This window comes from Sphingobacterium sp. UGAL515B_05, from assembly GCF_033097525.1.
Lineage (GTDB): Bacteria > Bacteroidota > Bacteroidia > Sphingobacteriales > Sphingobacteriaceae > Sphingobacterium.
In genome coordinates, this window is record NZ_CP109907.1 from 2,364,533 (window position 1) to 2,595,218 (window position 230,686).

The following is a 230,686-nucleotide window of genomic DNA, read 5'->3' on the forward strand; positions in this document are numbered from 1 at the left end:
TGGGGATAGATAACGTGTTGGTATTGAGGGGAGATGCACGTAAGGGCGACGCCGATTTTATACCGACCGATGGTGGACATGCTTTTGCAACAGACCTACTTGAACAGGTAACGGATATGAATAAAGGAAAGTATCTGCATGAAGACATTATCACATCGGAAAAGACTGATTTTTGCATCGGAGTAGCGGGCTATCCCGAAAAGCATTTTGAATCGCCAAATTTCAATACTGATTTTAAATATCTGAAACAAAAAGTCGATATGGGAGCAGAGTTTATTGTGACTCAGATGTTCTTTAATGTTGAAAAATACAAGGAGTTTGTAACAAAATGTAGGGACAATGGAATCCATGTGCCTATTATTCCGGGATTAAAACCACTGACAACGAAAAAACAGTTGGTTACACTACCAAGGATATTCCATTTAGATATTCCAGAGGAACTGAGTGATGCTGTTTCAGCATGTAAAACGAATGCCGACGTCAGACAAGTAGGTGAAGAGTGGTTGGTGCAACAATGTCAGGAGCTGATTAAATTTGGCGCTCCGGTTTTACATTTCTATACGATGAGTAATCCTGGTCCAACAAAGAAGATTGTTGAAAAACTAGCCTAACTCATAAAAGTAATACGAAAAGGGAGCCGATAAGCTTCCTTTTTTTTATCCTAGCATTCGTTGTGAAAGCCTAAAATATGTTCAGAATTTCGATTGTGTGGTTTAGTCGATCGCTATTTTCAGTGTTTAATAGCCTGTTTATAGTCAGATACTTGTGTTAAATAGTGTTAATTAACTTATTAGAATCAGGATAACTTTTTAACTTAAAGTGCTAAAAAGGATTTTAACAATAGACCAAATTGACCTTATGACGTACACTAGATTAAATTCTCTACTCGGCTTTGCTTGCGGACTAATTGCTACATGTGTCTATATCGCCACCGTTGAAAAGACGGTAAGCTGGTGGGATTGTGGTGAATTTATTGCCTGTGCCTACAAGCTGGAAGTGGCACACCAGCCGGGAGCACCATTATTTCTTCTTATTCAGAATATATTTTCCAACCTGGCTTTGGGTAATGCAGGTAAAATCGCCTATTGGATGAATATTGGATCCGCAATCTGCAGTGGGCTTACTGTTACATTTTTATTCTGGACGATAACAGCAATAGCCAAAAAGATACTCAACAGGCAAGAGAACGTTCAATTATCGAATTATTTCCAAATTTTTGCTGCGGGTTTAGTTGGTGCAATGGCTTTCTGTTTTAGTGATTCATTCTGGTATTCGGCGGTTGAATCTGAGGTATATGCGATGTCTTCATTGTGTACAGCAATTGTTTTTTGGGCAATTTTAAAGTGGGAAGTCCGTGCAGATGAAGCAGGTAGCGATCGTTGGCTGGTTTTTATTGCTTTTGTTATGGGCCTTTCGATCGGAGTGCACTTATTAAATCTGTTGGCAATTCCGGCTATAGCGATGGTTGTCTATTTCAGGAGAGCAGGACAGATCAGTGCGAAAGGTACAATAAAAGCTTTCTTGTTAGGAATGTTGATCTTGGGAGCCGTATTGTGGGGAATTATTCAATGGTTGGTCGGTTTAGCAGCGAAAGTGGACCTTTTATTTGTAAACTCACTAGGTTTGGGTTTTGGCTCAGGCATCTTGTTTTTGTGTTTGCTGTTGGGGAGCTTTCTCATTTATGGCCTATATTATTCTTATAAAAAGCGGCAATACACACTGCATACCGGGTTGCTGGTCTTTTGTTTTATTCTATTTGGGTATAGTTCCTATACCATGGTTTTGATCCGTGGAAAAGCGAATCCCTCGTTAAACAATAATGCGCCGGACAATGTGTTTTCTTTTTTGGGTTATCTGGGCCGGGAGCAATATGCCCGCGAACCTTTATTCAAAGGACCCAACTATGATTCACAAGTCGTTGGTGTAGAGCGTAAAACCGCTTATCGCAAAGATGAGTCTGGTTATATTCCTTTTAATCAGGTAGATAAGTATACGTTTGATAAGGAAACTTTCTTTCCCCGCATATATAGTCAAGATGGAGCCCATCAGGCTTATTATAGGAGTTACCTCAATTTGAAGGAGGGGCAGCAACCACAGTTCTCGGATAATTTTAAGTTCTTTTTTAATTTTCAATTGGGCGATATGTATACCCGATATTTCTTGTGGAATTTTGTCGGTAGACAGAATGACAGGCAAGGGTATGGAACCTATAGTGACGGCAACTGGTTGTCGGGGATTAAACCATTGGATAATTGGCGTTTGGGAGGGCAAGATAAAATATCCAAATCGCAGGAGCATGACCCGAGCCGGAATACCTATTTTTTCCTTCCATTGCTACTGGGAATAGCCGGTGCAATCTGGTTGTATCGAAACAATAAACCTTATACCGTGGTCTTGACCTTACTGTTTGTGTTTACGGGCATAGCGATCGTTGTTTATCTCAACCAAACTCCTATGCAACCTCGGGAACGAGATTATGCTTACGTAGGATCTTTTTATGCGTTTGCGATCTGGATCGGACTGGGCGCAATAGCATTTGTTCGGTTTCTCAATCGTTTTGTACAAACACGGTATGCGTTGGCCACAGGTATTTCTTTCGCTTTATTGGGCGGTCCCATTATTTTGGCCCATCAAAATTGGGATGATCATAATCGTTCTGAAAAGTCGCTGGCAAGGGATATGGCACGTAATTATTTAGAATCCTGCGCTCCAAATGCTATTCTATTTACCTATGGAGATCATGATACATTTCCTGTATGGTATTTGCAAGAAGTGGAAGGAGTACGTCCGGATGTTCGGGTTGTGGTATTAAGTTATCTGACTGGCGATTGGTATATGCAGCAGGCCAAGCAGCCGACGTATCAAGCGGCAGGTCTTCCCGTGACGATCCCAGCTGAAAAGACGAAAAAAGGCGTTCGTGATTATATCCCTTTTGTGGATAGACAGCTTGACAATGCGGTGGATATACAGCAATTATTACAGTTTGTCACATCGGATGATCCGGAGTATAAAGTTCAGCTGAATTCAGGTGATATGGAAAACTATTTTCCTTCCAAGAAGGTCCAATTGCGCGTTGATAAAGAGGAGGTGGTTAAGAAAAATGCGGTTCCGGCTTATTTTCAGGGTGCTATTGTTTCTGCAATGGAATGGGAAATTCCGAATGATCATCTGACCAGGGCGGATTTAACCCTGTTATCGGTGCTTGAAAATAACCATTGGGACAGACCGATATATTTTTCGAACATGCTGCCAAGTGACATTAAACTGGGCCTGGATAAATACCTGGTCAATGAGGGCTTTACTTCCCGATTGATGCCTGTCGCTGCTACAGATCAGTCGACAGGAAAACGAAATGTGCAGGCCGGGTTAGTTAACATGGAAGCATTATATAACAATATTATGCATACGTATCAGTGGGGCAATGTTAAAAATGCACAGTATTTAGATACCGATTCGTTTCGCTTTACAAGTATGTACGCCCGTGATATATTTGGAAAAGCCGCCCGGATGCTCTTGGCCAATGGTCAGGTCAAACAAGCTGGGGAAGTAGCAAAAAAAGCATACGATCAATTACCCGATCGTGTATATGCGATGTCGGATGCCATCAATTATGCCGATATTATCGACAGTCTATATCGTTCGGGACAACCTCAGTTAGCCAACAGGATGATGGACCGAAACCTTGATTATGTGACTGAAAATATGGAGTATCTACATCAGTTGGTGACGGATAAGAAAAACCTGAGCTTCGAGTGGAATGATATTCAGACCGGTTTGGATTCTGTAGACCGGTACAAGGCTATTTTATTGGAAGCAAAAGATACCAAGCGATTGGCACGTGTTGAGCGCTTGAGACAGCAATATCAAAATTGGTACGGAGTAGAATAATGCTGTTGACAGACTGAACCAAATTTACGCGGTCTGCCTAAACCGCAAATTGACTGCTGTGCTTGAGGTAAAAAAAAACCAGATGAGGCCTCTTCTAAAATATTGGAAGAGGCCTCGATACATATAGGATAGGGAATGAGCCAAATGATTAGAATTTCATGCCGACTCCAAAGCCGAGCAGGAAGGGATTGATGTCAACTTTTGCCGGTATGGATAAGTTGGGAGCGAGGTTTGATGCATCAACATTGACATCTGTTTTTAAAAGAATATACTTCGCATCCAAATTCACGAAATATTTTTCAGATAGCTTAAAATCAATTCCCAGCTGAGTCGCAAAACCGAAAGCATTATCGTATTTTACATTTTTTACCGTTTGTCCCGCGTTGGCGCTATAGAATATGGTATAATTTATTCCCGCACCTACATAAGGTTTAATGGCACCATCGGGGAAGAAATGATACTGAGCTGTCAGTGTGGGTGGAAGGAGCCATACACTGCCAAGATCGACATTGCTGGATGAACTACCACCAATGGCAGTTAAATTTGAACCTGTTGTATTGACTTTATGTTTTGTAGTCCCAAGGATCAATTCCGCCGCAATGTTTTTTGTGAAGAAATAGGTGAAGTCCAGTTCGGGGATAAATTTCGTATTGATGTCGACGTCTCCGCCTATGGTATTAATATTGGCCGATTCGTTTGGCATGACTGTCACACCTCTGAGTCTCATTTGCCAGCGTTGATTAGGGATTGTTTGTGCCTGTAAACTTAGTGCACCTAGGGTGAGTGTTAGTGCAATTAAAAGTAGCTTTTTCATATCATTAAGGGTATTTGTTTGCTGTAAAACTATTGCTAAAATCACGGCAAAAGAGTGACGATAATCAGGTTGAAAAATGAATGATACGATGTTTTTCTTATTGCAGATGATGTACCTTTATAAATTACTGCTGTAAAAAAAGAGAAGTACGGGAAAGCATAAATCTTCTCTTGTAGTTTTTCAGTTCGAAGAAAGTAAACGGGCAGGCAGTTTTCAAGAAGTTATCTGGATTGAGAACGGGCTAACCTGATAAAAGGTGGTCATTTTCGAGTAGCAATGGGGCCTTTGCGAAGCTATATGCGATGAGCGCTGATGTTTCAAGAGGTTGATTGAAGTGTAGTTTAGCCAGATTAATGGGGATATAAATCCGGCATGTTGGAGAATTTAGGGGATAAGAATACACGATAAAAAGAAGAGGTTGGAATCACTTCCAACCTCTTCTTTTTATGGGTTACGGTTTTACGCGTTTTTCTTTACTTCCTTACCCCAAGAGTCTTTTAATGTAACCGTACGGTTAAAGACTAAATGAGCTGGAGTTGAATGTGTATCTAAGGTAAAATACCCTAATCGTATAAACTGATATCCTTTCCCCGGGGTTGCATTTGCAAGATCCGGTTCAATGTAAGCACGTTCAATAATATGTAGGCTTTCAGGATTGATCGATGCTTTAAAATCTTCGGCAGCAGCAGGATTTTCCTCATTGAACAATCTGTCGTACAATCTCACTTCGGCTTCTTTTGCATGTGGAACCGAGATCCAGTGGATTGTTCCTTTTACTTTTAATCCCGAAGTGTCTTCTCCTGATTTTGAGTTTGGAACATACGTACAATGAACTTCCGTTACATGGCCATTTTCATCTTTCACAAAATCATGACAGGTGACGATGTAAGCATGTTTTAAACGTACAGAAAGTCCAGGGCCTAAACGGAAGAATTTTTTTGGTGCATCTTCCATAAAATCATCGCGCTCTATCCAGAGCTCCTTTGAAAATGGAATGGAGCGTGAACCTTCACCACCTTCGACTTCTGGATTGTTCTCGCCAACAAGATCCTCTACCTGACCATCAGGATAGTTTGTGATCACCAATTTGATCGGATCAAGAACAGCCATTCTGCGCCATGCCGTTTTGTTGAGATCCTCACGGATACAAAATTCCAAAAGACTGACATCGATCATGTTTTCACGTTTTTGAACACCGATTTTTTCACAGAAGTTGCGGATACTCGCAGGTGTATACCCTCTTCTGCGCAATCCTGAGATCGTAGGCATACGCGGGTCGTCCCAGCTTTCAACAAACTTCTCATTGACCAACTGCAGCAATTTACGTTTACTCATGACGGTATAAGTCATATTCAAACGTGCAAATTCGTATTGTTTGGAAGGGAAAATCTCCAATTTATCAATACACCAATCATAAAGTGGACGGTGTGGAATAAATTCCAGCGTACAGATCGAATGTGTAATTTTCTCAATGGAATCTGATTGTCCATGCGCAAAATCATACATTGGGTAGATACACCATTGATTCCCTGTTCTGTGGTGATGTGCATGTTTGATGCGGTATAACAAAGGGTCACGCAAATGCATATTCGGGCTAGCTAAATCAATCTTTGCGCGTAGCACTTTTTCACCATCTTGGTATTTACCGGCACGCATAGCCGCGAATAAGGTTAGATTTTCCTCAATAGACCTATCGCGATAGGGCGTTGGAACACCCGGTTCTGTTGGGGTACCTTTTGCTGCTGCAATTTCTTCAGCAGTGCTGTCGTCGACATACGCTAGACCTTTTTTAATTAGATCAACGGCATAACTATATAGTGTCTCGAAATAATCTGAAGTATATAATTCCGCTGCCCACTGGAATCCAAGCCATTGAATATCTTTCTTGATACTTTCAACATACTCAGTGTCCTCAGTGACAGGGTTAGTGTCATCAAAACGTAGATTAGTCTTGCCATTATACTGCTGTGCTAATCCAAAATTCAAGCAGATGGATTTGGCGTGACCAATGTGGAGGTAACCATTTGGCTCAGGAGGAAAACGTGTCAATACACGTCCGCCATGCTTCCCTGTACGAAGATCCTCTTCGACAATTTCCTCGATAAAATTTAATGATTTTTCTTCACTCATAATACAAAGTTAATTATTCGCCGTGAAATATTAGCTAGGCGATCGTAGATATTCGGCTTAGCGTGAGTGGTTGAATAGGCCAGCTGTATCTGTTGGAATGGAGAGACTTAATAACGCTGGGATATGAAACAAAAAAGGGACGAAATTTCGTCCCTTTTTACCGATTTTTATTACTACTCTATTTATAAGCGAAGACTTCACCTAGCTCATCATTATTGGTAAAGGTACAGTGTTGATCGATCAATTCTCCCGTGCCGATATTGATAATCATTCCATGTACTGCAAGATCATTACGCTCTTTCCATGCGTTTTGGATAATCGACGTCGCACAAAGATTGAAAACCTGTTCTTGTACGTTGAGCTCGATTAAACGATCTACTTTTTTATCATGTTCCTGGATCGCATCGATCTCTTCGCTGTGTAAACGATAAACATCCTTGATATGGCCCAACCAGTTGTCGATAATACCATACTGCTTGCGGCTTAAAGAAGCCGCAACACCACCGCAGCCATAGTGACCAGCGATAATCACATGTTTTACTTTCAGCACATTCACGGCATAGTCTAATACGGAAAGCATACTCATATCCGAGTGAATGACCATGTTGGCAATATTACGGTGAACGAAAACTTCCCCCGGCTTTGTACCTGTCAATTCATTTGCGGGTACACGGCTATCTGCACAACCGATCCAAAGAATTTCCGGATTTTGACCTTTAGCAAGTTGTTGGAAGCGTCCCGAAGCGTCATTCTTTACGAATTCCATCCACTCTTTATTTCCCTTTATGATATTGTCAAATCCTATTTTTAAATCTTTATTTTCCATATTCTTCTTATTTCACTCTTGCCCAAAGGCATTGTTTCTATTTTATTGTAATAATACAAATGTCTAAATTCATTGTTTACTTCAAACAACTTATTTTTTATTGAAAATCTGTTCTTGATGTTCAATCATCCTTCCTCTTGTTTCAACCAAGGATTGCTGGTAGAACGATGGAAGGTAATGGCTGACGCGATACGTGGAAAACCTTTCCCTTATGGGGAGGGTTTTTTATAGACAACCTGCAAAAGCTCGATGTCTTTTCCCTTACTTCTCGCATTCTGCTCAAAATCTTTTATGACTTCGATGACATCCTTGTCTATAAATTTACTGAATGTTCCATCGATGCGGATCTTACTGATAGATTTTGGTAAGCTGTATAATTTCTGTTGGATCGGAACCTTGTTCAAAAAGGATACTTCCTCCGCTAATGTAATGACAGCCTTATCTTCTTCATTGTCTTTTTCAATATTATATTTGAAAGCATTTTTCATATTTGCTCTCAAAATATAGAATGTCGCCACGACAATACCTATTCCTACACCCATAAGGAGATCAGTAAACACGATCGCTACAATGGTGACAAAAAATGGGATAAATTGATCCAAGCCTTTTTTGTACATCGAGGTGAATAGACTTGGTTTAGCCAATTTATATCCTGTATGGAGAAGGATAGCCGCTAAACAGGCCAAAGGAATCATATTCAGCATTGTTGGGATAGCGAGCATAGCGACCAATAGCCACATACCATGCATGATAGCAGACTGTCTCGTTTTTCCACCTGCATTGACGTTTGCTGATGAGCGTACGATAACGGATGTTAAGGGTAGACCGCCTAGAAGTCCGCTGGTCATGTTACCAATTCCTTGTGCAACGAGTTCACGGTTGGTTGGCGTATTTCTTTTGTAAGGGTCTATTTTATCAACCGCCTCGATACTCAATAAGGTTTCTAGACTTGCAATAATTGCAATCGTAAATGCAGCTATCCACACGTCTTTGTTGACAATCTGTGTGAAGTCCGGTAGGGTAAATAATCCGGTGAATTCAGCAAAAGAACCTACAATAGGGACCAAAACAAATTGTTTATCATGCAATTGGAGCGCTGATCCGTTGAAAAAATAAGCTAAGCTTACACCCAGAATCACGACAACCAATGGGGCCGGAACCTTATTAAGCTTTGGAATAGATGGCCAGAAGATGAGGATTGCCAATGATAGTGCACAGATGATCAATGCACCGAAGTTGATCGCAGAGGCGATCGTATCAAAATAGGCGCCAATACCATGTCCATTGTCCATTTCGAAGGCATGTGTTTCGACTAAACCCAATGCCAAAGGAATCTGTTTCATGATAATTGTGATGCCGATCGCGGCAAGCATACCTACAATGACCGCTGAAGGGAAATAATTGCCGATCATCCCGGCTTTTAATATACCAAGAATGACCTGCACTACACCTGCGATCACGACGGCAAGTAGAAAGGTTTCATATGCGCCTAGGCTCTGAATAGCACCTAAGACAATTACTGTTAGGCCAGCAGCTGGCCCACTTACACTGAGTGGTGATTTACTGATTGAAGCGACAACGATTCCACCAATTACACCAGTCAATAATCCTGCAAACAATGGCGCACCAGAGGCCATTGCAATTCCCAAACATAATGGAAGTGCCACCAAAAACACCACAACACTAGCAGGGAAGTCATATTTTAAGTCTCTTTTCGATAGTTTCAGAAAAGCCGACGTACGAGTTCCAAACATAAAATTTGTGTTTATCTATAAATAAAGTTTTCATCAGGTAACCTTTAGTGAGCTATAGCTTTGTATCGTTATATCCTATGACCTTCAAGAGCATTGACAAAGTGTCTTGCTGAGAAAGCTCAACGATAAGATTCAACCGAACTAAAGCAGATCGATTACTTCAGAAAAATCAAGGATACCGCACATGCTTTATCTTTTGCATGCGGGTCGATGGAAGTACATCCCCAAGGGATGCCCTTATTAACAGTTAGGAGGCGGTGTTGGAACCGTAGGATGGAAAGCTAAAATGCTTTTCTCATTTTTAAGATAATTCTTCTGTTTTCCTTGGTTCTCAACGATTATAGTTTCAAATACAATAGGTTCTTCTGTTTTTGTATTGAAAAATTTTGAGGCGGTCTCAAGTGTATCGTTACTTGCACCGTTATTGTTTTCGATTTCCAGTTGTAAAACGACCTGTAAGATGGTGCTTTGATCTAAGCTGTTGGAAAAAATAGGCGAAATAGAGATGGCCATCTTTGTGAAAAAGATGATAGCACAAAAGAATGCTGCCACAAATCTAAACCGCTTATTTAACATTTTTTATTACCTTTAATCTTACTGTTTTACATCGTAAAAATAGCAATTCTATGTTAAATTCAAATTAATAGTGCACTAAAAATAAAATTTGGCACGAAATTGTGACGAAGAGATTATTTTTTGAAAAGTTTTCAATTTTTTTTGATTTATAAATATTAAGCCTTTCGTATGGCAAATAAAGAACAATTTATTGAGAAGGTCCAGGCCTCCTATAATCCCAAGGGAGCATTTATCTATCTGGGGGCGGGAATGCTCAATGGTGAAATTTTGGCAGAGGCAAAAGTGAATTTAGCCTTGAAAATGATGAACCGCCACGGACTTATTGCCGGGGCTACCGGAACCGGTAAAACGCGGACGCTACAATTGATTGCCGAACAGTTGTCGGATGCCTCTGTACCTGTATTTATGCTGGATGTCAAGGGCGATTTATCAGGCTTAGCAGAACCAGGTGTCACCAATCAAGCCCTTATTGATCGGGGAAACGCCGTGGGCGTGCCGTTTGAGCCGTCGTCATTTCCCGTTGAACTGTATTCACTTTCTGGCAATAAGGGGATTCCTATGCGGATTACCGTAGAAGATTTCGGACCGGTCTTGCTGGGCCGGATCCTGGAGCTCAATGAAACACAAACAGGGGTATTGGCCGCAATGTTTAAATATGCGCAAGATCATCAAATGCCATTGATCGATTTTTCAGATACCAAAAAACTACTAAGCTACCTTTCAGAAGGACCTGGTAGCGAAGAAATCAAAAGCGATTATGGTAAGATTAGTTCCGCAAGCTCGGGAACTATTCTGCGTAAAATCGTCGCTTTGGAGCAGCAAGGTTTGGCTCATATCTTTGGCGAGAAAGAGTTTGATATCAACGATTTGTTTCAAAAAGTGGATGGGAAAGGCGTGATTAGCCTGTTGAATATTTCCGATGTGCAAGATCAGCCCATACTGTATTCTACATTCTTATTGAGTTTATTGGCACAATTGTTTAAAAATATGCCCGAAGTGGGCGACCTGGATAAACCGAAGCTGGTCTTTTTCTTTGATGAAGCCCATCTGCTGTTCAACGGAGCTCCTAAAGCCTTTTTGACACAGGTGGATCAGATTATTCGTCTTATCCGTTCGAAGGGGATAGGTGTTTTCTTTTGTACACAGTCTCCAACCGATGTGCCGGAGTCTGTATTGGCGCAATTGGGAAATCGGGTGCAGCATGCATTGCGTGCCTTTACACCCAACGATGCTGAAAACTTAAAGAAGACAGTTAAAACCTATCCAAAATCTGATTTTTATGAAATTGATCAGGTTTTGACCGCTTTGGGGACGGGACAGGCATTGATTACCGTATTGAATGACAAAGGTATTCCGACAGAGGTTGTTGCTACGCATTTGGTGCCGGCACGTGCCGTTATGGGGCCTGCAGCTGATGCAACAATCAGCCAGATTATCAATCAGTCTGATTTGAAAGCTAAGTACCAGGAGCGACAGGAAAATCGTTCTGCGGCTGAAATCATAGATGAAAGAATGCAGGCTGCGGAGCAGGAGCAACAACGTGAGGCGCAGGAAAAAGAAGCAGAGAAGGCAAGTCGGCCTTCTTCCCGGAGACAGACGCCTTTGGAGGCTGCACAACGAACTGCGACAACGACTCTCGCACGGGAAGGAGTTAAGTTTTTGGGCAAACTAGCGACGGGATTATTAAACGCATTCTTAAAAAAGAAATAATACTAATTTTTTGATTCTTTTCGTTTCAATACTATACCTTTGAAGGTGGAGCTGAACTTAGCTAAATTTGCTTTTAAGGGCAAATTTAGCTAAGTTTGCGGACGAAAAGAAAATTCTATTAACGCAATTTAAATATGAGTAAACCAACCCTTTTGATTTTGGCAGCAGGTATGGCTAGCCGGTATGGTTCTTTAAAACAAGTAGACGGTTTTGGCCCACACGGCGAGACAATTATTGACTATTCAATTTACGATGCCATTCGCGCAGGATTCGGAAAAGTTGTGTTCATTATCCGGGAAGAATTTCTGGAAAAGATGAAATCGGTATTTGATGAAAAATTGAAAGGTAAAATAGAAGTAGATTACGCTTTTCAAGATTTTGACCTAACGAAATTCGGTGTTAACCACGTTATTGAAAGAACTAAACCTTGGGGTACTGCCCATGCGGTGATGAGCGCTAAGGATAAAGTGCATGAACCTTTTTGTGTAATCAATGCAGACGATTTCTATGGCTCGGATTCTTTTCAAAAAATGGCCCAATTCTTAACAACCGAAGTTTCTGATGAGCAAATGTCATTGATGGGCTTCCAGGTTGGAAATACCATGTCTGATTATGGTTATGTTTCACGCGGAGTATGTGAGGTTACCCCTTCTGGACACATGGAAAGTGTAACTGAACGTACAAATATATATTACAAAGGTGAAGGTGACGATCGCAAAATCGTTTATGAAGAAAATGGTGTTGAAACAGACCTAGATCCAAAAACCCGCGTTTCGATGAATTTTTGGGGTTTTACACCAAAGATTTTCGAAGTGGCCCAGGCGATGTTTCCTGCATTTGTTGAGGAAAATAAGGAGAATTTAAAAGCAGAATTTTTTATTCCTTCTGTACCGGATTATATGGTGAAACATAAGTTGGCTGATTTTAAAGTGATCCCAACTTCTTCGAAATGGTTTGGCGTAACTTATAAAGAAGATAAACCTATCGTACAAGAATCGATTTCGAAATTAGTAGCTGATGGAATATATCCTGAAAAGTTATTTTAAGAGCTAAAAGAAATAGCTTATCTTTCACCTGTATTGTCAAGCAATACAGGTTTTTTTTTGACCTGTGCGCTAGATTAATTGAGCAGAAATAGATCTTAGATGAAAAAAATTCTTAAGGTGTTTGGTTATATTATTTTAGGATTGTTGTCTTTTTGTGTGCTCTATATTGTTGCTGAATACAGCCTGTCAAGAATTTCGGCTCCAAAGAAGAATATAGACGAAGAGAAGACGATTCAGGTTTTTGTTCAGTCCAATGGTATTCATACCGATATTGTATTGCCTGTCGTTAACGAAGAGATAGATTGGTCGCAACTATTTCCTTATGGGAATACAGTTGGGAAACATAGCGGATATCGGTATGTGGGTATCGGTTGGGGTGATAAAGGATTCTATTTGGATACACCAGAATGGAAGGATTTAAAAGCATCGACGGCCTTTGTTGCTGCCTTTGGATTGGGGGAGTCTGCCATTCATGTGACCTATTACAATACGGTTCAGCAGGATGAGTTATGTTTTGCTTATCAGATCAGTAGATCCCAATACCGGGATCTGATAAAATATATAGAAGATTCGTTGGATCGAAATCAAGCGGAAACTATTTTGGTGAAAACAGATGCACAGTATGGTGACTCAGACGCTTTTTATGAAGCAAAGGGAGCCTATAGCATGTTTTATTCTTGCAATACCTGGACAAATAATGCCTTAAAGAAGGCGGCTATGCCAGCAGGTATATGGGCGACATTGGACAAAGGGATATTAAGTCACTATAAGAATAAGAAGTAGCTAGAAATCCATCAGCAGGATCGCGCTGAATGTGAAGTGAGATCGTGAAAATGATAGACATAAAAAAAGCTCCAGGATTAATCCCGGAGCTTTTTTTATGAGGAGGAGTGATTACTTCACTTCTTCGTAATCTACGTCAGTTACATCATCACCACCTTGGTTTCCACCTTGAGCTTGACCTGCATCACCTTGAGGTTGATTATTCAGACCTTTAGGTAATCCATTGCAGACGCTTGAATCATAAAATCGAATATTGATCCACAAGAGCATTTCATATAACAAAATCAACATGTTCATGAAAAAAAGGTGTACAGAAACGATAAAGAAATGATGTTTGTGAAAAAATATTATGCAACAACAACCAACAAATGAATTACAGCACTATCTCGAACTTGAAATACTAACAGTTTCCAACTTCAATACCAAGGTGATCCGAGCTACAGGAAAAGATAACCCTTCTGATGATGAATCTATTCCAACCTTCGCAACATCGACATTGTTCTAATCAAATTCCAAAAAATTATCCATTCTTATAATGGTCATGAATTGCATATTAATCGAAGATGAGCCACTGGCTATAAGGCAGATTTCTCAATATGTTAATAACAATTCCGGACTTAAGCTTGAATGTGTCATAACAGATATGGATGAATTCTATACATCCATATCTGATTTTCAGCCTCGGATTTTATTCCTTGACTACTGCATTCCCGGAGCATCAAATATCCCAAAGGTTTTGGTGCTGATTCCAAAGAACACCATAATTGTAATAACCTCGGTACTTCCACTTATTGTCTTTCCAAAAATTGAGGACCATCTTTTAAAGTTCAAATATGTAGAACTTAACAAGCCTTTTTCAGCAGAAACATTTAATAATTGTATTAATAGAATTATTGACGGTCTATAATCTCAAACAAAAATATTCATGAAATTATTTCACTGTGGTTTTTTTTTACTGCGCGCTCCTTCCTTACCACTCAATTCACTTCAAGAAATCAATAAATCCAGATCAGATCAGGAATTAAAGACTGCCTTCCGTTCATTATTCCATCAGAACCCGGAGATTCTAAACGCCATAATTGTATCCTCCCAACATTTTGGAAGAAACATTCAATCCTGGCTAATAGGCAGCTCAGTACTTGAGGAGAAACATCTTTCTACTCTCTACAAATATATTTCCAGAATGGCCACAAGAGCAACTCCTTTTGGCATATCTGCCGGTACTGCGATAGGAACCGTCTCAAAGGAAACAACTCATTTGGAGATAGAGTCCACCACTAAGATACATTCACGGTTAGGAGCCTCTTTCCTTGCGAAAAAATTCAGCGGAAGTGCATTGACTGACAGCTTAAACAAACTGCTGATCCACAGAAATTCCACTCTATTTTACCATGAAGGGCACTTCAGATATGCACAGAAGTCGGCGTCTGAGGACGCAGCGATAAATAGAGTAAAAATAAAAGTAAATCCTCTTTTGAAATTAGTGTATAAAAAGGTCAGTCAAGGAAGTACATATCAAGGACTAGCCAATTACCTTGTAAAAAATGGATTAAACCAAATAGCAGCACAACATTATATCAACCAGTTAATTTATTCGGAATTTCTAATATCAGACATTGAGCCTTCTCTTTCCGGAAACAGGTATAGAAAACTCCTGTCAAATTTGCCCTTGCCTTCCCCGCTAAGCAAATTAGCCGCTAACGTATCATACAGAATTGATCACAATGCCGCTGAGATGCTTCTACACTGGGAGAACCTTTCTCAGGAAACCGAAGAAAACTTGCTACCGGAACTGGAAATAAACAGACAGTTCATTCCGGTAAAAGTGAATATTGATCGAAACTTAATGGGTATAATAGCTAAGGAATTATCAGAACTCATTCCTTTCGCCGAACCAATTGAGGTGCCAGAGATTGAATTCTTCAAAAAGCAATTCATCGCAAAATATGATTTGCAGGAAGTCCCTTTACTTGAGGTTATGGATTCAGATATTTCCATTGGATACGGGGACAAAACAGAACAATATAGAGCCGCGAATCCTCTATTAAAATCGCTGACACTGCTCACGGTGCCACTCCCAAAGAGATCAATCCGAAGTCAAATAAACAAAGGGTTAATAGCCAATAAAAGGAGCATTGAGCTAGACACCTCAGAAATTAAGCTTTCTGAAAACACAGAGATCCATAACCCTGCTACATCATTCGCTTTTGGCACCCTGCATCCAAATTCTGGAAACGCGGAGGATTTCTCATTTCAGCTGAAATCCTGGGGAGGGGCATCAAGCATAACAATGATGGCACGCTTTGCTGAAATCGACCCCGTCCTGAAAGAAAAATTACAGGAGTGTGCAGTACAGGACCAGCAGGCTTACGAAGATTTCATTGTTGCGGAAATAGCACATACTCCCCATGAAAAGGATTCCAATATCCTGTGCCGTCCAGATTTTTACCCTTATGAAATACCTTTATTAGGAAACTCCTCAAAAACTAAGGAATTCCAGATTCCACTTCAGGATATCGTGATTTCGGTAAAAAATAATAAAATCTATCTGCGCTCATTAAGACTCGGTAAATACATTATACCGAGAATTTCCTCAGCCCATAACTATAAAAGAGGCAATCCTATTTATAGATTCTTTGGTGATCTCCAATTTCAATATGCCCCTAATTCATTTCGATGGAATTGGAAAGAACTTGAAAAAAACGCATTTCTACCACGTATTACCTACAAACACCTTGTTCTTTCAAGAGCCCGTTGGTACATAGAGAAGCAGATTATCAAAAAACCGGATCATGATCTGATCAATGTTCTAATCGAAAATTATAAGCTCGATCATATTGTACTTATCGCAGAGGGAGATAACGAACTATACATTGATCTCCGGACTACCCTGGGGCAGCGTATACTGTGTGGAAAGCTAAGAAAGGGAGCTGTTATCCTTTATGAATTCTTCGCGCCAGGGGAACCTATCCTGAGAAACAACAAAAAACAGAGCTTCTTAAATGAACTGGTCATTCCTTTCAGGTCAAAGATTGAAAGTATCGATGTGCCTGCCCCGCAAACGGTAGTTCCACAGCATTCACCTACACGTACTTTTCCTCCGGGAAGCAGATGGTCCTATATGAAACTGTACTGCATCTCTTCGGTTATGGATGAAATCCTCCTCACAAGCATAGACCACATAGCGGATCAATTGCAGAAGAAAGGAATCGTTGATAAATGGTTCTTTGTTAGATTCAACGACCCTGCTCCACATCTTAGAATAAGGTTCCATCATCCGAAATCGTTCCGCAACGCATTTCAGGCAACGACGGAAATCTTCCAGACCCAGCTCAATCCTTTAATCGAAACCAATAAAATACTGAGTATTCAATATGATACTTATGAAAGGGAGCTGGAGCGATATGGATTGGAAACGATCGAAATAGCCGAGTCAATTTTTGCTTTAAACAGTACGATGGTTTTGAGATTACTCGGTTCAGAAGGTAATAGCGGGACTCATTTCCAATGGCTAGCTGCCATTAAAGGAATTGATTCCTTATTCAATTCTTTTAATGTCGATATCAAGGACCGGATCCTGTTCAGTAGCCGCTGGGCAGAAAATCTAAAATTGGAATTATCTGTATCAAAAAATGATGTCAGGCAGATCAACAACTTCTATAGAACACATAAAGAAATTCTTCAATCTTTCCTTCACTTAGATGCAGATGATAAAGAGACAACTGAAATAATTTTTAGCCAACATGAATCCGCTGTTCGAAAAGTATTAAAGCCCCTTAAAAAAAAACAAATGGACTTTCTGCGCTCTGCAATAGGAAGTATTGTTCACATGTTTCTCAACAGGTTGTTCAGCACAGATCACCGTGCCAATGAAATGGTAATATACAGCTATACTGCCCAATATTATAAATCGGTATCAGGGCACTCCACTTCTAAAATGATTTAAGGTTTAATTTCAAGTTTAAATAACGTGACCCCGGCATACCTGTATCTACGATTTCAAATCTATCCTTATAATAGAGGTTCAACCGCTTTCTAGCATGATACAGATTCATTTCCTCATCCATATAGTACTCCGTCTCCCTTCCCTTAGAGAATTCATTTAAATTTCTCCTGTAAATGTCCAGTATCAAATGATCATTTACTATATCGATGCTGATATCGACATCAGCATTTCCGGAATCTCGATCACCTTTTTTAAGCACATCATTTATGATTGGAATGATAAGAAGAGGACGGATGATATAGGGCTCGTCCATTCTGAGGATCTCCCATGTAATGTGTATCCGTTTGTCAAAAAAATTTTTCATCAATAACAGATAATCCTCTACCGCTTCAATTTCACGGGACACTTCGATATATTCATTCTTCGAATCATAAAGTGTATAGCCCATCAAATTTGACAAATGGATAATCAGATCTTTTCCTTTATTGATATCCACATCCAACAGGTAATAAATATGATTTAACGTATTAAAAAGTAAAGGTGGATTGATTTCTGACTTTAAAACGTTGACTTCCCATTCCGTTTCTTCCCTCTCCAGCTTGGCTTTATTGATATTCTCGGAAACGATCATCCTGAAAAAACGAGGGCTGACAGACAATAGGAAAAGTACCAAAATCTCATAGGCAAATGAGCGCCATTCCATCAACACTCTCCAAAATCCCATTCCAACAAAGTCATTTAAATATTGTTCGAACCGATAAGAGTAAGATTCATCGTGTATCCTTAAAGTATAACATAAAAAATAGGTTATAAATGCCCAGGTCACGAAAATCGCGGCAATCCAGAACACAATAACAGCACATAGCCTAAGGCTCATCATGTTCTTTCTAAATAGTTTCTCAGGCCAAAAATAAAAACTGAGCATAGCGATCAGAAGATCCTTTGCACTGAAAAGAAGGAAGATTTTAAAATCACTTACCAATCTATGATAGTGAAGAGAGTAAAATGTAAAAATAAAACCCCAAAATACAACCTGAAAAACAACCTGGTTTTTTGTGAAGATGAATTTTTTCATGCAGTTCTTTGATTTCGATCAGTTCCCGGTCGTAATTAATGGAATCTTCATATTGACACAAAATAAATTGCCCTTTTTATCTATATCCAGATCGTAACGACCGGAGTGGTATAACTCTAACCTCCGTTTCACATTCATTACTCCGATACCCCCATATTTTGTCCGGCTTTTACTTTCCCCTGCTTTACCTAGGTCACAAAATTTGTTTTCAACATTCATATATAAATATCCATCAACAACCTTAACCTTGACAGATACAAAATTGTTGGTTGGATTCTTATCCGGGCCGTGCTTAAATGCATTTTCTATGAATGAGATCATTAAAAGCGGTATGACGGAATATCTTTCTGCCAGTCTGGAAATTTCTGATATGACCTTTACTTTGTTGCCATACCTAAGCCGCATCAGGGATAGGAAATCTATTATGAAATCCAGTTCTTTGTCAAGATCAATGGTCTCATTTTTGGACTCATATACATTATAACGCATCAATGTACTTAACCTAAAAACCATTTCCTTTCCCTTTTCCGCATCAAAATCCAGAAGAAGATAGATATTATTCAACGTATTGAATAGAAAGTGTGGATTTATCTGGGATTGCAGAAAATTCAGTTCCAACTCCAGATTTTGGCTTTCGCGCCTATAATTGGTAATTTTTTCATCCACCGCAAACTTCATCCATCGCGGTCCCAATGCCAGTATAAAAATACTCATAAAGTCCGGACCAAAACGCAAAAAATCAATAATCATCCTAAGGGGCCCCTTTGCAAGTACATAATTAAGGAAAACGTCAAAATGCGCATTATAATCGGTAGCAATGGATCGAAATAAATAACTCACCGCATAAGTCAACAATATCCAGAAGACATAGAATGTCAGAAACCAGGCCGCAAGAAGAAAAAACGTCCTGGCTAATGAATAATTAGCACTGATACCCTTATCTGGCCACAAAAAGAAACAGATCAAAAATATACAAACATCTTTGGCAACAAATAGATACATGTATGGAGTATCTCCAATCGCGTCGTTATAGGCCAATAGGAAAATAAAAGAAACGACGATCAAAAGGATTGCATTAAAAAACTTGATTCCGGCAAAACCCTCAAACCAGTCCCTGATAACCTTTCCCTTCATATTTTTGGAATTATCGTAAATTCATTTTTTTAAAGACTTCCTCCCTATATGTAGATCCTAAAGGAATATCTTTGATACTGCCTTTCATTACTATTTTGTCGGGTCCGACGGCCCGAACCAATTTAATGTTTATGATATAGGATTTATGGACCCGCAGAAATATATCACTGGGCAGAAACTCAATGATTTTCTTAAGTGAGTTTATGGTCAAATACTCCTTCTCAACCGTATTTATTTTTATATATTCTCTATCACCCTCGATGAACTGAATAAGCTCATACGGAATAAGATAGTTCATATATTTATCGCGTAAATTATAACAGCCTGTCTGTTGTTTCACAGATTCCTGATCTTGCCTAGAAATCACATCGTTTAATCTAACCAGCGATTTCAACAATCGATCAAAGGTATAGGGCTTTCTAATAAAGTCAAAGACCTCCAGATCATAACTCTCAGCGGCATAATCAGCCATACCCGTAATAAAGATAAAATAGGGTCTCTTCACTAAACTTTTGAGGAATTCCATGCCATTTAACCCAGGCATATTTATATCAGAAATAATAAGATCAACCTCATTATCCATTAAATAGGAAAGGGCTTCAATTCCATTTTCAAAACTTGCTTTTAAATTGCAGAATGGGATCTGCATAACATGTTTTTCGATTCCTTGCTTTGCCAACGGTTCATCCTCAATCAAAATACAATTTATCATACAATTTTTTCAATATAGCGTTCTTTATTACTGCTGTTTTTCATGGACAGAACTAGATCCGCAGACCGATTTAGCAATTGTAATAAATATTAGAGCCGACAAGATATTAAAATTCCTTAACATACAAGATAATTCATCGTTTAAGTGACACAATCGGATAAAATTAACTACTGATCAACTTCATTAATCTTCCAGCCACGGGGATGGTATGCTGTTAAAAAATGGTGCCGAACATCTGAAAATAGTCAATCGAAGTAAAGGAATGGCTAAAACAACCAGTTATGGGACTTCTATCAGTGACTACCACTATCGGTCAGGCCCTCATTCCTTAATAACGCCGATATTTTAGATATGGCCACGATATCCGACAGTTCATCCAATGAATGGTGACAGGTCCACGGATTGATATCATTACTGAAGGAAGATTCAAGGATCATCCGTATAAGGTTTCCCCAATATATTACCCACAGGAATTAATGGATCACGAAGCTGTATTCGTGGTATCAAATGATGCTGTTCGTAAAAATAAATTGATTTTTCCGGATGAATGCCTCAAAATTGTACTACGAAAATATCACGGGGAACAAGTCCTAGATGAAAAATGGAAAAGGTTTCAAGACGATATTTGGTCTAACAATTATATTAAAAACAATGCTTAAAGTTTGTATAATTTTTCTGGGTGTCGGGATATCACAAATAGCTATCGCACAAGAACTATCCATTCAAGGGAGGGTTCTTGATATGAAGAATATTCCAATACAGTATGCTTCGGTAAAATTATATGGCGCACAGGATGTCCTTACTTACATGGGAGCTACCGATAGTTTGGGGATATTCAAAATAAATGGAAAGTCTGGGAAATATAAACTCAGGATCGAACAATTTGGAACCATGTTATCTGACAAAGTCATTGAATTGAATCAAGATTCAGTTCTTGGAGACATATATATCGATAATACTAAGCAACTAGAGACCGTTGTCATTGAAAAAAAACTTCCATTGTTGGAACGTAAGGTCGATCGTTTGGTATTCAATGTCGATAGGTCTGCGGCTGCGTCCGGTGGAAGTGCACTGGAGGCCCTTTCGATCACACCGCTTGTCAAGGTAGATGAGGGGGGTGGGATAGGAATAGTTGGCAAGGGCAGTGTCTCGGTCATGGTCAATGAGCGGATAGTTCACATGTCAGGGACGGAATTGAGCAATTATCTGAGGTCGTTAAGATCCGATGATATCGCAAGGATTGAAGTACTTACAGTTCCCCCTGCAAAATATGAGGTACAGGGAAATAGCGGTATGATCAACATCCAATTAAAAAGAAGTACGAAATCGGGATTCGACGGATATGTAAGTTCACGGGCATTACAGAATTCCTATCTGGGTATCGCGGAGTTCTTGGGGTTGAATTACAGCAATGAGAATTTGGTAACCACCTTTAAGGCCAGCTATTTCAATGACAGAAACAGGGCTGCGGAGAATTTTCAAAATCTGGGGCATTACAGCTCGTTCGGCCATACCAGGAGGAAGGACAGTTACAAGGGGTTGGGACTAAATTTTGGTGTAGACTATAAATTGGGCAAAAACAGTAAGATCGGACTCATTTATAACCTGGGCATGGATAATGACCAAAAGGCAATTACTGAGCATAACCGGTATGAATCCGATGAAGTGATGACCAATTCAATGGACACGGAGTCACAGCATGGAAGGAAAACGCCATCACATACCTTGAATCTCTACTACGACCTGAACCTGGGAAAACAGGGTGATAAATTGAGCTTTTCTACGAACTATTACGCGAGGAGCCCTCGGAATAAAGTGAATCTGTACACCGTCGACAGCATAACTGATTCCGTATCAGATGTCTATAATGACTCGGAGGTAAGGTACAGGATATGGTCGACTCAAGGCGACCTTGTATTGCCCCGAAGCTTTGCAAAACTTGAAATGGGATTGAAATATACAAGGTTCAAGAATAATTCCTCGGTTGGCTACTTCAACCGGATCGGAAGTGAACTTGTCATTGATGCGTCCCGTTCGAACCTTTTCGACTATTCCGAAGTGAATTATGCCACATATGTAAGCGCCTCAAGAAATTTGGGAGATCTATGGTCCTTGCAGCTTGGTCTGCGTTACGAGTATTCCCGGGTTGACGGATTATCCATTTCCACGGGAAATAGAAACGTGTCCAACTATGGGAAATTGTTCCCCAATGCCTTCATCAACTATAAGCCAAGTGCTGATCATTCCTTTACCTTATCATACTCAGAGCGAATAGACCGACCTGGGTTCAGGGAATTGGACCCATTCAGATGGTATTCGACTCCCAATAACTACAGTACGGGAAATCCTCAGCTGAGGCCTTCCTACAGTCATAATTTTGAGTTGTCATACTTGTTGAAGGGACGGTTTTCCAGCAGTCTTTATTATCAACTTACCTTGGATGGTTACAAACAGGTCTCAAGATTGAACAAAATAGATCAGGTCAGTATCTATGAGAATTTCTTTGATCGCAATACATATGGGTTAAACCTTACTTATGCAGATAAACTGTTGCCGTGGTGGGAAAGTAATAACGCCGTTGATCTTTCCTATTCCACCTCAAGGGTTCATTTAGCTGAAATGTTGGCGCAATCCGGTGCAGGTGCCAGTTTTTCGACTTCCAATACGATGTCGTTGAACAAGGATAAGACATATTTCATTTTGACGAATTACTGGATGAATCTGCCATCAAAGCGTGGTAATTCAATTTCGCGAAGCAGGGGAGCATTCCAGATTGGAGTCAAATCATTCCTTTTTGAAAAGAAATTGACGGCATCCCTCGTGGCGAATGATGTATTCAAACAGTTAAAGGGAAAAGGAGATAACTATTTCCAGGATAATCTACAGAGTTTCAATAATTATTATGATGCGCGGAACGTGACGCTGAGCCTCGTCTATAAATTTGGAAAGAAAACCAATAAGAATAAAGTCAAGAATGTTGATTTCAAGGAAGTCAGTAGAGCTGATTGAACCATCTTGAAATCCAACCAAGATATAGTTTGCAAACTTGTACCAAGAACACCCAACGTACTTAAACTTTGGTGATAATTAATAATTTTTAAATCTAATTACAATGAAGAATTTAGAGAGCCTTAATGAGTTCGAAGTAATGAACGAACAAGAAATCAAAACAATCAAAGGTGGTTTAGTTGCTGGATCAACAGTAGAGTCAGATTCTAGCGATGACGATCATGCAACAACAAACCCTGATGACGATTTGGAACCAGTAGGTTAATGAACCGATAACCTTGGGATATAGCCGTAGCAAGCTATATCCCTTATTTGAAATACAATATGATTCTAGTACTTACAACTAAGTTATACGAACAAGGAACCGCAGCTGTCCTCGATTGGATGCTGTTCAACAAAAGCCGTTTCCTTGTGGTGCATTATGAGGATCTGTTAAGTAAGAGGATTCCCTACGAAATAGACATCCTTAATGAGGACATACTGATAGATGGCGTAAGCATCAAGAAAGAGGTAAAGGTGATTTGGTACAGGCGTTTTTATCTGACGGAAAGGCTTTTCAAGGACGTAAGATATGACCGGATAACGAAGCAGCTAGAATTTGAGTCCAAATCGGAGCTGGAGACACTGGTCACTTATCTAAGGTATTTGTTCAAAGACAAGGTACACTTGCCTATGAAACCCATAGCAGGTGAGAACAAGCTCATATACCTGGATCTTGCAAAGAAAGCCGGAATGAAATGTCCACATACGATCGTGACGAATTCGAAAAGGATATTGGATGAATTCTACTCATCAAGTGAGGAAAAAGTCATCAGCAAGCCCATTTATTTTTCCAAATACTTCACCAATGGAAGCATTTCTTATTCCGTCCAGACTACAGGATATGATGGCGCAATGATCGGTGAACTTCCAGCGTACTTTTTCCCAACATTATTTCAGCAAGCCGTTGACTCCCATTATGAAGTCCGCGTATTCTATTTGAATGGTAGAATATTTTCCACTGCTGCCATATATGATGGTACAGATAGAAACATTGACCTGAAGATGAACTATAAATCTGACTCATTGCATTGGGTCCGATATCAGTTACCAGCTGAGCTGGAGGAAAAGATAAGGGACTTCATGGGAAAAGCGGATTTGAATACCGGCTCATTGGATTTTCTGAAAACCTCGGAAGGATATTGCTTCCTGGAAGTCAATCCCGTTGGGCAATATCTTGCACCAAGTGATTACTGCAATTATTATCTCGATTATGAAATCAGCAAGGAATTAGATTATGAGCACAAAGCATCCTAAGAATAATACTATCATTGAGGATCAGGACCTTTTAAGGCAGGTAGCCCCTCATTACAGATTCATGTATTGTGACAAGACAAACTCGATAAAGGAATTCTATAAAGGCAACCGCTTCAGCAAGTCAGCCAGGCATCGCACGAGCAACTACATCAATTATTCGTGCTATAAGGTTTTCTCGACCATCAACTATTCGATTTTTTTTGATTCAAATGAAAGAAAATGATTTCTATGTGCTTTATTCGCACAATATTGCCGTAAAAGGTTCTGACAAAAGTGCAATATATAATCTGCATAAGGGTAGGATCACGTTTGTGCCAGGCTCCTTGATTGAAATAATCGAAGCCCTCAGGCACAATTCCATTGGTGGCCTACGCGAACAGATCTCATCGGATGCCGATAGAGAACAATATGACAAATATCTACAGTTCTTGGAGAGGAATCATTTGGGAATGTTTCTTAGCAATCCGGAACAGTTTCCGCCAATGGATAAGCAATGGATGGTACCATATGAAGTCATGACCGCTGTTCTGGAATATGATTGCAAAGACAGGAAATATGATCTGGAAAGAACTTTGAGGGAGCTTGATGGGCTAGGTTGCAATTTTTTGGAAATAAGGGTGTTCGATACCGATATGAGCTTTTTGCGGAAGGTCCTGAAGGGACTTTCCTTTTCGGGGATACGTTCCATCAGTCTATTACTTGAGTATGTTCCGGATATTGAACAGGAACTGGGAGATCTTTTTGATAAGAACGAAAAGCTGGAATGCATCCTGGTCTTCAACGCACCTTTGCATCCAATGGAATTGCATGGCCCGAACATTGCGTTCACTGAGGCTTCCATTGATGACAGGAGCCTTCAAATAGATGGTGACGAATACATTATCAACACCAAATATTTCATGGAGGCACAGGAATTCCATCCATATTTCAATAGAAAGGTGGTCATTGATAGGAATGGAGACCTTAAGAATGACCTTCTGTTCAACAAAACATTCGGTAATGTCAATTCCTCTGAAATCAAGGATATTCTTGAATCTACTGACTACAAAGAGATATGGGAAGCCTGTCCGGATCGGGTCATTGAGTATCAGGGGGACGCGTTACGGTATTGCAGGGTATATACTGACAGTCTAAGAAAGGTCGGAAACCTATTTACAGTAGATATCCCGTAATAATGAAGGTAGTTTTTCAACTCAACCAGATGGACTGTGCTCCTGCATGCCTGGCTACCATTTCATTGTCTTATGGGAAAAACATTGATTTAACCTATATCCGTGAACGCTGCATCGTAGGAAAGGATGGTGTATCATTGTGGAGCCTAAGGAACGTGGCCCAGGAACTGGGATATGACGCCAAGTCTGTGAAATTATCTCTGCAGCAGCTGGACAATTGTCATTTACCTTGTATCCTTCACTGGAATAATAATCATTATGTGGTTCTGTATCGGATAGAGAAATCGCTTCGCAATAAAAGATATTTCAGGATTGCGGATCCAGGATATGGAACCTATCGTTGTGATGAAGATAAATTAGAGGAGAACTGGGTGAATGACGGAAAGAAAGGTATAGCATTGTTCCTATCGCCCACGGAGGGATTCATGGAGAGTGATTTTCCCAAAAGCAGATCCATTACAGCCGCTTACCTGCTGCATTATCTGATTCCTTATTGGAAACAGGTCATGTGGATGGTTATATTGCTTTTGAGCGGGACGTTGATTTCAATCGGACTACCTATTCTGACACAGAGGCTGATTGACGAGGGTATAGGTAAAAAAGACCTTTCATTCACTACCAATATCTTGATGGCACAGGTTGCATTTTTCTCAGGGACGATCATAATCAGCGTAATGAGGAATTGGATTACCCTGTTACTGGGTACCAAGATCAACATCGACATCATTTCTGAATTCATAAAAAAGACGTTGAAGCTTCCGTTAAAATATTTCGATGGAAGACTGCATGGTGATTTCAGCCAGCGGATAGTGGATCACGGTCGCGTGGAGACCTTCTTGACATCTCAAAGTACAGTTACGTTGTTTTCGGCAGTTACATTTGCGGCCTATCTTGTCATATTATTTCATTATAAACCGCATTTACTCTCATTATATATGGTATTGACTGGTGTTTCACTGCTTTGGTCCCTATATTGGATGAAGAAAAGAAAGATGATGGACCATCATCGTTTCCAGATAAAAGGTGAGAATCAACAAGCGGTCTATGAAATGGTAGGTGGAGTGACGGATTTGAAACTCAACTCATTGGAGGAGCATATTTCAAGGCAATGGACCGAGATACAGGAAAAGCTCCTTGCGGTAAACATCAAAATTCTGAAGGTTGAACAGCTTCAAGTCTCAGGGTTTGAATTCATCAATCAATTCAAGAATGTCATTGTTACATTCCTGACGGCCTATTGGGTAATCAAAGGTGAGCTGACGCTTGGCGTGATGATCAGCATTTCCTTCATTGTTGGACAATTGAACGGGCCCATAAATCAATTGGTCACCTTTTTCCGGTCACTTCAGGATGCCAAACTGAGTATGGAGAGACTTCGTGAGATACAGTTGCTGGAGGAGGAAGAAAGGTCGGGAATGGAATTGTTTAACAATGAAATTAAAGAAGGTGATGGTGTAGATACATTCCATGGAATCCAGATAAAGAAAATGTCATTTTCCTATGGGAACTCTGAGGGAGCCAGTGCATTGGAGGATATTGATCTGCATATTCCCAAAGGAAAGATCACGGCCATTGTCGGAGAAAGTGGTAGCGGGAAAACGACGCTGATGAAATTGCTTCTGAAGCTCTATGATCCAACCGACGGCGAGATATGGTACTCCAATCAGGACAGTAGGAATATCTCTCCAAAAAGCCTACGGTCAAAAAGCGGTGTGGTCATGCAGGATGGTTTCATTTTCTCTGACACCATTGAGCGAAATATTGCATGCGATGACGTGGAAATAGAGAGAGAAAGATTTGATTATGCCATCAAACTGGCCAACATTGACGATTTCATCTACGGGCTTCCGATGAGGGAGAAGACTTTAATCGGAGCAACGGGATTGGGAGTTTCAGGAGGCCAGCGGCAAAGGATCATGATTGCCAGGGCTGTATATGATGATCCCGAGTATCTGTTTTTTGATGAGGCGACGTCCGCTCTGGATGCTGAGAATGAGAGGGTGATCCATAGCCATCTGCAAAGCTTCTTCCGGGGAAGAACCGTGATCATCATTGCACACCGTCTTTCAACGGTAAAGGATGCCGATCAGATCGTTGTCCTAAGGAAGGGCAAGGTCGTCGAAATAGGCACTCATCTGGAACTGATAAAGACTGAGGGAGCTTATTATAACCTAGTCAGAAATCAACTTGAGCTGGGAAGATAGCTAAGGAGAACGCGAATATATAAAAATCAATACGGTTGCGAAGAAGCACCTGACAATTAATTCCTTAGAGAAAAAAACATCAAGATATTACCTTAGGACAGATTTATGCTTATACCTAAATCATTTATAGTTAATGTCAGCTTGGTGAAGGCCGTTGGCGCGGAGAAATTAGTTATACGTGGAAAGCATCAAGAACATTCCTTTAAGCGTAACATACGGGGAGGAAGTCTTTAGCAGGTTGAATCTACGTTAGGGAATAAAATAGTTGCTAGTGGATATAGACTATGGCGGACGTTAGATTATTGGATAGATCCCAGGATTTTCACCGAGGAATTATATTTTAGCCCCTGCATCTGGCATTGGTCCCCCTGATATTTCTTTGGGCATATTCAGAAGCATAGGTGGAGCTGATAATTACCTGATTTTTGTGGGAAAGGACTGCCCTGTTTTTTTGCTGTGCTATTTCCTTTTCCCTGGTCGACTGGTCAGTTCCCGGTTACCAAAATTGTTTTTTTGTCCAAGTTCAATTTTGAAAATTTTGTTTTCATAAATTTTGATTTTAAAAAAGTTATTCCCTACTCTATTTAAAGGATTTTCAGGATTCTCCTTACATGTAATTTTTGTATACCTACCGACCACCGGCGTCGATCACTAGTTAGCTCTGTCTTTTTCCTCGAATTTGATCCATCTATTGTTCTGCTTTAATTTTGTATTGCCAAATGCATAGGTAACGGACAATACAACCCGACGATGGTCATTGTATTGATTGAACTCATCGCTATACCCATTATAGGAAGTATAGCCTCTATTCTTGATTGTTCTAAAAACATCATTGGCTACCAAACTAACCTGTAGCTGCTTTTCAAGTAAATTTGCCTTCACGCCGAGAGCTGTTTCAAATTGTCCCTTCATTTTTGTAGCGACATAATTATATGGGAAGCTCTGCCAGAAATTGACTAAAACTGAATAGCTCTTCTCTTTATTGAGTGCGATCGTATTCTTGACATCATAAAAAAGGCTGCTCTGTGCCGTAGCCTGTATCTCAGCCACCGTTGGTTTTACCTTGATCCTATATCCGTTGACACTTACTGAGGTTTCCCAAATTTTAAACAGGGTATCGTAGTAACTGAGCGTTATTCCTGTATTGGTCTGATCGAATGCATTCTCAACGATATTACTGTAGATTCCATCATTATACCTTGCTATGTTCACCCGTCCATCCTCGGTTTCACTTCTAAATAATGAAACATTAAATTTATTTTTGAAGGAATACCCTATTTCATAATTATTGCTGTAAGAGGGTTTCAAAGAAGGGTTACCGCTATTGTAGATATAAGGATTGGTATACCATCGGAAAGGGTTCAGGGATTCAAAGGATGGTCTGTTTATTCTTCTGGAAAAGCTTATTGTGAAATTATTCTCACTATTTGGTTTGTATTGAACATACATTGTGGGAAAGAACTTTCCATATTTATTTGAAATCGGCAATACATCAGCATCTGAAGATGTTCCATTATATTTCGCAAATTCATATCTTAAACCTGCCTTGGCAGTCCAATATTTATTGATGTTAACGAGGGCACTGATATATCCGGCATAATTAGACTCATTATATTTGAAGATATTACTGTTTTTCGCTTCTTCATTCCATTCCCCATTGGTTTTGATGTAATATCCGACATCAGATCTATTTTTCAGTTCTGTATACTTTGCTCCTGCTTCGATATTTCCCCACTTGAAAGGTCGATAAAAATCCCCCTGACCGGAATAAACCTGTTAATTCATCATACTGGTATTATTGATTACATCAGAAAGATCATTTGTGGTCGTTACAAAATCATTATTCTTTTGAGCATGGTTATTCAATAAGTTTCCGGTAATGGTCACTTTAGTACCCAGGGTATCCAGCTTAAGATCATAATAAAGACTGAAAAGATGCAATGGTGTCTTCCAATCCTGTTTTGACTTCGTGTGAAGAAGTGAATCCAACTTTTGTTCCGTATAATAATTAGTCTCATTCCCTGCATCCATTTTGTAATTGGATCGGCTGAAATCATAGATCAATCCAACATTTGACCGATCATTAAGCTTTACATCCAAGCTGTAGTTCAGCCCTAGTGACAGTGAACGATCAACCCTAGTTTCATCGGTGGAAACCCTCATTCCATCTTTTAACAGATCTCTGGTTCCTAGCGGCTTATAGCCTACATCACTTTGTCTAAGTTTCAGGGAACTGGTCACCTTCTTTGCAGAAAAGTTGATGTTTGCTCCATTTCTGATGCCATTTTCATGATTACGTTGATAAGTTGATGTCAAAGACGCATTCCAACCAAGAGATTTATTCTTTTTCAAAACGATATTCAAGATTCCGCTGTTACCTTCTGCATCATATTTAGAGGGAGGAGATGTAATGACCTCAATCTTTGCGATATCATCTGAACGTAGAGATTCAAGGTAACTGGTCAGTTCTGCTCCACTTAAATTCAATAGCCGGTCATTGATCATGACCGATAAGCTACTTTTCCCAACTATGGATATTTTATTGTCAAATACCGAAACCAATGGTGTAGATTTAACGGCATCCAGACCGCTCATTCCTTGGGAAGCTATAGAATTTTCAACGTTATAAACGGTACGGTCAATCTTTCTTTCTACCAGTTTCTTTTTACCCACGGCAGTGACTTCATCGAGTAAATTTTCATTTTCAACCCTGATGATACCGACCTGTAGATCACTTTTGACTTCAATATTTCGTTCATCTAATTTCTTCCCCACGACATTAACCTTCAACAAATATCCGCCCTGTGGGATTTTAAAGCTGAAAATTCCCGTACTATCGGTTTGTGTCTTGCCACTTATTCCGGTTTGATTCTGTGAAACCTCGACCAAGGCGTACTCTATAGGACGGTCATTACTGCCCAGTATCTTCCCATATACCTTAAAGTCTTGCGCCAAAACGGTTGAACTGAAAGTTCCGACACAAAAAACAACTATAATAACTTGCTTAAACATCTTCTTGTAATTTCATTCCCTAAAATCCCAGCAACGCTCAGATTTTTATCTGGAGCAATATTCTACTAAAAACAAAAGGAAGGCAAATAGATTTTACGAACCCCCTGATTTTATCCTACAAACGATCTGACCATATCTATTTTACAGAAATGGAACATAATCACAATTCTCCATATATTATTAGTAAAAGCCAGCGGACGGAATGAACCACTAAAAATATTATGACTGATAGTTTTTATAACAGGAACTATCATTGGGTTTCGCTGCAGAAATCGCAAGCGTTTGATTTTATCTTAGATAGTATTTTCCCTATTTGTTAGAAAACACATCATACTTTCTAAAAGACAATTATTTTCTGTAATTATTCCATATTAAAAAAAAGTACTTTAGTTGCACTATATCTTTAAACGGAGGAGAGAACAAAATATTTGGTACACGGTGAAGCCTTATTAAATTGGCCCATACCAAAGAAGAATTAAATGGTAACTGTTGTTCTGTAATAATTTAGATAATAAATTCAATGATATTGATATCTGATAAAAAATGCTCACAATTGATCATCTTCGAAAATTACAAAAAGTAAAAATCCCTTGTAAATATCTAATTTACAAGGGATTTAATTTTTTATTGATTTTAATCAGTCCTTACTTCACTTCTTCGTAATCTACGTCAGTTACATCATCACCACCTTGGTTTCCACCTTGAGCTTGACCTGCATCACCTTGAGGTTGTTGTGCACCGCCTTGTGAAGCAGCATACATTTCTTCAGAGGCAGCATTCCAAGCATTTTGCAATTCTTCAGAAGCAGCGTCGATATCAGCAAAGTTTTTCGCTTCGTAAGCAGCTTTTAATTTTGTTAAGCCAGCTTCAATTGGCGCTTTTTTATCTGCTGAAATTTTATCGCCATATTCTTTCAATTGTTTCTCCGTTGAGAAGATTAAAGCGTCAGCTGCATTTACTTTGTCAGCTTCTTCTTTCATTTTTTTGTCAGCATCAGCATTTGCTTCAGCTTCTTCTTTCATGCGTTTGATTTCGTCGTCAGACAAACCTGAAGATGCTTCGATACGGATATTTTGTTCTTTTCCAGTAGCTTTATCTTTTGCAGATACTTTGATGATACCATTCGCATCAATATCAAAAGTAACTTCGATTTGAGGAACGCCACGAGGAGCTGGTGGAATGTCATTCAAATGGAAACGGCCGATAGTACGGTTTTGGTTTGCCATAGGACGTTCACCTTGTAAGATGTGAATTTCTACAGATGGCTGATTGTCTGAAGCAGTAGAGAACGTTTCCGATTTTTTAGTTGGAATTGTTGTATTTGCTTCGATCAATTTAGTCATCACACCACCCATTGTCTCAATACCTAATGAAAGTGGAGTAACATCCAATAATAAAACGTCTTTTACTTCACCTGTCAATACACCACCTTGGATAGCAGCACCTAAAGCGACAACTTCATCCGGGTTTACACCTTTAGAAGGCTCTTTTCCGAAAAATGCTTTTACAGCATCAACGATTGCAGGGATACGCGTAGAACCACCTACTAAGATAATTTCGTCAATATCAGATTTGCTGAAACCAGCATTTTTCAATGCAGACTCACAAGGAGCAATTGTTCTCTTGATCAAGTCAGCAGCCAAAGCCTCAAATTTAGCGCGTGATAATGAACGAACTAAGTGTTTTGGACCAGTTGCATCAGCAGTGATATATGGCAAGTTGATTTCAGTAGAAGTTGCGCTTGATAATTCAATTTTCGCTTTCTCAGCAGCTTCTTTCAAACGTTGCAATGCCATTGGGTCTTTTTTCAAGTCAAAGCCATTGTTTTCACTTTTGAATTCTTCGTTCAACCAGTTGATGATTACGTTATCAAAGTCATCACCACCTAAGTGTGTATCACCGTCAGTAGATTTAACTTCAAATACACCGTCACCTAATTCCAATACCGAAACGTCATGTGTACCACCACCACAGTCAAACACAACAATTTTCATGTCTTTGTGTGCTTTATCCAAACCGTAAGCTAAAGCTGCAGCTGTAGGTTCGTTGATGATACGTTTTACAGATAAACCAGCGATTTCACCAGCTTCTTTTGTTGCTTGACGTTGTGCGTCGTTGAAATATGCAGGAACTGTAATAACAGCTTCAGTTACTTCTTGACCTAAGAAATCCTCAGCTGTTTTCTTCATTTTTTGAAGAATCATTGCAGAGATCTCTTGTGGTGTATATTTGCGGTCATCAATTTCTACACGAGGTGTATTGTTGTCACCTTTAACGATTTTATAAGGTACGTGTTCAGCTTCTTTCACAGCTTCATCGTATGAAAGTCCCATAAAACGTTTGATGGAATAAATAGTTTTATGCGGGTTAGTAATTGCTTGACGCTTTGCTGGGTCCCCAACTTTGCGCTCGCCACCTTCTACGAAAGCTACGATCGAAGGAGTTGTACGTTTACCTTCGTTGTTCGTAATTACTACAGGCTCGTTACCTTCCATTACGGCAACACATGAGTTTGTAGTACCTAAGTCAATTCCTATAATTTTAGACATATCTTGTGTTTTAATTTTTTACTTAAATAAATTCTATCAGTCTATTATCAACCCTTATGCCAATCCAAAAGTTTTGTGAAAAAAACACTATTTGTCATCAATTTGTCTTTAGGTACTGCCAAACTGACATTTTCAATACACCAGTTGCTCTAATATCCTTTTTTTTGCTGACTCGTTTTGGCGATTGCGTGGCATATATCTGCCAAAGATTTCCGAGAATTCAGCAAGTTTCATTTTTTTTGATTTCTTATCCCGCCAATCAGAAGGAACAAGTTTATTGGTATAGGCGATATTTGTAGCCCAATATTGAATGTGCATTTCTGGGATGACGAGCCCCAATATCATTCCTGGAAGGCCGTGGCTCAAGGCTGGTCCTGCCGATACTGGGATTTCTTCGGAATAGTAAGCAATCAGATAGAGTGAGTCTTTGGTGGCACCGTTGACTCTGTGGCAGTTTACACCAGCAATATTGCGGAACTCCTCCGTGAAACGCCAAGTGATGCTGTCCAATGTTTCCGAAAGAATGTATTTTTCGTCGATGTCAAGCTGGATGTCTGCTGTACCAGCTTTCAGATCCTGGTAGAGGACTTTGCCGTTCTTGTTGGCCCCACCTCTAAATTGTCCTCTTTGGTTTCCTCCGCTTCGGGCCGCGCCCTGAGATCTGCCCCCCCGGCCATTTGCCGAAGTTATTGTAGGTGCTGCCATTTTTACTTCAGCACGTTGTTTTTCGGTACCCTGGCTTTCCTCGGGCATCAACACGGTAGAATTCTCATCAAAGTAAAAGTTTAACTTTTCTGTATGTGAATCCGGTACCTTGTCGAGATATTCCATCATTCCCATACCCCTGTCCATTCCTTTCGAGTTCATGTCGTTGGACATCTGCCGAAGGCGTGCTTTTGTGTAGGTAACTTTGTCAAAACTAATGGTACCCCTACTGCCGAAATAGGCGTATTGCGCCTGAAGCGATAAGCCATACAAGCAGCAGATGATTAGTGTTAAATATATTTTTTTAATCATTTCCTTTCCCTAGATATTTGTTGAAATCCCATTTTACACCGACCAAAAAATACTGCGTCAATACCTGTTGAACAGATTCGGAATAGTTGGTGTCACTCGCATTACGGCGTGTGTTGTTAAAGGTGTTGAAAAGGTCAAAGGCCTTTACGCTAAGTGTCATGCTCTCATCTTTCAGTACTTTTTTCTCCAATTCGATATTGGTATAAAATTGATTGATTGATTTCTTGTAAAGTTTTGTAGGTCCTGTATAGCTATAGAAAATGTTGGCCATGACATTAAACTTCTTCGGTAGAAAGTATTTGACATAGGCTGAAGTCCCACCTTGAAAACTTGTTGCGTTGTATTGAGTGTTGATCGAGTTTTGCTGGATATTAAAGCCGGCGTTTGCAGAAAGGTCGAAATCGAAGCCTTCTGAATCTTGTTCATTTAAGCTTGAACCTAGACTAAAGTTGGTATTCTTTGCATTGTTCAGCAAAAACTCGCCGCCGGACTGTCCGCCTTCAAATTTGGTATAGCTATAGCTGTTGTTAAATCTAACATTTGCACTTTTGTTAAAGTTGATACGGCGATTGGCCAAAGGCTGCATATGGTTGATATTCAGACCGCCATTCCAATTGGATTTACCGGATAGATTTTCGTAAGTACTGATCTGGGCAGAGTTGTCCAGTATGGTTGTTTTGTTGACAATCGGATTATTGACGAAAGATAAGTTTCCGTTGATATTGATATTGGTTCCTTTCAATAAACTGAAAGCATTATAATTGGCCGAAATATTATTGTTCACCGCACGTTTCAGGTCAGGATTACCAATTTGTTGAAACAAAGGGTTGGTCTGAGGTTGCAGTGGTTGTAGCTGATCAAAGGATGGGATGATATTCGAACTTTGATAAGCCAAACGTATATTTTTGCTATTTGAAAGGCGATAATTCGCATCCACATTTAAATTGTTGTCCCAAAAATTCCGGGCAAGATCAATTGACCTGTAACTATCATTTAACTTTTGATTCTTGTAGAACGTACGGTTTGAAAAATTGATTTCCAGCTTTTCTTTACGGTAAGAAAAGTTAATATTAACACCTTGATTGGTATTATTGTCAATCTGGTTTTGAGAATACAGCGAATCAAACTTTTGCGTGATATTGTTTATTGAATTTTGTGTATTGGTGTTCTTCGAATGATTGAAGCTATACCCCAGCGCCAAATTAATGTAATCGCTGATTCGGTTGTTGAAGTTAATTGACGAGTTGAAGTCATTTCCTTTATTTCGTCCGTGCCGATCCTGGTCAATAATTGTGCTATCTCCTGTTTTGTAGAAATAGGTTCGCGAATAGACTTTGCTGTCTGAATTTGACTCTTTGTGGTTATTTCCGATCATTAGGTTGACAGAACGACCCGCTTTCAATCGTTTTCTATAATTTAGACGGAAATTACTGCTGGAGCTTGAAGAATTGGATTGATTGTTCTCCCTAAAGTCGCTTATTGGATTGCCTGATTCATCGCCCGTTTTGCTGTCTGTATAGGTTAGATTAGCGTTGTTGGCCCAATTGGCATTGGATTGAAGTTCCATAGTTTGCGTGGAATCCAGTCGCATGTTAAGGTTTGACCTTAAACCATTGCTTCGACTATGCCTTTCATTATCGTTTTTGCTGTTTTTTTCCTGAATGGACTCGTCTGGCAGCACATTTTTATTGTAAGTCTCGGAGTGGTTCCTGTTGCTGTTGTTGTCGTAACCATAGTTGGCATTGACTTTTAGGGCTTTTTTGAAGAACTGATTTTCATAGTTGGCACCAAGGTTGGTGTTCAGTGGTTCGCCCGTAATTTGGTTGTTCATGCGTAGAGAGCCCTCACGGCCGCTTGAACTGCCCATGTTGTTGTGACTCGCGGTGATGCCAATCCGCTCAGTCTTATTAAATTTGGCCGCAAAGAGATTTCCCGCATACAGTTCTTTTGATCCAGCCAATGCTTCCATGTTTCCAAAGACACCCTTTCTTGCTTTCTCTTTGAGTACAACGTTAACTGTCTGGATTCTTACGCCATCATCGATGCCTGACAGTTCTGCCTCCTCCGATTTTTTCTCATAGAGCTGCACCTTGTCAGCGGCATCTGCCCGTACGTTTCGAATGGCTATCTTGGGGTCATAACCAAAAAATTCTTCCCCATCAATAAAAACCTTCTGTACTGATTTCCCCTGGGCAGTGATACTTCCATCTCCCGTAACCGTAAAACCGGGGAGACGGCGTAGTAAATCCTCTAACTTCGCATTCTTTTCCGTTGCAAAACTCGCCGCATCATATTCGATGGTGTCGCCTTTCAGTGTAATTGGAAGACGTCGGGTGACAATCACCTCCTGCAAAACATTTCTTTGGGAATTTATTTTGATATCATGCAGATCGAGATCTTTGTCTGCAATTTGGATCGTATCACTGTAGAGTTCAAACTTGGGGTACGTGGCCAAAATAATGTAGCTCCCGGGTTTGATATTTTTGACCTGGAATTTTCCCTCTTCATTGGCTCGGTTAAAATAACGGAGGACTGAATCGCGGTTCAGTAAAATAATGGAAGCATTGGTCAGGGGCTTGTCATCTGCCTTATCCAGAATCCTCCCCTTGATGTTTATTTGGGCGTAAGCACTGTTGATGACGATAAATAGTAAAAGTATTAATTGAACTAATCTTTTCATGTACGGGTTGTATCTTTCAAATATAATTTACTTAATCGTTAATAAATGTAAAACATCTCTTCTGAATGTAAAATCTTTGGTATATAAGGTAGAGTAAATCACATTTTTTTTCGTGTTATATATGTACTTTTTGAGCACCCTATTTTTTATTGCATTCAATACAGATTGTTGGCGGAAGGTTTTTTGAGAAAGTTAGAAGTAAAATTTACCTTTGCACAAAATTGGTATTATGACGTTTGAAAATTACTTACAACAATTCGAAGATATCTTAAATCATCCTGAGAATCACCCTACCTATCAAGATGATGAATATTATCAGTACACAAAAATGAACTGGACAAGAATGGGCCGTTGGTTAAAACGCTTTGAGCCTACGTCGACTTTTGAACAGTTTGTGGAGTCAATTACTGAAAAGCAACAATGGATCATTATTACTGAACCTTGGTGCGGGGATGCAGCGCATTCGGTGCCTATGTTGGCCAAGATGGCCTCAAAAAATCCCAATATCACGGTGGATATCCAACTGCGTGACAGCGCTCCGTTTCTGATCGATTCTTATTTAACCAACGGCGGTAAATCTATTCCAATTCTAGTGATACGGAATGAGCAGGGGCGGGATCTGGCTGTCTGGGGTCCACGACCGCAAGCTTGCCAGGAGCTGTTTTTGACGATGAAAGCCCAAGGGGCAGATTTCTCCGAAATCAAAGAGGAGATTCAAAAGTGGTACAATGCCGATAAAGGAACCGAAATCCAAAAGGAAATCCAGGCGCTGCTTGAAAAATAAGAAAAATACATCTTTTTAATAGACTGGCGATTTTTAAGTTTAACCAGATAATCATCTCAGGAGTAGACCTGGTCTTTCCTGAGCATGGTTTGGAAAAGTGAAAGAATTCGCCATAACAAGCCGCGTTTAACTTCGGTATGTGTAAGCCTATTACAGTATAAGACATTCTGCCTTTTATCGCTGTTTGTTCGGTGCTTGTTCGGTACTTCTTCGGTGCTTGTTCGGTGCTTCTTCGGTTGCAAGCGAAGAAGATCCGAACAAGCACCGCTTCATATCCGTCGATACTCCCTATAAATGCTGAAGTTGGCCTATACTTGTTTCCTTGTCTAAGTCCAGTTTATTCGGCTATTGTTTTTCAATGTATCCGTATTGCTTTATTGGCGATAGGTTTAATACCGCCTTTGCGAAAGATTAAAAGATTTTAAGTAAAACGACCCGCTGTTTTTGTTAGCTTTATATGAATTATTGTCCATTTTATGGAGGACATTCAGTTTGGCTTGATCAATAACTAAAACTAGAAAAATATGAACATTGAAGATCTGAGGGAATATTGTTTATCTATTGGACCAGTTATGGAAGAGACACCATTTGGTCCGGATACACTGGTATTTAAGGTTGGCGGCAAGATTTTTTTATTGGTGGGGCTGGATCAGATTGATGAGCTGCGGTTTAATGTGAAGTGTAATCCGGAGTGGGCAATTGAACTGCGTGAGAGGCACGAACACACGGTGCTTCCAGGGTATCATATGAATAAAAAGCATTGGAATACCGTTATTGCCAACCGGGAACTTGACGATAGAAAGCTTGAAGAATTGATTTTGCATAGCTATCAACTTATTGTCGAAAGTCTGCCCGCGAGGATCAGACAGGAAATTATTAGGGGTTAAATGTATTTTACGTGTAAAGAATTAGTTGCTTGGTGAGAAAAATTGTTCAAAGGGCGGTTTTTGGAACGAGGAATGCTAGCTTTGCAAAATCGATGTGTTGCTCAATACAACGATCATTAAATTTACACTAAATATTATTTTTATGAAACGAACACGAAATTACTCGTGGGTAATCTGTTTTATGCTTCTTTTCAGCTTGGGAAGTTGTATAAAGGAAGAAGCGCTCAATATGGAAGCGGATATTGTCGGTGTTCATGCCGACGAAGATGTCTTCCTGCTAAATCCGGTCATCTCAAATACGCAAGTTACACTTTACCTCCAGCCCAAAATTCATGATCTTACCAAGTTGAATATGACTTTTGATCTGACTCCGGGAGCTTCCATTGAGCTTTTGAAAGATTCTTTGAAAATGCCCGTCGGAACACAGGATCTGAATAAAGGGATTGTCGACGAATTGCTAAAAAACGGCGTGTATTACAAAGTTACGTCCGAAGATCGTCAGTTTACAAAGAACTACCTGATTAAAATTGTGAAAACAGATGGTGGATTTGTTCCAACAGAATATGGTTTTGAAGATACGGAGATCGATAAGGATGATAAATACACCATATTTTACAATAAAATTGATGGTCAGGATTTCTATAATTGGGCTTCCGGAAATCCAAGTTTCTCCTTGACATTGAGCTTAGGGGGAGGTGCAAAGGAACCTGAATCATATCCTACTAAAACGAGTTCGGATGCACATTCGGGATCGAAAGCAGCTTTATTGGAAACGAAGTTAACCGGTGCTTTTGGGGCGATGTTCAAGAAGCCTATTGCAGCGGGAAATCTTTTTATCGGGTCGTTTGATACGGGGCCTGTATTGACAGATCCACTTTCGGCAACACAGTTTGGTCTTCCTTTCAATCAGATGCCGTTGGCGTTGGAAGGTTACTATAAATATAGTCCTGGGGCGACGGTGACGGATGAAAACATGAAACCTGTCAATACCAAAGATTCCTGTGATATCTATGCGGTTTTTTATAATCGCAAGCAGCTGATGGATTCGGAGCCTGATCCCAACAAGAAAGTTTCCTATTTGACGGGACATAATATTCTGAAAGATCCAAGTATAGTGGCTATAGCTAGGCTGGAAAATGGGGGCGCAACCACAACTGATGGTTTTGTCAAGTTTACATTGCCATTTAAGTACACGGCGAAAGTAAACGAAGCTGACGTTGCCAATTTGGATTATAGCATTGCTATTGTAATGTCTTCGAGTAAATATGGTGATAATTTTATAGGTGCTGTCGGTAGTAAGCTGACGGTGGATGATCTCAAAATTGTAACGAAGAAATAATGAAAATGATAAAATATACAATGGCACTATTTGCGATGGTTTTGACAGGATCTATTGCAAATGCGCAGGAAAATACAGCGGATGAAGGTAAATTGGGTTTTGATGTCATGGTTGGCGGTAAGATCGGCGGAGCCGCACCGCTTTCATTGCCACGTGAAATCCGAAAAATTAAAAGCTATAATCCGAATGTTCCCTTTTTTGTCGGAGCAAGGGCAAACTATCGTATTGATCCTCAATGGGGAGTGTCTTTGGGACTCGTCTTCGAAGGAAAGGGAATGGATACAAAAGCGAGTGTTAAGGGATACAAGACGACATTCAACGCCGTGAACGATTCTAAAGAGGAGCTGCGAGGTTATTATACAGGCGACATTACAACCAAAGTACATAATCTGTATCTATCTGTGCCGATTCAAGCGACTTATCAGCTTTCAGATCGATGGAATGTACAGGCAGGTCCTTATATTTCTTTTGCGGTAAGAAAGCAATTCTATGGCGAGGCCTACAATGGCTATCTTAGACATGAAGAGCCCACCGGGAATAAGATTGTTGTGGATAATGCCGATTATGATTTCTCGGAGAGCGTAAGGAGTATTGATGTTGGCATGAGTCTGGGAGCCCATTATAGTATCGACAAAAAGTTCTTTGCGTTAGCACAGTTAGATTATGGCTTCAATAATATTATGAAAACCGGATTTGAAAGTATTAGTTTCGGATTGCATAATATCTTTATGAATGTTGGCATAGGATATAAATTGAAATAGTTTAGCGAGCTATAAAAAAGAAATGGCCGATCCCAGGATCGGCCATTTCTTTTTTATATGTTGTTATGCTCATTTAAATGAAGCGGAGTTTTACATTTTTAATCCGATTTCTCTCAAACGTTCATCCAGGTACTGACCAGCGGTATAATCTTCGTAGACCTTTGGGTGTTCCGCATCGATGCAGGAATCCAATGAAGCCAGACTCATGGTGGATTTTGGATGTAAAAAGAATGGAATAGAAAAACGGGAAGTGCCCATTTTTTCACGCGGCGGGTTTACAACACGATGCGTAGTCGATTTCAACTTATTGTTTGTTAACCGTTGCAGCATATCACCCACATTGATGACAATATCTTCACCTTTGGCTTTGATAGGGAACCATTCTCCGTCTTTTGTCAATACTTCAAGTCCATCTGCACTGGCACCAATCAATAAGGTGATGAGGTTAATATCTTCGTGTGCTCCTGCACGTACTGCATCAGGAGCTAAAGCGTCAGGATCGCTGATTGGAAAGTAATGTATCGCACGTAAAATAGAATTACCGTTGATGACATATTTTTCAAAGTAATTTTCTTCCAGGTCGAGGTAGGTAGCAATCGCTTTTAATAATTCCCGGCCTGTATCTTCTAATTTTTTATACACCTCAGCGGTCACACCATTAAAGCGTGGGATCTCTGCTACTTCAGGATTATCCGGAAAATCAGTCTTGGAATATTCTTCACCAACGATCGTTTGACCACGTTGCCAAAATTCCTTTAAATCAGGAGTCTTCGCATCTTTCGCTTTTTCTCTTCCTTTTGCTGTATAGCCACGTTGACCTGCAAGTTCTGGAAATTCATATTTTTCCTTCGTCTCGGTCGGCAAACCAAAAAATTCAGGAACGACCTGATATAACTCTTCAATCAGCTCCTTTGATAAGCCATGATTTGCAATCGTTACAAAGCCTGTTTCGTTAAATGCCTTGCCAATATCTTGGATAAATTGATTTCGTTGTTCTTGGGTTCCTTGTGTATAATGTAGCAAGTCCAAGCGAGGTATGTTTACTAAAGCCATACGATGTTGATATTTGTTCAGGACAAAGTTAACGGAATTAATTTTGATTATTAAACAGGATCTGTTAATAAAAGTTTTGTGTTTTGTTTTATTTGGTTGTATTTCAGTGCTTAAAAGTTTTCCACATTTTCTATAATTGGTCGTTTCGGCTAAAAAATGTAGAGCAGCGTCATGCTGACGAATATATGACAAAATTTATATTTTGGATCTTGTTATTCTGATTCCTAACTGGTATATTTGTTATGCAAGCATAACAAATAGCTTGTGAGTACGCTTATGAACCAAAATCAGACAATCGACTATTTTTTAAAAACAGGTTGGCAGACAATTGCCAATAAATATAATCAAATTGCTTCGCAGTACGGTTTTACCCAGGCTGCGGGTTATATTTTGATTAACATCCATAAAGAGGGTACACCTGTTTCTCAGATTGCAAATTTGACAGGAGTTAAAACAACTAGTTTGTCTCGGGTGTTGAATAATTTGGAGTCATTGGGATTTATATACCGTGAGACGAGTGAGACCGACAAGCGGTCAGTAAAAGTATACCTGACTGAATTGGGTCGGGAGAAAAGAAGAATTGCCAAGGATGTGGTGCGTAATTTCAATCAATACTTAGCGGATAATTTTTCAGAAAATGAACGTGATCAATTGATTGCTTCTTTAGCGAAACTCAATGAGCTTGCAACCAGTTACAAGGAAGAAGTAGTCGTTTAGAAGTTAAACCAAATGTACAGAAGTGCATAATAAATATGTTATGATGAACAGAAATATTAGAAAAGTGGCGGTTCTCGGTTCGGGTGTTATGGGCTCGCGAATTGCTTGTCATTTTGCTAACATTGGTGTTGAAGTTTTATTGTTGGATATCGTTCCACGTGAACTGCTGCCAGCGGAACAAGCCAAAGGTCTCACGCTGGAGAATAAGGTCGTTCGGGACCGAATTGTCAACAGCTCCCTAGAAACGGCTTTAAAAACAAACCCTTCGCCAATTTATAGCAAGTCATTTGTCAGACGTATCAAAACAGGTAATTTTGATGATAATCTAAAAGACATTGCTCATGTGGACTGGATCATAGAGGTCGTTGTTGAGCGACTTGATGTTAAAAAGTCTGTTTTTGAGCGTGTTGAGCAGTTTCGTAAACCTGGAACATTGATTACTTCCAATACTTCTGGTATTCCTATTCATTTAATGACAGTGGACAGAAGTGAAGATTTTAAAGATCATTTCTGCGGTACACACTTCTTCAATCCGCCACGCTATCTTCCTTTATTGGAGGTTATTCCCACACCGCACACCAAGCCCGAGGTCGTTGACTTTATTCTTCACTTTGGCGATAAGATGCTGGGAAAATCGGTTGTATTATGTAAAGATACTCCTGCATTCATTGGTAACCGTATCGGTGTTTATTCGATGTTGGCGGTTACTCATTTGGTGGAACCTCTTGGGTTGACAGTGGAAGAGGTCGACAAATATACTGGTCCCGCAATGGGGCATCCTAAATCGGCAACTTTTCGTACGGCTGATGTTGTAGGGCTTGATACCCTGGTGAATGTTGCCAATGGGCTGGCGCAGAATGCGCCTGAAGATGAAGCCAAGGGTGTCTTTCAACTTCCAACATTCATCAGTAAGATGGTAGAGAATAAATGGTTGGGTGAGAAAACCAAGAAAGGGTTTTATGAAAAAGTAAAAGCTGCCGATGGTAATTCGGAGATTTTGTCTCTAAATCTAAAAACACTGGAATTTGGCTCACAGCAAAAAGTGAAATCAGCTACTTTGGAAGCCACCAAACCTGTGGAGGATATCCGCAAGCGGATGAAAGTCTATGAACAAGGAAGCGATAAAGCGGCCGAACTTTTCCGTGCCATGCATTATCCTTTGTTTGAATATGTATCCCGCCGTGTTCCCGAAATTACAGATGACTTCTTCCGTATTGATGATGCCATGCGTGCTGGATTTGGTTGGGAGTTAGGACCATTTGAAGTATGGGATGCGCTAGGTGTCCGCGAAACCTTGGCTAAAATTAAGGCCGAAGAAAAACGACTTCCAGGTCAGGATGGGGAGGTTGCTTCCTGGGTACACGAGATGTTGCAAGCGGGATGTGAATCATTCTATAAAATTGAAAATGGTGTACGTCACTATTATGATATTGCAACCAAATCTTATAAAGCTATTCCGGGAACGGAAGATCTGATCGTATTGGATCATATTCGGGAAAGTAAAACAATCTGGAAAAATACGGGGGTTTCTATTATTGATCTTGGCGACGGTATCATTAATTGTGAATTTCATACCAAGATGAATACCATCGGCGGTGATGTTATCCAGGGCTTGAATAAAGCTATTGATCTCGCTGAAAAGGAATATCGCGGTTTAGTGGTGTCCAATGATGGAAAAAACTTTTCTGCTGGCGCCAACATTGGAATGATTTTCATGATGGCCGTAGAACAGGATTTTGATGAATTGAATATGGCCGTTCGTGCCTTTCAAAATACATCCATGCGCTTACGCTATTCGTCAATACCTGTAGTCGTTGCGCCATTTCAAATGACCCTCGGTGGGGGTTGTGAATTCTCCATGCATGCTGATTTTGTGCAGGCTCACGCCGAAACCTATATGGGCTTGGTTGAACTTGGCGTTGGTGTTATTCCCGGTGGCGGTGGAACCAAAGAATTTACACTGCGTGCCTCGGAGGAATTTAAGGAGGATCAGATTGTGCAGAACACCTTAAAAGATAAATTCCTGACCATTGGGCAAGCGAAAGTTTCGACTTCTGCTTATGAAGCCTATGAACTCGGCTATTTGCAGAAAGATAAATTTGCAATTACAATGAACCGTGCCCGCCTTTTGGCAGATGCCAAAGCAAAGGCACTGGAACTGGCTGATGAGGGTTATGTTCAGCCCGCTCCACGCAATGATATCAAGGTTTTAGGAAACCAAGGATTAGGGATCGTGTATGTGGGGGCTTCATCGATGCGTGAAGGGAATTATATTTCTGATTATGATCGAAAGATCTCAGAAAAACTAGGCTGGGTGATGTGTGGTGGAAATTTATCGTCACCGACCGAAGTGTCTGAACAATATCTATTGGATCTAGAGCGTAAAACTTTCCTCGAGCTTTGTGCCGAACGCAAAACGCTTGAAAGAATTCAATTTATGCTGACAAAGGGTAAGCCTTTACGGAACTAAAAATCACTACTCACGAAAAAAATAAAAATAATGGAAGCATATATAGTAGCAGGATTTCGTACAGCAGTAGGCAAAGCGCCGCGGGGAGTATTCCGCTTTATGCGGGCGGATGATTTAGCCACGGATGTGATTAAACACCTTGTATCCACTGTGCCAAATTTAAATAAAGAAGATATAGACGATGTCATCGTTGGGAATGCCATGCCGGAAGCGGAGCAGGGACTCAATATGGCGCGTTTCATTTCACTGATGGGATTGGATACGGATAAGGTCCCAGGGGTAACCGTTAATCGGTACTGCGCTTCAGGTTTGGAGACTATTGCAACAGCAGTCGCAAAGATCAAGACCGGGATGGCAGATGTTATTATTGCCGGCGGGGTAGAGGTGATGTCCGGAATGCCCTTTGGAGGTTGGAAAATTGTGCCTAATCCTGTGGTGGCAAAAGAGCATCCCGATTGGTATTGGGGTATGGGATTGACTGCCGAAGCTGTAGCCAAAGATTACAATGTCTCGCGTGAAGATCAGGACGCTTTTGCCCTCAAATCAAATCAGAAGGCAGTTGCAGCTATTCAAAATGGTCATTTGAAAGATGGTATCGTGCCTATCACCGTAAAAGAAAATTATTTGAAAGATGGCAAGATTGCAACGCGTGAATATGTCGTTGATACGGATGAAGGTCCTCGTGCCGATACTTCCCTGGAGGCTTTAGGGAAATTAAAACCAGTTTTTGCAGCGAATGGTTCCGTGACAGCAGGAAATTCCTCGCAAACTTCCGATGGGGCTGCATTTGTCTTGGTGATGTCTGAAGCAAAAGTGAAGGAGCTTGGTGTAAAACCTATAGCAAAGCTGGTTAGTTTTGCTGTAGCAGGTGTTCCACCTCGCATTATGGGTATCGGACCTATCTATGCCATACCCAAGGCACTGGCAAAAGCCGGTCTTAAAAAGGAAGATATTGATCTCTTTGAGTTGAATGAAGCTTTCGCCTCTCAATCGCTAGCCGTTATTCGTGAACTTGGATTAGACGAAGAGAAAGTAAATGTCAATGGCGGTGCCATAGCTTTAGGTCATCCTCTTGGATGTACAGGAGCTAAATTGACGGTCCAAGTCTTAAACGAGTTGAAACGCAGAGGCAAAAAATATGGCATGGTGACGATGTGTGTCGGAACTGGTCAAGGAGCAGCTGGTATTTTTGAGTTATTGGACTAAAATTAGCCGCTAAGAATAGCAATATAAACGAAATATGGATCTCTGATCTCATAACGCATAGAAGTATTTAAAAACATGGTGGCCAGCAGCATCACGTAGCAGTGATTTGCTGATCCCTATAAATCTAAAAAGACAATGAGCGAAAATAAAGCAATTAAAGGCGGAGAGTTCGTGATTAGAGAGACTCCCTATACAGACGTTTTTATCCCGGAAGAATTTGATGAAGAAGCCAAAATGATTCGTCAGACCTGCTTGGATTTCCTGGATACCGAAGTACTAAATAAGCTCGACCGTATCGATGCCCAAGAAGAAGGACTTATGCCTAGTTTGATGGATAAGGCCGGTGAACTGGGGATGTTGGGTGTTTCTATTCCCGAAGAATATGGTGGTTTCGGCAAGAATTTCAACACTTCTATGCTTGTTGCCGATGCGGTAGGTGGCGGGTTTTCTTTTGCTGTCGCATTGTCTGCTCATACGGGAATCGGTACGCTGCCTATTTTGTATTATGGTAATGATGCTCAAAAGGCAAAATATGTTCCAAAGCTTGCTACCGGTGAATGGAAGGCATCGTATTGTTTGACAGAACCTAATGCTGGATCGGATGCAAATTCGGGTCGTACTTCCGCAAAATTAAATGCCGAGGGGACACATTATTTGATCAACGGACAAAAAATGTGGATTACAAACGGCGGTTTTGCAGATATCTTCATCGTATTTGCAAAAATCGATGATGATAAAAACCTGACAGCATTTATTGTCGAGAAAGACTTTGGTGGCATCACGATGAATCCCGAAGAACATAAATTGGGTATTAAGGGATCTTCAACACGGCAGATCTTTTTCAATGATTGCGCCGTTCCTGTAGAGAATATGCTTTCTGATCGTGAAAATGGATTTAAGATTGCTGTAAATATCCTGAATATTGGTCGTATAAAACTAGGCGCTGCAACGATCGGTTCGGCACGGATGGTGATCAACCATGCGGTGCAATATGCCAATGAACGTGTGCAGTTTAATCTGCCGATTTCCAAATTTGGCGCCATTCGTTATAAGCTGGCTGAGATGGCAACACGTTTGTTTGCTGTGGAGTCGGCATCGTATCGTGCCGGTCAAAATATTGATGATGCCTACGATGCATTGATTGCTGGCGGTATGGATGAAGCAAAAGCAAAGTTGAAGTCTGTGGAGCAGTTTGCAATTGAGTGCGCAATCATCAAAGTATGGTGTTCGGAGATGTTGGATTATGTGGTTGACGAAGGCGTGCAGATTTATGGTGGAATGGGTTACTCGGCAGATGCGCCAATGGAACGCGCTTATCGGGATTCACGGATCAACAGGATCTTTGAAGGTACCAATGAAGTGAATCGATTGCTTGTCGTTGACATGCTGTTAAAACGGGCCATGAAAGGTGAATTGGATCTAATGGGACCTGCGCAAGCCGTAGCTGGAGAGCTCCTCGCTATTCCGGATTTTGGTGAAGAGGACGATGCACCTTTTGCTGCAGAAAAGAAAATTGTGGCAAACCTTAAAAAAGCTGGGTTATTGATTGCTGGAGCAGCAGTGCAAAAATTGATGATGTCTCTTTCCAAAGAAGAGGAAATTCTCATGAATATTGCGGATATTATCGGGTATGTTTATATCACCGAGTCAGTCTTGTTACGTGCAGAAAAATTGTTGCATACAGGATCTGATAAAGCAGACTATGCAAAAGATATGGCTAAGATCTATCTGTATGGTGCTATTGATAAAATCAGCGCTGCCGGTAAAGAAGCATTATATTCTTTTGGTGAAGGTGATGAACTGAATATGATGTTGGTTGGTTTGCGCAGATTCACGAAAGCACAGCCATTTAATGTGAAAGATGCACGTCAGCGAATCGCAAAGAAATTGATAGATGAGAATAAATATTGTTTTTGATTGATAATAGATTATTGGTTTTGGTTAATGGCCGGAGAGAAATCTTCGGCCATTTTTGTGTTACAATCCTAGAAAGTCACTGTAATTATGTTAAATTTAACCTTTTAAACCCTAACCATTATATGACATCTTCAAGATCATTTACATTTACAGAAGACTGGGTAGTCGTCATTTTGGGGATCGCTACCATATTTCTCGCACTCTCAGGAATTGTCGCGCCAGTACCTAGTTTTTCGTGGAGTAATTCCGCCGAACTCGTTGCAACGGTTTTCGACCCGACAAATTTAATGAAGCTTTTTGAGCAGTTTATTTTTGTATTCGTTACCGCGATATTGGGCGCTTTTCTTTTAGGGAAATCTGTAAAATATTTATTCGTTGTATTTCCTGTTGTATTTATCCTTACCGTATTTGCATTGGTGCTGGCAGGGAATGCAACGGTTAAAGAATACAATCTCGAAGCTGTAATTTTTAGTTTGATTATCGGTTTAGTCATCAGCAATTGCTTTAAACTGCCTAATTGGTTTAAAGAGGCGCTCAGTACCGAGCTGTACGTCAAGATAGGCCTAATTCTGCTCGGAACTACAGTGATCTTCGGGGATATCCTCAAAGCGGGATCCTTGGGGCTTATTCAAGCACTGGCTGTCGTACTGTCTGTTTGGTACTTTGCGTTCTGGATCTGTAAAAAGTTAAAGATTGACAAGGAGATGTCCCTAATGCTGTCGAGTGCAGTATCTATTTGTGGTGTTTCCGCAGCGATAGCAACTTCGGGAGCAATCAAAGGCGATAGCAAAAAACTTTCCTATGTCATTTCGTTGGTTCTTATTACAGCGATTCCAATGATGATTTTCATGCCTTATATGGCGGAGTGGATGGGCTTGTCGCAACAAGTTACCGGTGCTTGGCTCGGCGGGAGTATTGATACAACAGGTGCTGTCGTGGCTTCAGGTTCCCTGGTAGGAGAAGAAGCGTTGAAGATCAGTACCATTGTGAAATTTTCACAAAACGTATTGTTGGGGCTGGCGGCTTTTGCAATCAGTATTTATTGGACTTATGCGAAATCGGTTGATGATGAAACCAAGCGGGATAAGCCTACGCTCAAAATTATATGGGAACGTTTCCCGAAGTTTGTGTTGGGATTTGTATTTGCATCGCTGCTCTTTTCCTTCGTAATATCTCCCGAGAAGATTGATGCCGTCAAAGGAAGTTTGAAAAATTTACAGGGCCTCTGGTTTACCTTGGCATTTACATCCATTGGTTTGGAAACGAACTTTAAGGATCTTTTTGTACAAGATAACAAGAAACCGCTATATGCTTTTCTGATTGCCCAGACTTTTAATGTTATTATTACCTTATTGATTGCACTGGTGCTATTTCGCTAAGATGCTAAGTGTTTCAATGTGAAATAGATCGTTTTATATGACTGTAAAGAAGGCTGTCCAACTAGGACGGCCTTTTTTATGCTTTTTCATCAAGGGGCTATGAGTAGCGTTTGTTTTCAGATTCGTGGCACAGATCTTCGTTTTTATAAACTTGCTTTGCTTTTTGATTTTCGCTGGATAGTTGGTGATTAGGATGGTTAGCTTCGTGATTTTTGCATGCTGAGGGAACTACGAGTAGCCTTTTTTGTTGATCTAAATAGCTGTTAGTTAGGTGTTAATTGGGTTTTGAAAAAAAATATTATTAAATCTATCAAATTAGTAGTCTTTTAAAAAATATTTATATATTTGTATCGTTATCTGATTTACAGGTAAATAGCAAGGCGAGCAAAAAGGACTGACTTGATTGTGAATCGAACTAGCCATGACATTGATTTTATAAAAAAGACATGTGATTAAGGTTGTTTGAAATTGCCGCTTGGTAAGTGCATATACTGATTCGTTTATGCAGCAGGAAATAAAAGAAAATAACAAGATAAAAAGAATGAAACAAAATTACTCTCCAAAAACAAGTTTATTGGTTGCTTCGGTAGAAGGAGCTGTTGTTACCCTAAAAAGTGACAAGAAACGAATGTGTTGTTAAAATTTCTCTCTTACACTCTCTTATATTAGAAAAGGGAAGCCTCGGCTTCCCTTTTACAAAGTTTTAACAATGAAGCAAGTATCGATTGGCGTTGGCACTTGTTTTAGATTCACCATTAAACTGAATAAATTTATGAAAAAAAATGCTATTTTTCGAATTAGCGTCATTTTTAGCTTGCTTTTAACAGGTTCTTACCATACCTACGCGCAAGTAGAAAACCCTAAACCTATTATAAATGCCTCATTAACAGGTACCGTAATTGACGCCGTAACAAAAGAACCCCTGCAAGGCGTAACGGTTCAGCTGGAGGCCGTTACACACCAGGTGAAAACAGACAGTAAAGGCGTTTTCCAGTTTGTAACTGGACAAAAATTGCCGTTTTCATTGATCGTATCCATTGTTGGTTATCAAACCCGTCATATCGTGGTGGATCATTCTCCGGCAGTGATTGAGCTTACCCCACGATTGGAAGCCTTGGATCAAGTAGTGGTTACTGCACGCCGTCGTAAGGAGCAGTTACAGGATGTTCCGATTCCCGTATCGATTATTCGTGGCGCGGCATTGGAGGATGCAGGGGCATTTAATGTCAATCGACTAAAAGAGCTTGTACCTACAGTTCAGTTATATGCATCGAATGCACGTAATACGACGCTTAATATCCGGGGACTGGGCTCAACTTATGGCCTCACCAATGATGGGATCGATCCGGGTGTAGGATTTTATCTTGATGGTGTATATATTGCCCGCCCTGCCGCAACTTGGCTGGACTTTATTGATATTGACCAGATAGAGGTACTACGTGGACCTCAAGGTACACTCTTTGGAAAGAATACAACAGCAGGTGCATTTAATATAACCTCACGTTTACCACAATTCACACCAGAGGCCAATGTGGAAGTCAGTTACGGAAACCAAGGTTTTATTCAGGCGAAGACGTCCATCTCAGGGCCATTGGCCAAAAACCTGGCTGCGAGAGCTTCTTTCTCTGGCACACAACGGGATGGAAACTTGTTTAATGTACATACCAATAGGAAGATCAATGATATCAACAACCTGGGCTTTAGAGGGCAATTGCTGTTTACTCCAACCGAAAATATCAAACTGGTGCTTTCGGGTGATGTGTCATCACAAAAACCCGATGGTTACGGCTGGGCGGTTGCCGGAGTCGTAAAAACACAGCGTGCGGACTACAGACAGTTTGATGCAATTATTAAAGATCTTGGCTACGAGCTACCCTATAAAAGTGCTTTCGAGCGTAAGATAGATTTGGATACACAATCTAAAGCTGATAATAAATTGGGTGGGGTCGCCTTGAATGCCGATATCAAGATTGGAGAAGGAACACTGACCTCAACTTCTGCGTGGCGGACATGGACATGGGTTCCGCTCAATGACCGCGATTACTTGGGACTTCCGGTATACACTGTTTCAGCAGGTAATTCTGTCCATAACCAGTGGTCGCAGGAATTCAGATACTCTGGAAAGATCAGTGAAAAGGTCAGCGGAGTTGTTGGACTATTTGGCCTCTGGCAGGATCTAAGTACAGATCCCGTACATACCGAAGAAACAGGGTCTGCCTTTTGGCGTTTTCAAAAAAGCTCTACCAGTGCTTTGTGGCAGACACCGGGATTATTTGACAATTTTGGAATCAAGACCGTTTACGGAATTAAAAGCACAAGCTTGGCAGCCTATACACAGATTGATTATGCTGTGACTCCAAAATTACATATCCTCCCAGGGTTGCGCTATAATTATGATAAAAAGGTGGCTAACTACGATAGGCAGACCTATGGTGGTTTGCAGACCTCAGACCCGGCACTGCTTGCCTTAAAGAACGGTGTATATACCAATCAGACTTTTGATGTCAATGCGGATGCCGACAATTTCTCTGGTCAACTCTCCGCAAGATATCGTTTCAATCCGAAGATAAATGCTTACGCAACGTATTCCATCAGCTATAAACCTGTCGGTATCAACGTCGGTGGATTGCCGACAGCTAATGGAGCAGTGTTGCTGGATCTCGCTGAAGTAAAACCTGAGGCTGTCCGCCATAAGGAAATTGGTGTGAAGACGAATCCAACACGCAATTCGCTGCTCAATCTGACCGTCTACCAAACAGATATCAAAGACTATCAGACCCAAGTGCAGACTCCTGAACCGGGGGTAAACCGTGGTTATCTGGCCAATGCCGAGAAGGTGCGTGTAAAGGGAGTTGAATTGGATGGAAACATCAACATCGGACATTTTCTCCGATTGAATGGAGCACTGGCCTATACAGATGCCAAGTATGTCAAATTTACCAATGCACCTGTCCCTTTAGAAGAGGTTGGCGGAGCTCAGGCTTTTAAAGATATCTCTGGCGGCGTCCTTCCTGGTGTTTCCAAATGGTCTTGGTCGCTGGGTGGCGAAGCGAATAAAAGCGGTAAACTGATCGGGATTAATGGATCTTACTTTTTGGGTGCAGACCTATTTCACCGTTCTAAATTTTCGTCCAGTTCTTCACCATCCCAATACCTAAATATTGATGCCTATTCGGTCTTGAACGCCAGGCTAGGATTCAGGGGATCGAATGGTATTTCGGTGTTTGTGTGGAGTAGAAATCTAACCAATAAAGATTACTACGAGCAGTTGCTGGCGGCACCGGGAAGTTATGGGCAATACGCAGGTGTAGTTGCGGATCCAAGGACTTATGGCGTTACACTGCGATACAATTGGAAACAAGGGAATTAAATCCGTAATTCATAGTATATTCTTATCGACCGTCTCCATTTCATCATGGGGACGGTTTTTTGTTTTTTTACTAATTTTCAATAGCTCCTTTTATTATATATGGAAATTTGTATATTAAATCATCATTAAGGTGAATGATTTGCGCATGAACGAAAAAGAGCTTTTACAACACTATAAAACAAGCGGCGACTTGTCTACACTGGGGAAATTATATTCGCCCTATATGTCTTTGCTTTATGGTGTGTGCTTTAAATACTTACAGGATCCCGATCGTAGTCAGGATGCTGTGATGCAGATATTTGAAGAACTGATACCGAAGCTTCGTCAATATGAAGTCGATAATTTTAAGAGCTGGTTACACGTTTACAGTAAAAATTATTGCCTTATGCAATTACGTAAGGATAAGCGGACGACGCAGGTTGATATTGAAGACAATTTGTTTGAAAGCGAACAAAAGCTAAATGATACCAGTGAAGCGAAGTGGGAAGAAAAGGATTTCGAGAAACTGGAAGGCTGTATGCAAACTTTAAATCGCGAACAAGAGGAATGTGTACGTTTGTTCTATCTCGAGCAAAAATGTTATAAAGATATTTCAGATTTGACTGGATATGACTTGAATAAGGTCAAAAGTGCCATTCAAAATGGAAAGCGCAATCTGAAAATCTGTATGGAAAGGAAAGAAAATGGAAAATAATTATCAGTTATCAAGGATCCATAATTACATCCATGGTTTGATGAGTAAGGAGGAGATGTTTCAGTTGGAACGTGAAGCGTTGGAAGACCCCTTTTTACAAGATGCCATCGATGGTTACCGATTACAAAATGGGGTGGATGCCCGGCAATTGAGCCTGTTGCAACAGCGCCTCAATCGTAGGGTGGAAGATACTGTTGCAACAAGACACGCCCAGTATTTCACATGGCAGCGTTTGGCCATAGGTGCTACCGCAGGTGTACTGTTTGTGACTTTATTGGCCCTGCTATATTTTAAACATTTTAGCGGTAAAGCTGAGCGTACAACGGATGTAGAATTAAGTGAACCTGAAAACAGGGTATCTGTTCAACCTTTGCTGGACGGGGGGGATGCAACACCCCGCGAAGGATGGAAAACCTTTGAACAGTACCTCAATCAGAAGTATGGAGCGCCTGCAGGAGGTGGCGAAATTATTGTCAATTTTACGGTCGATAAAAATGGAGTGCCCAATGATATTAGTGCCGAAGGGCAACCCGATCAGTCACTCTTTAATGAAACGGTTCGCCTGCTACAGAACGGACCAAAATGGCAGGGAACAAAAGGACGTTTAAAGATTGTTTTCCCTGCCAAAGTGGAAAATAATCCAACACAAGCAGCTGTCATTAAACCTCCGCATTGTTTTGGAATTGAAAAAAAATAAAAGTGATCTGATAAAAGCAGCGAGCCATTTCTTTTATAGGAAATGGCTCGCCGCTCTTTTATAGGGTCTGAATTACTTAAAATGCATATCTCAGGCCCAGCTGTACTTGATAAGGATTACCATTTAAGTTAGATACGCCAACGCCGGAACTCATATTATAAACATATTGTTGATTCGCTGCATCAAAGCTTTTGATGGCATATAGATTCTGTTTACCCAGATTGTGTCCTACACCCCAAGTTTTTTTCAAAAGGTTGGCTACATTGAAAATGTCTATTGAAGCTTCAATGCCATGTTTCTTGTAAACTTTTAGATTTTTGGCCAAATGCAGGTCAAATACGCCATAAAAACCGTTGATGCCTCCGTTACGTTCGGCTATGCGGTCGAGGTTTCCATTGATGTATTTTTTGATGCTCTGCTCTGCATTTGGATCATCTAAAATAGCTTGAATGCCGGTTTTGATGTAATCGGGTGTATTTTTGTTATTTGGATCGTATACGAAGGCAAGATCGTTGGAATTTACAAAATCACCATTAACATTTCCATTGACTGCTAAAGAATAGCGTGTTCCTGCAATTCCGCTGAAACGTAAACCCATCGAAACACCCCATAACGATGGCATGGTACCATAAAAGACGACTTTATGGCGGAATTGATTGTCCGAATATGTCATCGTACTCAAGTCGCGAGGATCATCTTTGACCATCAGAGAAAGGGTGGCCGAGTTGGCAACATTACCGTTATAGGAGGTATTGTCTTTTGTATCGTTCCAGGTGTAAGACATCGTGATCTGACCGTCTTTATAATAACGATAGGTAGCATCCAACACAACTGTATAAGAATTATTTTTCCCTTCACTGTTCATTTCCAGTACCCGGCCTATTTGTTTGGTTTTGCGGCTATTGGTCCAGTTGGCGGCACCATTTGTCGTGTTGATGCTCGATGCTGGAACATACACCCCACGGTTACCTTCGGCAGTCAGCCTAAAATAAGGGTCCTCTACCATATTGCGATCTACATACATATAATTGTTGCGTCCCCAAGTTCCGTAAGCACTTAACCCGATACGTAATGAAGGGGTGAAAAAGTGATTGATGGAAACATTGGCTTTATATACCGTCGGCACTTTCACATCCTTGCTATTGGTATTGATGGTGACAAGTTTTTCGATCTTTGGGTTGTCCAACAATTCACGTCCCGGAGCTGTATCGGGATCCTTACGATATCCTGCAAAATTTGGCTTGGGAATTAAGGTCGGGTCAGTAATATCTACACCGGCAATGCGTGAACCATCAAACAACATATTGTTTAACATAGAATAGGGGTTGAGGGCCGAACCGAATATACCAGCGCCAAAACGGATGATATTTTTCTTTTCTTCATTGATATCCCAGTTGAACTGCACACGGGGCTGTATCTGAAAAGTGTTGATCCCATTATCGGTCGAGAGACCCAGTTCGTCATAGACCGTTTGGTTGAATGTTGCCTTCTTTAGGTATTTCGTGTTGTCTAGACGTAGGCCGCCGACAACATCAAGACCTCTGGCGATTTTAGCTTCCATCTGTCCATAAAGACCTACAGCCAGATTGTTGACCAAGGTGTTTTCTTTGTCGGTCATATATACATCACGGGCATAGCGATAAGGAGTCAGGTTGTCGAAATTTTGTAAACCGGTAAAATAAAAACGGCCATTCATTTCGCTGCCGTAGCGGAAGTCCATGTTGGTATACATGACATCTGCACCGAAGGTATATTTGATTTTATCTGTATTATAATATAGGTTGTTGACCAATTGTAACATATTTCCGTTGAACCATTCTGGCGCATAACGCTGCCCACCAAGCTGTATTGAATTGGTATATTTATTTGTACCGTCTACAGATTGAACGGATTCAACGATGGCACGCGGAATACTGTGTGATTGATCAAATCCAGCAACATTATGTTGTGCTTCTGAACGTTCATAGAAATGTTGTATCTTCAAATCGTTGGTCAGTTTGGAGTTGATAGACGTCCGCAAGGAGGCCATGAGGCTATTGTTTATGTACCTTCTGTTGGTATAAGATTCAAAAGCATTGATCCCTGTATTGTCCCCTTCCTGTTGATTGTCCATGTCGTAGACAAAGTTATTACGGATTGTCAATAGGTTTTTATCGTTCAACTGCCAGTCAATGCGGGCAAAGGCAGCATCGGTCTTTTTCTTTTTGTCGAAAGAACCAAACAGACGATCGGCACTAGCGCCATATTTGCCCACTGCAATGCGGGTAAATTCATCTAAAGTAGCCTGCGTTACTTTGTAACGTGCAATATCTTCCGTTGTTTGAATATCAGCGATCTGAAGTGGGCGGGTATCCATCTGACGGTCCCAGGTTACAAAGAAATGGGCTTTGTCCTTGATGATTGGCCCACCCAAAGAGAATCCATATTGATAGGTGGAAAATTTTTGTTTACGTGCCGTTCCATTCAGGTTGTACTTGCTCGAAAGCCAGCCTGCACGAGCAAAAGTGAACGCACTTCCTGTTAAAGTATTTGTACCTGATTTGGTTACTGTGGTAATACTGCCGCCACCGCTGCGGCCGAACGTAACATCGTAGTCATTGGTCACTACTTTGAATTCCCGGATTGCTTCCATGGAGATTGAATAGGCACCACCGCTGTTCCCGCCGGCGACTGTACTGCGTGAATTCATGCCGTCTACCGTAAAATTGGTCGAGGAAGCTCGCTGTCCAGCTAGATTTGTTCCACTGCTAACAGGGGATAAGTCAATTAACGAGGAGAAATTACGTCCATTTACAGGCATTTTTTTGAGATCATTGGCGGTAATGGCTGTAGATGCCCCCAATGTCTTGATCTTGTTTTTTAGATCAGCTGCAGTGCCCTGAACGATGACTTCATCCAATTTATTTTCGGCTGATGATAAGGTAAAATCGACATTGAGTTCGTCACCATAGCTTAATTTATAGTCGGTCTTTTTTTGTTCGGCATAGCCAACATGGTTTACCGATATGCTGTACGGTGACCCTAAGGGTAGTTGTGGAAAGGTATAAATACCGTTTTGGTTTGTCAGTGTTGTTTGTTTAAACCCGGTAGATTCGTTTTTTACCGATACGGACGTCCCTTTTACAGGGCCGTTGTTGTCCATGATACGACCTGTAATGGTTGCCTCGGTACCCTGAGCCCAGCTGTTGGTTGGAATTTGAAAAAATGTAATGATGGTTAATGAGATTAACCAAATGATGTGTCTTTGCATAATAATTTCACTTTTTAGTTGATTAGTGTCTGTCACAAGTATGTTGCGAAATTATCCCTGCAAGATTGTTAAATGGTTAAGGGTGCATTATTAAATATTTAATAAAAATGGATTTTAGCTGCCTATTGCGTATAATTAATTAACCTATACACAGAACGGGCGGCTCGGAAGAATCCGAGCCATTTACTATTAGAATATCTTTAAATAGATAAATATATGTTGTTTTTGTTCAGTGCAGTGAACGATTTTTTATATTTTTGTTTTTTATAATAAACAAAATAGATATTTTTCAAACAACATAAACGATATCACATGGAAGAACTAGTTCAACAATTTAAACGACGTATACGGTTTGTGGATATGAATTTTGTGCGAAATATAATGTATGAAATTAATTGGTCCGCTCGTTTAATTGGAATTAAAGGAGCAAGGGGAATCGGTAAGACGACCTTATTGCTTCAATACATTAAGCTAAATTTGTTCGACAGGTTGGACGAAGTGCTTTATGTCAGTTTGGATGCAGTGTGGTTCAATAATAGGTCTTTGCTGGATTTAGTATATGAATTCGATCAAAAAGGAGGAAAGTATCTATTTTTGGATGAAGTACATAAATATGAAGGCTGGGCCCAAATATTAAAAAATATTTACGACGACTACCCCGAGATGAAGATCATCTTTACTGGCTCCTCCCTTTTAGAAATTTTGAATGCCCGTACTGATTTAAGTCGTAGGGCAGTAGTTTACAAAATGCAGGGATTTTCCTTTCGTGAATTTCTTTCATTGGAAACAAAAACTACTTTCCCAATATTTAGCCTGGATCAAATTTTAGAAGAGCATAGCAAAGTGGACTATAAAATCAATGCCATGGTTAAACCTTTTCTGTATTTTGAGAAATATTTGAAATATGGGTATTATCCTTATTACCGAGAACAGCTTGATTTATATGAGATGCGAGTAATGGAGGTCATTAATATGATTCTGGAAATTGAATTGCCGCTCTTACGAAATGTAGATATCGCTTATGTTACTAAGATTAAGCAATTGCTTGTTATCATTGCTGAATCTGTCCCTTTTGTGCCTAACATCAGTAAGCTCAGTGAAAAGATTGGTATTAGCCGGACAACTCTGTTATCTTATCTCTACTATTTGGATGAAATTAGTTTAACGCATAATCTCTATAAAGTGGGTGAAGGTATAAGTCAGTTACAAAAACCATCGAAAATTTTTCTAGACAATACCAACCTTTCCTTCTTATTTGCACATGAAAATGTTAACCCTGGAAATCTAAGGGAAACATTTTTTGTTAACCAACTTGCATTTCAACATCAGGTGAACTATGCAGAGCAAGGAGATTTTATTGTCGATGAAAAGTACACCTTTGAGGTAGGAGGGAGAGACAAGTCCAATAAACAAATTAAAGGAATGAACAATGCCTACATTGCAGCAGATGGTATCGAATTTGGTCATCAAAATAAGGTCCCGCTATGGTTGTTTGGCTTTTTATATTAATAGCATACTATTTGATACAAATGGTAGCAAGAAAAAATCAAAAGCGGCCTAGTAGTGTGGCTAGACCGCTCTGTATTTCTATATAGAGATTTACTCTTCCCAACGAATTTTATCTGCAATAGGGGTACGGATAGGTTCACGCGCCTCAGATTGGTGGTGTCCTAAGTAAAATAGACCGATACATTTTTGATTTTCTTCGAGATTTAAGAAACCACCCAAGTGATTGATTAAACCTGGAGTCGCCCAGTATCCACCAATATTTAGCGAGTGTGCAGCCAACCACATGTTTTCAACTGCAGCAGCTGTACAAGCCAATTCTTCCCATTCAGGAACTTCACCCGTATAATTGACAACAATCGCAATGGCAACGTTCGATTGTGTTGCTTTTTTGCCCATTGTTATTTCTGTTGCTTCAGTATATTTCTCTGTGGGTGTTACTGACTTGTAGATACGTGATAATTCGGTGCCCAAACGTTCTAGTCCCTCTTTGCGGAAGATCACAAAACGCCAAGGTTGTGTTCTTTTGTGTGTTGGAGCAGCATTGGCCGCTTCCAAGATACTCAAGATATCTTCTTTACTGACTTCTTCTTCAGTAAAGGAAGCTTGAAATACGGATCTTCTGTAGTGTATTGCTTTTAATACGTCGTTTTTCATTATAATTTATTTTTCCTTTATGCTTTTTCTTCCCATAAAGATACAACATGCAAAATTGTTTTGACGGCTTTTTCCATATCTTGTACAGCTACCCACTCTTGTTTTCCGTGGAAAGCATGCCCTCCAGCAAAAATATTTGGACAAGGTAATCCCATAAACGAAAGGCGGGAGCCATCTGTTCCACCGCGGATACTTCTTCTTTCGGCCACCATTCCTGCACGGTTGATGGCTTCCATGCCGATTTCCATAATTTCAGGATGCTGATCCAGCACTTCTTTCATATTACGGTATTGTTCTTTTACGACAAAAGTATAGGTACAGTTTGGATATTGTTCGACAATCGATTTTGCGATGCCTTCCAGCTCATCTTCATGTTTCTTTAGATTGGCTGTAACGTGATCGCGTACGATAAATTGAATTTCAGCTTTTTCCACAGATCCACTGATATGAACAGGGTGTACAAAGCCGTCTTTTTTGTTGGTGCTTTCAGGTGAAAGTCGATCTTTTGGTAGTGCATCAATTACCGCACTGGCGATTTTGATGGCACTTTGCATTTTACCCTTAGCAAAGCCCGGATGTACGGATACACCATGAATCGTCAATGTAGCTCCATCCGCTGAAAATGTTTCATCCTCAATGGTTCCCGCTTTTTCGCCATCCATTGTATAAGCAAAATCTGCTGCTAAACGTTTCAAATCTGCTTTATCCACACCTCTGCCAATCTCCTCATCTGGTGTGAAAAGAATTTTGATATCGCCATGTTTGATTTCAGGATGTTTCATCAATAAACGGGCAGCATCCATGATTTCGGCCACACCTGCTTTGTCATCTGCACCCAACAAAGTGGTGCCACTCGCTGTAATGATATCATTGCCAATTTGATTGGCTAGATCGGGATGTTCGGCGTATTTGATGATAATACTCTTGTCGTCAGGAAGCACAAGATCCTGGCCCTGATAATTAGGGTGAACCAGTGGTTTAACATCTTTTCCAGAAGAGTCCGGAGATGTATCCATATGAGAACAGAAGCAGATAACAGGAACCTGCTTTGTAGTATTGGATGGAATAGTTGCATAGATATAGCCATTTTCATCCATTGCCGCGTCCGAAATACCCAACTCCAGCAACTCCGCTACAAGTAACTTTCCAAGGTTCTTTTGCTTTTCCGTAGAAGGACATGTTGGTGAATTTGCATCAGATTGTGTGTCAATCTGTACATAGCGTTGAAATCTTTCGGATACCGAAAAATCACGTATGTTGTTGATCTCAAATGTGCTCATTTTCTAATAGCCTTAATGTGATAAGGGTGGTCAAACTTAGATAAATTGCTTTTTATTTGCAATTTAATTTGGTTGCATTTACAAACAATTTGTCCCTACTCCAAGGGTTTAATTCTATTTGTAAACAAACTGACAATAACTGAAACGTATAGAAGGGGGACGATCCTAATTCCCGCTGAAAGGAATTTATTGTTATCTATAATTTTTTGCTATCTATAATTTATTGCTACATATAATGTGCAGTAGCGCTTTTGAACAGTAAAGTTTTACCCTTAGCTATGTGAAAAAGAAATCTTGGATGATCCCACATCAAAAAAAAGACCTATCAAATCGTTGACAGGTCCTCTTTTTATTGTATCGTTCTCTATTTCTTTTCGTCTGCGTAACCAAATACTTTCTGTAAAATATTGGTATTTCTACTGCCACCTATGTTCTGCCTAATTTTTGACTCCTGGTCGGCAACTTTGATGAACAGGCCGTCTATCGCTTTCTGTGTAACATAGGCAGTAAGATTTGTCTCCACTTTATTGCCTAAAGGGAGGTTGTTATAAGCTGAGGTCAATTGTGTCCAATACTGGTCCACATTGTTTGCACCCATGGCAGATTTGATAACTGGACTAAATTTGTTCGTTAATTCTGTCGATGTATTTGTTTTAAAAAACGTTGTCGCGGCGTCTTCTTTGCTGCCTAGAAGAATATTGGTCGCATCTGTAATTGTCATCTTCGAAAGTGCATTGACAAATACGGGTGCAGCCTCTTTAACGGCTCCCTCAGCAGCTCTGTTCATGCTCTGAATAAACTGATCGCATAATTTTCCCATACCAACAGCACGAAGTGTTTTTTCTACTTTCTGTGCTTCGGCAGGCATCAAAATCTTTACTGCCGCATCACCCAAAAAACCATCCTTTTTGGCTAAAGATTCGATACTCAGATTTAAACCATTGCTTAAAGCCTGTTTGATCCCCAATGAAGCATCTTTGTTGGATAAAGACGTCAAGGTATTGGATTTTGATGCTGTTGCTTTCGTGTTTGATGCTGTGGTCGTTTTAGTACTGTCAGTTTGGCCCTGATTTGCTTTTGTCAATGTTTCACTGATTTTCTTAAAAATCTGCGCTTCACTTGCATTGGAATAAAGTAGTCCTGAGACAAATAGTGTGCAATATAATAGTGGAAATTTCATCATGTTATTGTTTTGTTGTCAAAATTAAACATATCGACTGTTAATTTATGTGAAAGTTTAAAGCAATTGCTAGGAACCATAGCTATTGTAAAGAATCGTAGCAGATGCGCTACATTGTGCTGAATCGCTATCCCAGATGCGGTATAAATAAAAAGCTGTTCCACAAAATAAAACAGCAGATTCTAAGCGAACCTGCTGTTTGTGTTATAGGGTTGTTGTAATTAACATGATATTATTTCCAGGAGAGCGTCGTTGCTACTGGAAAGTGATCTGAGGGGAATTTATTCATATACGTGTCCGTCAGGATACCATATTTTTTAACCTGGAAAGGTTTGGTAATAAAAATATGATCAATGCGGCCTGTTGGTCTGATGCTTTTGCCCCAGCCATTGAAGGAAGAATTGGGTTCATATTTGAATGTTGCCAGTTCATGCACGTCAGTGACTACTTTGCTGTTGGCTAATGTGAAATAAGCCTCATCTTTTTCATCCACATTGAAGTCGCCGGTTAAAATCAAAGGTAGGTCTTTGGCAAACTCTTTTGCTTTCGCCAGAATCAACTTGGCACTCTCGGTGCGTGCGGTACGGCCGATATGGTCAAAGTGCGTGTTCATGAAGATGAAGCGTTTTTTGTTGGCCTTGTCTTCAAAAATACCCCAGGTACAGATCCGCGGTAGTGCTGCATCCCAGCCTTTATTCGGGTGTTGGGTATCTGTTGCCGAAAGCCAGAAAGTTCCGCTCTTTATTGCTTTAAAGCGATTTGTATTGTAATAAATAGCTGAGTGTTCGCCCTCTTGTGCACCATCGTCGCGACCAACACCCACGTAATCAAATCCAGGGAGGAGCTTTTTAAGATCTTCAACCTGATCAAAAAAACCTTCCTGGATACCAAAGATATCAAAGCCATGGTATTTAATCAGATTGGTTAGCGGAACTTTACGGTCGTTCCACATGTTGTCAACATCGACGGTATTTCTTTGGCGGATATTATAGCTGGCTGCAATAAATTCCTGTGCATAAGACAGAAAGGATAGACAGAGCGCTAAAGCGAGAATAATACTTTTTTTCATTTAGAATCTAGTTTTTAAAAAGGTACTGAAACGGTCATGCTCATCAAGTCGGCCTGATAAGTGGTCGACTGATTAGGATCCATGATTATTTCAACCGTATTGTTATTTCTTTAATACACGGAGCAACAATTCAGGTTCGTCAGTTGTAATAAAATCAATTTTCTGATTAATTAGATTTGTCATTTCCTCTTCTGTGTTTACTGTCCACGCATTTACTTTCATGCCAAGTTGATGTGCATCTTTCAGCCATGTCGCATTCTTTTTGAAAACCGAAAAGTGATAATCCAAACCATTTATTCCTGCAGCCTTCACCTCAGCAGGAGTTTTGTCACCTGTGAGGTATTGAATATTGGCCTTAGGCGCCAGTTCGTGAATCTTCTGACAAGCCTCAAAGCTAAAGGAAATATAATCAGTGACTTTCTCTGCTTTCAAGTTTTTAACCATTTCCACCGTTTTTGTTGTCGCTTCAAGTGTACGCTCTACGCCTAGTTTATTGATTTTTAATTCAAGGATAAGACGTAAACCTTTCAATTTTTTTCCAGCGTTAAGATATTCTTCCAAGGTGGGAATGGATTCACCGTTAGGATGCTTCTTTTCTAAGAGCTCCTTGTACGTTGCTGTGGCAATATCGATCCCATAGAAATCATTATCGTGGTTTACCACAAGAATATTGTCTTTGGTCAAATGCACATCAAATTCGGATCCGAAGAGCTTAAGGTCGTGGGCTGCTGTTAAAGAAGCAATGGAATTTTGCGGAAGATGGCTGTTTTTCCATACGCCACGATGTGCAATGGCCTTAGTTTGTGCAAATAATGCCGAAGATGAGATCACCATGGCTAGTGTCAGACAGCTAAAAATATGTTTTTTCATGTGATAAGTATGTATGAGTGTTTGTTTTCAACGGCATAATTTGCACGTTTCACTCGTTGATTTATTCCTATTCTATTTCTCTTTTTGGGCATTTACATTACCAATTAAGATGTTTATGGTAAAAAATCGACCCCTAATGATAGGATCGTTTCTTACAAAGTTGTTTAAAAGCTGATTTTACATAGGACAAAAAAAAATGGTACTTTTTATCTCGATGTACAAGATCTAAAGTACCACTTTTATATTTAGGAATTGTTAAGTGTAATTTATTTTTTACCGTTCCATTCGGCCATGAACTCATCGAGGAAGCTGAGCATATATTCATGGCGATGCGCTGCGATTCTTTTCGCGGCTTCTGTATTCATCTTATTCTTTAACAATAGTAGCTTTTCGTAGAAGTGATTGATTGTGGGAGCTTCCGAATGCTTGTAAGCTTCCTTATCCTTATATTCCTGAACGGGAACGTTGGGATTATACATCTCACGGCCTTTGTTTCCGCCAAAGCTAAACGCGCGGGCAATACCTATTGCGCCAATAGCATCTAGACGGTCAGCATCTTGCACGATCTCCATTTCTTTTGAATGGAATGAAACTTCACCTAAACTTGCTTTGAAAGACATGTTGAAGATGATTTTCTTGACATGGTCAATGATCTCAGGCGAAATTTCTAGACTTGCCAAAAACTCTCCGGCAACACGAGGGCCGATTGTTTCGTCGCCATCATGGAATTTACTGTCAGCGATGTCATGTAATAGCGCCGCCAATTCGCACACCATAACATCTGCTTCTTCATCTTCTAAAATTAACTTCGTATTGTTCCATACGCGTTGAATATGCGACCAATCGTGGCCTGCTTCTGCAAATTTCAACCGGTCTTGCACAAATGCTACTGTGCGCTCAATAATGTTATTCATACAATACTTTTGTTTTTTCGCGAGTACCCTCGTATAATTCGTATTCTAATAATCTACAATCTAATTTACCATTATAAAATTCTATACGTCGGGATGCGCGCAACCCGATTTTCTTTGCCAGATCTGGATTTCCAGTAAATATATAGCCTCTATAACCTTTGCATTCCTGTTTCATGAAATCTCCCATACGCTTATAGGTAATTTCTAGCTTGCTGTGTGTGCCCAAACGTTCACCATATTCAGGATTGAATAAAATGACACCTGCTTCTTTAGGAACGTGTGTTTCGGCAAAATCGCATACTTCAAAAGAAATTAATTGCTCCACACCGGCGGTTCTTGCGTTCATCTTGGAGACGTTGATAGCCTCTTCCGAAATATCGCTTGCGATAATTTGCGGAGCTGCTTTTTTATTGATCTGATCTTTAAGTATTCGACGCTCCTGGAAGAAAACTGTTTCATCATAACCTATGAAATGCATAAATGAATAGTTCATGCGTAATAATCCAGGTTTTCTGTTTGTCGCAATGAGAGCTGCCTCGATAGCTAAAGTTCCGGATCCACACATCGGGTTCACAAAAGGAGAATGACCATCCCATTTGGACGCAATAATAGTAGAGGCTGCCAGAGCTTCTAACATTGGCGCTTTTCCAGGGATCTTGCGGTAGCCATGTTTCGCCAATGTCTCGCCTGAGGTATCGAGAAAAATTTCAGCACGGTCATCTTTCCAGTACAAGTGCACAACCGCTTTATTATTGTCCGGACCTGAGTTAGGACGCATACCCTTTTTTTCCTTGATTCGGTCCACGATTGCATCTTTAACCTTGACGTTTGCAAATAATGGTGTGCTGATTGTCTCATTGTCCACATTGGAGCTGACAGAGAAGTATCCGTCAAATTGAATGAGTTCTTCCCATGCGATTTGACTCAATTCGTCATAGAGCTCCGTCGGATTATTGGCCCTAAACTCTTTTAACGAATACAAAATCTGAGATGCTGTGCGCAGGTTCAGATTGAGCTTGATCGTATCGTTTATACTGACCTTTAATTCTACTCCTGTCGGAAATGCCCTGACAATGTCAAAACCTAACTCTTTAACTTCCTGTTGCAAATAAGGCGATAAGCGCTTATTGCACGTTATAATAACTTTATTGGGGGTGTTGAAAACTTCCATCATATTTTGTACAAAGTTAATTAAACTCTTCCTCAAAAATTGCTTAATTTTACGCTTTAATATTTATTTTTTTGATTATGGAAATTAGAGGAAAAGTACACGAGATAGGAGCGACACAACAAGTGACAGAATCATTCAAAAAACGCGATATGATTGTAGCTTATGCCGAAAACCCACAATTTGTTGAGTATATCCGTTTTGAATCAACACAAGACAGAACGTCAATTTTTGATAACCTAGCAATTGGAGAAGAGGTAGAAGTATCTTTTAATCTTCGTGGTCGTCCTTGGACTAATAAAGATGGCGTAACAACTTATTTCAATTCATTGGTCGCATGGCGTGTAACAAAATTGGGTAATGCTGCTCCAGCACCATCTTCTCCAGGTTACGCAGATATGCCTGCTCCTGTAGATTTGGCTGGTTCATCAGATGATGATGATCTACCATTCTAATCTGAATAGGATTTTATGCACTATCGCCCTTGCGGTAGCCAATAGATTAGATTATTTGAACTGTAAACAATCCAGTTCTTTACAATAGAAAGGCTTCTTCAAGAAGCCTTTTTTCTTTCATAGCATCAGCATGGGCACCTGATTTTTCTTGGCGCTGAAATTGCTTGCTATACGGTGTCGTACATCAAAAAACAATAGATATGAAATTATCCGTATTATTCATTTGCTTAGCAGCAGTTTCGCTAAGTGCATGCAATCAAACGTCAAAAGAGAGTCCGCATGCTACAGCAGATTCTTCAGTACATGAGACTGCGGCAGTAGATACTGCCCATACATCACAAAACTCACTGGATTGGGCAGGTACCTATGAAGCTACTATTCCCTGTGCAGATTGTGAAGGTATCAAAACCAATATCACCTTAAAGAATGATAATACCTTTGCCATTGTCAGTGAATATATTAACAAAAATACCAAGGTTGAAGATACTGGCAAAGTCATGTGGCATGACAACGGATCCGTTGTTCATCTCACAGGGAAAGAAACAAATATGAAATTGAAGGTCGGCGAAAATAAGCTGATTGGACTAGATCAGGAAGGCCATGAGATTGATGGTCCCAATGCACATCTCTATGTGTACAATAAGGTCGAAGGAGAGAAACTGTAAAATAAAGCTCCGATAACTGAATTAGCCGCTGACGTATTTACCGTAGGGAACTTTTCGTAGAAAATAGGTTAGTAAGGCGCTCGCCAACAGGGTGAGCACTGTTGCTGCAGGGATTTTCCACAAAGTGGATAAGGGGAGTAAAGGATGGATATAATTCAGCAATAAAATATGGCATAAGTAAATACCAAAGCTGTGAATGTCGATAAATTCCCAGAAGGCGTTGAGTTGTTCTGGGAGTTTAAGGCCTTGCACGAAGATGAATAAAAAGCCTGCACTCAATGCGATATTTGGTGAAAGATAGTTGTAAAGTGTCGGATCAAATTCCCTTCGTGACACACTTAAATAATATGTCCCTGAAGCCGTAATTAAACAGCAGATCAGAAAAAATGTAAAACTTGATAATTTTACCATTTGGATTGGATAATTACGTAAATAGTGCCCCAAGACCAGGTAGCCCGCATAGCCAGAGAAAAAGGTCAGATCAAAGTTTGGTAAGTAACTATTGAACCATTTATTCGTAAAAAATAACGCTGCAAACCACAACCCCAAAAAGATCTCAAGCTCTCTTTTACTGCAGTTGCCCACAATTTTGCGTATGAAAGGAACTGCGAGGTAGAGCCCAAGTATCATATATAGATACCAAAGGTGTGCATTCGTTCCTGACTTTAAGCGAATTAACACAATGTTAATAACTTGTGGAAAACCGATGTAGTCAAAATCAATGTAGCGGATAAAATAATAGAGAAGATAGACGATCGTCCAAAAAAGAAAAGGCGGGACAATTTTTAACAGACGTTTCCGATAAAACTGTCCCGTACTTTCGTCTTTCTGTAGCAGCAGGGCGCCTGAAATAATGACAAACAGGGGTACTGCAAAGCGCGAGAAGCTATTGAGCCAATTGGCATAACTCCAGTCGAATGACTCAAATTCATTGCTGTTTAGGTAGCCCGAAGAGGAATGAATCAAGATAACGAGGAATATCGCAACAATACGAAGTACACTGATATAACTGGTTCGCGCCATTTGATTTTGCTATTTTTATTGACTTTTGCTGTCGTAGACTTTCAAATACAGCAGGGTTAGGAGTGCGCCAATGCTCGCCATACCCACACCAACAAGCGACGGTGTGTTATAAGCTAAACCCAAGGTTATTGGAATTCCACCTAAAAATGCACCTAAGGTATTCCCGAGGTTAAAGGCGGCCTGACCACCTGCCGCAGCCAGTGTTGCAGCTTCTTTTGAGGCGCGAATTAACATCAGTTGTGTCGGCGAACCAATGGTAAAGGATACCAGTCCAGTAATAAAGGCTAAAGGGTACGCTGTCCAGCCCAAGGGCGATATAAAGTAAACCATCACAAGGCATAGCGCCATGGCGGAAAAACTAGCGATCGCAGCTTTGGTTGGGGAGATTGTATCGGCCAATTTTCCGCCGATAAGATTCCCGAAAAACATACCAACACCGATCAGGATCATAATCAGTGGTACACGATCAGCAGCGATGCCCGACACATTGGTCACTAAAGGCGCGATGTAACTGATCCAGGCAAAAAGTCCACCGGTACCGATGGCGATAATAGCCATTAATAGCCAGGCAATCTTTTTGTTGAAGAAGTTGAGCTGGCTAAAGATATTATTCCCTTTGGAAGCTTCAATTTTTGGCATCCAAGCATAAATTGCTGCAAAAGTGATTAATCCCAATATACTGATAATTCCATAGGTCAAACGCCATGAATAATGATGACCGAGATAGGTTCCTAACGGTACGCCAGCCAAATTGGCAATGGTCATTCCTGTAAACATAATGGATATGGCCTGGGCTTCTTTTCCTTTTGGTGCCAAGCGAGCAGCAACAACAGACCCAACACCAAAAAAAGCACCGTGCGGAAGCCCAGCCATGAAGCGGGAGAGGCTGATCAAAAACTGGCCTGGCGCAATACTGAATAGTCCGTTGAAAATAAAAAAGAGCAACATTAAAAAAAGTAATACCTTCTTTGGTGGATATTTTCCCGTAAATAGGACTAATGTTGGTGCACCTACAACAACACCCAGTGCGTATAGTGCAATCAGGTGCGCGGCAGTAGGGATCTCGATATGAAGATCTTTGGCAATATCAGGCAGGATACCCATCATCGTGAATTCGGTCATTCCGATGGCAAGTCCGCCAAATGCCAAAGCGATAATTCCTTTGTTCATTGTATTTTAAGGTTGAGGTTGTACGATAATGGTACGAAGATAATAAATAGATTGTACTAAAAATTATTGATATCTTTTTTGAGGGATACACGTAATATTTTTAGTCTTCCTTAAGATGATCTGACGTTGATCTAACCTGCTTTCCAGTACCACCGAGTCCGCAGCATGATAAACGACTTTAAAGCGGGGGATATACTGTCCGGAAAGATAACAGCCTGAAATTTTCTGCTTGCCATTTTCTTTGGTATAAATACCATCGACAATGATGGAGTCGCCACGCAGAACATAAATACCCTTTGCATGTTCTGTCCAGGATCCATTTTTGTAACAGCTATCCGGGATTGTTTGTACTTTATTGTTGACGTGCATGGTCGCGTAAACAGAATCACAGGTAAACTTGAAATCGGTCAAGGTATATTGCATCATCTGCTGTTGCCCTGGAATACTGTCTTGCACCCATTCTCCCTGTAAAAAGGGGGCGCCTTCGCTCTGCATATCCGAATTGAATTTGCAGGCAGTAAAAAAGAAAAACATACCTATGGCAAGTGCCAATAGGTATGTTTTTGTTCGTATGTTTTTTATTGAAATAAAAGTCACAGCTTATTTTAAACTTCCAACCATATCTTCTGGTTTTACCCAAGCATCGAAATCTTCAGGAGTCACATAACCTAAGCGTACGGCTTCTTCCTTAAGCGTAGTACCATTTTTATGTGCTGTTTGCGCGATTTCTGCTGATTTGTAGTAACCAATTTTTGTGTTTAGTGCCGTTACTAACATCAAGGAGTTGTCTACCAATTCTTTGATGCGTTTGTAGTTCGGTTCGATACCAGCTGCACAGTGCTCTTCAAATGAAACACAAGCATCACCCAATAGGCGAGCAGACTGCAAGAAGTTTGCGGCCATCAATGGTTTGAACACGTTTAGTTCATAGTGACCTTGCGTTCCACCAATCGTAATAGCTACATCATTACCCATCACTTGCGCCGCAACCATTGTCAATGCTTCACATTGCGTTGGATTAACTTTACCTGGCATAATCGATGATCCTGGTTCGTTCTCAGGAATCAAGATTTCACCGATACCTGAACGTGGGCCGGAAGCCAACATACGGATATCGTTTGCAATTTTATTTAATGAAACAGCCAATTGCTTCAATGCACCGTGTGTTTCAACGATTGCGTCGTGAGCAGCCAATGCCTCAAATTTATTTTCAGCGGTTACGAAAGGTAGGCCAGTAAATTCAGCGATATATTTAGCAACGACAACGTCATAGCCGTTTGGTGTATTTAATCCTGTACCGACAGCAGTACCTCCCAATGCAAGTTCTGACAAATGCGAAAGTGTATTTCTTAAAGCTTTCAGACCATGGTTCAATTGAGCGACATAACCTGAAATCTCTTGACCTAGAGTCAACGGAGTAGCATCCATTAAGTGTGTACGGCCAATTTTAACTACGTTTTTAAACTCCTCAGCTTTTTTTGTCAATGTGTCACGCAATTTTTCAACTCCTGGAATGGTAACTTCAGCAACAGCTTTGTAAGCGGCAATATGCATTCCTGTAGGGAAAGTATCGTTAGATGATTGTGATTTGTTTACATCATCATTTGCTTTTAACACAGGTTCACCTTCACCGATTTTATGTCCAGCCAATACTTGTGCACGGTTTGCGACAACCTCATTCACATTCATGTTGGATTGTGTACCCGAGCCCGTTTGCCAAATAACCAATGGAAATTGATCATCCAATTTGCCCGCTAAGATCTCATCACATACTGTAGCGATCGCATCACGTTTCTCTACAGGTAATACCCCCAACTCGTGGTTAGCATAAGCAGCTGCTTTTTTCAAATAAGCAAAGCCTGCGATGATTTCGTGTGGCATTGAAGCTGCCGGTCCGATTTTAAAGTTGTTGCGTGAACGCTCTGTTTGTGCACCCCAGTATTTGTCTGCAGGTACTTGAACTTCACCCATTGTGTCTTTTTCAATTCTGAATGACATAGTATGTAAGTATAAGTAAAACGTAAAAATTAAAAGCATATGTGCAAAGCACATCATACATCACTCACAAAGTTACAGGATAATACAGTAAAGAACAAGGATTAAAGCATAAAGACACAATAAGCAGGTTTTAAAAACCAAGACGTTTTGTCAAGGAATCATTCACGTGGTGAAAAACCTGTTTCGGTTTTAATGCCCGCCAGGGGAGCTCATTCAAAGCACCACCGAAATTAATATAATAATCTATATTTTGCTGCTGGAACTCTTCGATAACATGCTCACGGAAACCAATGCCCGCAATCCAGCCGTCCTCGATATCCTGAAACCATTCCTCATAGTATGAGTCATCTGAAGCATGAAAATTCAGTACATTCTCACCGATTAGAATAAAATACTTAATTCCCTGACTGATCAAAACATCAATAATCTCTCGCTTGAGCAACATGATGTCATTGTAGATTGCATCATTCCATTCACCAATCAGTTCGATAATACAGTACTGTTTCTCATAGTCTACAAACAGTATTTTCAGATATAAGGTAAGCGAACCGAATTCATCCCATTGTGGGTGCAAAAGAAAATTATAGATCTGTTTGTCAAAATCGAATTCGCTGTAGACTGTACCATAAAATGGGGATTGTTCATCTTCAGCGGCAATGTAATAGTCCCGCCAATTGTAATAAGGTTCGATTTCGTGCATAAAGTGGAATCTTTTTCAATTCAAACTAAGATAAATTTACGCGCATTTGCAAGTTAAATTATAGACATTATTGTCATCTATTGAAACTAAATGTTTGCCACTTCTACGAGCTGTTTGGTTATGATTTTTGATAAAGACTTTCAATCATGGACAGCTTTGTTCCTCGACCAAAACAAGGGCGTGAACTTTTTGTTTTTAATGTAAAAATATGGGTTCAAAAACTCGTTTAACCGAATAAACTTGCTATTTTTGATAAAGTAATTAATTGTTGAATAGTTTGCCTCATCTTCGGTAATTCATGAAGATTTCCCATGCAGAAAAGTATTAAACGAAATATTTTTGTAGCCGCTACATATGCTGCAGTATTGCTTCTCGGCTTGCTGTTGGGACAAAATTATGCCGAGGAGCAGGGAAGTAACCAGAAAACCACCTTTTCAAGTTTGCGCTCCAATGGCAATTCCGATAAATTACAATATCTCATTCAGTTAATTTCCGAGAATTACGTCGACAATGTCAGTATAGACACCGTGCAGGATGAAGCCATTGAGCATGTTGTTTCCCGCCTGGATCCTTTTTCCACCTTTTTGAGACCCAATCAAGTGCTAGCAAAGCAGGAAACGCTTGAGGGAACATTTGATGGTATCGGAGTAGAGTACTTTCGCCTGAAAGATACGCTACTTGTTGTTGGGATGGTTGCAGCTGGTCCCGCGGAGAAAGCAGGTATGCGTATCGGCGACCGCATTTTAAAGATCGGTAATAAGGATCTTGTCGGAAGAAAGGTTGCCGAATCCGAAATTGAAAAACTGATCCGCGGAAAGAAAGGAACAGCTGTATTGATCACCATTCAACGCAATGGAGTAGTATTGGGCAATCCAATAAAAGTCATTCGTGATCAGGTAAATGTTTCGAGTTTAGATGCATCGTATATGATCGCTCCGAAAACAGCTTATGTGAAAATTCGAAGATTTGGACATAAGACAGCAGATGAATTCCGCCAGTCACTCATTGACTTACGAAAAAGCGGAGCTCAAGATCTTATTTTGGATTTACGTAATAATGGTGGCGGATTTGTACATACGGCAATTGATCTGGCTGGTCAATTTTTCAAAGAAAAGAGACTGTTGATGTATACCGAGGGTGCGAATGAACTGCGCCAGGATTTCTATTCTGAGAAGGCGGGCGATTTTGGTGATGGCCGGGTCATTGTGCTGATCAATGAAAGCACAGCATCAGCGAGCGAAATACTGAGCGGTGCTCTTCAGGATTTGGATCGGGCAACTATTGTCGGCCGCAGATCCTATGGCAAAGGTTTGGTGCAAGAGCAATTTGATTTTTCAGACGGTTCTGCAATCAACCTGACTGTGGCTCGCTACTATACACCACTTGGAAGATGTATTCAGCGAAAATATGCACGGGCGAATTTTGATGCAGCAAAATACATGACAGGCTTTGATCTATGGACAATGGATACCGAATTCAGCCAAAAGGAAATGTTTACAACCAGCAAAGGAAAGCTTGTATTCGGTGGTGGCGGTATTCTTCCGGACGTGACTATCCCGATTGATACCAACGAAACCAGTGCCAAGTACCGCGAGATATTTCATTCCAATGCAATCGAAGAGTTTGTTTATGATCGCTTCACGAAACATCTGCCGGCATATTCTATCGAGAATTTCATTAGTGGCTATCACTTGCCAGCAACAGAATTTGATCTATTCATTTCATATCTTAATAGCCAAAAGCGGATCGCGGTCACAGCCAAAGAAGCAAAAAACTTACATGATTTAATTCAATCCGATATCGAGGCCTTGGTAGGTCGGTATTATTTTGGTCGTGAAGCGTATTACAAAATCAAAAACCGAAGAGATAAATTTATTGAAATAGGTCTTAAAACGTTGGGCTATCAGATGCCTAAGGTTTAAGTCTAAGATCAGACCATACAGGATAATGATCCGACAATTTCTGTTTGACAATCTGATAGTTCATCACCTGAAATTTCTGGCTGGCAAAAATATAATCGATCTGGAATATCGGAAGGAGGGCATGATGGGTTACTCCCCAGCCATTACCTTTCTCCTTAAATGCATTGTACAGCCCGTCTCCAATGAGATTGACCGAGTAGCTCATTGGCGTATCATTAAAATCACCTACAGCAATATAAGGATATTGACATTCATTCATGTGTTTCTTTAACGAATGCGCCTGTTCGCTACGAAGCTCGAAGGCATTCTTAAGTTTACGGCTCAATTTACGTGTCCTCGAATTATCCGATTCATTCGTATTGGACAGATTTTGGATAAATTCCTTGTCTTCATTTTGAAGCGCAAAAGAACGGAGATGTATATTATAGATGCGAATCAGTGTATCCTGTTTTTTGATATCGACATAACTAATCCGGTTGATTCCGTAATCGTTGTCTCTGATGGTACCTGAATCATAGATTGGGAAGCGGGACAGGACAGCCATTCCATACGCCTCGTAATCGTTTTTAGAACTAGGTTCAAAGAAAAAATAATCATAGCCCAGTTTATCTTTGAATTCCTCGGAGAACACATGTTTTCCTTTAATCTTGCTAATATATTCCTGAAAGCAGATCACATCGGGAGAGATGCTGTCAATAATACGGACGACATCGGCTTTAAAATTTTTTTTCTCATCATTTACCTTTTTGAACAAATGGGCGTTGAAGGTCATGATGCGAAGGGTACGTGTCTCGGAAGAAACAGGGGAATTCTCTTTGCGAATGTTCCAATGTTTAGTTAAAAAAGGCCATCCAATGAGGATTGTAACGAGTGAATAAAGAGCAATTTTCCGTTTGCGGAGTAGCCAATAAAAGATAAATCCAATATTGATAAGGAGGATCGGAAGATAGCCTAAGCCCATAAATGCAATGGGCCAAAAAGATTTAGGATTTATGAAGGTCGCCGAATAGCTCATAAGTAATGTAACGATCGCAAGCACATTTGCCAGGAACATTGTTTTACTTATAAAGCCCAGTTTTCTTCTTAAAAATGTCCTTTTATCCATCAACCTTGTCACCACTATTGCTTGCCCTAAAGAGCGTTTCTTTTTCATGGCTCGTTAGACTGTCGTAGCCAGAAACAGAAATTTTATCTAAGATAGCATCGATTTCGTCCTGATTGGGTAAGTCATAACGATGTTTCCGATTTGTCGGAATATTGTTACCTACAACGACTTTCATTTTTGCAGGCTTCTTTAATTTTTTTTGAAAAATTGTAGACCAGTCCATCCCCGATTTTAGCGCATAAGTGAATCCCATTCCAAAAAGTATAACTGCAAAATACGAAATGGCTGCTGGTCGATTAGTCAGGGTAAGCGCAAGGAATTCCAATCCAAAATAAATGATAGCCACCAACTTTAGTTTCACAGTACCAATCAGCAGAAGTCGTAATTCATATTTGGGAACCAAAGTGACAATTGCCGCCAATACTGCTGCCAACGGGAGAGAGCCGCCCATGAGCTGAACGCTGTCAGAAACGGGAATAAGTGACCCAAAGCCCACATAAAGAACGCTGCCGAGCAGCCACGAAGCGATATAGACAAATAGAAATTGCCGCTTGTTTAAGAAGGTAAAAAAGATCTGACCGACCCAATAGAGCCAAAGACTATCAAAAAGTATGGTCAGAAGCTTGACGTAAACAAAATTCGATGTGATTAATGACCAAGGTTGTGCAATAAATGCTGAGAAATTACCCGGTAAACTCAATCGACGTACAATAGGCTCCAAAAAGCTTTGTGGTACAATTTTTAATTCGAAGAGTAGATCTAAAAAATAAATGAGGACAAATAAACAGACCTGAATACTGATCACCAAAGGTACGGGCGATCCAGTTTTATAGGTTTGTCTCCAAAAATCTTTTAAACCGATGTTATTCATTGCGCACGATATTAATAAATTCCTTTTCTAATCTTCCACAGTTTAAGCAGTAGATAGCCAAATAGTGCACCACCGACATGAGCCAGGTGAGCCACAGAATCCCCTGGTCTAGACAAGCTCATATAAATTTCGATGAGGATAAATCCACCGATCATATACTTTGCTTTGACTGGTACAGGAATAAACAAAAATTGAAGCGGTATGTTTGGAAAAAGATAGGCAAATGCCAATAGAACACCATAAATGGCTCCTGAGGCCCCCAACATCGGAATGAGGTAAGTTAGGGCTTCATTATTTCCGGTATTGGCCATCGCAATAAGTTCGTTTCCGCTTATGCCGTGAAGTGGAGCGAAAGAACCTGTCGCATTATAGAGTTGTATACCATTTACAGCTGTATAAAGAAACCAGGCACCGATTCCCGAAACCAGATAGAAATTTAAAAAACGTTTTGACCCAAGTACCTGCTCAATCATAGGACCGAACATAACCAGGGAAAACATATTGAAGAAAATATGGCTAATACTGTTCTTGTCGTGCATAAACATATGCGTGATCACCTGCCAGATTTTAAAATAAGGGGAGTCCGGATAATAGACCGCAAGATAATCATATGCTACAGGTACAAGTTGTGATCCAATATAAAATATGATATTGATGATCAATAAATTCTTGATAACAGGTGTCAATTGTGGAAACATATATTTTATCTTCTAGTTTTTACCAAATTTTTCCGCTAATTCTTGCAATGTAAATGTTACAATTACAGGATTCCCATAGATGGAGATATTGGGTGAGTGACAAGCAAAAAGTCTGTCCACAAGCTCTGCCATTGCTGTATTGTCCAACGCGGTACCAGGTTTAATGGCCGCATTACGGGCAAGGCTCTTAGCAAGATTTTCGCGCTTAGCGAGCTTATACTCAGATTGATTGTTTTTGTAATCCTCCAATATTTTCTCAATCATCTTTATTTCGTCAAATCCTGTCCCTAAGTCTGCAGGGATTCCGTCAATAATATAGGAATTTTTTCCAAATTCACGAATTTGAAAGCCTAAGCCATTAATGTCCTCCAGGAGGTCTTTCATTAATTCATTATCTGCAGCATTTAGGTCCAAAGTCTGTGGAAACAAACTTTGTTGACTCAGCCCTTTATGTTGGTCCAGTTGCGCAAGAAATTGTTCAAAGAGAATACGTTCATGTGCAGCCTGTTGATCAATTAGAATAAATCCAGAGTGAATCTGAGAAACAATATATTTATTATGGAGCTGAAAAAAGAGCTTTGAGGATGACTTATCTTCGACCTGAATGGCCTGTGAGCTATCCGTATGCAATTCCGGCTCCGCGTGTAGTGGCAGCTGAACAGATTCCTCCTTTTCGACGATTTGGTACAAGGAATCCCAATTGCTTGGTATGCCACCTGTTTTCTTACTGAGTCCTTCAGCATAGCTTTCTGAGCGCGTGTAGCTCGAGCCAGATGTTGATTTGTCTGTATCAAATGGATTGAAGTCCGGATTAAAAGTTACCGTTGGAACGATAATTTCATCCAATGCCTTTTTTGTGATGAGATTGGTGAAGCTCGTTTCCTGTTCAAAATCCAAAGATGGCATGATATTGTACCGTCCCAACGATCTTTTTACGGCTGAACGGATAATGGCGTAAATAGCCTTATCGTCTTCATACTTAATTTCGGTCTTGGTAGGGTGTACGTTGATATCGATGCGTGCAGGATCTATGTCGATAAATAAGACATAGAAAGGGAATGTTTCGGCCTGTAAAATATCTTCATAAGCATTCATGACTGCATGGTGCAGGTATGGATCACGTACAAAGCGTTTGTTGACAAAGAAAAACTGTTCACCACGTGTTTTTTTTGCAAATTCAGGTTTCCCAACAAAACCTTCTACCTTGATGATGGACGTATCTTCTTCCACAGGGACAAGTCGCTGATTGTAATTGTTGCCAAAAATATGGACAATACGTTGTTTCAGCGTCTCAGCCGGCAAATGGTAGATCTCATTTCCGTCGCTATGTAAGGTTAGGAAAATCTGTGGATTTGATAAAGCAATACGTTGAAATTCATCAATAATATGACGCATTTCTACGGAGTTACTCTTTAGAAAGTTCCTTCGTGCAGGAATATTGTAAAAAAGATTTTTAACTAAAATATTTGTTCCGGCAGCAACAGCTTCCGGATATTGGTTGACAACTTTTGATCCCTCTATCTCAACAACAGTACCCAGTTCATCTTCGATGCGGCGTGTTTTGAGCTCTACCTGTGCAATCGCAGCAATGGAAGCCATTGCTTCACCACGGAAACCCATTGTGCGGATAGCGAATAAGTCTTCAGCCTTACGAATTTTCGATGTTGCGTGACGTTCAAAACAAAGACGAGCATCAGTTACGCTCATGCCACAGCCATTGTCAATGACCTGGATCAATGACTTGCCTGCATCTTTAACAATAAGTTTTATTTTGTCAGCTCCAGCATCAATAGCATTCTCAATCAATTCTTTAATGGCAGACGCTGGTCGCTGCACCACTTCTCCCGCCGCAATCTGATTAGCAACATTATCTGGAAGTAATTGAATAATATCCGACATATAATACAAAGTTAAGAAATATCCATATTTGCAGCGTATAAACACCGATGAAAATCAACTGGACATTCCGTATGTTCTTTAAAAGCAAAAACCTTTAATGTGTTCATTTATACAAATGAAAATGGATGGCATTGATAAATAGTTGCGCCCTATTCCTCGGCCGTCAAAGTCAGTGTGCTATATCTATTGCCCCCTGTAAGACAAAGCTCAAGGAGTTGGAAAACATTCCTGCGCAATAACCGAGCCATCCCGGGCAAACAGCAGCCACGAAATATAATACTTCGCGGCTGCCGTTTCAAAGGCATTACATTTCCAATTTTAAGAAACGTGCTGTTTCGCTTTTATTATTTTTAATTAAGTTTTCAGGTGTTCCTTCAAATAGGACCTGACCACCATTTTTGCCACCTTCGGGACCGATATCAATGACCCAATCAGCCGATTTAACGACATCAAGGTTGTGCTCGATGATCAAAATAGTATTCCCGCGCCCGACAAGGCGATTGATAACCCCCATAAGGACATTGACATCTTCAAAGTGAAGGCCTGTTGTCGGTTCATCAAGGATATAGAATGTATTTCCGGTGTCTTTTTTAGAAAGTTCAGTCGCCAATTTTACCCGTTGTGCCTCGCCTCCCGATAAGGTTGTCGAGGACTGTCCTAAGGTGATATAACCCAAACCTACATCCTGCAGAGTTTTGATCTTTCGGTAAATACTCGGTACATTTTCGAAGAAATCCACAGCATCGTTGATGCTCATATCAAGTACATCGGAAATGGATTTTCCCTTATAGCGTACCTCTAAAGTTTCTCGGTTGTAGCGTTTTCCGTGACATGTTTCACAAGGAACCTGTACATCGGGGAGGAAATTCATTTCAATTACTTTCAATCCGGCTCCCTGACAGGTTTCACAACGACCACCTTTGACGTTAAAGGAAAATCTTCCGGGCTTATAGCCCCTGATCTTAGCTTCTGGAAGCTGCACAAACAAGGTTCTGATATCCGAAAATACACCAGTATAGGTCGAAGGGTTTGACCGCGGTGTGCGGCCGATAGGACTCTGGTCGATCTCGATGACTTTGTCAATATGTTCTAGCCCTTCAATTTTTTTGAAAGGCAGTGGGGTTGCTTTGGCTCTGAAAAAATGCTTATTCAAAATCGGGTATAAAGTACCTGTGATTAGGCTTGATTTACCCGAACCTGAAACACCCGATACAACAATGAGTTTTCCTAATGGAAAAGAGACAGACAGGTTTTTTAAGTTATGTCCGGTTGCTCCGTGTAATGACAATGTTTTTCCATTGCCCTCACGGCGTTTCTCAGGAATCTTAACCTCTTTTGTCCCGTTGAGGTAAGCTGCTGTTAAAGAGTCGGATTTTAGGATTTCTGTTGGTGTACCTTCGGCAACGACAGTACCACCATGAACGCCTGCAGCAGGTCCCATGTCGATCACATGGTCGGCATGTAGGATCATTTCTTTATCATGTTCTACAACAAGGACCGAATTGCCAATATCGCGTAGGTTTTTAAGCGCATTGATCAAACGTTCGTTGTCCCGCTGATGGAGCCCAATACTCGGTTCATCCAGAATATAAAGTACATTCACCAGTTGAGAACCAATCTGTGTGGCCAGACGGATCCGCTGTGCTTCACCCCCCGAAAGTGTTTTAGCTGTACGGTCCAAGGTCAAGTAATTTAGGCCGACGTCCAGCAGGAAGCCCAAACGTGCACGGATTTCCTTTAATATCTCCGTTGCAATAATGAGCTGGCGTTCATCAAGTTTGCTTTCTACCTGATCAAACCATTCTTTGATGGATGTAATGTCCATCGTTGAGAGCTCATGGATATTTTTATCCGCAATTTTAAAATGTAAAGACTCTTTTTTCAGACGTGCTCCCGCACAGGTTGGACAGGTCACTTTCGTTCTGAAGTCATCTAAAGAAGGCGCTTCATCCGATGATTTTCCCGAAAACTCTTCCAGCATCTTAAAGATTCCTTCAAATTCAACACGATATTCACGTGTGCCATAACTTCCATAAGATACCGTGACAACGATAGGCTCTTCCTTATTGCCAAATAAAAGCTGGTCAATCTGTTCTTCAGTTAGTTTTTCAAGCGGTGTTGTAATGGTAAAATCTAATTTTTTTGCGACAGCTTTCAATACTTCCGAAGTCCAATTTTCCCGGGTAGGTCCCAAAGGGGCCAAACCACCTTTTTGAATACTTAGTTTTTTATCCGGGATAACGGCATTCTTATCAATTTCAAAAATATAGCCCAAACCATCACATGTAGGACACGCACCATATGGGGAGTTGAATGAGAAGGTATTTGGCTGTGGCTCATCATAAGAGATCCCTGATTCGGCATCCATGAGATAACGGCTATAGAATTGCTCCTGATTATCTTTGGTGGAGACCTTGATGATACCTTTCGCTGTTTTCATCGCCTGCATCACGGAAGTCTGTAAGCGCTTTTTATCTTCACGCTCTATTTTCAGACGATCTACGACGATTTCAATATCGTGTATTTTGTAGCGGTCAACCTGCATTTTAGGAACAAGGTCCAATATTTCTCCATCCACACGTACCTTCACATAGCCTTGCTTGCGGATTTGTTCAAACAACTCACGGTAGTGGCCTTTACGCCCCTTAACCACTGGAGCCAGGATGTTCAGCGCCTGTCCTTCAAATTCAGTCAAAATCCGTTCGATAACCTGATCGTCCGACATACGCTCCATTTTCTTCCCAGTCACATAAGAGAAAGCTTCTCCTGCTCGGGCAAATAGTAGACGCATAAAATCATACACCTCAGTAATAGTTCCAACAGTGGATCTTGGGTTTTTGCTAGTTGTTTTCTGCTCAATGGAGATCACTGGGCTTAAGCCCGATATTTTGTCCACATCCGGACGTTCCATGCCACCCAAAAACTGACGGCTGTAGGCACTGAATGTCTCCATATACCGACGTTGTCCTTCGGCATAAATGGTGTCAAAAGCCAGAGAAGACTTTCCGCTGCCACTTAGACCTGTGATAACAACCAATTCATTTCTCGGAAAAGAAACATCTATATTTTTTAGATTATGCGCACGCGCTCCAAATACCTGAACTTCACTTTGTTCGCCCAAATCTGGGCTTCTTTTTACTGCCATGAAAACTCCTTAAGGTCCCCGTGTGAGGGATTAAATGCAAAACATGCAAAATTACAGATTTTAAAGGAATTATGCGAGCCTATCTGACTTTTGGAACAAAATGTGATATACACGTGATTTAAAAAAATAATGTACCTTGCACAGTAAATCTAAATTTATGCGAAAATACGACGTCAGCAAACAAGAGAAACAATCGATCGACGATATTGTCCAGTTTTGGAAGAAAGAGAACTTATTGGATGAACAAAAAGCGAACGAGCTGATGGATAGTTTAGACGTGAAAAGTTTTGATTGGGGACAACTGGCTAGATATGCCTTTTGGATTGCCTTGGCATCTCTGGTCTTCGCTGTTTTTTCGTTGTTTACAGATGCATCATTCTTGGCCCTTGTGGATACCCTCTATGAAGCACCTAATATCCTATTTTGCTTCTTTTTCGCTGCCGTGGCTGTATTATTCTATACGCTGGGTTTTCGGTATAAGAAACGCTATCCTTATAAAAATCTATCCACGGAAACCATGATGCTGATTGGGGTTTTCGGAACTGCGGCCTGCATCGGGTTTATGGGTAAAGTATTGGATAAAGATACGATGCACTATTCCCTATTATTTTTACTCTCTGTGGCAATTTATGGCTTTCTTGCCGTTAAGCTCGAGAGTAAGCTGATTTGGACGTTTATGCTTTTGGCCTTGGGTGTATGGTTTGCGACCGAGACTGCCTATCATAGTAATTGGGGATTTAAGTTTTGGGGAATGAATTACCCACTGCGTTTTACCATTTTTGGGGCACTGACAACCGCGTTGGCTGTTTGGATTCAACCCAGGTTTGAAAGGCTACAAATCTTTCAGCCCATCAGTTATATTGTGGGATTGATCTATCTGATGGTATCCTTGTGGACCCTTTCTATTTTTGGAAATTATGCTGATTTCTATGAATGGACGACTGTACGTCAATACCATATGTTCTACTGGGGTATTTTATCCACTGCCGTGTCGGTATTTCTGGTTGTCTACGGCTTAAAAGCGAAAGATAATGTCAGCAGGGAAGTAGGCTTTGTATTTTTAGTGCTCAATATCTATACCCGTTATGTCGAGTATCTCTGGGATAATATCAATAGAGCAGTATTCTTTTTGATTTTGGCCGTGTCCTTTTGGTTTGTCGGCCGTTGGGCAGAGAAATTATGGAACAAACGGAAGGAAGAGATTGCTGGATAACCCTTAAAATTGAATCGTAAATCCGACACCTCTATTCGAACTGATGGTCAGATTGGGATCCAGGCTTAAATATTTGCGGATTCGGGTAATAAAGACATCCATGCTCCTTCCTGTAAAGAAATCTGCAGTTCCCCATACCTTTTCAAGGATTTCTTCACGCGTGACAAGCTGGCCATTGTGTTGCCATAGAAAGAGGAGAAGTTGGGCTTCACGTTCAGTGAGCTTAAATTGTTCCAAAGTATGGCTTAATAATAATTGTTCGGGATGGAATAGATAGCTCCCGATGGCGATCGATTTTGGAGTACTATTTTTCTGATTCCGCTTTAATATATTTTGTATGCGAAGCAATAGTTCCTCGGGATCACAAGGTTTAGTGACATAATCATCGGCACCGATTTTTAGTCCCGTGAGTTTATCTATTTTTTGCTCCTTGGCTGTTAAAAAGATAAAGGGTAAAGCAGGGTATCGTGCATTGATTTCTTTGGCGAGGCTAAAACCACTGATTTGAGGAAGCATAACATCCAGTATCACCAGATCGTAATCGGCTAGCTGCTGGAAATTTTCCGTCAGATCATTGGGCTGCGCTATCCAGTCTATGGCAAATGCGGATAGCTCAAGGTACTGCTTGAGCATAAAACCAAAATCGGGGTCATCTTCAACGAGTAATATTTTATTCATTTTTGTCTTCAGTAGTTAAGTTAATATAAATGCTTTAGTCTATGGCCGCCTATTGTCTTTTCACAGCTTATCCTTGTTTTTGGTCATATTTCCGATGATGGGACAAGCGCATGCGGCAGCTGGATTTTAAACGTAGTCCCTACATTGGGTATGCTGGTTACACTAAGCTGTCCGTGATAACGATCGACGATTTTTTTTACAAGGAAAAGACCGATTCCCAGGCCTTTGGTGTCGTGAACATTGTCTTTTTGGATGCGGTAAAACTTGTCGAAAATATAGGGTAGCTCGGACTCCTCCATGCCGTAACCGTTATCCTGTATATAAACCGAGAGTTTACCTTTCTGATCCTCAAAAAAGATATTAATCCAAGTTGCACCATATTTTACGGCATTGTTCATCAGGTTCTGAAATAGTGTTGTCGCATCATTAGGGCTCAGGCATAGTTTGCCGTCAGGCAAGGGACTTAATTGAAATGTGATAGTTGGATTGGTCAATTGAAAGTCGTCGAAAATAGCTTGAAGTTCTGCTCTGGTAACAGGAGGCTGATCAATTGTTTGAAGATTTTCATGCAGCGGATCGAGTGTCTGTTCCAAGCGGTTTACTTGTCGCTCAATGACCGTTATAATGCTTTCGTCTGTTGATTTCCGAAGTGTTTTAGCGGCAATTTTCAGGGTTGCAATAGGTGTTTTGAGTTCATGTGAAATATTGTCGACGACATCGTGCAGTACGGTGATCTGTTTCTGCTGTTTTCTGAGATTCTGAATGGTTCTATAAAAAAGCCAAAGAAAAGCGGCTAGAATAAATAACGTACTCAATAGGAGCGAAGTAAGTTCTTTGAACAATATCCAGTTGAGATTCGTTACCTCAAAGGAAGTTTTTCGGTGAACAAAAAAGGTGTATAGGATCTCCCGGCTTTGGATACTGTCTTTGACTTTCTGTGTTTCTGTTTTTTCTGTTATCCATTCGCTTGAAGAGAGCTCTACGGGTTGACGAAACGTTCCATTTGTTATGTAGACAGTGATAGGACCTGCTGCGATTTGTTTTTCTAGGTTCTTGAAGTAAATACCCAAAATTTCCTTTTTCAGGATAACTTCCATTCCCAAGGGTTGAAATAGGCTGTCGACATATCGCGTGAGCCTTTGGGATGTTTTATGGGCATTTGCGTGGTATAACTCCTTTAATTTTTCGGCCGTTATCTCATGTTTAACCAATTTGATGTAGTAGTCTCTAGCAATGTCCTTGCTCATTAAATCATCATCAAAAAGCTTGTCGTTGTCATGAAGCTTGCCCAGCTTACTTTTCACAGTGGCAAAAATATCACGCTGTTTGAGCTGATAGGTATTGTACAATTGATACCCCTGTATGCCAATAAGTACGGCAAAAAATAACGTAAAGAGGACGATATAACTTTTGGGTTTCAATTCCATACACAAATATAACTGCTGAGGGCTAAGATAATATACCTTAACGTACTATTAACCCTTCATTAACCATTATTTGGCGCAACTATAGACACTTTTGAAGCATAGTAGAATATCAGCGTATGAAATGGCCGCGATTGTCAAATAGGCACGACAGCAAACGGGCCTACGTGTAACAACACATAGATTCTAACAAATAGAATAATGCGGATAAGCTATACTCGAATTAAAAGACTAATTATTTTTACATGAAATTGATCCTATTTTTTCTGGCTTTCCCCTTGTTGATTTCGGCACAGACCAAACAAATCGGGGGACAAGTACAGGATGCAAACAAAATTGTGCTGGCGGGAGCGACCGTTATGCTATTGGATAGCAACTATCAAGAAATCCGTGATGTAAAGACTGACCATTTTGGAAAATTCTTACTTACGCTGGATCATCCGAGTGGATACTATCTACGGACAAGCTATCTTAACTTCAAGTCTCAGGAACTTTTTTTTCGCAGCGATACCATTTCGGGCCCTTTGTTACTTGAACTTCTTCCCGAAGCAAAGGTACTCGAAGAAGCACAGGTCGTGGGTCGAGCGCCCCGATTGATCCGTAAATTGGATCGCTTGGAATTTAACGTTCAGAATTCCAATCTTTCAGCACTGAATAGCTGGGATATTTTGAAGCGTACGCCCTTGGTGATGGTGAATGGTGCAGATTTAATGGTCCGTGGGAACAAAAATATTGTTGTTCTCATTAATGACCGAAAAGTGATGCTCACGGGGGATGAACTGAAAACCTATCTGGAGAACACAGCAGGTAGCGACGTGCAGTCGATAGAGGTTATTACCAATCCACCTGCAAAATATGAAGCTGAGGGAAGCACGATTATCAATATTAAACTTTCCAAATCCAACCTATATGGCTATAGAGGCACGGTGGTTGCATTGGCCGAAAAAAGCAGTACCTGGAAGCAACTGTTTGGACTGACCCAGTACTATAAAAATGAAAAATTCAATCTTCGTGGTACGTATAATTTCGGACGAGGGACTTACGCACGTTATGAAACGAATTATGTTTATTATCCGAATGATCAAACCTCATGGGAAGGTGTCATGGATCGATTTGATACCAATAACAGTCAGAACAGCTATGTGTTTTCGATAGACTATACACCCGATACAACCTGGACGGTTAATGCTGGACTAAATGGTTATTTCGGACCGAAAACCTATGGTATTTATGAAGTGCCCACCATTATATACGATAAAAATCATGTACAGGAGTCAAGTTATTTTACCACCAATGATCATCAACGATCGACAAAAACGAATAACCTCTACCTTCAGGTAGCAAAGAAGCTTAATTCCAGGTGGAGCATAAATTGGTCGTCCTACTTCACTGACAATCATTCGACAAATGATCAGGATGTACTGACAGCGCTGCGATTTAAGGGGGAAGAACCGACAGATACCCGATTTATCAGTAATAATGGAAATAAAAATCGGCTTTTTTCTTCACAGATAGATTTCACCGGAAAGATAAAGAAGCTGGGGCTGGAGTTTGGTGGAAAATTTAGCGACGTGAAAACGACGAGCACCCTTGCTTTCTTTGATGATGAATCAGGGGAGCTCGAGCAAAGGCCTGATAAGAGTAGTGTGTTTGATTACAAAGAACGTAATGTGGCTTTGTATGGCTCATTGGACTATGCCTGGAAAAAATGGAGCTGGAAAGCAGGTCTAAGAGGAGAATATACCGATTTGGAAGGTATTGTATCCGAACCAGCTGATATCAATAAGCGTAATTATTTTGTGCTCTTTCCGACATTTTACATGCAATATGCCTTGACTGACGATCAGCAGTTTGGTTTTTCCTATGGAAAGCGTATCAGCCGACCTTCTTACTCCTGGCTTAATCCTGCAAAATCCTATTACAATCGTTTTTCTTATTTTCAGGGAGATCCACGTTTAAGGGCGACGATCGTTCATAATCTGAATCTGACCTGGACAAAAAACAACTGGAATATCGATCTCTTCTACCGATTTGAAAAGTGGCCCAATATGGAAATTTCCCGCCAAGATAACAACAATCACCAACTGATTTTCCAATATACCAATATCAAGAAAGGACAAGGGGCGGGGATAGACTTAGGAAAGAGTTTTCAGCTGACCGGACGCTGGGGATTGAATCTGCAGCTAGAGGGGATGTATAACGAGAATTACTTTATGGGTACTGATGACGTATTGCACAAGAATGATGTGTATATCGGCAACGGAAACATAAGCACCAACTATGTGCTGAATAAGGATGCCGGTTGGAATCTTGAACTGGGTAATACATTTACATCGCCCACGATACAGGGGCCATTTCATATTACAGGGTATTCAAGTGCCTATGTGATGACAAATCGAAAATTCTTTAAAAAGAAATTTGAAGTAAATCTATCATTTATGGATATTTTCAAAACAGAGAAAATGACGATATCATCCAAGTACGGCGATCAAAATAATTTTTATAGGGACTATCGGGATACCAGAAAAGTAAATCTGACGCTGCGGTATCATTTTGGAAATCAGAAAGTCAAAAGCAGTAATCAGCCCACTAGAACAGAAGAGCAGAATCGTTTGTAAATCAGTTAACCTTAGTAAAGTTAAATCCTTCCGATTCCCTGTACTATTTTATTCATAATACATTGGTAAGGGAAATGGATGAAGCATACATTAAAAACAATAATCCTCCACATCGCATGTGGAGGATTATCAGATGCTAAGAAAGTATTTTCTTAGTTAATTTTCAACGAATACGTGATATTGATACCGCCGGCGGCAAGCATATCGTGTACTGAGCAATACTTTTTAACGGCTAATTCAGCCGCTTTGGCCGCTTTTACCTCATCAATTTCACCCTTCAGGAAAAAATTAATGTGAATATCTGTAAATACTTGTGGAATTTCTTCCCGGCGTTTACCTTCTACTTCGACCTGGATATCGTCAATTTGTTGGCGTTGTTTTACCAGTATGCTATGGAGGTCAAAGACGCTGCAAGAACCCAGTGCCATTAAAACCAATTCCATTGGACGAACACCTTTTCCCTCACCGCCGATGGCTTCTGAACCATCGATGTTGACTTTGACGGGGGATAATTCACTGCTGGCTTCGAAATGCACAGCTTGGTTGACACGGTTTAATTTGATTTTCATCTTATTTTATTTTATTCTTTTTGCTCGTTTAGGCTGTGGGGACATGATATGATACTTCACTTCCTTTTTCAAACCATACGAGAGCTTTGTAGTTCAATCTATACTAAACAAATATACAAAAAAGGCAGACGATTATTCGTCTGCCTTTTGTCAGTATGTTGGTCACTGTTTATTTTGTGACGGTATCTGGCAGTTTAACACCGCGATATTTGGCTACGTCAACTTGTGGGATCTTCGATCCATATTTTGAATTGATCGCACTGATAAAGATATTGGCCATCAACGCATTTCCAATTGGTGTAAGGTGTATTCCATCCAGCGAGAATGCATTTCCGGTAATGTATTTGGCACTCACCGCTAATCCGTTGATACGAACACCATCTTTTACATTGTTCAAGAATTCATGCACATCAGCTAAGGCCAAGCCTTTTGAATTTGCAGCAGCTTTGATGGCGGTATTAAACTCATTGATGCGTTGTACCACTGTTGCCGTTTCGCTTACATCAAGTACGTATTTGTCTTCCACGGGGTTCAGTGGGTGTAAGCCGTACGGAATTTGTGCGGCATTAGGTTTTCCCAATAATCCCGTTGAGGAGAATGGTAGAACAAAATAATCTTGATCGGTAGCTGCACGAGAACCTGACTTTGTTGCAATGTAGATATTTGTTACCGGTGTCGGCGGATTTGTTGCATTCACGGCTGCCAGTAAGGCTGCACGGGTGACCGTTGTGAAATAAGGTGTTGCTGTTACATCTGGAATTGTGGCCAATACTCCTTTTCTATCCCCTTGAGTCAATGCCTGTACATAACCATTGAGAATCGCAGTAAACTGAGCTGTTTCTGTCAACACAGTTGTCGGATCCGGTTTATTTGTTATTGGGTTAATGTTCACCACACCACCGTTAGTTGCCCAGCCGAGCGCATCATTATTGCCCAGCGCAAAACTAAAGAAGGTGTGATTTTGCGTGGTGGAATAGGTGAAATAGGTTTTCATCATATCCGCATCTGGCAGCAAGCGCTCAAAATACATGTTTCCGGCGGGCGACCCCATGCCTGCTACCATAGAAAGGTCCATACGCATGCCCGGTACACCAAGGTTATTGATCGGATCTGTATATTTGGTCAATAATTTTGGTGAAGCTGAGCGATAAGCTAATTTATCGGTTACCTGTGCTGTCACAGGTTGTCCATTGACAAGTGCTGTAAGCGTAATATAGCCAGAGCCATTGGCTTGATCTTCACTGAAAAATGGCGATTTGAACTCACCACCACCCACTTGTTTTAATTGCTCCGCAATTAAATTGGGATAGGCTACTTTTTGGCCTTCCAAGTACAGTCCGCCATCTGCATAACCTGCTGCCAATGAATTACCGATGGCAACATATTTTGAAAAATTCACCGAACCAGCCGAAGGCGTATATTCGTCCAAGGTCGGTTTACATGAGGCGATCGCTAAAAGTGCTAACGCCGCAGCTATATAAAGTTTGTTTTTTTTCATCTTAGTCAAATTTGGCTGTTAATTACCATTTATAGCTTACACCAATACCAGGAGCAAAAATATTTGTTGCATACGTACCTGATAGATGGCTCTCCACGTTGGTTGACTGGCGAGCCACAATCCGTTGGTACGCAAAGGAACCTGTGACATCAAATTTTGGTGATGGTTTTATAGTAAAACCTCCCGATATTAAGTATCTGGTGTTGTCTGGCGTCTCGGGATAAACATAGGCACTCTGCTGTACCGGTGTTGCGATTACACCACCACCTATACGTAATTGCAAGCGGTCGGAAGCAAGGTATTCCAATCCTGCTTTGACGGATCCTGCTTTATCGTATTTTTTTGGTGAATGCGTATCTTGCAATACGGGCGTGTTTTCTTTGTAATCGAAATCTAGCGCCTTATAGATGTCATAATTGATGAGCGTTGCATCAAGAGCCATCTTCAATTTCTCCGAAATAGGGAAGGCGATGCCTGCGGCAAATGTGGATGGTAGCGGTAATTCAGCACTGAATTTGTTGCCCGCAGGGAAGTTGCTTGCGACGGATTCAGGTACGTCAAAAGTTGCATCGCCATTTTTAAGTTTGGTGACAACTTTAGAGCGGTAACTTATCGATATGGCAAACTCGTCTTCTAAGTTATAATGAATACCCACGTTATACCCCGTGCCAGTTCCGGTTCCTTTTAAGGTTGCCAGTCCGGCGTGACCATCCGGATAGAATACCGGAACAGAATTTTCGAGGTCTACGGTACCAACATTGTATACAAAACCACCCCCAACACTAAAATTTTCAGTCAGTTTGAAACTTAATGTGGGCTGAATATAGATTGCACGTAGCGAAAGGCTGACCAAACTGAATTTACCTACCCAATCTTTCCCCCAATCGACGGCTCCACCATACGGTGTGTAGACTCCAATACCGGCTTTCCACCAGGAATTTTTGGGGCCGAATGCGGCAAATAATGAAAAAGGAGTTGAAATCTGATTTCTAGTATGATAAACAACTGTACTTCCAACCTCTTGAAATGCAGATTTGTACATCACGGCATTGCCGGCAACTGAAATAGCATTATGGTCCATTTTTGCTAAGGCACCCGGGCTATAGAAAATGGAAGATTCATCTAAAAAGTAAGCAGAGCCTGCTCCTCCCATTCCCACTGCCTTGGGACTTTGTAGATTCACTTGTGATCCTTGTGCAAACAAGAGTGACGGACTTGCACAAAGTATTGAGAATAGTAGTTTCTTCATACTAGTGTTTATTGTTTGGTTAACATTCCTCTTTCAAATACAATGCTAACATAATAAATGTTTGACTAAAATTAATAAATGTTGTGTAATATTTTTTTTGCTCGTACCTTTAAGTGCAAGGATACTAAAAATTAAACGATCATATTATATGGCTACAATCACTTTTAAAGGCAATCCAGTAAACACGAAAGGCAGTTTACCACAGGTTGGCGAGCAAGCTCCTGATTTTAAATTAACTGCAGGCGATCTTTCCGATAAGTCTCTTACAGATTTCAAAGGAAAAAAAGTTGTATTAAATATTTTTCCTAGTGTAGATACCGGAACTTGTGCTGCTTCCGTACGTGCATTTAATAAAGAGGCTTCTCAGTTGGATAACACTGTTGTGTTATGTATATCGAAAGATTTGCCTTTTGCACAAGGACGCTTTTGTGCAGCAGAGGGGCTAAATAACGTAGTGACATTATCAGAGTATAAAGATTCAAACTTTTCAGATGCTTATCAATTGGCTATCGCTGATGGACCTTTGGCAGGTTTATTAAGCCGTGTTGTCATCACATTGGATGAAAATGGAAAAGTATTGTACGAAGAGCAAGTCGCAGAAATTGCTGATGAGCCAAATTATGCTGCAGCGATCGCATCGTTGAATTAAGAAGGCTGCGAGTGAATAAAAAAAGCCTTTGCTTATGCAAAGGCTTTTTTGGTTGATGTATATTCGCTAACCATAACAAAAGCGAATGTTTATTTTGTTTTCTCTAAAGCCTGCAAGATATCGTTGATGATATCTTGTTGATCTTCCAGACCGACAGACAGGCGGATACTGCCCGGTTTGATGCCCAGATTCAAACGTTCTTCTTCCGATAATTTTGAATGCGTCGTTGAAGCCGGATGCGTTGCGATTGATCTTGAATCTCCTAAGTTAGAGGTGTATAGGATCATTTCCAAATGATCTACAAAGGCTTTTGCGCGCTCAAAACCACCTTTGACAACAAAGGTTACAATACCGCCACCAGCTTTCATTTGTTTCTTGGCCAGCTCGTATTGTGGATGGCTAGGTAAAAATGGATATTTTACATCTTCAATTTCCGCATGATTTTCCAAGGCCTCGGCCAAAGCCAATGCGTTAGAACAATGGCGGTCCATACGGATGCCCAACGTGTCTAAACTTTTTGATATGATCCAGGCATTGAAAGGCGATAATGCCGGGCCTGTATGACGGATAAAGAACATCAATTTATCGATAAGCTCTTGTTTTCCGACAACAATTCCACCCAAAACACGCCCTTGTCCATCCATATATTTTGTTGCCGAATGGATCACGAGGTCAAATCCATACTGAATTGGCTTCTGGAGATAAGGTGTGGCAAAGCAATTATCAATTGAAAGGATGATATTTGGATATTTCTCCTTGAATTTACCCAGCCATTCCAAATCAACTAGTTCCAAGCCGGGGTTAGAAGGCGACTCTAAAAAGATGATTTTCGTATTCGGCTGGATTGCTTTTTCCCATTCTTCCGGATTAGCTGCGTCTACATAAGTCGTGGTCACACCCCAACGTGGGAATAGTTCTGTGAAGAGCTGATGTGTAGAACCGAATATTGCACGTGAAGAAACGATATGGTCTCCACTTTCGATAATTCCTGCAAAGGAGGCAAATACTGCTGCCATACCTGATGCAAAAGACAATCCTGCTTCTGCACCTTCAAGAATACAAACTTTGTTGATGAATTCTGAAGTATTTGGATTGGCATAGCGGGAATAAATCATTGCATCCTCTTCGCCAGCAAAGACCGCCCGACCTTGTTCAGCGCTGTCGAAGATAAAACTTGATGTAAGGTATAAAGGAGTCGAATGTTCGCGAAGTGCTGAACGATCGACCTGTTCACGTATGATTTTAGATTGATCTTGTTTCATGATGGGTAAAGTTACGAGATGAAATTTTTATATTCGTATAATTAGCAATGAAATAACCCATTTTATGAAAAAAATATGGCTTTTGCCTTGTACTATATTCCTAGTGCTTTGCTTTTCCTGTTCAAAGGACATAGACATGATGCGAAGAAGAGGTAAAAAAAATAACAGACTCTTGAATAAAAAAAGCCGGTACATGTACCGGCTTTTCTTTTATCATAAGATTAACTTACTTTTTGACGAATTGCATCACGACGATATCTCCAGAAATAAATGTCAATTCATTATCCCGTACATCAAAGTTTGTGGTAGACTTTAGACCATTCATAAATTCGTTGTAAGCTGCGTTCTCACAGTGCATCATGGTTGAAACCAATTTATCACCAATCTTGATCGAATTGCCTTTTTCGCTTTCGTAGGTTCCACCAATACCATTACAACCGTTGTTACCATCTACTTTATGGTCTTTTGTATTGAAAGTCAATGTTGGAATTTTGTCCTTAAATAAATCCTTAAGTTGTTTGCCTGCTGTCTCTGCTGTGGTCAGGGATTTAAGTTCCCAGGTGCCTTCCAAAGACGCATTGTCCACTGTGCTTGGTTTTTGGACCGTAGTCGCAGTGTCGCCGCTACCGGTTGCCTCAGCTTTTTTTCCCGTTGTGTTACATGCGATTGTTGAAAACGCCAATGCAACCGCTAAAATCATTAAATTTCCTCTCATAATCATTTTTAATAATATAAAACTTTTGTTATTTCGTCAGTATTTATATTCATGAAAGCAACCCGAAAGTTCTTTCTGGTCAATACGCTAGCGTAGCGAGCTCATTGATACCTTAATAAAAAAATACAAATCCATAAAGACAGATACTTTCAGAAAAAACATTCCTTTTTCTGCCCTATACTTATAATTATCATGCCAATCTCAAGTATAGCCCAATGGAGCATCTATTTGAATGCTGTTAACCACTTTATCCTCTATTAATAACGGATGGATGATTTTTGTTTGACCGACAAGATAAAGAATCTGATTTTTGGGGAAATTAGGGTGAAAAAAGGACAGTTTTAGGTTGATATAGCATATCAATCGAGGTAAAGCATGTTTTTCTTTGGTGTTGAAAGTAAAAAATCGCTTATGCAGATATACAAAAAGTTAAATAACTGGCTGTAAATAGCACCATTGATAAATTGGAATTCTTGTTTTAATCAATCGATTGATTTGAACAAAAAATACGATTTGACCCAGAGGTAAATCCTATTGGAGCTGAGCATCGGTCGGTTTTGTACGCAAATGTTACATACAGCATTTTGCAAAACTTCTTATCTTAGGGCTTTACAACCTAATTTTCTAGCACATAAATAAAGACTATGTTGACAATCTTGTTATCTTCCATTTTACTTTCCAGCGGGCCTGTAGCCAAATCAGATACTTTAAAAGCTTACGGGGCTCTGCCAACTGAGCGTCAATTAAAGTGGCAGGAGATGGAAACGTATTGTTTGATTCATTATACGCCGACAACTTTCCAAAATAAGGAGTGGGGTTATGGTGACGCACAGCCCGCGTTGTTTAATCCTTCGGCTTTTGATGCAAATCAAATTGCTAAGGCAGCGGCAGCAGGTGGTTTTAGGGGCTTAATTAGTGTGGCAAAGCACCATGATGGATTCTGTTTGTGGCCAACCAAAACAACATCCTATAGTATCGCTTCTTCACCATGGGAAAATGGAAAAGGTGATATGGTCAAAGACTTTATGCAAGCGACCCATCGAAATGGGATGAAATTTGGTGTATATCTTTCAGCTTGGGATCGTCACGATGAACGTTACGGTACGCCGGCCTATGCCGAAGCCTACAGACAGCAACTGACTGAATTGATGAGCAATTATGGCCCTTTGTTTACATCCTGGCATGATGGAGCAAATGGTGGTGATGGCTTTTATGGTGGCCATGAAGGAAAGCGTATCATCGATCGAACAACGTACTATGAGTGGCATGAAAAAACCTGGCCCATTGTACGAAAATTACAACCTGAAGCGGTTATTTTCTCAGATATCGGCCCGGATATGCGTTGGGTGGGTAATGAAAAAGGATTTGCTGCTGAAACATCATGGGCAACATTTACGCCGATTGGCTTAAACGGAAAAGTCGCTGTACCTGGAGCGACAGAATCACATAATGCCGAAACAGGCGACCGTAATGGTAAATATTGGATACCTGCTGAATGTGACGTGCCGCAACGTCCGGGATGGTTTTATCATGAAGAACAAGATAGCCGTGTAAAAACACCAAACCAGCTTTTTGAGATCTATTTAAAATCAGTTGGGAGAGGAGCATGCATGAATCTTGGCTTAGCACCGATGCCTTCCGGTACATTACATGAGAATGATGTGAAGTCGTTAGAGGCTTTTGGAAAAAAAGTGAAAGAAACTTTCCGCACCAATTTAGCCAAAGGAGCGACCATCACGGCATCCAATGTCCGTAATGGTGATTCAAAATCCTATGGTACTTCATTGATTACCGATAATGATCGCTACAGCTATTGGGCAACAGACGATTCCAAAACATCGGCTACATTGGAAATAAAATTAAAATCCCCCGCTAAGTTCGACCTTATTCAGTTGAGAGAGAATATTAAGTTGGGACAACGTATCGATAGTGTTTCGATTGAACGTTGGGAAAATAATAGCTGGAAACCTTTGGCCAAAGCAACAAGCATCGGTGCAAACCGCCTCATCAAACTCGAGCAACCTCAAACTGCAAGTAAACTACGTCTTCATGTTTATGCTCCGGTAGCAATCACGCTCAGTGATTTTGGATTGTTCAAGGAGTATAACGAGCCCTTTGCATTTAATACCAAAGAGGTGAAAAAGCTGACTGGATTTAAGATTTCGACAGGTAGATCCAATAATAATGCTTATATATCTGACGGAAAACCAGGTACTTTTGCTACTGTTGCCGATCAAGGTGTAATCGTCGTCGCTACAGACAAACCTGTTTCTGGTATCGGCTTCCTGCCTCGTCAGGATGGAAAGAACATGGGGACACCAACACATTATAAAATATCAACCAGTACCGACGGGAAAACATGGAGCCTTGCTAAAGAGGGCGAGTTTTCCAATATTAAGGCAAATCCAATTTTGCAACAGGTATTTTTTGATACGAACAGCGCAACCAAGTTTATCAAATTTGAACCAAAACAATTTATCGACGGCAATGAATTAACCATAGCAGAACTTGAATTGTATGGCAAATAGATTTTTAATGCTTATTGTGGTATGTATATGTCATACCACGTTGCTTTTTGCTCAACAAAATCCACTCGTACTTTGGTATAATAAGCCTGCGAAGGTCTGGGAAGAGACTTTACCACTGGGAAACGGACTTATCGGCATGATGCCAGATGGAAATCCTAGTCAGGAAAAGATCGTACTCAACGAGATTAGTATGTGGTCGGGCAGTCCAGAAGATCCCAATAATTATGAAGCCTACAAAAATGTTGACGCTATTCAGGCACTGCTTAAGGCCGGTAAAAATGATGAAGCAGAAAAACTGGTCAATGAAACTTTTGTGACCAAAGGCAAGGGGTCTGGTTTTGGTAATGGTGCAAAGGTTCCCTATGGCTGTTATCAGCTATTCGGCGACCTTTTACTGGATTACAAATTGCCCGCGGGTACGATCGAAGATTACAAGCGTTCCTTGGACTTAGCGACTGCCTCGGCACAGACTTCATTCAAGATCAACGGGCAACAGTTCCAACGTCGTTATTATACTTCTTTTGATAAGAATGTAGGTATTATCCAATTGAGCCAACCTAAGGATGAGGTACAGCAATTAGGCATATCATTCCAGCGCCAGGAAAATATTGACCGTTATACCTTGTTGGACGACGGGATTCTGATCGAGGGATCTTTGCCTGATGGAAAGGGAGGTAAAAATCTGAAATTCGTTGGATTAATTCAGGTTAAAGGTAAAAATCTGCAGATCAGCAAAAAGGATAAAACCTTAGAGGTGTCTGCGAAAGGTGGTCTCACGGTCTATTTCTCAGCAAGTACTTCCTATTATGGGAAGGATCCGTTACCTGTTGTCAAAGCAGCTGTTGCAGCCGCAAAAACTGCTGACGAACAGAAAATATATAAAAACCATCTTGCTGCCTATCAAAAAATCTTTAATCGGGTAAATCTTAATTTGTTTGGAAATACGGCGAATAACGCTATCCCTACCAATGAACGGATTGCCAATTTCTATAAAAATCCAGTTCAGGACCCTGATCTGGCCACAATTTATTATCAGTATGGGAGGTATTTGAATATTTCAAGTGCTGCTCCTAAAAATACAAATTCCCTGCCGCCAAATCTGCAGGGACTATGGGCCAATCAGATCAATACCCCTTGGAATGGTGATTATCATCTCAATATCAATGCACAGATGAATCATTGGGGCGTGGAGGTCAATAACCTGAGCGAATATCACAAGCCTTTTATCGAAATGATAAAGCGGATTGCAAAAACTGGCGAGCAGACAGCAAAGGCTTACTATAACGCACCGGGTTGGGTGGTCTATATGATGACGAATATCTGGGGGTATTCCGCTCCGGGGGAGCAGGCTTCCTGGGGAGCCAGTACGGCATCGGGCTGGCTATGTAACCATCTCTGGGAACATTACCTGTTTACTGGGGATAAAAATTACCTCAAAGAGATTTACCCGATACTCAAAGGAGCGGCAGAGTTTTACGATCATACATTGGTTCAGGACCCTAAAACAGGATGGTGGGTCACTTCACCGTCGGTGTCGCCAGAAAATGCTTTCCGAATGGCCAATGGAAAAGTTGCTGCGGTTGTGATGGGACCTACCATTGATAACCAAATCGTAAGGGAGTTATACCGGGCGGTGATCCAGGCTGATTCTATCCTTGTGACGAAAGATAGTTTTGCCAGTGCCTTGAAAGCGAGGCTGAAGGATATCCCTCCGCCTGTAGTTGTTAGCCCATCCGGGCGTGTGATGGAATGGCTCGAGGACTATCAGGAAGTTGAACCTAAACATCGGCATGTATCGCATTTATATGGTCTGTATCCTGCGGCATTTATCTCGCCACAGACAACACCCGAATGGGCTGAGGCTGCACGTAAGACTTTAGCGGTACGTGGCGATGAAGGAACGGGCTGGTCTAGAGCCTGGAAAATATTGTTTTGGGCCAGATTACAGGATGGTGATCATGCACTCGAAATTCTAAGGCAGTTGCTTAAACCCGCTTTTACCAATGAAACAACCTATCAGGGAGTCGGAGCTGGCACTTACCCCAATTTGTTCTGCGCACATCCACCTTTTCAGATTGACGGAAACTTTGGTGGTGCAGCCGGGATTGCCGAGATGTTGATACAGAGTCACAATGGTTATATTCACCTGTTGCCTGCGTTACCAAAAGCCTGGTCTAAAGGCGAAGTTAGCGGTCTCAAAACCAGAGGAAACTACACTGTGGATATGAAATGGGAGAATGGAAAGGTTTCCGGCCTCCAGATTAAAGGTAAAAAAGGAAAGATTCGTCTATTTGAAAACGGAAACTATAAAGATTATGAAGTTCGTTAACTATTTTTGCTTGATTTCTGTGCTGGCCTTGGGGACGACAGCCTGTACACAAAAGTCCGAATCGGCGAAGACAGCCGCCTTGTTGAATAGCTTTAGCTATAAGATAACTGGAAAAACCACTGCCGGGGATGGGACTCAGGTGAGCCTCGTCGATCACGATAATAAAATGCAGCAATTTGTAAAAACGCAAGTTTCTAATGGGCAATTTGTTTTGGAAGGCGAACTTGCCATGGCCGGATTTTACGATATTCAGATTAAGGGTATGGAGCCCTATACATTATTTGTCGAAGGCGGAAGTGACTATGATTTAAGTGAAGATCAGGGTAAGTTTACCTTGACAACCTCTTCGCAGAACGCCAAGGATTTCATACAGTTCAATGCGAACTACAAACAGCGGGAGCAGGAGGAAAAAAATAAAACGGCAAATAAAAGCCAACGAGTAAGGCAGCTGGAGAGTCAGTTGCCTTCGATGGCTGCAAGAAATGATGGTTCCTATGAAAAAGCAGTAGACGAAATACAGCGCTTAAACGGCAATGCCGCATTTAATCCACGCACGCTATACGCCGATTTTATTCTCGATAGTACCCACCGATCATCTTTGGTATTGCCTTATTTTTTTAAATACGTCTCCCTAGATCAGACGAATTATAAAAAGTTCGATGCAGCATTGCAGGGTTTTAATACGGATCTGCAGAAGCATCCCTATTTTAAATTTGCCCGCGAAAAAGTCGATCGGGTGAAAGATTTTTATGAAAATATGCCTGTATTTCCTTCGATTACACCAATGAATGTAGAAAGGGATACCTTAGCGCTAAAGGATATTTCAAAAGCTAAAATGCTGATTGCCGCATTTTGGAAAGCTTCCAATACCAATAGCAAGGCCGATATTGGAATGTTACGGAAAAAAGAATCTCAGTTGAACGCTATGGGGGTAAGGGTTATCTATTTTTCGCTGGATAAGGATCTGGATAAATGGAGTAAATCAAGCAAGGACCTGGCCTTAGGTAAGCAGAGTTACTTTTTGAATTATAACGACCAGGCAACGATGGAAAATGACTTTGGTATAGATCGTACACCAAGTTATCTCTGGATAAACCCACAGACCCTAAAAATTTTATCCTTAAGTGGTGAAGATCCAGCGATGCCACAGTTTTTAGGGAAAGTAAAGGAATTTGTTGCTAAAAATTAACGTTTATTGTCTTAAAAAACCTTACATTTGAATTAACTGTTTAATATTTGTTATTTCAATACGTAATGAAAGTTGTTCAATTTACAGTTCCGGTGGTTTACCAAGGATCTATTTGTGTGCAGGAAGACATTCTGCCTTCATTTTACAGCAATTACCACCGGCATAAGGAAATCCAGCTGACCTATATCTTAAAGGGTAGGGGAACCTTTATGATTGGCAACTTTACACATAGTTTTGAAGAGGACGAAATCTATATCGTTGACGCGGATGAACCGCATATGTTCAAGACTGGCGAGGATATAAGGGATGGCATTCATGCCATCCATATTTTTTTCGACTACGAACATTTTAAACCCTTTCTGGATTTCCCTGAATTCGATGATGTCAAGTATTTTCTGGAACACATCAACGTCAGTAAAAAATTGGATGCGGAACACTCCGTCGCGCTGAAAGAAAAGTTTGTACAGATTAACGTGAGTGCGGGCATAGATCGTCTCCTCTCTTTTGTGAAGCTGATTAATTTTCTAAGTAAAAAAGTAGAACAATGGACTTCGCTCTATACAGGCATTCCACAGAAGAAGTTTTCAGATGCCGAGGGATTGCGAATCAACGAAATATTCCAATATACCTTTCAGCATTTTGGAGACAAGATTTCTCTGGAAGACATTGCTGCGGTGGCGCACATGACGCCACATGCCTTTTGTAAATATTTTAAGAAGCATACCCGGAAAACCTATGTAACCTTTCTCAATGAAATCCGGATAGAACGGGCCTGCAAAATGTTGATTGACGAATCTTCGGAAAGTGTTTCTAATATCGCTTTTAAAACGGGATTTAATAATGTTGTCAATTTCAATCGGGTATTCAAAAAAATAACTAAACTTTCACCCAGTGAATATGTACAGGAACATCGTATGCGCGACTAGGCTGTTTGGCGGATGTTACTATGCTCTTTAATTGAATCGTCTATGGAGCTTTCCAAGCTATAGCAGTATCCTCATCCCGTTGATTTTTGGTAGGCTCCCCTCCCCGGAAATCGGAAGAATGGTTTTGTTGACAATATCGGAGAAAGACTCGTCAATAAAATTTAAAAATAGCAGGTGCTAAAATGGTATTTTTGAGTTCTAACGATAACCATTCCGATGAATAAAAATCTATTTATTGCACTCATAGTTTTATGTATATCTGCCCTGCAGCTCCGGGCCCAATCTTCTCTTTTTAAGATCGATACGCTGCAATACCAAGGGACGGATAAGCATATTGTCAATTTGGTCATTTTGGGGGACGGTTACACCAAAGCAGAGCTGGATGATTATGCTGCCGATGCCAAGCAATTTACCAACTATTTTTTCTCGATCGAACCTTTTAAACAATACAGTAGTTTTTTTAATGTGTTTGCAATTCGTACGATCTCCGAAGAATCTGGCGCAACACACGATTGCAAAGCGGGTGACTGTGTACATGGTGAAACCGATTTGAGTAAATATCCGCCACGTTATAATAAGTTCACACGGGATCATGCTGTTCCGGTTGCTCATCCGAACACGATTTTTGGAAGCAGCTTTGACAATGGTGGTTTACATCGTTTGGTTGTACCTCAGAAAAATGATCGAATTGAAGAGGTATTGAAGACACATACCCCCAATTATACACAGGTTGTTGTGTTGGTCAATTCCCCATTTTATGGTGGTTCAGGAGGTAAATGGGCAACTTCTACTGTTAATTTTAAGAGCAATGATATCGCGGTACACGAAATTGGACATTCTTTTGCCCAGCTTGCGGATGAGTATTGGGCTGGAAATCAATATGCTATTGAGTCTACGAACCGCTCACAGTCGGCAGATGCAGATCATGTTTCCTGGAAATACTGGCTCGGAAAAGATGGGGTAGGGATTTACTCGTATGGTGGTAAAGGTTCGCCTTCAAACTGGTTTAGACCACATGAGTATTGTAAAATGCAGTATTTGGTAGCTCCATTTTGCCCTGTCTGTCAAGAACAATTTGTGGCTTCCATCAAGAAAAAATCAAGTCCATTTATTCAAGTAAAGCCAGGGGTAGACCAGACACTTACTTTGGATAGTGTTCAGAAATTTTCGCTACGATTGGCAAAACCTTCTCCAAACACCTTTAAGTTATGCTGGTTGTTGAATGACGAGACAATTGCAACCGACATTGATTCTATTTATCTCGATCCTGGTATGTTAAACGTGGGAACAAATACATTAAAGGTAATGATTCAGGATACAACCAATTTGTTGCGCAACCCCTTGTATCTTAATTATAAGGATTCCGTTGTATGGACCTTTAATCAGAGCAAGTTGATTGATTTGGCGAAACCACAGGTAACATGGGGCGATACACTGGAAACCTGTTATGGAGGAGCTCAGGTACTTACTGTAAAGCATCCTGTTGCCGGACTTCAATACCGATGGTATGATGCTGCCACAGGATATTGGGAAGAGACGGGCCGTAATATTTTTCTGCAGGATATTGTGGAGTCAAAAGTGTACCTCGTCCGTGGAATTTGGGATGACCGGGTCTCCGAGAAGACAAAAATTAATATCAATACACTGAGTAAAATCGATAAACCAAAGCGTATTGCCGTTAAAATCGATAAGAAAAAAAATACAGTACAGTTGACGGTAAAGGATAAAGTCGATACGCGTTATAACTACATCTGGTTGAATGAAGATGGCAGTCCGATCTATGAATGGGATGAATTCAATGGTGAGTACGTACGCCCAACAGGAGTCAATAATGTACTTACCATCAAATTAGCAAGCTCATCGAGAAAGGTATACGTCCAAAAAATCGACAAAGAAACCACCTGTAAAAGCGAAAAAACAATTGTAACTTTTTAGTTGTACGGTTGTAGTTAAATGATTTATAAGTTAATTTTAGTCTGCCGGTTAATTAACTTATAATCATTTATATTTATGAAGAAAAAATCCAAGTCGACTTGGTGTATTTTTTCATGTGTATTCATCCTGGTTTTAGCCGCAATGCCTTCGTGCAAAAAACACGCAAAACTTCCCGATGAAAACAATGAAACAATTCATGCGGTAAAATTCAAAATCAAGGATTTTGAAGCGATTGTTACTCCCCTAAAAAAACAATCATCCAATGCAAAACGAGCTGCCCATAGTGGAGCTACATCCGAAGACCAGCTGCTGTATCATTGGACCTTTGACAACAGCAATGCCGTTCCAGAAAACGCCCTTGATGAAGCTGTTGTGATCGACTATGACAATGGAAAAAAGAACTATGATTTTTTAGGCGGCTGGCCTGCAACGGGAAAGGCCATTAGTTTCAAAGGCGGTAAGGAGATCCTGGTCAAAATTCCTGCTACAGGTATCCTATCCTTAGGCAGTTGGGTATTCGATTGCAATAGTTCGAATACGGGGCCAAGAGCACTGCTCCTGAGTTACTCGCTGGATAAGGGGAATAGTTTTTCGGAGCTCTCAGACACAATTAAATATCCGCCGAATCTGAACCAGTCAGCTAAAATCCCTGTGAGCGCATCATTGGGCAATATTTCACTCGGTAACAGTAAAGAGCTTTGGTTGAAAATCTCATTATTTGCGGGTAGCAGGGATGGGGGAGCAGGCTACAGTCCAACGACAGGTACTTTTAAGATGGATAACCTGATGATTTATGGACAAGTAAACCCTGCGGCTTTACCCAGCAAATTTTACTACCATGTATTCGATGCAAAATCCAAAGGCGATGGTCAAATCAGGGGTGCTAGATTCGCAGGAAGCTTTTGATGTCGAATTGCCAAATGGAAGCTATTACCTGAGTCTGATTGCTAAAAACTCAACATTGCCGCTGATTATGGCTGAGGCTACGGACTTTGAACACTTTTATGTTACGAATTCTTTTGCGGAACGAGCTGCGGAGCTATTTGCCGGTCGGGATACCTTTGAGGTTAAAGGGGCTACAGAACGGGTATTGAACTTAAACCGGATCTATAGCGAGGTCAAATTGACCTTTACAGACAGCGAAGACCTGAGCGTGATCGATAGTATTCAGGTGGAGCAGCTTCATCCGGTATTTCATTATTATCCTTTTATGACGCGAAGTAGCGATCAGTTCGATAAAAGTGTGCTGACGGTTTTCCCACATTTTACAGCGGCGAATCAAAGCTTTACTTTTAATCAATTTATGGGCTATTATCGCGATAATACCGCGATTAAATATCAGTTCCGTGTTTTCAGGGAAGGTAAATTGCTGCGTACATTTGAATTGGGGAGTGAAATCCGAAATAATGTCCAAATACAGTTTAAGGGCAAATTGCTGGAGACCGCCAACGGAAATCTAGGTTTTCAGGTCGTGAAGAACGAGCATTGGGACGACAATATTGTGATAGAATACTAGTCGAAGCTTTTCATACAGCATCTAGCCTCCTACATCTATCAACACAAAAAAGGTGTCCACTGCTGGACACCTTTTTCTTTTATAGCGATTTTGACTATATTAATTTTTTAAGCAGGGTATTCCAACCAGCCAAGTCATTCAATATTTTTTCAAGATCGGCAATGGCGACACGTTCCTGTGCCATTGTATCACGGTGACGGATGGTAACGGTATTATCTTCCAGTGAATCGTAATCAACTGTGATACAGATTGGTGTTCCGATTGCGTCTTGACGGCGGTATCGTTTTCCGATTGCATCTTTTTCGTCATATTGAACGTTGTAATCCAATTTTAGCGTATTTAGGATTTCACGTGCTTTTTCTGGTAAACCATCTTTTTTGGTCAATGGTAAAATTGCAGCTTTTACCGGTGCCAATGCTGGTGGGAACTTCAATACGACACGAGAATCTTGTTTTTCTGCTGTAGAAAGATCCTCTGTTACCAGAGCGTTACATAATACAGTTAAGAAAAGACGATCCAATCCAATTGACGTTTCGATTACATAAGGAATGTAGTTTTGATTGATTTCAGGATCAAAATATTGCATTTTCTTTTTAGAAAATTCCTGATGTTGTTTCAAGTCAAAATCTGTACGCGAGTGGATACCTTCAACTTCTTTGAATCCGAATGGGAAGTTGAATTCAATATCAACTGCAGCATTTGCGTAATGCGCTAATTTATCGTGGTCGTGGTAACGGTAGTTTGAAGGATCGAAGCCCAATGCCAAATGCCATTTCAAGCGTGTCTCTTTCCATTTGTTATACCATTCCAATTCAGTACCCGGGCGGCAGAAAAATTGCATTTCCATTTGCTCGAATTCACGCATACGCATGATAAACTGACGTGCAATTACTTCGTTACGGAAAGCTTTACCAATTTGGGCGATACCGAAAGGAATTTTCATACGTCCTGTTTTTTGAACGTTCAGGAAGTTGACGAAAATACCTTGTGCAGTTTCGGGGCGAAGATAAACTTGATCTGCGCCATCGGCCATAGCACCCATCTGAGTTGCAAACATCAAATTGAATTGACGTACTTCAGTCCAGTTTTTGGTACCTGAAACCGGACATACGATATTGTGTTCTTCAATAATGGTTTTTAGTCCAGCTAAATCGTCTGCATTCAATGCGGTATTCAAAGCGTCTAATAATGCAGCAGCTTCTGCTGTCTTACCATCTGCTTCATAACGTGAAATTTTATCTTCGATCAATTGATCGGCACGGTAGCGTTTTTTTGAATCCTTATTGTCGATCATCGGATCATTAAATCCATCAACGTGACCAGAGGCTTTCCATGTTGTCGGGTGCATGAAAATTGCGGCATCAATACCAACAATGTTTTCGTGCAATTGCACCATGGATTTCCACCAATAAGTCTTTAGGTTGTTTTTTAATTCCGAACCTAATTGCCCGTAATCGTAGACGGCACTTAATCCGTCATATATTTCGCTCGATTGAAATACAAAACCGTATTCCTTCGCGTGTGATACTACACTTTTGAAAAAGTCGTCTGTTTGTTTGCTCATAAGTGGCAAATATAGATATTAGTATTTAGATTTTAAACGCCTAAATCACGGATCTGCTGGGAAGCATTTTTGTTATCTACTTTTTTAATGATATGCTGGATAATGCCATCTGCATCAATCACAAAAGTGGTGCGTGCTGTGCCCATATACTTTTTGCCATACATGTTCTTTTCGACCCATACGCCATAGGCCTCTACAAGGCTCTTGTCTTCATCTACAAGCAGCTGAAAAGGAAGCTCATGTTTGCTGATGAATTTTTGGTGCGATGCTTCGCCGTCCACACTTACGCCTATGATTTCAAAACCATCTTTTTTCAAAGACTGATAATTGTCTCTGAAATTACAGGCCTCCGTGGTGCAGCCCGGTGTATTGTCTTTTGGATAAAAATATAAAATAACTTTTTTCCCTTTAAAATCTGAAAGATGGACTGTTTCACCATTTTGATTTTTTGCACTGAAATCCGGTGCTTTTTGTCCTATTTCTAGTGTTGCCATATTACCTTGTATTTAGTTTGATTAAGATACGATTAATCTCTTGAACCGCCTGATTTATTGCCAAAAATTAAGGGTCTACCTTATAAAAGAAGCTTCGTATGTCTTTAAATTCCCTTTGTTGTCTTTCACTTCGAGTTTAAACGCATGTCGGCCACTGCTTAAGTCGGGTTCGAATTCGTGCCAGATATGTCTCGTTTTAGGATCATATTTCATCAAGGCCCATTTTCCATCAATATAAGCGTCAAAAGTATCTATTCCTGAGAGATTGTCGCTGATTGTAAAGTCAATGGATTGCTGTCCACTCACATTCTTTCCGTCGGTCAGGTTACGTGCCACAATATTCGGTGCAATGGTGTCAACAGCAACATAAAAACCGCCAAACTCGCGTACATTGGCCACGACCCAACCGTTTTCATATTTACCTCCCTGTGCTCCACCGTCGGAAGAAACAATCAAAGCCTTGTCATAAAGATTTTCAGACAAGCTGTAGTCTGGTTTGATCATGAGCTTGTAATATCCAAAGACCGGTGTATAAGCGTTGTGGATATAGTGTATTGCCGAGTAGCCTTTTGCAGGTTTTGCTCCCTGCGAATAATTGAAGTAAAGGTCGTCATACAATATATTTTTGCTCATATAAACCCGGGCATTCTCCGCTTCATATTTGTTCTCGTCAGCATAGTGGAACATTTTTAAGCCGACCCCATTTGTGCGACTAATTGAAAGTGAAGGGTTATTCTGGACTATAAAATTCAATTCGCTCGTATTCCCTTGCACATCCTTGACAACATATTTGACGTCATGGACCTCATTGTCTTTCAATTCGATTTTTCCCAGGTTGTCCAGGTGTTTATAGATGTTGATCGGATTGTTTGGATCTTTAAAACTTTTTTGAACGCGTACACCGGATTTTTTTAAGTAGGGGTAATCGACATAAGACTGGATCGCACGGGTCTGATCAAAAGGGATTGATTCAAACAGCACCGTACTGATGTTTTTGTTGTCCAAGAAAAGTTCGATCGAGTAGACACCATACGTAAATGAGATACCGCTACGTTTATCGACAGTGTTAATGCCTAGCCCAAAGGTGCCATTCACAGAGATGGGGGCGTTTGTTGCTAAACTATAATTGCCTCCGCCAACAGATTTGATGGTTTGATGTCTACGGGGCGTATTTTCATCAAATAGCTCGGAGCCTAAATCATAGACCGTCATGCCGCGGATGATCGGTTTTACACCATCCGGAAAGAGCAGTCCGAACAATTGTGGATTGAGTGGTAGCTGCGCTTTTGTATCACGGATTTCAAAATGAAGATGCGGACCTGCAGATCCACCTGTATTGCCGGAATTTGCAATAAACTCCCCTTTTTTTACAGTGACCTGGTTCGGTTTGAGGAATACATCGACATCAAAACGTTTCTGTTTGTACTGCTCATCTTTGATGATTTTAGCAAGATCCGAGTTGAAACTTTCTAGGTGCATGTATACCGAGGTATAACCATTGGGGTGATCAATATAAACGTAATTACCACCACCACCTATCTGCACCCTGACGCGGGATACAAAACCTTCCGCCGCCGCATGCACGGGAATATTGATACGTTGTTGTGTCCGATAGTCGTCTCCGCCGTGGAAGTGCGTTGCCCGCAATTCGCCGAACGATCCTGAAGCCTGCGGCGCTATGTCCATGGGCCGTACAAAATAATTTTGTGGATAATTACGGCTTTTGATAATATCTTGTCCCTGGCTCAAACCTGCCATACCAGTGAGGAGAGCCAGTAATGCAATTCTTTTTTTTGTCATAGGATGTTGCAGCTTATTTAATTTTACAGCTAAACATCTTCTGTTCGCCGATGAACCCTTCCAATAAATCGCCGATGGCTACAGAGCCGACACCGACAGGCGTACCTGTGTAAATGAGGTCCCCTTTGCGGAGGGTAATAAATTTGGAGGTATACACAATCAGATCTTCGTAGGAGAAAATCATGTCCTTGGTATTTCCCTGCTGAACTGTTTGCCCATTTTGCTGCAGGGAGAAATCAATCGAATTCACGTCTGTTAGCTCCTCTTTAGGAATCAAGTTGCTGATCACTGCAGAATGGTCAAATGCTTTTGCCAGTTCCCAGGGAAGGCTTTTTGCTTTTAGTTCTTGTTGTACATCTCTCGCGGTGAAGTCAATTCCCAGGCCGACAGCATCGAAGTAAGTTGATGCAAATTTTGGTGTCACATGTTTTCCCTCTTTACAGATCCGGAGGACAACTTCGGTTTCGAACTGAATATTTTTGGAGAATTCCGGATAATAGAAATCTTTGTTATCCTTTAATACCGCAGTATCAGGTTTTAAAAATATAATGGGATTTTCAGGAACAGGATTATTGAGCTCTTTCGCGTGGTCGATGTAATTGCGACCGATTGCAATTATTTTCATGATATAAATTTTTAAGGCAATGAAGCTTTCAGATTTCTTGCGAACTCATGAGTTCGGTTTTCATTGCGTGTACGTTTGAGGCGGTATTCGAAAGTACTATAGGCCATTTGTGAGCGACCTTCACTTGGCCGGAATGCGCAATGCTAACGAACGTCATGTGAGGAACGATATGGCTATCTTCTAAAAGCTTGTCGTGCATCCATACTCGGTATACTTTAGTTTTCGTTTACCACAACAAACTTAATAAATGTCTAAAGCTTATCCAAAAATGAAGGAAAACAACTGTTTTTATACATATTATCAAATTAACTATTTACATAGGGTTTAGTTAGGGTTAGCTTAGGGTTTAGTTAGGGTTTGTTTAGGTATAACCTAAATAAACCCTAACTTAAACCTAGCTAAATTCTAATTTATTGCTAAACTAAGTCAAACATTGATAACTATTATTTGTTAGGGTGTAAAATAGATCCCGCAATTACAATAAAAAGGTTTAAAAATGGCAATATTAGAAGATGGTCCAAATGGTGGTTTTCGAGGCAAAGTAGGTTCAGTATATGGCTACAATCTCAATGGAAAATGTGTTATACGGGGGGCGAGGAAGAAAAGTACGAAACCACCAACTGCCGCGCAACTGGCGCATCGTCAGAAAATAAAATTGGTAAGTGAGTTTTGTGGCTGGATAAAGCCTATTGTCAACTTTGGGTATCAATTTGAAGAAACTAAAAACTCCGGACGAGGGAAATTTCAACTTGCACAGCAGCATATTTTCAAAAATGCGCTTGATGTGGATGTCGAAAATAAACCAGTTATTAATATGGAAAAAGTGCAGGTATTTGTCGGGGAGCTCGTCTCACCCGAAGGTGTTCTGGCCCGTTGGGAAGACGGTCTGTTGAAATTATCGTGGATACCGAATCCGAAATACGGGGATAGCATGTTTAAATTAAATTTGGCCTTAGTTAGTTTAGATCGAGAGGGCGACCTCAAAATGGCCATCGCGGATGCGGCGCAGGGGGAATGTACGGTTGACATCGCGACATTTAGAAAGGATAAATTTGATTATCATGTCTACATCGGTTTTTGGGATACCTATCATGGTGCATTCTCAAATTCTACCTATTGTGGCGTCATTTAATAGGATTTTTCCACCTACTTGTGTATCTTTAACACTATGAATAAAATACAGGCGGTATTGTTCGATCTGGACGGTACGTTAATTGATTCGGAATATTTCTATTTCAAAAACTGGGCACCTATCTTAAAACAGGAATTTAACCTTCAGATCAACTATGAAGATTGGATTCGCGATTTTGCTGGACATACTTTAGCACATAATGTCAAGCGTCTTACCGAGGACTATGGCTACGACGTGACGGAAGAACATATGTGGAAGCGTACACGTGCTGCTTATGCCGATTCTAATATGAGCGATATAGAATTGATGCCTGGAGCGCGAGAAATTTTAGCTTTTTTGAAAGCAGAAGATATCCGTATCGGGCTTGTAACCTCGAGTTATAGAAGTACGGTCGATACTGTTTTGGGCAAGCATGAGCTTTTGGATTATTTTGAGTTTTTTGTCACGCGTGAGTGTGTGGAGTTGCCAAAACCCAATCCGGAACCCTATCGTTTGGCCTTGAAAAATCTGGGTCTACCAGCAGACCGCTGTGTGGCTATCGAAGATACATCGACAGGAAGTACATCGGCATTGGGAGCAGGGACGCAGTTGATTGCAGTTACGAAACAGGAGGTAGAGCGCGCTAGACTAACAGCTGTTGATAACATTGTGGAAAACTTATCTGAGGCAAAAGACCTGTTGGCGCAATGGATTTGAGGGTTGTAAAATAATTTAATCGATTTAGCATTTGTATTTTTATTCGGATATATGTAATATTACCGAATTGTAAAGGGAACTCTGATTATGAACCGTAGAACCGCAATAAAGCAATTTTTCATTATAGCTGGCGGACTGACAATTTTGTCATCCTGTCTGAATGATGGAGGTGCATCAATTGTATTAAATAAGCTGAAGATTTCGGCGGAAGATGAACAATTTTTGGGCGATCTGGCTGATATCCTGATTCCGAAATCGGATACACCAGGAGGAAAGGAATTGAACCTGCATCTTTTCGTTATCAAAATGGTGGATGATTGTGAGTCGCCAGAAAATCAGGCTAAATTTGTCGCTGGTTTCAACAAATTGAGAAAACAGTTGAATTTAAAAAATAGCAAAGAGACGGAGACCACTTTGGCGGGATTAAAAGACCAAACTGACGAGAAGGCTTTTTTTGAGACCTTCAAATCGCGTGCAATTCAGGGGTATATGAACTCGGAATTCGTGATGAAGAATAAGGTGATCTATAAACTTATTCCAGGCCCGTACAATGGTGCGGTAAAAGTTAAGGCGTAAATAGCACATGGCAAATTTAAATATTGACAGTGAAAAAAACAGAACCTACGATGCGATCGTGATCGGTTCGGGAATTAGTGGCGGTTGGTCCGCAAAAGAGTTGTGTGAGAAGGGTTTGAAAACATTGGTTTTGGAACGTGGACGTGATGTACAACATATCAAGGATTACCCAACCACCAATATGATGCCTTGGGAGTTTGAACATCGGAATGAAATGCCTTTCAAAGTAAAGGAAGAAAATCCGATTGTCAGTAAATGTTACGCATTTCACGAAGATGCGGCACATTTTTTTGTAAAGGACAAGGAGCACCCTTATATTCAGGAGAAACCTTTTGACTGGATCAGAGGCTATCAAGTTGGTGGAAAGTCCTTATTATGGGCGAGACAGACGCAACGTTGGTCTGACTTTGATTTCGAAGGCCCTGCGAGAGATGGTTTTGCTGTAGATTGGCCGATACGTTATGCTGATTTAGCACCCTGGTATGCTTATGTCGAGAAATTTGCCGGTATTGCCGGTAATTATGATGGACTTCCTGAATTGCCCGACGGCGAGTTTCTGCCTGGATACCCCTTAAATATTGTCGAGAAGTATTTTAAAGAAAGCGTTCAAAAGAAATTTCCGGAGCGCAAAGTGATTTCAGCACGTTGTGCACACCTGTCTAAGCCAAATCAGATTCACATCGAGCAAGGACGTGTACAATGTCAGAATCGGGTACTTTGTCAGCGCGGATGTCCTTTTGGTGGATATTTCAGCTCCAATGCAACGACAATTCCTTGGGCCGCCAAGACTGGAAATATGACTTTACGCCCATTTTCGGTTGTTCATTCGATCCTTTATGATGAACAAAAGGGAAAAGCAGTGGGTGTACGTGTTATTGATACCAATACCAAAGAGGAAATTGATTTTTATGCCAAATTGATTTTTGTTAATGCGGCTGCAATCAATACTAATTTGATCTTATTGAATTCTAAATCGAACCGTTTTCCAAATGGTTTGGGTAATGATAGCGGTGTGCTCGGAAAATATGTGGCCTTTCACAACTATAGTGCACGCATTTATGCGGAGTATGAAGGAATGTTGGATTTTACGGCCGAAGGACGGAATCCCGCAGGTGGAGGGTATATTCCACGTTTCAGAAACTTGCACAAACAGGAAACGGACTTTTTAAGGGGCTATGCTGCCGGGTTCGGAGCTTCGCGTAGTAAAGAGTCCGATCGTTCGGGCTTAGGGCTAGATCTGAAAAACAATTTGTTGAATCCTAAATTAGGTGTTTGGCAGGTTGGATCTCACATGATGGGTGAAACGATACCAAAAGAATCGGGAATGGTTTCATTGGATAGCAATAAAAAAGATGACTGGGGTATTCCTTTGTTGAAAATTGCTGTCGATTATGATGAGAATGATGAAAAAATGAAAAAGGATTACATTGCTGTCATGACGGAGATGTTTACGGATGCTGGCTTCACAAACATTCGTCCGGATACACACTGGCAGGCTCCAGGTTTGGATATCCATGAAATGGGCGGTGCACGTATGGGGCACGATCCGAAAACTTCGGTATTGAATAAATGGAATCAGATGCATGCGGTGAAAAACGTTTTTGTCACAGATGGTGCAAGTATGACCTCGACATCAACACAAAATCCTTCATTGACCTATATGGCATTTTCGGCTCGATCTGTCGATTATGCGATTAGCGAAATGAAGAAAGGAAATATCTAATGTGCTGGGGAAAGGTTTTGAAAATAAATCTTTCCCCAGTAAAATTAAAGTGTTATCTTTCCAACTTAATAACACCCTAAACCAAGAAATAAAAACCAAAAGGGGAATAACAACGAATAAACAATTAAAGAACCAATAAGTAATAAAAAAAGACAATTAAAAAACCAAAATAGGGAAACCAAAAAATTTTACAACAAATGCAAAAGCGATTTAGCTTATTTTATTGCAAATGCTATCTGGTAATAATCCCATAAGCATTTTGAGACCTGATGTTTTCTGTTAAATGAAAGCAAGGGGAGTTTAACAAGCAATTTTAAGAAAGCGGTTCGATTTTAAAACGATCAATTAAGGGAAACTAAATTAAACTAGACGTTTTAAGCATCTTTTTGCTAAAACGTTTTTATAAACCAAATCACTATTAATATGAGCAAAGTTGACGTAAAATCACTTGCGCAGCTTGGGAAAAAATCAAAGTTATTTTTCTCATTGGCTGTCATTGCTGGTACTTTCCAACAAGTCAATGCCGCAGTCGGAACTTCTGCCAATTTCGAAGTCAAATCCTTCGTAAAAGAAGTAAACCATTTGCAGCAACAAGTTAAAGGAAAAGTATTGGATGCTACTGGAAAACCAATTTCAGGAGTTAACATCGCCGTTAAAGGTACTTCAAAGGGCACACAATCCGATGCCTTGGGTAATTTTACATTGGATGCTAAATCGGGGGATGTATTGTTGGTTTCTTCCATTGGTTACAAAGCCAAAGAAGTCACTGTTTCCGGAGCAACTGTTTCAGTACAATTGGACGATGATCAAAGCCAATTGGATGAGGTTGTCGTTGTAGGTTACGGTACCATGCGTAAATCGGATGTAACAGGTTCTATTGCGATGGTTAAAGGAGCTGACATGATCAAAGATCAGAGTTTTAGCCCTTTAGATGCCCTGAGAGGAAAAGCTTCGGGGGTGAACATCTTTTCTAATTCCAGTCAACCTGGAGCGTATGGAAATAGAGTCGTTATCCGTGGTGTGGCTACGATCAACTCGTCTTCCAATCCTCTTTACGTTGTCGACGGAGTCGTGATGGAAGATTTTAATTTGTTGAATCCGAATGATATCGAAAATATTGAGGTCTTAAAAGATGCTTCTTCTGCAGCCATTTATGGTGCACGTGGTGCAAATGGCGTTATCTTGGTAACAACAAAACGTGGAAATAAAGACGGATCTAGAACAATTAGTTATCAAGGATCAGCCGGAGTTAGTTCTGCTCAACGCTACATGGATGTGCTGAATGCACAGGAATGGGTGGATGCCTTTATGATCGGATTGGAGAATGAAAATAAATATCAGGGAAAATCTTGGTCTTTGGATAAAAAGACCTGGTTTAATGATGCAAACTATTTTGATGGCAATGGTAACCCATTGTACAACACGGATTGGCAAAAAGAAGCAACGCGGACAGCCATTTCACATAATCATCAACTGAATGTACAACAAGGTGATGAAAAATCTTCTGTTGGTGCATTTTTGAATTATACCGACCAACAAGGGATCATGAATAATACCTGGAACAAGCGGGTAAATGCAAAAATGGCTTATGATGCAAAACCGACTTCCTGGTTATCTACAGCAATTAATTTAACCGTTAATCACACTTGGGGACGTTATACGCCAGAAGATGGCGGTGGACAGGAAGCTCGTCGTACCATGATCGAGATGATTCCTTGGTATCCAGTTTATGATAAGGACGGTCTCTATACGAATTCGTCGTCATCGACTGTAGCCGAACAATTGGGTTTTGAAGGTATGTCCAATCCAGTCGCCATTCTGGATTTGCAAAAACGAATGCGCTACAATACGCAAATTTTTGGAAATGCGGCATTAACATTTCATCTAGCCGATGGTTTGGATTTGAAAACACAATTGGGGATTGACCACCATAGAAAAGATTATAAGGGATATTCTTCAAAGCTATTAAATAATATTTCCAGGCCGAATGGCTGGGCAGAACGTACCCATACAAATACATTGTATTGGCAGGAAGAAACTTATCTAACCTATAATAAGCAATTCGATAAACATCGGATCAATGCAATGGCAGGTCTCTCCTGGCAAAAGAAAACGTATGATTACGATAAAATGAGATCGGAGGGATTTCCGGATGATTTTTACGAGTATAATAACATGGGATTGGGCATCACTCCTTCTGGACTCGAGTCTAATGTCAATGAATGGGCGATGAATTCATACTTCTTAAGAGCTGCCTACTCCTATGATAATCGTTATTCAGCAACGGTAACCAGCCGTTATGATGGTTCATCTAAATTTGGTAAGAACAATAAATATGCATTTTTCCCTTCACTAGGTTTGGCATGGAATGTATCCAACGAGGAATTTTTACAAGGCAACCAAACAATCAGTAATTTGAAATTACATACAAGTTACGGTTTGACAGGTAACTCCGAAATTGACCCTTACAAGTCGTTGTCAATCGTCGACGCTGGAACAATCTTGTTGAATAATGCGAGGGCTCCATATTCATTTGTGAACACAATTTCGAACCCGGATTTAAAATGGGAAAAAACGGCTCAGTTTGATTTTGGGGTAGAACTGGGATTACTACAAAATCGATTAAACTTTGATATTTCTTATTATCGTCGGAAAACTACAGATCTTTTGTTGGAGGCTCCTCTTCCAAGGGCAACCGGCTTCAATTCGGTTTATAAGAATATAGGATCTGTTCAGAATCAAGGTTTAGACATGATGATTACAGGTACAATTGTAACCAATGAGAATTTTGAGTGGAAAGCATCGTTGAACGGAAACTATAACAAGAATAAAGTCTTGAAATTAGGTGAGAACAATGCTGATATCTTACAAAATGATTGGGTTGGCGGGGCCAATAGCATTATTCGTGTCGGTGAAAACCTAAATAGTTTCTATGGATATAGAAGGTTAGGTGTATATACACAGGCGGATGTTGACGCGGGAAATGCAGAAATAAAAGATATAGGGCGTGCAAAACGCTCAAAAGAAAAGGAAATTATAGGAAAAGGACTGCCTGATTGGACCGGTAGTTTTATCAACAACTTGCGTTATAAAAACTTCGATTTCACCCTAGATCTGCAATTTGTAAAAGGAGTGGATGTCATGCAACAATTTTTCCATTCTACTTACGACCGTTTTGGAATTACCAATGGTCTGAAAGAAATTCTGACAGATGCGTATAATGGTTCTAATCCGAATACAATGCAGCAGGCGATCTATCTGACAAATGGTGGGCATGCGGGACAGGATACCAATGTGGATGATGCTTGGGTTGCAGACGGATCTTATCTTCGTGTAAACTTAATGCAATTGGGATATACATTCAAAGCTGATGCATTGAAGCGAATAGGATTATCTAGGTTACGTGTTTATGCGAATGCAAATAATCCATTTTTGTTTACATCAAAAGATTTTAAAGGTTATGATCCAGAAAGTACCTCACAAGGGGAGAGTAAATTTGGACAAAATATGACCTTTTTCTCTTATCCTAGAGCGAAAACTTTCTCTTTAGGTGTTAATGTTACATTTTAATTCATAGAATTTAAAAAGATGAAGACTAAATTAATCATGTTGTTATTAGCCGGAATGGCATTGACAACATCCTGTAATAAATTTTTGGAAGAAAATCCGGGTTCAAACTTATCGTTAATAAGTTATTATCAGAATGAAGGACAGGCCGAAGCAACTGTAAATTCACTTTACCGTCGTGGGGCGCCAATACGCTATTCTTCTACCGGTTCTTACCTGGGATCTACAGCCTCGATCAATACTATTTTGACTGGCTATTTTACAAATAGCTACGAAGGACAAGAACGAGTTAGTTTATTCGCCCGAGAATTGACGCGACAACAAAATACAAATATCATCTCGCCAACGATGAATACCATATGGGATGAAGGTTTTAAAGCGATTAATATTGCCAATGCAGGTATAAAGTATATTCCGGGAATTAGTATGCCAAATGAGACAAAGAAAAATACATTGTTGGCAGAGGCAAAATTCTTTAGAGCTTATAACTACTTTTACCTTGTCAAAACATTCGGGGCACTTCCGTTGTATACGCTTCCTAACGAAAACTTGACTGATCCACTTTACATAGAGCGCACAGATGCAGCGAAAATATATGAGCTGATCGAGCAAGATTTAAAGAGTGCTGTTGAAGTATTGCCTGCAAAAAAATTCGCAGAGAATGGGCATCGCATTACTAAATATGCAGCAGCAATGCTCTTAGCTGATGTTTATTTGCAAGAGGGAAAATACGCAGATGCGGCAACAGCAGCTAAAATTGTGGTGAATTCTCCGCATAAGATGACTGAAAATATTGATCTTGAGCAGAGTAGTGCATATAACTTACTGCGTAAGACTGATGATTTAGATGAGGTTATATATGCACAGGAGTTTGATGAAACTATCAATAATAGTGGTGCGAGAACAGCGACTGCTTTTAGTTCTTCCGCAGTTTCTGTGTTTACTACTTATTCGATATTTGAGCGTGTTTTTGGTCCTACCAAGCAGTTTTTGAATGTTTATGATAAAAAAGATTTGAGGATTAAACCAAATCAGTTCTACCATTGGTCATATACAAATCCGATTAACGGTAAAACATGGACATCAACAGATGCAGGAATATGGTATTATGTGGATGAACAGGCATTGCTGACAACAGGGAGGGGAACAAAAGACTGGAATTTTTACCGCTATCCTGAGGCATTGTTAACTGCCGCTGAGGGTATTGCTAAATCAACAGGTGTAAGTGCGGAAGCAGCGGGTTATTTAGCGAAGGTCAAAGCTCGTGCCAATACAGAAGGAAAATCCGTCGCTGATTTTACGGCAGAACTGCAAGGATTATCTGCAGAAAATTTTGTGAAAGAATGCTGGAAAGAACGTCTACGTGAGTTCCCATTAGAATTCAAAATGTGGGATGATATTGTGCGTACAAAAATGTTCCCTGTAATTTCAACGACTGAGGCTGGTAAAGTCGATTTCGTACCATTAATTGGTGCAAAGAATGGCTCTGGAGCAACATTTAAAGAATCCGATTTATTATGGCCGATTTCTCCTGATGAGATACAGCGTAATAATAAACTGACTCAGAATCCAGGATATCAATAGTCTTTAATTTATTATGATGAAGCGTATACTGGAGCCTAAAAGAGCAACATAAATCGAAATGGCTGCATGATCAAAGTGCTTTTGTTGAGATGTATGCACGATTGGCAAAAGCAGGGTTCTAGAGCAACTGTGTAGCACCTCATCGTAGGCTTAATGAAAAATCTGCTAAAAGTAATTTTAGCAGATTTTTTTGTTCTTGTAACATGTTGGTTAGAGAGATTAAATAATGTTTACTTAACATAATAGATAACGTAAAATTTCTATTTTTGAAGAAATCAACTTCTAATATTGAATGATTTGTAATACACAGTCTCTGAACGGGCGCTAACACGATATTGTTAGCCGTGAAGGCGTTAAGGCTATCTTATTGTGGGTACATGAAAGTTTGAGGAGGTTGTGTAGGAGTTGAATACCAAGTTATTATATTATGAAACCATCATGATTTATTCAATCACATTTGGGAATGAATAAATCTGATAGCTTCATCGAAATTGGAAAACAAATTTATACAGATGAAAATTAAAAATCTATTCTTACCATTGATCGTACTGGGGCTGTCCACAAGTGCTGTGTCGGCACAGAGCAAAAAGATCAAACACGTTGTTTTAGTTGGTTTTGACGGTTTTGGAGCTTATGCTCTACCAAAAGCAGAGATGCCAAATCTCAAAAAGATGATGCAGGAGGGGACATATAGTACACATGTACGCACCGTTTTACCTTCTTCCAGTGCTGTAAACTGGGCTTCCATGATTATGGGCGCTGGTCCTACCGCACATGGATATACCGAGTGGGATAGCAAAGTCCCCGAGATCCCTTCTACGACCAAAACAGCAAACGACATGTTTCCTTCCTTATTTAATGCTGTTGCCAGCAAGAATCCCAAGGCACAGTTTGCTGTTGTACATAGCTGGCCGGGTATAGGCTATTTGATCGACAACAAAGTCGTGCAAAAAATCATTAACACCAAGGATGATGATGAAGCAGCTTTGAATACCACTGTGGATATCATAAAAAAGGAGAAACCGACAATTATGTTTGTACATTTTGACCAACCTGATGGTGTAGGCCATAATATCGGGCACAACACACCGGAATATTATGCCGAACTAAAACAGGTCGACAGACGTATTGGTACTTTGCAGCAGGCAGTAAAGGATGCGGGAATCGCAGATGAAACGATTTTCGTTGTTGCTGCGGATCATGGCGGTACCGGAAAAGGACACGGTGGTAAATCGCTGGCGGAGGTGGAGATTCCTTGGGTAATGACCGGACCTGGTGTGCCAAAAGGAAAAGAAATCAAGGAAACTTTGATGATTTATGATATCGCGCCTACGTTAACTTGGTTGCTTGGTGCACCGCTTGATGCGGCTTGGCGCGGACAGGCCATCAAAGCATTCCAACAATAGTTGTTGCTTGTCAGTCAAACAAAAAGCCCCAAAGAATTTTCTTTGGGGCTTTTTGTTTGACAAATCGTCAATATTATATATCTACGACCACATCCATTTTGAAGTCGTCATCTTTTAGATGGACAATTTCCGTTGCTTTTTCGTAGTTAGTTGATTTCTTGGAGAAGAAGTCATGTTGTGTCGTTTCAGTATTCAAGCCATTCAATACGATTGGGTTGACTTGTTTTACTTCGAAGATCGGATCAAAGCCCAAATTCATCAATGCTTTGTTGGCATTGTAACGAACATATTCTTTTACCTCTGCAGTTAAACCAACTTCAGTATAGATCTCTTCCGTATATTTCAACTCATTTTCATACAAATTGTAAAGCAGGGCCAGGAAACGAGCTTTTACCTGATCTTGATTTTTTAATTTTTTGAATTGATCTTGGGCTATTAATCCAACGAATACACCGTGAATAGATTCGTCTGCGATAATTTTCTTGATGATATCGGCAGAAGCAACCATTTCACCTTGTCCACATAACCATAATGGCAAGAAGAATCCAGAATAGAATAAGAATGACTCCAATAATACGGATGCAGCCATCGCCATATAAATCTCTTCGTCCGAAGCCTCCTCTTTATCGATTGCACGGTAGTAGCCATCAATTGTTTCTGCTTTGTATTGAAGGTATTTATTTTGTTGAACCCATTCGAAAATGTCGTTTATTTCCGCGGTTGTAGAAACTGTCGTGAAAATAGTGGAATACGATTTTGCGTGGATAGCTTCCATCATACACATATACGACAATACAGCTTTATTCTGTAATGTATCGATATGATCGATGATTTTAGGCATACCAGTATGGCTTTGAAGGGTATCCAACAAGGTTAATCCTCCTAAAGCTTTTTTATACGCATCTTTCATTTCTGGGCTGATACGTTTCCAGCTATCGATATCTTTTGAAGGAATGTATTCCGTATCGATCCAGAATTGACGGATATTTTGTTCCCAGAACATCAATACATAATCGTTCTCAGGGGTATTCCAGTTGACAGCTTTATATGTTTTACTCATTTTTAGTTTAAAGTATTAGGCATTTATTATCTCGTATTTGGATTGTTGATTTTAGATAAGCCAAAAGCCGCCAATGGCGTAGGCAACTTTTGACTTTCTCCCATTATATATCCAAATACTAAAATCTCAGAATTAAGCTGAACAAGAGACACATTCGTCGATGGTCGATTTTCTTGTCCGTGTATAATAAAGGGATTTCAATCCCAATTTGTGTGCATAGATATAATATCTAGACAAATCTCTCGTCGAATCCTTTGAGTTTGTATGCAAAATTGTAGATACACCCTGATCAATATGGCGTTGGATAACCGAGATCAATTTCAAGACCTTGAATTGATCCATATCATAAGCCGATTTGAAATAGAAATAATTATCGTTTGTCAAGTATGGCATTGGATAGTAAGTTGTACTATCTCCATACTCACGCACCTCAATGATATCTACAATTGGCATAACTGATGCGGTTGCATTCATGATATATGAAGTCGATTGATTTGGAGCAATAGCCAAACGGTAAGCATGGTAAATACCATGTTCTTTGATTTTTGCTTTTAATTCCAACCAATCTTCTACTGTTGGAATATGTATTCCTTCAAATAACTCCGTTACCTTAGCTGTTTTAGGCATGTAATCGCGGTTTATGTAATTGTTGAAATACGTACCATCGGCGTAGGCTGATTTTTCAAATCCAACAAATGTTTTACCACGTTCTTTGGCAATTTCCATCGATGCTTCCAATGAATAATAGTTCATCATCATAAAGAAGGTATTGGCAAAATCCAACGCTTCGTTAGATTCATACATGATGAAGCTTTTTGCAAGGTAACCATGGAGGTTCATTGCACCTAGCCCTACAGAATGTAACTCACGGTTTGCTTTTGCAATAGAAGGAACCATGTCGATATTGGTCACGTCTGTAACGACAGTCAAAGCACGCATAGCCGTTTTTACGGTCTCTTTGATACGTTTGTTGTCCATTACAGTCGCAATATTTAAGGAGCCTAAGTTACAGGAGATACCATACCGGATCGTATCCTGTTTGCCATAGATCTCAATATCGGATACTTGGGATACTTGCATAATTTCAGTACACAAGTTTGAGAATTTCACCTGACCGATTTCATTCAATGCATGGACACGGTTGGTGTTCTCTTTGAAGAAAATATAAGGATATCCTGATTCTTTTTGTGTCTGTGCAATTTTAACTAAAAGGTGACGGGCATTGATTTTTTTCTTTTTCACGTTTGGATTCGTGATCAATTCGTCGTACATCTTGTCCATATCCATCTCATCCAAGAATTGTCCATACTCTTGCATTACCGTATGTGGGTAGATCAAATAGCAGGGTTCATCTTTTTCTGCCAATTCCATGAATTTATCAGGAACGATGATACCGATAGACAATGATTTGATACGTACTTTCTCGTCAACGTTGATTTTTTTACAATCTAAAAATTCTTCGATGTCGGAGTGGAAAATATTGAGGTATACTGCACCAGCACCCGGACGTTGTCCCAACTGGTTCGCATATGAAAATGTATCTTCCATAATCTTCATGATTGGAAGTACACCGCCGGCACGGCCTTCAACACCTTTGATAGCTTCTCCGCGAGCACGGATTTTGGAGATATTGAACGATACACCACCACCGATAGAAGACAACTTCATTGCGGAATCAACAGCATAACCGATACCATTTAAGTTGTCGCCGATTTCATCCAGGAAACAAGATACTAATTCACCCGAGCGTTTCTTTCCTGCATTCAAGAATGTAGGGGTCGCTGGCTGATATTCTTGATTGATCATGATTTCTGCATATTCAATTGCTTTTTGAACACCTTCTTCTCTTGCTAAGAACAAGGAAACAGCAACTACACGGTCTTCATAACGCTCTAAAAACTTCTCGCCAGAATCGTCACGTAAAGCGTAGCTCTGGAAGAATTTGAATGCCGCCATAAAAGATTCGAAACGGAATTTCTTCGCATACACATAGTTGAATACCGTTTCCATTTCTTCAAATGTAAACCATTGGTAAAAGTCAATATAATAGTTGTTTTCTACCAAATAGTCTATTTTTTCTTTTAATGTATAAAAGAACACTGTGTTCTTATTTACATATTCCAAGAAATATGCACGAACCGCTTCCTTATCTTTATGTAAGCTGAATTCGTCATCATGCTTAATCATGATTTCATTATTAAGCAATATCCAGTTTTTTGCTACTTCGTTTGCTACCATCGCAAAAGTTCTTTAAGATGTCAATAAATTGATTAATATCTTCCATTGTTCCGGACAGTTCAAATTTGAACGCCAGTGGAATGTCGAAATCCTGTGAAATGCGATCAGCTGCTAGACCAAAATTCGGTCCCCAGTTGCGGTTGCCACTGGAAGTAACAGAATAGATATTTTTAGCTTCGCGTTTCATGAATTCTTTTGTGTTTTCGGGCACCTGTCCAAAATTTGTGGTGAAAGTGACCAAATGCCCAGGGTCTTCTACCGTTAAATCGGCGGTGATCTTATGGATTTGCCAACCCGTTATCTGAGCTACTTTATCCATAAAACGTTGTACGTTCCCCGTTCTGGAATCATAATAAATGTGTATCATGTCACTGTTTCATTTTAATGATACGCTGAATTTATTAAAGTGCAATGGCAGCCAATTCCTCTGGTTTAAAGCCAATGATACGGTGTTGAATCTCTTCATTTTCCAACACAATTACCGTAGGAACTGTGCGGATTTTGAATCTTGCGGCCAAGTCTGGTTCATCAAAAGGATTAACCGTTTCATATTGGATACCTTTTTGATCCAAATAAGCCGATACTTGTGCACAAGGAGCACAATCGTTTTTCTCAAATTTGATAATTCTTGCCATGTTTACTTGTTTATTTTTTTATTCCAATCTTTATAGAAAAACCCGGTACGGAGTTAATGGTATCAATTTTAATCGGGGAGACCAGATTTAAGTTCATCTGGCCATTTAAAATAGACAATTCATCAAAAAGAAATGTCGGTGTTTCGATACTTAAAAACTTCGTTGAGTTGCCAATTCTTTCATTAGCTTAACAAATATCTTATATTTTCTTTCGATGCGGTAGTTTGACTTTTCCACATTTTGGGCAAAAGTTTGTCAGAGAATGCGTTTGCTGCAGATTAGTGTTTGTAAATTGTTGATTATCTTAGTTTTGCGAATGTGGATAACTTTAAATTAGTAAATTTTACCACTATTTTACAAATGATTTAAGTTTAATTTTAGTGTCATAAAAAAGCTACAAAGCTTGCTTTTTTATGAAAATTTTATTACCTTATTTTGCCCTAATTTGAAAAATAAATTTATGAAGAAACTATTCTATGGTCTCTTGCTTCTAGCGTCGCTACAGACGCAAGCGCAGGAAAACATTACCTTTCAAAAACCCTCTACTGAAATTTTGGCCTTAGCCGATTATGTACGCCCCCCTCAGATAAAGATTTCAAGCGATAAAAATTGGATGTTATTTACGTTCCGGCCTACATACAAAAGCCTGGCAGACTTAGGCCAGGAAGAAATGAAACTGGCTGGATTGCGGATTAATCCGAAGACGAACATGGAAAGTTCGACAATCTTTTTCGATAAGATTGCCTTGAAAAAAATTGGACAAAATATGGAATTTTCCGACTTCACGGGGATGCCCGAAAAAGCCGCAATGGCCAATTTTGTGTTCTCTCCAGACAATAAGCGTTTGGCATTCAGCAATACAAATGAGAGTGGAACGGCCTTATTTGTCATTGATCTTGCAACGCGAAATGTCAAACAGCTGACTGCCTACAATTTGAATGGAACATTGACAGCACCATTTCAGTGGCTGAGAAATTCTTCCGGTTTAATAATAACAAGCCTGCCAAAGGATAGGGCTGCACTGTTGGATCCTTCAAAAGATTTGCCGACAGGACCTATTGTCTCAACAAGTGATGGGAAGGTGTCTCAGTTGAGGACATACCAGGACCTGCTTAAAAATCCGCAGGATGAAGTGAATTTTGAAACATTGGTGCAATCCAACCTTGAACTTGTAGATCTGGACGGCAAGATTTCTTCCTTTAAAGATAAAGCCATTTATACGGGGATCAGTTTCTCTCCGGATGGTGAGTATGTGATGATCACGACGATCACAAAACCTTATTCCTACGTGGTTCCGGTGTCGTCTTTTCCACAGCAGGTTCGTATTTATGATCGATCGGGCAAGGAAATAGCACTGGTGAATGAGACAGCCTTGACAGAGGTGATGCCGAAAGGTTTTTCGTCGACACGATCGGGAAAACGTGCCTGGCATTGGCGGAGTGATCAGCCAGCGACGTTGGCTTATGTAGAAGCCTTGGATGGCGGGGATGCGAATAAACCTGCGGAGTTTCGTGATGCCTTATATACTTTATCGTACCCTTACGATGGTGCGGGAAAGCTTATTTTTAAAATCAAAGACCGTTACGCTGGTGTAACATGGGGGAATGATAAATATGCATTGATCAATTCGCAATGGTATGATACGAGAAATGCAAAAACTTTTGTGGTGAATCCTTCCTCGGGAGAATCTAAACTATTGCATGACCGGAACAGTCAGGATGTCTATAACGATCCGGGAGATGTATATATGGAAAAAAATAGTTTAGGCACTTATTCGATGTATATAGATAAGGATAAAGTACTGTTTGTAGGTAAGGGGTTTACTAAAAATGGTGAGTTTCCTTTTGTGGATGAGCTTGATCTGCATTCGCTGAAGAAAAAACGCATTTATATTGCTCCAGCATCTGAACTGCAGGAACGTATCACCCAATTAGTGAACCCTAAAACTGGGGATTTGTTGATTTCGCTTCAGTCAGCATCGACTTATCCGAATTATTTCATGAAAAATATGAAATCGGGGAAACAGGTGACACTCACCACGTTGGAAAACCCGTTTAAGTCTTTGGAAAAAGTTCATAAAGAGATTTTAAAGTACAAGCGAAAGGATGGAGTCGAACTTTCCGGAACATTATATTTACCTGCCGGTTATGATTTTACGAAGAAAGAGAAGTTGCCTCTGCTAATGTGGGCTTATCCAAGGGAGTACAAAGATAAAAATACGGCTGGACAAAGCACGGCCAATCCGAAGGAGTTTACCTTCCCAAGTTATGGTTCTTTTATCTACTGGGTATCGAAGGGGTATGCTGTATTGGATAATGCGGCCTTCCCTATTGTTGGAGAGGGAACAAAAGAACCAAATGATACCTTTATTGAACAACTTGTGGCAAATGCCGAAGCTGCAATTGATGCGGTAGATCATTTGGGTTATATCGATCGGAAAAAAGTTGCTGTGGGTGGGCATTCCTATGGTGCGTTTATGACAGCACATCTGTTGTCCAATTCAAAATTGTTTGCCGCAGGAATAGCGCGTTCTGGAGCATACAATCGGACCTTAACACCATTTGGTTTTCAGAGTGAACAACGTAACTTCTGGGATGATCCAGCCCTGTATATGACCATGTCTCCATTTGTGAGTGCTGATCGGATGAAAACCCCACTTTTGTTGGTTCATGGTGGAGCCGATAATAATCCCGGAACATTCACCCTGCAGACAGAACGCTATTTTCAGGCCCTGAAAAACTTGGGAGCTCCCGTGCGTATGGTCATTTTACCACGCGAAGCACATGGATATGTCGCCAAAGAAAATATCTTCCATTTACTTTGGGAGCAGGATCAATTTTTGGAAAAATACCTTAAGAAATAAGGTGAAAATCAACATGAATAAAAAAAGGTTGCTGTACAAAGCAACCTTTTTTGTTGCGCAAGTTTCGCTTAAAGGATCGCTACCCTCCCCCTTGATAAGCGTTAATCCGATACGAACCCTGTGAAGTCAGTATTGAACCTAGGTGGGCTCCTACTGAACCGCTAGTAAATGTGCTGAAGGTTCAGTGGATTATACATATTATTTTTTAAGTTTGGGTAATTTACTGGAGGGGAAAATCCAATTATGAGACCTGATATATTTAGAGAGAAATCGCCATTATCTTCCGATGACTGCTTTGTGGTCTTCGATCGGAGAAAATCTTCCTTTACGTTTCCTGTACATATTCACCCAGAATATGAGCTCAATTATGTTGAGGGGGCAGTGGGGGCACAACGTATCATTGGCAACTCGATAGAGTCTATTGGCGAGCGGGATCTGGTACTCATTGCAAGTCCTGAGCTTGAACACGCCTGGAAAGATGGCGATTGCCAATCGAATGATATTCATGAGATTACGATTCAGTTTCACCCTTCATTAATTGAACAGTATCTGGATAAAAAACAGTTTGCAAGTATACAGCAGTTATTATCCAAAGCTTCGCGTGGTGTAGTTTTTGGGAAAGACACAGTAGATCGGGTATTACCGCTGTTACGCATATTGACTTTGGAAAGAGACGGATTCTATTCGGTTATGAAACTTTTGGTGTTGCTGTATGAATTGTCTAAGGGTGAAGATATCCGTGTATTATCCACGGCGACCAATACGGTATTGAGCAATAGCGAATTGATGATGGGACGACTACAAGAATATATCGTTACCCATGTAAATAGAGAATTGAGCCTGCCGATGGTTGCGGCCGTAATGAATATGAGCAAATCAACATTTTCCCGTTTTCTGAAATCGACTACAGGAATGAATTTTACAGATTATCTGCTCGATTTTAGGATCAATATGGCTGTGCGATTACTGAAAGAAGAGACCTTGATTGCCGATATTGTCGAACAATGCGGCTTTAACAGCGTTTCGTATTTCTACCGTGTATTTAAAAAGAAAAAAGGCCTCACTCCCGTCGAGTATAGAAATAGCCTCCGCAAGCAACAGATGATCATCTAGTTTACCGTTATTTATTTCTTATTTTTAAGGCGAGAAAGCGAAAACGATTCTATATGTCTATTTTTTCAGGATACGAAAAGATGCCCGATAAAATTAAGAAAATTGGGCTCAGTGAGAAAGCAATGTCCCAGCTCGGTAAAATAAAATGGGTAGTTACAGAAAAAGTACATGGCGCCAATTTTAGTTTTTCCTATCAACTGGGAGAATTAAAATTTGCAAAAAGAAGAGAATACCTGGAGTGGGCATCCGATTTCTTTGGATATCAGCTTGTCGTAGCGCGTTTGGAAAGCAATATGATGTGTTTGTTTGAACGCCTAAGTTTATCTTATCCCGAAGCGCATTATATTGTATACGGCGAGTTGTTCGGTGGTGTTTACCCCCATAAGGAGGTTGCCGTAGTGCCACACCTGCAAGCTATTCAAACAGGTGTATATTATAGCCCTGATATTCATTTCTATGCCTTTGATATTGCTATTATTGATAAGTTCGGCCAGAAACACTATTTAGATTATCAAACTTCAATCAGCTATTTTGAGGAGTTTGACCTTTTTTATGCTAAACCGCTATTTATAGGGAAGATGAATGAGGCACTAAATTTTAATCTTCGAATGAATTCTAGTATCCCTGGACGTTTGGGCTTGCCAGAACTGAAAGACAACCTCATTGAAGGCGTTGTAATTAAACCTTATGATTCCGAAAAAATGCAGTTGGAACAAGAACGTCCAATTATCAAACTCAAGAATCCTGAATTCAATGAGCAATTAAAATTCCATGAGGCTGAAAAATGGTCTTTTATTCCGGATGTCAGTTCGAAGAGCGAAAATCTTTCTTTCCTTGTGGCGGCCATGCGGACATATGTGACGCAAAACCGGCTCAATAGCGTGATTTCTAAAATTGGGGCCCTAGATCTAAGCAATGTCGACCGGGTTCGCGACCTTCAGTCAGAGTTTCTTGCGGATATTTTTATCGATTTTAACGAACAAAATCAATATATTTTGGATGATTTGACGTCAGAAGACCGTGAATGGATTGACGCAAGGTTGAAGTCCGATATTGATAAAGAAATGCAAAAAGCACGTTCGTCGGGCTTATAATTTTTTTTCAACGGTCTCAACGCTATTTTGTTACTGATTTTTATTGTTCTCCTTACTAGATAATTCAATGTAAGTGAGTCCAAAGTTCAATGAAATAACTTCTTTGTTTCGTAATTGACTGTATTTTAGTCTATTATTTGATTTCTGTTTACTGTTTTTTTTATCTCCTTAGTTTTCCCTTCTATTTTGCGCAATCGTTTGTGTTGACTTTTTCGTGTTTTTTCCAACGGAAATATGAATGAAAAGTACAATACAAATGAGTTGATCTTGCTATTTACGGCATCTCCTTTTCTCTAATTTCGTCAAACAAACCAATAGAAGAATACCAATTAAGTATAGACATATTATACAAACCATCTATTTATTGTAAACCTTAAATACACACAATATGAGAAAAACAGCTTTACTACTCTTACTTTCCACTTATGGGAGCTTAGCTTTTGCACAGCAATCCCAAAAGGTGAGGGGCAAAGTCCTCGATGCGGATAATAAGCCAGTGGCAGGAGCTACGGTCAATATCAAGGGGAGCGCCAGCGGAACGAAAACAGATGCCGATGGTTCTTTTACACTTGATGTTGCGAAAGGCAAAACCTTAAAAATTACCTACGTGGGGATGAAGGAGCAAGAGGTGCTTGTCAATGATGCATCAACCTATAGTATTGTACTTCAGTCGGGCACGGAGTTAGATGAAGTGGTGGTGATCGGCTATGGTACGGTGAAAAAAAGTGATTTGACCGGTGCAGTGGCATCCGTGACGGGCAAGGATCTACAATCTAATTTAGCTAAAAGTGCTGCGGGTGCATTACAGGGCCGCGTTGCCGGGGTGACTGTATCAAATGCCGGTGGAACGCCGGGCGCTGGTATGAGTATCAATATCCGTGGTATAAGCTCTTTGGGCAACAATACACCGCTTTATGTTATTGATGGCGTATTCGGTGACATCAATTTGGTGGATCCAAATGATATTGCTTCCTTGGAAGTATTGAAGGATGCGTCAGCAGCTGCCATCTATGGATCTAGGGCAGCCAATGGTGTCGTCCTTATCACGACTAAAGGTGGGCATAGAGCATCACCCGCTACTGTTGGTATAAATGCCTATACGGGGGTCCAAAGTATTCCTAAGAAATTAAAAGTAATGGATGGTCCACAATGGAAACAATTTATGACGGATCAAAAAGAGCTACCAGTTCAAGCGGAAAGTTTTAATGCGAATACCAATTGGCAAGATGAAATATATCATGTTGCTCCCGTCAATAAAATTAATCTAGATATCGCCGGTGGTGGTGAAAGATCTACTTATAACGTGTCTGCGGGCTATTTGGATCAGGAAGGTATTCTGAAAACAACAGGTTATAAGGCGTTTAACATACGTAGTAAAAATACATTCAGTTTTTTTAATGAACATCTTAGGGTAGGAAATACTTTTTTGGTGAAATCGGGTGATCGTAAATTTTCACATTTGGTCATCACAGATGCACTTCGTCAAAATCCACTGTTACCGATTTATGATTCCAATATTGTTGGAGGCTATTCAACCTATGCCCCATGGATGAAAAACTTGGATAATCCAGTAGGTAACTTAAACTTGAATAATAATCACGTCTACCAGACGGATATTATGTTGAATGGATATGCAGAAGTAGATTTATTTGTTAAGGGTTTGAAATATAGGTTAAACGTTGGGGTTAATAGAACTTCTGGAAGAAATTATGCCAAAGCGGATAGACGTCCCGATGGTACGGCCATATTACAATCTTCACTCAATGAAAGTGCTTTCTTCAATAATCAGTGGTTGATCGAAAATACATTGCATTATGATAATACTTTTGATAAGCACACGATTTCTTTGTTGGCGGGTTATTCCGCTCAAGAAAATACCAATAGAGGATTTGGAGCTTCTAGGCTCAATATTCCTTTTGGTACCGATGCAATTAATGCGGGTGGATTGGATGGTCAAACGACATCTGGAAGCTTGCAGGAAGAGGCACTAATTTCACAGTTTGGCCGTGCTATGTACAGTTACGATAGCCGTTATATGTTGACAGCAACTGTCCGTCGTGATGGCTCTTCCAAATTTGCAGATGGTTATCGTTATGGTGTGTTCCCTTCGGTGGCTTTAGGATGGAATGTGATGAACGAGCATTTCTTTGAAAAGGCAAAAAATACAATCAATGAATTGAAAGTTCGTGCAACTTATGGTCGATTAGGGAATCAAAATATCGCCAATTATACAACACAAAGTCTTACTTCATATGGCTTTAACTACATACAGGGAGGAGCCTTATGGTTGGGATCTAGTACAGGTATCGGCTGGACATCGCCAGTGAATCTAACTTGGGAGGAAACTGAAACTAGCAACGTTGGTCTGGACTTGGCCTTCTTGCAAAATAAGTTGAGCATTAGTACTGATTATTATGTGCGTGATACGAAGGGCATTCTGTTGGGAATCAATCGGCCCTCTTCAGCCGGACTTCAGGGATCACCTATTATGAATGCAGGTACAATTCGAAATAAAGGATTCGAGTTTTTAGCTACCTATAGAGACAAGGTTGGCGAAGTGAATTATAACATCGGGGTAAATGCTTCTACAGTGAAGAATGAGATGAAAGCCGTAACAATTGGTACAGTTCAGGAATTTGGCGGATTTAACCCAAATAACGATGGTACGATTACATGGGCGAAGGTGGGCTATCCAATTGGAGGTTTTTGGCTTATCCAGACTGATGGATTGTTCCAGTCAGATGCTGAAGTTCAGGCCTATAAATCGGCTGATGGTAAGGTGATTCAATCTACAGCCAAAGCTGGAGATATCAAGTTTGTTGACTATAACGGCGATGGGCAGATTAATAATGATGACCGTCAATATGCTGGAAGTCCTTATCCGAAATTAGCTTATGGTATCAGAGGAGGGTTAGATTATAAAGGTTTTGATTTTGCGTTTTTCTTTGATGGCATGTATGGTAACAAGGTTTATAACTATACCCGTGCTCGGATGGAAGGAACCAGTGATATTAATAATTACTCCATAGATCTTTTAAATTCGTGGACACCAAGTAATACCAATACCGATATTCCACGTTATACTCGGCAGGATTTGAATGATAATAAACGACGCGTAAGTGATCGTTGGTTGGAAAGTGGGGCTTTTTTCCGTTTAAAAACAATAGAGTTTGGCTATACTTTGCCTTCTGAGTGGCTAAGCAAAGCAAGCCTGAAGAATGCTCGTGTTTTTGTGGCAGGAGAAAATCTATTTACTGTAACAAAATATAAGGGATACACACCTGATGTAGGGATGAATTCTGATGAGAATGGTGGCGGATCAGGACCTATGACTGCTGGTACCGATTATGGTCGTTTCCCCTTAGCGCGTACTATTATGTTTGGTATACAAGCTAACTTTTAATAGGCGGTTGGTTTAATAGTAAAAAATTTAAAATGACAAAAATGAAAATTTCGATAAAAAGATATACGGTAGCTGCAGCAGTTCTTTTGTTTATGGGAAGCTGTAGCAAGGATTTTCTAAATCGTACCAATCCGAATCTCCCTGTTGAGGCAACTTATTGGACAACAGAGGCAGATGCGGTGGCTGCGATTCCAACAATCTATTCTCCCATCCGTAATCAAATGTATGGTTATTATGGCGCATTTACAGGCTATCAGACAATGAACCGCGCTGACGATATGTGGTTTTTGGTTGGCGAAGAACCTCATACTTGGCAGCTAATCAATTTTATTAATACACCTGGAACGGGGGGGAGTGATTTCGGGAGTCTATACAATGGTATTAACAGAGCCAACGTATTTATGAAAAATATAGACCGGGTGACAATGGATTCCGAAAAAAAGAAGCAGCTGATCGGTGAAGTTCGTTTTCTACGAGGGATGTACTATTTTTTATTGGCGGCTAATTATGGTGATGTTCCCTTGCGTTTAACACCAGCTACAGATGAACCTAATGGTGAGAATATTGCATCGTCACCTGAAGCGGAGATTTGGAAACAGGTGATCTCTGATTTTAAGGCTGCCAAAGATGGGTTGCCGGTCAGTAGGCCTTCCTCAGAATCAGGAAGGGTAACCAAAGGCGCTGCTATCGCTTACCTGGGGAAAACGTTGGTCTATAACAAACAATACGGAGAAGCTGAGACAGAGTTGAAGGCCTTGTTGACGGCACCATATAATTATGATTTGGTGGACAATTTTGAGGATAATTATAAGGAGACAACTAAGTTCAATAAGGAATCGGTTTGGGAACTAGCTTATGATGGGCGTCTCAGTGCCGGTGGCGTTTGGGGAGACGATTGTGCTTCCTGTCAGCTAGGATTTGTATTACCTAATTTTGCTGGACCTGGTGCCAGCGGTGCTTGGTTCAAACTGGTGCCTGGTATTTCTGTTGTCCGCGACTTTATCTCAGAAGAACGTCCAGCAGGGTCGGATACTCGTTTTGACAAGCGTATGTACGGCAGTTTTTACTGGAAATATTCTGATTATGAAACGGGCCTAACCGACGGCGCATGGTATGGTAATCTTTCTTTTGATGATCTTTGGAAAGAATCTTTGAGTAAAATTTCAGTTAACGCTGGACTTGTATATCCGACTATTAATGGAAAGGCAGGGCGCTTCCTACTTAAAAAATATACTAATTTTTATATCAATAAATCTGGCTCTAATAGTATGTATGATGCCGCAAATCGAAATAACAATCTTCGTGTGTTTCGTTTTGCAGAAGTATTGTTGCTTCACGCTGAGGCTTGTGTGAAAAATGGGAATTTGGCCGGAGCAGCATCTAGCTTAAAACGCATTCGTGATCGAGCTGGATTGGCTAATAAAACTTGGGCAAATGCGGATGCACTAATGAAGGAAGTTGTGAAGCAAAATGAATTGGAGTTTTTCTTCGAAGGTCATCGTTTCTTTGATTTGAAACGTTGGTATACACCGACAGAAATGAAACAGATCTTTGTGGATAATAAAAAGCAAGGGGCAGATAATTTCCAACCTAAGCATTATTACTTGCCTATTCCAGAGGGAGAAATAAATACAAACTCGAAGATCCAACAGCATCCGTTGTGGCGATAGGCTCGGCAATGCTTTCGAAAGCTTGATTGACACTGAAAAATTTCTTCTCGATTCCACAGTTGAGTGTTAGTTTTTCCGGTGGAGGGTAGACGCCCTCTGCCGGAATATTTTTTTAAATTTCTTTTAAATCTAATAAAATATGATTGCAATACAGCGAATATGTAGCATTTATACTGCTTCGATTTTGTCTGGTATGTGCTTGGTTCTGTTGTTGTTTTCCTGTAAAAAGGACCAGGGAAATGCACCCGAATTGCCTACTAAGCTGGCGTTGACATCAAAGATTGAAACAGGCGAACTCTTAATCAAAGTCAATCAGAATACACAGGAATATATCTTCAATTTTGAAAAAGGAGCCATAAATATTCCTGTCCAAGATATCGTCAAGATGACTCCTAATCCGGATCGATGGGTTACTAATCTCACATTCAGTGACGGTTCGGAACTGACTGTGCCTACAAAAGGAACTTCACTCGATTTTATGGTTGAAGCAATCCGGCTCGATCCTTCAGGATACAACCCCTTATCGGCCTTAGTAGATGTTGGATTGCCAACCTTTGGTCGTGTAAGGGTGCAAGTACATGGTAAACATGGTGAACTAGGCAACATCACACATCTTTGCACGAGTGAAACACAACGTCAAAGTGTTCCTATATTCGGGTTGTACGCAGATTATGATAATGTCGTTGATCTTACTTTTACTGATTTCGCAGGTAATGAGCGAGGAAGTACTACTGTTCATATCCGTACTCAGCCACTTAAGGTAGCAGATTTTCCAAGATGGAAGATTGTGAAGAGTCAAACGGAAAAAATGGAACCTGGTTTAAATTTGGTGAGTTATCCTGGCCAGAGTGAGCTAGATACTTCTCTGCCTTATATGATTGATAGTGAGGGTGAGATACGTTGGTTGTTGCTGTTGAAGAAATCACCTGATTTACAAAAATTTGCTGGATCTATAGGTCTTAAGCGAACAAAAAAAGGAACCTTCATCGCCGGCGATCAATCTGTACAACGTGTGGTTGAAATGGACATGTTTGGTAATTTGATCAATCAATGGGATCTCGCAAGACTAGGCTATGGATTCCATCATGAAATTACCGAATCTGCTAATGGAAATTTCCTGATCAATGTAACCAAAGTTGCAGCCCATCTAAATAATGGAGAGCCGCGCGTTAACGATCATATCATTGAACTGAATCCTCAAACAGGTAGTTTGGTAAATGAATGGGATCTTGCCAAGCAGCTCGATACAACGCGTTATATCAGGCCAGATGGTATTACACCACCGGCATTCTCACAGAGTCCAAACAACTGGGTCCATAACAATTCAATTACAGAAATTGGAGAGAATTTATTGGCTACAGCACGCTATCAGGGGATTTTCAGTTTTAACCATTCGGGAGTGACGCAATGGATTATATCCCCCCATAAAAATTGGGGAGCTAAATACCAGACCTTGTTGCTGAAGCCAATTGCCGAAGATGGTACAGCAATTACAGACCCAGCAGTGATCAATGGGGATGCTGCAGTTGCAGGTTTTGATTGGCCGTGGGGGCCGCATACACCTGTCGCGTTGGCCAATGATCGTATTTTAGTCTTTGATAATGGATATAATCGGCAATGGAAATCAAATTTTGCTCCCGGTGTGATCAGCTATAGCCGGGTCGTGGAATACAAGGTTGACCTGACCAATAAAACAGTACAGCAAGTATGGTCTTATGGAAAGGATCGTGGAGAAGAGGGATTTTCACAGGCCATATCAGGGGTACAATATCTGCCAAAGACGGGACATGTGTCGTTTTGTCCAGGGATGGGAGTCAAAACAAGTATAGGGATAGGCGGACGTGTTGTAGAAATTGATCCAAAAACAAAGGAAGTGATATTCGATCTTGAGGTCGCTACTGGTAGCGGTACAGCATTCCATCGTGTGACACGTATGCCGCTTTATCCCGAAAACTTGTAAAGTAACTATTTTTTTGAACTGAACTAAATTTATGGCCGAATCATTTGAACGTCAGCAAGCTTATATTATCGAATCACAACGCTTATTACTGGAGAGAGCCAATGTTGAACTGTCTAATCCAGGAAAAATTGTTAAGCGTTATTTATACCCTGTTATTACCAAAGAACATATCCCCTTGACCTGGCGTTATGATTTTAATCCATTGACAAACCCGCTTTTTCTAGAGCGAATCGCCTTCAATTCAACAATGAATGCAGGGGCACTCTACTGGCAAGGAAAGTATCTGTTGTTTGTTCGTGTGGAAGGGACAGATCGGAAATCATTTTTTGCAATTGCAGAAAGTGAAAATGGAGTGGATAATTTCCGTTTTTGGGATCAGCCATTGGTTCTTCCGGATTTGGATCAAGAGGAAACAAATGTATATGATATCCGGCTGACCGCTCATGAAGACGGTTGGGTGTATGGTATTTTTTGCAGTGAAAAACGCGATGTAGCAGCTGCTCCCGGGGATCTCTCCAGTGCCGTTGCTTCAGCAGGCATCATTCGATCCAAAGATTTGAAGCACTGGGAGCGTTTACCCAATCTGAAAGCGAGCAGTCAACAGCGAAATGTCGTTTTGCACCCTGAATTTGTACAGGGGAAATATGCCCTCTATACACGGCCACAAGATGACTTTATCCTAGCAAAACGTGGTGGCGGAATTGGCTGGTCATTGATTGATGATATTAAAAATGCCGTTGTTGTTGAAGAACAAATTATCAACAAACGTTTTTATCATACCATTAAAGAACTGAAAAATGGTGAGGGACCTGCACCTTTAAAAACGGCGAAAGGGTGGCTGCACCTTGCTCATGGCGTGCGTGGCACGGCTGCGGGCTTACGCTATGTGCTCTATATTTATCTGACAAGTCTGGACGATCCAAGCCAATTGATCGCCGAGCCTGCGGGGTATCTGATGGCTCCGGAGGGAGAAGAACGGATCGGTGATGTTTCCAATGTGTTGTTTTCTAATGGTTGGATCATGAATGCCAATGGTATGGTTTATATCTACTACGCATCGAGTGATACACGAATGCATGTTGCGGTATCCTCGGTTGACCGGCTTTTGGATTATTGCCTTAATACTGCACCCGACGGCCTTCGCTCGGCAACCTCGGTTGACAATGTCCTCCAGCTTATTGGTCGCAATGCGCTATATACCATGGAATCTGAAATTTGTTCCCGAAATGATGTGAAACGAGCCTGATAATAGATGTGAAATTGAAAGCCGACCTTCTATTTTAGATCGCATAGCCCGGCTTGTCGTTAGTTATATAAAGCTTATTGTTAGTTATAAAATCGATATTTAGGAGTGTAAAAATGAAAAATCTGATTAAGTTTTATGGGGTGATTGCTTTACTCTTGCTGTGTTTGACGGTGAAATCTCAGGCCGATCAACCGCTAAAGATAATTTCTTACAATATCTGGAATGGATTTGAACATACGAAAACAAAAGCGGATAAATTTGTCCATTGGATGGAACGACAGCAACCGGATATTGTTGCTTTAGAAGAACTGGTCGATTTTAAACAGGCCGATCTTCAACAGCTGGCCGAATCCTACGGACATCATTACAGCGTCTTACTCAAGGAAAAGGGCTATCCGGTAGGAATTACATCTCGCTATCCGATTACCCTGATCAAAGCTCAGGTGGATGGGTTTTGGCATGGTATGCTGCATGTTAAAATTAAAGATATTGACATTATAGTCACACATCTCAGCCCTTTTTCCTGGAAGTATCGATTAAAAGAAGCACAGCAGATTGTAGATTATATCAAAAGTAATTCCTTGAATAACTGTATGATCCTGGGTGATCTCAATGCTTATTCCCCATTGGATGCAATTTGGCTGGAACACAAAGCACCACTAAGAAAGAATTTATCGAATTGGGATCAAGCGCATCCAGAATATGGCAATATGCGTGGCCAGCGTTTTGATTATAGTGTGCTGTCGACTTTTATTGCAGCAGGCTTTGATGATTGTATCGGACGTACTGTATTTCCGGAAAATAAGCGGGTCAGTTTTCCAACAGCAACACTATATGGCTGGAATTGGGGTGACAGCCGATTAGCTGAAGTGTCGGAAAGGCTAGATTATATCTTATTGTCGGAACGATTGTCGCCTTTGGTTCAGCAGGTCGAAGTGCACAATGGTCCTGATCTCGAAGGAATATCAGATCATTACCCAGTTTCGGTCGTAATTGGCCAATTGGAGAAATAGAAATATAATTGTAGATTGCGGTTGACCACGAGAAGAATATTCATGGAACTTTCCGTAATAGATATAGTGATCATTGTCTGTTATTTGCTGACGATGATTGTCATTGGCCTGATTCTTAAAAAGCGAGCTTCTAAGGATCTCGACTCTTATTTCTTGGGAGGGAAGTCACTTCCTTACTATATGCTTGGTATTTCTGATGCATCGGGGATGTTCGATATTTCGGGCACGATGTGGATGGTTTATCTTGCCTTTGTCTATGGCCTCAAGAGTATGTGGATTCCTTGGTTATGGCCTGTCTTTAATCAGATTTTCCTGATGGTTTACCTTTCGGTATGGCTGCGGCGTTCAAATGTGTTGACAGGTGCTGAATGGATCCGGACCCGTTTTGGGCATGGTAAGGGTGCAGATGGAGCTTACACCATCGTCATTCTATACGCCATTGTAGCGGTATTGGGTTTTCTATGTTATGGATTTATCGGAATCGGTAAATTTATGGAGGTATTCTTCCCCTGGGAACAGCTTTCGCGCTTCATTCCGTTAACTATTGACCCAATGAATGTTCCCCAGTTATATGGCATATTTTTTACCGCTATTACGACATTTTATGTCATGCTTGGCGGCATGCATAGTATCGTTTGGGCAGATATGGTGAAGTTCGGAATCATGATTGTATCCGGCATTGCAATCGCAGTGATCGCAATACAGCAGGTAAGTCCTGAGTTGTTGGCCGCCAATACACCCGCGGGATGGGACTCTCCCTTCTTTGGCTGGCATTTGAACATGGACTGGAGTAATGTACTCCCTTCTATTATGGACAGAATAGCCCATGATCAATACAATCTGTTTACCATATTTGTGATGATGATGCTTTTCAAAGGTATTTTCATGAGTATGGCCGGGCCCGCGGCCAACTACGATATGCAAAAGATTCTTGCTTGTCGGTCACCAAAAGAGGCCGCATTAATGAGCGGTTCGGTATCTGTTATCTTGCTGATCCCACGTTATCTGATGATCATGGGTTTTACGGTGTTAGCGCTTGTGTTCTTTCGGGATGAATTTACAGCAATGGGAAGCCATATGGATTTTGAGATCATATTACCCAAAGCAATTAGTCGTTTTGGGAAGGTTGGATTGACAGGTTTATTATTGGCTGGACTGCTGGCTGCTTTTATGTCTTCTTTTGCTTCAACGATAAATGCAGCACAAGCGTATTTGGTCAATGATGTCTTGCTGAAATTTTTTTATCGTTCGGCTTCGCCTAAAAAACAGATTCGTTTGAGTTATATTGTTTCTGTTTCTGTGGTTGTCTGTAGCACGATCATCGGATTATATGTCCAAAACATCAATTCGGTACTACAGTGGATCGTTTCGGCACTCTATGGTGGATATATTGCCGCGAATGTGCTTAAGTGGCATTGGTGGCGATTTAATGGGACCGGATTTTTTTGGGGAATGTTGACTGGTATATTCGGCGCAATTATTCTGCCTCAGTTTTTCCCACATACTTTGCCGCTTTATTATTTCCCCTTTTTGTTTGTCCTATCCTTACTGGGCTGCCTACTTGGAACTTGGTTATCTAAGCCAACAGCGGAATCGGTGTTGGTCGATTTTTATGTTCGTGTTCGCCCCTGGGGATTTTGGGGGCCAATTCACCAAAAAGCATTGCAGAAATACCCCGATCTTAAAGCGAACAATCACTTTAAGCGCGATCTATTTAATGTTGGGGTGGGGATTATATGGCAATGCTGTTTGACCTTAATTCCGATGTATATTGTTATTCAACAGGGACAGGGTTTACTAACTAGTATACTGATATTAGGTATTACCACACTGATTCTTAAAAAGAACTGGTATGATAAGATGTGCCGCGATGAGGCCGAATACGATGCTTTTATGACAAAATATGGGATGAATAAAGCGGATTGATAAGCAAATAAGTTTTTTTTAAAAAAATAGGGCTGAAAAAGCGAAGAATGATGTAATCGGACGGTCTGTTGTTTGATTAAAAAATCGTTCGATCGTACCGATTACATTGATAATGCGTTTTTAATTTAGTTGCTCGCTTTAACCGTAAATGGAACAACATACTGTCCCCATTCCAAGGAGATAGTGCCTTGCGGAGTAGCGTTGATCTTAAATTGTTCCTGTGAGGTACTTGCAGTTGCGTTGCTTACGGAAACGCGGAGCGCATCTTCGTTGGCATCATATTTTGTTCCCCACTGATTCCACACTTTATTAAACATAATTGTTGTTTCGTGTTCCCCAGGGATGCTGTAAAGACCATATTTTCCAGCGGCTAATTTTTTGCCTTCAACCAATACATCTTTATTAAATTCGATGGTGGTCGCTTCATTCGCTCCAGTACGCCATACAATGCCGACAGGGGCGATATCAACACCAAGCTGACGGCCTTTCAAAGAAGGGCGGCTATAATTAATGTCGATCGTGACACCATCGGTGGTGGTTACTTTGGTGTTGTCTGGAGGACTCGGGCGTTTACTTTTGTCGGTCTGAGCAAAGGTAAGTTGACCTATTAAGGTCAGGATTGTTAAAATTAGTACTCTCATTTTGCGTATATTATTGATTAAACAATTAAATATAAGGTTTTTAAATTATGGAATTGTTAGTTTTTTTTGAAGACTTTGGGTGAGGTATTTTGGTTATATAAACGGGAAAAGCCAGGATATGAATCACTGGCTCTTTTCATTTATACCTATTATTTAAACAAGATATTCAAATAGTGTCTGGTCTTTGTTGATTTCAATGACATCAAACTTGTATTCTTTCATGCGTTCAATCAATGTTTCGTAATCCTCAGGCTTGTTGAGCTCAATGCCGACTAGCGCTGGACCTCTTTCGCGTTCGGTTTTTTTGATAAACTCAAAACGGGTAATATCATCCTTAGGTCCCAATACTTCAGAAACGAAGAGTTTTAATGCGCCTGGGCGTTGTGGGAAACGAACGATAAAATAATGTTTGTATCCTTCGTAAAGCAGAGACAATTCTTTGATTTCACTCATGCGGTCGATATCGTTGTTTCCACCGGATATGATACAGACGACTTTCTTGCCTTTAATTTCATCTTTGTGAAATTCAAGAGCAGCTACCGATAAAGCACCCGCGGGCTCAACGACAATGGCATCCTTATTATACAGCTCTAGGATACAGGTACAGATCTTTCCTTCAGGAATAGAGCGTGTATCATCCAACAATTGTTTGGCAATTTCAAATGTCGTTGCACCGATCTTTTTAACGGCGGCCCCATCAACAAATTTGTTGATATGCTCGAGCTCGATCGGTGCGCCATGTGTCAAAGCCGCTTGCATAGAAGGAGCTCCTTCGGGTTCAACGCCATAACATTTGATCGCTTTGTTTTTACTCTTCAGGTAATAACTTGCTCCCGCGGCAAGTCCACCGCCACCAATTGGGATAAATATGGCATCCATATCGGGAAGATCTTGTAAAGCTTCAACGGCCACAGTACCCTGTCCTTCCACAACTTTGAGATCATCAAATGGCGGGATGAAAGTCATGCCATGCTCTTCTGTGTAAGCCAACGCCGCTTTTTGACAGTCATCAAAAGTGTCTCCGGTCAAGATAATCTCTACATTACCGTTACCCCACATTTCCGTTTGTGAGATCTTTTGGCGTGGTGTCGGACCCGGCATAAATATCACACCTTTGATGTCGAGTTTATTGCAGGAGAAAGCAACGCCTTGGGCGTGGTTACCTGCACTCGCACATACAACGCCGCGTTGTCGCTCTTCCGCTGTTAAGGAGATAATTTTATTGTAGGCACCGCGTAATTTATAGGAACGTACGACTTGTAAATCTTCCCGTTTGAGATAGACTTCGGCACCGTATTTTTCGGACAGATGCCGATTATATTGAAGCGGTGTTCTGTTGACCACAGACTTGATGCGGTCAAGTGTAGCTTCTGAATTGATGTTTAAGGTTGATAGATTCATTGTTAGATGATTGCCTAGTTAAGGTAGCAAATAAAACGCAGATATTCGCTGTTATATGAGAGATTCTACCTATACAGTGTTTAAATTTAGTTGATTTTGAATGGAAGACCGTCTGAACACATGCTAAAATAATAATCAGCTATGTGTCATGTGGATCTTTTTAAAAAAATGTACTTATGATAAAAAAAGGCTGCATCTGCAGCCTTCCTTTTTTTATATTTTTTCCTGGATGAGGCTTTTTAGGTCATCATCACAAATATTTTTCTTTTCGTCGGCTAAAACCAGGAAACGTTGATAGCAATCTGCTAAATCATCTTTTTCAAGATGGAAACCTAAACGCTCCAAATGGTGCTTAAGGGCATGTCTACCTGAACGAGCTGTCAAGATAATATCAGCTTCATCCAAACCAACATCTTCTGGTCTGATGATCTCATAGTTTTCGCGGTGTTTTAGGAAACCATCTTGGTGAATACCCGAGCTATGCGCGAAGGCATTACGGCCAACGATTGCTTTATTCGGTTGGACAGGCATGTTCATCATTTCACTTACCTTGCGCGATAAGTACGTAAACATGCGGCTATCGATGTTTGATGTTAAGCTTCCAAACGACTGGTTGTGTACTTTAAGGATCATGGCTACTTCTTCAAGCGAGGTGTTTCCGGCACGTTCACCGATACCGTTGATTGTACATTCTACCTGGCGGGCTCCATTTTGAATGGCAGCGATAGAATTTGCTGTTGCAAGTCCTAGGTCATTGTGACAATGTGCGGAAATAATTGCCTGATCGATATTGCGCACATTCTCCTTGAGATACTTGATTTTTGACCCATACTGATCCGGTAAACAATAACCGTTTGTATCAGGGATGTTGACCACCGTAGCACCAGCCGCAATGACCGACTCAACCATTTTAGCTAGAAATTCCAAGTCTGCGCGACCAGCATCTTCTGCATAAAACTCGACATCTTCCACATAGGATTTGGCATGTTTTACAGCCGCAACAGCACGTTCTAAAATTTCTTCTCTTGTGCTGTTGAATTTATATTTGATATGCATGTCCGAAGAACCAATACCGGTATGGATACGTGGGCGTTTGGCATATTTTAATGCCTCAGCAGCTACGTCAATATCGTTTTGATTGGCACGGGTCAATGCACATATAATAACATCGTTCACCGCTTTAGATAATTCTACCACCGATTGAAAATCACCAGGGCTAGACACTGGGAAACCGGCTTCGATAATATCTACCCCTAGTTTTTCCAGGTCTTTAGCAATCTCAATTTTCTCCGGAGTGGTTAATTGGCAGCCTGGTACCTGTTCGCCATCACGTAAGGTGGTGTCGAAAATGTAAAGATGATTAGGATCGTGTAACATAATTTCTTAATTCAAAAGATTTACAAATTAAAAAGGGTATACTATTTAATAAACTCCAATACTTTTTCACCCATTTCCTGAGTACCTAAGATTTTTGAAGCTTCTGTGCTGCTGTTGGCAATATCACCGGTTCTCCAACCCGCTTTTAATGTTTCAGCTACAGCGTTAGTAACAGCTTTTGCTTCTTCCTGTAAACCAAAACTAATATCAAGCATCAAGGCTGCAGATAAAATCGAAGCAAGTGGATTTGCTTTGTTTTGGCCAGCGATGTCATGAGCAGAACCATGAATAGGTTCGAAGAAGCCTGTGCCATCACCTACGGAAGCAGAAGCCAACATACCCATTGAGCCTGCGATCTGTGACGCTTCGTCTGTCAAGATATCACCAAAAAGATTGGCTGTCAATACCACATCGAATTTCTTCGGATTTTTAACCAATTGCATGGCTGCATTATCGATAAACATGTGCTCGGTTTCAACATCTGGATATTCTTTTGCGATTTCCTGTACAACTTCTCTCCACAGGCGGGATGTTTCCAATACATTGGCCTTATCAACAGAGCATAATCTTTTGTTACGTGTGCGTGCTGCATCATAAGCTTTACGCGCGATACGTTCAACCTCGTAACGGTGGTAGTTCATCAGATCTGACGCAAAGGTGTTGTCCTCATTGCGGTTTTTTTCACCAAAATACACATCACCTGTCAATTCACGGAAGAAAAGGATATCTGTACCTTGAAGAATTTCAGGCTTTAAACTCGAAGCATCCAATAACTCGTCGAATAAAAGGATTGGACGAAGATTTGCATAAAGACCTAGTTCTTTACGGATTTTCAACAAGCCTTGTTCAGGTCTTACTTTAGCAGAAGGATCATTATCATACTTGATATGGCCAATGGCGCCGAAAAGGATCGCATCAGAAGCTTTTGCTTTCGCTAATGTTTCATCAGGAAGAGGATTGCCCGTAGCTTCAATTGCAGTATGGCCCATGATAGCTTCATCAAAGCTGAATTCATGACCATAATTTTCACCGATTTTTTCTAAAACTTTTTTACCCCAAGTTGTTACTTCTTGGCCGATGCCATCTCCAGGTATGATTAAAATATTTTTCTTCATTGTATTTTTAGTATTGAGCTATCAGCGATATGTATATTGAAACTTTGGAAGATAGGCCTAAGCCCTATTGTAATGTCTTTATTTTTGACTTTTGATTCCCAGTGTTTTGCCGATAGCTTGATTCTCTTTTTATTTTTTTGTTCTTGTTTTCGAATTAATTGAAGTTTTCCACATTTTTTATGTTGATAAAGACTCTTTTTTGTGGATAACTTTGGATACAGCCTTTACTTCTCCTTTTTCCAACACGATTTTATGGTCAATGCACGTTGGAAGTTGTGTCTGGAAGTGCCCTACATAAATGAGCGTTTGGCCACTTTTACTGAGGTCATCAATGACATCGTTGAAATACTGGGTCTGCTCTTTATCTAAGCCTTGACAAGGTTCGTCCAAAATCAGCAATTCTGGATGCTTCACGATCGTGCGGGCCAATAGGGCCAAACGTTGTTGGCCTAATGGTAACGACCCCAAGGTTTTGTGTTTGACCTCTTTAAGGTCAAAAAAATGGAGAATTTGCTCGAGCTTTTGCTGTTGTTCAAATCCTAATCGTTGGTATAGGCTCATGGAATCAAAAAATCCAGAAGCAATAGTCTGCCCAACGTTGGCATTCATATCATAGTACCAATGCAATTCTGGCGATATAATACCCAAATGTTCTTTGATATCCCAAATGCTTTCTCCAGATCCTCTTTTTTTGCCAAAAAGATGGATATCATTGGCATAGGCCTGTGGATGATCGCCGTTGATTAAACTGAGCAACGTGGATTTTCCTGAACCATTATGCCCTTGTAATAACCATTTTTCGCCGGCTTTTACTTCCCAGTCAATATTCTTTAAGACTTGTTTTTCGCCATAGGAGATATTGATCTTGTTCATTTTTACCATGATCGGAGAAGTTACTTCAGGTACTCGTTGCAGAAAATAGGGTAGTGCCTTTCTTGTGCGGGGTAATCCTCTGGATAGCTCATTGCTATTTTGGCGAATAACAATCTTCCCATGCTGGATCTCTGCAAAACGATTGATGCAGCTTGGTTGTTCATCATCATTACTAATGAGCAACAAAGAAACGCCTTTATCTGCAAGTTGATCGAAAATCTGATTGAGATCTTCCCGAGACTGTGCATCTAGTCCTGTATAAGGCTGGTCGATAATGAGCACCTGAGGTTGAAGCCACAGCGCTTTGATCAATTGCAGCCTCTTGTGTTCGCCACTCGAAAGTTCAATCAACTGTTGATCTTTGAAATTTTCGAATCCGAAAATGTTCAGGTAAGAACGTACGTTTTCAAAAGAAAGCTGTTCTTCTTGCGCAAAATGTTTCAACTCAGCAAAAACCGTTAATGTATCGTTTTTTGCAAATTTGTTATAGCGCTGTTGGTAATAGAAATTGCGGTCGCCTTCAAGATTGGTAAACTGAAACCAATTGGAAACGTAGTGAATTTTTGCCGGCAGTGGGCTTGTTGGATCAAGGTGGAATGTAATCTCGCCTTCATACTTCAATTGCCCGGCAATCGCTTTTGCAAGGGTGGTTTTTCCTGTACCGCTCGGACCGCCTAAGATCCATTGTTCGCCAGGAAAAATTTGCCAATTTAAGTCGTGCAGTACGGTATCTTTACCGTACTGAATGGTTAAATTGGCAATATGGACGACAGGATCTACCATTGTCTGTTTGCTTCAAATGCTTCGATTGAATCTTTCTGGTTAAGGATAAAATCAATGTCATCATATCCATTGATCAAACATGATTTTTTGTATGGATTGATTTCAAACTCAAATTGATCACCTGTCTCTGTCAACATGACTGTTTGTTTCTCCAGATCGACGATTATTTCAGTTTTAGGATTTTGGTGCACCAATTCGAAAATTTTTGCCAAAAACTCTTCGGGTACCTGAATTGGTAATACACCATTGTTAAGAGCATTTCCTTTGAATATATCGGCAAAGAATGAGCTGATGACCACGTCAAAACCATAGTCTTGAATAGCCCATGCAGCATGCTCGCGGCTTGAACCACAACCAAAGTTTTTACCGGCAACCAATATTTTCCCTGTATAGGTCGGGTTGTTCAATACAAAGTCAGTTTTAGGCTGATTGTCTGTATCAAAACGCCAGTCGCGGAATAAATTATCACCAAAACCTTCACGCGTGGTTGCTTTTAGAAAGCGTGCGGGAATAATTTGATCGGTATCAATATTTTCGATAGGTAGAGGGACTACCTGTGACGTTAAAGTTTCAAATTTTTTCATTTTTTTCTGCTTAGATCAACTCTCTTACATCTGTTACTTTACCTGTTACTGCCGCAGCTGCTGCTGTCAAAGGAGATACCAGCATGGTGCGGGCATTCGGTCCCTGACGCCCTTCGAAATTTCTATTTGAAGTCGAAACGCAATATTTACCAGCAGGGATTTTATCTTCGTTCATACCTAAACATGCGGAACATCCGGGTTCACGTAACTGGAATCCTGCCGCTTCAAATATTTTATCCAAGCCTTCTTCTTTAGCTTGTTTTTCTACTTGTTTTGAGCCCGGTACAATCCATACTTCCACGTCTTGTGCTTTTTGCTTGCCTTTAACGAATGAAGCTACTTCACGTAAATCTTCAATACGGGAATTGGTACAACTTCCGATGAACACATAATCAACACGGTTGCCTAAGACTGTTGAATCATCTTTAAAGCCCATGTAATCCAATGCTTTTTGGTACGATGGTCTTTCTGATTCCGGTTGTGCACTGGTTGCTGGAATATGCTCCGCGATACCCATACCCATGCCTGGGTTGGTACCATAAGTAATCATTGGCGCAATGTCTGCAGCATCAAAAGTCAACACTTTATCAAAAATGGCATCTTCGTCAGAATACAATGTTTTCCAGTACGCTAGGGCTTTATCCCATTCCTCACCTTTCGGTGCGAATTCACGGCCTTCTACATAGTCGAAAGTGATCTGATCCGGAGCAATTAAGCCTCCACGTGCACCCATTTCGATACTCATGTTACAAATGGTCATACGTGCTTCCATGCTTAATGAGCGGATCGCTGAACCAGCATATTCAATAAAGTAACCCGTACCACCCGCAGCAGAGATTTTGGAGATGATATATAGGATGATGTCTTTTGCCCCAACGCCTTTTTGAAGGGTACCGTTGACTTCAATTTTCATTGTTTTTGGCTTCGACTGCAATAAACATTGCGTCGCGAAGACCTGTTCAACCTGAGAGGTTCCAATACCAAAAGCAATAGCTCCAAATGCACCATGTGTTGAGGTATGACTATCGCCACAGACCATCGTTTTACCTGGTAGGGTGATCCCCAGCTCCGGACCAATAACGTGTACAATCCCTTGGTATGGATGCCCCAAACCATATAACTCAATACCAAATTCAGCACAATTTTTGGTGAGCATATCAACTTGATAACGGGATAGCTCTTCTTTGATCGGTAAATGTTGATTGAGGGTCGGTACGTTGTGGTCGGCAGTAGCTACCGTTTGTTTTGGACGAAAAACTGGGATTCCTCTTTTACGCAAGCCATCGAAAGCTTGAGGTGAAGTAACTTCATGAATCAAGTGGGTATCGATATATATAATATCCGGAAAACCTTCTTCACGCTTGACGACGTGCGCATCCCAAATCTTTTCTACTAATGTTTTTGACATTTTTTATTCTCTCTTATGTTATTTTTATATGAACCAAGGTGATATTGCAAATGTCTCAATATCACCTTGGTTTCAATATACTAAATTACGAAATATTCATGATTTTTGGAGCATGTATAATCTCGTATGAACTTTTAAACAGTTTTGATCGCTTTCATTGCGGTCATCGCTTTACGCAATTTGCGACCAACGATTTCTACAGGGTGATCGCGCAAAATTTCATTGATAGCAACCAATTGTGCGTTGTCAACTGCAGCGTCTCTGCCCTCGTTGAAGTTTTTACCTACTAAGTCCGTGTCAACAGTTTTCATGAAGTCTGCTAATAACGGTTTACAAGCCTGATCGAATAAGTAACAACCATATTCAGCTGTATCAGAAATCACACGGTTCATCTCGAACAATTTCTTACGTGCGATTGTGTTCGCGATCAATGGTGTTTCGTGCAATGATTCATAATACGCTGACTCAGGTTTGATACCCGCTTCAACCATTGTTTCGAATGCCAATTCAACACCTGCACGGATGAATGCAACCATTAATGTATAGTTATCGAAATATTCTTGCTCGTTGATTTTAACATCACCAGCTGGCGTTTTTTCAAATGCAGTTTCGCCCGTTTCAGCTCTCCATTTCAATAGGTTAGCATCACCGTTTGCCCAGTCTTCCATCATCGTCTTGCTAAAGTGGCCTGACATGATATCATCTTGGTGTTTTTGGAATAAAGGACGCATGATGTCTTTCAGTTCTTCGGAGATCTCAAAAGCTTTCACTTTCGCAGGATTGCTCAAACGATCCATCATACCGCTTACACCACCATGTTTCAAGGCTTCCGTGATAACTTCTACACCATATTGTACCAATTTGGATGCATAACCAGCCTCAATTCCTTTTTCGACCATTTTGTCAAAAGATAAGATCGATCCTGTTTGCAACAATCCACAAAGAATCGTTTGTTCACCCATCAAATCTGATTTTACCTCAGCTACGAATGAAGACTTCAATACACCAGCTTTGTGTCCACCTGTCCCTACACAGTACGCTTTTGCTTCAGCCCAGCCTTTTCCTTGTGGATCATTCTCTGGGTGAACGGCGATCAAAGTCGGAACACCAAAACCACGAAGGTATTCTGCACGAACCTCAGAACCCGGACATTTTGGAGCAACCATGATAACCGTAATATCTTTACGGATCTGCATACCTTCTTCAACGATGTTGAAACCGTGTGAATACGATAACGTAGCGCCTTCTTTCATCAAGGGCATTACCGCATTGATTACTGAAGTGTGTTGCTTATCTGGTGTCAAGTTGATAACCACATCCGCAGTAGGGATCAATTCTTCGTAAGTGCCTACGTTAAAGTTGTTGTCCGTAGCATTTTTCCAAGAATCTCTTTTTTGTTCAATAGCCTCTTTACGTAATGCATAAGAAACGTCCAGTCCGCTATCTCTTAAGTTTAAACCTTGGTTCAAGCCTTGCGCACCACATCCTACGATTACGATTTTTTTACCTTTTAAAGCGTTTACACCATCCGTGAATTCGGTGTTGTCCATGAATTCAGCGTGACTTAATTGTTCTAACTGCTCTCTAAGCGGTAAGGTGTTGAAATAATTTGCCATTGTTTTACTTTCTTTCTGTTATTGGTTGTTGATTATTTATTTTAATTATTGTACTAATCTGCGTTGAGCCATTGCGTAGCCGAAATGAACGTTATCGTGTCCTGATGTCAGGGCAATCACTTCTTCAATACTCTCCATTGGATAGCCATAGGTTGCTGTTGAAAAGGAAGTGATTTCTCCGAAAACACCATTTTCATAATCAGCTGCAATTTGCTCAATACTGCGGATTGCGATTTCTTTCAATTCATCAACCTCTGCTTGTTCAACAAAGCGGGTTGGTTTGGTGTCTTTTTTATAATCTTCGTTATATTTTACCCAAGTCGTATCAGCTTTAATACCAGTACGGACATAGATCAAGGTCTGTGTACTGACAACAATGTGCGCAAAATTCCAGATGATATTGTTGTTAAATCCCGCTGGAATTTTGTTAAGTTGTTCAATGGAAAGGCCGTCAAGTAATTCAATGAATTTCTGACGTGACTTTAAGATAAATTTAAATGTCTCTTGCATAATACTATTAAAGCTTACATCGTAAATACGTCATCTCTTTTGTCGAGATACTCGTTTTCTACAATTTCTATCGATGGTTCCTTGGCTTCAAACTGAACCAATTTGGAATGGAAGCCCGCGCTGTCTTTAATGATGGCGATACGTGCGCCACGGACAAATTCGATCAAACCATATTTGGTCAATTCTTCTGTCAACTTATCGATCTCCTCGCGGTGACCTGCAGTTTCAAATACGATATAGTCGTTGCGGATCACAACGACGTTGGCACCATATTGACGTAGCAAACGCTCTACATATACCTTTTCATTGACAACATCGGCAGGGACCTTATATAAGGCTTGTTCTTGCCATATTACTTCATCATTGGTATTGTAGTAGGCTTTAAGAATGTCAATTTGTTTTTCTAACTGACGGCAAAGCTTACGCAGTACATCCTCTGCCTCTGTAATGACAATGGTAAATCGATGTATTCCTTCTACTTCAGAAGGGGAAGTATTCAAGCTTTCAATATTGATTTTTCTTCTTGAAAAGATTGTTGAGATCCGACCGATAAGACCGATTGAATTCTCTGTATATAGGGTGATGGTATATTCTTGTTTTTCCATGTTAAATTCTACTTTAAACGTATCTCAGATACCGATGTTCCTTGTGCAACCATTGGAAATACATTGTTTTCCTTACCTACCATCACTTCCAATAGATATGCTCCGTCGTGATCAATCATGGTTTTCAGGGCATTACGTAGGTCTTTACGTTCCGAAATCTTCTGACCGTCGATGTAATAGCCTTTCGCTACAGCAACAAAGTCAGGACTCGTGATATTCACGAATGAATAACGTCTGTCGTGGAACAATTGCTGCCACTGACGTACCATGCCCAAGAATTCATTATTGAGGATCATGATTTTGACTTTTGCGCCAAATTGCATTATCGTTCCTAGCTCCTGGATCGTCATTTGTATACCACCATCACCGATGATTGCTACGACAGTTTTCTCTGGCGCGCCATACCAGGCACCGATTGCGGCCGGAAGACCAAAGCCCATCGTTCCTAAGCCCCCTGAGGTTACATTCGATTTGCTGTTGTTGAATTTAGCATAGCGACAAGTTACCATTTGGTGTTGACCGACGTCCGTTGTAATGATCGCATCACCGCCTGTCAATTCATTCAACACATTGATGACCTCACCCATGGTCATAATATCGGTTTGTGGGTGAAGTTCATTTTGGATGACTTCTTTGATTTCTTCTTTTTCAAGTTCACGGAATTGTGCAAGCCATGCGGAGTGATCTGTAGCGTTTACCAATTCCGTCAGCATTGGAAGTGACTCCTTACAGTCGCCCCATACAGGTACGGTTGTCTGTACGTTTTTGTCAATCTCTGCTGGGTCTATATCCAAATGGATTACTTTTGCCTGTTTGGCATATTTGTCCAAACGACCTGTTACACGGTCATCGAAACGCATACCGATGGCTATTAAAACATCACATTCATTGGTCATGACATTTGGTGCATAGTTACCATGCATACCCAACATCCCTACGTGAAGTTTGTGATCCGTTGGAAGTGCACTTAAGCCCATGACAGTCGATGCCGAAGGAATGCCGGTTTTCTCGATAAAAGCTTTGAATTCTTCCTCTGCTTTTCCAAGAATGATGCCTTGTCCAAAAAGAACAAATGGTTTTTTTGCATTGTTGATTAACTCGGCTGCCTGCTCAACATATTCTTTACGAACTTGTGGTGCAGGTCTATAGCTGCGTACGTGGTTGCATTTTTCATAACCGAAGTAATCGAACAATTGCATTTGTGCATTTTTAGTGATATCGATCAATACCGGTCCTGGACGACCTGTGCTGGCAATATAAAATGCTTTTGCGAGTGCAGCTGGAATTTCAGTTGCGTCGGTGACTTGGTAGTTCCATTTGGTGACCGGTGCCGTGATATTGATGACATCTGTTTCCTGAAAAGCATCTGTTCCCAAGAGTGAAGCAAAGACCTGACCTGTGACACAGACGATAGGGTTACTATCGATCATGGCATCAGCCAGTCCAGTAACTAGGTTTGTTGCTCCAGGACCACTTGTCGCAAAGACGACGCCTGTACGACCTGAAGTTCTTGCATAACCTTGCGCCGCGTGGATTCCACCTTGTTCATGGCGCACTAAAATATGCTTCAGACGATCCGTATAATCATAAAGGGCATCATAGATCGGCATAATTGCGCCTCCAGGATAACCAAATACGGTATCAACTCCTTCGCTCAATAAGGCCTCCAATACAGCTTTCGATCCCGAAATTTGTGTCGGAGTTTGCTGCGCTGTAGCGGCCTTATTTTCTGTTATTTCCAGTGTACTCATTACGTTGATTTTTTTATTGTTGATTATTCAGTCTTTTTAGTATTTAGATATTTGATCTGAGACATTAAGCATCGATTGTTTAGGTCTCTATTGCTTAATGTCTCTGTTTTTATTTTCTACTGATCCGTTACACAGCCTTCTGAGGCATCGGCAACAGTTTTAGCGTATTTGTATAAAACACCTTTGTTAACTTTTAACGCTGGTTGTACCCAAGCGGCACGGCGTTGCGCGATCTCTTCATCGGAAAGCAGCACATTGATGCTGTTATTCACTGCATCGATCTCGATAATGTCATCATCATGTACAAGACCGATTAATCCGCCTTTGTAAGATTCTGGTGTGATATGCCCTACGACAAAACCATGTGTTCCACCTGAGAAACGGCCATCGGTAATTAAAGCAACAGATTTACCAAGACCGGCACCAATAATCAAGGAGGTTGGTTTAAGCATTTCAGGCATGCCTGGTGCTCCAACAGGACCTTCATTTTTGATCACGACAACATCGCCTGGTTTGATTCTACCAGATGCAATACCGGCCACTAAATCATGCTCGCCATCGAATACGCGTGCAGGACCAGTGAATTTTTCACCTTCTTTACCGGAGATCTTGGCTACAGAACCTTTCTCTGCTAAGTTCCCATAAAGAATCTGTAAGTGTCCTGTAGCCTTGATTGGATCGCTCAATGGTTTGATAATCGGTTGGTCATATTCCATGATTGATTTAACATCAGCCAAGTTTTCAGCGACCGTTTTTCCTGTTACCGTAATACAGTCGCCATGAAGTAAACCTTCATTTAAAAGATATTTCATGACAGCAGGAGTTCCACCAAATTGCTGCAGATCTTGCATCAAGTATTTACCGGATGGTTTGAAGTCAGCTAATACAGGGGTTTCGTCACTCATGCGTTGAAAGTCGTCTTGCGTGATATCTACGCCTACAGCTTTGCCTATTGCGATAAAGTGAAGTACAGCATTGGTACTACCGCCCAAGATAACAATGGTACGTAGCGCGTTCTCAAATGCTTTACGTGTCATGATATCAGAGGGCTTGATATCTTTCTCAAGCAGTGTGCGGATATGCTTCCCTGCTTCCAAACATTCATTTTTCTTTTCTTCCGAGATCGCAGGGTTGGAAGATGAGTACGGTAAGCTCATTCCCAAGGCTTCAATTGCCGAAGCCATGGTATTTGCTGTATACATTCCGCCACAAGCACCAGCACCAGGGCAGGTATGTTTGATAATGCCTTCATAGTCTTCATCGGAAAGATTGCCGCAGATGCGTTGTCCCAATGCTTCAAATGCAGACACAATGTTTAATTCTTCACCTTTATAGTGGCCTGGAGCGATAGTACCGCCATATACCATTAACGAAGGACGGTCCAAACGGGCCATTGCCATAATAGCACCGGGCATGTTTTTGTCACAGCCAGGAATAGAGATCAAGCCATCATAATATTGTCCACCACAGATCGTTTCGATACTATCAGCGATCACATCACGACTTACCAACGAATAACGCATCCCATCGGTACCGTTACTCATACCGTCACTGACGCCAATGGTTCCAAAGGTCAAACCCACTAAATCATTGTTCCAAACGCCCTTCTTGACGATTTGTGCCAAATCATTTAAGTGCATATTACACGTATTACCATCATATCCCATGCTGGCAATACCGACCTGTGCTTTGTCCATGTCGGCATCTGTAAGACCGATACCATAAAGCATTGCTTTTGCAGCAGGTTGCGTTTCGTCTTGTGTAAATGTACGGCTGTATTTGTTCATTGCGTTTTCGCCGTTAGATGATGACTTCATAATTTTCGTTCTCTAATACTAAATTTTTATATCTTCTTTGGATTGATGCACCTATGCTGTGTTCCCAGGCTTCTTTGTAGATGACATCATCGACTTGTTTGATTCCGATAATTTCTGCCGCAGTCCCGCATAAGAAAGCGCTGTCAGCAGTGTAAATGTCTTCTACTGTCAATTGCTTTTCAATGACTTCGAAGTTTAATTTTTTACAGATGTTTTTTACAGTCTGGCGTGTAATGCCCGGGAAGATATTCTTCGCTGGCGGCGTATAGATTTTGAAATCCTTTTCGATGAAAATATTTTCACTGGATGCTTGGGCAACGTAGCCTTCGTGGTCGAGCATTAACGCTTCGTCGTAACCCTTCCTGATGGCTTCTGTTGTCGCAAGGATGGAGTTTACATATTGCCCAGAGATCTTCGAGTCAATTTTAAACGACTTTGGATTAGGTCTTTTGATATCAGAGATACATACCTTTAATAGGTTTTGACCAAGATATGGTCCCCATTCCCATGCTGCCATCATGATGCTTGCTTCGGTTGATGAGGTTAGGTGCATATTTGAACCGGTCAATACCAATGGACGTATATAAGCTTCTCTTAGGTTGTTGTTGGCCAGGAGCTCATAACAGATGTCGATCAGCTCTCGGTTGCTCCAACGATAGGGAATATTAACTGCTTCACACGATCTCTTTAAGCGATCGAAATGCATGTCAGCTTTAAATATACGGGGCCATTGTGGGTATTATACGCACGTAAACCATCGAATACAGCATATCCGTAATGCAATGACTGTGCAAAGGGATCCAATGCCGCTTCGGAAGCTTTTACAAAAGCTCCGTCCAAATAGATCAATGTGTTTTTGTCGTAATATTTCATAACCCAAAATTTACCTAAGTATAATAGTTCCCTTTGTTGTAATATTGGTGGTAAATCATGCTATCTCAAGCTTCTATAAAAACTTTCGATTTTCATTTCCTCAAGGTAGCAGGAATTACAATAATTGGCAATAGGTAAAGTGCTAATTTTGTATTTAGAATAAAATTTCATTAAATCTATTTTTATGAAATTTTATTTTACAAAAATTCGTTTTATTCGGTTTTATATTTTGTTAGTCGTATACCATATTTAAAATTGGTCTACAGGTGCAAAAAATTATTTTTTGTTACAATGGCCAATTTTCTTCCTAAAATGAAGAAAATGTCAAAAAAACTTTAAAAAAAAAGCTTCCGATATTTCTATCGGAAGCTTTTTAGATTTTATAAAATCGATTTGATTTAATCTCCGATAATTCCTTCAGCAAGCACGGTAATGACATTGTCTTTTGCTTCCACAACACCACCTTTAATGAACACTTCTTGTCCACCTTTACCTTGTTGAATAATTACTTTTCCATCTTCCAAAGTAGAAACAATGGCAGCGTGGTCTTTCAAAATTTGAAAAGAACCCGCAGTGCCCGGTACAGTAACGGATGTTACTTCGCCTTCGAATGCTAATTTGTCTGGAGTGATAATTGTTAATTTCATTATTCTTAGATATAATCTAGATTAAACTGCTTCTGCTAATAATTTTTTACCTTTTTCGATAGCATCATCGATGTTACCTACTAAGTTGAAGGCAGCTTCAGGGTACTCATCTACTTCACCGTCAATGATCATATTGAAACCTTTGATGGTATCTTTGATGTCTACCAATACACCTTTTAAACCTGTAAATTGTTCTGCAACGTGGAAAGGTTGTGATAAGAAACGTTGAACACGACGTGCGCGGTGTACTGTCAATTTATCTTCTTCAGATAATTCGTCCATACCTAAGATGGCGATGATATCTTGCAATTCTTTATAACGTTGAAGAATTTCTTTTACACGTTGTGCAGTATTATAGTGTTCGTTACCTAAAACGGCAGGAGAAAGGATACGTGATGTAGAATCCAAAGGATCCACAGCAGGGTAGATACCTAGCTCAGCGATTTTACGGGACAATACTGTAGTTGCGTCCAAGTGAGCGAAAGTTGTCGCTGGCGCAGGGTCAGTTAAGTCATCGGCAGGTACATAGACTGCTTGTACTGAAGTGATAGAACCGTTTTTAGTTGATGTAATACGTTCTTGCATTAAACCCATCTCAGTTGCCAATGTTGGTTGGTAACCTACGGCTGAAGGCATACGACCCAAAAGGGCAGATACTTCAGAACCTGCTTGTGTAAAACGGAAGATATTATCGATGAAGAATAATACGTCACGGCCTTGACCTTCGCCATCACCGTCACGGAAGTATTCCGCAATTGTCAAACCTGATAAAGCAACACGTGCACGTGCACCAGGAGGCTCGTTCATTTGACCGAATACGAAAGTACATTTAGAATCTTTCATCAACTCGTGGTCAACAGTATCCAAAGGCCATTCGCCTTTTTCCATGCCTTCCATAAAGTGCTCACCATATTTGATGATACCAGACTCCAACATCTCGCGCAATAAGTCATTTCCTTCACGTGTACGTTCACCTACACCGGCAAATACAGAAAGACCACCGTGGCCTTTTGCGATATTGTTGATTAATTCTTGGATTAATACAGTTTTACCTACACCGGCACCACCGAATAAACCAATTTTACCACCTTTAGCATATGGCTCTAAAAGGTCAATAACTTTGATACCAGTAAAAAGTACTTCGGATTCAGTTGACAAATCTTCGAATTTAGGAGGTACGTTGTGGATAGGACGACCATTCTCTTTATTCAAATTTTGGATCCCGTCTATGGCATCACCAACTACATTGAATACACGACCTTTGATTTCTTCACCAACAGGCATTTTGATAGGAGCACCAGTATCGACAACTTCCATTCCGCGAACTAAACCTTCAGTTGCGTCCATGGCAATTGTACGTACACGATCCTGACCTAAGTGTTGTTGAACTTCTAATACAACACGTTGTCCATTTTCTTTTTGAATGTACAATGCATCGTAAATTTTAGGTAGATTTTCACTGTCGGCGAAGTTGACGTCAACAACTGGGCCGATAATCTGCGCTATTTTACCAATCTTGGGCATATTATAGGGACTAAATATTTATTAATCAATTTTATATAAGAGACATAAAAGGCCTCTTTTTTGGTCAGCAAAAATAAGGTTATTCGTTTTTAAAAACAAATAGAATTTGCAATTAAATTACAATTTTATTAATGTAGGTCAAAATGTTATCGATTGTAATTCTGTATGTTTCGATTTCTATACCTGCAAATATAGTTTTTCTCTTTTATCCGGCTAGGTATTTTTTAAGTTTACAGCTTTACTTCACTGAATCTTTTGTTCGTATTTAGGAGTGAAACCTGATTAAATAAAACCGACCTGTAACGGAGTGTCTCTAGGATTCGTTACAGGTCGGTCACAATAAAGCTGCTATTTTATGAAAGCAGGACTAGATTTTTTTGTTTAGTTCGTCCTGCAACTGGCGCTTGAGCAGTTGTTCCTTTTCCATCGATTTTTTGCGGAAGGTAGCGAATTCCTCTTGCGACTGTTCGGCCGTTTTTTGGAATTCCACCGTGTCCACTTTCGCTTTCCGGTAAGAAAATAAAAAGATAAATGCTGCTACTGCCAATACCGCAATGATCGTCCAGACAACAGTATTGTAAAAAGTTTTAGATGTATTGATTCCCAAGAAAGAGAAACTTTCTGTTTTTTCCTTCTCCTGTGCCAGCTGATCCTTTAAAACCTGAATTGAATCTTGTAAAGTTTTGGTATTGGATGTATAGTTGCTTGAAGATGATTTTAAAGAGCTGATTTCCTTGTGGAGTTTTGCTACGGTATCAATTACATTTCGTTTCACAATATCAAGATTGGTTTTTCGTACCATCTTGAAATCATAGTTGTTTTTCGAAATATAATTCAGGTGGTCAAATTGATTTGCCAAACTTCCTTTTTTTAATCCATCCGGGCTATATTTGAAGGCATTATCCTGTTGTGCTGCTGTAGTGGCTGGAGCCGCAGCGGGAGTTTGTGCCTTCAATAGCGTATGTGATGAAATAAATAAAATCGTAAAGAATATAAATGCTAATCTCAATTTGCTCATGTTGTTTATTTTATAAAATGCGTTAATCTAGCTTATCCTAATTGTAAAACTAGGATATACCTGTGATAAATATAAGGAATTATTGAAAAAACGAAAATGTTAAGTGAAATATATTCCAATTCTCGTAGGTCATTTCCCGTTACTTTATCATGATTCGATAGACCAACTTGGCAAATACCGTAAAAAGGACATGATCTTTTCCTTATAGATTGCCGTATTTAGTTTGAAATAGTAGGCTCCTTTTTTTGAGTTTTCCTTATCTTTTTCTTCCAGTTTGATGATGAGGTCTGAGGAAAGCAGTTTTCGGCTGAAATTGCGCTTATCCAACTCGATATTGTAAACACCCTCATAGAGTGCTGCAATCTGGGGAATTGTGAATTTCTCAGGCAGCAGTTCAAATAATATCGGATACAAAGCTGCTTTCATGCGTAGACGGTGCTGTGCCGAAGCGATCATCTGATCATGATCGAAGATCAGTGTTGGGTGCTCCTGTAATGGAAACCATTGGGCTTCGTAATCGTCACTGAGGATATGTTGATATTGCTGCGTATCAATCAGCGCAAAATAACAGATACTGACAACCCGGTCGCTAGGTTCACGCTTAGGTTCACCGAATACACTACATTGCTCCATGTATACATTTTCAAGCCCTGTTAACTGTTTGAGCACACGGCTCGCCGCCTCTTCCGGGCTTTCGTCAGATTGAACGAAACCACCCATCAGACTCCATTTATTTCGTTCGGGTTCGAAATCACGTTTAATTAAAAGTACTTCAAGGGATTCGCCGTTAAATCCAAATATGATACAGTCTACTGCCAAAAGGATCCCTGAATCTTTTTTATAATATTCCATCGTCTATCGTTTTATCTTTTTTTATCTGACATCACCCCATTTATTCCACGAGCAAAACTATGTAAAAAAGTAAATAGCTAAAAATAAGTATAATAATTGTCTGATACATCCCTTTAAAAGGCTTTTATACGCCTATGTCAGGAATTTGGGTTAACCATAATTTGCTGCTATGAAGTTAGCTCTATTTTTTAAATATGAAAATTTTCTTTCATATTTAAAAAAATAAATGTTTATTTGACACTAATTATTTTTTCAAGGCGAACTTCAGAAAGGAGGGGATTGAAAAATAAGGCGTTAGAGACAATTATAAGTTATAAACCAAATTCAGCAAAAATGAATAAATCGTATGTCATTGGGGTGGACTATGGAAGTGATTCGGTCCGTTCGGTATTGGTTGATGCTAACAATGGCGAGGAGATAGCTTCTTCTGTATTTTACTACCCGCGTTGGAAAAGAGGGGAGTATTGTGATGCTGCTTTAAGTCAGTTTAGGCAGCACCCCTTGGATTATATCGAAGGCTTGGAAGCAACAATAAAAGATTGTTTGCTCAAATCGGAAATCGACAATATTGGCGCAGCTGTAAAAGCAATTTCTGTGGATACAACGGGATCTACTCCAGTTGCCGTAAACGCAGCCGGGGTTCCATTGGCGTTGTTGGACGAGTTTAAAGACAACCCCAATGCCATGTTTGTTTTATGGAAAGATCATACAGCTGTTGGAGAGGCCAAAGAAATTAACCTGCACAATCAAAATAGTTCGGTGGATTATTTGAAGTATGTGGGCGGAGTATACTCTTCGGAATGGTTCTGGGCCAAATTACTTCATGTTTTTAGAGCAGATGAAAAAGTCCGTGCCGCCACATATAGCTGGGTTGAGCATTGCGATTATATTCCATTTCTATTGACGGGAGGAAAACAGGTGTCTGCGATGAAGCGTGGGGTTTGTTCAGCGGGCATAAATCGCTTTGGGCCGAAGAATTTGATGGCCTACCGCCAAATTCTTTCTTTTCAACACTTGATCCATTGCTGGATGGTTTGGTTGATCGTTTGTTTTCCGAAACATACACTGCTGATCAATCTGCTGGTCAGCTTTCGGAAGAATGGGCGCAACGATTAGGTCTTACAACCTCGGTCGTTGTCGGAGTAGGTGCATTTGACTGTCATATGGGGGCAGTAGGGGGACAAATAGAGCCATATTATCTGAGTAAGGTAATGGGGACATCGACCTGCGATATGCTAGTTGCCCCGAAGGAGGAGGTTCAGCATATGTTGGTCAGGGGAATCTGCGGTCAGGTAGACGGTTCGATTATACCGGGAATGATCGGTATGGAAGCTGGGCAATCGGCATTTGGAGATGCTTACGCTTGGCTGAAACAGGTGTTACTGTGGCCAACGAAAAATTTGATACAAGATATTGAAGAGATCGAAGCGCATACGCGTGAACAGTTGATGGCAACCCTGGAGGAGAAACTCTTGTTCAGCCTAAGTGAGCAGGCTGCATTACTTCCCGTAACGGCAACATCTGAATTAGCATTGGACTGGCTCAATGGTCGTCGAACTCCGGATGCGGATCAATCCTTGAAAGGAGCGATTACAGGTTTGCACCTCGGAACAGATGCTCCTCGGATCTTCAGAGCAATTGTCGAAGCAACTTGTTTTGGCGCAAAGGCTATTGTTGACCGTTTCGTGGAACAGGGTATTCCGGTAAAAGGCTTGATCGGTTTAGGCGGAGTTGCAAAGAAATCCCCCTTTATTATGCAAATGATGGCCAATGTGATGAATATGCCTATTCGTATTCATAAAAGTGAACAGACTTGTGCCATTGGCGCCGCAATGTTCGCCGCAACAGCGGCTGGTTTATATGACCGGGTCGAGGATGCCATGAAGGCAATGGGGCAAGGTTTTGAACGAACTTATATACCTGAGGAAAAATGGGTAACCATCTACGCCGAACGCTATGAACATTACAAGGCTTTGGGAGCTTTCATCGAAGGAAAGGAATCGCTAGCCATTACTGTTTAACCATTCAAATTTTAATCATGTATAATTCAATTAAAGAAGAAGCCTACCATTGCAATATGCAATTACCCCAGCTGGGATTGGTGCTTTTTACATTTGGAAATGTGAGTGTTGTCGATCGCCGTCAGGAAGTGTTTGCGATTAAACCAAGTGGGGTTCCATATGAAGAGCTATCACCGGAACATATGGTGATTGTAGACTTTGATGGTCAGGTGGTTGAGGGGAATCTTAGGCCATCATCTGATACGAAAACTCATGCGCTACTGTATAAACATTGGAAGGAAATCGGTGGGATCACCCACACACACTCCACCTATGCGACAGCATGGGCACAGGCGCAACGGGATATTCCCATTTTCGGAACGACACATGCCGATCATTTGACGGTAGACATCCCCTGTGCTCCACCAATGAACGATGAGATGATCGCCGGAAACTACGAACATGAAACGGGGTTTCAGATTATCAATCACTTTGTCGAAAATAAGCTGGACTATAAAGAAGTGGAAATGATTCTCGTTGGTAACCACGCGCCGTTTGCCTGGGGTAAAACTGGGACAAAGTCTGTTTATAACAGTGCGGTTTTGGAACAGGTTGCTAAAATGGCTTGGTTGACAGAACAGATCAATCCGAATGCGCCTCGATTAAAGCCTGCACTGATCAAAAAGCATTACGAACGGAAGCATGGGGCCAACGCCTATTATGGTCAATAATTTTCGGTAATAAAAAAATCTATAGCAAAAACTACAATTTAACATGAATATCAATTTAAAAGAGCTTGAGGTCTGGTTTGTCGTGGGAAGCCAAGACCTATACGGTGAAGAAACCTTGCGACAAGTTGCCCTACATGCTGAGGAAATAGCCAATTATTTACATAGCCAAGCAGCGATTCCAGTAGCGGTAAAATATAAACCGATCGTAAAAAATACGGACGAGATTTATGCAACGTTGGCAGCCGCCAACAATGAAAAAAACTGTATCGGGGTTATTACCTGGATGCATACATTTTCACCTGCAAAGATGTGGATCAGAGGATTAAAAGCCTTGCAAAAGCCATTGTTGCATCTGCATACGCAGTATAACCAGGATATCCCATGGAATAGTATCGATATGGATTTTATGAATCTCAACCAAAGTGCGCATGGGGATCGTGAATTTGGACATATCGTTAGCCGCTTAAAAATAGGTCGTAAAGTTGTAACCGGGCATTGGCAAGATGCGGAAGTGCTGGAACGGATTAATGTTTGGGCGCGTGCAGCCGCAGGATGGCACGACTGGCAAGGTGCTAAATTTGCACGATTTGGCGATAACATGCGTTATGTGGCTGTTACGGACGGCGATAAAGTAGAGGCAGAGTCGCAATTTGGTTTCGCAGTAAACACCTATGCCATTGGTGATCTGGTAGCGGTTATCAATGCGAGCACGGAAGCGGAAATCGCGGCATTATTAGCCGAGTACGAAGCGACTTATGAACTAGCCGAAAATGTGAAAGCTGGTGGTGAATATCACGATAACCTCATCGAGGCTGCTAAAATAGAAATTGGCCTAAGGAAATTTTTGGAACAAGGAAACTTTAAAGGCTTTACGGATACTTTTGAGGATCTGCATGGGATGGTACAACTTCCGGGCTTGGCGGTACAACGTTTAATGGCTGAGGGATATGGTTTTGCCGGCGAAGGGGATTGGAAGACCCCGGCTTTGGTGCGCGCTTGCAAAGTGATGGGAGCAGGATTAGCGGGAACGACCGCATTTATGGAGGACTACACCTACCATTTTGATCCGCAGAATCCCATGGTACTTGGCTCACATATGTTAGAAGTGGACCCAGCTTTAGCAACTGGAAAACCACGTATAGAAGTACATCCGCTAGGAATTGGCGGCAAGGCAGATCCTGCCCGTTTGGTTTTCAATGGGCAGAGCGGAGATGCATTGAATGCCTCTTTGGTCGATATGGGAACGCGTTTTCGTTTGATCGTGAATAAAGTACAAGGTGTTGCTGTGGAAGAAGAGTTACCTAAGCTTCCTGTTGCGCGTGTGTTATGGAAACCGCTTCCTGATATGAAAACAGGTTGCAGTGCCTGGATTGTGGCAGGGGGGGCACATCATACAGCCTACAGCTTGAGCTTAACACCCGAATACCTGGAAGATTTTGCACGTATTGCCGGACTGGAATATGTATTGATCGACGAGGATACTACGGTAGCGAAGCTCGAAGATCAATTGAAATGGAATGAACTATATTATTTACTCAGTAAATAATAGCCTAAGCCATTTATACCTGCTCTTCGGGTATAGATGGCTTATTGATAATAACCAATTTGGGACATATGGAAAAATTTGCAACGGTAGATTACATCATCTTCGTAATTTACTTCTTTATTGTAGCCGGTTATGGCTACTGGATTTATCGTAAAAAGACGAATAGTTTAAGCAGTAGCAAGGACTACTTTCTGGCGGAGGGATCACTTACCTGGTGGGCCATAGGCTCTTCGTTGATCGCATCGAATATTTCTGCTGAGCAGTTTATTGGTATGAGCGGTAATGGATTTGAGGTCGGTATTGCTGTAGCCGCTTATGAGCTCATTGCTGCGGTAGCGCTAATTATTGTTGCGGTTTGGTTTATTCCGGTCTATCTGAAAAACAAAATTTTTACGATGCCTCAGTTTTTGAACAACCGATACAATGAAACAACGAGTCTTATTATGGCAATCTTCTGGTTGTTTTTGTACGTTTTTGTCAATCTGACCTCCATTTTATATTTAGGCGCCATTGCAATCTCCAGCATGGCCGGAGGTGGCGACAGCTTCCACACCATTACAGTTGCTCTAGCCGTATTTGCCGTTATCATTACTTTGGGCGGAATGCGTGTTATTGGCTTTACAGATGTTATTCAGGTTGTTGTATTAATTATAGGTGGTATAGCGACGACCTATGTGGCATTGACTTTGGTCAGTGAACATTTTGGTTTGGGCCAAGATGCCTTAGCGGGATTTAATAAACTGATGGAAGATTCGCCGGAGCATTTTAACCTATTTGTCGATAAGCCAGGGCCGGGTGCCAGTCAGGAAGATATCAATAAATATCTGATGCTGCCTGGAATAGGGATGTACCTTGCCGGGATCTGGATTGTTAACCTAAATTACTGGGGCTGTAACCAATACATCACACAACGCGCTCTGGGAGCTGATTTAAAGACGGCACGCACAGGGATTCTTTTTGCAGGATTTCTAAAATTGTTTATGCCGATTATCGTCATGCTTCCAGGAATAGCTGCTTATGTGCTTTATAAAAATGGTGCGTTGCAACACGAAATGGCTCCTGGAGGGGTGTTTCATGCCGATAATGCGTACTCGGCAATATTGGGCTATCTGCCAAATGGAATGAAAGGACTAGCACTGGCGGCGCTTACAGCAGCTATTGTGGCCGGATTGGCCGGAAAGGCAAATAGTATCGCAACGATCTTTACACTGGATATCTTTAAAAAATACATCAATAAAGATGCGAGCGAAGCAAAAATGGTCTGGGTTGGAAAGATAACAATTGTGATCTCTATTCTACTTTCTGTTTTATTTACCTGGAATGATGCGCTGGGCATCGGTGGTGCCGGAGGATTTACTTTTATCCAAAAATATACAGGTTTTATCAGTCCGGGTGTTTTTGCAATGTTTTTGCTCGGTATGTTCTGGAAAAGGACTACGGGTGCAGCTGCCATTACAGGCCTTGTTACGGGATTTGCATTGTCGATATTTTTCAATGAGTTTGCAACAAAAGTTTTCGGGCCAGAAACATGGATCTATACGGCATATCTTAACAAGGCGGGTGTTTATGAAATTCCATTTCAGATATGTATGGGACTAGCATTTGTGTTTACGATGATCGCTATGATTGCTGTCAGCTTATTTGGACCAAAAGTTAATCCAAAAGCTTTTGTATTGGATCGATCGATGTTTAAAGTGGAACCGTCCGTATTGGCATTAATTGTTGTGACTTTATTGTTGGTGACTGCTATCTATGTGCGTTTTTGGTAGAAATGTTGCCATTTGAATAATTAACTAATTATGAACCATTCCTAATTAAAATTAGGAAGCCTCCATCAGACCGATGGGGTAAAACTTAATTGCAGATGAATAAGAAAATTATTATTGGTTTGTTGACTTGTGCTTCATTGGCTTATGGCTGCCAGTCTTCATCAACTCAAAGTAAGCAAGCAGCGACCTTGGCTGACTCTGCCTCCAACCAAGCTTTTGATAGCCAGATTGACGGTAAAGAAGTTAAACTATTCCAGCTCAAGAATGACAAACTCGCTATTACATTGACAAATTATGGCGCACGCCTGGTAAGTTTAAAAGTGCCAGATAAAGACGGTAAATTGACTGATGTGATTTTGGGCTATGATTCGGCCAATGAATACAAGGATAACTATAATAATTTTTACGGCGCAATTGTAGGGCGTTACGGGAATCGGATTGGCAAAGCATCATTTAAACTGAATGGAGAGGTGTATTCTTTAGAAAAGAATGATGGCGAGAATTCACTTCATGGCGGTACCAATGGCGTTTACAATAAAGTGTGGGATGTAGTCAGTAGCACTTCGACATCAATCACATTAGCCTATACCTCACCTGATAAAGAAGCGGGTTATCCGGGAACGGTCAAGATGGAGGTTACCTATACCCTGGAGGACAACGGTGCTTTGGCCATCGCCTATCAGGCGACAACAGATAAAGAGACGGTCTTAAATCTGACCAACCATGCTTATTTTAACCTCAATGGGGCAGGAGATTCTTCTATTCTGGATCATGAACTTCAGATTGATGCAAAGGCAATTACCGAAGTTGACAATACCTTGATTCCAACTGGAAAGAGTTTGCCTGTAGCGGGCACAGCATTCGATTTTACAAAACCTACACGTATTGGTGCTCGTATTGAAGATGAAAATGCACAACTGAAGATCGGAAAAGGCTATGACCATAATTTTGAACTAAACAAGAAGGATGGTTTCCAGAAGGTCGCACAGGTGTATGCTGCGAAAACGGGTATTGAAATGGACATCTACACAACCGAACCTGGTTTACAGTTTTACAGTGGTAATTTTATGAAAGATTCTGACCCTAAAGGGAAAGAGGGAAAAGTGTATCCATTCCGTTCTGCTTTCTGTTTGGAGACACAACATTTTCCAGATGCACCAAATCACCCCAATTTTACATCAACGGTGTTAAAACCTGGAGAAAAATATAGTTCAAAAACAACCTACCAATTCAGTGTGAAATAATAAAATCTATATGATAAAGCTAAGATTAAAATTAGGCGTTGTTTTTACGCTGGCCACTGGATTACTGTATGGACAGAGTAGTGTAAGATTAGAAACGCCGCAACAGGAGCAGACTATAAGTCGACATATCTATGGACATTTCGCCGAGCACTTGGGACGCTGTATTTATGATGGATTTTATGTCGGTGAGAAAAATGACTCAATTCCGCATGCTGATGGTGTCCGGAAAGATGTTATCGAAGCCCTTAAGAATTTGAACATTCCCAATTTACGTTGGCCGGGTGGATGTTTTGCCGATACCTATCATTGGAAGGATGGAGTTGGGCCCAAAGCGCAACGGCCTGCTATCGTAAACAACTGGTGGGGTGGCGTGACAGAGGATAATTCTTTTGGCACACACGATTTTCTCAATATGTGTGAATTGCTTGGTGCGGAACCTTATCTGGCGGGTAATGTGGGTAGCGGCGAGGTACAGGAGCTTGCCGACTGGGTCCAATATGTGAATTTTAAAGGAGAAAGCCCCATGTCAGATTGGCGACGAAAAAATGGTCGACAGGAACCTTGGAAGGTAAAATTCTGGGGCGTAGGAAATGAAGCTTGGGGCTGTGGCGGAAATATGACCGCCGATTACTATACCGACATTTATCGCAAATACGCCACTTTTATGTCGGATTGGACCAATGGAAGTGGTTTGTATCGGATAGCATCAGGAGCCAATAGTGCAGATTATAATTGGACGGAGACTCTCATGAAGAAAATTCCGAGTGGTTTGATGAAAGGCATGGGGCTTCATCACTATGCGGTGATCAACTGGGATAACAAGGGCTCAGCAACTCAATATTCGGAAGAGGAATATTTTAGAACCATGAAATCAGCTTGGTTTATGAATGAGCTGGTGGAGAAGAATATCGCCATTATGGACAAATACGATCCGAAAGGACTTGTGGATCTGATCGTAGACGAATGGGGGGGCTGGTATGCGGTAGAGCCCGGTACGAACCCTGGTTTTCTCTACCAACAAAATACCATGCGTGATGCCATGATTGCGGGAATGACGCTCAATATCTTTAACAATCATGCTCGTCGGGTGAAGATGGCCAATCTAGCGCAGGCTGTGAATGTATTGCAGGCGGTTATTCTAACAGAAGGAAAGAATATGATTTTGACGCCGACTTATCATGTGATGGAAATGTATAAGGTACATCAGGATGCCAAGTTGATTCCTATTTCCCTTCAATCAACGGATTTTGAATTTAACCAGGAAAAAATTCCGGCCGTTTCGGTTTCAGCGTCACAAGACAAGCAGGGCCGTACTCATATCTCCTTGGTAAATATTGATCCGAAAAAGAATAATAAGGTACGTGTGGATCTCGGTTCAGTGAAAGCTGCAAAAATTTCAGGCCGAATCCTTACCGCGGAGAATCTACGCGATTATAATTCCTTCAAGAAACCCACAACAATTAAACCTGTTGTGTACAATAGGGCAAAGGCAGTGAATGGTACCATTGAAGTGGACATTCCGGCATTTTCAGTTATTGTATTGGAATTAATATAACAGCCAATTTTGATAGGGTTGTCATGTCGTGCTAACCTATTTATGCTGTTAGAGTTGGTGTAAAAACCTGAAATAATAAATTATTGATGAACAAATACATATAGGGATGAAAAGAGTAGTGTCAATACTGTTACTGTTAGCGAGCTTGAGCTCTTCAGCAATGGCACAGTCACCGATAACATTAAATATAGCGTTGGATAAACCTACAGGCAAAATATCGCCACATATGTGGGGTGTCTTTTTTGAAGATATCAATCTTGGTGCCGATGGGGGAATTTACGCTGAATTAGTAAAGAATAGATCATTTGAGTTTGATCAGCCTTGGATGGGATGGAAAAAGCTCGAAAATGGTCCTGAGGGAACCTACCTCCTGCTAAACGATAGCAAACGTAAAGGGAACAAACGTTATTTAAGGATAAACAATGCGGCTAATCTGAAATTAGGACTACAAAATGAAGGCTTTAGAGGAATGGGGGTGAAAGCGGGGGCAGCATATGAGTTCTCTGTACAATACCAAAGTGCAGCTAAGGGGATGAAAATCCATGTTGAGCTGCTCGATCAACAGAATAAAGTTATTGGCGCAGCTGAGCTTCCTCTTGAACCCGACGGATCATGGTCTGAAGCTGCAGTCAAATTTCCTGTCAACCAGACGACAGATAAAGCCAAATTAAATGTTTGGTTTACAGGGGCGGGTACCTTAGACGTGGATATGCTTTCGTTATTTCCAGTAGACACCTGGAAAGGAAGACCGAAGGGTTTACGTAAAGATATGGTTCAGATGCTTGCCGATATGAAACCCGGCTTTATCCGTTTTCCTGGAGGCTGTATTGTTGAAGGGAAAGATTTGGCTAATCGCTTTCAATGGAAAAAAACTGTTGGACCAATAACGGAAAGGGAATTGATTATCAACCGGTGGAATACCGAATTCAGCCATCGGCTTACACCTGATTATTTTCAGACCTTTGGTTTAGGATTTTATGAATACTTTTTACTGGCAGAAGATATTGGAGCCTCCCCAGTTCCCATTCTCAATTGCGGTATGGCCTGCCAATTTAATACCGGAGAACTTGTCCCATTGGACGAACTTGATACCTATGTGCAAGACGCTTTGGATCTGATTGAATTTGCTAATGGTACAACAGATACAAAATGGGGGAAATTACGGGCGGATATGGGGCACCCTGAGCCTTTTCACCTCAAAATGCTGGGGGTTGGCAATGAAAATTGGGGCCCGCAATATATCGAACGGTTGGCCGTCTTCAAGAAAGCATTAAACGAAAAGCATCCAGAGATCAAAATTATTGCCAGTTCGGGCACTGATCCCGAAGGAGATCGTTTTGACTTCTTAAATGATCAACTGCGGGCGATGAATATCAATATCATTGATGAACATTATTACCGTCCACCATCCTGGTTTCTTTCGAGCGCCAATCGCTATGATAATTACGCTAGAAATGGGGTGAAAATTTTCGCTGGGGAATACGCTTCGCATACGACGCGACCAAACGGTCCAGGGAAAAGTACCTGGGAGGCGGCCCTCTCGGAAGCCGCTTTCATGACAGGCCTGGAACGAAATGGCGACGTCGTGGAGATGGCATCTTATGCGCCATTATTCGGCCATGTCGATGGCTGGCAGTGGTCACCGGATTTAATTTGGGTGGATAACTTGCAGGTATATGGAACACCGAGCTACCACGTGCAAAAATTATATGCTACCAATAAAGGGACAAGCATTGTTCCGATCAAACGGGATGGTGAATTCGTTGCTGGCAAAGATAGCCTATATGCTTCTGCAGTATTTGATGCAGCTGCGCAACAGCTTATCGTGAAAGTCGTCAATTACAACAGTAAACCGATGAAAGTGAACCTCGACATAGATTCGAAGAAAAAGCCTGCTGCGACAGCAGAGAAAATCACGTTGGCCAACGCCAACCTCAACCTGAGTAACAGTATCGAGGAACCATTGAACATCCGTCCAAAACAAAATACGGTAACTTATAAGGGAAAGACGATTGTTGAAACATTTGAACCCTATTCCTTGACCTTGATTAAAATGTCCGTTAAATAAGATGAATATCCGTAGACTCTTTTTTACTACCCTGATTCTATTTGCACATAACGTGTTTGCACAGGTAAAAAAACAAAATGGGAGCGTGACGGTCGCATTTGGGTGGGTAACAACCGCGGTATAGTAATGTGCTATTTACAAATGAAATAACCTTTTTATGAATAAAAGAAAGTTGATATCCCTCATGGGAGTTGTTGGTTTGATGATGGCTGCCTTGTGTTCCGTATCGGCACAGGAATATAAAGCTGGACCATCGGAAAAAGATTTTGCGGGTTATCTATTTACCTATTTTAAAGGTAATGCAATTGCGGATGAGGCCGTATGTTTTGCGATTAGTACTGACGGTTATACATTCAGGGCACTGAACAATAATCAGCCCATATTGGATTCTAAACGCATCAGCAGTACAGGTGGCGTAAGGGATCCACATATTTTACGGACCGAGGACGGCAAATCATTTTATATGGTGCTAACGGATATGACGGCATCCAAAGGATGGGATTCTAACCGAGCCATGGTTTTGTTAAAATCTACAGATTTGATCCACTGGGAGCATCATGTGATTAACATCCAACAACGTTATCAAGGGCAGAAAGACTTAAAAAGGGTTTGGGCGCCCCAGACTATATTTGATCCAGGTGTCGGTAAATATATGGTTTACTGGTCCATGAAATATGGAGATCAACCTGACGTGATTTATTATGCTTATGCTAATCGTGATTTTACGGATCTGGAGGGCGAACCTAAGGTGTTGTTTTTGCCTAAAAATGGTCAATCCTGTATAGATGGGGATATTATTGTTAAAAACGGCGTATTCCATTTGTTTTATAAAACTGAGGGGAATGGGAAAGGAATAAAACAGGCGATCACAGATTCATTGACGTCAGGGAAATGGGTTGAACAACAGGGTTATAAACAGGTAACTGCAGACGATGTGGAAGGATCTGGAATTTTTAAACGTAATCAATCCGATACTTATATCTTGATGTATGACCTTTATAAAAAGGGGAAGTACCAGTTTTGTGAATCTCAGGATCTAGATCATTTTAAAGCAATAGATCAACAGATTGATATGGATTTTCATCCTAGACATGGCACTATTTTACCGCTTTCAAGAAATGAGTTGAATAAATTGATTCAACATTGGGGAAAACCAGCTGATATCACATTGAACAATGTGAAAAATCCTATATTGGAGGGATTTTATGCGGATCCAGATGTATTGTACTCTAATAAGACAAAGAAATATTATATCTATCCAACGAGTGATGGCTTTGACGGTTGGGGGGGATATTACTTCAAAACCTTTTCTTCTACTGATTTGATAGCATGGAAAGATGAGGGAGTAATATTAGATTTAAAAAAAGATGTCCTATGGGGCAACCACCATGCCTGGGCGCCGACGATCGCAGAGAAGAAAGTCAAGGGTGGGTATAAATATTATTATTATTTTACAGCAGCTCAGAAAATCGGTGTTGCAGTAGCAGACTCACCAACCGGTCCTTTTAAAGATTCAGGTAAACCGCTGATAGACTTCAAACCAAATGGCGTAAAGGGAGGCCAAGAGATCGATCCAGCTGTTTTCACTGATCCCAAAACCAATAAGAGTTATCTTTATTGGGGAAATGGTCATCTTGCTGTAGCCGAACTTAATAAGGACATGGTGACAATCAAGGAAAATACGATCAAATTATTGACCCCCGATAGAACATTCCGTGAAGGAACTTATGTCTTTTTCCGGAAAGGGATTTATTATTTCCTATGGTCGGAAAATGATACACGTAGCGAAAATTATCGGGTTCGTTATGGAACTTCAACCTCTCCTTTGGGACCCATTCAAATCCCCGAAGATAATCTTATCTTGCAGAAAGATGTTGCTCTTGGAATTTACGGGACTGGACACAATTCGGTGTTGCAGCTGCCTGGAAAAGACGAATGGTACATTGTTTATCATCGATTTAACTATCCCAAAGGAATTACGATGGGCGAAGCTGCTGGGTATAACCGCGAAGTGTGTATGGACAAATTGCAGTTTGGTCCAGATGGGAAAATTCTTCCAGTCGTGCCGAGTCATTAAAATGGGCCATTACCCAAAGAGGTTACTGGTGAATTTTACTTTAATCCCCAGCTGAAAGTTATTGATCGTTTTAAATATTTCCTTAATGGTTGCCTTTTCAATATTTGTCAAGCTGTCCATCGGTACATAATTGTTTGGGCTAAGTTTGGCTATCCGAATCTGATTCGCTTGATTTTTCAGGCGAATCGACATCAGATAATAGTAAGATTGATGTAATTCTTCATATTGTTCCTGCGTGAAAATCCCCAATTCGAGTAACTGCTTGAGTCTTCCACCAGTATTTTCTTCATAAATTCGGTTTTTCAGGGCATATACACGAACCAGATCGACAATAGGTGTCATAGCTTTTTTGATGTTGAAGACTTCAGACGATCCGATGGTTTGCGTTTTGATCGCCTTAAAAAATGTCAAGGGAGGTTCATACTGTAGAGCATTTTTTGCGATAAATGTAAAAAAACGCTCATTAGGTTTTTGTAATTCGACATTGAGGAACTCTTTAAGCTGATCTATAATATCTTGGTCGCCATATAATCGTCGGCAGTCAAAGAATGTAGAAAACTTAATTGCATTTTCGGGAATACTTTCCTCGATCCATTTTTTATAATTGTTTTTCCAATGCGATAGTGAATGTGTCCATTCAGGATTGCTGGCCATATATCCTCCTGTACAATAACTGAAACCTATTGTATTTAAATGATCAGACACACGACTTGCAAAATTCAAAAAATACGCTCGGACGAGCTCGCGCTGTTCATTGGCTTTATCTTCATAAATAATCGCATTATCCTGATCTGTCATCAGCGTCTGTTCTTTTCTTCCTTCACTACCAGTCACCATGAAGACAAATTTTGCCGGCGGTTCGCCCATCTCTTCGATTACTTTTTCGATTACTTTCAGTGCAATACTGTCCGCTACAGTTGTAATCACCTGATTGGCAATTTCGGCATTTACTCCTCTGCCGAGCAGTTGATGGATAATTTCTGGAACGTTGTTCCACTTTTCACGCAATTCGTCAAAAGTTTCTGCTAGTTTGACCGATTGAATAAATACGAGTGGCGATTGCCCTTGCTCACTCAATAATCTGTTACGGCTTAGGAATCCAACGTAATTCCCTTCTTTTTCAACGAGCAGGTATCTTGATTTCGTTCGGAACATTTTTAGTACAGCCTCATACAGGTAAGCTTGATCAGAGATACTAACAATTGGGTTGTCCATCACTTCGATAATCGCGCGGTCGACAGCGATTTGTTGCGCCACGACATTATCCCGCAAGGTCATATCAGTAGCATAGCCGATGATACCATTTTTGTCTTTGATAAACACACAACTTACCTTTTGTTTGGCCATCATCTTTGCAACCTCAAAAATGGGGGTTTCAGCGGTACAGGCAACAATATCTTTGTAAGTGATATGTTCTATCTTTCGCGAGTACAATTGATCCGCAGCAAAGTAGCTCTCCTCAAAAGAAGCTGGGGATTTTACAAAGTGTGAAAACTCCTCATCTAACATCCTTTTTCCAAAAGAATTGGTGAAAAAATGAAAGAACTCTTCATTGGCATTACAAAGCTCAATAAAATTTTTCCGCGGTAACCGATAGATGATTGTACCTTTTTTAGCGATGACAGATTTTAACGCTTTTGTTCGATTCAATAAGACTGAAATACCGCCAAAGCAATAAGGCATATGATGGATTTCGACTAATCGTTTATTATCTGAAGCATCTAAAAAAAATGTTTCGTATTCTCCTTCGAAGATTAAGTCTACTCCGTCCATATCGGTAATATTCTGTCGATAGACCAAGGTGTCTTTGGAGAAACGATGTTCATAGAGTATATCGACAATACTTAGCTGAAGGGTTTCGGGCAATACCTGAAATGGTTGGGTCGATTTCAGCAAGGATAGGAGGGATTCGTTTTTTTCCATGAATACGGCATTAAAAAAGATTATCGAACTCAGTTTGTTGGTTTAGAATTTCTTGATCGGAGAGATCTTTTCGTTGGATCATTTCAAAATAACATTTCGCTGTGATCTCAGCATCTTTCTCCGCATCGTGTATATTTTCGGGAAGAGCCAGGAAAAGCGATTCATGTAATAATGAAAGCGGAAGATGGACCATATGTGGGTTTCTAACATACCTTTTGCTATGCAGCAAGGTGCAAAAGTATTTTAAGTCGCAAAATGGGAGCGGAAGATTGGAACGATAGAATTCAGCAGATAATACCTGCAAATCAAATGAAAGAAAATGTCCAACGATTTGCGGTTTATATTTTTTGATGTCATGACTCAGTTTACGCAACACCTCTTTTTTCTTTTCGCCGTGCTTCATTAAAAAAGGGGGAGTCAATCCGTGTATTTGCTCTGAAGCGGGACTGATTGGTATTAGCGGTTCATAAATATATTTATTCGTACGTTTAACTTCATTGCGTTCTTCGTCAAAAATAATCCAAGCCAATTGCAATATATGCGGCCAGTTGTCGCTGTCGGTGTACTTTTTATTCCATTTTTTCGGCAACCCGGATGTTTCAGTATCTATGAATAACAAATATTTTTTCAAGGAAGTATTTATAATAAGTAATTAAAAGTAATCAAAATTTACTGTAAGCTGTAGATGCCGTTTAAATAAATTATCTTGTATAGGGCAACTGTCTTGGTTATGTGGCATAACAGTGCATAACAGTTCCTCCCATCAAATCATTTAATTTAGTTTTTGTAATACCTAAAAAGATACACAATGAATGCTGTTTTCGGAGTTATATTCCATTTTATAGGCGGTTTCGCGTCTGGTAGTTTTTATGTGCCGTATAAGAAAGTGAAAGGCTGGTCCTGGGAATCCATGTGGATATTAGGGGGACTTTTTTCATGGGTGATCGTTCCGCCGATAGCGGCAATGTTGACGATTCCAAATTTTGTGGAAATTATCCAAGATACGAATAGTTCCATTGTAGGCTACACTTTTTTATTTGGATTACTCTGGGGGATTGGGGGACTGACCTATGGACTTGGTGTACGTTACCTCGGGGTATCTTTGGGAAGTAGTATCATTTTGGGACTTAGCATGGTTTTTGGATCCTTGATGCCAAGTATTTATTATTTTTTCAATAAGACTGCAGGCAAACATGGTATAGACTATTTTTTTACAACACATTCCGGTATTTGTATTCTCATAGGACTTTTGGTGTGTGTGCTTGGTGTGTTTTTATGTGGGAAGGCTGGAGTGTCAAAGGAGAAGCATTTATCTGCATTATCATCTGAAAGCAAGTCTGATTACAATTTTGGGTTGGGTATCGTTGTGGCTATTATATCGGGGATATTAAGTGCTTGTTTCAATTTTGGAATAGAGGCAGGAAAGCCGATGGCTGATGTGGCTAACATCTTATGGAAGGCTACTCATCCAAATCAAGGAGAATTTCTCTATCAAAATAACGTCACCTATATTGTAATCCTTTGGGGTGGTTTTGTGACGAACTTTCTTTGGTGCCTTTACTTATTGTTTAAGAATAGAACTTTTGGGGATTATACAAAGTCCGATGTGCCAAAAGGCAAAAACTTCCTTTTATGTGCGATAGCGGGAACGACTTGGTATCTGCAGTTTTTCTTTTATGGTATGGGCGAAAGCCGTTTAGGAAATGGAGCCAGCTCCTGGATCTTGCATATGGCATTTATCATTCTCATTTCAAATGCTTGGGGTGTTGCACTCAAGGAATGGAAAGGTGTGGATCGTGCGACTTATCGTTCTATAATCGGAGGAATTGTAACCATTATCGTCTCTATTTGCATCGTAGGGTTTGCAAAGACATTAGAAAATTAATATTTAAATAAATATAGAAGAAGTGAAAACGTACAAACATGTCAATTACTTATGGGACGATGAGAAAGCTCAGGCACTAAGCGGTGATGAAGTAGCTTTACTGTTATATCGTTCGAATATTTTAGGTGCAGATTTAAGGATCACAAATTATGGCGGGGGAAATACCTCGTGCAAAGTTTCTGAAAAAGATCCTTTGACAGGTGAAGAAGTGGAGGTGATGTGGATCAAAGGCTCAGGAGGTGATATCGGAACTTTGAAAAAATCCGGTTTGGCGGCTTTGTATCTCCAACGTCTACGTAATTTGGAAAATGTCTATCGTGGATTAGATCATGAAGATGAAATGGTTGAATTATTTAACCACTGTATCTATGATCTAGCGTCTAAAGCTCCATCTATTGATACACCACTGCATGGATTCCTGCCATTCAAACATATCGACCACTTACATCCCGATGCGGCAATTGCCATTGCCGCGGCCAAAGATGGAAAGACAATCACGCAAGAGCTTTTTAATGGGACCATCGGCTGGGTAGACTGGCAACGACCGGGATTTGATTTAGGCCTGCAGTTAAGAGCTTGCTTGGAAGAGAATCCAGGAATCCGAGGTATCATGTTAGGCTCTCATGGTTTATTTACCTGGGGCGATACAGCATACGAATGTTATGTTAATTCGTTGGATGTCATTGAAGCCTGTGCAGCATATCTTGAGCAGAATTATGGTAAAAAAGCACCTGTCTTTGGTGGACAAAAAGTGATTAGCTTGGGCAAGGAAGAAAGAACTGCACAAGCGGCCAAACTGGCGCCGGTTTTAAGAGGTTTCTGTTCCAGTGAGCGCCATATGATAGGGCATTTCACAGACGATGAACGCGTATTGGAATTTATCAATTCCAATGATTTAGCACGTTTAGCTCCACTTGGTACCAGTTGCCCGGACCACTTCTTAAGGACCAAAATCCAACCATTGGTGTTGAATTTGGATAAATCAGAAGATTTAGACAACGTTGAAGAGCTCAAAGCGAAATTGACGCCATTATTTGAAGAGTACCGTGAAATGTATGCACAGTATTATGAAAACTGCAAACATGAAAACAGTCCAGCGGTCCGAGATAAAAACCCGGTAATTGTTCTGTATCCAGGTGTAGGTATGTTCGCATTTGCGAAAGACAAACAGACTGCACGGGTGGCAGCGGAATTCTATACCAATGCAATCAATGTAATGAAAGGCGCTGAGGCTGTAAGCGAATATACCGCATTACCTCGTCAAGAGGCATTTGATATTGAGTATTGGTTGCTAGAAGAAGCAAAGTTGCAGCGCATGCCAAAACCCAAGGCACTTTCTGGAAAAATTGCTTTGGTTACTGGCAGTGGTGGTGGCATTGGAAAAGCAATCGCTAAAAAGATGGCTCAAGAAGGCGCTGTGATTGTCTTAAATGATATTAACACAGAACGGTTGGAATCGAGTAAGGCCGAATTTGTAGGCGAATTTGGAACAGACTCGGTCATCGCTACAATTCTTGATGTAACCAATGCAGATTCTATCAAAGGTGCTTTGAAAGATGCGGCTTTAGCATTCGGTGGTATTGATATCGTCGTTAATAATGCTGGATTGTCGATTTCAAAAACAATCGAAGACCACACGGAGAAGGATTGGGATTTATTGTACGATGTATTGGTAAAGGGCCAGTTCTTGGTTACGCAAGGAGTGACGTCAATATTAAAAGGGCAGGCAATCGGTGGCGATATCATCAATATTGTCAGTAAAAATGCTTTGGTTAGCGGACCAAACAATACGGGGTATGGAAGCGCAAAAGGTGCCCAGTTGCATTTGAGCCGTTTATGTGCAGCAGAATTGGGTCCTGTGGGAGTGCGTGTAAACGTTGTCAATCCCGATGCGGTTATTTCAGATAGCAATATCTGGGCTGGGGGTTGGGCAGAAGGTCGTGCTAAAGCCTATGGCATTACTGTTGCGGAACTTCCTGCATACTATGCAAAGAGAACCTTGTTAAATGAGATTATCCTTCCACAAGATATTGCGAATGCATGTTTTGCTTTTGTGGGTGGATTGCTGAGCAAGTCTACTGGGAATGTGTTAAACGTTGACGGAGGCGTTGCAATGGCGTTTGTACGCTAATTTTTATATCTTTAGGTGTCGTGTTCAGAAAGGGAAAAATTAAGACGGCACCTAAAGAATTTTTAGACGATAACCAATAATATTATGATTCTTGATAAACAAATTATAGATCAGCACAATAACCAATTAGCGGAGAAACATACACGAGCTTTTGACTACGTATCGGCAGATATTTCAGACACAGAGGAAATCTTGGACAAACTCCAGAAATTTCAAATTGCCATCCCAAGCTGGGCATTAGGAACAGGTGGTACTCGATTTGGGCGGTTTTCCGGAGCGGGTGAGCCCGGAACTTTGGAACAAAAGTTAGAGGATGTAGGCTTATTACACGCGCTCAACAAATCAAGCGGCGCTATTTCCTTACATATACCTTGGGATATCCCTTCGGATGCAGAAAAAATCAAATCATTGGCATCTAAACTCGGTATTGCATTTGACGCGGTGAATTCCAATACATTTCAAGATCAGACTGGTCAAGAATACAGCTATAAATTTGGTTCGCTTCATCATGTCAATCCTAAAGTACGTGAACAGGCTATTGCCCACAATATTGAAGTTATCAATTATGGAAAAGCTTTGGGATCTAAATCTCTTACAGTTTGGCTCGCTGACGGTTCATCTTTTCCAGGGCAGTTGAGTTTTAGAGAGGCATTTCAAAATACATTGTCTAGCTTAAGTGAAATTTATAAGCACCTACCAGACGATTGGAAATTGTTTGTGGAATACAAAGCTTTTGAACCATATTTCTATTCTACAACTATTGGAGACTGGGGGCAATCCTTACTATTGGCCAATAAATTAGGTCCTAAAGCTTATACTTTGGTTGATTTGGGACACCATTTACCCAATGCTAACATTGAACAGATTGTTTCTCTATTGCTTATGGAGGGCAAGCTTGGTGGTTTTCATTTTAACGATAGTAAGTACGCTGACGACGATCTAACAGCGGGCAGCATTAAGCCATATCAGTTATTTTTGATATTCAACGAATTGGTTGATGGAATGGATTTGAATGGGATAGACCATGCGACAGGGTTGGGTTGGATGATTGACGCTTCTCATAACCTGAAAGATCCCTTGGTCGATTTGTTACAATCAGTTGAAGCGATTAAGATCGCCTATGCACAGGCTTTGTTAGTTGATCGCAAAGCATTGAAACAGGCACAGCAGACAAATGATATCGTGAAAGCTCAGGAAATCTTGCAAGATGCGTTTCGAACTGATGTCAGACCGCTTGTTGCAGAAGCAAGGCTAAGAAGTGGTGCTGCACTAAATCCAGTTCGATTATTCAACGAAGAAAATTTACGAAGTAAACTTATCGAAGAACGCGGAATAAATTCTGTAGCTACAGGTTTGTAACAAGGGAAAAGAATGAAGGGGAAACCAATACCAGTAGTTGCAATATTCGACGTCGGGAAGACGAATAAGAAATTATTTCTCTTTAATGAGCATTACCAGATTGTTTTTGAGAGGTCGGCTCGTTTTTTAGAAACTACCGATGAAGATGGCGATAGCTGTGAAAATTTAGAAAGTTTACGTTTGTCTGTTTTTGACTCATTACATGAAGTCTTTCGGAAAGGTGAGTTTGAGATTAAGGCGATTAATTTTACTTCATATGGGGCGAGTTTTGTCTACATTGATAAAGATGGGCGGCCTTTAACACCATTATATAACTATTTAAAGGAATATCCCAAAAAACTGCTGGAGTCTTTCTATGCACAATATGGTGGAAAAGATAGATTCGCATTGGAAACTTCGTCTCCGAGTTTGGGAAGTCTTAATTCTGGGCTACAGATCTATCGTTTGTTTAAATTAAAGCCAGCGCTGTTTAAGGAAGTCAAATGGGCGTTACATCTTCCACAATATTTGAGTTATTTAATTTCAGGACAACCCTATGCCGATATGACAAGTATAGGTTGCCATACAGCATTGTGGGATTTTAAGAAAAATAATTACCATCAGTGGGTTTTTGATACAGGCATTTTACAAAAAATGGCACCTATCGTTCAAGGAGATCAGCTCTTCAGGGCAACTTTTCCAGGAAGTGGTTATCTAGTTGGAAGTGGGCTACACGATAGTTCTTCGGCTTTGATTCCTTACCTGCTCAATTTTCATGAACCTTTTGTATTGATTTCAACGGGGACTTGGTGCATTTCATTCAATCCATTTAATACAGAATCTTTGACAAAAGATGAATTGAATCAAGATTGCTTGATGTATATGACCTATACAGGTCGGTCTGTAAAAGCATCGCGGTTATTTGCCGGTTATGAGCATGAAGAGCAAGTCAAACGTATTGCTCAATTTTTTCAAGTGTCAACTGGAAAATTCAAACAGATTGGCCTCGATTGGGAAATTATTGAAAAATATCAAGTGATGGAGGTGTCGGACCAATTGGATGCATTTGCTTCGATAGATTTGACACATTTCAATACTCATATTGAGGCGTATCATGTCTTGATGATGCATCTCGTAAAGGCTCAGATAAAAGCGACATCTTTGATTCTTCAAAAGAATGGTGTACAACGGATATTTGTAGATGGTGGATTTAGCCGTAATGTAATTTATATGACGTTATTAGCGCAAGCTTTTCCAAATAGTGAAGTTTTTGGTGCATCAATGGCACAAGCTACGGCACTTGGTGCAGCTCTGGTTATTCACGATCATTGGAATAAGCAGCCTATTCCAAATGACATTATTGAACTCCGTTATTTTAGGGCAGGCAAAAAAATACATTAATTTCAATAATAGGAATAAGAATTTAGTTTTTTTATTAGTTATCGTGAGAGGTCAGGCGATTTTTGCCTGGCCTATTTTTTTTGAAAGTGTCTGATGTTATTGGCTAGAAAGAACCTTCTGTTCGCTTTCATTGCTGTCGGTACCTGTGAAGTCATTTTCTAATATATCGGTAGGAGTGTATTTATATGGTTACGACCAGTTTTAAAAAATAAAAAGTTTCCAAACGGGGGTGAGGAAACCTTTTATTAAAAACCTAAAATTAAGAATAATTATACCAATTATTATATGATGATTAAAGGTGCGGAAAATTAGGCGATTAGCTGTCCTGAACTGTTGGCGAAAGGGAGGCACAGGTAAGCGCAGGGTGGTCTGACCAATTGGAAAAATTATATTTGAGTCTCCTAAATTAATAAAACTTAGAGATGAAGAGATTAATCTTAACGATCACATTTTTTATACAGGTCTGTTGCCATGTTTTATTTGCCGAACAGATTGTCAGGGAATTTCGCTTTGGTGGTACTAAGAAAAACCAGACTGTAATTTCTTTAAGGGAAGCACAAGCCTATAAGGATAAGCAAGGGTATGGTTTTGAATTTTCAACAGAACAAGATGTCAGGATTGATTCAAAGAACAAAAGCCTTTTCAGCGAAAAGCCATTTTATTTTTCGGTAATAGTTCCTGAAGGCAATTATAAAATTACGATTACCTATCAGGGTTTGAACGATAAGCCTTACCGCAGTACTGTACGTTCTGAATCCCGGAGGCTGCAGATCGAAAACCAAGAGGTATTACCTAATAAATCTTTCGATAGGACCTTTATTGTACATATCAAAGATCCAAAGATTGCTTCTGGCGAAACTGTAGCATTGAAGAAGCCAAGGGAGCTGCAAAAACTCGACTGGGATAATAAGTTGACTTTGGAGTTCCAGCAAACAAATTGTATTTCGACCATTCGAATCGAGTCGGTAAGCAATGTCGCGACTGTATTTTTAGCAGGGAACTCGACGGTAGTTAATCAAGAGGATGAACCCTGGGCGTCCTGGGGACAAATGATTCCTCGATTTTTTGATGCAGGTGTGGCCATTGCTAATCATGCGGAATCTGGACTGGCACTAAGTTCGTTTTTGTCCTCAAAAAGATTGGAAAAAATTCTCTCTGTTGCCAAGCCTGGAGATTATTTATTTATTGAATTTGGGCACAATGATCAAAAGGAAAAAGGAGAAAATGCAGGTGCTTATAAGGGCTATAGTGATCGTTTACGTTATTTTGTACGTGAATTTCGGGCAAAAGGTGGCCTGCCAGTTATCTTAACCTCCACAGCACGACGAGCATTTGATGGACAAGGAAAACTGTTGCAGACATTAGGTGATTTTCCCGATGCGGCTCGGAAGGTCGCAGCAGAACTTCAGGTGCCTTTGATAGATCTTAATCAGAAAACGAGTTTGTTTTACGAGGCATTAGGAGTTGAGCAGTCTAAACAAGCATTTGTTCACTATCCAGCGCATACTTTTCCAAATCAAAAAAATGATTTGGCCGATAATACCCATTTCAATCCCTATGGTGCCTATGAGATCGCTAAAATGGTGCTCACAGGAATTAAAGAAAACAACTTGAAGATAGCAGACCATATCGTCGATTTTCAGGACTTTGATCCGCAGCAACCAGATGATTTTAAAACTTGGTATTGGCCGCCAAGTTTGATCAATAGTGTTATCAAACCAGATGGCAATTAATTTGTATTGATATAATGTTACGGTCGGGCAGTATTTGTCCGACCTTTTTTATGTTCTATTTGCTCATTTAGACAGGATAGTGCAGGTTGGTGCAAATGTCTTTTAGACATATATTTGTCACACCAATTATGAACCGCAAAAGGACAAACTTTCGCTTCATAAAACGTATTATTTGAAGTATCTCAACGAGCACTTGCCGTAATTTATTATTAACCAAATTATTGACCTAATACATTTACTATGTTATCATCCAAATTTAACCTATTTTGGATTGCACTATTGATTACGGTAGTGTCATGTAGGAAGGAAGCCTTTGACGCCTACTATGGTAGACCCGATTGGCTGGCAAGCCCAATTTACCAGCAGCTCGATTCAATGGGCGACTTTAAGAAGTACCTGAGCTGCATTGAACTGTCCGGCTATAAAAATACACTCGGGACTGCGGGTTCTTGGACAGTATTTGCACCCACTGATCAGGCCTTTGATCAATTTATGAAGGAAAATGGTATTAGTGATGTATCAAAGATCGATGCGAAACTGGCCGAGAAGATTGTGCGTTCTTCGATGATTTATGACGGTGAGCGACTTGAAAAGCTGAACGATTATTTTTCAGCAAAAGGTTGGCAGCAAGGTTTTGCTTTTCGGCGTCGATCTGTATACTATGACTTTGTTGAAAAAGAGGATTTAGGGAATGGCAAGATTAGACGGTTTGTCTCAGCAAATCGCGGCCCTAATGTAGCTTATGCAGCTACAGATAACAATAATAAACACATTAGCTATTTTTTTGATGCTTACATGAACCAGCGTGGTTTGGGTGCTATAGATTATCAGTCATTTTATCCTAACAGCAGCTATACGGGGTTGAACGTTGGATCAGCTGAAATTGATCCTGCAAGAAGCAATATCTCCGCAGAGAATGGCTATATCCATGTTGTGAATAAAGTTTTGATTGCGGAGAAGAGTATCGATCAATACCTCCGCGATAATACGAGTTACTCCACATTCAAATCAATTCTGGATTTTTTTGCCTCTTATACATATAATGCGGAGATAACAAGGAAGAATGAGGTGCTTACCGGGGAAAAGGATTCTGTATTTGTTAAAGGATATGCAGGGATTGGTTTGGCGCTCAACAATGAAAATTATGCAAAGGAAGATCCCAACGATGCCCAAACCAATAATTTTTCGATCACGGTACCTACCAATGAGGCTGTAAGTAATTACGCTAAACGTGTATTGTTAAAGTATTACCCCCAAGGCACCACGTTAAAAGATCTTTTTTATACAAATCCTGCTGTCTTAACAGAATTTGTAAATTCTCATCTGTATAATACACAGGTGTGGCCATCCCAGTTCTCCCAAGCGCAAAACTTTGTCGGTGAACTACCTAAGGTGACAAAGGCCAATATCAAAGAGACAAAATTATTGAGCAATGGTGCATTTTATGGTATAGACGCGTGTCAACAGGCCAATGTCTTCCACTCCGTCTATGGCAATGTTTTATTGGATCCTAAATATAGCTTCATGCGTCGCGCATTGGAACGCATGAGCATGAATTTGACCTTAAAGATTCCAACTATTCGTTATATGTTGATCCTTGTATCGGATCAGAAGTTATATGAAATGGGCTTTGACTATGATGCCTATAATACCTCAGACCCGATCCGTTTTAATGGCGGAAATGGCACCCCAGAAATGCGAGAGGTGCTGATGGCTCATATTATTCCATTAGGAAACGATCCCTTGCCTGATTTAACGGGAAAGGGAATATTGGAAAGCTATGCAGGTGAGTATGTAAAGTTTAACCAGATGAAAATGTCTTCTAGCGGAACTTTGGATGGACCAACGGAAACACAGCAAATCCGTATTGATTCAATCAGCATTGGAAATAACCTTTCGGGGCCATTAAATGGAGTTGCGGTCTATCTTAACGGAGGATTGACTTCATCGAATACCAATATTGGATTTTATCTTAAAAATATTGGAGCGGATCAGACCTCCTCTCCATTCAATTCATTTTATAAATATCTTATTGCAAGCACACTTTATTCGGCTACAGATGGAGTTGTCAAAGGAATAGAACTCGGATTGAATTATACTTTGTTGATTCCTAATAATGAGGCAATCGCTAATGCAGTTGCAAACGGTGATTTGCCAACCGCTACAGCTCCTACGGCGCAAGCGGATATTGATAAGGTAACACGATTTATCCAATACCATATTGCGCGCAATTCATTTGCGATCGATGGAAAGAAGACGGGATTCTTTCAGTCGCTTTGTAAAAATGTAGACGGGGATGCCCAATCGATACAGGTTGCTGTCAACCAGGTTAATAAGTTGCAGGTGATGGATAATCTTAACCGAACCGTTGAAGCTGATGTCGTGCAGAGTAATCAACTTGGACAGCGCGTATTGATACATTCGCTCAAAGGATATTTAAAGCATGGCCTGTAATCTAACCGAAAACATGATGAAACAGATAAACTATTTGATATTAATAGGGTGCATCGTATGGATGACTTTCTGGGGAGGAGGAGTTTACGCGCAAAATAATGCGGCTTTGCTCACCGGAAAGGTAACAGAAAAGGGAACAAAACAACCCATCGCCGGAGCAACAGTTGTCTTAAAAGATAATGATAACCGCACAATTGTCGGAACGACTACAGATGTTGAGGGGAACTATAGTCTTAGAGCTCGAATGCAAGGCTTGAAACTGGCGGTCTCCTACACAGGTTATAAATCTTCGGGTGCGATTGCTGTAGGGGATAGGAAAACAATCAATGTACAGATTGAATCGACAAATAATGTGATTGATGAGGTTGTTATCTCAAAGTCAAAACCTGTCAATGACGGTACGGGTATGGGGATTTCGAAAGAACGCAATACAGCAGCGATCTCAACGATTAGCATGGATGAGCTGTCCGAAATGCAATCAGTGTCTGTCGATCAAGCGTTGCAGGGAAGGTTACCAGGAGTGGATATCACGACGGTATCAGGCGATCCGGGGGCTGGAATGCAGATCCGGATTCGTGGTACGTCGTCTCTAAATGGAGCAACTGACCCGCTTATTGTAGTTGACGGAATGCCTTATGATATTACCATTCCGGACGATTTCAACTTTGCAACTTCTGATGATAATGCGTATGGGCAGCTTTTAAATATTGCGCCATCTGATATTCAGGATATCTCGGTATTGAAAGATGCTGCTGCAACTGCTGTTTGGGGGTCGCGCGGAGCAAATGGGGTGTTGGTTATCACAACGAAACGCGGAACTGTTAGTGCTCCCACGTTGGGATACACTTTCAAAGGATCTATTTCAAAGCAACCTGAATCTATTCCGCTATTGAATGGCGATCAGTACTCGACCTTGTTGTCTGAAGAATTCTATAATGCGGGTAGGGTCTTTTCAACGACAGACAATGCGCAGCAGTTCCAGTACGACCCGAATAACACCTATATATATCACAATTATAGTAACAATTCCAACTGGGTAGATGCCATTACACAGTTGGGGTATTTTCAAGATCATAATCTCCAGGTACGTGGTGGCGGTGAAAAAGCACGCTATCTGGCCTCAATAGGTTATTTTAATCAAGAAGGAACGACCATTGGAACAGGGTTAAATCGCCTATCTGCTCGTATCAATCTAGATTATGTGGTTTCTGAGCGCATCGGCTTTCAGTCGGACGTTTCATATACCCACGTCGACAATGATAATCTTTATCATGCTAATGTACGGGATATTGCTTATCGAAAGATGCCCAATCAGGCCATTTGGGAATACGATGAATATGGGAACCTAACAGGTAATCTATTTAATCCTGCTTCTTCGGCGCAAGGATTTTATCCAGGGACATATAATCCGCTCTCTATGGTTCAAAATGCGATTGGTAAACAGTTGGGTGATATTTTGGGAACCCGTTTTAATGTGGATTATAAATTGATACCCAATACCTTGCGATTTGTAAGTACACTGGCGTTAAATATTAGAAACAACAAAACCAAACTCTTTTTACCTCAGTTGGCAACAGGTCGGCCTTTTACGGAAAATACGGTGAATAAAGCATCGGATTCCGATTTGGATGAATTTTCACTGAGTACCAATACCCGGCTTTTGTTTACACCTGCATTGGGCGACAATCACCAACTGACGGCCAATCTATCCTTTTTAACATCAGATTATCGGTATACGATCCAAGGGCTCAGTTCAACAAATACGGCATCTTCCTATCTGCAGGATCCAAGTGTTGCGTCGCGCACATTGACCGGCGACGCTAAATCTGTAACGACACAATCGCGATCAATCGGAGCCTTAATCCAGGCAAATTATATGCTCAACAAAAAGTATGTTTTTGCCGCAAGTCTGCGTGGTGATGGCAACTCAAAATTTGGTCCTGATAATCGTTATGGATTATTTCCTGCTTTCTCCGCCGCTTGGCAGATCGGAAGGGAAAATTTCTTGAAAGATATTAACGCCATAAAAGATATTAAGCTAAGAGCAAGCTGGGGACGCAGTGGTAATGCTCCCCGACGTGATTATACTTATATCAATGTATATAGCACCAATGATTATGCTTATTTGGATGAAAACGGTGTCTATTCAAAAAATATAGAGTTGTCCGACTTAAAATGGGAAACGGTGACACAGCAGAATTTGGGTATGGATGTAGAGATGTTCGACTACCGTTTGATGTTTGGTGGAGAGATTTATAAAAATAGAACAACGGATTTGATGATGGACAATATTCAGATTCCGACCTATACTGGATATAGTGGACTGGCTATGAATGTTGGTACAATGGATAATGATGGCTGGGAAGCAAATTTTACCGTGGTGCCCATTCGTAATAAAAAATGGGATGTCAGTTTTACGTTCAATATTGCACACAATCAAAATGTGATCCGCGAGATATCACCGCTTTATCCGCGCGAAAATGCTAGATCATCATTAAAGAATAAAACATTCTTTACCTATTTCCAGGAAAATAATCCGTATGGATCTTTCTATGGATTTCGCTATTTGGGCGTTTACAAAGATCAGGAAGCTACCATAGCAAAAGATGCACAGGGAAATGCCATCGTGAGCCCAGACGGCGAGACGATTTATATGCGTTTTAATTATCCTACGGTAGATTATGTATTCCAGGCGGGCGATGCGATGTATGAAGATATCAACCACGACGGTGTGATTGATCAAAAGGATATTGTGTATTTGGGCAATAGTAATCCGAAGCTTACGGGTGGGTTTGGATTTAATGTGGGATATAATAAACGTTTGAAATTAAGCGCCTTCTTTAACTACAGACAAGGATCTCAAATTATTAATGGAACCAAAATGAATACGACTGATATGCTTGGGTATAACAATCAAAGCACGGCAGTGTTGCGCAGATGGCGTAAGGATGGTGACATTACAGATATCCCGCGTGCATTGTTTGGAACCGGATATAATTCTTTGGGATCCAGCCGCTATGTCGAGGACGCTTCTTTTTTACGTTTGCGTACAGTCACCTTAAAGTATGACTTTGCGAAAGAGTTCTTGCAGCGGTTTCACATCGAGGGGCTTGGCGCTTATTTGACCGTAGAAAACATATTTACGCTGACGAAGTATACCGGTCAAGACCCTGATGTTGCCGTAAAGTTAAAGGATGCATTTACGGTGTTAATGGATAATTCAATGACACCGCCATTAAAAACAGTTACACTAGGTATTACAGCACGTTTTTAAAACAAGGTTATGAAAAGAACAATTTTATGGAGTTTAGTTGCTGTGGGAAGCATTTTACTCAATTCTTGTAATAAATGGCTGGATTTACAGCCGCAGGATGGAATAACCCGTGCAGAATTTTGGAAAACAAAGGAGGATGTCCATGCCGCCTTAATCGGTATCTATTCTTCCCTTAATTCAGGACCTGTTGAACAGCAATTGTTTACGTGGGGCGAACTTAGGGCCGATCTAGTTGGGTTGACAAGTTATGCGACAGACGACAATCGCCTGGTAAAAAATTACAATATTTTAAGTACAAATGTAATTGCGGACTGGAGTGCTATTTATACCGCGATAAATAATTGTAATCTGCTGATTGATTATGCAGGTCAGGCAAAGCAAGCAGATCCTACCTTTACAGAGGCGGAATACAATACAGATTTGGGAGAAGCTTTAGCTGTCCGCAGCTTTTTGTATTTCTATTTAGTTCGCACTTTTCGGGATATCCCTTTAAAATTAAAAGGCACCTCCAAAGACACCGATATTGTTTCTGTAGGGCAGTCCACTGGCGATGAAGTGCTCAAGCAAATCGAGAAAGATCTCTTGCAGGCTTTGGATTGGATACCCGAATACCATGTCAATACTTCGGGTTACAATGCGACAAATACCGGTCGGGTGACAAGACCCGCGGTACGGGCGATGTTGGCCGATGTATATCTGTGGCTGGAACAATACGATAAAGTGGAAGAGCAGACCACAAAAATTTTAGAAACTGGACGATATAGTTTAATTGGCGCAGCACTACCCGAAATTTTTGATGGTGGCACGATGGAAACGATTTGGGAGTTGAGCCATAAAAACTCCAGTGAAAATCCGATGTATAATATTGGCGTGACTGCACGTAGACCATTCACAGCCAATGTGGATATCTTGAATAATGAGATTTTTCCCTCCAACGAAGGGACAGATATAGATTTATTCGATAGTCGTGGAGAAGGAATCCTGTATGGTATGTCGGGAGATCTGAGAAAATACGGTACGGAATCCCCCGACTACTACAATTTTCAGCTCTACCGCGTATCTGACGTCATGTTGATGCGTGCTGAAGCTCTGGCAGAGCTCGGGCGAGGGACGGAAGCATTGGCACTTCTGGAGGATTTGCGAACCAAGCGTAAAGCCATAAGAGCTACGGATCCGAATATTGAAGCGACAGATTTAGAAGGAATCATCCTATTCGTCTTCGCTGAGCGTGCACGTGAACTTACTTTTGAAGGTAAACGTTGGTTTGACCTTTTGCGCTTGGCAAAGAAAGATAATTATGCGAACATCAATGTGCTAGTAGATCTTGTAACGAAAGTTGTAGACGCTAATGTACGCCAATCGGCAATTAATAAAGTGCGCGATGTGGACAGCCATTATCTTCCCATTTTGGAAACGGAACTCTTCAAAGACAAACAGTTGAAGCAAAACCCATTTTACCTAAAATAGATCGTTATGAAAAGAAATTTTAGAAAACAATATTGGCTGATAGGGACATGGTTTGTCCTATCTGTTGCGCTTATATTTTCCTGTCAAAAAGAGAAATATCGAATTTCAACTTCAGATGAAGTGAATATTACAGGTTATTTGGAAGCACATGAAACTGATTATTCCTTATTGACCGAAATCTTATACCGCTCGAAAACGGCGGGCTATCTAGGTGCGTATGGTACCTACACATTGTTTGCTCCCAATAATGAGAGTATTAATGCCTGGATCAAAGATAATGGAAAAACAGGATTGAATGATTTTACAGATGCGCAGCTATTGGATTTTGTCAAATATCACGTGGTCAGGGATACGGTAGGCAGCACACGTTTTACAGATGGGAAAATCAAAACAGCGAGCTTATTAGGCGAATATTTATACACAGATGTGCAAAATGGGATTTACCGAATTAATAAATCGGCAAAAATTATTAGATCCAATATTAGCTGTGGTAACGGCATTATTCACTCCATAAATAAAGTATTAGTTCCACCAGCACAGAGTCTTGCTGAATTGATAGGCAATAATCCTCGTTATTCCATTTTTGCCGAGGCTTTAAAAGAGACTGGGTTTTATGATACTTTATATTATCAACGCGGTGTAGCTGTGGCGGATGCTAAACGTTTTCAGACCGCTATTGTTGAGTCAGACTCCGTTTTGCAGCTACAGGGAATCAAAAGTTATGCGGATATGAAAGCAGCCTATTCACAGACTGGTGATGTAAAAAGCCATAAGGATAGTTTGTGGTTATATGTGGCCTACCATTTAAGCAACGATATCAAATTCTTGGAAGACATCGTTGCCGCAAATACGATCTATACTTTGGCTCCAAAAGAGATTATTTCAACCAAATTATTAGGTGCGCAGATCTTATTGAATGATGACGTGTTTAATGGGGTCCATGAAGCGGGTGCTGAAATCAACAGATCACAAAGCGATGTATTGGCGTCCAATGGTGTGCTGCATGAAGCGAAACAGCCATTTAAGATTAAGGTCCGCCAGCAGGTGCCCGTGTATTTTGATATAGCGACCTCTCCCGAATTAGTCAATGCACTGGGAAGCGCCTATTTTAATAGTTCCAAGGCATTGGTGGCAAATGGTGCGACCATTGCCAATTCTTTTGCCTTTAATAGTTTGACGGTTTCGACCATTGGTACGAACGGATATTACTATTATAAAGCCTTAGAAACGAAGCGCCCTTATGCAAATGGAGACCTCTTAAGTCTGTCGCTTTGCGCGAACAATAGTGCGCGAGCAAAATGGATTGAATTTAAGACGCCATATCTCGTAAAAGGACGGTATAAAGTCTGGATCTGTTATGCCCAGCATGGCGATGCCCCAGAGATTCAGGCGACGTTTAATCCTGGAAAAGGGGATGAACAAATCCTGCCCAATACGATCATATTGAATCAAAGTCTGACCGCTTCGGGCGTTAGCGACCTCGCGAATGCAAATGCGGATAATCTGATGCTGGCGCAGGGCTACAAACGTTACATGGCAACAGTAGGCGATTACAATGCAAATAATATTACCGGTGGACTCAAGGCAAAATCGGGTAGTGAAGCTCCATTGAATGTTGGCCGTTTGGCCGGTATTATCAATGTCGAGACGACTGATCGACATGTCATCCGTTTTGAAGCGATCAAAGATAAGAAGTGTGGTAGCAATACCGTCTATCTGGATATGATCCAATTTATCCCCGCAGATGATCTTGAGCAGAACTACCCTAGATTTCATCAGATTTCAGGTGAACTTTTTTATAGACCAAAATAACAGGATACACAATTATGAAAGCTATAATTTATAAAATTTACCTAGTCGTAGTGGGCATGTGTTTATTGTCTGCTTGTTCCAAAAATTGGGAGGATCATTTTGGAGGAGGTGATGCCGATGCTCAAAAAAACTTGTACACCATTATTTCCGAGCATGCTGAGTTTTCAACTTTTATGGACCTACTCAATAAATCGGGCTATGGTGAATCGTTGAAAGCATCGAAAAATTATACCTTGATTGTACCAACTAATGATGCCATTGCTGCTGTACAGGATCAATATAATTTTTCCGATACTGCGGTGATCAAGAGTTTTGTAGGCTACCATATTATCAATTCGGTCTATAATGTGAATTCAGGAGCTGATACCGTAAAGGCATTAAACTTTCGCAATAAATATGTGGAGTTTACGCATGGCGCATTTGACGGTGTTGAACCTCTTCAGGGGAATCTGGTGGCGAGCAATGGACTGTACCATGTGGTAGGTCGTCCCCTAAAGCCTCTTCAGAATATATTTAATCTAGTACGCACCTTTTTTGCCGACACCAAGCAAATTGAGGCTGTAAATTCCTTTGATACAGTGTCCACAGAGGGTGATATTATAAATTACAGGTATAGTCCGGTATGGTATACGGAAGTACGTCGCAATATGACGACTGAAAATAAGAAACATACCTATTTCGTCGTAGACGACGAAAATTTTGAGACCGAGTATGCTAAGTTAAGACCTTTCTATGCGACAGCCTATGAGGAAGGGAATACGCTCCGTCCCGACAGTACGACTACGTTTTTTGCTAAAAAGGCTTTGTTGCGCGATTTTATTGTAGAGGGGGAATTGGCAACGGATCAACTTACAAATAATCTGATTTCAATAGGGGGAACAAAATTTAGTCTTGACCCCTCAAATATTATCTCGCGAACAAAGGCCAGTAATGGAGTTGTTTATCGTGTGAAGCGACTTGAGTTTGCACTAGCGGATCAGATCAAGGAAATCAAGGTATTGGGGGCAAGGCCCATCGGTTACAAGCAAACGGATAAGCGATCAAATACCTTTTTCAGGGAAAAGCGAGATAATGAAGGAAATTTATACAATGACATTGAAGTATATGATCATAAAGTTACTTCCTTTTATGTAAAGTATCGCACTACAGGTATGAACGTTGCTAAATATAAAGTATACGGACGAGCAATTATGGGATTGGCTGGTGATCCGCAAACAGCAGCGTTTATCCAATATGTCTACTTTTTTGATCCGAAACTTATCTCGGTGAATGAGGTGGATTTATACAAACGTTCAATCGTCAATAACTTGGGTGCAAACGATACGCGAATGACATTTGATGTACAGCCGCTCAATCACGGAGAAGTTTATTTAGGTGAGGTGACGCAAGACCAATATGGGAATCTGCCTTTGCTTGTTATGAGCAATGGTACTGGTCCTATTATTTTAGAATATCTCCGATTCGTCCCGATTATTCAATAACTAAGCAAAACGAAATGAGTTCGATCAACATAAATTATAAATTGGGTATTATCTTGTTTATTTCCACTTTGGGAGCGCACAGCAGTTGGGCGCAACAAGATACTGTCGCCCGCAATATACAACAACAAGGACAAGTTACTTCTGCTTATTCGGTTAAAGGTACTGTCTATGACAGCCAAACCAATAAACCCATCGCAGGTGCTCGTATAACTTACGGCAGTAACGTTGCAAAATTGACGGATAGTAAAGGAAATTTCCGCTTGGAGCTACCGGTTTCCAATGCAATTGTTGAAGTTTCTTTGGATGGATATATAGCTAAACAGGTACCAGTACTGCTGGATAAATCAATGAAAGTGGTCCTGTACCCTGACGGGTATCGTTCTTTCTATAAAAAAACAGAGACAGTATTTGGTGATAATGGAGTTTTAAACAATACTGGCGCAGTCGATAAATTGGAACTCAATGCCTGGGAACAGAATTCTGAGACGGTCGTTAGCTATCTACAGGGCAAGCTAGCCGGAGTACAAGTAACCCGCCATTCAGGAACACCTTCTATTGGCGGAAATCTCAATATTCGCGGCTTGCAATCGCTGTATTCCAATAATCAGCCCTTATATATTGTAGACGGTATTGTGTATAATGCGGAGCATTTGAGTCCTTCTATAACGACAGGACATCTCAATAATGCATTGCAGCATATTGATGTGCGCGACATTCAAGATATTACGGTATTGAAAGATGCTGTATCCGCTAATATTTATGGAGCCAAATCCTCCAATGGAGTCGTGGTCATTAATACAAACCATTCAAAAGAGTTGGCTACACAGATCGATTTGCAGGCAACAACAGGATATAATTTCCGTCCGAAACGTATTCCCGTCATGAAGTCTTATGCTTACCGAAGTTATTTGAATGATTTGTTAGCAACGAGTACGTACAGTGGTGAGGAAATTGCGAATATGCCTTTCAATAATGATAATTCAAAATTCGAAGAATATGCGAAATATCATAATGAAACGGATTGGCAGAAAGATGTGCTTAATAATACGGTCGACCAGAATTATTTTCTTCGGGTTACAGGGGGAGATAATATAGCACGGTATGCCTTGTCGGTAGGTTATAACAATGAACAGGGGGTTTTGGATAACACGAAGCAAAATCGCTATACGGCACGTTTTAACGGCGACATGAACCTGACCAAAAAATTAACTGCTCAGACCAATATCTCCATGGGTTATGGACAGCAAAGCTTGAAGGATCAGGGCTTATCACCAAAGACCAACCCTTTGTTTCTTTCGCTGATTAAGTCTCCATTTTTAAATACGCATGATATTGCTCCAGACGGCAGCATTTCACCGAATTATGCTGAAGCTGATTATTTCGGCTATTCCAATCCGATGCAAATCACACAAAATGGGATTAATAATAAAAAGGCCTATCGGTTTTTAGGTTCTTTGGTGTTCAACTATGCATTCAATACAAATTTTAAGTTAAGTAACCTATCTACCGTAACCTATGATAAAGCGCAAGAGGATTTCTTTATTCCTAAAAAAGGAGTCGCAAAGGACACGGTAAATAATATGGAAGTTTATAGTCGTCTCGGTACGCAGGTGGCACGTTATTATTCGATTTCAAATGATTTGCGCCTGCAATATAATCAGGATCTAGGAACTCAGGGCCGAGTGGAAGCTATTGGTGGAGTCCGGTACCACAAGCATGATTCGGAACAAGACTATGCACTAGGCTATAATTCGGCGACCGATCAGCTGGTCAGTATTGGTAACTCAACACCGGCATCTCGGGTTTATGGAGGGCATATCGGTAAATGGGCAAATATGACGGCCTATGCTATGGGTAATTTTAGCTGGAAGAATACTTATATCTTAAATGCATCCATATCGATGGATGGATCTTCCCGCTTTGGAGAAAAAGCAAAAGGAGGCTTAAAGCTTGCAGATAAGATATATGCCGTATTCCCGGCAGTTGGAGCTGCATGGTTATTGTCCAATGAGGATTTTTTAAAAGGAAATAGTACGATCTCATTATGGAAACTTCGGGCGAGTTATGGAATTACAGGCAATGATGATATTGAAAATTATGATGCGCGGCAGAATTATATCTCCCAGAACTTCTTAGGTGTCCAGGGACTTGTGCGCGATGGTGTTGCCAATCCTTATCTAAAATGGGAGAAAGTAGAAAAAATAAACGTTGGGACAGATCTTTCGTTGTTGAATGAACGCATCAATTTAGGCGTTGATATCTATCAAAATAGGACAAGTGATATGCTGGCTTATAATTCGGGGAATACTGTTTCGGGAATTAGTTACTACCTCTATAATAATGGTTCAATGCGTACACGCGGTATTGACTTCTCCTTGTTTGGACGTATTCTGACCGGTCCGGTCAAATGGGATGCCTCATTGACACTAAGTCACTATAAAAGTACGATCACAGATCTCCCCGAAACATCCTATACACAATATGCCGGTGGAACTTTTGTGAGCGAGAAAGGTGGCGCCCCCAATGCCTTTTATGGGTACCAGTTCAACGGTGTCTATCGTACCAGTGCCGAAGCTGCCGCTTCTGGACTAGCAATTTTAGATGCAACAGGTCATAAAATACCTTTCCAGGCAGGAGATGGGAAGTTTACCGACCGTAACGGCGACAAGATCATTGATGATGGTGATCGAATGATCATAGGGGATCCCAATCCAGATTTGGTGGGCGGATTGAATAACAGCCTGACCTATAAAAATTGGAAATTCGGTGCATTGGTGACATTCAGCGTAGGCAATGACATCTATAACTATACACGCGCACAACTAGAGTCGGGAAGTACATTTTATAACCAGACAGAACTCTTACAAAATAGATGGCGGGCGGAAGGCCAGGAAACTGATGTGCCTCGCGTTGCGCTCAACGATCCAATGGGAAATAGTCGATTTTCAAATCGATGGATAGAAGATGGTTCATATGTTCGGCTTCGTCAGCTTTCTGTTGAGTACGGTATTCCAGTAAATAAACGTATCATCAAATATGTCCGTCTATATGGTACTGCCAATAACGTGTTGACTTTTAGTAAGTATTTGGGTTATGATCCTGAATTTGCACAGTCTGCTGATGTTTTTCATCAGGGGATTGATGTGACGTTGGAACCCATTGTTCGCTCTGTGCAGCTGGGATTGAGGATCGGTTTATAAAAATTTAATATACTATGTTTATCACATACAGAAAATATTCGAAATATTCACTCTGGGCCTTATTGGCCTGTAGCCTCTCTTTTACATCTTGTAAGAAAGCTTTGGATTTCTCGCCCGAGGATAAATTGGACAGTTCAAAAATGTACAATACGCTTGCCGATGCCGATGCGGTGGTGCTTGGGATTTATGGGCAAGTAGCAGGATTAGGTGAACGTTATATTGTCCTGAACGAATTAAGGGCCGATCTCATGGACGTCACACAAAATGCAAATCCCTATTTGCAGCAAGTTTCCAATCATGAAGTAGCAGAAGATAATCCTTATGCAGATCCATCTGCTTTTTATAAAATTATCTTCAATTGTAATGATGCCTTGAAGAACTTCAAGGTGATGGAGCGGCAGGGGAAGCTGAGCAATACCGAATTCAATCAGCGTTATTCTGACCTCGCTATGCTACGTGCATGGTTGTATTTACAATTAGGGATTCACTTTGGAAATGTCCCCTATGTGAAAAATACCATTGAAAGTGTTGACGAGATTAAAAGTTTGGAGAACTATCCGAAAACAACTTTCGATAATTTGGTTGATTCTCTCATTAGTGACACAAAAGACCTGCCTTATCAGGATCCGTACGCCTACCCAACAGGTAGCACATTGGTTTTTACGACAGATGGCGCGAGCACACAGAAGGTGTTTATCAGCAAGGCTCATGTCCTGGGCGAACTTTATCTTTGGAAAGGAAACTACTATGAAGCGGCAAAGAGTTATAAGCGATTGCTGTCTGCTGAAGACAATAACAGTAATATTGATTATCTGTTCAATTTCAACCGTATTGGCTGGAGCTACTTTAATGTGAGTTTTGCAAGAGCCCAGGAGGGGGCATCTTTGGTAAATTCTTTAACAGCAGGGTGGCGAAGTATGTTTGCGCTATCGAACACGGTACGGGAATGGAATTCCGAATGGAACTGGTCTATTCCATACCATAACTCTTTTGCTCCTGGAAATCCTTTTATAGATTTATTTTCTAAGTCAGGTAACTATGCACTTAAGCCCTCTCAAAAGGTGATTGATTTATGGAATTCACAGACCAATAATGCGGGTATTCCCTGGGATCCCCGGAGTAAGCTATCTTATGAAGTTGCTGCAAATGGTGATCCTGTGATTACAAAATTTACGGATAATTCAGGGGATTTATTGAGCTTGTTAAATAAAGGCGGTCGTTGGAATATCAATCGAGCCGCAGGGGCGCATCTTCGCTTTGCAGAGGCCGCCAATCGGGATGGTCAGGGCCGTTTGGCCTATGCATTGGCAAACTGGGGGCTAATCAGTACCTTTTATTATGGCGCGTTTACGAGTGCAGGAACAATTGCTCCGGGCAATTTTTTTGAATTGGAATCCGAAATAACTTATGAAGGATTTGGAACGAATCGGACCACTTTTGCTGAATCCTCGCCCTATTATTTTGATGCACGCGACAATGCGAGTATCGTACGTGGGGTTTGGTATCGGAATTCGGGAATCCGTGGTCGGGCTACCATGCCGCGTTGGCAATTCTCAGGCATTGAATATGGTCCGGGTACAGTAAGTGGTTACGGAAGCATGATGACCGCTTTTAATGTACCGCAAGCTGATCTGGAGGATAAGATCGTCGAAGAATCTGCTCTTGAGTTAGCCTTCGAAGGCGAACGTTGGTCAGATCTGATGCGTATAGCAAAACGCCGTCATGACCCCGCTTTCCTAGCCGATAAAGTCTATGAGAAATTGCTGAAAGCAAATAACCCGAAAGCTGGAGCAGTACGTAGCAAGTTAATGGATATGAACAATTGGTATTTACCTTTTAAATTGCGGTAAACCTGATATACGTTTGGATTATTGATTTAATGGTTAAAGGTCTGCTTTGTGCAGGCCTTTTTCTTTGATGTTGACCATGAGACAGCAGGATAGTGAATTCGAAACTCTTTAATATCATTGTGTGGAAATATCATTGTGTGGAGATATTGCTCTTTAGCGGTAATCGATACTTACTAGGCTCTATCAACAGCTCATTCAAATCGTGTGTTTATCGTGAGACGAGTATGTAATCGTAACATGTCAATGACAGTGCAATCTTTTGATAATGCCATTTGCATGTTATAAGTGTAATTTTTACATTTATGTGTACTTCTGATTAATTATAACCAATGGAACGAGTTTCTTTAAGATTTAGAATCTACTATTTTTTTCTGGCAAAAGCGATCTGCTTTTTTTGTCTATTTTGGATTTTCAATACGCCTGTATATGCTTATAGCAGCAGGAGCTCAGAACCGGATTCGGCTTATTTCTTTGCTTATGCAAAAGAAAAGAATGCTGGAAGGGAAGGGTTATTATATGCCTGGAGTTTGGATGGTAAGCAATGGAACTCTATAGGAACAGAACTTGCCTTTGTAAAATCAGATTATGGCCGCTGGGGGTCAGAAAAACGAATGATAAATCCTGTATTGTTTCCTCGAACTGGAGGCGGCTGGTCCTGTGCGTGGCAATTAAGTCCTGAAAGTGACGGTCCTTATGCATATACTTTTACATCCGATTTTTTCAATTGGGGCAGACAAGATTATTTTGTTGCTTTAAATGATTTGGATAAATCAGTGGTATCTTTTGTAAAAAACAGTTTATTGACTCGTGATAATATCTCCATAAATGGCGAAAGTTTACGTGGAACCAAGTTGAAAGTTTCATGGTCTGTTATCAAAGAATTAATCAAGCATTATGATCTCGCGCTGCTTAAGCAAAAACAATGGTCCGAACGAAGCGTTGACGATGACGCCCGCTTCCCTGGCCTAAAGCCATTGGATGTCAAATTAACGCCGAAGGTAGGGCAAACCAAGTCCATCAGTGATATGTTGGTGGGTGTTTTTTTTGAAGATATTAATTATGCCGCAGACGGAGGCCTTTATGCGGAATTGATTCAAAATAGAGACTTTGAATATAAATTGAGCGATAAACAAGGCCATGATAAAAATTGGAACGCGAAAACTGCTTGGCGTATGGATGGCTCGGGACAATTTCATATTGACAGCATCAATCCAATTCATCCTAATAATAAACATTATGCGAGATTGCAGGGTGAAGGCATCCTCAGAAATATAGGCTACGATGGCATTGCCTTGAATAAGAACGAACGCTATGATCTTTCGTTTTTCGGAAGGGGCACTGTTGGTAAAGTACCTAAACTAAAGATCCGGATAAGTACAAAAGACGGAAAAATCCTCGATGAGAAATCCGTAATTGTTGACGGTAAAAACTGGAAAAAATATCAATTGGTATTGACATCTAATGCTACTTGTAAGGATGCCGTATTGGAATTTGTATTTACAGACCGACAACAATTGGATCTGGATCTGATTTCTTTATTCCCTCAGCATACATTTAAAGGACGAAAAAATGGATTACGGAAGGATCTGGCCGAGGCCATAGCTGCATTGAATCCCCGTTTTGTCCGTTTCCCGGGTGGCTGTTTAGCACATGGGGATGGAATTGAAAATATCTACCATTGGTCTAATACTGTAGGACCGTTGGAAAGCCGTATGCCACAGCGTAACATGTGGGGATATCATCAAACCGTGGGCTTGGGGTATTACGAGTATTTTCAATTTTGTGAAGACATAGGTGCCTATGCTGTTCCGGTAGTGGCGGCCGGTGTACCCTGCCAAAATTCGGGTGCTCATGGTCACCCATTGGGTGGACAACAATGTGGTATCCCAATGGAAGATATGGATGACTATATCCAGGAAGTACTGAATCTGATTGAATGGGCCAATGGCGATAAAAATAGTACCTGGGGAAAGGTACGAGCTGCCGCGGGGCACCCCGAGCCATTTCATCTAAAATACATTGGTGTTGGTAACGAAGATTTAATATCGAATGTTTTTGAGGAGCGTTTTACCATGATCTATAACGCTATCCGTGCAAAATATCCCGAAATACAGGTCATTGGAACGGCAGGGCCATTTTTTGAGGGAACAGACTATGTAGAAGGTTGGAAAATTGCCGATAAATTGAATGTACCCATTATGGATGAACACTATTATCAGACACCGGGCTGGTTTATTCATAATCAAGACTTCTATGATAAATATGATCGCAGCAAATCACAGGTGTATTTGGGCGAATATGCTGCCCATATTCATGGACGGGCGAGTACCTTGGAAGTTGCATTGGCTGAAGCGGCATATCTCACGGCATTGGAAAGAAATGGTGACGTAGTTAAGATGGCTTCTTATGCGCCATTGTTAGCCAAAGATGGCTATACGCAATGGCGCCCCGATCTTATTTATTTCTCCAATACCGATATAAATTTAACACCATCCTATTATGTACAGCAATTATTTGGGCGTAATAACGGAACCAAATATATTCCAGTAGAAGCAGTTTATGCCAATGCTGACGTTGAGGTACATAAGCGCGTGGCATTTTCTATTGTTAAAGATCCGAAAGATCAATCGCTCATTGTAAAACTGGTTAATATTTTGCCAGTTGCGGTCAATATACAATTGGAATTGGATCAACTCAATTTGAAGGGTGATACAGCTCTTGTCGCTCAGTTGGCGGGGAAATTGGACAGTAAAACGGCAAAACCCGAAGAAAAGACCGTGTCCGTTGACAAGCTTAAAAACAAACAATTACCGCCCTATTCGTTAACTGTCATCCGAATTCAGTCGGGTGCAAAATAGCCTCATTCAATTCATATGATATATCCAGCTTTGCAGAAGAAGTCTATTTTAGTTTTTATAAACCTCTGTTTGACAATTGGGCCCTTGTTTGCCGGCTCAGGCTTCAGTTTGATCAAAAATAATCGGGCTGCGGATGTTTATTATGGTGGAAGAAATCCTATCATTGAAACCGCTTTGGAACTTTTGGATGCAGATGCACAACAAGTTGGTCAATCTGCTTTTAAACGAATCGACAATGCTGATCCTGGGGCGATTATCGTTGGAGAATTGCATGATCCAATAATTGGCAAATTGATAAAAGATTATCATATCCGTCTTCCTGAAATGGAAGGTCAATGGGAAATGTTTTGTTTGAAGGTGATTCCGATAGAAAAAGTGCCGACACTTTTAGTGATAGGATCTGATGCTAGAGGTACGGCATATGGAGTGATGGAAATTTCTAGAAAATTGGGCGTTTCTCCATGGAGTTGGTGGGCAGATGTGGTTCCTCTTAAAAAATCAACAATTTCGCTGCCCGTCGATTTTGAAGACAAGCAATTTCCTAAAGTGCAATTCCGGGGAATTTTTTTAAATGATGAGGACTGGGGATTGACACCTTGGAGCAGCAAAACCTATGAACCCGAAGCAAAGTTAGATGCAGGAATTGATCCAGCCAAAACAAAAAAAATGGCGACGATAGGGCCTAAGACCTATGCACGTATTTTTGAGCTGTTATTAAGGCTGCGGGCTAATTCAATTTGGCCAGCAATGCATGAAGTAACTGTTCCTTTCTATTTTGTCCAGGGAAATCGCGAAATGGCCGAAAAATATGGAATATATATCGGCTCATCTCATTGTGAACCCCTCGCTCGAAACAGTGCGACGGAATGGGATATCGTAGGTCGGGGGCCCTATAATTATTTGACAAATAAAAATGAGATTGTTGATTATTGGTCCAATCGACTCAAAACACTGGGGCAATCCCATAACATATTTACACTGGGTATGCGTGGGAAACACGATGGAGCAATGGAAGGCGTCAAAACAACTGCAGCTTATAAAGATGCGATCAATAAGGTCATTAAAGATCAAACGGATCTGTTGAAAAAATATGTCAATGCAGACCCCGCACAGATTCCTCAGGTTGTTATACCTTATAAAGAGGTATTGGACGTGTATAGGGCCGGTATGGATCTTCCTGACTATACAACACTGATGTGGTGTGACGATAATTATGGTTATATCACCCACTTCCCAAATCCGATAGAAAGAAAAAGATCGGGTGGTAATGGACTGTATTATCATGTCTCCTATTGGGGACGACCACATGATTATCTTTGGTTGTCGACCATGAGTCCGGCGCTGATTTACCAGCAGCTTAATACAGCTTATCAACATGATGTTAAAAAAATGTGGATTGTCAATGTTGGGGATATTAAGCCTGCTGAATATCAGATTGAACTCCTGATGGACATGGCCTGGGATATGGACCGGGTAAAAAAAATAGGCATCTACCAGCATCTGAATCAATTTTTGCAACGGGAATTTGGACATCGTTTGGCGAAGAAGATCGTGCCGATTATGCAGGAACATTATCGGTTGGCTCATATTCGAAAACCTGAGTTTATGGGAAATACACGTACGGAAGAAAAAGATCCAGCCTATAAAATTGTGAAAGACCTACCTTGGTCCGAACAGCAGATTAAAAAGCGATTGGTGCAGTATAAACATATTCAAGATGCAGCCACCGCAATTGAGGCTTCAGTCCCGTTGGATCGCAAGGATGCATATTTTGAATTAGTGCTGTATCCGGTTGTTGCAGCGACAAAGATGAATGAAAAGCACCTTTATGCGCAGTTGGCACGTCATGGCAAAGCTGAATGGCAAAAAAGCCACGATGCGTATGATAAAATCGTTTCCTTAACTGCGCAATACAATGCCTTGAATAAAGGAAAGTGGAAGGGGATAATGGATTATAAACCCAGAAACCTTGCCGTTTTCGATAAGATTATAGAAGAGAAAGCAGTTGCTCCACTGGCCAATAATGATCAGCCCGTCAAGCGGATTCCTGGTAGAGATCTAAAAGGCTCAATAGGATATGAAGGTTTGGGGTATGAAGGGCAGGCTGGAGCTATCCCATTGGATGTAGAAGCCAGTTATCCGCTCAAAGGGCTCAAGGGCGATTCTGTTACCGTTGTCATCCACTTACTGCCTACACACCCGGTCTCTTCAGATGATTTGCGTTTTGAAGTTTCTTTGGGGCAACAGCGTTCGCCTGCCATTTCTTATAAAACAATTGGACGAAGTGAGGAGTGGAAAGAGAATGTCTTGCGCAACCAGGCCATTCGAACGATTAAATTTAAGATAGCTTCATTGCAACAGGACATATTGCGTATCAAAGCGCTTGATGAGGGCGTAGTGGTCGATGAAGTAACACTATATTTGGATTAAAGTATTCGTTTCCTACACTATAATGGAAACTCGTTATAGACTTATTCATAAGATTATAAAAATGAAAAAACAATTTCTAGTCACGCTCCTCGTTATTTTAACTTGCCTCGTTAAGGCACAATCTTCTGTCTACCTTTTCTCTTATTTTATAGGTAATGGTGCTGACGGACTGCATCTTGCTTATAGTTTGGATGGTCTGAAATGGGAACCCTTGAATCAGGGAAGACCTTTCTTAATACCAACGGTCGGAAAAGATAGGCTGATGCGTGATCCCAGTATTTGCCAAGGCCCTGATGGTACCTTTCACCTTGTATGGACAACGGGTTGGTGGGATAAAATTATCGGATATTCTTCTTCCAAAGATCTTGTACATTGGACCGAACAAAAAGAAATTCCAGTCATGGTAGATGAACCTGATGCGAAAAATGCATGGGCTCCAGAGCTTTTTTACGACAAGGCGACGAAGGAATATTATATCATTTGGGCCACGACGATCCCTGGTCGACATAAAGAGGTAAAGACCAGCGACAGTGAGAAAGGCTTAAACCATCGGATGTATAACGTCACGACAAAGGATTTTAAACGTTTTTCAAAAACCAAGTTATATTTTGATCCCGAATTTAGTGTCATCGATGCGGCCATTATACAAAAAGGCAATAAGGAATACATGATGGTGTTGAAAAATGAAAATTCTAACCCACCTGAGAAAAATATTCGGATCACAACAACAAAGCGTTTAGCGAAAGGATTTCCGACGACTGTCTCTAAGCCGATTACAGGAAATTATTGGGCGGAGGGGCCTGCTCCGCTGCAGGTTGGAGAGTATATATATGTATATTTTGATAAATACCGCGACCACAAATATGGAGCTGTACGAAGCAAAGACGGCATCAACTGGGAAGATGTCTCCGATCGGGTGAGCTTTCCGAAGGGAGTACGTCATGGAACTGCTTTTACGATAAATCAAACGGTTTTATCAAATCTGTTAAAAGCAAACTGATAGCCTTGTTAATTATTGACAGGCTATCGTATTATGCTATAGGGTGAAACAGTGAAGTACAGGTTGCATATCGATAAATAGATGCTTAATTTCATTGCATGAGTTCGGCACGGAATCCGAATATATGCAGACATAGATAAATATTATTTAAGGGATAGTCATGACGGTTTTTCTATGCCAAGCCGCTGATTGAACGTTCCTCTTGGTTTTAAGAATAGACAATTCAATAAAAATAGCATGAAGAAAATCCTCTTTTCCTTTATTTTGGCAGGTATTGCGTTCAGTACACAGGCTAAAGTCACTTTACCACATGTTTTTGGATCGAATATGGTTCTTCAGCAAGGAAAACCAGTGGTGGTATGGGGGCATGCGGATCCTCAGGAGAAGATTGAAGTCAGATTGAAAGGTTTGATAAGGAAAACAGTGGCCGATCAAAAAGGAGCATGGCGTGTTACCTTTACTGCTCAAAAAGCAAGTTTTGATGCATTTACTATGGAAGTAAAGGGAGATAATACCATTTTGCTGAAAAATGTTGTTGTGGGTGAAGTTTGGCTATGTTCAGGGCAGTCTAATATGGAGTATACGATGCAGTTACATAAGGGTTATAAGAAGCCTGCGGTTGGAGTTGATCGGGCTGAGGAAGAATTGCGACAACCTGGAAATCCGAAAATTCGGTTATTCCTTGTTGCCAAAAAGAAAGGGCAGCAGGACGATGTGGAAACTAAAGGGTGGGAAGTAGCGGATCCGAATTCACTCGCGCAATTTTCGGCTCCGGGTTATTTCTTTGGAAAGACCCTGCAACAACAGCTGAACGTTCCCGTGGGATTGATCAGCTCATCTTGGGGAGGTAGTAGGATAGAGCCCTGGACACCCTTGGAAGCCTATCAAAACTCCAGCACTTTTAAACAGGAAACCCGAAATGGGGAAACGAAAATTGAGCATGCTGTTGCCGGAGAAATGTATGAAGCGATGATCCGTCCATTGGCGCCTTTTGCGATGAAAGGATTTATCTGGTATCAAGGTGAAAGCAATCTGATGTTTGAGGATGCTCGTTACTATGCAAAACAGAAATTGCTGATCGATACCTGGCGTAAAAACTGGAAGGACAAAAATATGCCTTTTTACTATGTTCAGATTGCCCCTTATTATTATAGTAAAAGAAAGGATAAAACACAGCATCATGTAGAGGCGTTGCCTTGGTTTTGGGAGATTCAGACAAAATGCATGAACATTAAAAATTCGGGAATGGCTGTAGTCACTGATTTGGTCGACGACCTATCTGACATACACCCCTCCTATAAATGGGAAGTAGGACGTCGCTTGGCATTATGGCCACTGGCATTTGACTATGGTCAAAAGAATATTGTTTTTTCAGGACCACAATATAAGAGTAAAAAGATAGTCGGAAATAACGTAATCCTGAACTTTAAGCATGTTGGCAGCGGATTGCAATGTAAAGGCGATCAATTGACCTGGTTTGAGGTTGCTGGAGCAGATGGTAAATTTGTACCTGCAGAAGCAAAAATTGAAGGTGATCATGTCGTTGTATCCGCTGCTTCGGTAAGGTCACCAAAACAGGTACGCTTTGGTTGGCATGAAACAGCGCGTCCCAATTTTTTTAATAAGGAAGGATTGCCTACTTTACCTTTTAGAACGGAGTAGTGTTTGATTGTTATAAAAAAGGTTTTCAAACGGGGAGAATGAAAACCTTTAAAATAACCAATTAATCCTAAATTTATGATAAAAAATATGATACTATTTTACTGGCTTTCCTTTGATATAATAGCTTTTTTTATCTAAATCATACCAAAAGTAGGCACCGTCTAAATTGGGAAATAACCAATTTAATACAGCAAGTTTAGGTATACCGAATGAATTTGTCATCCTGTGCTGTTCTGTCTCGACAGTATCGCAGGGGGTGAATGCCGATATCGGCAACATAACCATACAGGTAAGTTCAGGATACTTAAGTGTCCTGAACTTTTTATTTTAGAGGTTTGCTAATTCAATGAATAAACCTATGCTTAAAATTCGAATTGTCTTCTTTGCTTTGCTATACGTTATGATGGCACATAGTGCCTCAGCACAAACGATGAAGCAAATACGCTATCTCTCAGGAACGGACAACGTTCATACGGTCAATTGGGACTTCTGGGTAACTGGGGGACGTAAGGCTGGAAAATGGGATAAGATTGCGGTTCCCGGTCATTGGGAACAACAGGGATTTGGGGCTTATAACTATGGTCGGGACTATGTGACCTATGGCAAGAATTTCATCTTTCACGATGAGAAAGGTTTGTACCGGCATCAATTTACTGTTCCAAAAAACTGGAAAGGTAAAAAAATAAGCCTTGTGTTTGAAGGTTCGATGACAGATACCGAAGTTAAGATCAACGGTAAGCTGGCTGGAGATATCCACCAAGGTGCTTTCTATCAGTTTAAGTACGATGTCACCGAGAAGATCAGCTTTGACAAGGCCAATATATTGGAAGCGACTGTATCAAAAATGTCATCTGATAAATCTGTTAACAATGCGGAGCGCCTTGCAGATTATTGGATTTTAGGCGGTATTTATAGACCTGTATACCTCGAGGCGACACCACAAGAGCATATCAGTTGGACAGCTATCGACGCCAAAGCAGATGGAACTTTTCGAAGCAACGTGCATTTAGAAAGTTTGTCTAAAGCCACAAATCTACAGGTGGAGATCAAAGATCTGAAGGGCAACGTGATCGCAAATCAGAAGTTTCCGATTATGGCGAAAGATTCGGTAAAATTGATCGAAATGAAAGTGGAAAAACCGTTATTGTGGACAGCGGAGACGCCAAACTTGTATCAGGTCACGTACACCCTATGGGATGGGAAGAATAAAGGATATCAATCTCAAGATCGTTTTGGTTTCCGGACGATCGAAGTTCGAGAAGGAGATGGTATCTATGTCAATGGTGTAAAAGTGAAGATGAAAGGTGTCAACCGTCATGTATGGTGGCCCGAAACTGGACGATCTGTGAACGCACAATTGGATCTGAATGATGTTAAACTGATCAAAGAAATGAACATGAATGCGGTACGCTGTTCACATTATCCGCCAGATAGATCGTTTTTGGCCTATTGCGATTCATTGGGCTTATATGTTTTGGATGAATTGGCCGGATGGCAGAAGGCATATAGCACTGTTGTGGGTAAAAAGCTAGTGCGAGAAATGGTTATCCGAGATGCCAATCATCCTTCCATTATACTTTGGAGTAATGGCAATGAAGGCGGGCATAATAAAGAACTTGTTGATGAGTATAAAAAATATGATCTTTCGGCAAGAACGGTAATCCATGCACATCATAGACCTGGGAACGCCATCAATGGAATCGATTGCAACCATTATGAAGACTTTTATTCAACAAAAAAAATTCTGGAAGGGCCAAACATTTACATGCCGACTGAATTTCTCCATGCACAGGACGATGGCGGCGCCGCAGCAGGATTAGCAGATATATGGGAGTTGCACTGGAATGCCAAATTAGGTGCAGGCGGATTTATTTGGGATTTTGCAGATGAAGGTATCGTGCGTACAGATTTCAACAATGTGATTGATGTCAACCGCGTAAATGCCCCCGATGGAATCCTTGGGCCACATCGCGAAAAAGAGGGAAGTTTCTATGCTATTCGGGAAATCTATTCACCTGTACATATTACGATGAAGAAATTACCTGCCGACTTCAATGGAACTATTCCGGTGGAAAATCGTTATCACTTTACCGACCTAAAAGATTGCAGGTTTGAGGGTAAATTGATTACTTATAAACAGCCCTATGCCGAAGAAGCGGGGGTGGACTCGGTGTTGAATCTAAAGATAAATAGTCCTGTATTGGCTCCGACTCAAAAAGGAAACGTGCGGTTGAATTTACCGAGCGATTGGAAACAATATGATGCACTAATATTGATGGCAACTGACTCACATGGGGAGGAAATTTATACTTGGACATGGCGTATAAAATCCAATCAGGCTCTTACAGCTGAAATTCTACCTTTAAAATCTTCTACCGATGTTGAAGCGAAAGAGGACAGTGTGAATTATATCCTCAAGGCAAGCGGAATAACAGCTTTTATCTCCAAAAAAACAGGATTATTGGTTGATCTGGCCAATGATTATAGCATGAAATTAGCTTTTAATAATGGCCCGGTGCTTATTGATGGACAGTCGGAGCTGAAAAGTGCTAAACGTTGGCAGGATGGAAAAAATGAAGTTGTTGAGTTTATGTTTGATGGCAATCTAAGTTTTATCCGTTGGACGATGCGGCCAGACGGCTGGTTGAAACTTGATTATGCTTACAATATGAAAAAAACAGTGCCTTATGCCGGAGTAAGCTTCAACTTTCCTGAAAACTATATTATTGGGGCCAAATGGCTCGGTAATGGACCGTATCGCGTATGGAAGAATAGGATGCAAGGTGTCACCCTAAATACATGGGAAAAAATGTACAATGATGGAAAAGCCGGTATTGGTCCATGGGCATTTCCTGAATTTAAAGGCTACTTCTCCGATGTTAGCTGGGTACAATTCAATACAGTGCAAGGCAAGTTTTTGGTCGCAACAGATCAGGAAGATTTATTTGTGCGATTGTTCGAGTTTTACGGAATTTCCGGTCCTAAAGGATATCCGCAATTGCCGTCTGGAGATATTTCCTTTTTAGATGCTATTCCCCCTATTGGAACAAAACTGGCATTGGGAATTAATGGAAATGCTGCCGTGAATGGACCCGCGGGTGAGCTTAATCAAATGGATAAAAGGATCAACCGGACACTCTATTTTTACTTTGGAACCCCAAAAGGCGAAAAAGAAAACACACAATTTGTGATGCCTAAGGTTAATGTGTTGACTGATTAAAAGAATAATGCATAAAAAAAGGGCTTTTCTATGTTAATAGAAAAGCCCTTTTTTTATGGCGTAACCCTAATAGTATGTATTCTTTTCCATCATGCTTATTTAGGTTTCTTGAACCCAAAAAGGTTGTGCTTTATTCACTTTTATCACTATTCGTGTAGGAAAAATCATTGACGTATTTATTTTGAATAGCAGTTGATGTCGTTTTTTTAAGATGTACATCCTTCAATCGTATGGTCTGAATTGGAAGTTCGGGATTACCATTGATCTTCGAGACAAACTGACCTACTTCAGCTTTAATGTGGGAAAGATAGACATTCGTTATTGGAGTCAGTTTTTTTACTTTGGTTGGTACCAGGTTGCGCCATTGATAGAGCACATCCGTATCTATTCCAAGTATACCTTCCTTTACGTTTTGGGCTTTGATCTTTGAAAAATAAATGTTTTTAACGTAACCGCCCATTCGTTCATTGGTTTTGATGAAAAGTAGATGCATGAGCTTCTCATTCGGCAGTACTGTGCAATTGTTTACGTAAATATTTTCAATCCCTCCCGACAGTTCACTTCCAACGGCAAGGAGCTGGTGACCGTCACGGATCTCGCAATTACGGATCACAATATTCTTTGTTGGCGTTTTCAACCGCCAGCCTTCGGGATTTCTACCCGACTTCAAGGCAATAGCATCATCCCCTGGTCAAATACACAATTTTCAATCAATACATTCTGACTCATTTCTGGGTCAATTCCATCATTGTTATGCCCATGGGCGTAGATGTCGATGCCACGGATAAGCGCATCTTTCGTTAGGTAGAGATGCAAGGTCCAAAAAGGACTGTTTCGGATCTTGATATCTTCGACCCTCACATGTTGGCAACGGTTAAATTGAATAAACTGAGGTCTAAGGTTAGATGTGTCGTTGACCATGAGACGCTGTTCCACAGGCATCCCTTCTTGTGCCCAATTATAGAGATTTTTGATGCTTTCCATGTGCGGCTTTGGTCTCGGAAACCATTTCTCCCAAACAGTCAGATCTGCTTTTATGGTTCCCTTACCGGTAATGGCAACATTTGTCGCTTCGTATGCATAGATCAATGGCGAATAATTATAGCACTCAAGCCCTTCCCAGCTACTGTGAACAGCAGGTAAATAGTCTTTCGGGTCGCCCGAAAATAATAAGGTTGCTCCTGCACTGACATGTAAGTTAACATTGCTCTTTAGGTGTATTGCCTTGGTTGACCATTCTCCAGGAGGAATAATGATATTGCCACCCGATGTTGTCGCTAGCACAATTGCCTTCGCGATTGCTGTGGTAGTACTTTCCTTGTCACCCTGACGTGCACCAAAATCGCGGATATCGTAGTTTTTACAATGCTCGAAATTTGGGACCTTAAATACTGGGATTTCAAAAGGAGCTTTGATTTTAATATCGTCTTGGTTGATCTTGCTGATCTGCGCGACGCTCAATCGAGTAAAAGCGATCGATAGTAAAATAAGGGCGAAGATTGATTTATATTTCATGTTTATAATTATTTCATGAGCACGCAAGCTTGGTTTGTGTTTTTTAAGGCCATATGGAATATCCAGTTTATTTTTCATCAGGAGGTCCTAAGCAATTGATTAAAAACAATAAAGACTAAAAATAAGGAACAATCAAGGGGGAACCTAATTTTACCAGGCAGGACAGTACAAGGTGGTTTGGATATATTTTCTTAAGGATAAGGTATCACCAAATCCATATCAACTCCTGACTGCAAGCGGATTGTTAAAAAGGTGAGTGCATGGTGAATCAACCTCTAAAAGGTGGACTCAACGTGGACTCACTGTGCACTCAACGTGGTTACAGTTAGGAGTTGGTCATAAGTTGGTGTGGCGTTGGAGTTGAGAATTCTATAACAAATATATTACGAATGACGTTGAATCCCTGTTTTTGACCTTATTATACATGAAAACGAGCACTTTCTGACTGTATTGTCTGGTTTGTTCAGGATACTACAGGACGGCTCTTGTTAAAAATGTTGATACTTTTAAAACTAGCTACTTATTTAAGTATCCTTAAATACGCTAATCAATTCGACGGCATTGTCTACACTTTTTAATTAAGCTGTAGACAAGCGGGGAAACAAGACTTAATAAAACTAAATATGATGAAAAAAATCTTTCGATTTTTACTCCTGCTTACATCAATTGCGATCTTGTCCAATGCACATGCGCAAGGAAAGTTTCCGGACGGAACAGCAATCTCAAAATGGTTCGAGACTGTAAAATCGACTGAGATCGGAACGCTCGGAGAGAAATTTCTCATCACGGATTTTGGTGTGGTCGCAGATAGCACCATCGTGCAAACTGCCAAAATCCAACAAGCAATTGATAAAGCATATCAAAGTGGAGGCGGTGTCGTCGTCGTACCTAAAGGGATCTATCTGAGTGGTTCATTATTTTTTAAACCAAAGACACACTTGCACTTGGAAGAAGGGGCTGTGTTAAAAGGAAGTGATGATATCGCAGATTTTGCGCTAGCGGAGACTCGAATGGAAGGTCAGACAGTGAAATATTTTTTGGCGCTTGTCAATGCGGATCAGGTGGATGGATTTACAATTTCGGGCAAAGGCACACTCGATGGAAACGGGTTGCGCTACTGGCGATCCTTTTGGCTTCGAAGACAGTTTAATCCACAATGCACAAATATGGACGAGATGCGCCCACGCTTACTTTATGTTTCCAATAGCAAGGACGTACAAATATCGGGCATTCGTTTGATCAATTCACCGTTTTGGACCTCACATTATTATAAATGTGAAAATCTCAAATTGATCGGTTTGCACATTTCGGCGCCAAAGGAACCTGTGAAAGCGCCTAGTTCAGATGCGATTGATTTGGATGTCTGCCGCAATGTATTGATTAAGGATTGTTACTTATCCGTTAACGATGATGCGATCGCATTAAAAGGAGGTAAAGGGCCTAAGTCCGACAAAGATCCTAATAATGGACCTAATTCAAATATTATTATTGAGAACTGTTTCTTTGGATTTTGTCATAGTGCACTGACTTGTGGTAGTGAATCTATTCATAGCTATAATGTGATTTTTAGGAACAATACCTTAGATAAAGCACGCAAGCTGTTGCAGTTAAAGATGCGGCCAGATACGCCACAGGAATATGAAAACATTTTGATCGAAAATGTAAAGGGAAATGTCAATAGCATGTTGTTTATTAAACCTTGGACCCAATTTTTTGATTTGAAGGGCGAGAAAGATATTAAAATGTCCTATGCAAGAAATATTGTCCTACGCAATATAGATCTGGATTGCGACATCGTATTCGATGTCCTCAATTCGGAACAATATGTGCTGTCGGATTTTACATTTCAAAATATGCACGTCCGTGCAGCCAAAGATCCAGCGATTCACAGGGAATATATTAAAAACTTTGTCCTAAATAATGTAACTGTTAATAATAAAAAGCAATAATAATATGTACCAGCATATTGCTGTGGCTTAGACCTTGAATTATGAAGACAAAACTTATTCTTTTGACCGGGGCGCTGATCGGTTCCCTAGCCGTTTCAGGCCAACGTAAAATGGAGTTTTTGGATCGGGGGATGGTGGGTGTAAAAACGACGGACAACGCTGTTTTTTTAAGCTGGCGTCTGCTTGGCACTGACGATTTTGATACGGCTTTTGCAATTTATAGAAAGGATGGGAATGGCAAGCAGAAAAGACTAAATACTTCACCTTTGACCGAAGGGACTAATTTTTTGGACGATCATGTCGATTTGAATCAAGATGTTACTTACATTTTGGATATAGTAGCCGGAGGTAAAGAAAAAGAAGTCGCTAAATTGACCTTATCGAAAGATCAAAAAGTACAGCAATACTTAAATATTCCCTTACGTACTCCCAAAGGGTACACTCCGGGTGATATTTCTGTAGGTGATTTGGATGGAGACGGGACTTACGAACTGATTGTTCATCAGACGGGTGTTGGACATGACAATGCACACAATGGGATTACTTCGGAACCTATTTTTCAGGCATATAAACTAGATGGTACTTTTCTTTGGGAAATCAATTTGGGTAAAAATATCCGGGAAGGAGCACATTATACCCAATTTATGGTATACGACCTCGATAGTGACGGCCGTGCAGAGCTGGTCTGCAAAACGGCCGACGGTACGAAAGATGGACTGGGAAATGTCATTGGTGATGCCCAGGCCGATTGGCGTGATACTGTATTAAATTCGCGGACTGTTGGTCGCATATTGAAAGGACCTGAATATTTAACCGTATTTGATGGATTGACGGGCAAAGCCCTAAGCTCTGTAAATTATTTACCAGAACGTGGAGAGCTAAGTTCATGGGGAGATACAAATGCTAATCGCAGCGATCGATTTTTAGCTTGTGTAGCCTATTTGGATGGTGTACATCCAAGTGTTGTGATGACGCGGGGATATTATGAACGGACAGCTTTGGCAGCGTGGGACTTTAAAGATAAAAAATTAGTGAACCGCTGGGTATTTGATAGCAAAGTTCGTAAAGATCCTTATTCCGGACAGGGATATCATAATCTTACGGTCGCGGATGTTGACCAGGATGGCAAAGATGAAATTGTGTTTGGTTCGATGGTTATTGATGATAATGGCAAAGGTCTATACAGTACAGGACTGGGACATGGTGATGCGCTGCATGTCGGTGACCTAGATCCTGAAAGACCCGGCCTGGAGATCTTTGGAATCCATGAACTGAAAGGAGGGCGGAAAGGGACCGGCGTGGCTTTATTGGATGCCAAAACTGGCGCAATATTGTTTAAAAGTGCAATAGACCAAGATATTCCCCGCGGTGTTGCTGCAAATATAGATCCCGATCATAAAGGGGCGTATCTGTGGTGGCTGGGATCTAGAGATATGTACGATACCAAAGGTAATCGTGTAGGGCCGGCGCCGAGATCGACCAATTTTCTGATCTGGTGGGATGCCGATTTGAGCCGGGAACTTTTAAACAGTAACTATATTGAAAAATATAAAAATGGGAAAATAGAACGAATCTTTACGGCGATTGGAGCATCATCGATCAATGGAACTAAAAGTACACCTAACCTGAGCGCGGATATCTTTGGCGATTGGCGTGAAGAATTGATCCTACGTGCAGATGACAACCAAAGCCTACGTATCTATACAACAACGATCCCTACAACACAAAGGGTATATACGTTGATGCATGATCCACAGTATCGCTTGAGCATAGCATGGCAGAATGTGGCTTACAATCAACCGCCACATACGGGGTATTATCTCGGTGCAGGTATGGATCGTCCAGTCAAGCCGAACATTCAGCTGGTTAAGTATGGCCATAAAAAATAGTAATTTGGAAGCGCGATTTGGATTTTTTGACTAAAAGAAATAGATAAGTTAGCAAATGAAGCATACAATAAAATGGATAGGGATGGCACTGACAGCCGTTCTTTTGATATCCTTTGCGAAACAGCAAGATAGACCTACGATTTATCTTATCGGTGATTCGACCGTTAAGAACAGCAATAAGGAATATTGGGGCTGGGGTACCCTGCTTCCTGAATTATTGGATACGACACGAATCCGTGTAGACAATCATGCGATGGCGGGGCGTAGTACACGAACATTTGTCAAAGAAGGAAGATGGGCAAAAGTTGATTCTTTGTTCAAGCCGGGAGATTTCTTATTGATTCAGTTTGGCCATAACGAGGGCAGTAAGCCCGATACCAGCAAACAAGGCTATCGGGGTGTGCTACGGGGCATCGGCCAGGACTCCGTTGTGCTGGATTGGGGAAATGGAAAGAAGGAGACCGTACACACTTACGGTGAAAACCTGCGTCGTTTTGTGATTGAAGCAAAGAAAAAGGGGGTAACACCAATTTTGTTATCCATGATTCCGCGCAACCAATGGGATAATCAAGGTAAGGTGAAACGGGCCGACAACGACTTTGGCTTGTGGGCTAGGCAGATTGCAGAAGAACAGGGCGTTCCTTTTTTGGATCTGAATAGTATTACCGCAGATAAATATGATCAGCTTGGTGCTGAACGGGTAAAATCCAATTATTTTCCAGGTGACCATACACATACGAATAAAGCTGGAGCAAGAGAAAATGCATTGTCTGTTATCGAAGGATTTCGGAGGATTAAAAGCCAATTAGTACAATACATTAAATAAAAATGAAGATGAAATTGAAATTGTTGCCTTGGGCTGTGGTCCTTTTCGCTGTAATCAGTATGTCTTTTTTGGAAAAACAGCATAAACCGACCTTATTTATTATTGGTGATTCCACCGTAAAAAACGGACAGGGAAATGGGGCCAATGGACAGTGGGGCTGGGGAAGTTTGATCGGTCAGTATTTTAAATTAGATAAGATCAATGTCAAGAATCGTGCTTTGGGGGGAACAAGTACCCGGACATTTTATAACAATCCAAAGCTTTGGCAGAGGGTACTGGATAGCATACAGCCGGGCGATTTTGTCCTTATGCAATTTGGACATAATGATTCAAGTCCTATTGTGGATACGTTACGTGCTCGTGGAACGATAAAAGGAAATGGCGACGATTACCAAGAAGTGTATAATCCATTGCTGAAGCAACATGAAGTTGTCTATAGTTATGGTTTTTACTTACGTCGATTTGTGAAAAATATTCAAGATAAAGGAGCCACAGCAATTATTTGTTCACCTATTCCGCGCAATGCCTGGGAAGGAAACCAAGTGCGTAAATCGGATTATGCAACATGGGCAAAAGAAGCTGCACAACAGGCTAATGCGTTTTTTATCCCCTTGCAGGATCAAGTGATAGCCCAGTATGAAACATTGGGGAAAAAGAAAGTAGAAACAGAATTTTTTGATCCTAAAGATGCGACCCATACAATTAAAGCAGGTGCTTTGCTAAATGCTAAACTCGTTGCTGAACAATTGAAAGCACAAACCAAAATCGGACTAAAGAAATTTATGTAGTATGATAAAATCTACCTTTCCGCTGGCGATCTTCTTTCTGCTCACAGTATTTATAGTCCGTGCACAGCAACGGCCCAATATTGTGTTGATTCTGGCCGATGACATGGGCTATGCTGATTTAGGTTGTTTTGGTTCCGAAATTCAGACCCCACATTTGGATAAAATGGCAAAGGAAGGTATTAAGATGACTAACTTTTATAATGCTTCGCGTTGTTGTCCATCACGTGCTTCTCTATTGACCGGATTGTATCCGCATCAGGCAGGTGTGGGTGATATGATGAACAAGCGTCCTTTTCCTGCCTATCAGGGCTATTTAAATCGAAACTCGGTCACATTGGCCGAACTATTGAAAAGCGCAGGTTATGGAACTTATATGGCTGGGAAATGGCATGTTGGACAGGAAAAAGAAAATTGGCCTCGGCAGCGTGGATTTCAGCGCTACTATGGGCTAATTGATGGAGCAAACAGCTACTTTGAAAACCGGCCTTATCGTCCCAAACAAAAATTGACGATAGCTTTGGACAATGAGACGATCGTTCCGCCAAAAGATTACTATAGCTCGGATGCCTATACGGATTATGCGATGGCTTTCATTGGCGAGCATTTGGAAACGAAAAAAGAGGATCCTTTTTTTCTATACCTCGCTTTTCAGGCGCCCCACTGGCCTATACATGCCAAACCGCAGGATATTGCAAAGTATCGGGGTAAATATATGGAAGGCTGGGAGGCTATCCGTGAAAAGCGTTTTCAAAAACAGCAGCAGTTAGGGATAGTGCCACCAACGACCAAATTGTCTCCAATGGATACCACCTTGCGAAATTGGAATGATTGCAGCTGGGAAGAAAAAGTAAAATGGGATGAAAAGATGGCTGTCTACGCGGCGATGGTAGACGAATTGGATCAGAATGTTGGCCGACTGGTTGATTATCTCCAATCAAAAGGGCAATTGGACAACACTGTTTTTATTTTTCTCTCTGATAACGGGGCGAGCAATGAGACCATAACCAATGCGGGATTTACAGCAGAAATTAGAGCTGCGAATGAATTTCCTGCTAGTCATCCACGTTCTTTTACAGCTTATGGAATTGAAGGCGCTGCAGTGAGCAATACGCCTTTCAAAAAGTTCAAGCATTGGGAGTTTGAGGGTGGCAATGCAACCAGTTTTATCGCTTATGGGCCCAAGTTTCTGCCGCAAGGAAAACAGTTTGATAGGCCAGCCCATTTGATCGATATCATGCCAACCTTAGCACAATGGTCGGGAGCAAACTATCCTGAAAATTATGCCGGTAATACGATTAAACCGATGGAAGGGGCCTCCTTGCTTCCGCTATGGAATGAGCAACAGAAGGATATGGATCGGGAAATTTGTTTTGAGCACGAGGGTAACAAAGCTGTGCGCAAAGGTAAATGGAAATTGGTCTCTTCCTATCCTGAAAATAGGTGGTATTTATATGATATAGAAAAAGATAGAAGTGAAACAGTAGACTTATCAGCCTCTTTTCCGAAAATATACCGAGAAATGGTTCAGATCTATGAAAACTGGGCGAAAAGGGTTGGTGTGATACCCTACGAGCAGCTCGCTCAAAAACCTTCATGATTTCGCAGGCACCAACAGCAATGAAAGCAAAAGAAGGTTCTCTCTGGCCAATAAGATCAGACACTTTCTGAAAAAAAGGAATTCCCGTTATGAATAATTATATAAAGAAAAACATGAAAATATTTAATACTTATACGGCCACTTTGATGATTGCGTTTTTCCTTTCAGCATGTTCATCGACGAAGAAGGTTGTCGAACAGAGGCAGGAATTAACCGCTGTAGATGTACTCCGATCGTTGCAGCTGACCAATCGTTATTTCATGAACAAATGGACAGACACCGGTAAACCGATCTATACCAACCGTTGGCGGCCGAGCAATATCTGGACCCGGGCCGTTTATTACGAAGGGCTCATGGCACTTTATCAGATTGATAAAAACAACGAATACTACAATTATGCTGTGGATTGGGGAAATAAACATGACTGGGGTATGCGCAACGGTTTGGAAACTCGAAATGCCGATGACCAAGCTTGTGGGCAGACCTATCTGGATCTCTATGAGATTGAAGCAAAGCCTGAGCGTATCCAAAAGATTAAAGCCAATATAGATTACATTATCAAATCTGGAAAAGTAGACGATTGGACCTGGATTGATGCCATACAAATGGCCATGCCAATTTATGCTAAATTGGGAGTAATGACCAAGGATCAAACTTACTTTGATTACATGTATAAAATGTATCATCATTCAAAAACACAGGAAGGTGGAGGCCTGTATAACAAGGCCGATAAACTTTGGTGGCGCGATAAAGATTTTGTTCCTCCCTACAAGGAGCCGAATGGTGAGGATTGCTATTGGTCACGTGGCAATGGATGGGTTGTGGCAGCTTTGGTCAGGGTACTTGATTTAATTCCGGAGAACGAAGCACATCGTGCCGAGTACATGTCGGATTATAAAGCTATGATGGAAGCGCTTGTTCCTATTCAAAGACCGGATGGATTTTGGAATGTCAGTCTACACGATCCGACTAATTTTGGCGGACGTGAAACTTCAGGCACAGCATTATTTGCCTATGGTATGGCCTGGGGTATCAATAATGGTTTCCTGGATGCTAAAATATATCGCCCTGTTGTAGAAAAGGCATGGAAAGCAATGACAGCAGAAGCGGTACACCCTTCTGGTTTTTTGGGCTATTTGCAAGGAACAGGGAAAGAACCTAAGGATGGTCAGCCCGTCAGTTTTTCAAGTCAACCGGATTTTGAAGATTACGGTTTGGGTTGTTTCTTATTAGGAGGAACAGAAGTCTATAAAATGTTGTCAAGATAAGATGAAAAGGTCTCTGTTTATTTTTTGTTGCCTACTGCTTTCATTCGGTACATATGCTCAGGCGGGGAGGACTACTTTTAGTTTCAACGCTGACTGGCGTTACCATATTGGCGATGTAAGCGATGCTTCTGCTGTTAGCTTCGATGATCGGGCATGGAAGCAGGTTGCCTTGCCTCAAGCCTGGAATGAAGATGAAGCTTTCGCAAAAGCGATACATGACCTTTCGACAACTATTGTTTGGTATCGAAAAAAGTTTAGTATTCCCAAGGGAATTACTTCCGATAAGGTCTTTTTGGAATTTGAAGGGATTCGCTTTGGCGGAGAATTTTATCTCAATGGAAAATTTATTGGTCGTCATGAAAATGGCGTTATGGCAGCAGGACTTGATATTTCGGACCTGATTGATCGCGATCACGAAAATATCTTGGCCATACGTATAGACAATAGTTGGAGCTATCGTGAAAAGGCAACAAATAGCACGTATCAATGGAACGATAAAAACTTTAATGCAAACTATGGTGGAATTCCAAAAAATGTATGGATCCACTTTACTTCCAAAATTTATCAGACTTTACCATTGTATTCCAATTTGAAGACTACAGGTGTTTATGTGTATGCGAAAAACATAAATATCCCTGAAAAGACAATGGATCTTTTTGTTTCTTCGGAGGTAAAGAATGAAACCCTGCAATCGCGTCTGGTCAACTTTGTTGCCGAAGTACATAATGCCGAAGGAAAATTAGTGAAAACATTTTCAAAAAAGTTCAATCTTCCTGCCAATCAAACACAACAATTGACCATGAACTCAACGATGAATCAGGTTAATTTTTGGAGCTGGGGTTATGGCTATCTCTATACGGTTACGACAAAAATTGTACAGGACAACAAAACTATAGACGCTGTAAAGACGAAAACAGGATTTCGAAAAACGGCTTTTAAAGATGGCATGGTCTATCTGAATGATCAGGTTTTGATGATGAAGGGCTATGCACAGCGTACAAGTAATGAATGGCCTGCTGTTGGTTTGTCTGTAGCCCCTTGGTTAAGTGATTTTAGCAATGGACTCATGGTCAAGAGCAATGCCAATTTGGTTCGTTGGATGCACGTAACACCTTGGAAACAGGATGTTGAATCCTGCGACCGCGTGGGACTGATGCAAATGCTACCCGCAGGAGATGCCGAAAAAGATGTCCAAGGTAGACGTTGGGAACAGCGCACGGAGCTTATGCGTGATGCAATTATTTATTATCGGAATAACCCAAGTGTCTTGTTTTATGAATGTGGAAACGAATCGATTTCGGAGGAACATATGGCCGAAATGAAGACCATTCGTGATCAATACGATCCAGCTGGCGGACGGGCAATTGGCTCACGTGAAATGCTGGATAGTAAGTTAGCTGAGTATGGGGGTGAAATGTTGTATATCAATAAAAGTGCGCGTCATCCCATGATCGCAACCGAATATATGCGAGATGAGGCCTTACGTAAATATTGGGACGAATTGAGTTATCCTTTTCATAAGGATGGTGAAGGCCCGCTTTATAAAGGTGTAGATGCCAGTGATTATAACAGGAATCAAGATACTTATGTTGTTGAAGCGGTACACCGTTGGTGGGAATATTGGAAGATGCGTCCGGGCACTGGTGACCGCGTAAATTCGGGCGGTGTCAATATTATTTTCTCGGATTCCAATACCCATTTTAGGGGAAAAGAGAATTACAGAAGAAGTGGCGAAGTAGACGCCATGCGTATTCCCAAAGATGCTTACTTTGCCCACCAGGTGATGTGGGATGGCTGGATCGCTCCTGATCCAAAAGGCTTGTACCTTGTAGGGCACTGGAACTATGCGCCCGGAACGAAAAAAGATGTATTGGTCGTTTCGGCCGCTGACCGGGTCGAATTAGCTGTGAACGGAAAAGTACAGAAAGAAGCGGAAAAGCTATACGACTTCCTATACCGATTTCCATCCGTTGATTTTGAGGCCGGCGTATTGACGGCAAAATCATTCACAAAAGATGGAAAGTTGTTAAATAAGAAAGAACTAAAAACAACAGGTGAGCCTTACAAAATCCGTTTGACGGCGCAACATGGTAAAAATGGCTTATTTGCTGATGGTAACGATATGGTATTGGCAGAAGTCGAAGTGCTTGACAAAAACGGATTACGTTGCCCATTGGCTTCTAATACGATTGACTTTAAGTTGGATGGACCGATGGATTGGCGCGGGGGTATCGCCCAGGGGCCTGATAACTATATTTTAGCTACCTCACTTCCTGTGGAGGCTGGTGTAAATCGTGTATTGCTTCGCACAAAGTACAATAAATCGGGGCGTGTGATGTTGAAGGCGACATCAAGTGGTCTGCTGTCAGATTCAACCGTCTGGACGGTGCAACCGCTCAAAACCATGGCGGATTATTTCGTCAAGGAATCCAATGAAAATTTGCCTTCATTTTTAGCGCGTGGACCAAGTCCTGCGAACCCCACCTTGGTGCAGCTGAAAAAAAGTCTCAAAATCCGTGCAGTTGCTGCTGGCGCCAATCAAGAGAAAGCATCACACTCTTACGACGACAATGAACTGTCGGATTGGGTCAATGACGGACAACTAGGTACCGCCTGGATTACATATACTTTGCAGGAAAAATCCGATATCGATGAAGTTGACCTGAAACTGAATAATTTTAGATCAAGATCTTATCCATTGCAGATTTTTGTGGACGAAAAACTTGTTTTCGACGGCAATACCGATGTGACATTAGGCTATTGTACCTTGTCATTTCCGCGTATAAGGGGTGAAAAAATAACAATAAAACTTAAAAATGCACCTTTTACCACGAGGGAAAACAATCAGGTTGAAATGGGGGGCAAGAAACTTGATGATGGTGTGGCCCGTAATGACGTGAATGCCAAAGGCACCTTGAGCATTATCGAAGCTGACATACATCAGGTAGTGGTCAATTAAGAAAATTTGCCGATCATAAAATAGTTGAAGACTGAAAAGAAATGGAGAAAATAGCATTTAAAATGAAATTGAAACCGGGAATGTCTGCGGAATATAAGCGGAGACATGACGCGATCTGGCCAGAATTAATAACCTTATTACGCGAAAATGGGGTGTCTGATTATTCCATTTTTTTGGATGAGGAGACAGACACTCTATTTGCTGTTCAATATTTAGCAGGACATTCGTCACAAGAGTTGGGTAAGGAAGCTATTGTTCAGCAATGGTGGGATTATATGTATGATATCATGGAAGTACATGCCGATCATTCTCCAGTATCGGTCAGTTTGAAAAAAGTATTTCACATGGATTAGGCCAATTGTAACATGAAGAAAATTTATATATCATTAGTGCTTGCCTGTAATCTGTTGGCTGTCGGTCGAACGATGGCGCAGGATTTATGGCCAGCAGTTACCAAAGAAATGAGGCCTTGGACGCGTTGGTGGTGGCTCGGTTCGGCTGTGGACCGACCTAATCTCGAACGCGAATTAACCTTATTTGAAAAAAGTGGTTTTGGTGGAGTTGAGGTAACACCTATTTATGGCGCTAAGGGATTTGAATCCAGCTACCTGAACTTTCTTTCACCACAATGGATGAATATGTTGGGGGTAACAACGGATAAGGCCAATGCCTTGGGCATGGGAGTGGATATTAATTTGGGAACTGGTTGGCCATTTGGGGGACCTCAAATCAAAGAAAAGGATGCCGCTACCAAATTGATCCTAGATGAATTTGAATTAAAAAAAGGTGAAAAAGTCACCTTTCCCTTAAAGCCTAAGGATCCTAAACAACATTATTTCTTTTTGCAGGCATTACGGGCATTTAGAACCGACAATAGCGAGATTAATCTGGATGATCATATTTCAAAGACTGCTGGAACATGGGAAGCCCCTACCGATATTCATTTAATAGCTGTCTTTTCTGGTAGAACAGGACAGAAAGTCAAACGTGCCGCTCCGGGCGGAGAAGGATATACGTTGGATCACCTGGGGAAGCGTTCTGTCGCATCTTATTTCAATAGATTTGCCGAAGCTTTTCAGGACAAACCATTGCATGTACGTGCTTTTTTTAACGATAGCTACGAAGTATACGGTGCGAATTGGACGGATGAATTTTTGCAATCATTCGACCGGATAAAGGAATATAGGTTACAGGATCATCTCCTGGATTTTGTAGGTAAGGGAAAGAATGAAGCTAAAACAGCAGGCCTTAAATCGGATTATCGTGAAGTTGTGAATATACTGCTTGCCCAGAATTTTTTGACCCCATTTACGGATTTTGCCCATCGTTTTAGCGCAGTCTCAAAAAATCAAGCCCATGGATCTCCAGGAAATCTGATTGATTTGTATGCGGATACAGATATTGCGGAGTGTGAAACCTTTGGATCCAGTAGTTTTGGTATTCCCGGATTAAGACGGGATACTGCTGATATCCGTAATGTGGATCCAGACCCCATGATGGCGAAATTTGCGACGTCGGCGACAAATGTATACGGTAAAAAATATACTTCTTCGGAAACATTCACCTGGCTGACCGAACATTTTAAAACTTCTTTGTCACAAACGAAACCAGAAGTCGAACAACTATTCCTTGCTGGAGTGAATCATGTATTCTATCATGGGACAACCTATTCGCCGAAAAATGTACCTTTTCCAGGATGGTTGTTCTATGCTTCCGTTAATTTTGTTCCACAAAATTCGTTCTGGGACCACCTTACCGGTTTGAATCAATATATTACACGTGTGCAATCTATCTTGCAATCTACGCGTGCTGACAACGAACTGCTGGTATATTGGCCCATTTATGATATTTGGAATAATGCCAAGGGAATGGATAAGGCATTAAAGGTTCATGATGTCGACGAGTGGTTACATCCGACGCAATTTTATAAACAAAGTGTTCAGCTGCAGAAACGGGGCTATAGCTTTGATTTTGCAACAGATAAAATTCTGGCAGGAACTACAGTAAACGACGGGAAATTACAAACCTCAAAGGATGCGATCCCTTATCGGGCAATTTATATACCTGCCTGTCATTATTTTTCTGAAGTGACACTGCAGAAAATCCTGGAAATGGCCAACCAAGGCGCAACTGTCATCTTCCAGCAATTACCGCAAGAGATTCCTGGATATAGCCAATTAGAGGAACGCCGTACACTGTTCAATAAATTAATTGCATCGCTAGGTTTCGAAAAGGATAAAGCGAATCAGTACACAGCTTTTGGAAGAGGCAAAATCTATCTTACGACAGATGTCAATTCGGCACTCGAAACAGAAGAGATCGCAGCAGAACGGATTAACCAAACAGGGTTGAAGTTTTCACGCAGAGCCGCTGGTAAGGACACGTATTATTATTTGGTCAATCATAGTGGACAGACTATTGATCGTAGCATTACATTAAATGCACAGGCTTCACATTATTCGCTGTTGGATCCTCAAACTGGGCAGACATATCAGTTGCCATCAGCTAACGGCAAAATACGGGTGCAGATTCCATCTGGCTATTCCTGGATAGTCCTTGCCTCAGCGCAACAGGCCGGAGAACCCTTTCGCTATCAGGATGAGTTAAACCAGGTGGCGCAATTGGATCGCGATTGGAAAGTGAGTTTTATGGCTGGTGGACCTGTTTTACCAAAGGCTAAAAAGCTCGATCAACTCTCCTCCTGGACAGATTGGGGAGACCAAGATGCTGTCAATTTTTCCGGAACAGGAGCTTATGAAACAACAATTTCGATCAATAAGGATCAATCAAAATCTTATCTATTGAAATTGGGCCGTGTTGCTGAAAGTGCAAAGGTCTATGTCAACGGAAAAGAGGCCGGTGTGTTATGGTCTATTCCGTTTCAGCTAGATATTACAACCCTGTTGGTAAATGGTGAAAACAAGATTCGCATAGAGGTTGCCAATTTAATGGCAAACCGTATCAGCTATTTAGACCGTAAAAAAGTTGCCTGGCGAAATTATCACGAAATCAATTTTGTCAATATCAATTATAAAGATTTTGATGCAAGCGGCTGGAAACCCATGGAAAGCGGTTTGATTGGACCTGTTACCATTTGGAGTTATTAAAAGCAAAAAGCAGTAAGCACTATTGAAAGCCTCGTATAAAACGAGGCTTTTTTTGGGGGCATTACTTTTTACAATTTTGATGGTTAAAATATACAAAAAAGAGTGCGCTTTAAGTTTTTAAAATTTGCAATTGTCTGGTTATCATGTAAGTTCAGGACAGTTAATCAAATGAGTTCTTTTAAATTGATTTACCAATATAAATCAGATTAATAATTAAAAAACTCAATCCATGAAAAACATAATGCGATATGGAGCCATTGTTGTGGCTCAAATGGCTTTTACACATGTATTGTACGCACAGGGGACACTGACGGGAAAAGTTGTTGATAATAAAAATCAGCCGATCAGTGGTGTTACAATCCAGGTAAATGGCAAAAATGAAGGGGCAAGCAGTCAAAATGGTGATTTCAGTATTCATGCAAAATCTGGTGACAATATTGTATTTCGTTCTGTGGAATACCAGCAGAAAGAAGTCCGCGTATCAACATTAGCATTTCTACGTGTCGAGTTGTTGCCGAAACAAGAAGCATTGGATGAGGTTGTCGTCATTGGCTATGGATCCCAAAAACGAACTAACCTTATAGCTCCGGTTTCAAAGTTTAATGCTGAGAATCTCGATGAGCGCCCTATTGCACGGGTTGATCAAGCCCTGATCGGACAGATGTCCGGTGTACGGGTTAAGCAATCTACAGGTGTTCCCGGAAAAGGGTTAAGTGTTCAGGTCAGGGGATCGGGCTCTATTACCGCTGGGAGTGAACCCTTGTATGTCATTGACGGTTTCCCACTGTCAACGGCCTCACAAAACGGCTCGGGAAACTATGCCTCAGGAAATCCGCTGGATAATATGAACCCAAACGATATTGAATCTGTGGAAGTCCTAAAAGATGCATCTGCAGCTGCAATTTATGGATCCCGGGCAGCAAACGGAGTTGTTTTGATCACCACAAAACGCGGAAAGAGCGGCCAGGCTAAAGTAAGTCTCAATTCATACATAGGCATTTCCGAGGCTTATAAAAAATTGGATATGTTAAATGGTGAAGAGTGGATAGATAGAGCGGTGGAGATGATCAATGCACAATGGGAAGCCTCGGGTACCGGAAGGCTGGCAAGCCAAAGCAATGCCGAACGACGGAAAATATTGGGACTCGCCGAGGGGACATATAATACATCTTATATGTATGATGACCGTTGGTTGGAACCCGGACGTCCCGGGCTTTACCTTATCAATTGGCAAGACGAAGCGTATCGAAAAGGAGTGATCCAAAACTACCAGGTTGCGGCTTCGGGAGCGACAGAATTTGTCAATTATTATGTCTCGGGGAATTATCTCAATCAACAAGGTATTGTGAAAGGCTTGGATTATAAAAACTATACTGCCAGAGCTAACGTTGAAGTAAAACCGAATAAAAAATTCGCATTTGGTTTAAACCTAGCACCTACCTATTCTATCGGAAATGACCCCGGAGTGGAAGGAAAGGATAATATCATGCATCAGATTTATTCGATGTCACCTGTTCAGGACCATCCTGCTGGAACAGTAAACGTTTTTGACAATGAAAAATATCCTTGGAGTACTTCAACAAATGATCCCATTGCCAAATTGAATTATTATATCGGGGAAAACAAAATTTCACGTTTACTGGGGACAGTTTACGGACAGTACAATATTCTTGATAACTTCAATTTTAAGACTACAGTTAATTTGGATCAAACCGATAGCAGAAGTAATAGATTTCAGCCCTACACTGTAGGCGGAACTTTGGCTAACCGAACCAACAATCCGAATCAAGCTACCTATGGCTCCAACAGTGTGTATCGAAAGCAAACTTTTGTAAACGAGAATACGTTAAATTATCATCTCAATTTTGACAAACATGATATTACCGCTTTGCTGGGGCAAGCCTATAATTTTGATAAACTTGAAACTTCTTCCATCACCTCGCAGGGAGGTTATACCAATAGTTCGATAACAACTTTGAACGGTGCCGTTGCTACAGTTGCCTCAACAGGCGCAACGCAAAGTGTCTTGCTTTCTTATTTTGGGCGTGTGCAATATGCCTATGACGGTAAGTATTTGCTTTCTGGAAGTATTCGTCGGGACGGCTCATCGCGTTTTGGATCCAATACAAAATGGGGTTGGTTCCCATCATTGTCCATGGGCTGGCGTCTGTCACAGGAGCGTTTTATGAAACCAGTTACCTTTATCAATGAGCTGAAATTACGCGGAAGCTATGGTGAATCAGGGAATAACAATATAGGTGATTACAGTAGCATTGCCTTGTTGGGCTTTTACAATTATTCGTCAAATGGCCTTTCCGTTTCTGGACAGGCACCAAGCAATATCATTAATCCGGATCTAAGATGGGAAAAATCGCGGACTTATGATGTGGGATTGGATTTTGGCCTTTTGGGTTCCCGCATTACAGGATCATTTGACTGGTATACCCGGAAGAGCAGTGATTTATTGCTAAATGTTCCTTCCATGCTTTCGACAGGTTTTTCTTCCTATTTGGATAATGCAGGAGAGGTTAAAAGTAAAGGCTGGGATTTAGAGATCATTTCCCATCAGGTCAGAAAAGCAGATTTTTCATGGTCTACCTCTTTTAATATTAGTCATAATTCCAATAAAGTAACAAAACTTGATGGTGAGCAAAAGGAGATTTTAATACCGTCCTCATTTGATATCCAGCATAGTCTTCTACGGATTGGCGAGCCGATGTATAGTATTTATGTCGTTAAACAAGACGGTATATTGACTCAAGCAGACATTGATGCTGGGGCTGCGTTGTATGGTAGCCAAAAGGCAGGCGATCCAAAATATGTGGATGCCAATGGAGATGGTGTGATTGATGCGAATGACCGTGTGATTGTGGGGCATCCAAACCCAAGTTATGTATGGGGGATAACCAACAACTTTAAGTATAAAAATTTTGATTTGAGTTTTATGTTCCAAGGCCAGAATGGTGGTCATATCTATTCTTTATTAGGACGTGCCTTGGGACGTACCGGTCAAGGATCATCAGACAATGCGCTTGGATTTTATCGGGATAGATGGCGTTCAGAAGAGGATCCTGGAGAAGGTCGTGTTGGAAAAGCTTATTCAACGTTTGGACGGATTAAAAATACAGATTGGCTGTATTCGTCGGATTATTGGCGTTTACGCAACGTCACGCTTGGTTATAATATCAAAGACCTGAAATTGGGGAGTCAGTCCAAGCTTAGTTTAGTCCGTTTATTCGTGACATTGGAGAATTTTTGGGGAAAGGACAAATATGATGGGGGTGTAAATCCGGAATCTTCAAACACAAATCTAAGCGGAAGCTCTGATTATCCCGAGGCGGGTGATTATGGAGGCCTGGCAATTCCAAAGACAATGACATTTGGTTTAAACGTAAATTTTTAGAATGATGAAAAAATTGAGCCTATTTTTTTTGATAGCAGGTCTATTGGGATCTTGCAAAATGGATCTGAACCAGCAACCAATTTCGAGTGCTACTTCAGATACCTACTTTAAGACAGCAAATGATTTTATTCAAGGATTGAACGCTATATATAACAGTACACGAGGATATCCTGATCGCCTGATGAATCTCTCGGAAACACGATCGGATAATTTGTACGCAGTGTCGGACGGCGGAGTGCGTGATTGGGAAGGGATCAACAGTTTTCATAAAACGATTGCCAGTAACCCCTATGTGATAGAAGCTTGGCAAACAAATTTTAACGGCATCTTTCGTGTAAACAATTATTTGGAACAACTTGCGGCGAATGGTTCCACGGCTATTATTGATGAAAGCCTTCGCAATAGAATGGAAGGCGAAGTCCGGTTCTTACGTGCATTTTTTTATTTTGATTTGATCCGATACTTTGGCAAAGTGCCACGGATAGACAAGGTGGTATCCGCCAGCCAAGCTAAAAGCATTGGCCGGAGTAACGTGGAGGAGTTGTATGCTTTGATTATTGAAGATCTGAACAAAGCTATTAATGCGCTGCCTGCACCTAGTGCGTACGCTGCTGCAGATAAAGGCCGTGTCAATAAATACGCTGCAAGAATGTTGCTTGGCTTGGTCTACATGACACGATCGGGGCCCACATTGGGCGTTGAAGGTGCGGGTTTGAACAGTAATGAATGGGGGAAAGCGGTGGAGCAGTTTAACGAGGTGATCAACAGCAATGAATTTACTTTGCTGACCAGCTATAATAGCATTTTTGATTACGGTAATGAGCGCAACAAAGAGGTGATTTTTAATATTGAATATTCAAGCGGCGCTAATCCTGTTGTTGGGTCAACATTTCCTTGGGTGCTTGTACCTGATAATTGGTTCAATTCACTCGGTCTAGCCACGCAAGGAGGCTTAACAATCAGGCCAGTATCTGACGACCTGCTTAAGCTGTATGATACAGGTGACAGCAGAAAGACGTTCAGTATTCAGCAAGGATATATTTATGGCAATGTTGCTGAGACAAGATCATTTGTTAAGAAGTTTGTGGACCTTACCAAAGTGCCTGCAAACCGAATGGATTGGCCGATCAATTATATTGTATTCCGTTATAGCGATTTACTGTTGTTAAAGGCGGAATGCATATTGAATGGCGCCTCTGGGAACGTTCAAACGGATGTAGATGCGGTCGTCAATCAAATCAGAAAACGCGCCGGATTGACAACTGAGCTGACGAATGTCACTAAATCACAGCTGATGGATGAACGCAGAAGAGAGTTTATTGGCGAAGGGGTGCGATGGTTTGATCTTATCCGCGGTGGTAGTGTCGAATCGGTCATGAAGGCTTGGATCAGGAAAGAGGACGTCGCAAAGCAGATGTTAGATTTTCAAGTCAATTATGTCCTATATCCGGTGCCACAGTCAGAACTGGACAATAGTCCGGGCTTGTATACACAGAATCCCGGATATTAATATCTTAATTGATTTAATCGCCCTTAGCATTTAAGGGCGATTTTTTTATTTTTGGCGCCAGCTAATGACAGGATTGAACAGGATGGTTATTACAAATCATCCTGTTACTTTTAACCAACATTATAAGCCTAAGGGGAAATCTGATTATTTTTTTAAGCCAGTCGTCCTATAAAGCAATAAGTAAAGATCATACAACATTTTCATTATCTCGTATAATGAAAACCGATTTTCACTACCGAAGATCAACAAGGGAAAGAATAAAATAATACCTAAATAATACTTTAATGATAAACTATTTAACAATTAGGTTTGATCATCATGTAAAGAAGTACACTTTTTTGCTATTTATGGCGATGCTGTGCACCTTGAATTTATTTGCTCAAACCGCTAGGACTGGAAAAGTAAACGATGAAAAAGGTTCACCTGTTCAAGGTGTGACGGTACAGGTAAAAGGCAAAACTATGACGGCAAAGACCAATGCCGATGGGTCATTTACCATCAATGCACTGCCATCGGATGTATTGGCCTTCAGA

General features: G+C 40.8%; 162 protein-coding genes and 1 pseudogene (2 of these 163 cut by a window edge). 92 read left to right on the forward strand and 71 right to left on the reverse strand.

Going from position 1 to position 230,686, the window contains the following annotated elements:
- Both metF and OK025_RS09590 read left to right on the forward strand, forming a co-directional pair.
- Positions 1–611: the 3' portion of a methylenetetrahydrofolate reductase [NAD(P)H] gene (gene metF / locus OK025_RS09585; RefSeq protein ID WP_088163184.1), read on the forward strand. It extends 346 nt beyond the left edge of the window; only the last 611 of its 957 coding nucleotides appear in the window; its start codon lies beyond the left edge, outside the window; it ends in the stop codon at positions 609–611.
- Positions 612–858: 247 nt separating this feature from the next.
- The gene (locus OK025_RS09590) at positions 859–3,888 is read left to right on the forward strand and encodes a DUF2723 domain-containing protein (RefSeq protein ID WP_317669276.1); all 3,030 of its coding nucleotides are present in this window, start codon (positions 859–861) and stop codon (positions 3,886–3,888) included.
- 148 nt (positions 3,889–4,036) lie between these two features.
- On the opposite strand, the gene OK025_RS09595 is transcribed toward OK025_RS09590, so the two are convergent.
- The 5 genes from OK025_RS09595 to OK025_RS09615 form a co-directional block, all read right to left on the reverse strand.
- The gene (locus OK025_RS09595; RefSeq protein WP_317669277.1) at positions 4,037–4,702 is read right to left on the reverse strand and encodes an OmpW/AlkL family protein; all 666 of its coding nucleotides are present in this window, start codon (positions 4,700–4,702) and stop codon (positions 4,037–4,039) included.
- 459 nt (positions 4,703–5,161) lie between these two features.
- Complete coding sequence (locus OK025_RS09600; protein WP_317669278.1) at positions 5,162–6,832, reverse strand: glutamine--tRNA ligase/YqeY domain fusion protein; 1,671 nt, start codon at positions 6,830–6,832, stop codon at positions 5,162–5,164.
- A 178-nt stretch (positions 6,833–7,010) separates the two neighbouring features.
- Positions 7,011–7,658 carry a carbonic anhydrase gene (locus OK025_RS09605; protein WP_317669279.1) on the reverse strand — a complete coding sequence of 216 codons (648 nt, stop codon included), beginning with the start codon at positions 7,656–7,658 and terminating at the stop codon, positions 7,011–7,013.
- Between the two features lie 209 nt (positions 7,659–7,867).
- Entirely contained in the window at positions 7,868–9,412 is a 1,545-nt protein-coding gene (locus OK025_RS09610; protein ID WP_317669280.1) for a SulP family inorganic anion transporter, read from the reverse strand.
- Positions 9,413–9,652: 240 nt separating this feature from the next.
- Positions 9,653–9,964 (reverse strand): hypothetical protein, encoded by a 312-nt coding sequence (locus tag OK025_RS09615; protein ID WP_317669281.1) that lies wholly within the window; start codon positions 9,962–9,964, stop codon positions 9,653–9,655.
- A gap of 192 nt (positions 9,965–10,156) precedes the next feature.
- On the opposite strand from OK025_RS09615, the gene OK025_RS09620 reads away from it, so the two are divergent.
- The 3 genes from OK025_RS09620 to OK025_RS09630 all read left to right on the forward strand — a co-directional run bounded on the left by OK025_RS09620 (position 10,157) and on the right by OK025_RS09630 (position 13,527).
- A complete protein-coding gene (locus OK025_RS09620; protein ID WP_317669282.1) occupies positions 10,157–11,698 on the forward strand; it encodes a helicase HerA-like domain-containing protein in 1,542 nt (513 codons plus the stop codon).
- A 134-nt stretch (positions 11,699–11,832) separates the two neighbouring features.
- Positions 11,833–12,744 (forward strand): sugar phosphate nucleotidyltransferase, encoded by a 912-nt coding sequence (locus OK025_RS09625; protein ID WP_120335075.1) that lies wholly within the window; start codon positions 11,833–11,835, stop codon positions 12,742–12,744.
- 99 nt (positions 12,745–12,843) lie between these two features.
- Positions 12,844–13,527, forward strand: a complete 684-nt coding sequence (locus OK025_RS09630) for a TIGR02117 family protein (RefSeq protein WP_201667106.1) — start codon at positions 12,844–12,846, stop codon at positions 13,525–13,527.
- Positions 13,528–13,638: 111 nt separating this feature from the next.
- Here OK025_RS09630 and OK025_RS09635 read toward each other — a convergent pair whose 3' ends face one another.
- Positions 13,639–13,797, reverse strand: a complete 159-nt coding sequence (locus OK025_RS09635) for a hypothetical protein (RefSeq protein WP_317669283.1) — start codon at positions 13,795–13,797, stop codon at positions 13,639–13,641.
- A gap of 79 nt (positions 13,798–13,876) precedes the next feature.
- On the opposite strand from OK025_RS09635, the gene OK025_RS09640 reads away from it, so the two are divergent.
- Genes OK025_RS09640 through OK025_RS09650 form a run of 3 tightly spaced genes read left to right on the forward strand, consistent with a single transcriptional unit; the run spans position 13,877 to position 17,473 of the window.
- Positions 13,877–14,032 carry a hypothetical protein gene (locus tag OK025_RS09640; protein ID WP_317669284.1) on the forward strand — a complete coding sequence of 52 codons (156 nt, stop codon included), beginning with the start codon at positions 13,877–13,879 and terminating at the stop codon, positions 14,030–14,032.
- Between the two features lie 36 nt (positions 14,033–14,068).
- Complete coding sequence (locus tag OK025_RS09645; protein ID WP_317669285.1) at positions 14,069–14,434, forward strand: hypothetical protein; 366 nt, start codon at positions 14,069–14,071, stop codon at positions 14,432–14,434.
- 18 nt (positions 14,435–14,452) lie between these two features.
- On the forward strand, positions 14,453–17,473 hold the full coding sequence (locus OK025_RS09650) for a lantibiotic dehydratase (protein ID WP_317669286.1): 3,021 nt from the start codon (positions 14,453–14,455) through the stop codon (positions 17,471–17,473).
- Here the strand turns inward: OK025_RS09650 and OK025_RS09655 are convergent.
- The 4 genes from OK025_RS09655 to OK025_RS09670 all read right to left on the reverse strand — a co-directional run bounded on the left by OK025_RS09655 (position 17,460) and on the right by OK025_RS09670 (position 20,831).
- The gene (locus OK025_RS09655) at positions 17,460–18,548 is read right to left on the reverse strand and encodes a histidine kinase (protein WP_317669287.1); all 1,089 of its coding nucleotides are present in this window, start codon (positions 18,546–18,548) and stop codon (positions 17,460–17,462) included. The genes OK025_RS09650 and OK025_RS09655 overlap by 14 nt on opposite strands.
- An 18-nt stretch (positions 18,549–18,566) precedes the next feature.
- Positions 18,567–19,682: a sensor histidine kinase gene (locus OK025_RS09660; RefSeq protein ID WP_317669288.1), complete on the reverse strand. Its 1,116-nt coding sequence runs from the start codon at positions 19,680–19,682 to the stop codon at positions 18,567–18,569.
- A 10-nt stretch (positions 19,683–19,692) separates the two neighbouring features.
- Entirely contained in the window at positions 19,693–20,394 is a 702-nt protein-coding gene (locus OK025_RS09665) for a LytTR family DNA-binding domain-containing protein (RefSeq protein WP_317669289.1), read from the reverse strand.
- 293 nt (positions 20,395–20,687) lie between these two features.
- The gene (locus OK025_RS09670) at positions 20,688–20,831 is read right to left on the reverse strand and encodes a hypothetical protein (protein WP_317669290.1); all 144 of its coding nucleotides are present in this window, start codon (positions 20,829–20,831) and stop codon (positions 20,688–20,690) included.
- Positions 20,832–21,135: 304 nt separating this feature from the next.
- On the opposite strand from OK025_RS09670, the gene OK025_RS09675 reads away from it, so the two are divergent.
- From OK025_RS09675 to OK025_RS09695, 5 genes are all read left to right on the forward strand, one after another.
- On the forward strand, positions 21,136–23,403 hold the full coding sequence (locus tag OK025_RS09675) for an outer membrane beta-barrel family protein (protein WP_317669291.1): 2,268 nt from the start codon (positions 21,136–21,138) through the stop codon (positions 23,401–23,403).
- Between the two features lie 103 nt (positions 23,404–23,506).
- On the forward strand, positions 23,507–23,668 hold the full coding sequence (locus OK025_RS09680; RefSeq protein ID WP_317669292.1) for a ComC/BlpC family leader-containing pheromone/bacteriocin: 162 nt from the start codon (positions 23,507–23,509) through the stop codon (positions 23,666–23,668).
- A gap of 59 nt (positions 23,669–23,727) precedes the next feature.
- Complete coding sequence (locus OK025_RS09685; protein WP_317669293.1) at positions 23,728–24,699, forward strand: hypothetical protein; 972 nt, start codon at positions 23,728–23,730, stop codon at positions 24,697–24,699.
- Positions 24,700–24,908: 209 nt separating this feature from the next.
- Positions 24,909–25,871, forward strand: coding sequence for a hypothetical protein (locus OK025_RS09690; RefSeq protein ID WP_317669294.1), 963 nt, complete (start codon positions 24,909–24,911; stop codon positions 25,869–25,871).
- A 2-nt stretch (positions 25,872–25,873) separates the two neighbouring features.
- Entirely contained in the window at positions 25,874–28,075 is a 2,202-nt protein-coding gene (locus OK025_RS09695; RefSeq protein ID WP_317669295.1) for a peptidase domain-containing ABC transporter, read from the forward strand.
- 651 nt (positions 28,076–28,726) lie between these two features.
- Here the strand turns inward: OK025_RS09695 and OK025_RS09700 are convergent.
- From OK025_RS09700 to OK025_RS09720, 5 genes and pseudogenes are all read right to left on the reverse strand, one after another.
- Positions 28,727–29,836 (reverse strand): annotated as a pseudogene (locus OK025_RS09700) (outer membrane beta-barrel family protein); the annotation flags it as partial.
- Between the two features lie 15 nt (positions 29,837–29,851).
- The gene (locus tag OK025_RS09705) at positions 29,852–31,087 is read right to left on the reverse strand and encodes a carboxypeptidase-like regulatory domain-containing protein (RefSeq protein ID WP_317669296.1); all 1,236 of its coding nucleotides are present in this window, start codon (positions 31,085–31,087) and stop codon (positions 29,852–29,854) included.
- 644 nt (positions 31,088–31,731) lie between these two features.
- A complete protein-coding gene (gene dnaK / locus OK025_RS09710; RefSeq protein WP_075994436.1) occupies positions 31,732–33,636 on the reverse strand; it encodes a molecular chaperone DnaK in 1,905 nt (634 codons plus the stop codon).
- A 132-nt stretch (positions 33,637–33,768) separates the two neighbouring features.
- Positions 33,769–34,653 (reverse strand): GLPGLI family protein, encoded by an 885-nt coding sequence (locus OK025_RS09715; protein ID WP_317669297.1) that lies wholly within the window; start codon positions 34,651–34,653, stop codon positions 33,769–33,771.
- Positions 34,646–37,333, reverse strand: a complete 2,688-nt coding sequence (locus OK025_RS09720; RefSeq protein WP_317669298.1) for a TonB-dependent receptor — start codon at positions 37,331–37,333, stop codon at positions 34,646–34,648. Before OK025_RS09720 ends, OK025_RS09715 begins: the two co-directional genes overlap by 8 nt.
- Positions 37,334–37,562: 229 nt before the next feature.
- Here OK025_RS09720 and OK025_RS09725 point away from each other — a divergent pair, with 229 nt between their 5' ends.
- From OK025_RS09725 to OK025_RS09740, 4 genes are all read left to right on the forward strand, one after another.
- Positions 37,563–38,117, forward strand: a complete 555-nt coding sequence (locus OK025_RS09725) for a thioredoxin family protein (protein WP_317669299.1) — start codon at positions 37,563–37,565, stop codon at positions 38,115–38,117.
- A gap of 524 nt (positions 38,118–38,641) precedes the next feature.
- A complete protein-coding gene (locus OK025_RS09730; RefSeq protein WP_317669300.1) occupies positions 38,642–39,004 on the forward strand; it encodes an MmcQ/YjbR family DNA-binding protein in 363 nt (120 codons plus the stop codon).
- A 142-nt stretch (positions 39,005–39,146) separates the two neighbouring features.
- Positions 39,147–40,343, forward strand: a complete 1,197-nt coding sequence (locus tag OK025_RS09735) for a PCMD domain-containing protein (RefSeq protein ID WP_317669301.1) — start codon at positions 39,147–39,149, stop codon at positions 40,341–40,343.
- 5 nt (positions 40,344–40,348) lie between these two features.
- On the forward strand, positions 40,349–41,104 hold the full coding sequence (locus tag OK025_RS09740; protein WP_317669302.1) for a porin family protein: 756 nt from the start codon (positions 40,349–40,351) through the stop codon (positions 41,102–41,104).
- 90 nt (positions 41,105–41,194) lie between these two features.
- Here the strand turns inward: OK025_RS09740 and OK025_RS09745 are convergent, their stop codons facing one another.
- A complete protein-coding gene (locus tag OK025_RS09745; RefSeq protein WP_317669304.1) occupies positions 41,195–42,157 on the reverse strand; it encodes an isopenicillin N synthase family dioxygenase in 963 nt (320 codons plus the stop codon).
- Positions 42,158–42,433: 276 nt separating this feature from the next.
- On the opposite strand from OK025_RS09745, the gene OK025_RS09750 reads away from it, so the two are divergent.
- The 8 genes from OK025_RS09750 (at position 42,434) to OK025_RS09785 (ending at position 54,607) form a co-directional block, all read left to right on the forward strand.
- A complete protein-coding gene (locus OK025_RS09750; RefSeq protein ID WP_120335065.1) occupies positions 42,434–42,874 on the forward strand; it encodes a MarR family winged helix-turn-helix transcriptional regulator in 441 nt (146 codons plus the stop codon).
- A gap of 40 nt (positions 42,875–42,914) precedes the next feature.
- Positions 42,915–45,344 carry a 3-hydroxyacyl-CoA dehydrogenase/enoyl-CoA hydratase family protein gene (locus tag OK025_RS09755; RefSeq protein ID WP_317669305.1) on the forward strand — a complete coding sequence of 810 codons (2,430 nt, stop codon included), beginning with the start codon at positions 42,915–42,917 and terminating at the stop codon, positions 45,342–45,344.
- Positions 45,345–45,374: 30 nt separating this feature from the next.
- The gene (locus OK025_RS09760; protein WP_070570298.1) at positions 45,375–46,550 is read left to right on the forward strand and encodes an acetyl-CoA C-acyltransferase; all 1,176 of its coding nucleotides are present in this window, start codon (positions 45,375–45,377) and stop codon (positions 46,548–46,550) included.
- A gap of 135 nt (positions 46,551–46,685) precedes the next feature.
- The gene (locus tag OK025_RS09765) at positions 46,686–48,467 is read left to right on the forward strand and encodes an acyl-CoA dehydrogenase family protein (RefSeq protein WP_317669306.1); all 1,782 of its coding nucleotides are present in this window, start codon (positions 46,686–46,688) and stop codon (positions 48,465–48,467) included.
- A 122-nt stretch (positions 48,468–48,589) separates the two neighbouring features.
- A complete protein-coding gene (locus OK025_RS09770; protein WP_317669307.1) occupies positions 48,590–49,846 on the forward strand; it encodes a YeiH family protein in 1,257 nt (418 codons plus the stop codon).
- A 772-nt stretch (positions 49,847–50,618) separates the two neighbouring features.
- Positions 50,619–53,216: a TonB-dependent receptor gene (locus OK025_RS09775; RefSeq protein WP_317669308.1), complete on the forward strand. Its 2,598-nt coding sequence runs from the start codon at positions 50,619–50,621 to the stop codon at positions 53,214–53,216.
- Between the two features lie 145 nt (positions 53,217–53,361).
- Positions 53,362–53,910, forward strand: a complete 549-nt coding sequence (locus tag OK025_RS09780; protein WP_317669309.1) for an RNA polymerase sigma factor — start codon at positions 53,362–53,364, stop codon at positions 53,908–53,910.
- On the forward strand, positions 53,900–54,607 hold the full coding sequence (locus OK025_RS09785; RefSeq protein ID WP_317669310.1) for a hypothetical protein: 708 nt from the start codon (positions 53,900–53,902) through the stop codon (positions 54,605–54,607). The genes OK025_RS09780 and OK025_RS09785 overlap by 11 nt, the downstream gene beginning before the upstream one ends.
- Positions 54,608–54,683: 76 nt before the next feature.
- Here OK025_RS09785 and OK025_RS09790 read toward each other — a convergent pair whose 3' ends face one another.
- Entirely contained in the window at positions 54,684–57,857 is a 3,174-nt protein-coding gene (locus tag OK025_RS09790) for a TonB-dependent receptor (protein ID WP_317669311.1), read from the reverse strand.
- Between the two features lie 312 nt (positions 57,858–58,169).
- Between OK025_RS09790 and OK025_RS09795 the strand changes: the two genes are divergently transcribed.
- Entirely contained in the window at positions 58,170–59,366 is a 1,197-nt protein-coding gene (locus tag OK025_RS09795; RefSeq protein WP_317669312.1) for an ATP-binding protein, read from the forward strand.
- Positions 59,367–59,456: 90 nt separating this feature from the next.
- Here the strand turns inward: OK025_RS09795 and OK025_RS09800 are convergent, their stop codons facing one another.
- From OK025_RS09800 to OK025_RS09830, 7 genes are all read right to left on the reverse strand, one after another.
- Positions 59,457–60,020 (reverse strand): nitroreductase, encoded by a 564-nt coding sequence (locus OK025_RS09800; RefSeq protein ID WP_227550060.1) that lies wholly within the window; start codon positions 60,018–60,020, stop codon positions 59,457–59,459.
- Between the two features lie 17 nt (positions 60,021–60,037).
- Positions 60,038–61,300 carry a peptidase T gene (gene pepT / locus OK025_RS09805; RefSeq protein WP_317669313.1) on the reverse strand — a complete coding sequence of 421 codons (1,263 nt, stop codon included), beginning with the start codon at positions 61,298–61,300 and terminating at the stop codon, positions 60,038–60,040.
- Positions 61,301–61,664: 364 nt separating this feature from the next.
- Entirely contained in the window at positions 61,665–62,483 is an 819-nt protein-coding gene (locus OK025_RS09810) for a DUF4197 domain-containing protein (protein WP_317669314.1), read from the reverse strand.
- Between the two features lie 229 nt (positions 62,484–62,712).
- The gene (locus tag OK025_RS09815) at positions 62,713–63,549 is read right to left on the reverse strand and encodes an endonuclease/exonuclease/phosphatase family protein (RefSeq protein WP_317669315.1); all 837 of its coding nucleotides are present in this window, start codon (positions 63,547–63,549) and stop codon (positions 62,713–62,715) included.
- 102 nt (positions 63,550–63,651) lie between these two features.
- Positions 63,652–64,419 carry a glycerophosphodiester phosphodiesterase gene (locus OK025_RS09820; protein ID WP_088163159.1) on the reverse strand — a complete coding sequence of 256 codons (768 nt, stop codon included), beginning with the start codon at positions 64,417–64,419 and terminating at the stop codon, positions 63,652–63,654.
- A 266-nt stretch (positions 64,420–64,685) separates the two neighbouring features.
- On the reverse strand, positions 64,686–65,333 hold the full coding sequence (locus OK025_RS09825; RefSeq protein WP_075994417.1) for an HD domain-containing protein: 648 nt from the start codon (positions 65,331–65,333) through the stop codon (positions 64,686–64,688).
- Entirely contained in the window at positions 65,326–66,504 is a 1,179-nt protein-coding gene (locus OK025_RS09830; protein ID WP_317669769.1) for a class I SAM-dependent RNA methyltransferase, read from the reverse strand. The genes OK025_RS09825 and OK025_RS09830 overlap by 8 nt, the downstream gene beginning before the upstream one ends.
- A gap of 77 nt (positions 66,505–66,581) precedes the next feature.
- Between OK025_RS09830 and OK025_RS09835 the strand changes: the two genes are divergently transcribed.
- Both OK025_RS09835 and OK025_RS09840 read left to right on the forward strand, forming a co-directional pair.
- Entirely contained in the window at positions 66,582–66,956 is a 375-nt protein-coding gene (locus tag OK025_RS09835; protein ID WP_075994416.1) for a DUF3127 domain-containing protein, read from the forward strand.
- Between the two features lie 200 nt (positions 66,957–67,156).
- Positions 67,157–67,621, forward strand: coding sequence for a copper resistance protein NlpE (locus OK025_RS09840; RefSeq protein ID WP_317669316.1), 465 nt, complete (start codon positions 67,157–67,159; stop codon positions 67,619–67,621).
- A 21-nt stretch (positions 67,622–67,642) separates the two neighbouring features.
- Here the strand turns inward: OK025_RS09840 and OK025_RS09845 are convergent, their stop codons facing one another.
- The 5 genes from OK025_RS09845 to OK025_RS09865 all read right to left on the reverse strand — a co-directional run bounded on the left by OK025_RS09845 (position 67,643) and on the right by OK025_RS09865 (position 72,512).
- Positions 67,643–68,644 carry an acyltransferase gene (locus tag OK025_RS09845; RefSeq protein ID WP_317669317.1) on the reverse strand — a complete coding sequence of 334 codons (1,002 nt, stop codon included), beginning with the start codon at positions 68,642–68,644 and terminating at the stop codon, positions 67,643–67,645.
- A gap of 15 nt (positions 68,645–68,659) precedes the next feature.
- Positions 68,660–69,814 (reverse strand): MFS transporter, encoded by a 1,155-nt coding sequence (locus tag OK025_RS09850; protein ID WP_317669318.1) that lies wholly within the window; start codon positions 69,812–69,814, stop codon positions 68,660–68,662.
- A gap of 63 nt (positions 69,815–69,877) precedes the next feature.
- Positions 69,878–70,366: a fumarate hydratase gene (locus OK025_RS09855; protein ID WP_317669319.1), complete on the reverse strand. Its 489-nt coding sequence runs from the start codon at positions 70,364–70,366 to the stop codon at positions 69,878–69,880.
- 48 nt (positions 70,367–70,414) lie between these two features.
- Entirely contained in the window at positions 70,415–71,812 is a 1,398-nt protein-coding gene (gene fumC / locus OK025_RS09860) for a class II fumarate hydratase (protein WP_317669320.1), read from the reverse strand.
- A gap of 130 nt (positions 71,813–71,942) precedes the next feature.
- Positions 71,943–72,512, reverse strand: coding sequence for a hypothetical protein (locus tag OK025_RS09865; protein WP_317669321.1), 570 nt, complete (start codon positions 72,510–72,512; stop codon positions 71,943–71,945).
- Between the two features lie 311 nt (positions 72,513–72,823).
- Between OK025_RS09865 and OK025_RS09870 the strand changes: the two genes are divergently transcribed.
- Positions 72,824–74,434, forward strand: a complete 1,611-nt coding sequence (locus OK025_RS09870; protein WP_317669322.1) for a S41 family peptidase — start codon at positions 72,824–72,826, stop codon at positions 74,432–74,434.
- Here the strand turns inward: OK025_RS09870 and OK025_RS09875 are convergent.
- From OK025_RS09875 to uvrA, 5 genes are all read right to left on the reverse strand, one after another.
- Positions 74,424–75,587 (reverse strand): endonuclease/exonuclease/phosphatase family protein, encoded by a 1,164-nt coding sequence (locus OK025_RS09875; RefSeq protein WP_317669323.1) that lies wholly within the window; start codon positions 75,585–75,587, stop codon positions 74,424–74,426. The two genes, OK025_RS09870 and OK025_RS09875, sit on opposite strands and share 11 nt — an antisense overlap.
- The gene (locus OK025_RS09880) at positions 75,532–76,410 is read right to left on the reverse strand and encodes a rhomboid family intramembrane serine protease (protein WP_317669324.1); all 879 of its coding nucleotides are present in this window, start codon (positions 76,408–76,410) and stop codon (positions 75,532–75,534) included. Before OK025_RS09880 ends, OK025_RS09875 begins: the two co-directional genes overlap by 56 nt.
- Positions 76,411–76,421: 11 nt before the next feature.
- A complete protein-coding gene (locus OK025_RS09885; protein WP_317669325.1) occupies positions 76,422–77,108 on the reverse strand; it encodes a rhomboid family intramembrane serine protease in 687 nt (228 codons plus the stop codon).
- 12 nt (positions 77,109–77,120) lie between these two features.
- On the reverse strand, positions 77,121–79,007 hold the full coding sequence (gene mutL / locus OK025_RS09890; RefSeq protein WP_317669327.1) for a DNA mismatch repair endonuclease MutL: 1,887 nt from the start codon (positions 79,005–79,007) through the stop codon (positions 77,121–77,123).
- A gap of 304 nt (positions 79,008–79,311) precedes the next feature.
- Positions 79,312–82,152 (reverse strand): excinuclease ABC subunit UvrA, encoded by a 2,841-nt coding sequence (gene uvrA, locus OK025_RS09895; protein ID WP_317669328.1) that lies wholly within the window; start codon positions 82,150–82,152, stop codon positions 79,312–79,314.
- Between the two features lie 157 nt (positions 82,153–82,309).
- Here uvrA and OK025_RS09900 point away from each other — a divergent pair, with 157 nt between their 5' ends.
- A complete protein-coding gene (locus OK025_RS09900; protein WP_317669329.1) occupies positions 82,310–83,365 on the forward strand; it encodes a DUF2157 domain-containing protein in 1,056 nt (351 codons plus the stop codon).
- A gap of 3 nt (positions 83,366–83,368) precedes the next feature.
- Here the strand turns inward: OK025_RS09900 and OK025_RS09905 are convergent, their stop codons facing one another.
- Positions 83,369–84,043 (reverse strand): response regulator transcription factor, encoded by a 675-nt coding sequence (locus OK025_RS09905; protein ID WP_317669330.1) that lies wholly within the window; start codon positions 84,041–84,043, stop codon positions 83,369–83,371.
- Between the two features lie 83 nt (positions 84,044–84,126).
- On the reverse strand, positions 84,127–85,470 hold the full coding sequence (locus tag OK025_RS09910) for a HAMP domain-containing sensor histidine kinase (protein WP_317669331.1): 1,344 nt from the start codon (positions 85,468–85,470) through the stop codon (positions 84,127–84,129).
- Positions 85,471–85,712: 242 nt separating this feature from the next.
- On the opposite strand from OK025_RS09910, the gene OK025_RS09915 reads away from it, so the two are divergent.
- A complete protein-coding gene (locus OK025_RS09915) occupies positions 85,713–88,085 on the forward strand; it encodes an outer membrane beta-barrel family protein (protein ID WP_317669332.1) in 2,373 nt (790 codons plus the stop codon).
- A gap of 152 nt (positions 88,086–88,237) precedes the next feature.
- Here OK025_RS09915 and OK025_RS09920 read toward each other — a convergent pair whose 3' ends face one another.
- The 3 genes from OK025_RS09920 to OK025_RS09930 form a co-directional block, all read right to left on the reverse strand.
- Positions 88,238–88,654, reverse strand: a complete 417-nt coding sequence (locus OK025_RS09920; RefSeq protein ID WP_070570243.1) for an OsmC family protein — start codon at positions 88,652–88,654, stop codon at positions 88,238–88,240.
- A 169-nt stretch (positions 88,655–88,823) separates the two neighbouring features.
- Positions 88,824–90,152 carry an SGNH/GDSL hydrolase family protein gene (locus OK025_RS09925; RefSeq protein WP_317669333.1) on the reverse strand — a complete coding sequence of 443 codons (1,329 nt, stop codon included), beginning with the start codon at positions 90,150–90,152 and terminating at the stop codon, positions 88,824–88,826.
- 22 nt (positions 90,153–90,174) lie between these two features.
- Positions 90,175–91,401 carry an OmpP1/FadL family transporter gene (locus OK025_RS09930; RefSeq protein WP_317669334.1) on the reverse strand — a complete coding sequence of 409 codons (1,227 nt, stop codon included), beginning with the start codon at positions 91,399–91,401 and terminating at the stop codon, positions 90,175–90,177.
- A 148-nt stretch (positions 91,402–91,549) separates the two neighbouring features.
- Here OK025_RS09930 and tpx point away from each other — a divergent pair, with 148 nt between their 5' ends.
- Positions 91,550–92,050: a thiol peroxidase gene (tpx, locus tag OK025_RS09935; protein ID WP_317669335.1), complete on the forward strand. Its 501-nt coding sequence runs from the start codon at positions 91,550–91,552 to the stop codon at positions 92,048–92,050.
- An 89-nt stretch (positions 92,051–92,139) separates the two neighbouring features.
- On the opposite strand, the gene OK025_RS09940 is transcribed toward tpx, so the two are convergent.
- Together OK025_RS09940 and OK025_RS09945 are read right to left on the reverse strand one after the other, a co-directional pair.
- On the reverse strand, positions 92,140–93,312 hold the full coding sequence (locus OK025_RS09940; protein WP_317669336.1) for a trans-sulfuration enzyme family protein: 1,173 nt from the start codon (positions 93,310–93,312) through the stop codon (positions 92,140–92,142).
- 226 nt (positions 93,313–93,538) lie between these two features.
- Complete coding sequence (locus tag OK025_RS09945; protein ID WP_046673701.1) at positions 93,539–94,027, reverse strand: META domain-containing protein; 489 nt, start codon at positions 94,025–94,027, stop codon at positions 93,539–93,541.
- 644 nt (positions 94,028–94,671) lie between these two features.
- Between OK025_RS09945 and OK025_RS09950 the strand changes: the two genes are divergently transcribed.
- The 7 genes from OK025_RS09950 to OK025_RS09980 all read left to right on the forward strand — a co-directional run bounded on the left by OK025_RS09950 (position 94,672) and on the right by OK025_RS09980 (position 104,450).
- Positions 94,672–96,555, forward strand: coding sequence for an alpha-L-fucosidase (locus OK025_RS09950; RefSeq protein WP_317669337.1), 1,884 nt, complete (start codon positions 94,672–94,674; stop codon positions 96,553–96,555).
- Positions 96,545–98,884, forward strand: coding sequence for a glycoside hydrolase family 95 protein (locus tag OK025_RS09955; RefSeq protein WP_317669338.1), 2,340 nt, complete (start codon positions 96,545–96,547; stop codon positions 98,882–98,884). Before OK025_RS09950 ends, OK025_RS09955 begins: the two co-directional genes overlap by 11 nt.
- Positions 98,871–100,073 (forward strand): DUF4369 domain-containing protein, encoded by a 1,203-nt coding sequence (locus OK025_RS09960; protein ID WP_317669339.1) that lies wholly within the window; start codon positions 98,871–98,873, stop codon positions 100,071–100,073. Before OK025_RS09955 ends, OK025_RS09960 begins: the two co-directional genes overlap by 14 nt.
- A 65-nt stretch (positions 100,074–100,138) precedes the next feature.
- Entirely contained in the window at positions 100,139–100,999 is an 861-nt protein-coding gene (locus OK025_RS09965; RefSeq protein ID WP_317669340.1) for an AraC family transcriptional regulator, read from the forward strand.
- A 216-nt stretch (positions 101,000–101,215) separates the two neighbouring features.
- A complete protein-coding gene (locus OK025_RS09970; protein ID WP_317669341.1) occupies positions 101,216–102,934 on the forward strand; it encodes a M64 family metallopeptidase in 1,719 nt (572 codons plus the stop codon).
- Between the two features lie 75 nt (positions 102,935–103,009).
- Positions 103,010–103,840, forward strand: coding sequence for a hypothetical protein (locus OK025_RS09975; RefSeq protein WP_317669342.1), 831 nt, complete (start codon positions 103,010–103,012; stop codon positions 103,838–103,840).
- A complete protein-coding gene (locus OK025_RS09980; RefSeq protein ID WP_317669343.1) occupies positions 103,800–104,450 on the forward strand; it encodes a hypothetical protein in 651 nt (216 codons plus the stop codon). Before OK025_RS09975 ends, OK025_RS09980 begins: the two co-directional genes overlap by 41 nt.
- Positions 104,451–104,544: 94 nt before the next feature.
- Here OK025_RS09980 and OK025_RS09985 read toward each other — a convergent pair whose 3' ends face one another.
- The 4 genes from OK025_RS09985 to OK025_RS10000 all read right to left on the reverse strand — a co-directional run bounded on the left by OK025_RS09985 (position 104,545) and on the right by OK025_RS10000 (position 108,933).
- Entirely contained in the window at positions 104,545–106,014 is a 1,470-nt protein-coding gene (locus tag OK025_RS09985; RefSeq protein ID WP_317669344.1) for a glycine--tRNA ligase, read from the reverse strand.
- A gap of 32 nt (positions 106,015–106,046) precedes the next feature.
- A complete protein-coding gene (bcp, locus tag OK025_RS09990; RefSeq protein ID WP_312335357.1) occupies positions 106,047–106,508 on the reverse strand; it encodes a thioredoxin-dependent thiol peroxidase in 462 nt (153 codons plus the stop codon).
- Positions 106,509–106,583: 75 nt separating this feature from the next.
- Positions 106,584–108,308: a M23 family metallopeptidase gene (locus OK025_RS09995; protein WP_317669345.1), complete on the reverse strand. Its 1,725-nt coding sequence runs from the start codon at positions 108,306–108,308 to the stop codon at positions 106,584–106,586.
- A 13-nt stretch (positions 108,309–108,321) separates the two neighbouring features.
- Positions 108,322–108,933, reverse strand: a complete 612-nt coding sequence (locus tag OK025_RS10000) for a fumarylacetoacetate hydrolase family protein (protein WP_317669346.1) — start codon at positions 108,931–108,933, stop codon at positions 108,322–108,324.
- 496 nt (positions 108,934–109,429) lie between these two features.
- On the opposite strand from OK025_RS10000, the gene OK025_RS10005 reads away from it, so the two are divergent.
- The 7 genes from OK025_RS10005 to OK025_RS10035 all read left to right on the forward strand — a co-directional run bounded on the left by OK025_RS10005 (position 109,430) and on the right by OK025_RS10035 (position 119,617).
- Positions 109,430–110,065, forward strand: coding sequence for a DUF6266 family protein (locus tag OK025_RS10005; protein ID WP_313184969.1), 636 nt, complete (start codon positions 109,430–109,432; stop codon positions 110,063–110,065).
- Between the two features lie 36 nt (positions 110,066–110,101).
- A complete protein-coding gene (locus OK025_RS10010) occupies positions 110,102–110,761 on the forward strand; it encodes an HAD family phosphatase (RefSeq protein ID WP_317669347.1) in 660 nt (219 codons plus the stop codon).
- A gap of 87 nt (positions 110,762–110,848) precedes the next feature.
- Positions 110,849–111,337, forward strand: a complete 489-nt coding sequence (locus tag OK025_RS10015; RefSeq protein WP_317669348.1) for a gluconate 2-dehydrogenase subunit 3 family protein — start codon at positions 110,849–110,851, stop codon at positions 111,335–111,337.
- Between the two features lie 7 nt (positions 111,338–111,344).
- Positions 111,345–113,060 carry a GMC family oxidoreductase gene (locus OK025_RS10020; RefSeq protein WP_317669349.1) on the forward strand — a complete coding sequence of 572 codons (1,716 nt, stop codon included), beginning with the start codon at positions 111,345–111,347 and terminating at the stop codon, positions 113,058–113,060.
- Between the two features lie 423 nt (positions 113,061–113,483).
- Positions 113,484–116,630 (forward strand): TonB-dependent receptor, encoded by a 3,147-nt coding sequence (locus OK025_RS10025; RefSeq protein ID WP_317669350.1) that lies wholly within the window; start codon positions 113,484–113,486, stop codon positions 116,628–116,630.
- Positions 116,631–116,648: 18 nt separating this feature from the next.
- A complete protein-coding gene (locus OK025_RS10030; RefSeq protein WP_317669351.1) occupies positions 116,649–118,211 on the forward strand; it encodes a RagB/SusD family nutrient uptake outer membrane protein in 1,563 nt (520 codons plus the stop codon).
- A gap of 512 nt (positions 118,212–118,723) precedes the next feature.
- Positions 118,724–119,617: an alkaline phosphatase gene (locus tag OK025_RS10035; RefSeq protein ID WP_317669352.1), complete on the forward strand. Its 894-nt coding sequence runs from the start codon at positions 118,724–118,726 to the stop codon at positions 119,615–119,617.
- A gap of 73 nt (positions 119,618–119,690) precedes the next feature.
- Here the strand turns inward: OK025_RS10035 and nrdF are convergent, their stop codons facing one another.
- From nrdF to OK025_RS10055, 4 genes are all read right to left on the reverse strand, one after another.
- Positions 119,691–120,677 (reverse strand): class 1b ribonucleoside-diphosphate reductase subunit beta, encoded by a 987-nt coding sequence (gene nrdF, locus OK025_RS10040; RefSeq protein WP_286769100.1) that lies wholly within the window; start codon positions 120,675–120,677, stop codon positions 119,691–119,693.
- A gap of 132 nt (positions 120,678–120,809) precedes the next feature.
- Complete coding sequence (nrdE, locus tag OK025_RS10045; protein ID WP_070570178.1) at positions 120,810–122,915, reverse strand: class 1b ribonucleoside-diphosphate reductase subunit alpha; 2,106 nt, start codon at positions 122,913–122,915, stop codon at positions 120,810–120,812.
- Entirely contained in the window at positions 122,875–123,282 is a 408-nt protein-coding gene (gene nrdI / locus OK025_RS10050; protein WP_317669353.1) for a class Ib ribonucleoside-diphosphate reductase assembly flavoprotein NrdI, read from the reverse strand. Before nrdI ends, nrdE begins: the two co-directional genes overlap by 41 nt.
- A 34-nt stretch (positions 123,283–123,316) precedes the next feature.
- On the reverse strand, positions 123,317–123,550 hold the full coding sequence (locus tag OK025_RS10055) for a thioredoxin family protein (protein ID WP_046673718.1): 234 nt from the start codon (positions 123,548–123,550) through the stop codon (positions 123,317–123,319).
- A 460-nt stretch (positions 123,551–124,010) separates the two neighbouring features.
- Between OK025_RS10055 and OK025_RS10060 the strand changes: the two genes are divergently transcribed.
- The 9 genes from OK025_RS10060 (at position 124,011) to OK025_RS10100 (ending at position 139,838) form a co-directional block, all read left to right on the forward strand.
- Entirely contained in the window at positions 124,011–126,413 is a 2,403-nt protein-coding gene (locus tag OK025_RS10060) for a prolyl oligopeptidase family serine peptidase (protein ID WP_317669354.1), read from the forward strand.
- 243 nt (positions 126,414–126,656) lie between these two features.
- Entirely contained in the window at positions 126,657–127,526 is an 870-nt protein-coding gene (locus OK025_RS10065; RefSeq protein WP_317669355.1) for an AraC family transcriptional regulator, read from the forward strand.
- Positions 127,527–127,579: 53 nt separating this feature from the next.
- Positions 127,580–128,620 carry an RNA ligase family protein gene (locus OK025_RS10070; RefSeq protein ID WP_317669356.1) on the forward strand — a complete coding sequence of 347 codons (1,041 nt, stop codon included), beginning with the start codon at positions 127,580–127,582 and terminating at the stop codon, positions 128,618–128,620.
- Positions 128,621–129,008: 388 nt separating this feature from the next.
- Positions 129,009–132,023 (forward strand): TonB-dependent receptor, encoded by a 3,015-nt coding sequence (locus tag OK025_RS10075; RefSeq protein ID WP_317669357.1) that lies wholly within the window; start codon positions 129,009–129,011, stop codon positions 132,021–132,023.
- 41 nt (positions 132,024–132,064) lie between these two features.
- Positions 132,065–133,693 (forward strand): RagB/SusD family nutrient uptake outer membrane protein, encoded by a 1,629-nt coding sequence (locus OK025_RS10080; protein WP_317669358.1) that lies wholly within the window; start codon positions 132,065–132,067, stop codon positions 133,691–133,693.
- 139 nt (positions 133,694–133,832) lie between these two features.
- A complete protein-coding gene (locus tag OK025_RS10085; RefSeq protein ID WP_317669359.1) occupies positions 133,833–135,653 on the forward strand; it encodes an aryl-sulfate sulfotransferase in 1,821 nt (606 codons plus the stop codon).
- A gap of 31 nt (positions 135,654–135,684) precedes the next feature.
- On the forward strand, positions 135,685–136,899 hold the full coding sequence (locus tag OK025_RS10090; protein ID WP_317669360.1) for a glycosidase: 1,215 nt from the start codon (positions 135,685–135,687) through the stop codon (positions 136,897–136,899).
- A gap of 113 nt (positions 136,900–137,012) precedes the next feature.
- Positions 137,013–137,912 (forward strand): endonuclease/exonuclease/phosphatase family protein, encoded by a 900-nt coding sequence (locus OK025_RS10095; RefSeq protein WP_317669361.1) that lies wholly within the window; start codon positions 137,013–137,015, stop codon positions 137,910–137,912.
- A 42-nt stretch (positions 137,913–137,954) separates the two neighbouring features.
- Entirely contained in the window at positions 137,955–139,838 is a 1,884-nt protein-coding gene (locus tag OK025_RS10100) for a sodium:solute symporter family protein (RefSeq protein WP_317669362.1), read from the forward strand.
- 125 nt (positions 139,839–139,963) lie between these two features.
- On the opposite strand, the gene OK025_RS10105 is transcribed toward OK025_RS10100, so the two are convergent.
- From OK025_RS10105 to OK025_RS10190, 18 genes are all read right to left on the reverse strand, one after another.
- Positions 139,964–140,479: a DUF2911 domain-containing protein gene (locus OK025_RS10105; RefSeq protein ID WP_317669363.1), complete on the reverse strand. Its 516-nt coding sequence runs from the start codon at positions 140,477–140,479 to the stop codon at positions 139,964–139,966.
- 153 nt (positions 140,480–140,632) lie between these two features.
- The gene (gene ilvA, locus OK025_RS10110) at positions 140,633–141,880 is read right to left on the reverse strand and encodes a threonine ammonia-lyase IlvA (protein WP_075994373.1); all 1,248 of its coding nucleotides are present in this window, start codon (positions 141,878–141,880) and stop codon (positions 140,633–140,635) included.
- 213 nt (positions 141,881–142,093) lie between these two features.
- On the reverse strand, positions 142,094–143,257 hold the full coding sequence (locus OK025_RS10115) for a 2-isopropylmalate synthase (RefSeq protein WP_286832229.1): 1,164 nt from the start codon (positions 143,255–143,257) through the stop codon (positions 142,094–142,096).
- Between the two features lie 41 nt (positions 143,258–143,298).
- Positions 143,299–144,372 (reverse strand): 3-isopropylmalate dehydrogenase, encoded by a 1,074-nt coding sequence (gene leuB / locus OK025_RS10120; RefSeq protein WP_088163110.1) that lies wholly within the window; start codon positions 144,370–144,372, stop codon positions 143,299–143,301.
- A 177-nt stretch (positions 144,373–144,549) separates the two neighbouring features.
- Positions 144,550–146,028, reverse strand: a complete 1,479-nt coding sequence (locus OK025_RS10125; protein ID WP_317669364.1) for an ATP-binding cassette domain-containing protein — start codon at positions 146,026–146,028, stop codon at positions 144,550–144,552.
- The gene (leuD, locus tag OK025_RS10130) at positions 146,022–146,612 is read right to left on the reverse strand and encodes a 3-isopropylmalate dehydratase small subunit (RefSeq protein WP_317669365.1); all 591 of its coding nucleotides are present in this window, start codon (positions 146,610–146,612) and stop codon (positions 146,022–146,024) included. Before leuD ends, OK025_RS10125 begins: the two co-directional genes overlap by 7 nt.
- A gap of 10 nt (positions 146,613–146,622) precedes the next feature.
- Positions 146,623–148,020 carry a 3-isopropylmalate dehydratase large subunit gene (leuC, locus tag OK025_RS10135; protein ID WP_120335007.1) on the reverse strand — a complete coding sequence of 466 codons (1,398 nt, stop codon included), beginning with the start codon at positions 148,018–148,020 and terminating at the stop codon, positions 146,623–146,625.
- Between the two features lie 134 nt (positions 148,021–148,154).
- Positions 148,155–149,636, reverse strand: a complete 1,482-nt coding sequence (ilvC, locus tag OK025_RS10140) for a ketol-acid reductoisomerase (protein ID WP_201669670.1) — start codon at positions 149,634–149,636, stop codon at positions 148,155–148,157.
- 45 nt (positions 149,637–149,681) lie between these two features.
- Entirely contained in the window at positions 149,682–150,146 is a 465-nt protein-coding gene (locus tag OK025_RS10145) for a DinB family protein (protein WP_317669366.1), read from the reverse strand.
- A gap of 14 nt (positions 150,147–150,160) precedes the next feature.
- Positions 150,161–150,751 carry an acetolactate synthase small subunit gene (gene ilvN / locus OK025_RS10150; protein ID WP_070570155.1) on the reverse strand — a complete coding sequence of 197 codons (591 nt, stop codon included), beginning with the start codon at positions 150,749–150,751 and terminating at the stop codon, positions 150,161–150,163.
- Positions 150,752–150,759: 8 nt separating this feature from the next.
- Positions 150,760–152,502, reverse strand: coding sequence for a biosynthetic-type acetolactate synthase large subunit (ilvB, locus tag OK025_RS10155; RefSeq protein ID WP_317669367.1), 1,743 nt, complete (start codon positions 152,500–152,502; stop codon positions 150,760–150,762).
- Between the two features lie 116 nt (positions 152,503–152,618).
- Complete coding sequence (gene ilvD, locus OK025_RS10160; protein ID WP_317669368.1) at positions 152,619–154,319, reverse strand: dihydroxy-acid dehydratase; 1,701 nt, start codon at positions 154,317–154,319, stop codon at positions 152,619–152,621.
- Positions 154,303–155,025: an aminotransferase class IV gene (locus OK025_RS10165; protein ID WP_317669369.1), complete on the reverse strand. Its 723-nt coding sequence runs from the start codon at positions 155,023–155,025 to the stop codon at positions 154,303–154,305. Before OK025_RS10165 ends, ilvD begins: the two co-directional genes overlap by 17 nt.
- Positions 155,007–155,192 carry a hypothetical protein gene (locus tag OK025_RS10170; RefSeq protein ID WP_317669370.1) on the reverse strand — a complete coding sequence of 62 codons (186 nt, stop codon included), beginning with the start codon at positions 155,190–155,192 and terminating at the stop codon, positions 155,007–155,009. Before OK025_RS10170 ends, OK025_RS10165 begins: the two co-directional genes overlap by 19 nt.
- Positions 155,193–155,590: 398 nt before the next feature.
- Positions 155,591–155,839 carry an ATP synthase F1 subunit epsilon gene (gene atpC, locus OK025_RS10175; protein WP_120335003.1) on the reverse strand — a complete coding sequence of 83 codons (249 nt, stop codon included), beginning with the start codon at positions 155,837–155,839 and terminating at the stop codon, positions 155,591–155,593.
- Positions 155,840–155,860: 21 nt separating this feature from the next.
- Complete coding sequence (atpD, locus tag OK025_RS10180; protein ID WP_201669666.1) at positions 155,861–157,363, reverse strand: F0F1 ATP synthase subunit beta; 1,503 nt, start codon at positions 157,361–157,363, stop codon at positions 155,861–155,863.
- Positions 157,364–157,730: 367 nt separating this feature from the next.
- Entirely contained in the window at positions 157,731–158,381 is a 651-nt protein-coding gene (locus OK025_RS10185; RefSeq protein WP_088163102.1) for a hypothetical protein, read from the reverse strand.
- A gap of 147 nt (positions 158,382–158,528) precedes the next feature.
- Positions 158,529–159,233 (reverse strand): NUDIX hydrolase, encoded by a 705-nt coding sequence (locus OK025_RS10190; RefSeq protein WP_201669665.1) that lies wholly within the window; start codon positions 159,231–159,233, stop codon positions 158,529–158,531.
- A 941-nt stretch (positions 159,234–160,174) separates the two neighbouring features.
- Here OK025_RS10190 and OK025_RS10195 point away from each other — a divergent pair.
- From OK025_RS10195 to OK025_RS10230, 8 genes are all read left to right on the forward strand, one after another.
- Entirely contained in the window at positions 160,175–161,254 is a 1,080-nt protein-coding gene (locus OK025_RS10195; protein ID WP_317669371.1) for a ribulokinase, read from the forward strand.
- A 17-nt stretch (positions 161,255–161,271) separates the two neighbouring features.
- A complete protein-coding gene (locus tag OK025_RS10200) occupies positions 161,272–161,964 on the forward strand; it encodes an L-ribulose-5-phosphate 4-epimerase (RefSeq protein WP_317669372.1) in 693 nt (230 codons plus the stop codon).
- Between the two features lie 43 nt (positions 161,965–162,007).
- Complete coding sequence (gene araA / locus OK025_RS10205; protein ID WP_317669373.1) at positions 162,008–163,510, forward strand: L-arabinose isomerase; 1,503 nt, start codon at positions 162,008–162,010, stop codon at positions 163,508–163,510.
- A 68-nt stretch (positions 163,511–163,578) separates the two neighbouring features.
- The gene (locus OK025_RS10210; protein ID WP_112374965.1) at positions 163,579–165,279 is read left to right on the forward strand and encodes a sodium:solute symporter family transporter; all 1,701 of its coding nucleotides are present in this window, start codon (positions 163,579–163,581) and stop codon (positions 165,277–165,279) included.
- 95 nt (positions 165,280–165,374) lie between these two features.
- Positions 165,375–166,523: an aldose epimerase family protein gene (locus tag OK025_RS10215; RefSeq protein WP_317669374.1), complete on the forward strand. Its 1,149-nt coding sequence runs from the start codon at positions 165,375–165,377 to the stop codon at positions 166,521–166,523.
- 10 nt (positions 166,524–166,533) lie between these two features.
- Positions 166,534–168,078 (forward strand): alpha-N-arabinofuranosidase, encoded by a 1,545-nt coding sequence (locus OK025_RS10220; protein ID WP_317669375.1) that lies wholly within the window; start codon positions 166,534–166,536, stop codon positions 168,076–168,078.
- Positions 168,079–168,184: 106 nt separating this feature from the next.
- Positions 168,185–170,146: an alpha-L-arabinofuranosidase C-terminal domain-containing protein gene (locus OK025_RS10225; protein WP_317669376.1), complete on the forward strand. Its 1,962-nt coding sequence runs from the start codon at positions 168,185–168,187 to the stop codon at positions 170,144–170,146.
- 157 nt (positions 170,147–170,303) lie between these two features.
- Positions 170,304–172,223 carry a family 43 glycosylhydrolase gene (locus OK025_RS10230; protein ID WP_317669377.1) on the forward strand — a complete coding sequence of 640 codons (1,920 nt, stop codon included), beginning with the start codon at positions 170,304–170,306 and terminating at the stop codon, positions 172,221–172,223.
- Positions 172,224–172,232: 9 nt separating this feature from the next.
- Here the strand turns inward: OK025_RS10230 and OK025_RS10235 are convergent, their stop codons facing one another.
- Both OK025_RS10235 and OK025_RS10240 read right to left on the reverse strand, forming a co-directional pair.
- Positions 172,233–174,146: a DUF294 nucleotidyltransferase-like domain-containing protein gene (locus OK025_RS10235; RefSeq protein ID WP_088163093.1), complete on the reverse strand. Its 1,914-nt coding sequence runs from the start codon at positions 174,144–174,146 to the stop codon at positions 172,233–172,235.
- Positions 174,147–174,156: 10 nt separating this feature from the next.
- Positions 174,157–174,777 (reverse strand): 3'-5' exonuclease, encoded by a 621-nt coding sequence (locus tag OK025_RS10240; protein ID WP_157698585.1) that lies wholly within the window; start codon positions 174,775–174,777, stop codon positions 174,157–174,159.
- Positions 174,778–174,954: 177 nt separating this feature from the next.
- Here OK025_RS10240 and rhaT point away from each other — a divergent pair, with 177 nt between their 5' ends.
- The 17 genes from rhaT (at position 174,955) to OK025_RS10325 (ending at position 209,342) form a co-directional block, all read left to right on the forward strand.
- On the forward strand, positions 174,955–176,031 hold the full coding sequence (gene rhaT, locus OK025_RS10245) for an L-rhamnose/proton symporter RhaT (protein ID WP_317669378.1): 1,077 nt from the start codon (positions 174,955–174,957) through the stop codon (positions 176,029–176,031).
- A gap of 22 nt (positions 176,032–176,053) precedes the next feature.
- Positions 176,054–178,162 carry a bifunctional aldolase/short-chain dehydrogenase gene (locus OK025_RS10250; RefSeq protein WP_317669379.1) on the forward strand — a complete coding sequence of 703 codons (2,109 nt, stop codon included), beginning with the start codon at positions 176,054–176,056 and terminating at the stop codon, positions 178,160–178,162.
- Between the two features lie 84 nt (positions 178,163–178,246).
- On the forward strand, positions 178,247–179,521 hold the full coding sequence (locus OK025_RS10255; RefSeq protein WP_317669380.1) for a TIM barrel protein: 1,275 nt from the start codon (positions 178,247–178,249) through the stop codon (positions 179,519–179,521).
- 12 nt (positions 179,522–179,533) lie between these two features.
- Positions 179,534–180,901 carry an FGGY-family carbohydrate kinase gene (locus tag OK025_RS10260; RefSeq protein WP_145327539.1) on the forward strand — a complete coding sequence of 456 codons (1,368 nt, stop codon included), beginning with the start codon at positions 179,534–179,536 and terminating at the stop codon, positions 180,899–180,901.
- Between the two features lie 422 nt (positions 180,902–181,323).
- Positions 181,324–182,634, forward strand: a complete 1,311-nt coding sequence (locus OK025_RS10265) for a rhamnogalacturonan acetylesterase (RefSeq protein WP_317669381.1) — start codon at positions 181,324–181,326, stop codon at positions 182,632–182,634.
- Between the two features lie 240 nt (positions 182,635–182,874).
- On the forward strand, positions 182,875–185,088 hold the full coding sequence (locus tag OK025_RS10270; protein ID WP_317669382.1) for a fasciclin domain-containing protein: 2,214 nt from the start codon (positions 182,875–182,877) through the stop codon (positions 185,086–185,088).
- A gap of 13 nt (positions 185,089–185,101) precedes the next feature.
- Entirely contained in the window at positions 185,102–188,362 is a 3,261-nt protein-coding gene (locus tag OK025_RS10275) for a SusC/RagA family TonB-linked outer membrane protein (protein ID WP_317669383.1), read from the forward strand.
- Positions 188,363–188,371: 9 nt separating this feature from the next.
- Complete coding sequence (locus OK025_RS10280; protein WP_317669384.1) at positions 188,372–189,829, forward strand: RagB/SusD family nutrient uptake outer membrane protein; 1,458 nt, start codon at positions 188,372–188,374, stop codon at positions 189,827–189,829.
- Between the two features lie 6 nt (positions 189,830–189,835).
- On the forward strand, positions 189,836–191,641 hold the full coding sequence (locus OK025_RS10285; RefSeq protein WP_088163084.1) for a fasciclin domain-containing protein: 1,806 nt from the start codon (positions 189,836–189,838) through the stop codon (positions 191,639–191,641).
- Between the two features lie 14 nt (positions 191,642–191,655).
- Entirely contained in the window at positions 191,656–193,122 is a 1,467-nt protein-coding gene (locus OK025_RS10290) for a fasciclin domain-containing protein (protein ID WP_317669385.1), read from the forward strand.
- Between the two features lie 14 nt (positions 193,123–193,136).
- Positions 193,137–196,322 (forward strand): SusC/RagA family TonB-linked outer membrane protein, encoded by a 3,186-nt coding sequence (locus OK025_RS10295; RefSeq protein WP_317669386.1) that lies wholly within the window; start codon positions 193,137–193,139, stop codon positions 196,320–196,322.
- A gap of 14 nt (positions 196,323–196,336) precedes the next feature.
- A complete protein-coding gene (locus tag OK025_RS10300; protein WP_145327544.1) occupies positions 196,337–198,172 on the forward strand; it encodes a RagB/SusD family nutrient uptake outer membrane protein in 1,836 nt (611 codons plus the stop codon).
- Between the two features lie 329 nt (positions 198,173–198,501).
- The gene (locus OK025_RS10305) at positions 198,502–201,030 is read left to right on the forward strand and encodes an alpha-L-arabinofuranosidase C-terminal domain-containing protein (protein WP_317669387.1); all 2,529 of its coding nucleotides are present in this window, start codon (positions 198,502–198,504) and stop codon (positions 201,028–201,030) included.
- A 15-nt stretch (positions 201,031–201,045) separates the two neighbouring features.
- Complete coding sequence (locus OK025_RS10310; protein ID WP_317669388.1) at positions 201,046–203,460, forward strand: glycosyl hydrolase 115 family protein; 2,415 nt, start codon at positions 201,046–201,048, stop codon at positions 203,458–203,460.
- A gap of 61 nt (positions 203,461–203,521) precedes the next feature.
- Entirely contained in the window at positions 203,522–204,460 is a 939-nt protein-coding gene (locus tag OK025_RS10315; RefSeq protein WP_145327547.1) for a glycoside hydrolase family 43 protein, read from the forward strand.
- 237 nt (positions 204,461–204,697) lie between these two features.
- Positions 204,698–206,122 (forward strand): sialate O-acetylesterase, encoded by a 1,425-nt coding sequence (locus tag OK025_RS10320; protein WP_317669389.1) that lies wholly within the window; start codon positions 204,698–204,700, stop codon positions 206,120–206,122.
- Positions 206,123–206,480: 358 nt separating this feature from the next.
- Positions 206,481–209,342, forward strand: coding sequence for a glycoside hydrolase family 2 protein (locus tag OK025_RS10325; RefSeq protein WP_317669390.1), 2,862 nt, complete (start codon positions 206,481–206,483; stop codon positions 209,340–209,342).
- Between the two features lie 130 nt (positions 209,343–209,472).
- On the opposite strand, the gene OK025_RS10330 is transcribed toward OK025_RS10325, so the two are convergent.
- Both OK025_RS10330 and OK025_RS10335 read right to left on the reverse strand, forming a co-directional pair.
- Positions 209,473–210,012 (reverse strand): glycosyl hydrolase family 28 protein, encoded by a 540-nt coding sequence (locus OK025_RS10330; RefSeq protein ID WP_317669391.1) that lies wholly within the window; start codon positions 210,010–210,012, stop codon positions 209,473–209,475.
- Positions 210,009–210,857 carry a glycoside hydrolase family 28 protein gene (locus OK025_RS10335; RefSeq protein ID WP_317669392.1) on the reverse strand — a complete coding sequence of 283 codons (849 nt, stop codon included), beginning with the start codon at positions 210,855–210,857 and terminating at the stop codon, positions 210,009–210,011. Before OK025_RS10335 ends, OK025_RS10330 begins: the two co-directional genes overlap by 4 nt.
- A 623-nt stretch (positions 210,858–211,480) precedes the next feature.
- Between OK025_RS10335 and OK025_RS10340 the strand changes: the two genes are divergently transcribed.
- From OK025_RS10340 to OK025_RS10395, 12 genes are all read left to right on the forward strand, one after another.
- Positions 211,481–212,806 carry a glycoside hydrolase family 28 protein gene (locus tag OK025_RS10340; RefSeq protein WP_317669393.1) on the forward strand — a complete coding sequence of 442 codons (1,326 nt, stop codon included), beginning with the start codon at positions 211,481–211,483 and terminating at the stop codon, positions 212,804–212,806.
- Positions 212,807–212,847: 41 nt separating this feature from the next.
- Positions 212,848–214,695, forward strand: coding sequence for a rhamnogalacturonan lyase (locus OK025_RS10345; protein ID WP_317669394.1), 1,848 nt, complete (start codon positions 212,848–212,850; stop codon positions 214,693–214,695).
- Positions 214,696–214,750: 55 nt separating this feature from the next.
- Entirely contained in the window at positions 214,751–215,521 is a 771-nt protein-coding gene (locus OK025_RS10350) for a rhamnogalacturonan acetylesterase (RefSeq protein WP_159727312.1), read from the forward strand.
- Between the two features lie 8 nt (positions 215,522–215,529).
- Positions 215,530–216,309 carry a rhamnogalacturonan acetylesterase gene (locus OK025_RS10355; protein ID WP_317669395.1) on the forward strand — a complete coding sequence of 260 codons (780 nt, stop codon included), beginning with the start codon at positions 215,530–215,532 and terminating at the stop codon, positions 216,307–216,309.
- A gap of 1 nt (position 216,310) precedes the next feature.
- Positions 216,311–217,906: an arylsulfatase gene (locus tag OK025_RS10360; RefSeq protein ID WP_317669396.1), complete on the forward strand. Its 1,596-nt coding sequence runs from the start codon at positions 216,311–216,313 to the stop codon at positions 217,904–217,906.
- 113 nt (positions 217,907–218,019) lie between these two features.
- Positions 218,020–219,174 carry a glycoside hydrolase family 88 protein gene (locus tag OK025_RS10365; protein ID WP_317669397.1) on the forward strand — a complete coding sequence of 385 codons (1,155 nt, stop codon included), beginning with the start codon at positions 218,020–218,022 and terminating at the stop codon, positions 219,172–219,174.
- A 1-nt stretch (position 219,175) separates the two neighbouring features.
- Positions 219,176–222,133, forward strand: a complete 2,958-nt coding sequence (locus OK025_RS10370; RefSeq protein WP_317669398.1) for a glycoside hydrolase family 2 protein — start codon at positions 219,176–219,178, stop codon at positions 222,131–222,133.
- A gap of 41 nt (positions 222,134–222,174) precedes the next feature.
- A complete protein-coding gene (gene rhaM, locus OK025_RS10375; RefSeq protein WP_159727303.1) occupies positions 222,175–222,486 on the forward strand; it encodes an L-rhamnose mutarotase in 312 nt (103 codons plus the stop codon).
- Between the two features lie 12 nt (positions 222,487–222,498).
- The gene (locus OK025_RS10380; RefSeq protein ID WP_317669399.1) at positions 222,499–225,240 is read left to right on the forward strand and encodes a glycosyl hydrolase; all 2,742 of its coding nucleotides are present in this window, start codon (positions 222,499–222,501) and stop codon (positions 225,238–225,240) included.
- A gap of 229 nt (positions 225,241–225,469) precedes the next feature.
- Positions 225,470–228,643: a TonB-dependent receptor gene (locus OK025_RS10385; RefSeq protein WP_317669400.1), complete on the forward strand. Its 3,174-nt coding sequence runs from the start codon at positions 225,470–225,472 to the stop codon at positions 228,641–228,643.
- A gap of 1 nt (position 228,644) precedes the next feature.
- The gene (locus OK025_RS10390; protein WP_317669401.1) at positions 228,645–230,153 is read left to right on the forward strand and encodes a RagB/SusD family nutrient uptake outer membrane protein; all 1,509 of its coding nucleotides are present in this window, start codon (positions 228,645–228,647) and stop codon (positions 230,151–230,153) included.
- A gap of 284 nt (positions 230,154–230,437) precedes the next feature.
- Positions 230,438–230,686, forward strand: the 5' portion of a protein-coding gene (locus OK025_RS10395; RefSeq protein WP_317669402.1) for a TonB-dependent receptor. The gene runs 2,880 nt beyond the window's last position; 249 of the gene's 3,129 nt are visible here — the first part of the coding sequence; the start codon lies at positions 230,438–230,440; the stop codon falls past the right edge of the window.

What these genes read in the sequence shown, in the direction of transcription:
- OK025_RS09590 (WP_317669276.1), top strand. Translation starts at nt 859, where the DNA reads ATGACGTACACTAGATTAAATTCTCTACTCGGCTTTGCTTGCGGACTA.
- OK025_RS09595 (WP_317669277.1), bottom strand. Translation starts at nt 4,702, where the DNA reads ATGAAAAAGCTACTTTTAATTGCACTAACACTCACCCTAGGTGCACTA.
- OK025_RS09600 (WP_317669278.1), bottom strand. Translation starts at nt 6,832, where the DNA reads ATGAGTGAAGAAAAATCATTAAATTTTATCGAGGAAATTGTCGAAGAG.
- OK025_RS09605 (WP_317669279.1), bottom strand. Translation starts at nt 7,658, where the DNA reads ATGGAAAATAAAGATTTAAAAATAGGATTTGACAATATCATAAAGGGA.
- OK025_RS09610 (WP_317669280.1), bottom strand. Translation starts at nt 9,412, where the DNA reads ATGTTTGGAACTCGTACGTCGGCTTTTCTGAAACTATCGAAAAGAGAC.
- OK025_RS09620 (WP_317669282.1), top strand. Translation starts at nt 10,157, where the DNA reads ATGGCAAATAAAGAACAATTTATTGAGAAGGTCCAGGCCTCCTATAAT.
- OK025_RS09625 (WP_120335075.1), top strand. Translation starts at nt 11,833, where the DNA reads ATGAGTAAACCAACCCTTTTGATTTTGGCAGCAGGTATGGCTAGCCGG.
- OK025_RS09630 (WP_201667106.1), top strand. Translation starts at nt 12,844, where the DNA reads ATGAAAAAAATTCTTAAGGTGTTTGGTTATATTATTTTAGGATTGTTG.
- OK025_RS09635 (WP_317669283.1), bottom strand. Translation starts at nt 13,797, where the DNA reads ATGCTCTTGTGGATCAATATTCGATTTTATGATTCAAGCGTCTGCAAT.
- OK025_RS09640 (WP_317669284.1), top strand. Translation starts at nt 13,877, where the DNA reads ATGCAACAACAACCAACAAATGAATTACAGCACTATCTCGAACTTGAA.
- OK025_RS09645 (WP_317669285.1), top strand. Translation starts at nt 14,069, where the DNA reads ATGAATTGCATATTAATCGAAGATGAGCCACTGGCTATAAGGCAGATT.
- OK025_RS09650 (WP_317669286.1), top strand. Translation starts at nt 14,453, where the DNA reads ATGAAATTATTTCACTGTGGTTTTTTTTTACTGCGCGCTCCTTCCTTA.
- OK025_RS09655 (WP_317669287.1), bottom strand. Translation starts at nt 18,548, where the DNA reads ATGAAAAAATTCATCTTCACAAAAAACCAGGTTGTTTTTCAGGTTGTA.
- OK025_RS09660 (WP_317669288.1), bottom strand. Translation starts at nt 19,682, where the DNA reads ATGAAGGGAAAGGTTATCAGGGACTGGTTTGAGGGTTTTGCCGGAATC.
- OK025_RS09665 (WP_317669289.1), bottom strand. Translation starts at nt 20,394, where the DNA reads ATGATAAATTGTATTTTGATTGAGGATGAACCGTTGGCAAAGCAAGGA.
- OK025_RS09670 (WP_317669290.1), bottom strand. Translation starts at nt 20,831, where the DNA reads ATGATCCTTGAATCTTCCTTCAGTAATGATATCAATCCGTGGACCTGT.
- OK025_RS09675 (WP_317669291.1), top strand. Translation starts at nt 21,136, where the DNA reads ATGAAGAATATTCCAATACAGTATGCTTCGGTAAAATTATATGGCGCA.
- OK025_RS09680 (WP_317669292.1), top strand. Translation starts at nt 23,507, where the DNA reads ATGAAGAATTTAGAGAGCCTTAATGAGTTCGAAGTAATGAACGAACAA.
- OK025_RS09685 (WP_317669293.1), top strand. Translation starts at nt 23,728, where the DNA reads ATGATTCTAGTACTTACAACTAAGTTATACGAACAAGGAACCGCAGCT.
- OK025_RS09690 (WP_317669294.1), top strand. Translation starts at nt 24,909, where the DNA reads ATGAAAGAAAATGATTTCTATGTGCTTTATTCGCACAATATTGCCGTA.
- OK025_RS09695 (WP_317669295.1), top strand. Translation starts at nt 25,874, where the DNA reads ATGAAGGTAGTTTTTCAACTCAACCAGATGGACTGTGCTCCTGCATGC.
- OK025_RS09705 (WP_317669296.1), bottom strand. Translation starts at nt 31,087, where the DNA reads ATGTTTAAGCAAGTTATTATAGTTGTTTTTTGTGTCGGAACTTTCAGT.
- dnaK (WP_075994436.1), bottom strand. Translation starts at nt 33,636, where the DNA reads ATGTCTAAAATTATAGGAATTGACTTAGGTACTACAAACTCATGTGTT.
- OK025_RS09715 (WP_317669297.1), bottom strand. Translation starts at nt 34,653, where the DNA reads ATGATTAAAAAAATATATTTAACACTAATCATCTGCTGCTTGTATGGC.
- OK025_RS09720 (WP_317669298.1), bottom strand. Translation starts at nt 37,333, where the DNA reads ATGAAAAGATTAGTTCAATTAATACTTTTACTATTTATCGTCATCAAC.
- OK025_RS09725 (WP_317669299.1), top strand. Translation starts at nt 37,563, where the DNA reads ATGACGTTTGAAAATTACTTACAACAATTCGAAGATATCTTAAATCAT.
- OK025_RS09730 (WP_317669300.1), top strand. Translation starts at nt 38,642, where the DNA reads ATGAACATTGAAGATCTGAGGGAATATTGTTTATCTATTGGACCAGTT.
- OK025_RS09735 (WP_317669301.1), top strand. Translation starts at nt 39,147, where the DNA reads ATGAAACGAACACGAAATTACTCGTGGGTAATCTGTTTTATGCTTCTT.
- OK025_RS09740 (WP_317669302.1), top strand. Translation starts at nt 40,349, where the DNA reads ATGATAAAATATACAATGGCACTATTTGCGATGGTTTTGACAGGATCT.
- OK025_RS09745 (WP_317669304.1), bottom strand. Translation starts at nt 42,157, where the DNA reads ATGGCTTTAGTAAACATACCTCGCTTGGACTTGCTACATTATACACAA.
- OK025_RS09750 (WP_120335065.1), top strand. Translation starts at nt 42,434, where the DNA reads ATGAACCAAAATCAGACAATCGACTATTTTTTAAAAACAGGTTGGCAG.
- OK025_RS09755 (WP_317669305.1), top strand. Translation starts at nt 42,915, where the DNA reads ATGATGAACAGAAATATTAGAAAAGTGGCGGTTCTCGGTTCGGGTGTT.
- OK025_RS09760 (WP_070570298.1), top strand. Translation starts at nt 45,375, where the DNA reads ATGGAAGCATATATAGTAGCAGGATTTCGTACAGCAGTAGGCAAAGCG.
- OK025_RS09765 (WP_317669306.1), top strand. Translation starts at nt 46,686, where the DNA reads ATGAGCGAAAATAAAGCAATTAAAGGCGGAGAGTTCGTGATTAGAGAG.
- OK025_RS09770 (WP_317669307.1), top strand. Translation starts at nt 48,590, where the DNA reads ATGACATCTTCAAGATCATTTACATTTACAGAAGACTGGGTAGTCGTC.
- OK025_RS09775 (WP_317669308.1), top strand. Translation starts at nt 50,619, where the DNA reads ATGAAAAAAAATGCTATTTTTCGAATTAGCGTCATTTTTAGCTTGCTT.
- OK025_RS09780 (WP_317669309.1), top strand. Translation starts at nt 53,362, where the DNA reads ATGAACGAAAAAGAGCTTTTACAACACTATAAAACAAGCGGCGACTTG.
- OK025_RS09785 (WP_317669310.1), top strand. Translation starts at nt 53,900, where the DNA reads ATGGAAAATAATTATCAGTTATCAAGGATCCATAATTACATCCATGGT.
- OK025_RS09790 (WP_317669311.1), bottom strand. Translation starts at nt 57,857, where the DNA reads ATGCAAAGACACATCATTTGGTTAATCTCATTAACCATCATTACATTT.
- OK025_RS09795 (WP_317669312.1), top strand. Translation starts at nt 58,170, where the DNA reads ATGGAAGAACTAGTTCAACAATTTAAACGACGTATACGGTTTGTGGAT.
- OK025_RS09800 (WP_227550060.1), bottom strand. Translation starts at nt 60,020, where the DNA reads ATGAAAAACGACGTATTAAAAGCAATACACTACAGAAGATCCGTATTT.
- pepT (WP_317669313.1), bottom strand. Translation starts at nt 61,300, where the DNA reads ATGAGCACATTTGAGATCAACAACATACGTGATTTTTCGGTATCCGAA.
- OK025_RS09810 (WP_317669314.1), bottom strand. Translation starts at nt 62,483, where the DNA reads ATGATGAAATTTCCACTATTATATTGCACACTATTTGTCTCAGGACTA.
- OK025_RS09815 (WP_317669315.1), bottom strand. Translation starts at nt 63,549, where the DNA reads ATGAAAAAAAGTATTATTCTCGCTTTAGCGCTCTGTCTATCCTTTCTG.
- OK025_RS09820 (WP_088163159.1), bottom strand. Translation starts at nt 64,419, where the DNA reads ATGAAAAAACATATTTTTAGCTGTCTGACACTAGCCATGGTGATCTCA.
- OK025_RS09825 (WP_075994417.1), bottom strand. Translation starts at nt 65,333, where the DNA reads ATGAATAACATTATTGAGCGCACAGTAGCATTTGTGCAAGACCGGTTG.
- OK025_RS09830 (WP_317669769.1), bottom strand. Translation starts at nt 66,504, where the DNA reads ATGGAAGTTTTCAACACCCCCAATAAAGTTATTATAACGTGCAATAAG.
- OK025_RS09835 (WP_075994416.1), top strand. Translation starts at nt 66,582, where the DNA reads ATGGAAATTAGAGGAAAAGTACACGAGATAGGAGCGACACAACAAGTG.
- OK025_RS09840 (WP_317669316.1), top strand. Translation starts at nt 67,157, where the DNA reads ATGAAATTATCCGTATTATTCATTTGCTTAGCAGCAGTTTCGCTAAGT.
- OK025_RS09845 (WP_317669317.1), bottom strand. Translation starts at nt 68,644, where the DNA reads ATGGCGCGAACCAGTTATATCAGTGTACTTCGTATTGTTGCGATATTC.
- OK025_RS09850 (WP_317669318.1), bottom strand. Translation starts at nt 69,814, where the DNA reads ATGAACAAAGGAATTATCGCTTTGGCATTTGGCGGACTTGCCATCGGA.
- fumC (WP_317669320.1), bottom strand. Translation starts at nt 71,812, where the DNA reads ATGTCATTCAGAATTGAAAAAGACACAATGGGTGAAGTTCAAGTACCT.
- OK025_RS09865 (WP_317669321.1), bottom strand. Translation starts at nt 72,512, where the DNA reads ATGCACGAAATCGAACCTTATTACAATTGGCGGGACTATTACATTGCC.
- OK025_RS09870 (WP_317669322.1), top strand. Translation starts at nt 72,824, where the DNA reads ATGCAGAAAAGTATTAAACGAAATATTTTTGTAGCCGCTACATATGCT.
- OK025_RS09875 (WP_317669323.1), bottom strand. Translation starts at nt 75,587, where the DNA reads ATGAAAAAGAAACGCTCTTTAGGGCAAGCAATAGTGGTGACAAGGTTG.
- OK025_RS09880 (WP_317669324.1), bottom strand. Translation starts at nt 76,410, where the DNA reads ATGAATAACATCGGTTTAAAAGATTTTTGGAGACAAACCTATAAAACT.
- OK025_RS09885 (WP_317669325.1), bottom strand. Translation starts at nt 77,108, where the DNA reads ATGTTTCCACAATTGACACCTGTTATCAAGAATTTATTGATCATCAAT.
- mutL (WP_317669327.1), bottom strand. Translation starts at nt 79,007, where the DNA reads ATGTCGGATATTATTCAATTACTTCCAGATAATGTTGCTAATCAGATT.
- uvrA (WP_317669328.1), bottom strand. Translation starts at nt 82,152, where the DNA reads ATGGCAGTAAAAAGAAGCCCAGATTTGGGCGAACAAAGTGAAGTTCAG.
- OK025_RS09900 (WP_317669329.1), top strand. Translation starts at nt 82,310, where the DNA reads ATGCGAAAATACGACGTCAGCAAACAAGAGAAACAATCGATCGACGAT.
- OK025_RS09905 (WP_317669330.1), bottom strand. Translation starts at nt 84,043, where the DNA reads ATGAATAAAATATTACTCGTTGAAGATGACCCCGATTTTGGTTTTATG.
- OK025_RS09910 (WP_317669331.1), bottom strand. Translation starts at nt 85,470, where the DNA reads ATGGAATTGAAACCCAAAAGTTATATCGTCCTCTTTACGTTATTTTTT.
- OK025_RS09915 (WP_317669332.1), top strand. Translation starts at nt 85,713, where the DNA reads ATGAAATTGATCCTATTTTTTCTGGCTTTCCCCTTGTTGATTTCGGCA.
- OK025_RS09920 (WP_070570243.1), bottom strand. Translation starts at nt 88,654, where the DNA reads ATGAAAATCAAATTAAACCGTGTCAACCAAGCTGTGCATTTCGAAGCC.
- OK025_RS09925 (WP_317669333.1), bottom strand. Translation starts at nt 90,152, where the DNA reads ATGAAAAAAAACAAACTTTATATAGCTGCGGCGTTAGCACTTTTAGCG.
- OK025_RS09930 (WP_317669334.1), bottom strand. Translation starts at nt 91,401, where the DNA reads ATGAAGAAACTACTATTCTCAATACTTTGTGCAAGTCCGTCACTCTTG.
- tpx (WP_317669335.1), top strand. Translation starts at nt 91,550, where the DNA reads ATGGCTACAATCACTTTTAAAGGCAATCCAGTAAACACGAAAGGCAGT.
- OK025_RS09940 (WP_317669336.1), bottom strand. Translation starts at nt 93,312, where the DNA reads ATGAAACAAGATCAATCTAAAATCATACGTGAACAGGTCGATCGTTCA.
- OK025_RS09945 (WP_046673701.1), bottom strand. Translation starts at nt 94,027, where the DNA reads ATGAGAGGAAATTTAATGATTTTAGCGGTTGCATTGGCGTTTTCAACA.
- OK025_RS09950 (WP_317669337.1), top strand. Translation starts at nt 94,672, where the DNA reads ATGTTGACAATCTTGTTATCTTCCATTTTACTTTCCAGCGGGCCTGTA.
- OK025_RS09955 (WP_317669338.1), top strand. Translation starts at nt 96,545, where the DNA reads ATGGCAAATAGATTTTTAATGCTTATTGTGGTATGTATATGTCATACC.
- OK025_RS09960 (WP_317669339.1), top strand. Translation starts at nt 98,871, where the DNA reads ATGAAGTTCGTTAACTATTTTTGCTTGATTTCTGTGCTGGCCTTGGGG.
- OK025_RS09965 (WP_317669340.1), top strand. Translation starts at nt 100,139, where the DNA reads ATGAAAGTTGTTCAATTTACAGTTCCGGTGGTTTACCAAGGATCTATT.
- OK025_RS09970 (WP_317669341.1), top strand. Translation starts at nt 101,216, where the DNA reads ATGAATAAAAATCTATTTATTGCACTCATAGTTTTATGTATATCTGCC.
- OK025_RS09975 (WP_317669342.1), top strand. Translation starts at nt 103,010, where the DNA reads ATGAAGAAAAAATCCAAGTCGACTTGGTGTATTTTTTCATGTGTATTC.
- OK025_RS09980 (WP_317669343.1), top strand. Translation starts at nt 103,800, where the DNA reads ATGGTCAAATCAGGGGTGCTAGATTCGCAGGAAGCTTTTGATGTCGAA.
- OK025_RS09985 (WP_317669344.1), bottom strand. Translation starts at nt 106,014, where the DNA reads ATGAGCAAACAAACAGACGACTTTTTCAAAAGTGTAGTATCACACGCG.
- bcp (WP_312335357.1), bottom strand. Translation starts at nt 106,508, where the DNA reads ATGGCAACACTAGAAATAGGACAAAAAGCACCGGATTTCAGTGCAAAA.
- OK025_RS09995 (WP_317669345.1), bottom strand. Translation starts at nt 108,308, where the DNA reads ATGACAAAAAAAAGAATTGCATTACTGGCTCTCCTCACTGGTATGGCA.
- OK025_RS10000 (WP_317669346.1), bottom strand. Translation starts at nt 108,933, where the DNA reads ATGAAAATAATTGCAATCGGTCGCAATTACATCGACCACGCGAAAGAG.
- OK025_RS10005 (WP_313184969.1), top strand. Translation starts at nt 109,430, where the DNA reads ATGGCAATATTAGAAGATGGTCCAAATGGTGGTTTTCGAGGCAAAGTA.
- OK025_RS10010 (WP_317669347.1), top strand. Translation starts at nt 110,102, where the DNA reads ATGAATAAAATACAGGCGGTATTGTTCGATCTGGACGGTACGTTAATT.
- OK025_RS10015 (WP_317669348.1), top strand. Translation starts at nt 110,849, where the DNA reads ATGAACCGTAGAACCGCAATAAAGCAATTTTTCATTATAGCTGGCGGA.
- OK025_RS10020 (WP_317669349.1), top strand. Translation starts at nt 111,345, where the DNA reads ATGGCAAATTTAAATATTGACAGTGAAAAAAACAGAACCTACGATGCG.
- OK025_RS10025 (WP_317669350.1), top strand. Translation starts at nt 113,484, where the DNA reads ATGAGCAAAGTTGACGTAAAATCACTTGCGCAGCTTGGGAAAAAATCA.
- OK025_RS10030 (WP_317669351.1), top strand. Translation starts at nt 116,649, where the DNA reads ATGAAGACTAAATTAATCATGTTGTTATTAGCCGGAATGGCATTGACA.
- OK025_RS10035 (WP_317669352.1), top strand. Translation starts at nt 118,724, where the DNA reads ATGAAAATTAAAAATCTATTCTTACCATTGATCGTACTGGGGCTGTCC.
- nrdF (WP_286769100.1), bottom strand. Translation starts at nt 120,677, where the DNA reads ATGAGTAAAACATATAAAGCTGTCAACTGGAATACCCCTGAGAACGAT.
- nrdE (WP_070570178.1), bottom strand. Translation starts at nt 122,915, where the DNA reads ATGGTAGCAAACGAAGTAGCAAAAAACTGGATATTGCTTAATAATGAA.
- nrdI (WP_317669353.1), bottom strand. Translation starts at nt 123,282, where the DNA reads ATGATACACATTTATTATGATTCCAGAACGGGGAACGTACAACGTTTT.
- OK025_RS10055 (WP_046673718.1), bottom strand. Translation starts at nt 123,550, where the DNA reads ATGGCAAGAATTATCAAATTTGAGAAAAACGATTGTGCTCCTTGTGCA.
- OK025_RS10060 (WP_317669354.1), top strand. Translation starts at nt 124,011, where the DNA reads ATGAAGAAACTATTCTATGGTCTCTTGCTTCTAGCGTCGCTACAGACG.
- OK025_RS10065 (WP_317669355.1), top strand. Translation starts at nt 126,657, where the DNA reads ATGAGACCTGATATATTTAGAGAGAAATCGCCATTATCTTCCGATGAC.
- OK025_RS10070 (WP_317669356.1), top strand. Translation starts at nt 127,580, where the DNA reads ATGTCTATTTTTTCAGGATACGAAAAGATGCCCGATAAAATTAAGAAA.
- OK025_RS10075 (WP_317669357.1), top strand. Translation starts at nt 129,009, where the DNA reads ATGAGAAAAACAGCTTTACTACTCTTACTTTCCACTTATGGGAGCTTA.
- OK025_RS10080 (WP_317669358.1), top strand. Translation starts at nt 132,065, where the DNA reads ATGAAAATTTCGATAAAAAGATATACGGTAGCTGCAGCAGTTCTTTTG.
- OK025_RS10085 (WP_317669359.1), top strand. Translation starts at nt 133,833, where the DNA reads ATGATTGCAATACAGCGAATATGTAGCATTTATACTGCTTCGATTTTG.
- OK025_RS10090 (WP_317669360.1), top strand. Translation starts at nt 135,685, where the DNA reads ATGGCCGAATCATTTGAACGTCAGCAAGCTTATATTATCGAATCACAA.
- OK025_RS10095 (WP_317669361.1), top strand. Translation starts at nt 137,013, where the DNA reads ATGAAAAATCTGATTAAGTTTTATGGGGTGATTGCTTTACTCTTGCTG.
- OK025_RS10100 (WP_317669362.1), top strand. Translation starts at nt 137,955, where the DNA reads ATGGAACTTTCCGTAATAGATATAGTGATCATTGTCTGTTATTTGCTG.
- OK025_RS10105 (WP_317669363.1), bottom strand. Translation starts at nt 140,479, where the DNA reads ATGAGAGTACTAATTTTAACAATCCTGACCTTAATAGGTCAACTTACC.
- ilvA (WP_075994373.1), bottom strand. Translation starts at nt 141,880, where the DNA reads ATGAATCTATCAACCTTAAACATCAATTCAGAAGCTACACTTGACCGC.
- OK025_RS10115 (WP_286832229.1), bottom strand. Translation starts at nt 143,257, where the DNA reads ATGTTACACGATCCTAATCATCTTTACATTTTCGACACCACCTTACGT.
- leuB (WP_088163110.1), bottom strand. Translation starts at nt 144,372, where the DNA reads ATGAAGAAAAATATTTTAATCATACCTGGAGATGGCATCGGCCAAGAA.
- OK025_RS10125 (WP_317669364.1), bottom strand. Translation starts at nt 146,028, where the DNA reads ATGGTAGATCCTGTCGTCCATATTGCCAATTTAACCATTCAGTACGGT.
- leuD (WP_317669365.1), bottom strand. Translation starts at nt 146,612, where the DNA reads ATGAAAAAATTTGAAACTTTAACGTCACAGGTAGTCCCTCTACCTATC.
- leuC (WP_120335007.1), bottom strand. Translation starts at nt 148,020, where the DNA reads ATGTCAAAAACATTAGTAGAAAAGATTTGGGATGCGCACGTCGTCAAG.
- ilvC (WP_201669670.1), bottom strand. Translation starts at nt 149,636, where the DNA reads ATGGCAAATTATTTCAACACCTTACCGCTTAGAGAGCAGTTAGAACAA.
- OK025_RS10145 (WP_317669366.1), bottom strand. Translation starts at nt 150,146, where the DNA reads ATGCAAGAGACATTTAAATTTATCTTAAAGTCACGTCAGAAATTCATT.
- ilvN (WP_070570155.1), bottom strand. Translation starts at nt 150,751, where the DNA reads ATGGAAAAACAAGAATATACCATCACCCTATATACAGAGAATTCAATC.
- ilvB (WP_317669367.1), bottom strand. Translation starts at nt 152,502, where the DNA reads ATGAGTACACTGGAAATAACAGAAAATAAGGCCGCTACAGCGCAGCAA.
- ilvD (WP_317669368.1), bottom strand. Translation starts at nt 154,319, where the DNA reads ATGAAGTCATCATCTAACGGCGAAAACGCAATGAACAAATACAGCCGT.
- OK025_RS10165 (WP_317669369.1), bottom strand. Translation starts at nt 155,025, where the DNA reads ATGCATTTCGATCGCTTAAAGAGATCGTGTGAAGCAGTTAATATTCCC.
- OK025_RS10170 (WP_317669370.1), bottom strand. Translation starts at nt 155,192, where the DNA reads ATGAAATATTACGACAAAAACACATTGATCTATTTGGACGGAGCTTTT.
- atpC (WP_120335003.1), bottom strand. Translation starts at nt 155,839, where the DNA reads ATGAAATTAACAATTATCACTCCAGACAAATTAGCATTCGAAGGCGAA.
- atpD (WP_201669666.1), bottom strand. Translation starts at nt 157,363, where the DNA reads ATGCCCAAGATTGGTAAAATAGCGCAGATTATCGGCCCAGTTGTTGAC.
- OK025_RS10185 (WP_088163102.1), bottom strand. Translation starts at nt 158,381, where the DNA reads ATGAGCAAATTGAGATTAGCATTTATATTCTTTACGATTTTATTTATT.
- OK025_RS10190 (WP_201669665.1), bottom strand. Translation starts at nt 159,233, where the DNA reads ATGGAATATTATAAAAAAGATTCAGGGATCCTTTTGGCAGTAGACTGT.
- OK025_RS10200 (WP_317669372.1), top strand. Translation starts at nt 161,272, where the DNA reads ATGTATAATTCAATTAAAGAAGAAGCCTACCATTGCAATATGCAATTA.
- araA (WP_317669373.1), top strand. Translation starts at nt 162,008, where the DNA reads ATGAATATCAATTTAAAAGAGCTTGAGGTCTGGTTTGTCGTGGGAAGC.
- OK025_RS10210 (WP_112374965.1), top strand. Translation starts at nt 163,579, where the DNA reads ATGGAAAAATTTGCAACGGTAGATTACATCATCTTCGTAATTTACTTC.
- OK025_RS10215 (WP_317669374.1), top strand. Translation starts at nt 165,375, where the DNA reads ATGAATAAGAAAATTATTATTGGTTTGTTGACTTGTGCTTCATTGGCT.
- OK025_RS10220 (WP_317669375.1), top strand. Translation starts at nt 166,534, where the DNA reads ATGATAAAGCTAAGATTAAAATTAGGCGTTGTTTTTACGCTGGCCACT.
- OK025_RS10225 (WP_317669376.1), top strand. Translation starts at nt 168,185, where the DNA reads ATGAAAAGAGTAGTGTCAATACTGTTACTGTTAGCGAGCTTGAGCTCT.
- OK025_RS10230 (WP_317669377.1), top strand. Translation starts at nt 170,304, where the DNA reads ATGAATAAAAGAAAGTTGATATCCCTCATGGGAGTTGTTGGTTTGATG.
- OK025_RS10235 (WP_088163093.1), bottom strand. Translation starts at nt 174,146, where the DNA reads ATGGAAAAAAACGAATCCCTCCTATCCTTGCTGAAATCGACCCAACCA.
- rhaT (WP_317669378.1), top strand. Translation starts at nt 174,955, where the DNA reads ATGAATGCTGTTTTCGGAGTTATATTCCATTTTATAGGCGGTTTCGCG.
- OK025_RS10255 (WP_317669380.1), top strand. Translation starts at nt 178,247, where the DNA reads ATGATTCTTGATAAACAAATTATAGATCAGCACAATAACCAATTAGCG.
- OK025_RS10260 (WP_145327539.1), top strand. Translation starts at nt 179,534, where the DNA reads ATGAAGGGGAAACCAATACCAGTAGTTGCAATATTCGACGTCGGGAAG.
- OK025_RS10265 (WP_317669381.1), top strand. Translation starts at nt 181,324, where the DNA reads ATGAAGAGATTAATCTTAACGATCACATTTTTTATACAGGTCTGTTGC.
- OK025_RS10270 (WP_317669382.1), top strand. Translation starts at nt 182,875, where the DNA reads ATGTTATCATCCAAATTTAACCTATTTTGGATTGCACTATTGATTACG.
- OK025_RS10275 (WP_317669383.1), top strand. Translation starts at nt 185,102, where the DNA reads ATGATGAAACAGATAAACTATTTGATATTAATAGGGTGCATCGTATGG.
- OK025_RS10280 (WP_317669384.1), top strand. Translation starts at nt 188,372, where the DNA reads ATGAAAAGAACAATTTTATGGAGTTTAGTTGCTGTGGGAAGCATTTTA.
- OK025_RS10285 (WP_088163084.1), top strand. Translation starts at nt 189,836, where the DNA reads ATGAAAAGAAATTTTAGAAAACAATATTGGCTGATAGGGACATGGTTT.
- OK025_RS10290 (WP_317669385.1), top strand. Translation starts at nt 191,656, where the DNA reads ATGAAAGCTATAATTTATAAAATTTACCTAGTCGTAGTGGGCATGTGT.
- OK025_RS10295 (WP_317669386.1), top strand. Translation starts at nt 193,137, where the DNA reads ATGAGTTCGATCAACATAAATTATAAATTGGGTATTATCTTGTTTATT.
- OK025_RS10300 (WP_145327544.1), top strand. Translation starts at nt 196,337, where the DNA reads ATGTTTATCACATACAGAAAATATTCGAAATATTCACTCTGGGCCTTA.
- OK025_RS10305 (WP_317669387.1), top strand. Translation starts at nt 198,502, where the DNA reads ATGGAACGAGTTTCTTTAAGATTTAGAATCTACTATTTTTTTCTGGCA.
- OK025_RS10310 (WP_317669388.1), top strand. Translation starts at nt 201,046, where the DNA reads ATGATATATCCAGCTTTGCAGAAGAAGTCTATTTTAGTTTTTATAAAC.
- OK025_RS10315 (WP_145327547.1), top strand. Translation starts at nt 203,522, where the DNA reads ATGAAAAAACAATTTCTAGTCACGCTCCTCGTTATTTTAACTTGCCTC.
- OK025_RS10320 (WP_317669389.1), top strand. Translation starts at nt 204,698, where the DNA reads ATGAAGAAAATCCTCTTTTCCTTTATTTTGGCAGGTATTGCGTTCAGT.
- OK025_RS10325 (WP_317669390.1), top strand. Translation starts at nt 206,481, where the DNA reads ATGCTTAAAATTCGAATTGTCTTCTTTGCTTTGCTATACGTTATGATG.
- OK025_RS10335 (WP_317669392.1), bottom strand. Translation starts at nt 210,857, where the DNA reads ATGAAATATAAATCAATCTTCGCCCTTATTTTACTATCGATCGCTTTT.
- OK025_RS10340 (WP_317669393.1), top strand. Translation starts at nt 211,481, where the DNA reads ATGATGAAAAAAATCTTTCGATTTTTACTCCTGCTTACATCAATTGCG.
- OK025_RS10345 (WP_317669394.1), top strand. Translation starts at nt 212,848, where the DNA reads ATGAAGACAAAACTTATTCTTTTGACCGGGGCGCTGATCGGTTCCCTA.
- OK025_RS10350 (WP_159727312.1), top strand. Translation starts at nt 214,751, where the DNA reads ATGAAGCATACAATAAAATGGATAGGGATGGCACTGACAGCCGTTCTT.
- OK025_RS10355 (WP_317669395.1), top strand. Translation starts at nt 215,530, where the DNA reads ATGAAATTGAAATTGTTGCCTTGGGCTGTGGTCCTTTTCGCTGTAATC.
- OK025_RS10360 (WP_317669396.1), top strand. Translation starts at nt 216,311, where the DNA reads ATGATAAAATCTACCTTTCCGCTGGCGATCTTCTTTCTGCTCACAGTA.
- OK025_RS10365 (WP_317669397.1), top strand. Translation starts at nt 218,020, where the DNA reads ATGAAAATATTTAATACTTATACGGCCACTTTGATGATTGCGTTTTTC.
- OK025_RS10370 (WP_317669398.1), top strand. Translation starts at nt 219,176, where the DNA reads ATGAAAAGGTCTCTGTTTATTTTTTGTTGCCTACTGCTTTCATTCGGT.
- rhaM (WP_159727303.1), top strand. Translation starts at nt 222,175, where the DNA reads ATGGAGAAAATAGCATTTAAAATGAAATTGAAACCGGGAATGTCTGCG.
- OK025_RS10380 (WP_317669399.1), top strand. Translation starts at nt 222,499, where the DNA reads ATGAAGAAAATTTATATATCATTAGTGCTTGCCTGTAATCTGTTGGCT.
- OK025_RS10385 (WP_317669400.1), top strand. Translation starts at nt 225,470, where the DNA reads ATGAAAAACATAATGCGATATGGAGCCATTGTTGTGGCTCAAATGGCT.
- OK025_RS10390 (WP_317669401.1), top strand. Translation starts at nt 228,645, where the DNA reads ATGATGAAAAAATTGAGCCTATTTTTTTTGATAGCAGGTCTATTGGGA.